Consider the following 230,686-nt stretch of genomic DNA (forward strand, 5'->3'; position numbering starts at 1 on the left):
CAACTGGACCTACAGGAGAGACTGGTATTACTGGACCAACTGGACCTACAGGAGAGACTGGTATTACTGGACCAACTGGACCTACAGGAGAAACTGGTATTACTGGACCAACTGGACCTACAGGAGAGACTGGTATTACTGGGCCGACTGGGCCAACTGGGCCAACTGGGCCAACTGGGCCGACTGGACCAACTGGGCCGACTGGACCTACAGGAGAGACTGGTATTACTGGACCAACTGGACCGACTAGTTCAGGTCTTCCAGCAGGTTTATATGCCTTTAACTCTTCCACAATTAGTATAGGTCTTGGAGTAAATGAGCCAATACCATTTAATACAGTCGGAGCACAATTTGGTACAGCTATTTCTCAACTAGATGCCGATACCTTTATCATTAATGAAACTGGATTTTATAAAATTACTGTTATTGCCTACACCGCACTTGTAAGTCTATTAGGCGGCCTCACAATTCAAGTAAACGGCGTGCCTATTCCAGGATCTGGAACCACTTTAATTTCACTGGGCGCACCTATTGTACTCCAAGCTATTACGCAAATTACAACTACTCCTTCTTTAGTTGAAGCCGTTGTTACCGGTCTAGGTCTATCTCTCGCTCTTGGAACAAGCGCTACAATTATTATTGAAAAAATCGCTTAACCCTTCTCCCATAGACAGTAAGACATTTATATGTTTTACTGTCTTTTTTATTATCTATTCACTCATGAATTTCATTTCCTTCACATAATCATAGTATTGTATGACATTTTTCAGGGGGAATACGTATGCAAAATGAAGCAGCCGTTCAGCTATATCTTGAATTACTAAAGAAAACAATTTTATTTGAAATTTGGTTAGAATACGAGCCATACTTACCAGCATCCTTACACATTACAGAAGAACTTCCTTATGAACCCGTTACTGTCCCATTGCCTCTATTTATTAAACAATATGTAGAAGCTCATCAACTAAAAATTGTAAAGCCTGTCATTTCAAAAGAGGAAAGACAAGATGGTAACGATTGGCCACGAGCAGCTCATAGTATGATTGGGCGCACACGAATGAACCAATTACAAAACGCAATGGAAACCGTTATACGTGAAAATATTGAGGGAGACTTTATTGAAACAGGTGTATGGCGAGGAGGATCTTGTATTTTCATGCGAGGGTTTTTAAAGGCACATGGAATTACAAATCGTACTGTATGGGTCGCTGACTCCTTTCAAGGACTCCCTGCCCCAAATGTTCAAGCATACCCACAAGATTATCATGATTATTTACATACATTCGATTACTTACGCGTTTCACTCGAACAAGTACAAGAAAATTTCAAAAAATATGATTTATTAGATGATCAGGTCAAATTTTTAAAAGGTTGGTTTAAAGATACGTTACCAGCAGCTCCTATTGAAAAAATTGCAATCGCTCGCCTCGATGGCGATATGTACGAATCCACAATGGATAGTTTAATCAATTTATACGATAAAGTTTCAACTGGTGGATTTATTATTATTGATGATTATGGTCTACCACCTTGCGCAGAAGCTGTAGCAGATTTTCAAAAGCAGCGAAAAATCAAATTTGCTCTCACAGAAATTGATCAATTTGGCGCTTATTGGCGGAAAGAATAAAGGAAATTGAAACTTCCATCAGTGGGGGTTTTCTTCATCCCTCACTGATTATGAGCTCTCACCAATCGGGCTGTTACGAGCAGTAAGGCTACCACCTATCTTCCTTGCTTCTCTCTGAATTTTGAGATGGGAGTCTTACTGCCTAAAATCGCCCAAAAAAACAATTTTAGAAATGAGGAGTATATATATATGGGACAAAATAACGATTTTTCACAGAAGGAACTTCTTCCTCCTCCCGAACTCATCCATTATGTTGGTGGGGATTTCCAAAAAGTCGGAGAAGAATTTTTGAAATACTTTATTGAAATCGGAAATTTACAGCGCCATGAATCTATATTAGATGTGGGTTGTGGTGTTGGACGTATGGCAGTACCCCTAACAAAATATATAAATGACAAAGCTCTTTATCATGGATTTGATATTTTTCAAGACGGTATTTCATGGTGTCAATCTCACATTTCTCCTACATATAAAAACTTTCATTTCCAGCACGCAAATATATATCACCAATTCTATAATCCAAATGGAACTATAAAAGCAAGTGAATTTCAATTTCCATACGAAGATGATACATTTGATTTTATCTATTTAACTTCGGTCTTTACACATTTACTTGAAAAAGAACTAGAACATTATGTATCTGAAATTTCGCGTGTTATAAAACAAGATGGGCGTTGTTTGCTGACACTCTTCTTATTGAACCCTGATTCTTCCTATTACTTGACTTCTCGTCTTAGCACTCTCCCCTTTTATCATAAAATGGATAACTGCTATATTGTAAATAAAGATATTCCAGAATTTGCTGTTGCCTATCCAGAAGAATGGATGCTCAACCTCTTGTCTCAATATAATTTTGAAGTTACAAAGCCTATCTATTATGGATCATGGTGCGGGAGAACAACATTCACCAGCTATCAAGATATTCTTGTCATACGGAAAAAATAACGATAAAGGGGCAATTTATGCTATGAATGCGTTAGTAGAGGATCCGCTTGTATCCATATTAATACCGACTTATAATCGACCTTATTACTTAAAACTTGCATTAGACAGCGCTCTAGCACAAACATATTCCAACATAGAAATTATTATAGGCGATGATAGTACAAATGCAGAAACGGAAACTCTCCTACGTCAACATTACTTACCAAACTATAACAACATTATATATATTCGAAACCAATCTACATTGGGACAATTTCACAATGATCTTATGCTACTAGAATATGCTAGAGGCAACTATATCAATTTTCTAATGGATGACGACCTCTTTCACCCTCATAAAATCCAGCGTATGATGCATTACTTTTCACAAGATGTAAAGAATGAAATTGCTCTAGTAACCTCGTATCGCAAAAGAATCAATGCAGTTGGAAATCAAATTGAAGATGCGCTGCCCACTTTTCAACTTTTTCCTAACGATACGATTTTAGATGGCACTGCATTAGGAGACGTAATGCTACAAACAAGCTTAAATATAATCGGAGAACCGACAACCGTTCTCTTTCGCCGCCCTTTTTTAACAGAACCTTTCGGAACTTTAAGTGGCCGGCAATATAATTGTAGTATCGATATGGCTTCATGGGTTCATTTGTTACAAAAAGGAAAAGCCGTTTATATAGCAGAAGCGTTAAGTTCATTACGCTACCATCCTGGACAACAAATTCACCATAAATTATTGGAAGGAACGGAAGACTTTACGCATCTCATTACAACAGCACGCAACTATGGTTTTCTCCAAAGTACAAAGACATATCGCTTAAGTCTTCGCTGCGCCCTACAATGGATATTTAGTTCATTGCGAGATGAAACAATAAAACGTATCCCGGATTCTCATTCCAGGCTCTCTCATTGTCTTCAAATCATTCAGCAAGAATTAAATCGTACCCGTGTCTACGAGTAAATAAAATTTTGATTCTACCTCTCCGTTATCAAATACAATGAAAAACACTCACGAATTTGTGAGTGCTTAGTATCTTCCTTTTGGTTGATTATTTTTATTATTTTTCTTCCCGCAATTACATCCTTTTTTCTTTACAAACCCTTGTTGCTGTAGCATTTGCTGTTGTGCAGAATATTGATGCCATTGCTGAGCAGAATATGAATTTTGTTGATAGTGATTTCTCATATAACCCTCTCCTCTTTTCTGCAATATGATTCTTTTTATCATATGAACAACTTGTTTATCCAGTTCCCCCATTTTCCGTGTGCTTCATCCTATGAGATTCTCTTTCTATATAAGCTGCTTCGTATTATTCTCCCATTATACGACTTACCATTGTTTCAATAAATGCTGCAAGACCTGCAATCCCTAGTATACATAATACAATTTCTGCAACATGCGGAAACAAAACATACAAACAAATTAAAAATGCGCTCATCCATATTCCAGTACACCAGTGACAACTTAATAATTCCCCTATCCACTTTTGTAGTCCTTTTCCTCTTACTTTCGTATATGTAGAGACAGATCCATCTGGCTCAGTAATTTCTAACTCTTCAATAAATGGAGCTCGCAAAAAAGCGGTAATTTTATCATATACAATAAGCCGCGTGAGCCGAAAAGTTGCAAATGCAAATATAACAAATAGTAACCAAGTATTTACAATCAACTTATATCACTTCCTTATAGCTGCCTATTTATAAAAATCCTTTCTATAGCAGTAACCGAATTGTCTCACACTCAATATCTTATTAATGTATCCAAAACATATTTGATAAGGAGTGAAATTCATGAGCTGTAACGACAACCAACATCATTTTCCATCTAACTGCGTCATTGACGTCGTAAGATTTATTGATGAACTACAAGATTCCATCAGCGAAAATTGTCCAACCGGTTGCGACACACCTTTCCTTGGAGCAAATTGCAACTCACCATTCGCAAATACTCGTCCGTTCGTTCTATTTGATAAATGCGGTGACCTCTTTATTCCAGCAAGCTGCTTCTCTATCCCAACAAAAGAAGTACCATTAAGCGTTCCTCTTCCATCTCCATTTCTACGAGTAGAAAGCGTTGACGAAGATGGATGTGCTGTATTACGCGTGCTAATCCCAGACGTTGAATCTTTAGGTGGAGACGATTGCGATTTATTAGCAGGTAGCTTACTTCACACAATTGATAAAAGCGACTTTACGAATTTAGCTGCACGCTTTTTAATTTGTCAATACTCAAATGGCATCACGAAACCAGATTATCAGTCCGTTCTACAATTCGGTTTAAAAGCATCTCAATTCTGTATTACTGTTGATTTAAGTTGCTTCTGCGCAATCCAATGTCTACGCGACACTCACGTTCGCGGTTGCTAATTTCGTAAAACAAACAAACTATGAAGGTGGTAGCTTCGTCTACCACCTTTTCACGTATTTAAAACGCCATCATCCGTATGGAGATAATCTCGTCAATTGGAATTCTGAGTTCCCTTGGCATTAAACGATTAAAAGTCTCTTGTGCGCGCTTTACTTCCAGCAGTACTTCACCACCTTCATATGCGCGTACATATCCCGTAAACACATCTTGTTTTGTTTTAATTTGACAACGGATAGAAGCAATATAATGAGGTCGATCAATTAAGAATAATATTTTTTCTTCATTATCCATATCCTTAAACGACTTACTACGTTCTCTTTTTTGCCCTCTATCTATTCCCTCCGATTGTTCTATTTCTATATTTTCTGCCTCTCTTTCATTTCGCACCTGCTCCTCAATTTGAGGAGGATCGCCATACATATTTACCTCTCGCTCTTTCTCCATTTGATGAAATGTATCCTCTTTCTCTGCCTCTTTTCGTTTTATATGCTTTTTAGAAGCTTCGTATTCTTTCGCTTCATTTTTTCCCTCCACTGATTGAGGCCATTCCTTTTGTTTGCTCCCTTTCTGTTCAGAAAGGCTTGAAGCTGCTTCCGCTAGTTCCTCACTTGCAACAATTAAATCTGCATTTTTATTCTCCTCGTTTCGAGCTGTACTTTTTTCATTTGATACCTGCATAGCTTTTTCTTTACTTGCTCTCTTCGCCTCAGCAATTTCCCTTCTGATCTTTTCTATTCAAAGGTTCTCGTCTTCTTTCTTTATTACAAATGTTTTTTGTAAATTCCATTTTTTCTCCGAAAAATCCGGTTGCGTTGTATATAATGTCGGATACGGTGTACGCTCCTTCTTTCTTCTGCTCACCACCAATCCCTCCTACATAAAAAAACATCTCTTGTGACATGTATATTCGCAATTAGATGGAACTTGCATAGAAATTTGATGAATTCATCTAACACCTCTAATCAATGAAACAAAAATCTGATAAAGACCTAGTACACACCTCAAATTTCTAGTAAACGAACCTATCGCTCATAGAAAAATCCCCTTTTAATAGGTAACTATCACAATTGCTCGTTTTCTCTTAAAAATACACATTCGTCCTATTTCCAATAGTATCCCAGATGCATTTACTATATTAGATACAAATTAGGGGGTGAAAGAAAATGTCATATCAAAACAATTTTGCGTGTCCATGTCCAACTTATACTCCAACATATACAAAGCCTACTCATCATGAAACTTGCTCTGGTAACTGTAAAAGCAATTGTAAACGTTGCTGTGACGACTGTTTACCAAAAGAAAAATGTTGCGATGGAGCAGCAGCTCATCTTGCAAGCTTAATCTCTGCAAGCTTAAACCTTAGCGGTGGTTCAATCGTGCCACTAGATACAGTTGCAAAATCTGGAAGTGGTGTTTCTGTTCCAAGTAGAGGTGTAATCCGTGTTGAAGAATGTGGCAAATATTTAATTGGCTCATTCGTTGGCATCGGTATCGAATTAATAAGTCCAATCGGTCTACAATTAGTAGTTGAGAGATGCGATGGTTCTTCAGTTATTCACGAAACAGGCTTAATCTTAGGTATCACTCTATTAGACAAATTCCAAGATACAATTTGCCTAGAGCCAGGCGATCGCGTATACTTCCGTACAACTGGTTTAATTTCAGTCGAAATTGCAATTTCACTATCAGTATCTAAATTATGCTGTGACTAATCATCCTTAAAAATATAGAGTATATTACAAAAATAACAACGCAATATCTAGACTTTTCTCTAGATATTGCTTTTTCTTTTTTCATAATCATAAAACAAAAAAATACCATTCTAAAATTAGAATGGTTTTTTTTATATCTGTTTTTATTTTTTCTTATTTCCCACTGAGTCTTTAGTACTTATGCAATTATTGCATTAACCAGAGCGATAACGTTTGTTAAGAAGGTTTGAATTAAAGCGACTAAGCTATCTAAAAGACCAGTCAGAACCGCTAATACCAATGTAAGCATCATGACCCCTCCCATCCTTTGTACTCTACTATATTACATGCAAAGCGAGTATAAACGGTAACGGACAAGCGTCCTATTATATGTACCTATTTTCCAAATATAGTTTCATACTCTTCTCGATTTAACTTACAAACTCCGTACGCTCACATAAACGAACTGAACTAGTAAAGAAGCCTATTTTTATATTTATATCAAAATCTAAACGAACAACTATCGCCATTTTTTCATTCTACGCATTTACTACTATAGTAACTATGTATGAAATTTCTTACCATATTAGGAGGATTAGAATATGACAAATGAAAAAGATCCAAAGGAAATTGATCAAAATGAATTACTGCTGACGCTCCTTAATTCACAAGATGGTAAAAACATTATATTAGAGGCATTAAAATTAGCTGGGGCTGATCCTCATACAGATCATTTCGATCCTGAACAATTGAAAAAACTTTCCACAACGAATATAGATGAATTAAGAACCGCCATTTTAAATAATCCTATTCTCGTCCAAAAAATGCAGGATTTCATTCAATCTACAAACTTAGGACTTCTTACTTCTATCCCAACTTCCAGCAATTCCGCCACACCCCTTACACAAGAACAAATACTTCAAACCATTCTAGAAAACCCATCCGCCCTAGAAAATATCTTTCAGCTCACACAAAAACTCGGAATCGATAAAGATGCTGTATTAGCAGAGTTAACAAAACTTCAAGCAGCAATCAATCTTCTAAAACAACTCCCTTCAGATGAATAAAATAAATAAGATTGGAGGTGTCACAATGCAAAATAAAGATCGAAATTCACATGAATTACTTTTATCAATATTAAGTAAACCAGGTGGGCTGGAATCCTTATTAAAATTAGCTAACTTAATGGGTATAGAAACTTCAAGAAAAAATATAAATATCGAACAGTTAAAAGATATCCAAAATCAAGACCCGAATGAACTCTTACTCTCAATATTAGATAAACCTGACGGATTAGATACGTTAATTCAAATTGCCGAACTAGGCGGAGTTAAGCTCCCTAAAGAAAAATTAACTGCTGAGAAAATAAAAGAATCCCTTTCTTCAAAAGAGGATTCAACTGTACCTAACTTAGCAGAACAAACTAACAAAACTGAAACTCCTACACAAACTTCAAATACATTTGCTACGAGAATACAAAATGTACTTTCTCAACATGTATCAACACTTTTAGGAAGAATTACCTCACCGGATGTTTCTTCAAATTTATTTACACTGTTTACTACCATATTGCCATTACAAAATATTACTAGAGCATTAACAGCCATGATTCGACTAGCAACTGATGATTCTTCACCTCAAGAACATCGAACGAGTCCAACTTCAATTGCCGAAAAACAAATACATGCTCTAAAAAATCTACTCACGAAAAATACTGCCAATCAAGAAAAACTTTCCGCAAATTCCCTTTTACCAAAACAAGCTCTTCACTCCTTAACAAAATTAGAGGAATTGCTAAAAAGTAAAAAATAAAAAGGCACAAAAATGTGTGCCTTTTTATCGTATTATTCGTTATCTTATTATCCTAAAATATGATACCCAGAATCCACGTGAATATTCTCACCCGTTACACCGCTTGCTAAGTCACTAAATAAGAATAGCGCTGTGTTTCCAACTTCTTCTTGTGTGACATTACGGCGAAGTGGCGCGCGCTCTTCAATTTGTTTTAAAATGCTGTTAAAGTCTCCGACACCTTTTGCAGATAGTGTACGAATTGGGCCTGCTGATACTGAGTTTACACGAATATTATGTTGACCTAAGTCATTTGCTAAGTATCTTACACTTGCATCTAATGAAGCTTTTGCAACCCCCATTACGTTATAGTTAGCAACAACGCGTTCTCCGCCAAGGTATGTTAATGTGACAATACTTCCACCTTCTGTCATAAGTGGTTTCACAGCTTTGGCAACTGCTGTTAAAGAGAATGAACTAATATTTTGTGCAAGTAAGAATCCATCGCGAGATGTGTCAACAAATTCTCCTTTTAAATCATCGCGGTTCGCAAATGCGATGCAGTGTGCTAATCCGTGCACGACACCAACTTCTTCTTTAATTGTAGCAAAGCAGCGTGCGATATCTTCATCATTTGTTATATCACATGGTAAAACAAGTGACTTTTGACCGTCTAATGATTCCGCTAAGTCACGCACGTTTTTCTCTAAACGCTCACCAGCGTATGTAAAGATTAAGTTTGCTCCAGCGTTATGCAATGAACGAGCAATGCCCCACGCAATGCTTCGTTGGTTTGCAACACCCATTACAATAATATTTTTCCCTTGTAAGTTGAGAAGATTCATTTATTTATCCCCCTAAATCTATTTAATACAATCTGTTATTAGTACCTGGTAATATAATTATATCATATCACAAAATCTCAAGAAGACAAAATAAAAATTATTCAAAAACTAATTTCTTCTTTATTGAGTGGCCTTTTCCCCATTCCCACTCATTGTGAATTCTCACTAATCGAACTGTTACAGGCGTTCCTCCTTCTACTTCTCTTGAGGTAGGAGGAGATTCTTCTTTATAGGTTTGAAAATGAAATAAATCATTTGCAAATTATGTAAAATTCGCTAATATGATTATAAAGTACAACTTGAATCAATAGTGCGCTTCTTTAATCCTTATTGATTCAGACCTTTCAAATAGCTCTAACTTCTAGTTTCTATCTTCTTTGCTGATTTTTAAGACGCTACCTTAAAATCGCAAGAATAACGTCTTTTTGTATTACATGACATGCAATAGAAAGGACTACATACGGTGAAAGATCAGAATGCTCAATATCGAATCGATTATGTATTATTACTTATTTTATTGGCAATTGGGATTGTAAGTTGTTTTGCCATCGCAAGCGCTCAACCATCTTTACCACCGCTGTTACAAAATGTGAATTTTGTACTAAAACAAATTCAGTGGTATATCATTGGGATTATAGCTATTATCGCGATTATGATTATTGATTTTGATCGTTATAAACAAATTGCTTGGTATCTATATGGCTTCGCAATGATACTCCTGATCGGACTTGAGTTCAAAATTCCTGGTGCTGTTACAATTAAGGGGGCTACTGCTTGGTACAGATTACCTGGCCTTGGAAATTTTCAGCCTTCGGAAATTATGAAGTTATTTCTTATTATTGTGGTTGGACGAATTATTTCAAACCATAATGAAAAATATCCGTTCCACTCACCGCGTGAAGACATGATTTTGCTGGGGAAAATTTTTTCCGCAAGTTTACCACCTCTACTACTTATCGCGAAAGAACCTGACTTAGGCAATACGATGGTTATTTCAGCAATGCTTGCAGCGATGATTTTAGTTTCTGGTATACGCTGGCGCTTTATTATCGGTCTAGTAGCACTCGCTACTACTGCAGCAGCTACTTTAACATATATTTATTTTGAGCATACAGCCTTTTTTAAAGCACATATTTTAAAAGAATACCAATTAGATCGCTTCTATGGTTGGTTAGCTCCTTATGAATATGAAACGCAAGGATATCAATTACGCCAGGCACTGTTAGCTACCGGATCTGGTGAACTTTACGGAAAAGGATGGGCCAATAATCAAGTATATTTTCCAGAGCCGCATACCGATTTTATTTTTACTAATATTGCAGAACAATTTGGATTTTTAGGAGCAAGTTTCGTTATTTCTCTTTTTTTCTTGCTCATCTATCGAATGATACATATCGCATTAGAAAGCAATGATCCATTCGGCAGTTATCTATGTGCGGGAACAATTGGAATGTTTACATTCCAAGTATTCCAAAACATCGGAATGACAATTGGACTACTTCCCATTACTGGGATTACCCTTCCTCTTATGAGTTATGGCGGTAGTTCTTTGCTCACCTATATGATTGCAATTGGATTTATCTTAAATGTACGATCGCGAACAAAAATATTTATGTTTGATTAAGCCATATCTATTGTGGATATGGTTTTTCTTACTTTTCTTTAGGCATACTAATAAAAAAAGAAGAATGAGAGGTTATCGAATGAAATATGATATTATGGGAGACATTCATGGCTGTTTTCAAGAATTCAAAACATTAACAACGAAACTTGGATATAATTGGGATAGCGGTCTTCCGATTCATCCTGAAAAGCGACAACTCGCCTTTGTTGGGGATATTACCGACCGCGGTCCAGCATCATTACAGATGATTGAAATTGTATGGGAGCTTGTAATTAAGCAAAAACAAGCTTATTATGCACCAGGAAATCATTGCAATAAATTGTATCGATTCTTTCTTGGGCGTAATGTAACAATTGCGCATGGCTTAGAAACAACTGTTGCTGAATATAAAGCTCTATCCTCTAATGAGCAAGCAATCATAAAACATAAATTTATCGACCTATATGAACAATCTCCACTCTATCACATACTTGATAACAATCAATTGATTGTATGTCACGCTGGTATAAGGCAAGATTACATAGGGAGGGCAGATAAAAAGGTTCAAACTTTTGTTTTGTATGGTGATATTACAGGTGAAAAACATCCTGATGGCTCTCCCGTTCGTCGTGATTGGGCCCAAAATTATACAGGAAATGCTTGGATTGTATATGGGCATACGCCTGTTAAAGAACCTCGTTTTGTCAATCATACAGTAAATATTGATACGGGTGCGGTCTTTGGTGGAAAACTCACTGGACTTCGCTATCCTGAAATGGAAACGATTTCGGTTCCATCTTCCTTACCATTTGTTCCTGAAAAATTCCGCCCCATTTCATAAAACAAAACTTTAATCTGCATCCGACTCATTATGAATCTTCTTTCATGAATCGCTCTACTCCCATCTTACTTTCTCTCTATGTTTTGAGGTGGGAGTCTTACTAGAGATCCAATCAAATACATTTCTAACGCATTTCACCTTGTAAGAAAAAATAAGAAAGAAATTGAAAAGATGCGTTTTATTTTGCTTCTTTTTTCATTTATGTGGCATATACTGTCGCAGGAGGTGCCAAAATGAAGAAAAAATCTTCCAGACAAAAACAATCTTTCTTCCCCATGTATCACCCTAACTACGGTATGAATAATTGGTGTAGCATTCGTGCTGCCGCTTTAGAAGTTCTTGAAGGTAATCAAATGGCTGAAGAAAATGATACAAAGTTAGATCCAATCATCCAATATATCGCAAATCGAAAAGCAGAAAAATTCCAAAGAAAAAAAGAGCGTCTTTCTAAAAACAATTTATCTCATAATCATATTCAATGTACAAACAGAACAGAAAAAAGACGACAGCCCCCTAAATTACCACAGCCAGAAAATCTAGAATATATTACCAATCAGGTACAGAAGATAAAAAACTTGTTAAAACCAAATCCAGCCCATCCTGTGGAGAAACAAGATTCGAAAGAAAGAACAGCAACACAAAAATATGCCCATGCAGAAGGGCGACATACGAAAGCAGATGGCATTGCCTCACATGCTGAAGGGCTTCTTACACATGCAAGCAATGTCTTTGCACATGCTGAAGGTTCCAAAACAAAAGCAACTGGACATAGTTCACATAGTGAGGGAAGTGAAACGACAGCTAGCGGAAATTACGCACACGCGGAAGGAAAATATACGATTGCTTTAGGCGATGCTGCCCATGCAGAAGGGACAGCAACTGTAGCAGCTGGATTCTCTTCACATGCCGAAGGGCTCTATACATCGACAGCTCATTTTGCAGGTGCTCATATTATGGGGAAATTCGGCTCCGCAGAACAACCATATTCATGGTTCATCGCCAACGGTACTCACCATTCTATGCCTGGTTTAGGGGCAAAATGGCTCGCTCATAACGGCGAAATGTACATTGAAGGTGCCTCTTATAACGCGAGTGGAACAGACTATGCACAAATGTTTGAAACAGCCAATCAAAAAACAATTGATGTGGGATATTTCGTGACATTCGATACAGAAGAAAAAATCCGTAAAGCAAACGCTACAGATTCATTTATATTAGGGATCTCTAGCGCCACTCCTCTTATTATTGGTAATAGTGCTCCGTTAAGCTGGCATAGCCGCTATGTAACAGATGAATGGGGACAACGAAAATATGTAGGAGAAGAGAAAGAACCTATGATTCATGCGGAGTGGAACCCAAGTATAAAATACACACCGAGAAGAGAGAGACCAGAGTGGGTACCTGTCGGATTAATTGGACAAATATTAGTACGTGATGATGGTACTTGCCAAACACACGGATATTGCCGCCCAAATGATAACGGTATCGCTACAGCATCAACGAGCGGATATTTTGTTATGAAGCGTACAGGTCCAAACCAAATTTTAATATTATTTCGCTAAAAGCTGTCCTCTTCCATGAGGACAGCTTTTATCATTCCATATTGTTTTTTTACTATTCTCTCGCTAAAACAGTATGCATGTCTGTTGGTATATCTGCCGAAAATGACATTTCCTTCTCCAAAATCGGGTGATAAAAAGTCAACGATTTACTGTGAAGCGCTTGACGCTTTATTAAATCCAATTGCCCGCCGTATAAATCATCCCCTAATAATGGATGTCCAATATGTGCCATATGTACCCGAATTTGGTGCGTTCTACCGGTATCTAATTGCAATGCAACATGTGTTTTGTTAGAATAGCGTTTTCGCACTTGAAAATGTGTGACAGCCTTTTGACCATCTTCGCGTACCATCCGTTCAATAATACTATCGCTCTTTCTTCCAATTGGCGCATCAATCGTACCTGACTCATTCAACATCCTTCCGTGGACAACTGCTTCATATGTTCGTTTTACTTGTTTTTGTTGATGCTGTTTCGATAAGAGGTGATGGACAAATCGATTCTTCGCAATTAACATCAATCCTGAAGTATCACGGTCGAGCCTTGTTACAATATGCACTGTACTTGCAAGTTTCTGCGTATCATAATGATAAAGAAGTGCATTGGCGATACTACCTGTTGGATGTTCCCTTGACGGAATGGTTGACATGTACGGTTCTTTATTGATAACAAGAACCGCATCATCTTCGTATACAATCGACAGTGGAATCTTTTCAGCTACCATCCCTTCACTTCTTTCCTCTACCGGAAAAAAGATTTGCAATATTTCTCCTGTTTTTAATATGTGACGAACCGTTGCCTCTTCACCATTTACTTCAATCGCTCCGCCATGAAACTTTATGTCAGTTAAAGCGGCTTTAGAAATCCCTTTCGTTTTAACAAATTCTCGAATGAGAACTCCTTCTTCCGCTTCCGTTATATCCCATTTTAATGTAAATCTCTTCAAATAGATAAACCCTTTCTATTCATCCGTAACAAATGAATCACGAACTCGTTTCCAGAATGGGAACGGACGGAAACGAACAAATCGTACTTTCTCGTTTGCTACGCGATATTGGATTGATTTCACATCTTGGTGAACCATTGTTAAATGATCGATTGTAATTTGTAAATTCATTCCTACAGTCGGCTTTAAGACACATGTATGATGCTTTGGTAAAACAAGTGGAGAACCCACTGTACGAAAGACGCGATTATTAATCGATGCCATTTCCGCAATTTGAATCGCTTCAATAGACGGATGAATAATTGCCCCGCCCAGCGCTTTATTGTAAGCTGTGCTTCCTGAAGGAGTAGAGATACAAAGCCCGTCTCCTCTAAATGTTTCGAAATATTCCCCGCGAATTTCTACTTCCGTAACTAATGTACCTTCTGCCCTTTTTACAGTCGCTTCATTTAGAGCTAAATACTGTGATTCTTTCCCTCCATTCACATAGCGAATAATCACTTCTAAAAGCGGATATTCCACTACTTGAAATGGTGTTTTTGCAATCGCAATTACTAATTTCTCTACCTCTGTCGGTAGCCAATCCGCATAGAATCCTAAATGTCCAGTATGTACACCGACGAACGCTGTCTCACCTAAACGATGACAATAGCGATGAAATGCATATAAAAGCGTTCCATCTCCCCCAACAGAAATTACAATATCGGGTTCCTTTTCATCCATTGTAAATCCAAAATCAAGCAAATACTCTTTCATCGTACTCGCAAGTGCATTTGATGATTGATCTCCCTTTGACATAATTGTAAATTTCATTGCCCAACACCCTTTAATTTATGATTCAGATTCTTTCGCTTCTTGTTTCCTTGAAAAAATCTTTTGCGCTTCTTGAATTTCAAAGCGAATCGAAGACATTTCCTCGTCTAACAAAAACGCAGCTTCGGCTGCACGTTGCAAACGTACCTTTATATCTTCTGGGAAACGCCCGCTATATTTGTAATTTAAAGAATGCTCAATGGTTGCCCAGAAATTCATGGCTAACGTGCGAATTTGAATTTCAACCAGCACTTTCTTCTCTCCGCAAATGGTTTGAACAGGGTAACTAATGACAACATGATAAGAGCGATAACCGCTCTCTTTCTTCTGCGTGACATAATCTCGCTCTTCCACAATTTCAAAGTCATTGCGTTTGCGGAGATATTCCACAACTGGTTTGATTTCATCAACAAATTGACACATCATGCGCAGTCCCGCAATATCCTGCATCTCTTCTCTCAGTCGATTTAACGGAATTCCTCGTTTTTCTGCTTTATCAATAATACTTGCTACCGATTTTACCCTTCCTGTTACAAATTCAATTGGGGAATGCTCCGTTAGCATAGTAAACTGGGTTCGCATTCCTTTTAACTTTACTTTTAGCTCCGCCACCGCTTGATGGTAAGGAGCCAAAAATTCTTCCCAATTACGATTCATTTCAACCACCACCAAAGTCAATCCATTTCCTTATAGAAATACTTTCTCTACCGCTGACACAAGTTCTTCACCATAATTTGCATTACCTTCAATATTACGAATTAAATACTCCAACTCTTCTTTTAATTGTTCTAATTCAATCTCCATATCATTTACATGAACGAACATTTTCTTATCTTGTTGCATTGCTTCACGCATCGCTTCCCAGCATGTATGCGGAATGCTTACATATACGAAAGATGATTCATTTTCTAAAATATATAAAAATGATAAGTGATCTGAGTCTACAAGTACATGGTTACGTGCTGTTAATTCCTTTACTTCTATTTCAGTATTTTCTGCACAAAAAATAAGAGCATTCTCTCTTTCTTTTACGCTCTTAACTTGAATTTTATTTTGCATGCTTTAACTCCTCCATATCAACATCCTGTCTTACTCAACACTATTATTGTATCATAACATGGACGCAAACAAATAAAACATTGAACCAATTTTATGAAAAAGAGATAATGTCTAAAGGATGACTTTTATAAAGGAGCTTATCAAATGACACAAGAAATTGAAATTGAATTTAAAAATATGGTAACAAAAGAAGAATTTTCGGTATTATGTGATGCCTTTTCTATTCAAACATTTACAAAACAAGTCAATCATTATTTTGAAACACCTAACTTTGCTTTAAAGCAAGCGGGCTCCGCTCTTCGTATTCGTTATAAAAATGGCACTTATACACTTACTTTAAAACAACCAGCTCAAACAGGATTGCTTGAAACTCATCAATCTTTAACACAAGAAGAAGCAAAAACAATGCTCGAAACAAATCACCTCATTCCAGGGGCTGTATTAAAACAACTGCAAGCCTTACAAATCCCTGTTTCTTCTTTAACGTATATGGGAAGTTTAACAACAGAAAGAGCAGAAACCACTTTTAAAGGGGGGATACTTGTATTTGATCATAGTTTCTATTACAATCACGATGATTATGAACTTGAATACGAAGTACAAGACGAGCTAACTGGAAAGGTTGATTTTCTTCACTTGTTAAATCAATACAATATCCCTGTTCGGCATACAAAAAATAAAGTACAACGCTTTTTTCTTGCAAAACAAAGCGATGCACGCTAAATTGAAATTTCCAGCAGCGAATATGCTATGCTGCTGGAAATCCTATTAACTAGATTCCAAAGGACTCCCTGTCGTTTGGAAAAAAGAGTGATGCGTAATCACTTGCGTTTAAATTTATACACCTATTCAAGAAACATACAATAAGCAAGGGATTGGAGGAAAACTGTTTAGTTGCTCTTCGTAACAATCCATTGCTACAATAAATATACACTTGATGGAAAAAGGAGCTTATAAAGGATGAGCAAGCAACCGATGACACCATTTGAAGCGATTGGTAGTGAACAAGGCATTGCAACATTAGTCGATACATTTTATTCCTATGTTAGCAAACACCCTGACTTGTCTCCCATCTTCCCAGACGATTTAACAGAAACGGCGAGAAAACAGAAACAATTTTTAACACAATATTTAGGCGGTCCAAACTTATATACAGAAGAACACGGGCATCCGATGTTACGAGCGCGTCATCTCCCTTTTGAGATTACACCAAAGCGAGCGAAGGCCTGGTTATCATGTATGAAGCAAGCAATGGACGATACAGGCATACAAGGACCGATTCGAGAGTTTGTTTTTGAACGTTTAGCATTAACTGCACAACATATGGTCAACACTCCAGATGAAATAGGTGAAGCGTGATGGATAAACAAGAAGCAAAGCATATGCGTATGCCTTCTTCTTCCACTTGTGAACATAAATCTGTAGAAGCCTATTTGTTTGTTGATCCACTTTGCAAAGACTGCTGGGAAATCGAGTCAATTGTCATGAAACTATGTCTTGAATATGGAGGGTACTTTTCGATACGACATATATTAACTGGAAAAGTAGACGGAGCAACTCCCTCCTCACACAAATGGAATAAACCTGCTAATATTCGATTTGTGTGGGAAAAAACAACGAGCTTGCATGGATTTTCATGTGATGGAAAAGTTCATATGCAAGAGGCCGCATCTACACCATATTTAGCCTCGCTTGCCATTAAGGCAGCGGAGTTGCAAGGTCGAAAAGCAGGTTCGAGGTTTTTGCGAAAACTCCAGGAGTACATTTTTCTTGAAAATGTATTAAAGCCTGATGCAAACGTATTGCTAACATGCGCGAAACAAAGCGGGATTGATGCAGAAGAATTTCAAAAAGACTTACATTCTATTAGTGCAAAAAAAGCATTTCAATGCGATTTAAAATTTACAAATGAAATGCATATTACCGAGATTCCTTCTCTCGTATTTTTTCATGCAAATTCAGATGAAGAAGGCATCAAAATTGCCGGCATTTATTCTTATGATGTATATGTTCAGCTCTTAAAAGAACTTGTAAAATGTGAAATGGAACCAGTGCCATTACCACCACTAGAACGATTACTAGAAATGGTTCAGTTCATATCTTCTAAAGAACTTTCCTTTATTTATGAATGCTCGCAGCAAGAAATAGAACGGGAGCTAAAGAAATTATCTCTCAAAAGAAAAGTGCAAATGATTGAAATGAGATGTGTACGTTATTGGAAATGGATTAAAAAAGAAAAAGACCTGGTGTAAACACCAGGTCTTTTTCTTTACGGCTTATAAAAATATTAAAGGGGATGGGAGAAATTTTCACGTTCAAACAAAGGGGTATATGTTTGTATGTGAATTCGTTCACGTCTATTATATTACAAGATTCGACGTCAGATGACAAGCACTTTTGTCGAAATTCACACTTTTGTCACATTCTAAACGTTTTCATTACTGAATAAGCTATAGAAAAAGTAATTTAGGAGGTGTTTTTATGAAAAAAATCCATATTTTCCTACTTTTTTTCGGGATCATCATTTCTTTTTTCTTATACATTCTTTCTTTATTAGAAGCTTTTCCTAAAATGATTGCTCTCCCCCTTTTATTCGGGGTCATTCTCACAAATCTTTCTTATTTCAATTATAGGAAGCGATTTAAAGGTCTCTAATGCAAAAAGGCGAGAGTCCTCACTCTCGCCTTTTTGCATTCACTATTATTTCTTTTCAAATAATAAAGCTTCTAACTCATTTAACTTCTCTTCAAATACTTGTAATGCTTCTTTAACAGGCTCTGGTGATGTCATATCTACCCCTGCTTTTTTCAATACCTCGATTGGATAATCGGAGCTTCCAGCTTTTAAGAATTCATTAATATAGCGCTCTACTGCTGGCTTTCCTTCTTCTAAAATCTGTTTCGATAAAGCAGTCGCTGCACTAAATCCTGTTGCATATTGGTATACGTAGTAATTGTAATAGAAATGCGGGATACGGGACCATTCTAATCCAATTTCTTTATCAATTACTACGGCATCTCCAAAGTATGTTTTATTTAAGTCATAGTAAATTTCAGTTAACATATCTGGTGTTACTGCATGACCTTCTTGTACCTTTTGATGGATGATATGTTCAAATTCCGCAAACATCGTTTGACGGAATACTGTTCCGCGGAATCCTTCTAAATAATGATTTAATAAATATAAACGCTCTTTTTTATCTTCTGTTGTTTTTAACAGATAGTCATTAAGAAGCGCTTCATTACATGTAGAAGCAACTTCAGCCACAAAGATGGAATAATCTCCATACACGTGCGGTTGTGTTTTTCTTGTATAGTAACTATGCACAGAATGACCAAATTCATGCGCTAATGTAAATAAGTTATTTACATTATCATGCCAGTTCATTAAGATATATGGGTTTGTTCCATATGCTCCAGATGAATAAGCTCCGCTACGCTTCCCTTTATTTTCGTATACATCTACCCAGCGATTTTCATATGCTTCTTTTAAAATGTCAACATATTCGTCACCAAGAACATGTAACGATTTTAATAAAATCTCTTGTGCTTCTTCATATTTCACATTCATTTTCACTTCTGGTACAAGAGGAGTGTATAAGTCGTACATATGTAATTCATCGAGTTTTAATGCACGTTTACGAATATCAATGTAACGGTGTAATAAATGTAAATGATTGTGTACGGTTTCGATAAGTTGATCATATACCGTTTCCGGAATATGATTGTTACTTAATGCTGCTTGACGTGCAGAATCATATTTGCGTACGCGAGCATTGAAGTTATTGCGTTTTACCGCACCACTTAAAGTACTCGCAAATGTATTTTTAAATTTCCCGTACGTTTCATACACAGCATGAAAAGCATCATGGCGCACGCGACGATCATCACTCTCTAAAAATTGAATATAGCGACCATGCGTAACTTCTACTTCCTCTCCATTCTCATCTTTAATCGATGGAAATTTTAAATCCGCATTATTCAACATCCCAAATGTATTACTTGAAGAACTCATGACTTCAGCCGCTTCTGCCAGCAATGATTCTTCAGCCTCAGATAATACGTGAGGACGCTGACGTGTAATCTCTTCTAATGCATGTTCATACACGCGTAATTCTTTATTTTCCTGTAAGAACGACTGTAACAGTTCTTGTGAAATCTTTAAAATTTCAGGCACGATGTATGCTGTGCTACTGGAAACTTGTGAGTATAAGTTCATCGCACGATCGTTGAGTGCTTGATAAGTAGAATTGGTTGTATCTTGATCGTAACGCATATGTGCATATGTATATAATTTTCCTAACCGCATAGAAATTTCATCTTCATATTGTAATGCTGCTAATAAGGACTCGGCAGAATCACCAAGCTTACCCTTAAACTCATTTAACTTCGGTAATAGCTCTTTTATGGCTTGAAATTCTTTTTCCCACGCTTCATCCGTTTGAAAGATATCTTCTAAACGCCACGTATTTTTTTCTTCAATTTCACTGCGATCTGGTAATACTTTTCCTGCATTTTGTTCCGACATGAATAGACCCTCCTTCTAAACTCTTTACTTAATTTCGATGATTCTTATGTAATTCCTTCTGGGTACCCTTTTATTATATCCTTTTTTCTATTTCACATGTTATACTTTGCTTCAAATAGCGATATGGCATGTGCTAGACAAATCGTATCATATTCTTTTATTTCCTTCTCTGTTTTTAATATCGTAATTCCTTTTACTTTTCGATACTTATACTTATCTACTTTTTCAATTATTCCAGCGCTACATAAAAAATCCATATACTCTATAATAGCTAATTTCCATACATGTTGCGGAAAATACGGTAAGATTCGTCTTTTCAAGTTACGCTTGTTACTTACATAAGAAAATACAGCATGTAAGGAAAAATAGTCTCCACGCTTAAAATTCTCCATAAAGTCTAGACAAAGAAACGCTTGCCATATAAAGGGCGATGTTTGAAATGAAAAAGCAGATGGGAGCGGAACTCCAATTTCAGAGGGAAAAATAGATGGAGAAATTTTCAGTTGATAGAACATACGAAGCAATGCTTTCTGATGACCATTCCAAATGGGTAGAGCGTGCATGCGAAAGTAGTTCTTTTTATTTTGCCATACTCTTTCTAACACGCCTTTTGGAAAAGGAATTTGCTGAAAAATATTTTCAAATGTACTTGTTCGTATAGAAAAAGGAATGATATGTGCAAAATGAATATTCGTAGAGAATGGGATCAAAAATATACACTTTTGGAATATTTTTTTATCGGGGCAAAAAAATAAGAGATATGGTTGAGGATAAGATTGAATACAAAAAGCATGAAAAGAAGATATAGAAGTCCAATACGTAGCATTTCTGTTCAATTGGTTACCGCCTAATATCCAAATGATTTGTATGCCTGCTTTCTGATACGCATATGTTCGCTTTTGTAATTGATTTGCCGAAATGGACGTGCACTGATATTCAATCGCCAGTCTTCTCCCATTCCTCTCTATTAAAATATCTGGTCTCTGACGAATTTCCGGGAGATACTTCTCAATTTCGGCGCAGAACTTTTGCGATATGATCCATCTATATAACTGTTCTTTCCCCCTCATATGATAATTTGATTCAGGTTCTGCTGAGCCTATGCACTGCTCGATATTTTTATGAGCGAAATGCCAAACTTTTTGATTCCCTAATTTTAATTGTACTTCTTTTCCGCAAGCTGGACAAAAAAAACGTTCCTTTTCTCGTAATATAAGCAATTTTTTCTTATCTTGATGATAGAGAAGGTGGATTGTTTCACCGTTTTCTCGCTTCGCCACAAACAATAGCGCCACATCCTTTCTACATTTCGTTACATTCTGCAACATACGTCCTCATTCCTGTCTACCTTAAAGAAAAAAAAGATGTTCTCTTCAGAACACCTTTTTATAATAATGGCGATAGTAAGCGATATGTTGATTCAACAATCCGTTTATGCAGGCGTCGTTTATGAAAATGATCACCATGAATTTCGCTTGACACTTGTAAGTCCTCTTCAAAATCTTGTACAAGTTTTCGAATACTCCCTGTATCATATAAAAAGGCATTTACTTCAAAATTCAAATGAAAACTTCTCATGTCCATATTTGCTGTCCCAATGGAAGCCAAGTCAGAATCAACAATTACAACTTTACTATGCAGAAATCCTTTTTCATATTCATATATTTTCACACCTGCATCTAATAACTCCGGGAAATACGATCTCGATGCATAAAAGACTGTGCGCTTATCCGGTTTGCTCGGCATTAATAAACGCACATCAATGCCTGCAAGCGCGGCAACTTTCAGCGCCGACAAAATATCATCATCGGGAATAAAGTACGGTGTAGCAATCCAAATCGATTTTCTCGCAGAGGCAATCATCGCAAAATATAGATGTTTAATCGTTTCCCATTTGTTATCTGGCCCTCCTGCTACAAGCTGTACGCCCCCCCAATGATCTCCTTCTACAGATTGTGCTTGTAAATATTCAGGAGCTAGTACAGCTTCGCCTGTCATATAAAACCAATCTTGTAAAAAAATCAATTGTAAACTTTGAACAGCTTCGCCTCGTAAATATAAATGCGTATCTCGCCAAAATCCAAAATATTTATTTTCTCCTAAATATTCATCGCCAATATTAAGTCCCCCTACAAACCCTTCATTCCCATCAATCACCACGATTTTTCGATGATTTCGATAATTAATTTTATCATTTAAAATGGGAAAACGGACTGGGAAGAACGGGATCATCTCCACTCCCGCCTTATTCAATTCTTCAATATAGGCATTTGAAAGTTTAAAACTACCTACCGCATCATATAAAAAGCGAACAACAACTCCTTCTTTCACCTTTTGGATTAAAATATCTTTAATCTTTGTCCCAAGTTTGTCATCGCGCACAATATAGTATTCCATATGAATATGATGCTTCGCCTTTTGTAAGCCTTGCAAAATGGCTTGAAACGTTTCTTCACCATTCGTTAACACCTTTGTTTCCGTCTGAAAAGAAATATTCAGTGCCCCAAGGCGATCAGCTAAACGAAATAATAGCTCCTGATGTTTATGTTTTTGTAAAATACGCTCTCTATAATCTTCATGTCCCTTGTACTGTAAGAAAGCCTGTTCATCCAAAAGTGCCTTCTTTTGGAACATGCGCTTTCTTCGAAAATTTTGTCCAAATAATAAATAAGCAAAAAAGCCAATGACAGGGAAAATGCCTAGTACAATGAGCCATGTTAATGTTTTAGAAGGGTGTCTATTTTCTAAGAAAATTACACAACCAATTAAAAATGCTGAAATGGTAAATAAAATACTTGTAATACCTAAAAACGAAATATTTCGTATGCCTATTACATCTGAATAAAAAGCTACATCAATAACCATACGTAACGAAACAAACGCTATAAATAATCCTACAAAAAAGAAAAGTAGTTTTAATGTATTTTTCATTTCTACCCCCCTTACTAAAAAAGCTTTCTACTAGCGAAAGTATACTTTCCCTATTATACCCATCATATAAAAAGCCGATTTCATATAATTGAAATCGGCCTACGTTTTAGAAGGAAAATGCTTACGAATTGTCTCAAGTGCATGTTCGCTCATAATCTCTTTCCCATACTCACTCACACGGTGAATCGTTAAAGTAGATTCCTCTCCATATTCTAAAATAATACTTAAAATACGGTCAATTTCTTCCTCATCGTGTAGCACTTCATCGAATTCAACATATACATAATAACGATTTTCAAATGAATATAGTTGGTCTTTTATATCTTCAAAAATTAGGCGATGACTTAATGAAATAACATCTTCAAAATCTTCAAACTTAATTAAAAATCCAAGTGTTCCATCTTCATTAAAATTCGTAACCGTTCCTTCTTCCTCTAATTCTTGTTGAAATAACGATTCAATGCTTTCATCTAGAGGAATATCAATAATTTTATCGAGACCTATCGGTAATTCTAATTTTTGTCCATCTTTTGAAAGCTGTGCTTTCGTTACAAGCACTTCAATCCCTTTGTCTAACGCTTGTACTTGAATCCGCAATGGTCCATCAATAAAGAAGTCATCGTAATCACGTGCTTCATCCATCATTTCCCAAAATAATTGTTCACTTCGCTCGCGATTATACCAAATTTCTTCGCGATTAAATCCTCTATCCTCTATATCAACGTACGTAATGAAAAATTTCATCGTATGATCATTAATTCTTTCAATATCCAAAATCCAACTCTCCCTTCCTATTTGGAATTGTTATGAAGGGATTCCCCACTCATATGACAAATCAATAGATTCTTGTACTTTCATTTTATGATAAGATTCTCCAGAATGGAAATAAAATTATTTTATTTTGCAAAAACAGTTATCCGCCTAGCTCTTTGAACTCCCCTCACTTCACACTCTTACGAGCTGTTTGAAGCGGGAGATTCCTAAGAACAGCACCTTAACGATTAGTTAATAAAAACCTTCGCGACCTTTATGAAAAAATTGGACATACATTTACGAATTACACCGTACAATATACTACAGTTCATTTCTTAGTGAGATTTCGAAACATGGAAATCAAACTTATGAAACTTTTGTATTCCATACATAACCACTCATTAAAACAGAATAATGGAGGCAAAACAATGGGGGTAGATTTTTTAACATCTATACTTATGATTGTCGGTATTGATGTTGTATTAGGTGGCGATAACGCGATTGTCATCGCACTAGCTAGCCGGAACTTACCTGAATCTAAACGGAACAAAGCCATCTTTATAGGTACTAGCTTAGCCATTGTACTACGAATTTTTCTCACAATACTCGCTGTCTATTTACTTGATATTCCCTTCTTGCAACTGATTGGCGGCATTTTACTGACACTGATTGCCGTCAATTTACTTACTGATAATAGCAATGATCTTTCTTCTATTCAAGCAAAAACAACTCTCTTTCAAGCTGTTCGAACAATTGTATTTGCTGATCTTGTCATGGGATTTGATAATGTTCTTGCCATCGCTGGAGCGGCCCACGGAAATATTCTTCTCGTCATAGTCGGTCTATTCATTTCTATTCCGATTATTATTTGGGGCAGCAAACTTATTTTATTATTGATGGAACGCTTTCCTCTTCTTATTTATTGCGGCGGAGCGATTCTTGCTTACACAGCCGGAAAAATGATTACACATGAGGCACGACTCGCAACATTCTTTCATCAAAATCCTACTTTTACAGCTGGCATTCCGTTCCTTTTCGTTTTGACAGTTCTCGCTATCGGAATCATTGTTCAGCACGTAAAACCGCGTAACACGAATGAATAACACATAATTGGTATATTTTCTTATACAAAAACCTTCTACTCATTATAATAAGTAGAAGGTTTTCATATACATAACTTTATTATTAATTTACAAGACGTTGTGCTTCGCGTAATTGAAATGTTCTTACTGTACGTGGTAAGAAACGACGAATTTCGTCTTCATTATACCCTACTTGCAGGCGTTTTTCATCAATCATAATTGGACGACGTAAAATACCTGGATAATCACGAATCATCTTATATAAATCTTGAAGTGGTAAAGATTCTAAGTTAACATTTAATTCTTGGAAAACTTTCGAGCGAGTTGAAATAATCTCATCCGTCCCGCTTTCTGTCATACGTAAAATTTCTTTAATTTCCTCAATCGTTAATGGATCTGAGAAAATATTACGTTCTGTATAGGGAATATGATTTTCCTCTAGCCATAATTTTGCCTTTCTACAAGACGTACAGCTTGGAGAACTATATAATGTTACCATACAAGACTCACTCTCCTTAAAGAGTACAATTTCTGTACTAATTACAGTTTAAATTTCTACTTTCAGCAATTCCTTACTATAACTTGTCTTACAAGAAAATAAAAAATGGCTTTCCGTGTAAGCAACAGCTCAAGAAGTATTTTTCAAACACATAATAATTACTTTTAATAAGTAACTTCTATAATCATTATACAATAGAATCAGTAAGAAATATACAGTAAATTTCCTTTCTAACAAGAAAATCCAAATGCTCCTTTACTCCAATACGAAACATGGTAACACTGTATTTTTCTATCGAATTCACCCCTCTGTTACATATCGGAATCACGCATTGTTAAAGCTTTTTTCACATATATTTTCCCGTTCCAGCATAAATAAATCTGAATAAAAAACAGGATTTCTTACATTTTCTTAGTAAAACAACTTACAAATGTAATACTTACAAAAAGGAACATCTGTTCTCTTTTATTTTATCAAATCTATCATGAACTGTCTAGCTCATTTATGTTTTTTTCTGATATTTCTTTCTTTTATATCTTTTTTTTCATACAATAAATGATAAAGAGAGAAAGGGGGAATTTTTACATGATTGCTTTTTTTATGGATTTTGCAATTGTTGCGGCCCTCGTCATCGGAATTACAGCATTCATTGGTGTTATTACAAATGGAATAGGGGAAAAATTTTTCGGTAGGAAAGAAAAATTGAAATTTGTGAAGCGAAGCTCTGACATACAATCTGGTTGGAAACAAGTAGGCGGAAACGATATTTATAAAAAACGTGTGTATTAAGAAACAGGAGCCGTTTGACTCCTGTTTCTTCCTTTTTAACGAAATGATTTAATTATTCAACAGATGTCCATTTAAAGCTTAAATCTCCTCCATATTTATGAAAGTATAGATCCTTAACTGTTTCTCTTTGTAAATACGCTCTTCCGCGCTGGTATACTGGTACAATCGCTGCATCTTCTAGCAGCATCTTTTCTGCTGTAAGTAAGCTTTTCCAGCGAGCATTTGCATCGTTCCCATTTTTCTTTGCCTTCATAATTATTTCATCATATTTTGGATTCGAGTATCCCATTTTATTTTGTGTGCCACCTGTTACAAACATATCAAGGTATGAAATTGGATCTGGAAAATCAGCACTCCAACCAGTGAATGACATGACATAGTCGCCAGCACCTTCTAGTTTTAATTTTTGCGCAAATGGTTGTTGCTTTATTTTCAGCGTTAAACCTGGTAAGTTCTTTTCTAATTCCCCTTTTAAATACTCACCTGTTTTTTTCGACAATTCCACATCTTCATTTAATAATTCTAATTCAATTTCATTTTTACCAAGCTCTTTTTTACCCGCTTCCCAATATTTTTGAGCTTCTTTTATATTTGGTTTCACAATGTCACCATTTTCCACCCGGAAATCTTTTTTATTCGGCCCAAACATGAAATTTCCCGGGATTAACCCTGTTGCTGCTGTAGATCCATTGTTTAAGATTGTCTCCACAAATGGTTTTCTATCAAAAGCAAGCGAAATGGCCTTACGAATATTTTTATTCGCTAATGCTGGATCTTTTTGATTTAAACGAAGGAAGAATACTGTTGTTTCTTCAAATGTTTTAAAGTCTGGTTTTCCTTTATATTTATCGATAAATTCTGCCAATAATATAGCACGATCTACCGCTTTTGTTTCATATAAATTAATCGGTGTAGCTGTGTCTTTTACAATATTAAAATTCACTTCTTCTAATTTTACTTCTTTATGCTCCCAATAAGATGGATTCTTTTTCATCTGGAAGCTTCTCTCATGTTTCCACTCACTCAATACAAATGGACCGTTGTAAAGTGTTGTGTTCGCTTCTAGTCCAAATTTATCCCCTTGCTCTGTTACATACTTTTCATTTACAGGATAAAATAAAGGATATATTAATAAGTCTACAAAATATGGTACAGCATGCTCTAATTCTACTTCCAATGTATAATCATTAATGGCTTTTACCCCTAATTGATCCGGTGCCATTTCTTTTTTATTAATCTTTTCAGCATTTTTTATATCGTACATCATATATGCAGATTTTGCAGCCGTATCAGGATTAATTGCTCGCTTCCATGCATATTCAAAATCTTTCGCTGTTACAAGATCTCCGTTAGACCATTTCGCATCTTTCCGTAATGTAAATGTATATTTCTTACCGTCATCTGATTTTTTAAATTCTGTCGCGATTCCTGGAACTAATTTATCTCCTTTTCCAAGGCGATACAATCCTTCCATTGTATTATTCATTACTTCGGCAGAAAGCGAATCGGCTGATAAAGCTGGATCCATCGTTGGAATTTCTTGTGTTTCAATTAAATTTAAGACTTGCTTTGCACCGCTTTTACCGCTAGTCCCTTTTGCCTTCGGTTCATCTTTTTGATAACTACATGCCCCTAACACCATACTTACTGCCATCGTAGATGCTACGAAAATCGGTAGTTTTTTCCTCATAATTCCATCCCCCTACAAATGTTAACCTTTTCATTTTCGAACAAAAAGAAATATATGTATATTCCAACAATTTATATTATACACATAAATATAATTTTTTGGTATCTTTTTTCTATTTCATTAAAATTTTCTGTTATTATAAACTTCTTTGTAAACGTTTTATATTACTGTTTTTTCTATTTATAATACAAAAAAACTTCTTTCGCTTTCGTAACTTAAAATTATCAAAATATAACCACTTCTTATAAACATAGATATACTTGTATAATCATTCTAACTAGAAAAATCGCGTTTAAAAACTTTATAAATTACGCAACAAAATGCATGCAAGTGTTAATAAAGTATGATAAGATACACTTTGCTAAAAAACAATGTTTGTAAAGAGGGGGACGTAATGACAGCTCTTCATGCAAAAGATATAAAAGAGGAGAAGTTAAATTTATTTTTCTTAACTTGGCCTATTTTTTTAGAAGTTTTTCTGTTTATGTTAATGGGGATTGCCGATACGTTTATGTTAAGTGCATTATCTGATGATGCTGTATCAGGCGTTGGTGCAGCCAATCAATATCTCCACATTGCAATATTAGTACTGGAAGTAATCGGAAACGGCGCTGCGATTGTTGTATCTCAATACCTCGGATCGAAACGATATATGGAAGCCTCTAAAATATCAGCACTAGCAGTTACATTAAACTTGGTAGTCGGGCTTGTAATAAGCGCCGGTTTTCTTTTGTTTGCAAAACATATGATGGCGGCAATGAATTTACAAGGTGATGTATTAATTTACGCTCAAAATTATTTATCCATTGTTGGCGGAGCAATTTTTCTTCAAGCAATTATTAATTCACTTGCTGCTATTATTCGTGTACATGGATTTACAAAACAAGCCATGTTTATTTCATTCGGAATGAATATTCTTCATATTGCTGGAAACTATATGCTGATTTTCGGAAAGTTCGGTATGCCTGAACTTGGAGTACAAGGAGCGGCGATATCTTCTGCATTCAGCCGACTGATCGCATTGATTGTCTTCTTCTGGTTGCTTTATCGTGTGATGGAATACCGCGTCAAATTGACCTATTACTTTACTCTATCGAAAGAATATGTAGGAAAAATCTTAAAAATCGGAATTCCTTCTGCCTTTGAGCAAGTCATGTACCAAGCTTGTCAAATTGTCTTTCTATACTACGCAACGTATTTAGGGGCTGATTCATTAGCCGCTAGACAATACGCAACCAATATTTCCATGTTCACATATTTATTTGCTATCGCGATTGGAATGGGAACAGCGATTATCGTTGGGCGTTTAGTTGGTGGAAGTAAGCAAGATGAAGCTTATGTACGCGTATGGAAAAGTGTGAAATGGGCTCTATTTGTCACTTTATGTATGGTCATTCTCGTAATTACATTCCGCATACAATTAATGCAATTATTTACACATAATCCAGATGTAATCGCGTTAGGGGCGACCGTTCTTTTACTCAGCATTCTATTAGAAACAGGACGCACGATGAATATCGTTATTATCAATTCACTGCGTGCAGCAGGTGACGCCAAATATCCTGTTCTCATCGGAGCTTTTTCTATGGTGTTAATGAGCTTACCACTCGGATACTTTTTTGTATTTTATTTACACATGGGACTTCCTGGAATCTGGCTAGCAATCGCAATTGATGAATGGACACGTGCGATTATTATGTTCTTCCGCTGGAGAAGTCGATTGTGGGAAAATTATGCGCTTGTTAAACCAGAAGTACAAGAAGAAACAGTGCCTATGCAAGCATAAAAAAAGCGGCAATGAAAGCCGCTTTTTTTATTGATAAATTCCTTTATATTTCTTATACTCAGCTTCCGAACATAAAACAAAATGTCCCGGGCGAATTTCTCGCATTGTTGGTACTTCACTTCCATATTGGTGCTGAGATGGATCGTATACAATACGTTTACGATTTCGCTCATAATCTGGATCTGGAAGTGGGATCGCTGAAAGTAAAGATTTTGTATACGGATGAATTGGATTTTCATATAATTCATCGCTGCTCGCCAATTCTACAATTTGACCACGATACATAACACCAATGCGATCACTAATATATTTTACCATCGATAGATCATGGGCAATAAATAAGTATGTTAACCCTTTTTCTCTTTGTAGTTTTTTCATTAAGTTGACAACTTGTGCTTGAATGGATACGTCAAGCGCTGAAATTGGCTCATCGGCAATAATAAATTCAGGCTTTACCGCTAAGGCACGAGCGATCCCGATGCGCTGACGTTGTCCACCTGAGAATTCATGCGGAAAACGGTTTGCATGTTCTTTATTTAAACCAACTGTTTTTAATAGCTCATGCACACGATCCATACGTTCTTTTTTATTTTTTGCTAATCCGTGAATATCAATGCCTTCTGCAATAATATCTCCTACTGTCATACGAGGGTTCAACGATGCATATGGATCTTGGAAAATCATTTGCATTTTTCGGTTGAATTTTTTTAGTTCTGCTCGAGATTTTTTACCATGTACATTTTCACCATCAAATAATACTTCTCCAGCTGTTGCATCATATAAACGAATGATCGTTCTTCCAGTTGTCGATTTTCCACAACCAGATTCTCCTACAAGACCAAATGTCTCTCCGCGGTAAATATCAAATGAAATATTATTAACCGCTTTAACAACACCACCACTTACGTTGAAGTGTTGACTTACATTTTTTACTTCAATTAATTTTTCACGTTGTTTAGTCATGTTGTTCACCTGCTTTCATTTGAAGAATACGTTTTTCAACAGCTGCTGGTGGTTTTACTTCCGGCGCTTGCTCATGAAGTAACCAAGTTGCCGCATAATGTGTATCACTCACTTTAAATAAAGGTGGCTCCATTTCAAAATCAATTTTTAAAGCCTGTGGATTTCGTGGTGCGAACGCATCACCTTTTGGCGGCTTTAATAAATCTGGTGGCGTTCCCGGAATTGCATATAGTTCTTCTTCAGAACCATCTAAACTTGGCATAGAAGCAATAAGGCCCCACGTATATGGATGTTTCGGGTTATAGAAAATTTCATCAACTGTTCCGATTTCAACAACTTTCCCCGCATACATAACAGCGACACGATCAGCAACATTTGCCACTACACCTAAATCATGCGTAATAAAAATAATAGCTGCTTCTGTTTTTTGCTGAATATCTTTCATTAATTCCAAAATTTGTGCTTGGATCGTAACGTCAAGTGCAGTTGTCGGCTCATCGGCAATTAATAATTTCGGATTACAAGCTAGTGCCATTGCAATTACAACACGCTGTCTCATACCACCGGAAAACTGGTGCGGATATTGTTTTAAACGAGCATCTGGATTTGGAATCCCAACAAGGTCAAGAAGCTCTAATGCAACTTTGCGAGCATCCGCTTTGCTCATTCCTTGATGCTTAATAAGGCCTTCCATAATTTGATTGCCAATTGTCATCGTTGGATTGAGGGACGTCATTGGATCTTGGAAAATCATCGCAATCTCTTTTCCACGCACAGCCTGCATTTCTTTTTCTGTTAGTTTTGTTAAGTCACGACCTTCAAATAAAATTTCTCCTTTTTTAATACGTCCTGGCGGATTTGGGATTAATCCCATTAACGCCTTGGAAGTCACTGATTTTCCGGAACCAGACTCCCCTACAATCGCTAATGTTTCTCCTTTTTTCAAATCAAAAGTAACACCGCGTACAGCTTGTACTTCACCTGCATGCGTATCAAAGGAGACTTGTAAATCTTTTACCTCTAGCAATTTTTTCATTCTTTACCTCTCCCCTCTTTTACTTACGCATTTTTGGATCTAACGCGTCGCGTAATCCATCCGCCATTAAGTTAAATGCTAAAATTAACATACTGATGACAATCGCAGGGATGAACATCATATGTGGATACGTTTGAATGGATTTGTAACCATCATTTACAAGTGAGCCAAGTGATGCAAATGGTGGCTGAATACCAAGACCAATGAAACTTAAGAACGCTTCACCAAACACCGCAGTTGGAATTGTGAACATTGTCATAACGATAATCGGCCCCATTACGTTTGGAATTAAATGTTTGATAATTAATTGTGTGTTTGTGGCACCTAGTGTACGTGATGCTAATACATATTCTTGATTTTTTAATTTTAATACTTGTCCACGAACGATACGTGACATCCCAATCCAACCTGTAATCGCCATCGCAAGTGTAATTGACCATATACCAGATCCCATAATGATTACCATTAAAATAACGATAATTAAATACGGAATACCGTTAATAATTTCCATAACACGCTGCATAATATTATCTACTCGTCCACCATAGAACGCTGAAATCCCTCCGTATGCAACCCCGATAATTAAATCAATCGCAGCTGCTAAAAGCGCGATATATAATGATACACGTGTCCCATCCCATGTTCTTGTCCATAAATCGCGACCTAGGTCGTCTGTACCGAACCAGAAAGACTCTTTAATATCACGTTTTTTATATTGATCCACACCATATTGGTCTGTTCCATCAAATGGTAACCAATGAATATTTTCGAGCACTGGAATTTTTGGTGGCAATTTCGCACGACTTAAGTCTTGATCTTTATAAGAATACTTACTTACCATCGGTCCAAAAATCGCTAGTAATGTAATAATAACTAATAATACAAGACCGAACATTGCACCTTTATGCTGAAATAAGCGTTTTCTTACATCTTGCCAAAACGTTAAGCTCGGACGGGCAATGACTTCATTATCAACATTACTTTGATTTGCTGGTTGAAATAAATCTGGAGATAATTTTTGTACATCTTTCATCATTTTTTCCCTCCCGCTAAACGAATACGAGGATCAATAATTCCATATAAAATATCTACGATGAAAATAACGAAAATAAAGACTGCACTATAGAAAATTGTTGTCCCCATAATAACTGTATAATCATTTAATGTAATCGACTTAACGAATTGTTCCCCAAGTCCAGGAACAGCATAAATTTGCTCAATAACAAGTGTTCCTGTAATCAACCCTGCAACCATCGGCCCTAAAATTGTAACAACTGGAATCAGTGCATTACGAAGAGCATGTTTCACAATAATGACGCCTTGACTAATTCCTTTTGCCTTCGCTGTTAAAATATAATCAGCTTGCATTACTTCAATTAATTCAGCACGAGCAAAACGTGCGATTGTTGCAATAACTGCCATCGATAAAGCGATTGTTGGCATAACTGTAAATTCAGGTCCTTTCCAGAATGCAACTGGGAACCAGCCGAGTTTTACCCCTACGAAATATTGTAATAGTGCTGCAAATACAAAGGATGGTACCGACATTCCGAGTACGGAAATAATCGTCGCCCCATAATCGACCCATGTATTATTTCGAAGTGCTGCAATAATTCCTAAAATTAGCCCAATAAATGACCCTAAAAGAATTGCCTGAAAACCGAGCTGGGCGGATGGTCCAATACGTTCTGCAATCATATCCGTTACCGGACGATTATCATATTGGAACGATACTCCTAAATCGCCTTTTGCTAAGTTTCCTAAATAGCGTGCGTACTGCACTGGTACCGGATCATTTAAACCATATTTCTCCAAAATGATTTCTTTTTGTTCCGGAGATAATTTCTCCTGATTTTTGAGTGGAGAACCCGGCAATAATTTCATTAAGAAGAATGTTAATGATGTAATTAAAAATAATGTCAAAAACATATATACGAAACGCTTTAATACATAACGTCCCATAGTCAAGCACCTCCCCATTTTTTTCAAAAGCAATAAGATAGTTTTAAATATTCTTACTTTTATATTTTTAAAATAAGAGCATATGCCCATCATGGACATATCCCCTTTATAAACGATGAAATTAAGTGAAACTTTAATCAGCAGGGGGTTCTTCATCCCCTACTGATTATGAATCCTCACCAATCGGGCTGCCGATAAAAACTACTATTTTTCAACGGACGCCCATTTATATGTTAGTTTACCACCATAAGAAATTGGAATAATGTCTTTCACACCATCTTTTATAACATAGGCAGATCCTTTTTGGAATATTGGTGCAATAACAGCGTCTTCTTTTATTAACATTTTTTCAACCTCTAGAAGATTATTCCAACGAGCTTGTAAATCTTTTGTGTCTGTTTTTGCTTTTTGAATGAATTCGTCATATTTTGGGTTTGAGTATCCTGTTTTGTTTTGCGTACCATTTGTCACAAACATATCTAAATATGAAATTGGATCTGGATAATCAGGACTCCAAACAGCAAGTGAAATATCATATTCCCCTGAGTCTTCCAATTTCATTTTTTGCGCAAACGGTTGTTGTTTTATATGAATGGTTACACCTGGTAAATTCTTCTCAATTTCACCTTTTAAGAACTCACCAACTTTTTTGGAATCGTCATCATCAAAGTTTAAAACTGATAGTTCAACTTTATCAGTTCCAAGCTCTTTTTTCGCGGCTTCCCAAAGTTTTCTTGCTTCTTTTGTATCCGTTTTAACTAACTTACCATTTTCAGCGCGAAAATCTTTTTTATTTGGACCTTCAGCAAAATCTTTTCCAACAAATCCGTAAGCACCAATCGCTCCATTATTTAAAATAACTTTCGCGATATTTTCACGGTCAAAAGACATGGAGATTGCTTTTCGTAAATTTTTATTATGTAAGAACTGATTTTTCTGATTAAATCTTAAATAGGCAACCCCATTTTCTTCTCTCGTTTTAAACTCTGAACTTTGTCTAAACTTATCTACAAATTCCGAGCTTAATGGTGTACGATCAATCGCATTTGTTTCATATAAGTTCACATTCGTTGCTGTATCTTTTACAATATTAAAGTTAATCTCTTCGATTTTAACAGTTTTGTTATCCCAATAGGATGGATTTTTCTTAAGTTGGAAACTACGTTCATGCTTCCATTCACTCATCACAAATGGTCCATTATACAAAGTTGTATTGGCTTCTAAACCAAATTTATCTCCTTGTGACTTCACAAAATTTTCGTTCAGCGGATAAAATACAGGATACACTGTTAAATCAACAAAATAAGGAATTGGGTTGTCTAATTCCACTTCTAATGTATAGTCATCAACCGCCTTGACTCCTAATTGATCCGGTGACAATTCTCTTTTATGAATTTTCTCTGCATTTTTAATATCAAACATAATATAAGAATATGTTGCTTTTGTATCTGGATTTACTGCTCTTTTCCATGCATATACAAAATCTTTCGCTGTGACAGGATCGCCGTTTGACCATTTCGCATCTTTTCTCAACTTGAATATATACTTCTTACCGTCATCCAACTTTTCGAATGATTCTGCAACACCAGGCATCCTTTTTTGTTTTTCACCAATACGATATAATCCTTCCATCGTATTGTTTAACACTGTTGATGATGCTGAATCTGATGCTAATGATGCATCCATTGACGGAATTTCTGATGGTTCTGTCAAATTCAGAATCGGCTTTCCATTACTACTAGATGCCGCTTCTTTCCCTTTTGCTTTTCCATCATCTTTTTGGTAACTACAAGCCCCAAGTAACATGCTTACAGTCAATGTTGACGCAAGTAATAATGGTATCTTTCTCTTCATAGCTGCACTGCCTCCCCTAATTGCACGTCCTGTACCCAATTCGCTAGAAATTGAAAGAATAATCTCCAAGTTTCTACAATTTTCATTATACATATAATACAACAATTGTGAATATAATTTTTTGTTTTTTTGTTAAAATTTTAAATAAAATATTTATTTTTTGATAAAGGGATAACTTAGCATTGATTCCACCATATTGAAATACAACTTACAATTGCGTATAATTTTCAAATAATTAATTATATTACTCATTATAACTTTCATAGTATAATAATTCCAGTAAAATTTTTTTACGGAGGGGAACATTTTGAAACAAATTTTTTTCCATACTTGTATACTAATTTTCATAGCAATCATCGTTTCTAGTATCGGTGCTTTGCTCTCTTCACCTCATTTTTTGTTAAATTTCGTCAATTTATCTTTTTATATTGCACTAGTTTTTGTGATTGTGGGTGGCTTTTTATTCTTATTTCAAAATGGCTTTTTCAACGTAACGATGTACGCCTTCCAAAAAGTATTTGGAACGAACAAAAAAATTGAATCTCTTATTGAAGAACTGGAAGCACCTGAAGATAAAAAAGAACGGATCTATAAAACATATTCATTCAAATGGACCTATCCAATTTGTCTCGCAGGTCTTCTACTAGCAGCCCTTTCAACAATCATTAGTGTCACCATTCTGATGTAGTTTGCAAACCATCTTTCGTAATGATATAATGATTTGCAAACATTTTGTTATCACAATAACGATCGTTCATTCTTATTCAAGAACGATCGTTATCAAAGAATAAATCTAATACGATGCAATGATAAAGAAGAGTACATATTGTAGTAATTTCAGAGAGCTTGTGGTCGGTGCAAACAAGTAATTACACAATATGGAATGGGCTTTTGAGCACCAAACCGAACCGAAAGAAGTAGGCTTTGGCGTAATCCAAACGTTAAATGGATTAAAGAGATTTCACAACTGTGAAATAATTAGGGTGGTACCGCGGTCCATTCGTCCCTATTGTCATAAGGGATGAATGGACTTTTTTTATTTAAAAAGCGGAGGCGGCTCGCTTAGAATGTGAGGGGGATGGAGCTCCTGACGTAGAGGCGCTCTTTGCCTCACAGGAAGGCGCGAAGCCACCGAACATTCTTGCCGCCGGAGCTGGATTCCATCAAAAAGCACAGGCGGCTCGCTTAGCCCTTCTCCACCCTGACAACCAATTCATAGTAGCCTGCTCTTCAATCATTCATTATTGAAAATTTAAGGAGGAATGATGTATGTCAGTTATTTTTTCTGGTATTCAACCAAGTGGAACCATTACGCTTGGAAACTATTTAGGAGCAATGAAACAATTTACAGAACTTCAAAATGAACATGACTGCTATTTCTGTATTGTAAACCAACATGCGATTACAGTCCCTCAAGATCCTGTACAACTTCGCAAAAATATTCGCAGTCTTGCGGCATTATATATTGCATGCGGCATTGATCCGGAAAAAGCAACTTTATTTGTCCAATCCGAAGTTCCAGCACATGCTCAATTAGGATGGATTATGCAATCCATCGCATCTGTTGGAGAATTAGAACGCATGACGCAATATAAAGATAAAGCAGCTGGCCGCGAATCTGTTCCAACTGCACTGCTTACGTATCCACCATTAATGGCAGCTGATATTTTACTTTACAACACTGAAATCGTACCAGTTGGTGACGATCAAAAACAACATATGGAACTAACACGTGATTTAGCAGAACGCTTTAATAAACGTTATCGCGAAGTCTTCACAATTCCTGAAATTCGCATTCCAAAAGTAGGTGCGCGCATTATGTCATTAACAGAACCTACGAAAAAAATGAGTAAATCGGATCCAAATCCAAAGGCAATGATCTGCATGCTTGATGAACCAAAAACAATTGAAAAGAAAATTAAAAGCGCCGTAACAGACTCTGACGGTATCGTAAAATTCGATAAAGAAAACAAACCTGGTATCTCAAACTTATTAACAATCTACTCTTCATTCTCTGGAAAAACAATTGAAAAACTAGAAGCACAATATGAAGGAAAAGGATATGGTGACTTCAAAGGCGACCTAGCACAAGTAGTCGCAGAAGCAATCCGACCAATCCAAGAAAAATATAACGAACTAATCAACTCTCCAGAACTAGACGAAATCCTAGACAAAGGTGCCGAAAAAGCAAACCGCGTCGCAATAAAACAACTGCGCAAAGTAGAAAACGCAATGGGACTAAGCAGAAAACGTAGGTAACATAAAAAGCGGAGGCGGCTCGCTTAGAATGTGAGGGGGATGGAGCTCCTGACGTAGAGGCGCTCTTTGCCTCGCAGGAAGGCGCGAAGCCACCGAACATTCTCGCCGCCGGAGCTGGATTCCATCAAAAAGCACAAGCGGCTCGCTTAAAATGTGAGGGGGATGGAGCTCCTGACGTAGAGGCGCTCTTTGCCTCGCAGGAAGGCGCGAAGCCACCGAACATTCTCGACGCCAGAGCTGGATTCCATCAAAAAGCACAGGCGGCTCGCTCAGCTCTGACTGGCTAAGGTTCTTTCGCATAGAAGGCGTTCTTTGCCTTCTTATGCGGAAGGTTCTTAGACACGAAGAGCTTGCTGCCGGAACTGGATTCTACAAAAAGCGCAGACAGCTCGCTCTGCTACTCTAAAATCAACTAAAAAAACCGCCCATTGCGGCGGTTTTTTAGTTTACTTTCTGCTCGTTCTCCATTTCCCATAACTTTTCAAAGAATGGTTGTCCTTTTACAAGGCGTTCACATAGCTGTTCATGCTTTTCTGACCAGCCGTTTTTCGCTTCTTCATAAAGCTGTTTCCAAACATCTTCAAATTCCATATGTTGAACTGCTCCATAAGCAGATGGATCCCACTCTGTGTACCAATAGCGAATTTCAGCTGGATTTTTCGTTGTATGTAATTGATCTAACGCCATAAATAATAATTGCTTTAACTGTCTTTCTTTACGGGTTAATCCGTTCATAATATGAGGTGATGGTGATAAAATATGATGTTCTTTTTCCGTTTCTTCCATTTGAAACTTGTACTTCTCTGCTTGTACATTCTCCACCATCTCATACACCATTTGCTCTTGACGAGGAATCAGTCTACTCTTTCGAATTGGTACATTGTATCCAATTGTATCTACAGCGATAATTCCTCTTCCATCTGTAACAACGAAGCAATACTCTTGTTGCAAACGTTCATGATTTTTACGAATATAAGCTTTATGATGTACGTCTTCCAATAATTGTTGTGGAAGTTCTAATAATTCGTTCTCGATGTAATGATATAATGTGGCATCTACTTTTAATAATGGCACTTGATCTAACAATTCAATCGTATCATCTTTCCGCCATTCGTAAAAATGACAAACGTTATACCCATTTTCTTCACCTTCAAACCAATTTACCCATACATCATGCAGATATAACATTTCTCTACCCCTCACTTCACTACTATTTGTACCAATCATTATGTTCATTTTCGGTAAAATTTATTCCATGTAAGGAAATATATTCTACTTATTATTTTAATGACGAAAAAGAACTTGGCATCGCCAAGTTCCCAAAGTGACTATTCAGCAAATGCATTCGCCTTTTTTAATATATGCTTGGCATCGATAGACATGAAAGAAAGCGTATTTTCTTTTGTTACTTCCACGCATTCTTTTACAATATGAAAACCTACCCCATACCCTAACATTTTCGGATACGGTCCGATTCCATTTAAAATAGCGTCATACTCCCTTGTCCCTCTCCTTATATCTCGTTTCTCTTTTATTACTTTCTTCCAATAATACAACGCTTCTTCTTTTGAAAAATATAACGTCCACGGGGCGCACGCCTGCTCTGTATGTCGTTCTATAACGGCTTGTTCTGCCAATCCTTCCATGACCATTGTATCTAATAACGTATACTCCTGTTCTCTTTTGACGATTTGATGCAGTCGGCATATGTGGTGATATTCATGAGTCAGCAACGCTTTTAATTCTTGAATCGAATTTCTCCCGCATACAAATAAAAAGATAACATGCCGCATTGTTAAACCAGCTTTTCCATTGTACTCCTCTTGTACGGTGCGATTATATGGATCTGATAGTAAAAGAAAGACCGGAACATCCGGACCTCCTAACCATTTTTTTAACGCTTCATATTCTGCGGACAATTTTGTCCAAATTTGTTTTTCTTCTAATTGCCGAATTTCATTTTCACCTTTTCGCACAGGACGATACATACCTTTTGAAATGAGAAATCGATATAGCTGCTCTTTTGGTAATGGAATATACTTTGTAAACTTCTCGCACAGCTTTTCTGGGCGTCCATAATATAATCTCATCCAATTAGCAGTTTGAATAACCCCCATCTTACCTACCTCCTTTTCTTATATATATGCAGAAAAAGAAGAGGGCACATTAAGGACAAAAATAAATAGAGGCCGCCCTACTTTGGACAGCCTCTTTCGTTCTCATTATTTATATGCCTTAAATACTAGCGCTGCGTTATGTCCGCCAAATCCTAATGAGTTACTTAATACGGCGCGGACTTCTTGATGTCTTGCTTCATTTGGTACGTAATCTAAATCACATTCTGGATCTGGTGTTTCATAGTTGATTGTTGGAGGAATGACTCCATCTGTAATGGACTTAATAGAGAAAATTGCCTCAACAGCACCAGCTGCTCCTAATAAGTGACCTGTCATTGATTTCGTGGAACTAATTGCTACTTTATATGCATGTTCACCAAATGCTTCTTTAATCGCCATTGTTTCATATTTTTCATTGGCATCTGTACTTGTACCATGCGCATTAATGTAGTCAATATCTTCTGGTTTAAGACCTGCATCAGCTAAGGCTTGACGCATTGCGCGCACGCCGCCTTCACCACCTGGCGCAGGTAGTGTAATATGGAATGCATCTCCTGTTGCACCATAACCAGCAACTTCTGCATAAATATGAGCACCGCGTGCTAATGCATGTTCTAATTCTTCAAGAATAAGAATACCTGCACCTTCTCCCATGACAAAACCGCTGCGATTTTTATCAAATGGACGACATGCAGTCGCTGGATCTTCATTAAATGTTAATGCTTTCGCTGAACTAAATCCTGCAAATGCCATATGCGTAAGAGGCGCTTCTGCCCCCCCTGCAATCATCGCATCAGCATCCCCGCGCTGAATGACTTTAAAAGCATCTCCAATTGAGTTTGCTCCTGATGCACAAGCTGTTACGGAGCAAGTGTTAATTCCTTTTGCACCTGTCGCAATCGATACTTGACCAGCTGCCATATCAGGAATCATCATCGGTACGAAGAACGGACTTACGCGGCGCGCGCCTTTTTCCATGAAGATTTTGAATTGTTCTTCGTATGTTTCCATACCCCCAATTCCAGAACCAATCCATACACCAATGCGCGGTGCATTTTCTTCTGTAATTTCTAATTTCGCATCAGCAACTGCCATTTTTGCTGCCGCTACCGCATATTGTGTAAATCGATCCATGCGACGCGCTTCTTTTTTCTCAATATATTTTTCGACTTCAAAGTCGTTAATTTCTGCTGCTACTTTTGCTGGAAATTGCTCTGGATCTAATCGTGTTAGTCGTCCGATTCCAGATACACCATTTTTAATATTTTCCCAAGCAGTTTCAACATCTGTTCCAACTGGCGTTACAGCTCCTAATCCAGTAATTACGACCCTCTTTTTTTCCATACAAAATACACTCCTTTTTTCTCTCAGTCCTTATTTACCCCAACGAAGAGCAACTGCCCCCCATGTTAATCCACCACCAAAGCCAACGAGTATGATAAGATCCCCATCTTGAATTCGTCCTTTTTCCAATTCTTCTACCATAGCAATTGGAATAGAAGAAGCAGATGTGTTTCCAAACTTTTCAATCGTCTTACTCATTTTTTCTTGTGGCAAATCTAATCTCTCTCTTGCAGATTCCATAATACGAATATTTGCTTGATGCGGAACTAAAAAGTCAACATCAGCTTTTGTGAGACCTGCTTTATCTAAAACATGGAGACAAGAATCACCAAGTTGGCGAACTGCGAATTTAAAGACCTCTCTGCCGTTCATCATAACATATTCGTCTTGATAAAGGTGCTTTCCACCTCTTCCATCTGCTCCTAATTCAAATGAAAGAATTCCTTTACCGTCTGAAACAGCTCCCATAACAACAGCTCCTGCTCCATCTCCGAATAAAACTGCTGTATTGCGATCTTTCCAGTCGACAATCTTCGATAATTTATCGCTGCCTACCACTAATATGTGTTTATAAGTACCTGTTTGAATAAATTGCTGAGCTGTAATCATCCCGTACATAAAGCCAGCGCATGCTGCACTTAAATCCATTGCAGCTGCATGTGTTGCACCAATTTGTTCCTGGACCATACATGCTACAGCAGGAAAAGAATGATCCGGTGTTACAGTTGCAACTAAAATCAAATCTATATCCTCACCAGTAATTCCCGCATCTTCTATTGCTTTTTTAGAGGCTTCAACAGCCATATATGATGTATCTATTGTATCATCGGCAATTCGTCTCTCCGATATTCCCGTTCTTGTACGAATCCATTCATCGGATGTGTCCATTATCTTCTCTAAATCATGATTTGTGACTACTTTTTCTGGCACATATCTTCCGATTCCTAAAATGCCTACATTCACATTGCAGCCCTCCGTTTTATATCAAATATTATGACGTGGTACTAATTCTAAAACATAAATGTTTATTTGTCTAGAATATATTTCGTCGGAACGTGAAACTTTACGCAAAGAAATCCCCTTCATTCCTTCCTTATATTTTCTCCATAAAAAAGAAGCCAACAATTGTCGGCTTTCCTTCCTAATAAACAAATTATTTTTCTGTCTTGCCTAGTTCATATGCTTCATTCATCACTTTCATTAACAATTCTAATACCGGCTGGGCTTTCTCCATATCAAGTGCCACTCCATGATCATCTAAAATTGCTTTTGCCTCTGGTAAATATTTCATTGCGATTTGTAAAAACTGCATATTTTTTTCATTCATATCATTTCATCCTTTCTCATCTCGCTATCTTTATTTACGAATTGTAAATATATAGCGCTTCAACCTTCATATAATCGCTTATATTTTTTTACGTGCGCAAATTGTTTGTTTAAACCGAATTCTAACGGGGTATGTTTTTCCATGCAAATGTTAGCAAATGTTTCTTGCTTTTCTTCCACACGCCCCTTCATTTTATCATTCGCATTTAAAAGATGCATTCCTTTTTCCCAAAGTTTTCTCTTCCCGCTAATTAAGTTATATACCCCTATATTCTCTATATCCGTTCCCTTTTCCAATAAATATTCACATACATCTTCTACATATAAAAGGTCACACCTATTTTCAGTAGAAGTTAACTCACATTCCTGTTCATTTATTTCCGATAGCATCAGTTGATGATAGATCATAAATGTTGGTTGCCACGGTCCATACAATGTAGGGACACGAAATATGCTGTAGGAAAGATCACCTTTTTTTACTTCTTCTTCAATCTTCATAAACATTCGCTTATTTTCCGATTCGTTCCGGTTTCCGACTTCAATAGATGAAACGACATTTAGCTTCACTTCATTTGCTTCACACATATGCGTAACACGTTTTAAATATTGTAAAATGACCTGTTCTTTTCGAAATCCCGCATTTTGGTTCGGTTCACATAAACAAAAATATGCCGCATCAAAGGGATTGTTCTCTATTTCATGCCATTCCCGATCATCTCTAATGTCGGAATAGGTAAATAAAGCATTCCGTCCAATTAACATTAACTTTTCTTCCTCTATTTTTGAGATATTCTCAAAATCTGCAAAGTCCATTCCGTACACTTCAATGTCTTCAGCGAGCATTTTATTCACAAGATGATATCCAACAAATGTAAGAGCACCTATAATGAGCACGCGATTCATGTCATCAATCCTTTCTTTCTCTTAAACAAATAGCTCCTTCTTTATGTATGTTGGAGCTTCATAATTCTTCCTCGTATTTTTTGAAAAAACGACATACTTGATGAATCGTTTTATATTTCACATCTTGTAAGTGAAACGATAAAGATGTGTCACATTTCTTATCCAATCGCTGTTTCTCGTATTCCCGAAACAGCTGCTTACGTTCCTTCTTTTCTTGTGTCGAGACAAACATTTTAACTGGCACGCAAGAAGGTAAATATCGGAATGATTTTTTATCAATTTTCGTCGCTAGCTCTACTTCCTTCACCTCATATGCTTGCAATAACTCTTTCACTAATCTTTTATAGAAAAATTTATGTTCTTTCTCAAATTCCACATATGCTGGTAAATCTAGACATGGACTTAACATAGCAACAGAACGTATGCATTCCGGATTACGATGCATCATCTCAAGAGCTACAAGCGCTCCCATTCCATCTGCCAATATATGAATTTTTTCATTTAAGGTCTCTTTCTTCATCACAACATGATATAATCGCTTTGCTAAACGAACAGCCTGATCATTTCCCCAATGTCTTCCGTATAGATTGGATGAAAAAACGGTATATCCTTTCTTTATAAGTCCATTTAAAAAATACGCTCTTCCTGTGTGCTGCATCCATAAACTTGTACCATTCTCAATAAAGTAGTTGTAATCGCCAAGAAGCATAATGCAAAATCCATTAGGTTTTTCTGGTAAGTAAATCACACATGGTTCTTCTTCCAAGTAGAAAAAACGTTCCGTAATACTCATTTGTCTCCCGCCTTATTTTCTAAACATAAAAAACTTCTCTTTATAATGTATGAATGGAATACGAATTTGCTTTGAAAATTCCACAAATATTTTTCTATATTCTTTTTTCAATTGTGTTACAATAAAGGCAGATTGAACGAATAGGGGTGTGAAAAGATGCGTGTAATTTGGGCCTTTATTTGGTCGTTCCTGCTTGTACATATGATGAGTTATGTAATTAGCTCTATGACTGGCGGTATATACGATTTTAAACAAGCGTCTATTTTCTCAGTTGTTCTTGCAATTCTTGTAATGGCAATTGCAGCTGCAATTCCAAACGAACCAGCAGAGCAACATTAAAAAATGTCCGGATCAATGTCCGGACATTTTTTATTTCACATGCACAACGAATTCATTATTTTCTACATCTACTACTACATGGCTATTATCTATTATTGTTCCTGCAATTAATTCTCTTGCAAGTTTCGTTTCAATTTGGCGCTGCACATATCTTTTTAACGGACGTGCACCATACATAGGGTCAAACCCAGATTCTACAATAAATTCTTTTGCGGATTCTGTTAATGCAACTGTAATATGACGCTCCACTAAACGTCCTTGTAATTCTTTTACAATCTTATCAACAATTCCTTTTATTTCATGAGTTGTAAGTGGTTTAAATAAAATAATTTCATCTACACGGTTTAAAAACTCAGGACGAAAATGTCCTCTAAGTTCCCCCATTACAAGGTCTCTTGCTTCCTCTTTTATAGCGCCATTCTCTTGTAATCCTTCTAATAAATATGCGGATCCAATATTTGATGTCATAATAATTACTGTATTTTTAAAGTCGACTGTTCGTCCTTGTGAATCGGTAATGCGACCATCATCTAACATTTGTAATAAAATATTAAACACTTCCGGATGTGCTTTTTCAATCTCATCCAATAAAATAACGGAATATGGTTTGCGACGAACCGCTTCTGTTAATTGTCCGCCTTCCTCATATCCTACATATCCTGGAGGCGCTCCAATTAAACGGGATACCGCATGTTTTTCCATATACTCAGACATATCTATCCGGATCATTTGTTCTTCGCTATCAAATAACGACTGTGCTAATGTTTTCGCAAGTTCAGTTTTCCCAACCCCTGTCGGTCCTAAGAAAATGAAAGAACCAATCGGGCGATTCGGGTCTTTAATTCCTGCTCTCGCACGAAGAACTGCATCTGCTACAAGACTTACTGCTTCTTCTTGACCAATTACACGCTCTGATAAAATTTGCTCTAATCGCAGTAACTTTTCACGTTCTCCTTCTACTAATTTCGCTACTGGAATTCCTGTCCAGCGCGAAACAATATTTGCGATTTCTTCTTCACTTACTTCTTCACGAAGCAAACGGTTCTCGTTTTCATGATGTGTTCCGGCTTCTTCTGCTACTTTTAATTCTTTTTCTACCTCTGGAATTTTACCGTGACGAAGTTCAGCCGCTTTATTTAAATCATAGTTTCCTTCTGCTTCTTCCAGTTCACGGCGCAAACGCTCTAATTTCTCGCGCAAGTTGCGTACTTTATGAATTTCTTCTTTTTCTTTTTCCCACTGCGCACGCATGCCACTTGCCACTTCTTTTAAATCAGATAACTCGTGCTGTAATGTTTTCAACCTTTCTTGACTACCGCGATCCGTTTCTTTTCCAAGCGCCGCTTCTTCAATTTCTAACTGCATAATGCGGCGCGTTACTTCATCTAATTCTGTTGGCATAGAATCAATTTCTGTCCGAATGGTAGCGCATGCCTCATCAACAAGATCAATTGCTTTATCCGGTAAAAAACGATCAGAGATATAGCGATCAGATAATACAGAAGCTGCTACAAGCGCACGGTCATGGATATTTACACCATGATAAATTTCAAAACGCTCTTTGAGACCACGTAAAATAGAAATCGTATCTTCCACCGTTGGCTCTTCCGCTAATACTTGTTGAAAACGACGTTCTAACGCCGGATCTTTTTCAATATATTTTCGGTACTCATCTAAAGTTGTCGCACCGATACAATGAAGCTCACCGCGCGCAAGCATCGGTTTCAACATATTCCCAGCATCCATTGCTCCTTCTGTTTTCCCAGCTCCTACAATTGTATGCAGTTCATCAATGAATAACAGAATACGTCCTTCACTCTTTTTAATTTCATTTAATACAGCTTGTAAACGTTCTTCAAACTCCCCGCGGAATTTTGCTCCAGCTACAAGGGCGCTCATATCTAACGCAAAGATGGTGCGATCTTTTAATCCTTCCGGTACATCTTTTTTTACAATTCGCTGCGCTAATCCTTCCACAATGGCTGTTTTCCCCACACCAGGTTCACCAATTAACACAGGGTTATTTTTTGTTTTACGCGAAAGAATGCGAATGACGCGGCGAATCTCACTATCGCGTCCAATTACAGGGTCAATTTTTCCTTGTTTCACTTCTGCGACCAAATCACGGCCATATTTCTCTAACGCTTCATATGTTACTTCTGGATTTTGACTTGTCACTCTTTGATTCCCCCGAACTGCCATTAAAAACTGTAGTAATGTATCCTTTGTAATACGGAAATTAGAAAATAGACGATTTACATCCCCTGTTTCTTCACAAAAAGCTAATAATACATGTTCTACTGAAATGTATTCATCTTGCAGTTTTTTCGCTTCCGCTTCTGCCTTAACGAGCAATTGTTGCAAAGCGCCTGTAATATACAGTTTCCCAGCTTCTATCCCACTTCCTGTTACAGATGGCTTTTTCTGAATAAGCGTTTCCACTTCTTTCGTTAATTGTTCTATATTCACATTCATTTTTTGAAAAATACGTACCGCTAATCCATCCTGCTGCTTTAGCAACGCAAGCAATAGATGAACAGTATCTACTTCTTGGTGATGATGAGATACCGCTAAAGATTGGGCACTCATAATCGCTTCTTGTGTTTTTGTCGTCATTTGATTTAAGTCCATCTTTACAGTTCCTCCACATTTTTTGACATTTTTTGACCTTTGTTGACTATTTGACTTTCTTTGACCTTTTGTAATTTATTATACTCTTATCTCCTTTTTTATACAATCAATTTGATTGCATATTTCAGAAGTTACATAAAAAACCGCAGCAATAAGCTGCGGGTCTCTTTACGGTTTTCTTTTATATGTCCACTGGCGGTTATGGTTTGAATTTTCCGGGAATCTTTCACCAGCTGTTAATTTTACCATTTGAGGATTTTTTACCATACTGCCAGTTTCACCAATCTCGACGTAGAGCCCATTGTTTGGAGCTTTTTGCCCAGCACGAAATCTATGACTTTGTCCCATCTTCATTCTCCTTCCATGAATCTTTACAACATTAGTATATCCATTTTCCAAAAAGCCTTTCTGTTATGTTTAGGAAACAAATCATATTTTTAGATCCTACACATATGTATTTATTTAATAAAGAAGGAAAATAAAGCAAGTATGTTGAAAAAAAAGAAACTGATCTATACGAGATCAGTTTCAAAGGAGAGTCAAACATATACGAGAAGATTACGTTTTCATTATAGTCTGTATAGCCCAGTTCATGTAACCCTTTTCACAAATTGTACAAAATGAAAGAAATATTATTTGAACTTTCTAAAAACATATTGACTTTTCTTATTTTAAGCTATAAACAGTGGACATTCTAGCACTTCACGACGTAAGATGGATATATAGTGAAACTTTCATCTATGGAGGTCTCCCTTTTCCAACCTCTTATTTCTGCATAAAACAAATGGAAATACAGATCGAAATAAAAAATTTTATAAGAGGTGAAAAATATGAAAAAACAGCATTTAATTGCATTAGATTTAGATGGTACTCTATTAACAGATGATAAAGTGATTTCAGCGCGAACAAAACAAACGCTCGAAAAAGCGAAAGAACAAGGACATATCGTTGTCATTTCAACAGGTCGTCCATTTCGCGCTAGTCAAACATATTATCAAGAACTTGGTCTAAACACACCGATTGTAAATTTTAACGGTGCATATGTACATCACCCACTTGACGCAAATTGGGGGACACATCATTCACCTCTCGAACTTTCAACTGCACAAGAAATTGTACGAGCTTGCTTCGATTTTGGTGTAAAAAATATTTATGCTGAAGTGATGGATGATGTATATGTTCGAGAAATTGATGAGGATAAAAAACATATTTTTGAATTTGGTTCTCCAAATATTTTCACAGGAGATTTATTAAATATTCTACAAGACCATCCAACATGCTTATTAATCGATACCCTTGATGAGCAAGCAAATAAAATTCGTCAGCACTTAACAGATATGCATGCTGAAGTCATTGATCACCGCAAGTGGGGCGCTCCTTGGCCGATTATTGAAATCGTAAAAAGCGGTCTGAATAAAGCGATTGGATTGCAAAAGATTTCAAGCCATTATAACATTCCACAAGAGCGCATTATCGCTTTTGGTGATGAAGATAACGACTTCGAAATGATTGAGTATGCAGGTCACGGTATCGCTATGGGAAATGCGATTCCTGAATTAAAGTCGCTTGCAAACTACACAACATTAACGAATGAGGAAGACGGCATTGCCCTTTATTTAGAAGAGGCTCTTGGATTGTAATCTAAAAATTCCCTACTTATAGTTTACCTTAAATCGCTCATACTATAAGTAGACGCAAGTCGCGTCAATTGTTTTCAGCTAACAAAAGGGGGAATTACGAATGGGTAAAAAGAACAAATCAAAACGTTTTATCCAGCAAGGTCGAGATGCTGTTATGAAGCATGATGCAAGATTCCCGTACCGCGGTACATTAGCTGATGCAGAAAAAGAACGAAACAACTCTTCTCTTGGAGGGGTTTAAATGGGGAACTTACTATTTCAGCAAGCACGAGACGCTGTTTCGAAAGCCATTTCTTGTTCAAGTGGTACTGAGCAGCAAGAACTCGTATACCGAGCAAAAAACGCTTTGCAGTCCGCTTATACTCATTCAAGTACAGCTGAAAAAATACAGCTTCGTGAAATGCAAGAGCAATTGCAAAGTATTACAAATGCATATTAAAAAAGAGGACCGAAATGGTCCTCTTTAATCTTTTCTAAATAAGCCAAATACCCCAACTGTTTGCACAATATTTGTAAATGCCCCTGGATCGACTTGTTTAATAATTCTTTCTAACTCGTATAACTCATAACGTGTAATCACAATCATTAACATTTCTTTATTTTCATTCGTATATGCCCCTGTCGCCGGTACGGTCGTAATGCCTCGCACTAAACGTGCTTGAATTGCTTTTCGTACATCAGTGCCATTTTTCGTCACGATAAAGGCTGTAATTTTCACATGGCGTGTATGAATCGCATCAATAATGCGCGATGATACATATAAAGTGACTAATGTATAAAGTGCTTTCTCCCAGCCATATACATATCCCGCGGCCAGAATAATAATGGCATTAAAGAAAAAGAAGTATGTTCCGACAGGCTTATCTTTTACCTTCGATATAATCATTGCAATAATATCTAAACCACCTGTAGATGCTCCCCACTTTAATGCAATCCCTACTCCAATCGCTGAAATAAGCCCACCAAAAATTGCATTTAAAATAATATCATGTGAAACAGCTCGCACTGGAATAATTTCTAAAAATAACGTCATAAAGACAACACATAAAAAACTAAATAAAGTAAATGCTTTTCCAACCTTTTTCCATGCTAATATAACAACCGGAATATTAAACAGTGCGAAAAGCACACCTGTTGATACATGGATCGATGCAAAATCATTTAATATTTGAGAAAGTAATTGAGACAGACCTGCAAAACCACTTGCATATACCTTTGCCGGTGTTAAAAATAAATTCATTCCAATGGCATTTAATAAGCCTGCAATGATTACAATAATTAACTTTTTCATCAATTCTACATAATTGAGTTTCAAATCCATCTGTCATTCACCTCGGTCAAGAGTTCCTCACTATCAGTATACATAGTCTTTACGAAAACGGAAATGATAAACATATAACTGTTTAGAAATGGAGTTGATACATATGCCACATACAAGTGATAATGATAAAAAAGCACGTGATAATAATGCAAAACGCGCTCTAAAAAATGAACAAGAGCAAAAAAATATTCAGCAAGGAAAACGCGCATACTCGAAAAAAACTGATCACCTTTAATAGTCTTAGTACATCAACTAAACCGTTGATGTACTTTTACGTTTTGCTAAAAAACATCTCAAATTCACTTCGTTTTCACTTCTCTATTCTACAATAACAATAACATTTTCTGATGAGGTGCTAATATGAAGAGAAAAACATTACTCATTGCAACTTTAGCGATCGGAACATTCACATTATCTGCTTGTGGTGCACAAGGCAGTTCAGATGCCATTGCGACATCGAAATTTTCAACCATTACAAAAGGTGATTTTGAGAAGCAATTAAAAAGTCGCTACGGAAAAGATGTACTATACGAAATGATGGCACAAGATATCATGACAAAAAAATATAAAGTATCTAATGAAGCGGTCAATAAAGAATTCAAAAAGGCAAAAGAGCAGTTCGGTGATCAATTTAAAGCAGTATTAGAAAGTAATCGGTTGAAAGATGAAGATGACTTTAAAAATCAAATTCGCTTTAAATTAGCAATGGAACAGGCGATTAAAGAAAGCATCACCGAAAAAGATATAAAAGCGAATTATAAACCTGAAATTAAAGCAAGCCATATTTTAGTAAATAATGAAGAAAAAGCAAACGAGATTAAGAAAAAACTTGATGAAGGTGCTTCTTTTGAAGAATTAGCAAAACAAGAATCGGAAGATCCAGGTTCCAAAGAGAAAGGCGGCGACCTTGGTTACTTCGGTCCAGGGAAAATGGCACCTGAATTTGAAGAAGCAGCTTATAAATTGAAGGTCGGAGAAATTAGTAAACCGATTAAATCATCATATGGGTACCACATTATTAAATTAACTGACAAAAAAGAGTTAAAACCATACAATGAAGTAAAAGATTCCATTCGTAAAAATCTCGAAAAAGAACGAATAGCAGATCAAGCTATCCATCAAAAAATATTATTAAATGAATTCAAAAAAGCTGATATTAACGTAAAAGATAGCGATTTAAAAGATACATTCTCCAGTTTATTAAAGCAACAACAATAAATAGGAATATAGATGAGCAAAGTGCTCGGTATATGAAATTATATCGGCGCAAGTAACACTTTTATCGGCGGTTGAGCACGATATATCGGCGCAAAATAAAATATATCGGCGATTCGACAAGGAATATCGATTTCCCGACAAATTATGACAAGGTTTCTTTTCAAAAACGAACAAGCAAAGTGCTTGTTCGTTTTCTTATTTTTTAAAGTATGTCCAGCCTTCTTCTTGATACACTTTTCCTTCTTTCATTAATTTACCAAGTGCACGCTTAAACGCTGCTTTACTCATATTGAATCGTTCTTTAATGTCTTCTGGATAACTCTTATCCCAAAATGGCATGGCGCCCCCGCGACTTTCCATATATTCATAAATAACCGTAGCATCATCTTCTATCCCCTCTTCTTTACGAGGCAGAAGTGAAATATTAATTGTACCATCCTCTTTCACGTCAATAATACGACCTGTTACACGCTGGCCAATACGAACTTGCTCTTTTCGTTCTGTATGATGTAAAAAAGCCCGGAAATGTTCATCTGTTAATACAAATGATCCAACTTGAAGTGAGCGATACACACGCCCATTTACATTTTTATTACGCATAGATGGAGTTGCTTCCACTACAATTTCTTGCATGTCTGCATCTCTTGCTGGTAACGCAATTAAGCGGCCACGCTTCGTTAATTTTAGCGTACAATATAATTCATCTCCTACTTCAGGCCAAACTGGTGTATAAATAGGAAACTCATCCGCTGGTACTAAAATATCTTTCGAAACACCGATATCAACGAATACTCCTAAGCGCTCTTTCACTTCAACAACTTTTACCCAATTCCAATCACTTGTTGTAATAAGTGGAGTCTTCATTGTTGCAGCAATACGCTCTTGGTGATCAAGATAGAAAAACACATCAATTGTGTCACCTTCTTCAATATCCCCTGCAACTTCATTTTTATGTAGGAACACTTCTTCTTCATCGTGCCCGACCATATATCCGATTTCCGTTTGACGTAAAACCGTTACCTGTTCGATCGATCCTGGTTTAAAATACATACTTTTTAATTCCCTTCTATATATAAAGTTATATTTTTATCATTCCAAACAAAAGTACATTATAACACGATTTTTCCTTTATTTGTCCAACTGCCCAAAATTAACTATAATAGGAAGTGGAATTTAATTTGGAGGTGCTCCTATGGCAAAAGAGAGTTCTTTTGATATCGTTTCAAAAATAGAATTACCTGAAGTAACAAACGCTATTAACATCGCGTTAAAAGAAATTCAAAATCGATATGACTTTAAAGGAAGCAAAAGTGACATTAAATTAGAAAAAGAAGAACTTGTTTTAATTTCTGATGACGAATTTAAATTAGAACAAGTAAAAGACGTTCTTATTTCAAAACTTATTAAACGTAACGTACCCATTAAAAACTTAAACTACGGAAAAGTAGAAAATGCTGCTGGCAACACAGTACGTCAACGTGCAACCTTACAACAAGGTATCGATAAAGATAATGCGAAAAAAATTAACAGCATTATTAAAGATTTAAAACTAAAAGTAAAAACACAAGTACAAGATGATCAAGTACGTGTCACTGGTAAAAGCCGTGATGACTTACAAGCAGTAATCGCAGCAATTCGCAGCGCTGATTTACCAATTGATGTACAATTCATTAACTATCGTTAATAAGAAAACATCCTCCGCATGCGGAGGATGTTTTCTTATTCATACCTGTTTCCCACGCTTTTTGACTGCGATTAAAAACACGATAAATGCAAGATTTACAAGTACAATCATAGATACAAATACCCAATTGATACTTGTTTGTTCACCAGCTTTATATATATTTGCTTCTTCCCGCTTCAATACAAGATAATACTTCCCACCTTCTTCCCTTATGATTTCATCTTCTAACAGCCCTCTTAATTGTCGCTTTTCTCCTACTATATTTGCCGGCAACGCAACTTTTTTTGTTACTTTCGTATTATTTAAAGCAGTAATAGTAACTTCATCTTTATATGTTCTTTTTAGTATACTCATTCCCTCTTCATCATGTAATAGTTCAAAGGTGCCGCGGCGTAAAGACGGCAGTTCTTTCCTTAATTCTCCTAGTTTTGTTATATATCGCAAAAACTTTTCATCCGTTTTAAAGTCCATTAACCGCCGATTATCTGGAACGTCTCCGCCATCTAGCGCGATTTCGGTACCATAATAGACAATTGGTAGCCCTGGAGATGTATATAAATAAGCAAGTGCTAACTTTAAACGAGCTGGCGGATAATAGCCATTTTCTTTTACAAGACGCACAAACCTTTTCGTATTTTGATGATCAATATATGTATTCATAACTTGCTCCGCCTCTATTAAACTTGCATGATATAATGGCTGAATGGAGCGATCTGTTTTTGAAAATGCATTCGTTATTGCTTTATAGTAATCGTTATGTGCACTTTCCTTTTCATCTGTTAGAACTACAAAATCTTTTTTTATATCTTTTAGTTGTTTCTTCATGTCATGTAACGAATCATTGGACAACTTTTCACTATGTATGAAATAACTTCCATCTATATTTACTTCTTGCATCCACCATTTTACTACATCTACCATTTGTCGCGAATCTTCTTCTCCAGCGATAAATTGAAATATCACTTTCATCTCCTTTTTATGAGCTTCCTGCACAAGCTTCCTTACATCTTGCAATGAACCAAAATGTTCATTTACCTGTCGCAGATTCCCCACACCTGTTCCATCATATTTTTTACTTTCCGAAAGAGGTGAAAGCATAATTGCAGTAAATCCCATATCTTTTATGTAATCAAGCCTCTTTATAATTCCTGAGATATCCCCGCCTTGATAATCCTCTAAATTCTCCGTATTCAGACCGCTATCGTTTTTCGCATCTCCATTATTAAAGCGGTCAATCATAATGGAATATACCACTTCATCTTGCCATTCTCTTTTTTCTTTTGCCAAACTTTGTTGTATAGGCATGATGAGACAAATTGTTATACAAATCAAAGTGCATGTACCTCGCCATATTCTTTTCACACAAATCCCCCAACCTTATCTTAATTGTAAGAATAGTATATCAATTTTCTTCCAAAAACGCATATCACATCTTGCACAGTTCCTCTTACACGAGAGATTTTTTATTTTTACCATATATAGAGACCGCGGATTTTTTAATCACAATGGACAAGCACACTTACTTTCTCTCTTTTATTTCATAAAGTGGTAGTAACAAATAAAAAGGAGGGGTAGAAATATGGGATACTATTATAAGAAACGCGACGATAAATGCGATCATCATTACGACTTGGAATGTAAATGTTATAAAAAATACTACGATAAATATGAAGATCATTACGAAGACAAATGCAAAGATAGATACTACGACAAACATGATAAGTACTATGACAAATATGAAGATAAATACGATCATCTCTACTATGATAAGCACCATGACTACTATTACTACAAATGTCATTGTCATAAGAAACGCAAAAAGTAACAAAAAGACGACTGAGGCATTTATCCCTCAGTCGTCTTTTTTCTAAATGTAACCATTACTTTATATTAGAGAATATAAACTACTTATTTTGTAAGATTTCCTACATATGCTGAGATATCAACATTTAAAGCTTTTGCCAAACGCATTCCATATTCACGATCGGCACGGAAGAAGTTACAAATTGCAAGTAATTTTGTCTGTTCATGCACATCTTTTAAATCATTTGCTAAGTTTGCGATTAAGTTATCTTGTTCTTCTTTTGTAAATGAACGGTAACGTTCACCAGCTTGCTCGAAGTCGTTTGGTTTTTCAATTTTTTCACGAGATACATAACCTTCAAGTTTCATAGTTGAGTCACGGTAATTAGGATCTTCAACTGGATTTTCCGCATGGCGACTTGGTTCATAGTTAATCGTTGATGGATTTTGATTCACTTGCATTGCACCATCACGCTGTTGGTTACGAACTGCTGCATATGGGCAATTGATTGGAATTTGTAAGTAGTTCGTACCAAGGCGATAACGTTGTGTATCTGGATAAGAGAATAATCGTCCTTGTAACATTTTATCTTCAGAAGGCTCAATACCAGGTACGGTTGCACTTGGAGAGAACGCTGCTTGCTCTACTTCAGCAAAGAAGTTTTGTGGATTGCGATTTAATGTCATTGTTCCTACTTCGATTAGAGGGAAGCGATCTTCCGGCCATACTTTTGTTGTATCTAATGGATCAAAGCTTAAAGAATCCATCTCATCAATTTGCATCACTTGTACGTAAAGATCCCATTTTGGATAATTTCCGCTTTCAATCGCATCAAATAAATCACGAGTTGCATGATTGAAATCTTTTCCTTGTACTTCTACAACTTCCTTCGCATTTAAGTTACGTACACCTTGCTGTGGTTTCCAATGATATTTAATATATACAATTTTGCCATCTGCATTAATCCATTTAAATGCATGCACCCCGAAACCTTCCATTTGACGATAGTTTGCAGGTGTTCCGTAATCAGAGAATACCCATGTCATCATATGAGTGGACTCTGGAGATAATGTCATAAAGTCCCAGTAGCGATCTGGTGATTGAATATTTGTATCAGGTGCTGGTTTTAAAGCATGAATCATATCAGGGAATTTAATCGCATCACGAATAAAGAAAACAGGTATATGGTTCCCTACAAGATCATAGTTTCCTTCTTCTGTGTAAAATTTAACAGCGAAACCGCGTGGGTCACGTGCTGTTTCTGGAGAACCTTGGCCGTGAATAACTGTTGAGAAACGAACGAATACAGGCGTTTCTGTTCCTTCTTTTTGTAAAAATGCTGCTTTTGTATATTCTTTCATACTATGCTTCGTTACAAATACACCGTGAGCACCTGCACCACGCGCATGGACAACACGCTCTGGAATACGTTCACGATCAAAATGAGCAAGTTTTTCTATTAAATGATAGTCCTCTAATACGACCGGACCACGACGACCTGCTGTACGAGAATTTTGGTTATCTCCAACTGGAGCACCTTGGTTTGTTGTTAAGCGATTATTTAAATTCATCAAGAGAGCCTCCTCTTTATTACTAACAATTATTATTTATTTAAAATTATTATAATTTAATTATTATTCAAAATTAACTTATTGTCAATCATTTTGTTTACCTTTTTAGAAACAATTTCAGTTAAACAATCAATAAATACATCTTGCGTGTTTGGCATAGCTGGTCTAAAGTATGCAACACGTAATTCATCCGTCACAACTTTACATTCATAATCATTGTCATATAAAACCTCTAAATGCTCTGCCACAAAACCTACTGGACAATATATAAAAGATTCATAACCATTCTGTTTATACAAATCTCTCGTTAAATCTTGCACATCTGGTCCAATCCACGGCTCCCCTGTATTCCCCGCACTTTGCCAGCCAATTGTATAATGTGGAATGCCAGCTTCTGCTGCAATTAAATCTGCAGTATGCTGGAGCTGTTCTACGTAAGGATCACCAGCAGCAATAATTTTTTCTGGTAAACTATGCGCTGAAAAAATGACAACCGCTTTTTCTTTATGTTTAATTTTCCTAAATGTTTCTTTTATTTGATTTGCCCAGTATGCAATAAATTTCGGCTCGTCATACCACTGTTCAATCGGTTCAATGACAGGACCTCCTATTTCTCTTGAAGCATGAATTGCACGGTCATTATATGCTTGAATACTAAATGTTGAATAATGGGGCGCTAATACGATACTAATTGCCTTTTCGATCCCCTCACGCTTCATATCTGCTACTGCATCTTCAATAAAAGGAGCAACGTGCTTCAATCCTAAGTAACAAACAAATTCATAATCTGTAAATTTTTCATTCAATGAAGCAGTTAACTGACGAGCTTGTTCCTTTGTAATTTTTGCAAGTGGTGAAATACCACCAATTGCTTTATAGCGCATAATTAAATCTTCAAGCGCTTCCGCAGATGGTTTACAACCATGTCGAATATGCGTGTAATACGCTTCTACATCCTCCAACGATTCCGGTGTTCCATATGCCATTACAAGTAAACCTATTTTCTTTTTCATTATTTGTTTACACCTCAATTTTATAAATGAGAATCTTTTTCAAGAACATCTGTTTCTAAGTGTATCAATCAATAATAAATATGTCAAAATAATAATTCTAAATAAATTTTACTTATAATATGATTATGGATTTTATTTGATATTTTCTCCTGCATTAACGCCCCGATTGGTGAAAATAAAAATGGCTCACAACACGCGTGAGCCATTTTTTCCTATTCTTTAATATTTACTCCGTATTCTTTAAACCAAATATGAATCTGTGCTACATGTGCCAAAAGTTGTGGTCCGGTCATTAATTGTCCGAACCACGGTGTTTGAAACGCACTCCCCCCTGATTCAATTAATTCTTGTAATTTTTTTCTATCAAATAATTCATGTAAAATCGATCCCTTATCCTCTAATAACTCTTGTAACCATCTTGTTACTAATTTCGTATAATGAGGATTATGCGTCTTTGGGTATGGGCTTTTCTTTCTATATAAAATATCATCGGGTAATATACCTTCTAACGCTTTTCGCAGTAGACCTTTTTCGCGATTTTTATACATTTTCATTTCCCAAGGAATATTCCATGCATATTCGACAAGGCGATGATCTGCAAATGGTACGCGCACTTCTAAGCTTGCTCCCATACTCATGCGATCTTTCCTGTCTAATAATGTTGTCATAAACCAAATCATATTGAAATAGAATAATTGTCGTCGTTTCGCTTCCACTGTGCTTTCACCTTCTAAAACTGGTACTTCTTGTACCGACTCCTCATAACGTTGCTGCACATACTCTTGCAGCCTTAATTTTCGGCGCCATTCCTCCTTTAAAAGTTGCTCCCGCGCCCTCGTTGATCTCATCCACGGAAATGCACTAGATTGTAAATCATCTTCCCTATAAAACCATGGATAACCACCAAATATCTCATCTGCACACTCCCCCGATAAACCCACGACAAACTTTTGTTTTATTTCTCGGCAAAACCATAACAAAGATGAATCAATATCTGCCATACCTGGTAAATCACGAACAAGTACAGCCTCTGTTAAATATTCTGCTAACCTTTCATTAGAAATGACGCAGCGGTGATGGATCGTACGGAACGTTTCCGTCATGAGGTCAATGAATGGTGCATCCGAATTTGGCTGAAAAGCGTTTGCTTGAAAATATTTTTCATTATCTTCATAATCGATAGAATATGTGTGTAACTGTCCCTTTCCGGAGCGCTCATATTCTTTTGCGGCAATTGCCGTTATTGCACTTGAATCGACTCCGCCCGACAAAAATGTGCATAGCGGTACATCTGAAACCAATTGTCTCGTAATTGCATCTTGTAATAAAAACCTTGTTTTCTCGACCGTTTCTTCAAATGAATCTTCATGCCTCTTACTTTCTACATTCCAATATCTCCATACACATAAACCATCTTTTGAAAATGTAAGTGCGTGGCCTGGCCGCAATTCTTGAATACCAGCGTATACACCATGTCCAGGAGTTCTAGATGGGCCAAGTCCAAATATTTCTGCCAAACCTTCTATCGTTACTTCCGCCTTGACATCAGGATGCACCAATATAACTTTCAGTTCTGAACCGAACAGTAATCTTCCGCTATCGTATTTATAAAATAATGGTTTTACCCCTAAACGATCTCTTGCGATAAAAATATGCTCTTTTTTCTCGTCCCATACTGCAAAAGCATATATACCGTTTAGATGATTAACACACTCTTCTTTCCATTCTATATAAGAAGCTAATAGCACCTCAGTATCGGAATGTCCTTTAAATGTGTAACCTCTTCGCAATAACTCTTTTCGAATATCTTCTGTATTATATAGCTCGCCATTGTAACAAATTGTATAGTTGGATTCTTCCTTTAGACAAGTCATCGGCTGTTTTCCGCCTTCTGGATCTACTACAATTAATCGTTTATGTCCAAAAGCAACATGTTTATCAATCCAAATATTCGTATCATCTGGCCCGCGTTTTGCAAGCGTTTCCGTCATCTTCATAACGGTCTCTTTTTCTCCTTCTAACGCCCGCTTATAGTCAATCCATCCAGTAATCCCGCACATATAAATCATCCTTCCTATCCTATATCCGTATAACTTTACTCCGTTCAAAAGCTGAATAGAACCAAAAAGGAAAAATGAAGATATGACATGTAAAAGCCTAATTGGTTCTCATGATGAAGCATTTATTACTTAAAGTGTGTGTTTATTCTATGCCCAATATAAATTAGGTGTTCCATACTTATAAAGCGTTCCTGAACTGTCCATAACAGAAATAACAAGTTTTATAAAAGGAGACATAACAAATGAAACAACGTAAACATATTTTGTATAATCAACCGCGCGCTCATACAATCGGGAACGTGGAGTATATAAACGATGAATGGATTTTTTTTGATGATGAGAATGATGAAGCTTTTTTATTAGAAGATATCATTGAAGATGGATTTGAAGTTTTATATAACAACAATTGGTTGCCAGCTCGCTTTTACGAAAAAAATATATTGCAAATTGCCGATGAACATCACCCTTTGCAAAATGGTGAAATGATACGAATTCGAAAAAAATTGCTCTTCAGTTACAACGAATGGATAGAAGAACTATCTGACTCTGCATTCTCTCTATTCATCGATACTTTGCAAACAATTCATTATTCTTTATACGATTGTATCTATTGTCATAACTTCTTATCATTGCAGCCGAAAGAGCAACCATGTGAAGGCGTCAATATTCTTTTATTTGATAACGAAGACATGATATGTGCTCTTCACCATCATTATGTCCGCTATTCCTCATGTGCTAAAGATATATTTCAATTTACAAAGGCAAATGGGGAAGTATTGCATATAGATGCACAATAAACAAGATATAATAAAAAACCATCTTATGCTTCCGTACGGAAAATAAGATGGTTTTGTTTTACGCAAATGGTGCAAATCCCATTGGCAATCGTAATCCAATGTATAGTACAACAACAAACGCAATAATAAATTGCACCCAAAACGCTCCTGCTTGTTTTTGTTTACTTGTTTTCACAAGAATCATTTCCATTGCAGCAATAACCCAAATGCCTACTAGCATTTTAATGCCGTACCACATGTGCATGTTGCCTGTAGCTGTTTTCATAATGCTTTGATACAACAGAAAGCCCGTTACAATAATGATCATATACATAAGACGCAATCCCATATGTACACCTTTTCCTTTTCTCCCTGCCGTATACATAGAATACGCCACAAAGAATAAAAGAAGTCCTAATATCCATGCTGTAATATGCAAATGTGTTGTCACAATCCCCAACCTCCTCTTTGTCACACTTATTCACTTTATATGATAACATGTCTATTTCTTTTTTAGGAAATGTTTCGCTTTTTCACATTTAAATGATATAATATTTAGAGTATTTACAAACTTCTTGTAATAACAAAAGGGGGAACAATCATGATTGAAACAAAGGATATTATTGAACTTACAGACACATACGGAGCTAACAACTACCACCCACTTCCAATCGTAATCGCAAAAGCTGAAGGTGTCTGGGTAGAAGATCCTGAAGGTAATCGTTATATGGACCTACTTAGTGCATATTCTGCAGTAAACCAAGGACATCGTCATCCAAAGATTATCAATGCTTTAATTGAACAGGCAAATCGCGTTACACTTACTTCACGTGCTTTCCATAGCGACCAATTAGGCCCTTGGTATGAAAAAGTAGCACAACTTACTCATAAAGATATGATTCTTCCAATGAATACAGGCGCGGAAGCTGTTGAAACTGCAATCAAAACAGCACGCCGCTGGGCATATGATGTGAAAAAAGTAGAAGAAAATAAGGCTGAAATTATCGTTTGTGAAGACAACTTCCACGGACGTACAATGGGCGCAGTTTCTATGTCGTCCAACGATGAATATAAACGCGGATTTGGCCCAATGCTTCCTGGTATTATCGTAATCCCTTACGGCGATTTAGAAGCATTAAAAGCGGCTATTACACCGAATACAGCAGCATTTATTTTAGAACCAATTCAAGGTGAAGCTGGCATCAACATTCCACCAGCTAGATTCTTAAAAGAAGCATATGATGTATGTAAGAAAGAGAATGTTCTATTTGTTGCAGATGAAATTCAAACAGGACTAGGCCGTACTGGTAAGCTATTTGCATGTGATTGGGACGAGGTCATCCCTGATATGTATATCCTTGGTAAAGCACTAGGCGGCGGCGTATTCCCAATTTCTTGTGTTGCAGCAAACCGCGATATTCTAGGCGTATTTGAACCAGGTTCTCACGGTTCTACATTCGGCGGTAATCCACTTGCATGTGCCGTTTCGATTGCCGCTCTCGATGTATTACAAGATGAAAGATTAACAGAGCGCTCTCTTCAACTAGGAGAAAAATTAATCGGCCAATTAAAAGAAATTAAGAATCCTATGATTAAAGAAGTTCGTGGTAAAGGATTATTTATTGGAATCGAATTAAATACGCCTGCTCGTCCATATTGCGAGAAATTAAAAGAAGAAGGCTTACTATGTAAAGAAACTCATGAGAATGTCATTCGCATCGCACCACCTCTTGTTATTTCTGAAGACGATTTAGAGTGGGCGTTCCAAAAAATTAAAGCTGTATTATCTTAATATAAATTAGGCGATCCTCTTTTTTCGGACAGCCTCTCTTACGATTTGAAATGACATTTGAACTAAAAGATTGAAAGAAAGACTACCTCTTTTCAAAAAGGTAGTCTTTTACTTTACGATATTTTTTAATGTTCCAATGCCCTCGACTGTTACGATCACTTCATCACCAGCACGCAAAAATTTTGGTGGATTAAAGCCTTTTCCAACGCCCGCGGGCGTCCCGGTTGCAATGATATCTCCAGGCTCAAGCGTCATTCCTTTACTCACAGTAGAAATAATTTCTTCTATCGGAAATATCATATTTTCCGTATTAGAAGTTTGTCTAACTTCCCCGTTTACCTTTGTTTCAATGTGTAATTGACTGGGAGACTGAATCCCTGATGTATGCACTAAATACGGCCCCATCGGGCAAAATGTATCAAAACTTTTCCCCAAGAAAAATTGTTTATGCTTCCTTTGAATATCCCGCGCTGTTATATCATTTACAATCGTATAACCAAATATATATTCCATTGCTTTATCTTTTGGAATTTGTTTGCCTCGCTTTCCAATGACAATCGCGAGTTCCCCTTCATAATCCAATTCACTCGTCGCGTGCGAATGGCTATTAATTTTTTCACCATTCCCTATTACAGTCGTAGGTGCCTTCGTAAAAATCATTATATTGTTTGGGATAGATTCCTCTCCTCCCATTTCGATCGCATGTTCACGGTAATTCTTCCCAACACAAAGAATATTTTTCCGTGGTCTCGGTATAGGAGCTAATAGTTTCACTTCTTGTAAGGAATAGTAAGCTGCTAGTTTATTTTCGTTTGCCCAATTTACAATTTCACGCACCTTTTCCATACATTCGCTTCCTCTTTCAATACATTCTAACATGGTAATTGGAAGCGTAACTTTTTCACCCTTTTGTTTTTGTGCTTCTCTTAAATGCAGCACTTTCTTTTCCTCTTCGTCTACAACACCAATAAACACTTTCTCATCTTTCTTCACCGTCACCAAACGCAAAATTTCCACTCTCCATCCTAAAACTCCATACACTATAATTGTATTCGCATTCCTTAGAAAAAAACCTTCTATCCTTCCTTATTTTTTACAATATTCTTTATTTTACAATTGGTTCTTAGTTGCTTTTTCAAATAAAATGTAGAATTTTTACTTTTTTTATCGAAGCGATTTCTTTTTTATGGAATTTTTGTATAATTTGTACTACATATATACATTTAAAAATTTATATAGAGTGGAGCCGATTGTATGTTTGAGCAAGTAATTGAAAAAAAGCGAAAAAAAATGATCTATTTTGCTGAACGTTATGGAATTACCTCTCAAAAAACAGTAAATTGCAGTCAAGAATTGGACAAGCTCTTAAATATTATTTCTCTTATACAAACAAATACTACCGCCATTCATACGATAGATAGACATACTCATTAAAGTGTATGTCTTTTATTTTTCCTAAGTAGAAAGAAAACAGAGACTTCCGTTTTATGAAACATATATATACTTTTCGAGTCATACATAATAACAAACTAAAAATTTTATTGATGAAAGGTGTTTGCTATGCCAGCAATGGTCGGACAGATTCGCATTGTCAATATTGGATCAAGCGGAATTTTTCATATCGGAGATGTATTCGCAATTCGACCGATTAGTTACTCTCGTGCCTTTGCAGGAGCTGGTTCTTTTAATGTTGGAGATAACGTGTCTGTATATAACTATCAAAATACAACAACTGTTAATGATACAGATGTCGTTGACCAAGCGATTGTAGGGACGAATTAAAAGGAGGTTATAACACATTGAACTTCTATGTGCAACAGAGTATTATCATTAACAAAATTCAAATAGATAGTATTACAACATCTTCTATTTTTCAAATTGGAACAGCTGGAAGTATTAAATCCCTCTCCAAATTTTCAAATACAGGAGGCTTTACAGCACCCGTCCGTCCGCTCAAAGCAAAAGGACAAATTATTTCGATTAACCCAACACCTAGTTCTTCTTAACCGAGTTCCATCATAAATATATAGCATGCACCCTCCCTATTGAAAAGGAGATTATATTTCATGAATCAAGATGTATATATTTATTTACAGCAATTTCAACAAATTCTTCAACAGCAACAAAACACCATTCATGCTTTAGAACAACAAGTGCATACATTACAAGAAGAAATTGAAGAGTTAAAAAGTCGTCCCTCCTCTTCTATAGGAAAAGTGGAGTACAAATTCGATCAGTTAAAAGTAGAAAATTTAAATGGGACATTAAATATCGGCTTAAATCCTTTTGCTAAGACCGAACAACAAATTGAAGACTTTCAAGTGGATACAGAAACATTGAAAGTAAACCCTGAAACAGAACAAGATATTCATCCAGACTTTTATCAAGGTATTATTCAAGAAATGCATCGTTATTTAGATGAAGAAGCATATAATAGAATTCTTCATTTCGAAAGAGAGGAAGGAACACCTCTTGATGAAATGTATCGTCAAATGATGATAGATGATATTAAAAAACAAATGGAGCATCGTCTTCCATACTATTTGTCTCAAGTGCAGCCATATGACGATATCACTTCGAATCCAGAACATTTGCATGCTGTCATCGTTCAAGCGATGAAGCAGGATATTGATAAAGCTTTTCTTTCCTTTATTCAACATATACCAGGTAATTTCCGAAAGGAGTAAGTATATGAACTTAAATGTGATCAACCGTGAAATGAAAGTAGGGCAAATTAAAACAAATGGGGTATCTTCTTCCTCCCTTTTTTTAATTGGAGACGCAAATCTCCTTATTCTCTCTTCTATTCTTGATACACCGTTTGAATCTGTGACAGAAGGACCGTTTGTACCACTTGTTACAGATGTTCCTTCTACTCCAGGTTAAGGAGAAGCACACTTATGTTTCGACATGTCTCGATCGTACAAAATGCTTCTGTCGTCTCGATGGGGATTAGCGCCGTCTTCCAAGTTGGAGATGCAAATCAAATGGCCTTAAAAAGTAGAGCTCTTGCAGTGCATCGAGAAATCCCTTTTTATTTAAAAGGTGAAGGTCGACTTGATGCTTTTAAACTGTTTACTGATAAATATATTACAATCCCGAAACGTTCAACCGATGTCAAACTGAATATTACAAACGAAAGCCCTTTTATCGAAGTAAACGATGTCAACTTACTCACACTATTAAATTCAGCTTGTTTTCAAATCGGCTCTGTTGACTATGTATTTAGCAACTCTCGGATTATACAAATCCGTCAATACATGGAATGAATGAACCTTTTAGAAAATAACCCATATAATGTTGAAAAGAAGACGAATGAAGTGGGGGAATCTTATGCCATCTGTTGTCGGAAACCTTATCGTGCAAAACAGTAATGGCTCTTTTAACTTAGGTGATTTTTATAATGTTTCTCCAAAAGAAAATACGAAAGCCTACAATGGCTCAGGTGCTTCAAATGTTGCTTTTATTGTCAACACATTTAACGGTGTAAGTGCAACAAATACATTTGACCCTGATGTAGCCGACCAAGACCAAATCGTGACAGCATAAAAAAAGTAGGAGAATTGTCTCCTACTTTTTTATGCTGCCATAGCGTTCATTCTTATTGTCGTCATGTGACACAGTTCCTTTCTCACATCATTTCTATTCCTCAATCGTAATCACATGATTTCCATCAAAAAAGTATAAACACTTTTCTTTTACAGGGTGTTGTAACGTTTTTTCTAGTGCTTTAGCATATAAGGAAAGCTGTACTTTATAGCGCTCTTCTAAAATCGGTTTCGCCTGATCGAATCCACCTGGAAATTTCCCTTCAATTGTATCTGTTTTAAAGTCAATTAACGTAATGCCATCATCTTCTTCGATCATACAGTCGATAACCCCTTGTACGAGTATCGTCTCTTCGCTCTTACCTTGCCAATTTTGATACGCTTCTTTTGCTGAAAGCATCATCGTAAACGGTACTTCTCGCTCAACACTTTTCGCTTCTAACACTCGTTTTCCAAGATGACTTTCAAAAAATGCCACTATTCTTTCGACACTGATTTCTTCTGCTTGTTCAAAGGTTAAGATCTCTTTATTCACCATTTTTGCGATTTGCTCTTGAATAGATTCAATTGTAATAGATTGCTTCAAATCAACATGCTGCATAACGGCATGAACAGCTGTTCCACGCTCTGCATATGTTAAGCCTTTTTTCTCCATAAAACGCGGACGTGTTCGAATTGGCGCACGTAGTTTTTGAATAAAGGCCGTATCACTTCCATCTTCCGATTGATAATTTCTTTTAATCTCTGTAACAGATTGCTTCGCACGTTGAAGCGTTGCATCCTCGTATTCGTATTTCCATGTTAATCGATTATATACTTCATCTTTTCGTTCACTCTCTAACGGGACAGCCTTTTTCTCACGCAGCGCTTCTAACAACTCTTGCTTTTCTTCTTGAGCTGGCTCTGGTGCGAGTAACGTTTTGCCATCAACGAATTCTACTTTCCAGCTTGTATCATATTCATAAATTTCATTTGGAATCGTACCTTGTCCTAATTCAAGGAGTATTTCACTATCTCGATGTCGGTATAAGGAAGGAGCAATCCAATCTAAATAACATGACGCACTAGCGCGTACATAATCTGGTAGTAACCATTCTGTATGCTCCCGTGTATCAAGCCATTTTTCCATTTCTTTTTCCTTATCTTTCACCGTTCCAATTAAAATTAATTTTTCTTTTGCACGCGTTAACGCAACATATAATACACGCATTTCTTCTGCAATTAACTCGCGTTTCATTTTTCGTTTAATCGCTAATTGCGATAATGTCGTATATTTAATTCGCTTGCGCGGGTCAATAAATTGTGAACCAAATCCGAAGTCTTTATGCAATAAGAAACGCTGCATTAAATCTTGCGTATTAAAACGACGGCCGAGCCCTGCCACAAACACAACTGGGAACTCTAGTCCTTTACTTTTATGAATGGTCATAATGCGCACAACATCTTCTTGCTCTCCAAGAGCTCTTGCAGTTCCCATATCATCACCGCGTTCTAAAATGCGCTCAATAAAGCGTAAAAAGCGGAATAACCCTCTAAATGATGTCGCCTCATATTGCCTTGCGCGGTCGTATAAAACACGCAAGTTTGCCTGACGTTGCTTTCCGCCAGGTAATCCGCCGACAAAGTCATAATACCCAGTTTCACGATACACTTTCCAAATTAAGTCAGAAAGAGATTGCTGACGCGCAAACTCACGCCATCCTTGCAGTAAGTGATAAAACCACTTTAGCTTTTCATGCAGTTCCTTCCCTCCTTCAAGCGGTGCTCCTCGTAAGAACGAGCGCATCACTTCATAAAAAGAGCCTTTCTTTGCATGCGCACGAAGCATCGCAAGTTCCTCATCATTTAGCCCAACAATTGGCGAACGAAGTACAGCTGCTAGCGGAATATCTTGCACCGGATTATCAATAACGCGGAAAACATTCATCATAATATTTACTTCTGTCGCTTCAAAATAGCCCGTTGCAAGTTCTGCGTATACTGGAATGCCTTGCAGCTTTAATTCTTCCATAATTTGCGGCGCCCACGGCATCGAGCGCAGTAAAATAACAAAATCGCGATATTGGACCTGACGCATTTCATTCGTTTTCCGGTCATATACTGTATATCCTGAGTCAACCATCGCTTTTATGCGCTGCGCAATGAGACGTGCTTCCAGCTGCGCTTTTTCTACTTCTTCACCCTCTTCTCCATCTAGCACTTCTTCTTCAGATTGGTGAATGCATAATAACTCTGCCGCTACATCTTCTCCTTCTGGATAGCTTGCACCTAACTTTAATTCAGCGTCAGCATCATACTCAATTTCACCAACTTCTTCGCCCATAATTTGTTTGAAAATAAAGTTTGTACCAGCTAATACTTCATGACGACTGCGGAAGTTTTTCGCTAAATCAATTTTCATTCCGCCTTCTAATCCTTCTTGTGTAAAACGTTTATATTTTCCTAAAAACAAGCCGGGTTCTGCTAATCGAAAGCGATAAATAGACTGTTTTACGTCACCGACCATAAACAAATTACCTTCTTGCTCAGAGTCTTTCGTTACGAGTTTAATAATGGATTCTTGAACGAAGTTTGTATCTTGATATTCATCAACGAGAACTTCCGCAAATCTATTGCGGTATTGAAGTGCAACTGGCGATGGGCGCAGTTCACCATCTTCACCTTGCTCGCTTAAAATTTGCAAACAAAAATGCTCTAAATCTGTAAAATCAACCATTCCTTTATCACGTTTTATCGCTTGAAATCGGTTCGAAAACTCTTTAACAAGCTGCACGAGTTTTCCTAATACAGGGTGCATCTCTTGAAAATCACGTAAAAAGCTTTCTGGTTTACGACTAAACAGTTCTTCTTGTAATTTCTTCACTTCATCTTTTGCTTTATTGCGAAGAGAATCGACTTGTTTCACAATATCTTCGTTATAATCGCTTTTCTTAATACGCTTTAACGTTTGCCACGATACATGCTGCATTGCTTCATATACACTTGTCCACGACTTGCGCGCAGCATGAGATAACGTTTCTAGTAAAACGAGATCCGCTTGTAATGTCTCCATGCGAGGAGCAGGACCATCGGGAAGCATCGCTAATTCCATTGCTTTTCGAATGTACTCCGTTGCTGTTTCAAGCTGGAATTTCACATCTTCTAATAAATAAGAAGCATACATTAAATCTTCAATTGTTTTTCCTTCCACATTATACGCTTCTACTAATCTATCAAGCCACTTTTCTGGATTTGGATGCGCTCCTGCTGCTGTATGCAGCGCCAAAATCATTCGCTGCAAATCATCATCATTACGGTCGCTCGTATAGCGATCGACAAGTTCAAAGAATAGTTGATTCTCTTCCATTCCATACTCTTCTTCTAATATGTCATCTAACACTTCTTCTTTTAATAACTCATTTTCCGTTTGATTCGCGATGCGAAAACGAGGATCGATATCAAGCATGTAATAATATGAACGAATGACTTGTAAACAAAAAGAATGAATTGTTGAGATGGAAGCCTTATTTAATAAGCTCAGCTGCTTCCGTATATGCCGTGAACTCGGTTCCTCAATTAATACTTTTTCTAACGCTTCCCCAATTCGATTTTTCATCTCTTGCGCGGCTGCATTCGTAAATGTTACAACGAGTAAGCGATCGACATCTACCGGATTCTCCTCATTAATAATCTTTTTAATGATACGTTCAACGAGTACTGCTGTTTTCCCGGAACCTGCTGCTGCTGCAACTAAAATATCACGTCCATGTGCCACAACAGCTTTCCATTGATCATCTGTCCATTGACTCCCTTCTGGTTTTGCTGGCCAATTTTCTACCATCATTCCCCGACCTCCTCTCGTATTTTCTCCATTGCTTCACTATCTTTCATATCTTTTAATGTACGGAACTGATTGTCTTCCAGCGATTCATCGAACTGGCAGACAGAGCGGAAGTGACAAAATGTGCACGCTGCTTTATTCCCCATTTTATATGGAGCAATATCAATGACACCTTCTGTAATGTCTTTTCCGATCGTTTCAAACGTATGGTGTACGTATTTTTGTAGCACAGAAAATTCTTGTTCACTTGCGATGTTAGAGCGTGCGCTGAAGCTTCCGTCTTTTTTTAACCCGGCTGAAATAATGTCAGAGCTTCCTGTTGATAGTTTGTTATCCATTAAACGAACAACATCTGCATCTCCAAGCACGAGCCCTTTCATTTTAAATTTCTTTAAAATTTCTTTCTCAATCTCCTCTTCAGAAGCGTCACCTTTCACCTCAACAAGTGGATTATGAATATGGAAGTATAACACACCTGCTGGTGATGCGACTTCCCCCTGTTTCATCCACGTACCAGCATTAGAAATGACGACATCCAAATACGTCAGCATTTGCAATGCTAATCCGTAATATACTTCTGTTAAATCCAGCGCTTTCGAGCTCGATTTATAATCAATAATGCGAAGAAACGTACCGCTCTCATCTTCCGCTTTATCAACTCGATCAATCCGGCCGACAACTTCCATTTTCACACCGTTTGATAATGTAAATTCCATCGGTGGTAATGAGTCTTTGCCTCCCATACCAAACGGAACTTCTAAATCAACTGGAACAAATCCACTCGCCTTAGCATGTTCCCTAAGCACAAGCGATGTTCTAAAAATAATTTGCTGTAATTTTTGTTTCAAATAAGCATGTCGATTTGAGCTTAATAAAATTTGCCTTTGTAATAATGGAGCAATTTCTTCTATTACTAATATGGAAAGATGCTCACATTCTTTTATGGATAAATCAGCCCAAGTCCGTTTTTCACGCAAGAGCTTGTCCGCAATTTTCTTTAGCGCTGCATGGAACAGCTCCCCGATATCTGGTGCATCTAATTTAAATATATCGCGCTCTCTCAATGATAAACCGTGCTGTGCAAAATGAGCGTACGCACAGCGATTAAATAATTCCATACGAGAGACACTTCCTTTTATTTTATCTCCATATAAAATTCGACTTACAGCCGTACTTAATTTCTTCGCACGATTTCGATAAAACAAACTGGATAATACACGGTTGCTTTTTTGCTTCCATTCATCGGATGTAACGTAGAAATTATATACATCCCACCAAAAGTCTAAATCACCTTCAAAACCGTATCGCTTCCACGTTTGCAGTTGTTGCATCACATATGACAATGTTACTTCTGGCGTCGTTACATATGAAATTTGTGCTGCGCGCGATAAGTCGTTTACATCGTTTGTTACAAACGTCTCTTTCACATTAGGAAACATTCTCTTTATTTTCTTCATAAAACTAGAAGCTAGTAATGTCTTTCCTTCTTCATCTGCAAGAGGACAAGAGATATATAGTTTCTCAGATGCTCTTGTCACCATTTGATACAAGACAAACTGTTCTTCTAATAACGTTTGTCTTGTCGTTGGTGCTAATTCCACGCCCGCTGCTGCAAGAACATCTCTTTCTTCATCAGAAAGCATCCCTTCATCTGTCGGCGTAGCTGGCATCACACCTTCATTTGCACCAATCACAAATGTTGCCCGAATATTTGAAAGTCTAGAGCGATCGATATTTGCAATTAATACTTGGTCTAACGATGGCGGGATATTGGCAAATTGAAGTGCCTCAAGCCCTGTCGTCATCACATCAATAAACACCGATAGAGACATACTTTCTTCTCCAAGCATCTCAACAAATGTATCAAGAAGATTCATCACTTCTTCCCACACTTGATCATGGTCTGTCGCAAATAAGAAATCCCCGCTTTCTTCAGCACGTACACGTAGTTGTTCTAATTTCTTCGGAACATCTAGCTCCTCTAAAAATAAATATACAGCTTCGCACATTTGCATAACAGTACTTGCACGTTTCAATCTTTTTTGCAGACGAATGATTGGCGTTCTTACAATCTCACGAAGACGGTTCATTTTCTCTTCCATTTGGCGTTCACGATCTGTTATCACCTCGTTCCCCTCATCAAGAGAGCGATAACGACGATACGTCCACGGCTCATCGGCGGTCCATTTCTTACCTTGGACACCATACGCCAAACAGTAGTTTTCAAACTCATCCATTTCTTCACGCATCACTTCTTTTTTTACATCCAGCGGATATAAAAGTTCTGTTTTCACGCAGCGAAAAACAGCATCATAACGCCAATTCCCACTAATTATTTCTAAAGCAGAACGAATGCATTCGACTAACGGATGGTGAGACATCGAGCGCTTTTCATCAATGAAATGCGGAATATCATAATCTGCAAATAATGTTCTTAACACATCATAATAGCTTTCTCCGTTCCGAAGAAGTACGGCAATATCGCGGTATCGATAATTCTCTTCTGCAACAAGTCTACGAATTTCTCGCGCTACTCCTTCTACCTCCGCTCGTAAATTCGCAGCTGTATGGATGGCAATACTCGTCTCTCCGTAAAACTTTTCGTTCGGACGCGATTCATAGTGAGCTTCTAAATGCGCTAATGCTGGAGAATGAAATCGCGGCTGTTCTACGAGCGGAATCGTTTTTTCCATTACCACTTTCTCTTCACGTGCTACTTGTTTTACTTTTTCATACGTCAGCACTGTTTCATAAAACAAATCCAGTTCATTGACTGGCTGGGCGAACGTTTTTTCATCCACCGTTAATGTAATCGTCATTCTTGCTCCGCATCTCATTAGCTGCCTTATAATTTCAAGCTCTTGCGGGGAGAACGAATGAAATCCATCAATATAAATTTCTGCATCCTTTACATACTCAGAAAACGGCAGTTTCTCAATAAGGAGCTGTAAATAATCTTCCGAATCTAAATACTTTCCAATTAAAGCTCGTTCAAAATCATCATATAATAGCTGCAAATCATATATTTTATTTGCCAGCAACTTTTGTTCGGCGCTACTGCTATGCGCATCTAACTGTTGCCACATTTCATATACATGAGATGGCGTTATATTGTAACGTTTAAACTCTGCAATCATACCTCCAAGATGTTCAAAGAAGCCATTTTGTTCAGCGGCTTTTTGAAACACATATAATCCTTCTTTGCGCGATTCAATAATTTTGCGAAGTAACATATGCACACCCGCTTCATCAATATGAAGACGACTTGCCCCTCCTACTTCTTGCAACACTTTCCAAGCTAATCGTGAAAAACTAAACACTTGTGCACGAATAGAAGCTCTTACCTCTTCACTTCCTATTAACGCCTGCTGCGTCTGAAATGTCATTTGTTCAGGAACAAGATACAAGATTGTTTTCCCTCTTGGGCGCTCTTTTAACTCTTCTTGCACTTCTCGTAAACAAAGTGTACTTTTCCCACTTCCAGCTCTTCCAATCACAAATCGAAGTGACATATAACCCCACCTTTCACCTATATAACGAACGTTAGTTTGCTGTCATCATTGTATTATAGGACACGAAAAAAGACAAACAGAGACTGCTTGCCTTTTTTCCTCTTTTCTATATTATAAATCATTCTACTCACCTTTTGAAAAGTTCATTTGCATTTCGTTAATCGGCCAATAACGTAAATCGACTTTTCCAACAACCGCATCTGCTTTTATAAAACCAAAATGTCTGCTGTCCCAGCTACCAAGACGGTTATCGCCAAGTACAAAAATATATCCTTTTGGCACAACCTTTTTTTTCGTTAACTCTTCCAACTTAAAATCTCCTGTCAACTGGCGTCCTTTCACTTGTTCCTTATATGTTTCTAAATACGGTTCATCAACAAATTGACCATTAATATATAATTTATCCTGCTTATATTCAATATAATCTCCAGGTAAACCAATGATTCGTTTTACATAGTCCTCTTTTTTATTCGCATGGAATACAACAACATCAAATCGATGTAACTCTCCAACTTGATAGCTCACTTTGTTCACAACAAGCATATTACCATCTTGAAGTGTTGGCATCATCGACTTTCCCTCTACAACATAAGTCGAGAAGAAAAACGTTCGAAAAAAAAGAGCTAGTAGTATCCCGATAAGGATCGTTCTCATCCACTCTACGCTTTCTTTTTTCAAAGTTTGCTTCATCAGCCTCTCCCCTCACCCTTTTCTACAATGAAGCTGTATGTACAGCGCGGACTTCTCTACTCAATGCAGTTCTAATTTCACTTCAATTTTCTTACCAACATACCAAAGAATAAAAACAACTCCTATCACAATAATTGTTTTTACAGGATTATGGATAAAAGAAGTTAAATCATGACCGATATAGCTTAACATAAAAATCATAACAAGCTTTCCAAGTGTTAGAGCTAATCCAAACTGCCTTACACTAATGCGCGATAATCCCGCGACTACATTAATCAATGCAGATGGCGTAAAAGGAAAACAGTACAATACAAAAATAGGTGCAAATCCTTTTCGTTCAATCCATCCCATCGCACTCCGTACTTTCGGATGTTTATTTATAAAAGAAAAAAAGCGACTTCGCCCAAACTTACGAATAACAAGAAAAACAAGAAACGCCCCCAGCACCGAACCGATCCAAGAATAGAAACATCCAAGCCATAGACCAAAAGCAACCGCATTTGCCATAACAAATACGATCAGTGGAAGTACGGGAATAAGCGCTTCTGCCATTGGCAAGCCAATGCCAAGGAGCAGACCAAACGCCCGGTAACTCTCGACAAGTTGGTCCATATTTTCTGTTGAAAAATATTCTTTGATTGTTTGAAAATCCATTCTACAATTTACCCCTTTATTATTTTCACTATCCCTACTTTATCATTGCTTCGTATAAAGAGGAAATGGTAGATATAACAGATGGAGATGTATGTATTAAAGTTCCATACGATGATGTAAAAACCCTTCCTGATTATCGTATGATTATCTATCATGATTTGACAGGATTTTACACCTTTCATGTTTCCATGTAACAAAAAAGAAACCAGTTACTTCATCATATCTGGTTTCTTTTCATTTTTATTATATGAGCATTTTACCTGATTTATTAATCATTCTCCTTCTATATCTTCTTCCTTTACAAGGTAGACTTTTTCATACGCTGGTCTTAACGTTGATATCGCTTCTTTTGCAACTGGCTTAAACTGCAAGTTTCCTTGTTTATCTTTTCGATCTTCATATTCTGTTCTCAGCTTTGCTGTACGGTTTTGTTGATTCTCAAAACTACTCTTTGACATCTCTAATTTCACTGCAAACCCATTAATGAACCGAATAATAAGATTGCCGTCTGCTAACTCTTTATTGCTTGCAATATGAAAATGAGAGAGCCATGCACATTCTTTTCTTGAATAGGAATACGTGGGAAAGAAATAAAGTTGATCGGTGGGACTAATTGCGATAGGTGCTTTATGAGTAATACGTGTTAACTCTTTGGTTCCTTCTTTCCTCCCTAAAAAACTCGATCCATGCTTACGACAGCTTCGTTCTACAATATCAAGCGGCTTTTGGAACATAAAAAAAGAGTCTTCCACTTCAATTACTCTCGTTATTACATTTTTTTCCCCTAAAATAACAGGCAGTAAAGCCATAGTTTTTTTATTTATTACGTAATTTTCAACATAGCGCTCAGCTCTACCATCCATGGTGTGTTCACTCCTTCTATAAAATTCATTTATATTAGCAGCTGCACAAATAATTGTATCACACCTTTTGTAAAATAATTAAAATTTTCAATTTTTTTACATTCTTTTATAAAACTTAAAAATGACATTATTTCTTTCCATAAAAAATACCCAACGTCAAAAATGTATATAGTTCGTTCCAAATAGAGATATTATTTCAACTAAAAGTAGATTTTCCATGTTTGAAATATTTATAACATATTCGTTAGTCTCATGAACAAGACTGCTTCAAAAGTCCAAATGCCCATATAGAGTAAGGTAAAGAAGCAAAGAAGGGTTATTACACCATATGTATATCCTCAAAAATGTATAACAAAAAAGATGGCCAAAGCCATCTTTTTTATCACACACAATAAAATTATAGTTTTACAACGTTTTTAGCTTGAGGTCCACGGTTACCATTTTCGATTTCGAAGCTAACTTTTTCGCCTTCTTCTAAAGATTTGAAGCCTTCAGTTGTGATTGCAGAGAAATGTACAAAGACATCGCTTCCACCTGGAACTTCGATGAAACCAAATCCTTTTTCATTATTAAACCATTTTACTTGTCCTGTTACTGTCATTCTTATTTCCTCCTAAGAAAATACATTTTTTAGTTTTTCATGTAAAAAAAGAATCCACACATTATCAAATACGAAACATAAAACAGTTCTCACATACTTTTTCTCGTTCGTTTTCAGCACTTGATAATATATGGATTGCTTAATTTAATTATTCAACTGAGATTAGTATAACATAATAAAGATAAGATGTATACTTTTTTTTAAAAATAAATCTTCCAATTTTTATACTCTCTATAAAATAGAGCTATCACCCTAAAAAACGAAACAGATATACAAAAAGAATTTTTTCAATAGAAAACAGGCGCCTAGTATCGACACCTGTCCCCTCACTTATTTTGTAAACTGCGCCTCTTCCGTAGAACCTTTCAGCGCTGTTGTCGAAGATGTACCACCTGTAATAACTTGCGCGACTTCATCAAAGTAACCCGTTCCTACTTCGCGCTGATGACGCGTTGCGGAGTAGCCGTATTGTTCAGCAGCAAATTCTGCTTGTTGCAATTCAGAATATGCTGCCATGCCACGCTCCTTATAACCGCGTGCTAATTCAAACATGCTATAGTTTAAGGAATGGAATCCAGCAAGCGTTACGAATTGGAATTTATAACCGTATGATGCAATTTCTTTTTGAAAGTTTGCAATTGTTTTTTCACCTAATTTTTGTTTCCAGTTAAAGGATGGCGAACAGTTATAAGCTAGTAATTTCCCTGGATACTTCTCATGAATCGCTTCAGCAAAGCGCTTTGCATCTTCTACATTTGGCTCAGATGTTTCACACCAAACAAGGTCTGCATATGGTGCATATGCTAAGCCGCGCGCAATTGCTTGATCGAGCCCCGCTTTTGTACGGTAAAAACCTTCTGGCGTTCTTTCTCCTGTAATAAACTTTCGATCGACTGGATCGATATCGCTTGTAATTAAATCTGCTGCATCCGCATCCGTTCTTGCAACAATGATTGTCGATACGCCCATTACATCTGCCGCTAGCCGTGCTGAAATTAAATTGCGCACTGCTGTTTGTGTTGGTAATAACACCTTTCCGCCTAAATGTCCGCATTTCTTTTCCGAAGATAATTGATCTTCGAAGTGAACACCTGCTGCTCCTGCTTCAATCATACTTTTCATTAATTCAAATACATTTAATTGTCCGCCAAATCCGGCCTCAGCATCAGCAATAATCGGCACGAAGTAGTCGATACCTCCGTTTCCTTCCATATGCTGAATTTGATCTGCGCGCTGAAGCGTTTGATTCATCCGTTTTACAACAGCTGGTACACTATTTACCGGATACAAACTTTGATCCGGATACATATGACCAGATAAATTCGCATCCGCTGCTACTTGCCAACCACTTAAGTAAATTGCTTTTAAGCCCGCTTTTACTTGTTGCATCGCTTGGTTACCTGTTAACGCTCCCAGCGCATGAATGTAGTCTTCTGTATGAAGCATGTTCCAAAGTTTCTCCGCACCACGGCGCGCCAATGTATGTTCAATATCAATTGACCCGCGAAGACGAATTACATCTTCAGCAGAATAAGGACGCGTAATCCCCTTCCAGCGTGCATTTAATTCCCAATCCTCTTGCAATTGCTGAACTCTTTCATTTTTCATTTCTTCCATCCCCTTTTCTTTTATAAAATTTCATAACCAGGTAATGTTAAAAATGGTTCAAACTCATCCTTACGCACTAAATCAGTAAATAACTTTGTCGCTTCTACAAATCTACCTTTCTCAAATGATTCTTTTCCAATCTCCTTCTCTATTTTCGCTAGTTCTTCCGCCTTCAATTGTTCTACTAAAGCAAACGTAACTTTACGACCGTCATTCAGTTTCCCCTCCTCATGACGAATCCACTGCCAAACTTGCGCTCTTGATATTTCCGCTGTTGCCGCATCTTCCATTAAGTTATAAATAGGTGCTGCCCCGCGTCCACTTAGCCATGATGCAATATATTGAATGCCAACACTGATATTCATGCGCAGCCCTTCTTCTGTAATCGTTCCCATAGGTACTTCTAATAAATCTTTTTCTGTTACATGCAGTTCCTCCCGTTTTCTAAATATTTGATTTGGTGTTTTCATAATGTGATTAAATACTTCCATCGCAACTGGTACGAGTCCTGGATGAGCAACCCAAGTTCCATCATGCCCATCTAAAGCTTCGCGCTCTTTATCGACCCGCACTTTTTCAAAGGCGATTTCATTCGCCTCTGGATTATTTTTAATTGGAATTTGCGCTGCCATCCCCCCCATCGCTGGTGCATTTCGGCGGTGACACGTTTGAATGACTTTCAAAGAATACGCGCGCATAAACGGTACTGTCATCGTAACTTGTGCTCTGTCTGGAAGCAAAAATGCTTTATGATTGCGGAAACATTTTAAAAAGCTAAAGATATAATCCCATCGTCCACAATTTAATCCAGCGGAGTGATCACGTAATTCATATAAAATTTCATCCATTTCAAATGCAGCATGGATCGTCTCAAGCAGTACCGTCGCTTTAATTGTGCCATTTGGAATACCGACATACTTCTGTGCAAATACAAATACATCATTCCATAAACGAGCCTCTAAATAGCTCTCCATCTTTGGCAAGTAAAAATATGGACCGCTTCCTTTTTCAATTAAAGTTTTCGCATTATGGAAAAAGTACAGTCCAAAGTCTACAAGACTTCCTGACATACGTTTCCCGTCAACTTGCATATGCTTTTCTTCTAAATGCCAACCGCGCGGACGTACAATAAGTACAGCTGTTTGATCGCCAAGACGGTATTCTTTCCCACTTGGGCTCTTATATGAAATCGTTCCTTTCGCAGCATCTCTTAAGTTTATTTGACCTTCTATTATGTTTTTCCATGTTGGTGAACTCGAGTCTTCAAAATCTGCCATAAAAAGATGTGCCCCAGAGTTTAAAGCATTAATAATCATCTTTCGATCTACGGGTCCCGTAATCTCTACGCGTCGATCTTCTAAATCACGCGGAAGCGGCGCAATTGTCCAATTGCCCGCACGTATATGTGCTGTTTCTGGTAAAAAATTCGGAAACTCTCCCGCATCAATTCTTTTCTGTTTTTCTTCTCGTTTCTTCAATAACTGAATACGACGTTCATTGAAATTCTCATGCAACTCTTTCAAAAAAGTAAGCGCTTCTGGTGTCAAAATTTCGTTGTACGATGGTAATAATTCTCCAGCGAGTGTCACTCGTGAAGTTTGCGTTGACATATTAGCATCTCCTTTTTAAACTGTCTTATAACAGATTTATATTTACTCTTTATATTATATAACAAAATTTCGGAAAAGGAAGGTGTTTTTTGAAAAATCAATCTTTTTTATGATAGAATTTTCCATTCACTCAAGATAATAAAAAGAAAAAACCTGCATCAAAAGGTTTTTTATACACCCTTTTGGCACAGGTTCTTTTCTTTCAATTCCTTATTTATTATTCAGCGTGTTCATTAGTAAGTGCATTATATAAAAATTGTGCATATTGCTCACGCGTTACCTTCATCTCCGGAGCAAATTTCCCTTGTCCAATTCCTGCTGCAATCTGATTGGATTGTACAGCACTAATTGCATCTTTTGCCCATGAATTTGCTGGAACATCGTTGAAACTATGCGGAGCTTTCACCTCTAAATCAAAAGCAGTCGCAATAACTTGGGCCATTTCTGCACGTGTTAGCGTATCTTTCGGTCTAAAATTCCCTTGCTCATCCCCTTGGAAAATGCCCATCTCCGTTAAAGCTAAAATTTCTTCCAAAAATAATGTTGATCCATGCTCATCAAGATCACCGTATGGATTTTCATATTCCTCTTTCTCTTCAATTCCTTCCATACTACGATAAATTAATGCCGCGACTTGTTCACGTGTTACATCATCCCCTAGTCCAAAAATACCATGACCATATCCCGCAATAATTCCCGCGTTTCCTAAATCAGAGATTGCCTCAAAAGCCCAATGATCTTGTGGTACATCATGAAATACAACCGGCTTACTTTCAGCTTTTACATTCAAACTCTCTGTGCTAAATAAAGCTCCCCCCATAATCGTTAATGATGCGACTACTTTCAAAAATTTCTTATTCACTACATTCTCTCCTCTATGTATATGTACTTTGTTTTAATATAAATAATTGATACAGAGGAGACAAGACACAAATTTGCCACCTTCGTGACAAATCTGTGAACTATATTACATGTAATTTTTTATTTATCAACTTGATAATCAACCTCATATAATATCATGATTTTCAGCACAAATACTTTTATATATAGGGGGCATTGCTATATTTCTTTCTAGCATTTCCAATATCCATAATTCCATTTATTACATTGTATATTATAAATACAACAAAAAGTACAATAAAAAATCATTGCACTTTTTCATAATCATGCAAGAGCTCTTTATGCATCTACTTCATCTTTTATATGATAATGAATAATAGCTTGATTTAAAAACTTCGCATATTGCTCACGTGTTACAAATGCGCTTGGTTCGAATTTTCCATTTCCAGTTCCAATTACAACTTTATTTGATTGTAAAGCACTTATTGCCTCTTTTGCCCAATGATTATCGGGCACATCATAAAACGTATGTTGGCGCTTTACTTCAAATTCGAATGTTCTTGTAAGAATCTGTGCCATTTCCGCACGTGTTAACGGTGCTATCGGTCTAAAGTTTCCGTTTTCATTTCCCTTAAAAATACCGCGCTCTGTCAATGCTAAGATTTCTTTTGGAAACATTGTAGATCGTTCAGAAATATCATTATAGGGGTTCTTTAACGGTCCTTTGTGCTCAAGTTGAAGTGTACGATATATAACTGCTGCCACTTGTTCACGTGTTACATAATCTTCTACACCAAATTTACCATTTCCATACCCTTCAAGAAATTTATGATAAACTAAATCCATAATATCATCATATGCCCAATGCCCTACTGGAACATCCGCAAACACGATCATCTCAGGGTACTCTTCCGCTCTAATTGGAGCCGTACCGGCACTTATCAATAACCCACCAACAATAGCTGCTGTAGTCATCACACGGCATACTTTTTTCTTCATTTTCCTCTCTCCTTCCTCCCTATTGATACACAATAAGAAAAGAATAGATTGTATTCGATTATTCATAACTACATATGCTTCATTGACAAATCATATGAACAAATCAAATACGCTTTAATATTTATTATTATGGATTTCACAATTATAAGAGGGGCAATTCATATTAAAAATGTAAATCGGGTGCAAATTGTTTTGAAGAACCGTTATCCTCGCCTTTTTTCTTCTATTTTTATACCTCCTTCTTTTTAAAAAGGACTAATGAAACCTCTTACAAGGATGTTATATAATATATATTCTATACCATTTCACCTCTATCCTTCTCCTATGAAAAGTTCATGATATAGACAAAAAACGCAAAATTATACGATATCGACCAAACGCCAAATCCCACACCTTATCCCTACAAAAAATAAAAAAACTCGTCCGAAAATTATCCTTTTTAGACAGACTTCTTTCTATTTCTAACTTTTTATCACTTTGAATACGCATGCTCTTCCTCAAGCGCTGTTTCTACTTCTGATTTTCGAAACGTAAATGCCATTCCAGCAAAAATGAAAATAATCCCGATTACTTGTAGCATTGTTGGTCTAAAGCCTGTAAATACCGTATCTAATAAAATCGCCACACCTGGATCTAAAAATACTAATACAGAAATGAGTCTTGTTGGCAAATCTCTTAAACTATCAAAAAACAGATAATATACAAATCCTGTATGTATAAGGCCCGTTGCTGCTATATACAACCAATTCTTTTCTGTCAGTCCTTGAAATGCATGAAAATCAACAAATGGTAACAAAAGAAAGATTCCTAAAAAGGTTTGCAGAAATGTCATTGTGTATGCACTCGTCTGTGAAATTCCCTTTCCTAAAAGAGTCGTAAATGCGTAAAATAAAGCTGCTAGAAGAGCCCAGACCATTCCGGATGACATGAGTTTTCTCATAGAAATACTCCCATCTACTCCCGCAACGAATACAGTTCCAATAAAACACATAACAATGGAAATAATCGCGAATATTGTTAATTTCTCCTTAAATACGAGGCTCCCAATTATTAATACAATGATAGGAGCAAGATGATACACAGAGATAGCGATTGTAATCGACATAACCTCAAATGCTTTAAATAAGAACACCCAGTTAAAAACGAGAAATATACCACATGCTAATATTTGCATCACTTCTTTCCGATTCCATTTCTCCTCCTTATACTGACCGGTGACAATCCAACACAAAGTTAAAAACACTGTCGCACAAATACAACGTATAAATACTAATTCAAAAGATGGTAAGTTCGTTTGAACGGAAAAAAATCCAATTGATCCAAAAATAGACATGGATAATATCATTTTTAGCGCTGGCATCGATGATTGTATTTTTACTTTATACTTTGAAACCAAAAGATAGATCCCCCTTAAGCATTCCTTCTTCCGAAGAAATAAATGTAAATATTTTTAAAATTAAATCAAATTATACTTCATACATTATTATTTGTAAAAATATAGAATAAAAGACATATTAAGCTTCACATACTTAACATGTCTTTTTCTCTCTTCATATGATCCCTCTACTGACGAGTGTTTCCCCTATTTTTGTAAGGTAAATTGAGAAACAATTTTCTCCAATCCCCCTGCGATAATATGGAGTTGCTCAATTGCAGTAGAAATGGTTTGGACTGATTCTTCCTGCTTTAAGATAGATTGTTTTACCATATCGGTACAGTCAGATGATCTTTGGGCAATGTGAGCCATTTCTTCTGCTGAAGCAGAAATTTCTTCACTACTTGCAGCCATTTCATCCGTAGATCTAGAAGCACTTTCAATTTGAAGCGATGCTTGTTGAACCTTTTCTGCAATCTTTCCAAATACTTCTTCTGTACGCATAGCTACTTCTGTACCTTGCTGAACATCCTCTTCTACTTTCCCCATTATCTCAACTGTATGGTTCGTTACTTCCATGACTTGGCCAACAAGTTGTTCAATTTGTTTTGCCGATTCACTAGACTGCTCCGCTAACTGTCTAACTTCATCAGCAACAACCGCAAAACCTCTACCACTTTCTCCAGCACGTGCAGCCTCGATCGCCGCATTTAATGCTAATAAATTAATCTGTGAGGCAATTTCTTGTATCACATCAATAATTTTCACAATTTCTCCTGATTGGACTTTCATATTCCCTACTTGTTTCACACCTTGCTGGACAGAACCATATATGGTATCCATTTGTCGAGTCATCTGCTTCATAAATTGATTTCCTCTATCCGCTTCTAATGCAGATTGAGAAGATAACTCATTTACAGATGAAGATATATCCACGATTCCTTGTATCTCTTGTGTCAATTCTTCCATTGCACACGCAGTTTGTTCCGTCGCTTTCTTTTGACTATCCGCACCACTTGCCACTTCTTCAATATCTACTATAATTTGTTTAGCGGCCTGGTGCGACGTTTCTGATGCGGAAACGACCGCATGAGAGTGCTGCGATAATAGTTGAATGTTCTTTTCAACTTCTTTCATATTCTCTCTTAACCCTTCAATCATACTATTAAAATCACTAACTAATATACCTAATTCATCTTTCGCTTTATAATCTCCATATACCGTTAAATCGCCTTCTTTTACTCTTCCCATCATAGTACTTACAGTTTGTAAAGGCGTGACGATTAACCTACTAATAATATAACTTAATATACAGATCAAGATTGTACTAACAGTTACAGTTATGATAAAACTTGTAATAGATTGTTCCACCATATTTTGAGAATCATCGAATACTTTATCTGCTAAATTGGCAACATATTTTTCTAAATCACCTGTATAACGAGCCAACTCAGCACCTTTTGGTTTGAGTTCTTCGCGGAACTCATTTATATGTTGTGAATCATGTATCAACTTTTCTTTTTCAAACAAACTTTCATATGTATTCCTGTAATCTGGTACAACCTTTTTCATCTTTTGAAACAGTTCATCTTCTTGCTTACTTAAATTAAAGCCATCATCATATTCTTTCAATAAAGAATCATATTTCTTCAGGTCATCTTCAATATCTTTGACAATCTCTTTCCTCTCTTCACTTTGTGAAATCGTCATTAATGTTAGCAAATTATATTCTAATGCCTTTTGTGTGCGAAGCATACTTTCCAACAAGACATTAGAATATTGATAATCATCTGCAACAATCTTTGTGTTCTGTTTCATCTGTCTCATCGAGTTCATTGCTACGCAGCTCATCACAATGAAACCGAGAACAACTAATGAAATAAGTAAAAATAACTTATATTTCACTTTCAAATTTCGTAAAAAACGCATAAATACAACTTTACTCCTCTATATATAGATTTTTAAAATTTTATAGCTTATTATTGAAAAAATCAGCAGAAAAATCAATGAAAAATTTTACCAAAAATTATTTACTAAAAATAAAGAAGTAGCAAACCGCTACTTCTTTATTTTTTCTGCCTCTCATATTCTTCAAATGTATGAATTCTTTCAAAAATAGGTGGATGTGTATATAAGAAAAATTTTACTAAAGCAGGTGGGTTTACTTGACTAAGGCTTGTTTTGGATAAATATTGGAATGTTTTTACTCCTGCCTTACCATCTTTCGTCATATGTAATGCATATTGATCCGCCGCACGTTCTTCAATGCGAGATACATAGTTTGTCGCCGGACTTGCGGCAAAAGATAATATAGAGGAAATTAAGAAAAATAAAGGGAGAATGGATAAACATGCAAGCTTTGAAATTCGCAATGTATCTCCCCATTTTCGTAAACAAAGATTTAAAATACGACTAATCAAGTACATGCCGATAAATGTTAAAACAATATAACTGGCTACGCCCCAATATATATGTTTCATGACATAATGTCCTATTTCATGCGCCATAATAAACAAAATCTCTTTATCTTTTAGTTGCTGAAGCGTTGTATCCCATAATACAATGCGAAAATTCTTTCCGATCCCTGTCACGTATGCATTTAATGCATTTGTTTTTTCCGACATATTCACTTCATATACATGTTCCGCAGGGATATGTGCTTGATCTGCAATCGTTAAAATTTTCGTTTCTAACTCTTTATTTTTTAAAGTTGAAAACTCATGATAAAGCGGATCAATTAAAACAGGCTGTACAAATGTTAAAAAGATGGTAAATGGTACAGATAATGCCCAGCCTGCTAGCCACCAACGCTTCGGGAATTTATTCATCAGCCATAATAAAACGGAAACGATCAGAAACATTATTACATAGTTGATCCAAAAATCAAGAACGTGATCTCGTATCCAGCTCGCTGTTGTTTGTGTTGAAATACCATAATCAATAGATACTTGATGCCCGAACCATTGCAGTGGTAATGAAAGTGCCGTTGTAAGTAATGATAAATAAAATAAATAAATCGCAATTTGTATGACTTTTACCTTCGATGTTTCTTTTGACCATTTCTCAAATTTATTTGATACCCCTAAAACGAGAACAAACAATAAAATCATCCATTCAAGAGGCACAGATAAAAAAAACAGCAAATTTTTAACTCTCGAAAAATCTTGGCTTAATGTAAGTTCTTTCGCACTCATAAAGGTTGCTGGATCAGCACTCGTGCCTTTATACATGTCTGGAATCATTTCATGGTTCCAACCAAATAAATACCAGTATATAAATAAGGCAAAACCAACGTACAAAAAAAGCGACCATCCAATAACTTTTCTCACTGTACTCCCTCCTCTATGCTGCCTGTCTATTATTATTGTAAGTTCGCTTCTCTCAAAATAGAACAAGCTAATCTAAGGAATTGTCATGTAATTTTCAATCCCTTCTCTATATCAGCGATTCGACACAAATAGAAACAAAGAGCCTACGCCAAAAGTTATCCTTTTGCCATAGGCTCTTCCCGCTACGGAATCATATCTACCAATAAACTAAAATTATGAAGGTTCATAGAACTATATTTCATAATTCCTTGCACAGTTAACAACAGAATAAGACCCGTTATGCACATATAGTTGACACAATCTGCACTCTTTTTTTCCGCTACCATTCCACCGCAAATACATAATAATCCTAATAGATGAAGTGCCAAATAAACAAAAAAGTACGGTTCATTCCAACGAAAGCTCACATTTATAGTCGTAATTACAATCAAACTTATCATCATTAAATAGAAAAATTTATTTGATTGTATTGTTTCATTCATATAAACATATCCATTCCTTTCTATACGGGATCTTCCCTTCATAATCGCGCTATCCGCGTTTCATCATGACAAAATAAATCACTGCTTTAAAAAAGTAAAAGAATATACAAGCGGTCACTACATATTCAAACATTTTTTTGAAGATTACTCGATTGTTACTATTATAATTTAGCAAAATTCGTTTTACGATTTCTTCTAAAACAAGCCCAACTCCAATTATGCTTCCTACAAGAATAAGCAGAAATATAGCGCTTTCTTTATGATTCGTACTTGAAAACAAATAAAACTCTGGGAACACAATCGGATCCATAACCGGGCTAATTAACTGACAAACTTCTCTACTACATATGTCTGTTATAGATGTCGAATTTGTTGTTTCTTTCAGAATATTCCCTGCGAACTTTTTCATCCATATAACTCTCCTAAACAGAAAGCTCTAGAGCCTTTACATCTTATTTAAAGTTACAATTGGTAGTTCTTCATTCATATAACGACGGTTCATAAACAAAAAGAATAAAACAAAATTTAACCCAAAGATAAAGATCATAAGTCCTGTAAAAAAACTTGTATAGTTGGAAAAGTCGGCAAAACTAATCGCTTCTTCTTTACTTATAAATTTGGAGGCAATCAGTACAACTGCATTGTTTAGCATATGAATACTAATCGGCATGAGTAGGCTTTTCGAGCGAATATATACAATAGATAGAACGATGCTAAATACGGCAGCACCAAGAAAATCAATATGCATGCAACCAAACAAAAGGGCAACTGCAATCATACCTTTTCCCGTTCCCCATTTTGCTGCAAAACGCTGAAAAAGAAATCCTCTAAATACAAATTCACCTATAATAGGTGCAATAAATACAACTATTATAAATTGATATACATATCCGCTGGTCTCTTCTATAATTGGTTGATGTAAAGCATTCATGATAAAATCCGGCGTAATCCACGTGAAACTATACATATACAAAATCAAATATCCATAGCTAAAGAGGCAAAGCATAATGGTAATCCATACAACTTGCAGTACATGAAATGTCTCTTGCCTATTAATAAATGCTCTTAATGGAATATCTTTTCTTCTATATTCATACAAGAGCCAAATCACTGGGAGTATATAAAATATGAGTAGATTTATAATAGAAGAATTTTGTATATGAAGTGTATGTTCGAGCAATTGCTTACTGCTGCGCTCCAGCCAAATCAGTGGTGTAAATACAATCAAAAAATATCTTGCTCGCATCGAATAAAACGGATTCATACTCATCTCCTCCCCTATGTTTACTTTTATCATATCATCTAAATCTTATTTCTTAACTAAGAAAACCTTAAAATTTCCTTAAAAATCCCATAACTTTCAAGAAAATGTTATGATATTTTGTGAAAACTAGGAGGGATTTTACTTTGTACAACGCAAATATTTTACTTGTTGATGATGAATCAGCAATCTTACAACTATTAACTACAATTCTACAAAAAGAAGGGTTTTCTCATATTACAACCGCAACTTCTGCTGAGGAAGCTTTGTTGCTCGTTGAAGATCATTCATATGATTTAATGATTCTCGATGTAATGCTCCCTGGACAATCCGGCTTTGATATTTGTCCTATTATCCGTCAAAAGACAGATTGTCCCATCTTTTTTCTAACAGCAAAAACATCTGATCTCGATAAAGTCTCTGGATTTTTATATGGAGCAGATGATTATATTACAAAACCATTCAATCCGCTTGAAGTTGTTGCTCGGATGAAAGCACAGCTGCGCAGACATTTGAAATACACTCCAAAAACAATACAAACTTCCGATATCTATTCATTTGGAAGATTTCAAGTCGATAAACATGCTGCTGAATTAAAAGTAGATGGCAATATTGTAGAATGCTCCGCTCAGCTATTTCAGCTCTTACTCTTCTTTTGTGAACATCCGAATTACGTCTTCTCTAAAGAAGAAATATACGAAAAAGTTTGGGGCGCTCCAGCCTATAACGGAGATGATAATACCGTGATGGTCCATATTCGCAAGCTGCGAGAAAAAATCGAATTCAACCCAAGCAACCCACAGTATATAAAAACAGTTCGCGGACTTGGCTATAAATTCATTCCAGGAAGGTAATCGCGATGAATTTAAGTAAAAGATTAATTATCCAATTTATTCTACAACATATTTTTGTCTTATTCACTTTACTAATTGCTGTCGTAATTGCCTTCGGATATTTCGCTATTTTGATTAACTCGTCCTTATCCGAAACAAATGTATCAGAATTTGATAATTCAACAATTTCCAGTTACGTTTCTTTCGAAAACAGTCATATTACATTGAATGCTAAAGTAAAAGAAACGATTCAAAAAAAAGAGGATTGGCTTCAAATTGTGGATGAAAACGGAAAGGTACTATATCACTATAATACACCTAAAGAGGTTCCTGATTCCTACACAAAAACATCATTAGTCGCATATTTAAGGCAGCAAATACATAGCCCGTATAAATTCACTTATTGGGATATTGAATTAGGAAAAAAGAAAGCAATTGTAATTTATGGTGAGCAACTTCAAAGCAATAAATTGTTGCAGAAACTACAAAAAGAGCACAATGCACCATTCACAGCAAATTTTTCTTTAACTGACTCTGAAAAAGAACAACTTTCTGCTGCAAATGCTGTATTACAAATTTTTAATGCAGATGGGGAAGAAATTTTTTCTTATCCGGAAAACCGAAGCAAGCCCCTTTCTGCCATTCAAGCCGTACTTTCTGAAAAAGAGCCTTGGAATCATCAAGAAAACATTTCAACTCTTTATAATCCGGAAGACAAAACTTTATTTACAATCACAACTAAAAATGCTCATTATAATCCATCTGAAATAGATGAGGATGTAATCGCGAAAAAATTCCTTACCTTTTTCGGTGTTGTTTTTCTTGTCACATTTGTCTATTTAGTCATTATTTCTATTTGGTACGGTAGAAAATTTGGAAAACCGCTGTTACATACAATGCGTTGGCTCAAAAATATAGCCGGCGGAATATATGAAGAACCTGTTAGTAAAAAAGGAAAACCGATTCGCTTTCGGCGCTCTGGTAAAGAAAAATGGTCATTCCGTTTATTTAAAGATGTAACAAAGGCGTTAGAACATCTTTCAATTACACTCAAAAAAAACGAAGCGATGCGACAAGTACTTCAACAAACACGCGAAGAATGGATTACCGGACTCACTCATGATTTAAAAACACCCCTTAGTTCGATTTACGGTTACTCTCTTTTATTAGAATCTAACCAATATCAATGGACTGATCAAGATATTCAAGAGTTCGGTCATGTCATAAAAGAAAAATCACAATATATGACTACATTAATCGATGATTTAAGCTTAACATACCAATTAAAAAACAATGTGCTTCCTTCTCAACATTCACATGTTGAAATTAATCAATTTGTTCAAAAGATTTTATTGCAATTTATTAATAACCCTACGCTTCAAAATCAAAATATTGAATTTGTTCCAAGTTCCCATAAAATCTATTATTCGATTGAGGAAAAGTGGTTCCAGCGCATTATTGAAAATTTATTAGCAAATGCCGTAAAACATAACAATGAAACGACCAAAATCCTCGTCAAACTAGCAAAAAACAAGGATTCTTTCACTCTTTCTATTACAGATAACGGAAAGGGAATGGATGAAAAAACAAAAGAACTATTATTTGAACGGTATTACCGCGGAACAAATACAGAAGAAAATAATGCAGGAACAGGACTTGGTCTCGCTATTACAAAGCAACTTGTCCTCGCTCATAACGGTACGATTTCAATTGAAAGTGAACTTGGGAAAGGAACAGCTATTACTATCATATTTCCATTTCCGAATCAAAAGAGAACGTCTTAACCGAAATTGTCGTTACGTATTCTGTATAAAAAGAGCGAATCATCATTGATTCGCCCTTTTTCTTCCTATTTCTGTTCACCCGCCTTCTATGTATTATGATAAAGAAAAGCTCCATTTTTTTCTTGACGTTTTTTTACTTTATTTCACAAAACAATTCCAGGATTTATCTAGTAAAGAAACAAGATGGAAAACCGACTTGTTATATTGTCACTACGAAGAAGTTTTAGGTTCATACATTTGTTCTTATGTCTAAATGATGATACAAAATCCATACATATAGTACTCATCAATTTATAGTACTACTAATAATACAGTACCTTGAAATATATGGTAGTTGATGGTATATTTAGAAATAATTAGATAAATCATTCCAAAAAACATGTCATTTTAAAAAAATAGAGGGGGACGAATCGCTTTCGCAACGAAAGGTTCTCTCCACTTATTTTCAAAATTCTCATAAAGAAACAGATTGAATTCTTAACTGTGATGCATCATTTCATAAAGGAAAGTGATTGTAGTGAACAAAAAGGAATTTTTAAACAAACTTAGCTCTTCCCTAGGAAACATACCAAATTCAGAAAAAAACGATATTCTATTAGAATATGAAACTCATTTTATTAGCGGTAAGCAGGATGGGAAATCTGAAGAAGAGATTTGTAAAAAACTTGGAAACCCTAAAACGATCGCGAAAGAAATGAATGTTACATACGCTATAAACAACGCGAATCAAAAACGCAGCCTCAAAAATATGATAATAGCAATCCTGTCTGTTATGAGCTTAGGTTTGGCAAACTTTATATGTATCATGATAGCTTTCTTCTTATTACTCTTGCTATCGCCAATTCTTCTTGCACTCATCGTTGCTACTCCTTTACTATTACTATCACCTCTACTACTAGTAATAGTTGGATTTACAAAAGGATTTCATCAAATCCATTTTTCAGATGTTTATAGTGTGTTGATAGGTTTTTTTATTGGCTTAGTCATCGCTGGTGTATCTTATCAAGCACTAAAACATTTATACTCGCTTTTAGTCAAATATTTGAAATGGAATGTCTCTATTTTAAAAGAGGATTAATAGAAATGAAAGAGTGTACATCTCCTCTTTCATTTCCTTCGTTTATTTCCAATATGCAATTTCGCATATTCTCTCCTGTCATTTCCACTTTCATGCTACGATATATGTGAAATACGACATATATCGACAAAATAGGAAGTGATTCTATGAAACGTTCTAAAACATATGTAAAATGTCTCGCATTATCTGCTGTGTTGGCAAGTAGTGCCCTAGCAATGCACACACCGGTTGTCGCTGCACAAACAACTTCTCAAGTTGTAACAGATATCGGTCAAAATGCAAAAACACATACAAGCTACAATACATTTAATAATGAACAAGCAGATAATATGACAATGTCATTAAAAGTAACTTTCATTGATGATCCAAGTGCTGATAAGCAAATTGCGGTTATTAATACAACAGGTAGCTTTATGAAAGCAAACCCAACTCTTAGTGACGCACCTGTTGATGGATATCCAATTCCAGGGGCAAGTGTCACATTGCGCTATCCATCACAATATGATATTGCAATGAATTTACAAGATAATACGTCGCGATTCTTTCATGTAGCACCGACAAATGCAGTGGAAGAAACGACTGTCACATCAAGCGTTTCTTATCAACTTGGCGGCTCTATCAAAGCCTCTGTAACACCAAGCGGTCCTAGTGGCGAATCTGGAGCAACAGGTCAAGTAACTTGGTCTGATTCCGTCAGTTATAAACAAACAAGCTATAAAACAAACTTAATTGATCAAACAAATAAACATGTAAAATGGAACGTATTCTTTAATGGATATAATAATCAAAACTGGGGCATTTACACTCGCGATTCTTACCATGCTTTATATGGAAACCAATTATTTATGTATTCTCGTACGTATCCTCATGAAACAGATGCACGAGGCAATCTAGTCCCAATGAATGACCTTCCAGCTCTCACAAATAGCGGTTTCTCTCCAGGCATGATTGCTGTTGTCATTTCAGAAAAAGATACAGAACAGTCTTCTATCCAAGTTGCTTATACAAAGCATGCTGACGATTATACACTTCGCCCTGGCTTTACATTCGGAACTGGTAACTGGGTTGGAAATAATATAAAAGATGTAGATCAAAAAACATTTAATAAATCATTTGTATTAGATTGGAAAAATAAAAAACTAGTAGAGAAGAAGTAAAGTAAAAAACAACACTGACAAACTCAGTGTTGTTTTTTACTTTATACTTGCATTGCCTTTTCTCTCAAAGCTCTTCTTAATAGTTTTCCCGTGGTGTTTTTCGGTAATTCCTTCAAAAATTCTATCTTTTTGGGAACCTTATATTTTGCAAGGTGCAACGAACAATAATGAATGAGCTCTTCTTCTCGTACCCTGTCATGTTTTGGAACAACATAAGCACATACAGCTTCTCCTAAACTTTCATCCGGAACACCTATTACGATTACTTCAGCCACTTCCTCATGTTTATATAATACTTCTTCTACTTCCCGGGGATATACGTTATATCCACCGACAAGGATGATATCTTTTTTACGATCCACAATATAGAAGTAACCTTCTTCATCCATTTTTGCTAGATCACCTGTATATAGCCACCCTTCACGAAGCACTGCTGCTGTATCTTCTGGAGCTTTATAATACCCTTTCATCACGTTCGGACCGCGAACAATCAGTTCTCCAACTTCTCCAACAGGTACTTCCTCACCAAGCTCATTTACTACTTTATTTTCAACATGCCAAATATTCGTTCCAATCGATCCTGGTTTTCGCGGCCGATCCAATGGATTAAAACACGTCACTGGCGATGCTTCTGATAGTCCGTATCCTTCTGAAACAATGACACGAAAACGTTTTTCAAAATTCTCCAAAAGAGCAACAGGCATAGATGCACCACCAGATATGCAAAGTCTGAGTGAGTGCATATCTTCTGCACTTGCTCCTTCATATAAATATAAATAATTGTACATCGTTGGTACACCGGCAAATATTGTTGGTTTATATGTGCGACAAATGCGAAATACTTCTTTTGGACTAAACTTTGGTAACATTAAAATGATTGCCCCATTTATAATCGGTGCATGAATCGCAACGGTTAAACAAAACACATGGAACATCGGTAACGCCGCCACAACACGGTCATCTTCTGTATATTGTAAATATGTCGCAACGTCTCTCGCATTACTATATAAATTCTTATGCGTTAACATAGCACCTTTTGGTTGTCCCGTTGTTCCTGAAGTGTATAAAATAACCGCAACGTCTTCTTCATGTAATAGTGGACCTTCATAAGATATATCTCCAGTTTCCACCAAACTAGTAAACGTTTTCACTTTTTCGTTGTCTGTAAGTTGAAAATCTGATGAGGTTTCACATATGATAATATGTTCGAGAGAAGGAAGTCTTGTTGTAAGAGATTGTATAATCGGTAGAAGGATGTCGAGTATGATGATTGTTTTTACGTCTCCATTTTGTAAAATGTAATGCATTTCATCTGCGGTATATATTGGGTTAACCGGAACAACGGTTGCTCCTGTTTTCATGACCCCATATAACCCGATTAAAAAATGTGGTGAATTCCCAACAGCTAATGCAACATGATCCCCTTTTGTGATGCCCATTTTTGCTAAATTACTAGAAAACTTTGTGACCATTTTATTTAATTGGTCATACGAGACCGACTCATCCATAAATATATAAGCTGGTTTCTCCCCTTTCTTTACGGCTGTCTCAGCTAAAGATTGAACGAGATTCACATAACCCCCACCTTTATAAAATTTTGAAAATTTAAAAATTCTAAATACATTATATTAAAAGAAAATTAGGGTATCAAGTAACATTCAAATACTCGCATATAAAGTAGCAGCGTAAATCACTACTACCAGTAGGTACGAGCGAAATGAAGGTTCATTCATTTTTACAATCCATGCGCCTTACCGCATCTACCGCTTTTTTACAAAAACATAAAAGAATCTTACCCATTTCAGTTACAGCGTATTTCGTAATGAATTGAGGTGAAACAATAATGGTGCATGAAATTTTATCAGCGATTTTTGAAATATATCGACCGTTTCTCAACATATATCGGCGCAATTTAAAATATATCGGCCATTCGACACAGGATATCGACGGTACGACAAATAACGACATGAAAACTGCTCTCCCAATTTAGGAGAGCAGTCCACTATTAAAAGAACAATGCTAAGAAATCTTCTTTCGTTATATTCCCAAAGTAGCGTTTTACATCTACGTCTTCTAACGCTGCAGCAAAGGCTTCCTTATCAAACTGAACACCTGTTAAACGCTCTTCAATATCATGAACATCGAGTGCACCAAAGAAGTCACCATATATTTTACACTCTGTTACTGTTCCTTTTTTCACTTCTAATCGAACATCAACCTGTCCAACTGGGAAACGGTGTGAATGTTGTAAATTGAACTTCGGTGACTTTCCGTAGTTCCAGTCCCAATTGCGGTAGCGCTCTTCAGAAATTTTATAAATTTCTTTCCAATCTTCTTCTGTTAACTCATATGTTGGAATTTCCTTTTCTCCTTCAAAGATTGTCTCAAGAAGAAGCTGTTTAAATTCTTCTGTTGTCATCTTTTCATTTAAAAATTCCGTAATATTAGCTACACGGCTGCGAATCGATTTAATTCCTTTTGATTGAATTTTGTCCATTTTCACTTTTAATGCAGATACAACGTGATCGATTTCAGAATCAAATAATAATGTACCGTGACTGAACATACGACCTCTCGTTGAAAATTGAGCGTTACCTGAAATTTTTCGTCCCTCAGCTAAAATATCGTTACGTCCACTAAGTTCTGCATTCACACCTAATTTACCAAGTGCTTTCGTAACGGGCTCTGTGAATTTTTTAAAGTTATGAAAACTATCCCCGTCATCTTTTGTAATAAAACTAAAGTTTAAGTTTCCTAAATCATGGTACACAGCCCCGCCACCTGATAAACGGCGTACAACATGGATCCCTTTCTCTTTCACATAATCTGCATTAATTTCTTCGACTGTATTTTGGTTTTTCCCAATAATGATGGAAGGTTCATTAATGTAAAACAGCAAATATGTTTCATTAATATCTAAATTTTTCACGCAATATTCTTCAATTGCTAAATTAATCGTAGGATCTGTAATCCCTTTATTATCAATAAATAACATGTTCTCACCTCATGAATTCCAAGTATAGCCACTATGCGCTAATGCAATAGAGCCACTAAAAATTTGTTTTGCTTCTTCTACTAAATCAGCTGGATTTCCTATATGGGGCAAATGCGTTAATACTAATTTTTTTACATTGGCATGCTTTGCTATGTTTGCGGCTTCTATACTATTCATATGCCCTGCTTTTGCAGCCTCTTGATGCGCATACATATTGCATTCGCAAATAAATAAATCCGCATCCTTTGTAAATGGAATAAATTCAGGAATATAACTAGAGTCCGCACTATATACAACAACTTTATCTCCCGTCGCAATGCGCATTGCATAGCACGTAACAGGATGTACTGTTTTTAAGAATGAAATGGAGAACGGTCCAATTTGCAATGTTTCCTCTGGATGATAGACAATTCCTTTCGTATGCGGCTCATGCGTTAAGGACGCAAATCCTTGTACATCAAAACCATGCCCATAGATTGGCAATTGTGGTAATTGCCCTTTTGTCGCATTTGTAATTAACCTTGCATATTGTAATACCCCAATATCCGCAACATGATCATGATGATAATGCGACAATAAAACTGCATCTATATCAGATGGTGCTATATATTTTTGAAGCTGTGCTAATACACCACTGCCACAGTCAACAAGTAAACGAAAACCATCGTGTTCAAACAAATACCCCGATGTCGCTTCTCCCGCTTCTGGAAAGCCGCCCCAAAAGCCAACAACAGTCACCTTCATATGTATCCATCCTTTCAAAAACCGATAGAAATGCATGCTTTCTTTCTATATTGAGAAAGATTTCACTTACATTCTACATTGTTAACTATAATCCATTTCCTAAACTTTTTCATTATTTTTCATTTTGTTATAAAACAGTTGTTGACTTTTTATTTTTGTACTAATACAATATTATTAAGAAATGGAGGGATTTTCATGATTGATCAACCAATGGAATTTTTCAGAAATTTGCCAACAAAAACTTGTACGCATTGCGGAAAGGAAATTGATGAGCAACACGAAGCATACCATAATAAATGCGATGACTGTGTTCACGAAGAATAATCGTGTATACACATAAAAAACCTAGCAGACATTGTCTACTAGGCTAGTAACATCGCATCTTTCATCGTTGAACCTTTCACCAAGAGTTCCAGCTCAAACTCATATAGTTCTTTTTTGCGATAATTTTTTGTATGGATTTTATCTATCATTAAATCTATAACTTTTCGAGCCATGTCATCGATTGGTTGTTCCATTGTCGTAATACCAGGCTCTGTAATTTTTGATAAAATTTGATTATCAAAACCAATTACAGCTAGGTTATCTGGAATACTCCAGTTATGGCGTTTCGCCTCTGAAATAATGCCAGCTGCAACCTCATCGCCTCCTGCCAAAATAGCGGTAGGATTTTTTTTGTCCTTTAATACATCATGAAAGAGTCTTTTCCCATCTCCCCACGAGAAAACGTTTTCAATAAAATCAATTCCTTCTACATGTTTCCCCTGCTCAGTAACTGCACGCAAAAATCCCATTTTTCGTTGTTGGCTAATTACCTTTGTTTCATTGCCACGGCAGAAAATAAGATTGCGATACCCTTGCTCTAATACATGTTTTGCCGCAATATATGCTCCTTGAGCATGATCAAATTTAACCGTTGGAATATTTGCTTCTTCAATATATTCATTACATAACACAATTGGACCGTGTTGTAAATATGGCTCCACATCTTCCCATGAGTTCTCAAGGGAACATAGAATAATGCCATCTACTTGTTTTGTTGATAACAGTTGTAAGTATTCCATCTCTTTTTCTGGTAAGTATCTTGTTTGACAAATAATCAGTTTATATTTATGTTCAGAAGCAGCAATCTCAATTGCTTCAATAAATCTACTGAAAAAAGGATTTGTAATTCTTGGAACGAGAACTGCAATTGTCTCCGTTTTTTGTTTTCGAAGTCTTCTTGCTGCCGAATTAGGTACGAAGCCTAAATGCTTCATCGCTAATTGAACTCTCTTTTTCTTCTCATCTGATACGTACGGATGATTATTAATCACCCGAGAAACCGTTGTTCTTGATAATCCCGCTAATTTCGCCACGTCCTCAATCGTTGACACGAAATTCTCCCCCTTTGTATGAAAACGTTTTCTTTAGTAAATTATATAGTATATTATTGGAAACTGCAATATGAGTTCTTATGATTTTACTATATTAATATTATTCATAAGAAAAAGTATATATTTGCAGAAAAAATAAGTGGACTTTTCGAACACTTGCTATAAACAGAATAAATAGAAATAGGATGATTATCATGAACCGAACAGATCGTTTACTCGCTATATTAATTGAGTTACAGAGGAACCAAGTTGTGACAGCTCACATGTTAGCAGAGAAGTTTGAAACATGTAAAAGAACCATTTACCGGGATATGCAAGCCCTTAGTGAATCGGGGATTCCCATCTTTTCTATTCCAGGGCAAGGGTATTCTTTAATGGATGGTTATTTCTTGCCACCTATCCAATTCAAGCCTGAGGAAGCTGTATCTCTTTTACTTGGAAGCGATTATGTGGAGAAAAACTTTGATTCTCATTTTTCTATACATGCCAAATCTGCTAAGGAAAAATTGGAATCTATTCTCCCTTCTGAACAGCAAACACAAATCGAAAATTTAAAAGGAACTTTCCGCTTCTTATCTGGAACCTTTCCTCACCAAAAATTTAATCCAGAACAACTGGAAAACCAGCTTATTCTTTTACAAGAGGCCATTCAAACAGCACGATGTGTTTCTTTTTCTTACCGAAAACCAAATCAAACCGAAAAAATAAAACGTACCGTTCACCCTTATGGATTAGTCAATATTTCAGGCATTTGGTATATCGTTAGCTATTGCTTGTTGCGAAAACAAATCCGTCATTTCCGTTTAGATCGCATGGACGACTTGCAACAAGAACACACCTTTTTCAAAAAACCGAAAAACTTTTATTTACAAGATTATCAACCAACAGATAATCGAACTGTTACAATTCATTTAGTATTCTCTACTCAGATTGCACATAAAATTGTTGAGTCTCGTTACTTTTTTATTGATTCATATGAATATAAAAATGATGGTTTTCATGTCATTTTAAAATGTAGAACTATTGATGAGGTATTTCAATGGATATTCAGCTGGGGTAGTCAAGTAAAAGTATTAGAACCAACCATTCTTGCTGATAACATGCGAGAAGAAGCAAAGAAAATGTTACAATCTTAACTTTTCTTTTCCTACTGACATAACGGTGTCAGTAGGAATCGTTTATAGTCATCCTTAAGAAATATATTTTTATATAAAGGAGATCACGCTATGAACAATACTATGGTTTTAGAGAAGTTTGAAACATTAGCACTGTATTACATCAATGAATTAAACAAATACTCATTGGAACAACTGAGACGAAAGCCTTCTGAAGAAGAATGGTCGCTTGGACAAATGTATTATCACTTACTTACAGCTTCCAATATGCAATTACATGCAATAGAACAGTGTGCAACTGGTTCAGCTATAATCAGTGGTGAAAAAACAGAAATGGGGGAAGACGTATATAAAATGGGAGCCTTCCCTCCTATTCAAATCAAAATACCGAATCGCCCTGGATATACACCAGAAAACCCGACAAACAAAGAAAATCTAAAACAAGGATTATTACAGCTTATCGACAAGATGAAAAAGACTCAGCTAAAGCTCTCTTCTATTCCGTCCCATCATACAGTGGCTCATCCTGGACTTGGTCACTTATGTGCAACAGAATGGTTTCAACTTGTGTATATGCACTTTGCACATCATCTCCATCAGAAAGAACGGTTAGAGAAAACCCTAATAACCGATTCAAATTGTTAATGACTACGAAAATCGTTCTATCCTTGAAGGACATACATATATTTACATTATGAACCAAATTTCAGGGGGGAACTGTATATGCAATGGGTATATCATAATCCGGTATTTGATGTTGATTACGTACATCCGTCTATTCGATTATCTTCTGCTTGGGTAGGACACAACCACTTTGCATACGACTTCATTCGATTTATGAAACCGAAAAAGGTAGTGGAATTAGGAACACATTATGGTTCTTCTTTTTACAGCTTTTGCCAAGGAATAAAAGATGAACAACTTTCCGCCGAATGTTTTGCTGTTGACACTTGGAAAGGTGATTTACATAGCGGACCATACGGAGAGAATGTGTTTGAAATGGTTAGTTATGTAACAAACCATTGTTATCCAACAATAGGACGCTTAATCCGTTCCACATTTGATGATGCTTTACATTTATTTGAGGATGAAAGTATAGATGTATTGCACATTGATGGTTATCATACATTTGAAGCTGTTTCACATGATTTTGAAACATGGTTGCCGAAAGTCTCTAAAAATGGTGCCGTCTTATTTCATGATATTGCCGTGTTGGATCGTGATTTTGGCGTATATAAGTTATGGGAGACATTAAAAAAACAGCATCCTTATCTTGAATTTTCCCATTCATATGGTTTAGGTGTCCTATTTCCGAAAGGATATGACAATAAGTTCCAAGATGTATTCGATAAGAAAGAGGAACTACAAAGAAAATATGCAGGGAGTAACATATAACTCACACATACGACCAAAAAAATAGTGCCATTGTATATGAAACTTATACATATGGCACTATTTTTATATACTCATCTTCTCTACAAACGAGGAAACCATTGATCCCAATATGGTTGATACTCTGGCCATAAATATGTCGTTTCTTTATCAAACCCTCGATAATGGCGCATATATCCTGCTAAATAACTAAATGAGGAGGCATGAGGTCCAGCAAAAAGAGGCGCACCGATACAAACTAACCAGTCGACTAATGCTTGTTCCTCTAAACACAATGCATCTAACTCCTTCTGCAAGCCAGGGTACGTTTGTAAAACATCTTGCTTTCTGACTATGACTAAATGAGGAAAATGTTCTTTTATACGAGCTACAATGCGATGATACTTTTCCTCTTGAACACCAGAAGCAATATAAACAGCCGATAAATCCGCTGTACTTGCAATTGTATTGATTATTTGTTGAAGTTGATTTTCTGTATGAGCCGCTAAGTCGAATCCTTCCACAGGTAAATGAACTAAATCTCCTTCAATTCTAAGCTGAATCGCTCTCCATCTCGGGTAAAAAGACATAAGACCAATCGTGCAGCTAGCTAATTTTTGTATATGTTTCGCAAAGGGTAAAGATTTCGCAATAAATTGTCCTGTCTCCCTACTTTCATCTCGTAATATATGTCGTTGAAGAAACCGCCTACAAGTAATCATATGCTTAAAAGTCTCATCCATATCCGGTTGATGCCGCTTCACTAAAATATTTTTCTTGTAAAATAACGCCCTACATTCATCTACATCCAAATAAGAGTCAATATTGATTTTTGAAAAATACGGGCTCTTATGAAAGTCAACGGAATTTCGAGTTTGCACATCTTTTAAAAGGATACAAACTGCATCATGTTGCTTCGCATAATATAAAGCTTCTCCTATTGTTCTAAAAATAGCCATGAGCTGATTACAAAGTCCTTCTATCTCCCCAATTTCATATTGCAAATATATGATAAAACTCCCCGCCCTTCTTTCTTTCTCTTGAACATCTTATGCAATATATATGAGTATAGAACATACTTCACTTAACCGTCATGCTACAGAATCATTCCTACTGAAACAAAAAAAAGATTATCTTAGTTTGACAATCCTTTTAATAAATATAGTTCAAATAACTCTGCAATTCTTTCTTTTTCTAGTGGCTCATGATTTTTTTCCCAATCGAAAATAAGTGATACATATAGTCTAAGCATAATAAACGCTGTAATTTCTGGATCGCATTTACTGATTTCACCTTTCTCGATTGCAAATTCCAAATAGGCTTGAATAAAGGATACAATTTCTGTATCTACTTGCTGCATCACTTCTTGTACTTCTTTCGTTCCCATATCTCGTTCTTCTTGGATCAGCTTAATCATAAGCTGATGCTCTTTTCTAAATTCTAAGATGCTGTATAATGCTCTATGTACATTTTCAAAGAATGAAATATCTGGACGAATGGATTCTTTTGCAACTTCCTTCATTTCTGCAATTAAATTCGAAATAATTTCACCAAATAATTCTTCTTTATTTTTGAAAAAAGTATAAATTGTCCCTTTTCCAACATTAGCCAATTTCGCAACTTGATCCATTGTCGTTGCCTTATAACCAAACGCTGAAAAAGATTTTGTTGCAGCCTCAATAATAGAACGTTTTCGATCTATTGCCACATCTTCACCTCCAAAAATGACCAAATGGATAATATAGTCAATTTGTACACATTTGATATTATCACAGTCTTCCAGTATATACAAGTTCTCTTTTTTAGTTATTCCCCGTATCAAAAATTCCAGTCATAAATGAAACCTTGCTTATAATAGTCATAGTGTATCAAAAAATGGACGGAAGTGAAAAGGTAAAAATATGTTATAAGAGCTATCTGGTGACTATGGTAAAAGAAGTCTCACTACTACAATCATCCATAATACATATTGCCACCTAAGCGTTAGCCTATCCTTGAGTACAATTTTGACACATAAGATGATACCGACTAATATACTCGCCATAAGTGATGTTTCAATTATCCAGTCAAAGAAGCGCGAAAGGTAAATATGTACGAATGTATCTATCATTACGATCTACCTTCCTGCTCATTTTCTTCTGTCTGTTCATCCAAAATGCGTTTCAATTCATGAATATCTTCTGAAGAAAGTTTCTCTTCTTTTAAAAAATTTACAAGTAACGGTTTGAACGCTGCACCACAAAAACGATTCAGTAACGATTTTGTTTCGACTTGCAACTGTGATACTAATGGATCGTAACGCATACATATGCCCTTTATCTTAATGATACGAAACTGATTCCTTTTGAACGAGCCGATTAATAAATGTTCGAATTGTCTTTGGCTTCCAATCTATTTTTGACTCTAGCTTCTCAATGATTTCATTTGCCGTTTGCGGAGAATTCAACCAAAGTACTTTCATAATTTCTAACTCAGCTTTAGATATTTTAGATGATACTTTTTTCATACTCCATTTCCCCTTTCAGGATTATCAACTCTATTTTACAAATAACATTCCAATTATTGATAAAAAAACAAGAAAATCTTTACAATTAATAGTAATATAGAAAATAAGTATATTCTTTACAATCAAGTATTACTCTTATCAAAAAATGAAAGATAAAGTGGAACTTTAATCAGTGGGGGTTTCTCAATCATGATTCGTGCACTTCGCTTACAAATTAAACAAGCTTTTTTAAATCCGCTCTCGATGTGTTTTTTATGCAGTATGTTCGTTCTTCTTTTTATATATCACTATTACTACGTTTTACAATATATTAATTCTGTACCAGACGAATTATTAACAACATCCTATAAGTGGATTGGATTTCGTGATAATGAAATGGATGTTTATTTATTGTTAATGCCCATTATCGCTACTTTACCTTTTAGCACAAGTTATAACGCTGATAGATTAGAAGAATTTAAGTCTTTTATAAGTAAAGAAGTTTCCTTTCTTTCGTATTTATACACAAAATATATCGTTACCTTTTTTTGTGGTGGATTCCTTTACATTTTTCCGTTCTTACTTTCTTTATTACTTTGTAAGCTCACAATACCAGATGGTGTACCATCCGTAACAAATAATTTAATCAATACAAATGGCATGTTTGCATCATTGTATTATGATTCTCCGATCACTTATATCTCTGTATACATTGGGATTAATTTTTTATTTGCTGGTTTCATGGCTGTGTTAGGTCTAGCTGCCTCTATGTGGTCGCAAAAAGATTACATGGCGATTTTATTTCCATTCACTGTAAGTTCACTTCCCTATGTTATTTTAAATATTATTTTTCCTACCATTGGAGGAGCACCTATTCATCTATATGATCCGAAACAACCACTGCAAGGAATGTCTCCGTACATTCTTACTCTGCAATATACATTGTTTGGAATCGTTAGTTTATTTATGTATATAAAAGGAACAAGAAAAGATAAAAAGAAATATACACGTAAATTGCAAAAAAGAATGCGCTGCAAACAAACGTTAAAAATTACATCATAAGCACAAAATTAAAATATATCAGCGATTCTTACCTAGTTATCGGCGCAAAATGAAATATATCGGCGCAAAATCAATTTTATCGGCGTTTCGACACAAGATATCGACCAGTCGACAAATTTCGTCACCGCACTACGTAAAAAAACCCGTCTAAACTGAACGGGCTTTTTTCAAATCAATTTGCGCAAGCACCGGGTCATGATCGCTGACGCGGCCGTGCTCCTTCATCATATTTGTATTTAAGTGTACTGGATCTACAATTGTATGATTTGCAATATTATTTGTCACTAAGATGTGATCTAGTACTTGTGCATTCCCTTCATGAATATATGTGTACCGATTTTCTTTTGAAACAGTTTCTAACATATTTTGTAATGTGTCGCCTTTTAGCGCTTGCAGTGGTTTAGAGAATTCAAAATCGTTCATATCCCCTACTACAACAACAGGTGCGTTCGCATCTCGTTTTTGAATTCCTTTCACAAAACGATTCACTTCTTGGGCCAGCTGTACTCGTTTTTCTTCGCTTTTCCATACCAGTGGTTGTATGCTTCCAAATGGCGGTGCATCACCTATTTTTGAGTTTAAATGATTAGAAATAACAACTAGATGTTGACCTTGGAATGTAAATTCAGCGGCTAATGGTTTACGGGTGCTTTCAAATAACGGATTGTCCTGCCCAATGCGTGTCGGATTTGTCTCTAACAATTTTGGTTGATCCGCTAGTTTTACGCGCGATGAATTATAGAAAAAACCGACGCGAATATTCGCTCCCGGCGCTCCTCCATCTTGATTGTTTAGAGGCGCTACTTCTACATATTCATACTTTGGACCATGGATTGCTTGCACCGCATCAATTATACGTTTTGCACTTAATGAAGCATCTGTTGTGCCATCATTTATTGTTCCATTATTATCTTGCATCTCTTGCACACCAATAATATCCGGCATTTTTAAATTATATTTAATCGAATACGCGAGCGCTTTTACTTTTTCATCAGATGTTTCCTTTTGATTTGCAGAAAAGTTTTCCATGTTATATGTAGCGACTGTTACTCTCCCAAGCCGAGGCTGAATCTTTGCTCCCACTTGTTTAAACCCTCCGTCTATCACAGATGGTAATTCCGTCACTGGCGAAATGCGGTATGCGCTATAATCATAACCTACTACTCCTGTTATATCACCGTTAAAAGTATCACCAACTTTTGCTACATAGTTACGAGGTACTTTTAAAGATAAGCGTTCTGGATTGAGTTGCGTCTCACTTAAAAGCGGCGTTCCATATTTCGTTACCACTTTATTGCTACCATTTGCAATCGTTACATATAAATTCCCATGCTTCTGCGGTGCAACCACTTTTGGTGTTGGAAGTGTAACTCGCATACCTTCTAAGCTTTCATAAAAATCAATCGCATCTTCCTGCGGATCAAAAACACCGAATGCATCATTATCAATGATTTCATCTGGAATCTTCACGCCATGCTCCCCTAGCACAACTGCTTCTGGAAGTGGCACATGACTCGCCTTTATGGTTGCGCGAGTTGCCTTAATTTCTGTCGTAGTTAAATCTGTTTCAAATCGTTCCGCATATCCAGCTCCAACATGCTCCTCCACTTGTCCATCTACTTGGACAACGTCTCCCACTTTCACATCAGCATCTTTCTGATACACGTAAATTCCTTCTGAAGTAGCTGGGTCGTCATCAGGCTGTGCATCTTGCATATAAAAACCATATTTATCTAACGCAGTGACTATCCCTTCTACATTGCGCACTTTTTTCCCTTTATAAGGAGAAATATGCGCTTTCCCTTGAATATCATGAATGTGTACTTTCTCACCTTTTACCACTGTAAACGAAAACGTAGCAACTGGTGAAGACTCACTCCCTTCCTTTACCCCAATTGCCTGAATCACCGTATCTTCTTGTAAAACAATCGGTTCATAATAACGAATACTTTGATTCGTAGGCTCTGATCCATCTAGCGTATAATAGATCGTCGCCCCTTCTGTCCTCGTCGTTAATGTAACAAGCGTTCCCTTTTCCACTTCTCTCCCATTCGGTGACGCAGTGACTTTGCTTACACGATTTTCTAATTCTCCTGGAAACTTGTACGCTGTTACTGCTTTTAAACCAGGACTACTAAAATATAACTCTAATGTACCTGTCAATTGAACTTTCTTCCCAACATTTTCAGGATGATCTTTCACATTCACTGCTGCTCTTACGTCCCCTTTTGGCAACTGAACAGGCATACCCTTCTCCGGATTGGTCTCATCTGGAGAATCTGCAATTGCTACATTTGTATCTCCAAACTTCGCTGGATCTCTCGTATACTTTGACGGACTTTGTGTATATCCAACAATATATCCTTCTACTACCCCTTTACTTTTACCATGCTGCTGAAACTGTTGAATCGCATCAAGCACTGATAACGAATTCGTTTCTTCCGCTTTCACTATCGTTCCTGTAAATGAAATAAACAGTATAAATGATAAAACGATACCGATTACTTTCTTCACCGCCATCTTCCTCTCCTTACTTCTTTTGTCCTAACGGCATGTATTATCATAACAAATCATTCTTTATAAAGAACGATCATACGACAAACTTTACAAAAAATTAACTTAAGTAGATAAAAAAAGACCGTCCGAATTGAACAGTCCACCATTACTATTATAATTTTTTAAATAAAAAATAATGGTTATGTCCTTCGGGGAAATCTTCTACTGTGCCATAAACCTCGAAACCTAAGTTTTTATAAAAATCAGGAGCTTGAAAACTAAACGTATCTACCTTGATTATTCGACATTTCTTCTCCACAGCGAATTTTTCAGCCTTTTTGATAAGCTTTTTGCCAAACCCTTTCCCCTGAAGGCTTTCATCAATCCAAAGAAATTGAATGACAAGACTTTGCATTTTAGTATTTCCTGAAATGCCGCCAAGGATGTTCCCTTCTTCATCTTTAATTTTAAAACAAAAATCTTCGCCAATGAAGTTCATATCTTTTTCTGACAGATGCTTTATATTGTATTCCCCTAGCCTTTTCCGAATGTAAGAGGGATCCTCTCGGTTCCACTCTGTGTCAATCACTACATTTCGCATCTTTTATACCTCCTAATACTTTGAAAATACTTTTATTCGCTCTACTACGAAAAAACTCCTTTTTTATTTTTAAAAATAAAAGTAAAATCCGAATTGATCTTTCCGATGGTGGAAAAGAACGATAGCGAGTTGAATTTATATATTCCTATATACCCGTTGCTTGAACACCAAAAAAAACAGGAGACACCGATCTCCTGTTTTCATTATTATTGCGCGATTAATTTTGTTTTATTGCGTTCTTCTAAATAAGATAATACATATTTTACAGCCGCCTCACCTTGATCAATGCAATCTGGAAGACCAGAGCCAGCATAGGAGCTACCAGCTAAATATATGCCTGGTAGTTCTTGTTTTAGAAATGCTGTTAGTTTTTTCATTCTTTTTTTATGTCCAACTGTATATTGCGGCATAGCATCTTTCCAGCGGCTCACGACAGTAAAGTCTGGCCTCTCTACTATATCCATTGTTTTTTGTAAATCTTCTAATACAAATTGAATTATTTCTTCATCTGTTTGTTCTACAATGGCTTCATCGCCAGGACGCCCTACATAGCAGCGCAACAATACTTTCCCATCCGGCGTTGTATGTGGCCACTTTTTATGTGCCCACGTGCAAGCTGTAATGGAAAAATCACTATTTCTTGATACGACAAATCCAGTTCCATCAATATCGCGCTTAATGGCTTCTTTCGGAAAAGCTAGTGCGACATTCGCTACAGAGGTTGCCGGAATATTGCGGAAGAAGCGGAACTCTTTATACTGCCCGAACATAGATGGCAATCCTTTATGCGGAGCTGCAATGATAACTGCATCTGCCTCTATTTCTTTTCCGTTGCTAAGAGTGATTTCATAGCCATCGCCCAGCTTTTTCACTTTTTCAACGCGCGTTCCCTTCATCACTGTATTCGTATCAAGTTTTTCTTCTATTGCCTCAACTAACGACTCTAAGCCTGTTTTTAATGTTAGAAACATCCCTTTTGGTTTCACATCTTTTGTTCGTTTTGGTGCTAACGCACGCATACCAAGCGAAATACTGCGGTACTTCTGCTCTATTTGATAAACTTTTGGGAATGTTGCCATCAAACTCATTTGATCAATATCCCCTGCATAAATACCAGCGAGCAATGGTTCAATTAAATTTTCAACCACTTCATTTCCGAAACGACGCCGAAAAAATTGGCCTAGTGATTGATCCGAAACTGGTTTTGAACGCGGAAGTACAAAATCAAAACTAGCCCTTAATTTACCAATCGGAGAAAACAATCCTGAAAATAGAAACGGCGTAATTTGTGTCGGAATTCCCATCATAGATCCGCTCGGAATTTTGTGCAATTGATTGTTCACAAGAACAAATGACTGACCTGCTTTATTATTTACAAGCTCGTCTCCTAAACCGACTTCTTTCACCAATCGAGCTGCACTTTCTTTTCTTTCGAGGAAAGAATCTGGGCCGCGTTCAATTGTAAATCCTTCTTTTCGAACGGTTTGAATTTTCCCGCCAACCTTACCTGACGCTTCTATTAACAACATATCAATCTGCAACCCTTGTTCACGAATTTCTTTTTGCAAGTAATACGCTGCTGTCAATCCCGCAATTCCACCACCAATGATAACCACTCTTTTTTTCAAAACAGTCCCTCCTTTCTCGCTTGTAGTATTACAATACTTCTTCTTGTTTTTTAAGCACAACGTCCGCTAAACAATCGATAAATGCTTCCGATGCGTTTGGCATCTCTGGGCGATAATATTTCGCCCCGATTTCATCTGTAACGATTTTACATTCAATATCATTGTCATATAATACTTCCAAATGCTCCGCTACAAAACCAACTGGTGCATATACAAATGAAGTGTAACCGTACTTTTCATACAGCTCCTTCGTTAAATCTTGCACATCTGGTCCAATCCATGGATCAGGTGTGTTGCCGGCACTTTGCCAACCAACCGCGTAATTTGGAACTTCTGCACCACGAGCAATATATTCTGCCGTTTCACTTAATTGCTCTGGATATGGGTCGCCTAATGCGATAATTTTTTCCGGTAAACTATGCGCAGATACAATTAAAACTGCTTTTTCACGTTCTTCTTCTGGCATGCCGTCATATATGCTTTTCACCGCATCTACCCAATACTGAATAAATTTCGGCTCTTTATACCAGCTCTCAATGCCATGAATCGTTAAATCTTCACATTTCGCTGCTTCTTCTTGTGCTCGTCCAATATAAGATTTCACGCTAAAAGTAGAATAATGAGGGGCAAGAACAAGAGCAATCGCCTCTTTTATTCCATCACGATGCATAGCTTGTACAGCATCTTCAATAAAAGGCTCAATATGCTTTAACCCAAGATACATATGAAATTCCACATCATCCTGCATTTCATTTAAACGCTGTTCTAGTCTTTTCGCTTGTTCTAATGTAATAGCAGCTAAAGGAGAAATACCACCAATCGCACGATAACGCTCTGTTAAATCCTGTAACATTTCAGGACTTGGCTTTCGTCCTCTACGAATATGCGTATAGTAACGTTCAATATCCTCTTCTTTATATGGTGTTCCGTATGCCATAACAAGCAAACCAATTTTCTTTTTCATACCCCTAATTCTCCTTTACTTCGCTAACTGCTCTTTCGAATATTCATGAATAAACGCTGTTAAACGTTTTAACGTATCAGGATTCACCTCTGGAAATACACCGTGACCTAAATTAAAGACATAGCCAGGTTGTTTCATTCCTTGGTCTAAAATGCCTTTTACATGCTCTTCAATGACATTCCATGGTGCAAGTAATAGCGAAGGATCCATATTACCTTGTACTGCTTTATGAATACCGCGCGTACGCGCCTCTTCAATTGACAAGCGCCAATCTAATCCTACTACATCAAGCGGCAAGTCATTCCATTCGTTTGCTAAGTGACCTGCTCCAACACCGTGCATGATCATCGGTACGTTCATTTCACGAACCTGTGCAAAAATACGCTCCATTGCTGGTTTAATAAATATGCGATAATCTGCTACATTCACTGTACCAACCCAAGAATCAAACACTTGTACTGCCTTTGCCCCAGCCTGAATTTGTGCTTTCAAATACGCAATGACCATATCTGAAAGCTTATCCATTAATGCAAACCAAGCTTTTGGTTCTGCATACATAAACGCTTTTGTTTTATGGTAGTTGCGAGACGGACCGCCTTCAATCATATAACTTGCTAATGTAAATGGTGCACCTGAAAAACCGATAAGCGGAACATCCAACATTTCTGCTGTTAACAATCGAATGGTATCTAATATATATGGTACATCTTCTTCTGGATGAATTTCACCAAGCTTCTCTACATCTTGCATAGAACGAATTGGATTCTCGATTACTGGTCCAATTCCAGATTTTATTTCTACATCAACACCAATTGCTGGAAGCGGTGACATAATATCTTTATATAGAATCGCCGCATCGACATTGTATTGATCAACTGGAAGTTTTGTTACATAGGCACAAAGCTCCGGGTTGTGTGTAATTTCAAATAAAGAATACTTTTCTTTAATCTTTCTATATTCTGGTTGAGAACGCCCTGCTTGTCTCATATACCACGCCGGTACATAATCGGTTCGTTCCCCTTTACATGCTTTTAAAAACGTCTCATTTATATTTCTTACCAAAACCCTTTCTCCCTTCCTCACGAACACTTCAAACGAATCCTATTCGATAATTATCTTTTTTTACTATACAGCTTGTAAAAACAAAATGCATAACATTATGTATGTTGTTCATGAAATTGACACAAATGTTCGTAAAAACGCTTGATATTTTCGAAACATTCTTATTATATCACAAGCAAAAACTACGGTTTAGCTACTTTTGTCTTTTCTCCTTCCCGATTTGTTTGCGAGTTATATGGAACAACGTAAAAGCTCGGTTTTGCAAATATATTAATAAATTTCACATCATATTCGCCCGTACCTTTAACCGTTCCAATATGCGTATGAACTCCATTTTCTATTTGATAAATTCTGTACATCACCCTTTTATCAGGAAGAGGTTTCCAGCTTAATTTTGCAATGAATAAGCCAAACGGATGAAAAGATAGTTTTGCTTCTAAATGTTCAATTTTACTTAAATGAATGGGCTTACTAATCGTCGCAACTCCTTTTGGTCGCTTAAACTTTTCTTTGTCCTGCACATGAGCTTTCATTAAAATCTTTTTAAATAGCTCGGTAGCAGACTCACTTCCACCATATAACGTATGTTTTTTATCTGTACGATCATATCCCATCCATACCGCACCTACTAAACTTGGCGTATATCCAACAAACCAAATATCCCTTACACCCTCACGTTGGTTGGAAAGCGAAGTCGTCCCTGTCTTTCCAGCTAGTGCCCCTTTATACACTCCTGCCCTTGCTGTTCCTTCCTCTACAACCCCTTCTAACATTTTTGTCATATACCACGCAGTTTGCTTTGAGAAAATTTTCGTTTCTTCTTTTTGGGACTCTCCAATCATTTTCCCCTGTCGATCAAATACTTTTTCAATGACATGTGGCTCAATAATTTTTCCATTTGCTAGAAACGCACGATACATCTTCACAATTTCAAACGGAGAAACCCCTTCTTTTAATCCACCAAGAGCGGCGCTTAAACCTGAATCAGCAATGTGAATATTTCCCTTCTCCAAATATTGCTTCCCTTCTTCTACTCCAAGTTCATGCAGTAAAGAAACTGCAGGAACATTCGCTGACTGCAAGAGCGCATCATACATCGTTACTTCCTTTGAATATTGATGATTATAATTTCGCGGTACATATCCTTTAAACGCAGTTCTTTCATTTGTTAATAAAGAATACGGATTGTACTTTTTTGTTTCCAGTGCTGGCGCATATACAAGAAGGGGCTTTAAAACAGACCCTGGCTGACGCTTTGCAAATACTCGATTAAAACCTCTTGGAACATATTCTCTTCCGCCAATCGCGGCCTTAATTCCTCCCGTCTGATTATCCATTAATAAAAAAGCGCCTTGCACATTTTTGTCTCCCCCTGGGAAATTTTTTTCATCTTGAAACTGATCATAAGCAACCTTTTGCATATTTTCATCCATGGAAACAACAAACGTATAACCGCCGCGGAGGACTTCTTGATGTGACAAGCCATATAGACGTGCTGCTTCATCCACGACCATATCGACATAAGGCATATAGGCGAGTTCCTGTTTATCTAGATTTTTATATAGCGCAATGGTTTTCCCTTGATAACGAACGCTTTCCTCTGCTGTTATATACCCTTGATTATGCATGAGAGACAAAACTAAATCACGGCGCTCCTTACTCTTTTTCGGATGTAAAAACGGAGAATATCCGCTTGGTGCTTTCAAAAGCCCAGCTAACATCGCTCCCTCTTCGACAGTTAAGTCCTCTACATTTTTATTAAAGTACATTTTGGCTGCAGATTGAATTCCGTATGCACCATGACCAAAGTAAATATGGTTCATATACATTTCAAGAATTTGCTGTTTTGTATATTTTTGCTCGATTTGCAGTGCTATCGCAACTTCTTTCAACTTACGTACAAATGTTTTTTCATGCGTTAAAAATACATTTTTGACGAGTTGCTGCGTAATCGTACTACCTCCTTGCACTTTCTCTCTTGCTAAAAGATCCCGATACACCGCCCTAAAAATAGAAGGATAATCAATGCCGTGATGTTCATAAAACCGTGCATCTTCTACTGCAAGAAATGCTTGCTGCACATGCTTTGGGATTTGCTCAATTGGCACAAGTTCTCGATTTTCTATATATAATTTTGTAATTTCTTTTCCTTTCTGATCAACGATACGTGATGAAGAGTGGAAAACCAACTGCTTTTCATCCATCATATAGCCACCAGCTAACACAATAAGTTTATAGATTACGATTGCAACTATAAACACTGCTATGCCGCTTATTACAGTCCACTTTATTTTCTTCATACTTCGTCCTTCTTTCCAAATGATGGTACATTTATTATTTGAAAAAGGCTCTCCTTTATGTATATATTCTTCGAAGTTTTTAGTAAGAGTTGCTATAATAAAAACAAACTTAATGAAGGAGGCCCAAAAATGAAAGCCATAATTTCATACGAAACCCCTCTAGAAGAACCACATTTTATCGCTAAAAGTAATGAAAAAGATATGTTTTATAAAGAAAATATAGAAGAAACGGTAGAAGGAGCACTTCAATATGATGTGCTCGATGCCGTCGGGGAATTAAAAGGACAAGCTGGTTTTATCGTTTGTAACAATATTTCTGTTACAGATGAAGGGCGTCCTGTTTTTGAAAATCGTTTCAAAAATCGCGCCGGGCTGATTGAAAATGAACCTGGTTTCCAAGCAATTCGCGTTCTTCGTCCATTAAGTAACGATACATATGTCATTATGACAATGTGGGAAACTGAGCAAAACTTTAAAGACTGGACAGAATCTAGATCCTTTGAACACGCGCATAAAAAACGCCCGACACAAGCAAATGCAGAGCCGCAAAAAAGCATCTTTTCTAAACCATCTTTTGTAACGACATTTCAAGTACAAGGGTAAAAATCTAGATAAACCGCAATACAACGAAGAGAGACGCAGTACATGAAATTATATCAGCACTTTCGCCCAACATATCGGCGCTTCGACATGAGATATCGACTCTTCGACAAAAAAATCGAAAAAGATCACCCTCACGAAAGGGTGATCTTTTTCGATTTCTTAAACCAATCTTGCATCGCTTCCGCATCTTTCATCGTCGTATGCTCTAACTTATAATGATGTCCGCCTACTGATGAAGCCACCGTAAATGTCATCGAGCATAATTGATCTTTCCGCTGAAAGAACGTTTGCGTCTTAGAAAATGATTGTATATGTCTTCTGCGTATTAATCCTGTATGTTTTCCAATCGTTCTCGATACAATCGTCAACTGCTCATCATCCAGTGCATATCCACCAGCCGTGAACGATCTATAGCCTAGCCATGTAAAAAGAGCAAATAAAGGAATGAATGTGAGAAGTGCGAAATATTTCTCAAAATAGATCGATGCACCTGCAATCGGAATTGTAACAACGAGAAAAACAATCCACCAACCTATCAAGTATCTTCTTAATGCAGCCTTTGGAAGCTTTATTACATTTATTTCCAATCGATAAGGAAGTTCTAAATGTTCTAATAAACCTGATACATGCGCCTTTTTCATAAGGGGATGAAGCGTTACACTCGTCTCCTCCTTTTCAACATTTTGAATGACTTCTGCATGAATGGAACAATATCCTAACCATTCGCGCAGCAATGTTTCTTTTACTGTAATGCCTTGAATACGATGCGTCTTCAAAACAACTTCCTTTTTTTCAAGAAGTCCTTGTGAAACTCGTATTTCATTTCTATTTCGAACAATTGTAAAATTCGCATGCTTCAGAGCATAACGAATTGTTGATAAAATCCACGATAAAACAAATAACACTACCGCACCGTATATCCAAATAGAAATAGAGAAATCAAAACCCATTACATATTTTTTTAGCTTGTCAACCATCCATTCCGGAGCGTAATCATGCATCTTTGAAAAAATAAACAATAGGATAGAAAATACGAGTCCAAATTCACCAGAAGTGATCGAAGCGAAAATAATTTCCTTCCATGTGAGCTTATACTCAGATGAATTCGCTTCCTCTTGCACAACTACATCTATTCTTTTTGTAGAGGTTTCCGCATTTAAAAGAGCAATCAGTTCTTTTGCTTCCTGAGTCGTAATACCAGCTAAACTTACTTCCGGTTCTTCCCCTCCGCCTGCTGCTTCAATTTTGAGCTTTGTTAAACCTAACAATTGATATAAAATATGTGAACTTGTATGAATCGTTTGTACACGATCTTTATTTAAATAACTCTCTTTTTTAACAAACATTCCGTGTTTAATATGTAGTACGTGATCTTTCACCCCGTACACTTTGTAATACCAATGTATAACTGAAAAAATAATTGTCCCAACAAACACTGCAATTGGAACCATATACCAAAAGGGAAATTTTCCTTTCAAACTGATTAAAGGAATGATTCCTGGTAGTAGATGTGAGATTTTTAATTCTGATAAAATCGTGATTGGATGCTGCCTCTTATACATCCTCATCACTCACCTTTGCCAGTTCTGAAATTTGACGTTTTAAGCGCTCCGCTTCCCTCATCGTTAACCCAGGTATTTTATGAGCCGTAGCAGCAGTTGAAATTTGCAGTTCTGCTAAGCCATGTTTTCTCATAATCGGCCCTTGTTCAATCGTTACATGCTGAACGCGTATCATTGGAACTAACACACGCTTTACAATAAACATGCCATGCTGAATTTCAATCTCTTCTTCATTTAACTGATAACTATGATATCGCTGCCGCAACTGTGGGAATACAAAATAATCGAGTGGTGCATAGATGAACGATCCAATAAATAGCACACCAAAAAGCCAACCCCACCAATGAAATTTAATCATAAAAAAGAGATAAGCCAGAACAATTGCTGTTAGTACACCTGCTCCAATTAAAGCATGAATTTTCCAAACTTTCACCATATCAGGGTGAATTTCATTTTCCAATGGCTGCATTTTATCACTCCAACTCTAAAAATCTATAAAACATATATCATCTTATTATTTTAATATATTCTAATTGATCAAAACAAGGTAAAATAAGTATTTTTTCACACTTTCCTAAAAAATGATTATGATGTTAGCATTACCTTATACAATACTTATTTTTTATACCGTTTAACATAAAGCCCCCTTTGGCCAAATAGCCAAAGGGGGCTTTCTATCTTCTAAAGAAATCAAAAACGATAATCCTTTTACTCTTTCATAAATTCCTTCGTATTTCTCACTGTATCAATTGGGCGAACTAATTTTTCTATTTCTGCACGTTTTGGCTCTAAGAATAGCGGTAATGATAATTTTTCTCCAAACGTTTCATAAGGTTCGTCTTCCAACCCTGCTTACGCTGTATATACCTCTCTTGCTCAAGTCGAGTGAGCATACGGGAAATTCCGCCTTCTGACACCGTTACTTTCGTAGCCAGTTGACTTTGCATGAGCGGCTGATAAATAGAAACCTGATTTAATACATCGAACTAAGCGGCTGTAATATGGAACTGTTTTAAAAACTCATTCGATAATAAATTACTTTGATGTGTAAATCGAGCAAGACGAAACCAGATTAGTGAACTGAGTGTACTCTTTCTCAATATGGCTCACTTCCTTTCGTTACTATCACTTTATGCCTCAAGTGAATAAAAAGCAAGAAAAAATTTATCGGCGATTCGACACAAGATATCGACCAGTCGACAAATTTCGCCACCTCAGCACTACGAACCCCCCTTTCACCAAAGGGGGTTCCTCAAATATCCTGCAAAAGACGGAAACGATAACAATTCATCGTCACTTCTCCGAGCCGCCCAAGCAGTTGATAGTTTGCGTATGCTCCTACTGGGGCGCCGATGACCGGGAGGAGCTGAAGCATTTTTGCTAGGTCGATATAATCGCGATATTCTGTTTGAAACTTCTCCCAGTTCATCTGATTTTCTTTTTTCGTATCCCACGTTTCAATTGCTTTCCATATATCTTTTCGATGCTCATCACTTGAAAAAGCAAGCTGAAATACATGGAGGATAAAGAGACGTTCTTCTTCTTTGTTCGTATCAAATCCATAAATCGTCGCCGCATCAAATAAAAATTTAATTTTAATGCTAAGTAGAAGCGGAAAATCAGCAAGCCCTAAGAAAAAACCACCTGCACCTGTGCCCGCTCCTTCTGCCGCAGCAATTTTTTTATACTCATCCAGTTTCTTTACAACTTCTTCATCTCTTCTTTGCAAAGACCAATCTGTTTCTTTTAACTTCGGTTTGATGAAGTTTGATCCAGTGCTAATTCCCTGTACCATCTTTTTAATTGTTTCTGTTAATATACGTTGCACTTTTTCAGGAATGAACTGCTGAACTTTTGTCTGCACTTTTTTTGAAAAACGCGCCATCATAGATGAATCTTTCAACATCGCATGTTTCCACTGTTGCAATTCTTTTATGACCTTATCTTCATATGCAGTCATATTTTCCTTCCTTTCAGCTTAATCGCTTAATGCGCTTTGCACTGTATTGATTGACAAAAACAATGCTAAAGGCGATGTTAACGCCAAATAAAACGCAAGTCATGATTATATCTTTTGTAGCAAAGGCGAAGAGAATCGTAAATAGAACGCTGCCGATACATAAAATCATGCGCAGTAGGCTCAGAAAATCTCTTTTCTTCTCTTCTATCCCTACCGGATATAAGTCCAGCCAAATTTTTAAGCGATGATGTTTCCAAAGACTGAGTAGCTGATAACCGATTAAATATAAAAAAACAATACTTACGATGAAACGCCCGTATAAAAACGGAATAAAGTAAAGAAGAATTCCGCCAATTGCCAGCAAACGAATATACAAACCAAAATAGTTGCCTGATCTTAAAAATGTACGCGTATATAAGTAAAGATATGTACGTTTTTCACCGATGATAGAAAGAACAAAATCAAGCCATTTGCGGCGCGCTACTCGTTCTTTCAGCGCGGGAACATCGACAAACATATTCGCAATACGATACAGGAGCATCATTTTCTTACCTTCTTCAGCAATTAAATACTCCCAATTCATTGGTTTTCTCTTTACCATTTGATGAATCATTAGTAGATAGATCGCCATGACAGCTAACACGATTCCAACAGAAATAAGCGAAATATGCTCAATAAGAAAATACACGAACAAGCTGTTACATATAAAACGAATGAACCAATCCGCTCGCTGCATATTTTGATCTGTTAAAAAAGACTTTTCCCATGTGACAAATAAATTCCACGCTTTCACTAATAGAAGTATGGCTACAATCCATATGTAAGTCCCGCCCGTTTGTTTCATTTGCTGAAAATATAACGGCGCAAGAGCGGCTGCTACAATTGCAATGACATAAAGATGCATCATAAATGTAAAGAAGAATGCTTTCGTAAAGTACGTTTTTAGTTTTTCCTCCACCGGAAGCAAATACACAAGATCCGCTTCTTTTAACAGCGTTTGAATCGATCCTACTGTCAGCACAAATCCAAGCACAATCCCCATCACAATTGCAGTCTCAAATGACGGCGTTAATGTTTCTAGCCATTTCTGGTAGTAAAATGCACCTGCTCCAATAATAAATACAAAAATAAACTTAAGATGATCATTAAAAACATACTTACTATATGTACGAACTTCCTTTAAAAAATGTCTAAATCGCTCTTTCCATAATGCCGCATTATTCATAGTCTTCTTCCTTTGTTAGCGCAATATAAATATCATCTAGCGTTGCACCTGGCATATTGAATTGTGTTTGAAGCTCTGATAACGTTCCTTTCGCCCTTACTTCCCCTTGATGCAAAATAATAAAAGAATCACAATAACGCTCAGCTGTCGCTAAAATATGTGTACTCATTAAAATACCCGCACCGCTCTTTTTCATCTTGTCCATCATTTGAAGCAGCGATTGAATCGCTAAAGGATCGAGTCCAACGAACGGTTCATCGACAATATAAAGTGACGGCTCAACAAGAAATGCGCTCATAATCATAACCTTTTGTTTCATCCCTTTTGAAAAGTGAGATGGGAACCATTTTAAACGGTTATTCATGCGAAATTCTTTTAACAGTTTTTTGATGCGCTCTTCATATTGTTTTTCCTCTACCCCATACGCCATCGCCGTTAACTTTAAATGCTCCTCTAACGTTAACTCATCATATAATACAGGTGTTTCTGGAATAAACGAAAAACTAGAGCGATATGCCGTCATATCTTCCTGAATCGTTTTCCCATGAATTGTAATCGCACCTTTTTTCGGCTCCATTAAGCCGATAATATGTTTGATCGTCGTACTTTTCCCTGCCCCATTTAAACCAATTAAACCAACTAATTCACCTTTTTGAACAGAGAACGAAACATCTTTCAAAACAGGTCGTTTCGTGTACCCTCCTGTAACATTTTCTACACGTAGTAACTCGTTCATACGACACCACTTTCTTCGTTATAGTTATTCTCTTTCCTAAGAATTGTTCTATATTCATCTTACCAAAAATCACAACATCCTACATAGTCTCGATTTCTGCAAAAAAATTTTTCTTTTCTTCACATATCTTTTGTAAAACGGGACATGATAATGAGTGAAGAAGGAACATATTGAAAAAGCAACCACCAATTGATGAAGGTAAAAATCATCATGAAATGGGGTGTCCATCATGGACAACGAAAATTTACACGATCCAGATTGTACGTTTTATTTTAGAAACGGGGTGTCTCGAGGAGAGTCTGTACTGTTTTATAAAATAAACAATTTCATTTAAGTCAAGATTGCAATTACATTTCTTCGTAAATGGGGTGTCTACGGCAGAAACTTTAGCCGAATTACCATGCATTTCTTAAATAAATGAGGTGTCTGCGAAAGGTAAATTATAAACAATGCTTTTTCAATCCCTCTTCAGAAAACAGGAAGCTGAGTCAGCTTCCTGTTTTTCGTGTTTGTTCTCGTATGTAATTATGGTAAAATACGGCTAAGACTACTTGAAAGGATGAAACAAATGAATCATACAGCGGATCATTGTATTTTTTGTAAAATCATTGACGGACAAATTCCATGCTCAAAAGTATATGAAGATGAGCATGTACTTGCGTTTTTAGATATTAGCCAAGTAACAAAAGGACATACACTTGTTATTCCGAAAGTACACAAGCAGGATATCTTTTCGTTAACACCAGAAATTGCATCGCACATTTTTGCTGCTGTACCTAAAATTGCAAATGCGATTAAGGAAGAATTTAATCCAGTTGGCTTCAATTTATTAAACAATAATGGTGAAAAAGCTGGACAAACTGTATTCCACTTTCACCTTCATTTAATTCCACGCTACGGTGACAACGATGGTTTTGGTGCTGTTTGGAAGTCACATCAAAATGAATATACAATGGAAACATTACAAAATATCGCAAGTACCATTGCAAATAGTGTAAAATAATTAAGGCTAGAAAAAGACATAAAACATAAAGGTACATAGCAAGCCAATTCCTCCAAACGACATATATTGCATGGCTTGTTTTTTCACCCAAAATGCTGGAGGATATGATCTTTTTTGCTTTACAAATAAAAGTAAATGCATAGCACGTACAAGAAAGAAAAGACTTATGATAAAACAAAGAGTCGTCATGATTTTCACTTTTCTCCCCCCTTGTCTTAAGCATATGCATACTTTTGTACATCATGAATAGGAACAAAAAATAAGGAGGTTTCCTTTTATGTCAAAAGCTAAATCCTTTCTAACAGGTGTTATTTGTGGCGGAGCTGTCGCTGGACTAGCTGTTCTCTTTTCCACTCCTTCTTCTGGTAAAGATATGCGCAGCAAACTAAAAGAAAAAGGCAGCGATATTAAAAAGACGCTAGCTGATATTACTGCTGATACAAAGCTATTAAAACGCCAAATTGTTGAAACAGCTTCAGAAGGAAAAGAAGTCTTTCAAGAATTAAAAGAGGATATGCAAGATACGCTTTCTTCTTGGAAACAAGATATTTCACATAACAAACGTCATATCGAGCAAGAAATTTTAGATATTCAAAGATCGATTGAAAAATTACAACAAGCCGTTCCAGAAAAAGCGTAAAACATATTACCTGTGTAGTTTTTTGCATATAACAAATATTTTGTATATCAGTTGAATCTCACGCGACATATCAAATAGATATGTCGTGTTTTTATGCATTTACAATATCTGTTAGCTCTTACCACGTAAGATGATACCGCAATTCTCCCTTTGAAACTCCTTCTACTTTTATGCATGATTTGCACATACACAAACTTTTCCGAAAAATTTTAACAATTCTCACAAAAACACTTTATTAATTTTTATTTTACTGGCATAATAGATACTAATGAAGAATGTTAAAGTGGGTGAGTAAATGAAAAGTGGAGAAAAAGACTATTCGATAAAAGAAGCAATGATCTTTAGTCAACGCATTGCTCAGTTATCGAAGGCATTATGGAAATCTGTAGAGAAAGATTGGCAACAGTGGATTAAACCTTATGATTTAAACATCAATGAGCATCATATTTTATCTATTGCGTATCATTTAGAAGGAGCTTCTATTTCAGAGATTGCTAAGTTTGGAGTTATGCACGTATCCACAGCATTTAACTTTTCTAAAAAGCTCGAAGAACGCGGCTATCTCGTATTTTCTAAAAAAGAAGATGATAAACGAAATACGTATATTGAAATTACAGAAAAAGGGGAAGAATTGCTGCTGAAATTAATGGAGGAATATAACCCTGAAAATAACTCTGTCTTTAACGGCGCACTTGCCCTTCGCAATTTTTACGGGAAATTCCCGGAAAATATCGAATTAATTGCGATTTTAAGAAATATTTACGGACAAGACTTTATTGATATTTTTGAGAAATCATTAGAAAACATTGAAGAAAATTTTACAGAGCAGGAACAAAAATTAGTTAAAAAATAAGCCGAATTATCTTTTCGCTATGATGCGTAAAAATTCTTCCATAAGCGGCTGAAATAATCCTTGTTTTAAAAGCGCTTCCGCAGTTTCAGTTACTTCGAGCTGATGTGGAAGTGCTTTTTCGAATTGATCTAAGAGAGCATCAAATAAAAGTAAACCTTCCTTTTTCTCTTCTACGTATTGATTGTTCAATCCTTCACAAAGATTAAGTATACGTTCAACATCCTTTTTACGTGCTTTTTTCTTTATAATTAAAGAATAAAATGGACACTTATCTTCATCAATCATTCGAAAAAGAAGTTCTACATAATATTCAGCTTGTTCTAGTCTTTTTACAACGTCCATTTTCTCCCTCACTTTCCAACCAATGTCTTCTATTTCTGAATTTTATAACACGAACAAAATATCGTATGATACAATATATAAAAGTATATGTATTTTGGCCAAAAGGAGGTATCTCCTCGTGACTCTTATAGAAATCGTTTTTGTCACATTTGCACTTATTGTTCTATTCTATACAAATTTCATGACACATACACTTTGTGTTCAAAAACAAATATCCGAGAGCCGCCAACCAGGTGTGTTTCGGATTATGAATGTATGCATTACGATTCTATTAATTTCTAGTTATATAGAAATTATATTTCATTGAAAGTGAGGAAGGGAAGTCCCTTCCTCACTTTTTTCCTCTATAAACAAATTATACCTACTATAACTAATAAAATAAACAGTACAAGTAATAAAATAAGCATAGAATTCATTCTTCATCCGCCTCCTCCTTTCTTTATATGCACATGTGCCCAAAAGTGGTACCCCTTACGAATCTGACAATTTCCTTAAACAAATAGGCAATTTTTCTTTATCAATAGGAAAAGACCTCAAAATATGATATATTAAATTTTGTACATATTGCCTATACTATAAAAAGATTATCTGCGGCCAATCTTTATCCTCAGCCTCAGTAAGCACTGTGAAGTATGCTTTTTTACATCGTAAAAAGGCGGTAAATCAGTGAAGCTTAACTTTGGCTCTTTTGCACAAGTGTACGGTTGTTCATTTGTGCAGGATAAATGGAAAATACATAATAGTAGGAGTGTTTATTGAATGAAGAAAGCTATGCTTGCCTTAGCAGCAACAAGTGTAATTGCCTTATCAGCATGTGGATCATCTGATAAAATTGCAACCTCTAAAGCCGGTGACGTAACGAAAGATGAACTTTACGCATCACTGAAGCAACAAGGTGGTAAACAAGTTTTACGCAACATGATTGTTGAAAAAGTATTTATTAAAAACTACAAAGTTGATGACAAAGACGTTGATAAAAAATACGACGAATTTAAAAAGCAATACGGCGATCAATTTGATACACTGTTAAAACAACAAGGTATTAAAGAAGAAACATTAAAAACAAGCGTACGTGCTCAATTAGCTCAAGAGAAAGCTATTGAAAAATCTATCACTGACGAGGAAGCAAAGAAGAAATACCGTGATAAACGTGTATTTGCAAAACATATTCTTGTAAAAGATGAAGAAACTGCGAAGAAAGTGAAAGAAGAGCTTGGACAAGGTAAATCTTTTGAAGATTTAGCGAAACAATACTCTGAAGATCCAGGATCAAAAGAGAAAGGCGGCGACCTAGGGGAGTTAAAACCAGGTACTCTTGTAAAAGAATTTGAAGATGCTGCTTTCAAAATGAAAAAAGATGAAGTAAGCGAACCTGTAAAATCTAGCTTCGGTTACCATATTATTAAAGTAACAGACATTAAAGATGCAAAACCATTCAAAGAAGAAAAAGCAGCAATCAAGAAAGAAATTGCTCAGCAGAAATTACAAGATCCACAATTCTTAAACGAATTCCAAAATAAAGAAGTGAAAAAAGCGGATGTGAAGATTGAAGATAAAGACTTAAAAGATATCTTCGAAACTCCAAAAGCAGAAAAAGAGAAAAAATAATGAAAAAACTGCCAGGCTTACCTGGCAGTTTTTTTTCATACTTCAGTCGTTTCCTCCACTTAAAAAAAAGCATCCAGCAAAAAGCTAGATGCAGATAAAAAACACACGGGAAGATGCAAACTCTTCCCCTAACCCGTATGCTATTATAACAAAAAAACAGTAAAAAGTATAAAAAAATTTTATTTCTTTTGAAATATAATGGATTTTTTTGTATACCCGCTCTAAACATTTAATTTATGCGGAGACGCTCTGAAGTAAGAAATTACAGGGACTACTAACAATCGCGTAAAATGTACAATTTTTTGTTGGCATCACTTAACCTTAACAAAATTTCTCAATAGAACCAAAAAGCGCCTAAAGGGGTTATTTCCTCCCTCTAAGCGCTTTTTATCACTATTTGCTTATTTTGCTAATGCTACTTGTTCTTGTTCATCTACAGGCACGGTAGCATCTTTTAATGCTTGATTTAATTCTGCTGTATATTTTGCTTTTTCTTCATTTGTCCAGCCTAGTTTTGCTGCCATGTATGCAATGACAGGTTCTTTCCAGTCATACACCCAGTGGATATTGAAGAATACAGCTCCTCTGCGACGTACAAAGAAGTCGACAGGTTTTACTGTCATTTCATAGTCCATCGCGTATACAAGCGGTACAAGGACGTCTAACGGCATGTTGTATTCTTTTGCTTCCTCTTTTAAATCTTTTGCTAAGTTAAAGAGAATATCAACGTTAGAGCCGTAGAATTTCGCAAATGCTTCTGCTTGCTCAGTTGTTAAACCGTATTTCGTACCTTCTCCTGCTTTTTTCGAAATGAACGCTGGCAATCTTTCAGAACCACCTACATGTCCACCAGAGATTGGCATATGTTTCGTTTTTGTTTTTGGTAATGCACTGTGACCTTCTTTTTGCATTAAAGATCCAACATAGTCAACAACCATTTCTGCCATTTTACGATATCCAGTTAGCTTACCACCAGCGATTGTAATTAGCCCTGAATCAGAAGTCCAAATTTCATCTTTACGAGAAATTTCAGATGCACTCTTACCTTCTTCATAAATTAACGGACGAACACCAGCCCAGCTTGATTCAATATCTTTTTCTGTAATTTTCACAGTTGGGAACATGTAATTAATCGCTTTAATAATATATGCACGATCTTCTGTTGTCATTTTTGGTACCGCTGCATCTTTATCATAGAATGTATCCGTTGTACCAACGTATGTTTTATTACCACGTGGAATCGCGAAGACCATACGTCCATCTGGTGTATCAAAATAAATCGCTTGGCCAAGCGGAAAACGTTTTTGGTCGATAACTAAGTGAACACCTTTTGATAATTGTAATACTTTTCCTTTTTTCGAATTATCTTTTTCACGAAGTGTATCTACCCAAGGACCCGCTGCGTTTACAATTTTCTTGCCGTAAACCTCATATACTTTTCCATCTAATAAATCAATAACACGTACACCGCATACTTTTCCGTCTTTATATAAGAAACCGTCTACTTTTGCATAGTTAACAGCTTTTGCACCATGCTCAATCGCTTCTTTCATGACTTCGATTGTTAAACGAGCATCATCTGTACGATACTCTACGTAGTAACCGCCGCCTTTTAACCCTTCTTGTTTTACAAGTGGTTCTTTCTTCATTGTTTCCTCACGGCTAAACATTTTTCTACGTTCGCTTCGTTTTACTCCCGCTAAGAAGTCATATACGCGAAGACCGATTGATGTTGTAAATGCACCAAATGTACCGCCCTTATGGAATGGAAGTAGCATCCACTCAGGTGTTGTTACATGGGGACCGTTCTCATATACAATTGCACGCTCTTTCCCTACTTCTGCTACCATCTTCACTTCAAATTGTTTTAAATAACGTAAACCGCCATGTACAAGTTTTGTTGAGCGGCTTGATGTTCCTGCTGCAAAGTCTTGCATTTCGAACACAACTGTTGATAGTCCGCGCGTTACAGCATCTAATGCGATACCAGAACCGGTAATACCACCACCAATTACAATTAAATCTAACTCTTGTTTATGAACTTCTTTTAATACGTCTTTACGTTGTTTACTTGAAAAATTCATGGTAATTCCTCCCTTTGATACGAAAAAAAGAGACCACAAACACCACTATAGAAATCGCTCTATAGCGTGTCATGGTCTCTCCATATCTCCTACCGAATTATTAACTTACCATCATTATAACACTGTTTATGATTATTTAAAAGCTTTTGTTGCTTCAATTGCTTTTTTCCATCCAGAATAGAGCTCTTCGCTTCTTTCTTTCTCCATTTCTGGTGTAAAGCTTCGATCCATATCCCACTGCGCTTTAATTTCTTCTTGACTTTCCCAATATCCAACAGCTAGACCTGCTAAATATGCAGCCCCTAAAGCTGTCGTTTCACTAATCATTGGACGCTCTACAGGAACCTGTAACATATCGCTTTGGAACTGCATTAAGAAGTTATTTTTCACTGCACCGCCATCAACGCGTAACGTTTTCAACTCAATGCCAGAATCTGCTTCCATTGCACATAATACATCTCTTGTTTGATATCCTAATGATTCTAATGTTGCACGAATGAAGTGCTCTTTCGTTGTACCGCGCGTTACACCAAACACAGCTCCGCGTACTTCACTGTCCCAATACGGCGTTCCAAGTCCTACAAATGCTGGTACAACGTATACACCGTCCGTTGATTCCACGCGTGATGCATACTCCTCACTCTCACTTGCATCATTAACCATACGCATGCCATCTCGTAACCACTGGATTGCTGAACCAGCTACGAAAATACTTCCTTCTAATGCATAATTTACTTTACCATTTAACCCCCACGCAATTGTTGTTAATAGACCGTGATTAGAGTTAACTGCTGTTTCACCTGTATTCATTAACATGAAGCAACCTGTTCCGTATGTGTTTTTCGCCATCCCTTCACTGAAGCACGCTTGCCCAAATAACGCTGCTTGTTGGTCACCTGCCACACCAGCAATCGGTACATTTTGAGAGAAGAAATGATAATCAACTGTATGACCGTATACTTCAGATGATGGACGTACTTCTGGTAACATGCTCTTTGGTACTGTTAGTATTTCTAATAATTCATCATCCCATTTTAAGTCATGAATATTGAACATTAATGTGCGTGATGCATTTGAATAATCTGTTACGTGTGCTTTACCACCAGACAATTTCCATACAAGCCATGTATCAATTGTACCGAATAATAATTCACCGCGCTCTGCTTTTTCTCTTGCACCTTCAACGTTATCTAAAATCCACTTTACTTTCGTACCTGAGAAATATGCATCAATTAAAAGACCTGTTTTTTCGCGAACCATATCGCCATAGCCTTTTTCTTTTAACTCTTCACAAATTTCAGCTGTTTGACGAGATTGCCATACAATTGCATTATAAACTGGTTTCCCGGTTGCTTTCTCCCAAACAACTGCTGTTTCACGTTGGTTTGTAATCCCAATACCAGCGATTTGTTCTGGCTTCACATCCGCTTCACTTAAGCAAGTTGCGATAACCGCTAGAATGGACCCCCAAATCTCTTGTGCATTATGTTCTACCCAACCTGGCTTTGGAAAATATTGTGTAAATTCTTTTTGAGCAGAATGAACAATTTCTCCTTTTTTATTAAACAGAATGGCACGTGAACTTGTTGTACCTTGATCTAATGAAAGAATATATGTTTCCATATTTACTTCCCCCTTATGCTACTTTTCTACTATTTGTATCGTTTCTATTCTTTTTACCTGCTATATAAGAAAGTGCTAGTATAATAACCGTTGCAATCACCACATATATAAGTGCTGCATTTTGCTTTTCTTCAAATACAACTTGATGAAATACACCTGCAAGTGATCCGCCTAAAATCGGGCCTACAACTGGAATCCATGCATACTTCCAATTCGATCCGCCTTTTCCTGCAATTGGAAGAAAGAAATGTGCAATACGAGGTCCCAAATCACGCGCTGGGTTAATCGCATATCCCGTTGTTCCACCTAATGATAAACCAATACTTACAATTAAGAATCCTACGATAAATGGGTTTAAGCCATCTGCAAATTTATTTGCACCAATTGCTAATATACCAAATACTAAAACGAATGTACCAATCATTTCACTTAGAAGGTTTGCAAATGTGTTTGGAATTGCTGGTCCTGTTGCAAACACACCTAACTTTGCCCCTGGATCTTCCGTTTCTTTCCAATGTGGTAAGTAATGTAAATATACGATAACAGCACCGATTATTGCCCCAATCATTTGTGCTACGATATATCCTGGAACATCGCTCCATGGGAACGTTCCCTTAAACGCTAGTCCTATTGTTAAGGCAGGGTTCAAATGTGCTCCACTAATAGATCCAACAGCATATGCTGCTACTGCAACGGCTAAGCCCCACCCCATTGTAATTACAATCCAGCCAGAATCCTTAGCAAACGATTTCTTTAAACTTACACCAGCACAAACACCGCCACCAAGAACGATTAATAACGCTGTCCCTATTAACTCTCCTAAAAATGCTGACATAAAATCCCTCCACAATCAAATTAAACGCTTACAATGTGAAGGAGAGAAAATGAATGGCCATTCGTTTTTTCAAAAGAAAAAATCCACAGCCTACATGCCTCTATATAAAAATATAGAAACAATAAAATGTGGATCTCTTCTTTTCTCCGTCACGTTTATTAACTTATTTATAATGTTAACTGCAAATGAAAGCGGTGTCAATCAATTTCTTTCACATTTTCGTCACTTTTTTTGGAAATGTTTCCATAGTTCTTTTTTCGATGTTGTGATCGCTGTCGCACCAGCCTCTAAAGCTCTTTCCACATCAGCTACTGTACGAATAAAACCACCGGCTAAAATCGGGATTCCGGTGCGGTCTCTTACTTCTGCAATCACATCTGTTAAAGCCCCTGGAAGCACTTCGATATAATCCGGTTTTGTTTTTCCTAACAAATGACAGCTTTTTTCCATCGCACTTGAATCGATTAAAAAGATGCGCTGAATTGCTACAACGCCTTTTTGCTTCGCCTTCATAATCACACTTGCCTTCGTCGATAAAAGCCCGTACGGCTTATACTCTTGACATAAAAACTCTGTCGCATGACCATCGCTTTGCAATCCATGAATTAAATCAACATGTAAAAATACCTTTTTCTCATATTGCTTCGCTAGTTTCACAACACTTTTCAATTGTCCAATATGAATATCTAAAATGACAATATACTCATAAGAACTATGCACAAGCTTTTCTAAATCTTTAATTTGCCTTACTGCTGGTAAAATTTTTTGTTCATGAAATTCCATTTTCGTTCTACCTTCCTCTCTATCTTTATAGTATAGCTAGTCCATAAAAAATTCACATCTTTTTCTGTCTGATTTCACCGAATATCTTGCATCTTTTAGGCTCATGAAAAAAGTGGATAACCTATTCGTTATCCACTTACGCTTATAGTAACACAGAATCCTTATCACTTTCTTGATTACGTCTCTCACGCTCTTCTTCTAAACGCTTCATATATACTTCGCCTTCTTTTTCGATGAATTCATTATCTATTTCTTGCTCTTTTTTGGAAGTATATAAAACCATATAGCCACTTACAACAATCCCAATAATAACAAGATAAATCCACCATGGTAAAGTTTCCACTTTTCTTCCTTCCTTTCTTTTAGACAAGCCTTGTTAATTTCACTGTATGAGAGGAAGGAGATTTTTATGACTATATCATTTACATGACTCTAAACTGTAGTTTTACTTTTTTCCTTTAAATTGACTTAAATCGTATGACTTATCCATCCCGTTCTCTTCTGTTTTATCTACATCTTTTGGAACTGCTTTCTCACCGATTCGATCCATACTCGGCTATTGCCCTTCAAATTCCTTGAAGTGGGAGAATTCTTTTCGAAAATCTAGTTTAATAAAAACCGTCATCTCAAGGGGCCTGGTGCAAAGAATACACACCATACAATTCCCCCGTTTTACTCTATATAGAACTATATCACTCTATAACATTCTATATCATCGCATATTATAAACTGCTTTCATAAAAAAAGAGAGCTTCACTTTTAAAAGCAATCATCTCTCTTTTCTATTACCTACAAAATATTATTTAGAACTTAGCAAATACCGCTTTACCACTTTTATAACAGAAGCAATTCCACCAAACATTAAAGCTATAGCAATAAGAAAAATTCCAAAAAGGATTAAAAAAAACTTCATATTTTTCCCCTCCTATAACATATTATTCTTTGCCAGTTAAATGATACTTTTTTGAACTCCCCCCCACTTAACTAACGCTTGAAGTGGAAGGTTCCTACGAACACCGATGTACCCATCGGTTATTTAGTAGACTATCCCCGTAATTCCTACGGTTAATACGAAATTCGCATGGTATTTGCCGTCTTGTTTTTGGTCTGACACTTGGTTTTCGTGCCACAGATTTGATAGTTTATCCTTTCTGCGACTTTCGAATGGTGTAGGCGAACGACAGCCACCAGGCAAGTTCTATTTACCCAACAAGCAACCACGCTTGAATTCGTTCTATAGCAAAGATGTTGGCTAATACCAATCGACATTTCTCTCCCACTTACTCATTAGGCTATGCTCTACACATTCTTTGAAGTGGAAGTATTCTGTCGGGAACTGATAACAGTGCTGAGATTGACTAAAACATTTTTCTCAATTAGATATCTTAATTGTTGATTTTAAATAACCTATATGCGAACTTAGATTTTATCACAGTAAATGAATAGAATACATTTTATTTTTTCTTTTGTAAAAGGAAAGTTTTGTAGTGTTCTACACAATGTTTTTATGAGAAGATATCATCATCCCCTCAACAAGTTTTAAACATTTTTCCTTTTCCCCTCATTTGGAACTCCCAAATGTGGAGTGCACCCCAATGGTTAGACACAGTCTAACCATTGGGGTGTTTTTTCTTATAAGTAAATTTACAGTTGAAGAGAAAATAGAAACCGGAAAACGTTATTTGAATGGCAAAGAAAGCCAAAAAATATTACAAATTCTACCCCCCCCTGTCTTTCGAACATAGATTCTATCGTATCCATTTCACGGAGAAAAAGCGTTTAAAAAAGCTATACATCATACACTTTTTAGTATCAACTAGACGCACTCCATTATATGAATGAACAAGGGGCGTCTATTAGAGAGCGCGCTACAACCTTTAACATTCCATCACCTTCGAATCACGGACACAAAGGAAATCATAAAGTGAAACTTTAATCAGTGGGGGTTTTCTTCATCCCCCACTGATTATGAGCCCTCACCAATCGGGCTGCCCTAAAATAGCGGGATAAAAAGTGTAGCGTCTTACGAAAGAATTAGGATTAAATTGTCTCGTACGTATAATATAGAGATATCGACTACAGACATTTTACACATGCTTGGGGGGGAATTTAAGTTATACTCGTCCGAGATCCAATTCCCTTGATTAAACATGGTTCTTCTCTATCAAGATGAGACGCATGTGCAAGCGCATCAAAGTCTACACGCAAGTTGGTCACAACGTGGATTACAAAAACAGATTTCCAAAAGGGTACTTTCCATCAAACGAAATACCGTATATAGGTTTATTGTTGTTGTACATGTATATATAGTACCGGGAAAGGGTGTCCCATAACTTTTTTGGGACACCCTCGTAATATAATTAAGGTTCTATTTTTTGTAATTCCTGTTTTAAATTTTTTGAAATTTGCTGAACGCTTTCTTTATTAGGTTGTGCATAGTATATACCATCTATGTATTTATCACTACATTTTATTTGCATTTTGTTAATTTTAGGTGGGTGATCCATCATGGTTTTAGCAATAGAAAATATATCTGTTGTGGATAGATTGGTAGACATATGTGGACTAATTTCATCCAATATGCTATTAAACTTATTTAATGATTTTATGGTTAATAGTTTTTCAGCAATCGCCTCTATAACTAATTGTTGGCGTTGCCCACGCATAAAATCATTATCAATATGGCGTGTCCTAGTCAAGGCTAGAGCCTGTTCACCATTTAAATGCTGATATCCTTTTTCTAAATGAATAGCATCAGCTTGGTCTTTGCTATCTTGTTCTGTAAATGTGACCGGAACATCTACATCAATTCCTCCAATTGTATCAATAAGATTTAAGAAGGAATCAAAATTAAATTTAATATAATAATCTATAGGAATATCCAAAAACTTTTCAACAGTATCTACTGTACTATCTATGCCACCAAATGCATGTGCATGTGCAATTTTATCTTCTTTTGATTTTATAGGTATATAGACACGAGTATCACGTGGAATGCTTAACAAATTGATTGCAGAAGTTTCTTTATTAATCGTAGCAACCATTAATGCATCTGTCCTTGCATTCTTTCCATATTCTCCTTCTCTGGTTTCGCTATTGTCTTCTCCCATGATTAAAACAGAAACATTATCTTTTAAAGGGGAGATTTTATGTTCTCTTTTCATGGATTTTCGTCCTCTTTCGAGTTCTTGATATGTTCTTTCACCAAAATTTTGAATTTTAGAATATATATACGTTCCCCCTAAAAATAAAATAAAAGTTAACATACCTAAAATAACTTTTATTTTATTTTGATAGACCCATTTTTTTTTCACAAAGATGCACCCTTTCTTTTTGTGTAATATTTATATTAAAAATAAACGGTTCGTTTTATCATAAAAACCCCGCTTATTGAGTTTAACACTGTACAGCAATAAGTTTAAAACCATCTACATTAAGATGCGTCTTAATTCACCCGTCCCTGTTGACCTATTGGGGGCTCTTGACATTTTTGGATAGCAACGTTTCTCTATGCGAAACATATTTTATTTGCAATCATAAGTAAACTATATGTTACGTATGTATCTAATGTGAAAATAATGAGTTTAAATGGAATTCCTTGTCAAGATACAGACTCAAGATACAGACTATATTAAAAATGAGAGGGAATCAAGTTAGAATTTTTGATACTCATTAGACGTTTTTTTTATTTTAAGGTTTCTACTTCGGCATTCATTTTCAATACTAGAGCGTCAAACAAGTTTGGATACCAAAAGATAAATCAATTTAATATGATTTAGTTTAGAAAATTAAGTATATGAATTGTAAGTTTTTATTCAAATATTCATATTTATCGTTCCACGAACTTTTAATATTAAAAGATGAAATAATAAGTTTTATCATTTTATCCAAGAAGATTCCTTCCTCAAGGACGCGAAGTGAGCAGGCGGGAGATGAATTGGCCTCAAAGTTTTTCGGTTAAATATAAAGTGACACTTTAATCAGCGGGGGTTTTCTTCATCCCCACTGATTATGAGCCTTCACCAATCGGGCTGCCCTAAAATAGCGGGATAAATTATATGATATTCAGACGGCTCATATTCTTACAGCATCTTATCTATTTCTTGATGTAAAAAGGGAAATGATCTGAATTGGTCACTAACTCTCGTAATTCGCTCTTTCAACTTACTTCAGAGTGAAAAAGTCAATTTGGAGGTCTTTTTTACATTTGAAAAAGGGAATTTTCAAACTGTCATTACTTCTGAATATGTGAGAATATATTTATATATGCGTTGATAAAAAGATTGAGATTTCTTTTCTCTGTCTGATTTTCAAGATTGTTAAAAAAAGGGGGAAGGATCTATCATTTTAATTAAGTAGTAGAATTTTATTTTTTATGATGCTGAAAACAGGAATGGAGTTTCTACTTTGACTAACTCAGTTATAAAGGTCATAAATGCGGCGTGCCTATTTTATATTTTCGCTGACTGTTATAAGCAAAAAAGGGTGATTGTTACTTCGAATTTAGAAATTAGGTGATGGAATCGGATATTTAGTGATCACTGATTGATTTAAGCATGATAAATCGCTTGCTTTATCATGCCCACATCATTTACAGCGGAAAGCGATTGTGTACGCGATGCGTTATCTATTCCCTTTAAAAAGTTGAACTGTTAGCCTCTGCACTGTTCGCTGTAACCTTTTGCATTTTTCCGCACTTGCACAAAACAAACATCTATCTTTTTTGTATCAAGCTATTCAGAGAAACACCCACGAAATAACAAAGGTTCAAATCCTCCTGTGTCACCTTTTAAAGAAGAATGGGTGTAAATCTCACAGATATAAAGTTCTTTCCATTCTCCTATTCCATATCAAACTACAGATACTACGGATATACTGAATACAAGAGGTGATATTATAATGAATTATCATATTCTTGTAATAGAAGATGATGAAGAAATTCAAGAACTAATTAAGCAATTTTTAATAACGCAACAGTATATTGTTACAGTTGCATCAGATGGACTAGAGGGCATGAAACAATTTAATAAACACCCCTTTGATTTAATTCTTTTAGATGTGATGATGCCAAATCTCAATGGATTTGAAGTTGCCAATATAATTCGAAACCAGTCAAATATACCAATTATTTTACTAACGGCCTTAGAAGAAGAACAAGACCAAATGAAGGGGTTCGATCTTGGTATAGATGATTATATTACAAAACCTTTTTCTTTTCATGTTTTCATCAGGCGAGTCGAAGCAGTACTGAGAAGAAGCTATGGCGAGCGTACAGATAATCATTTATCTTTTAAAGAAATACATGTCGATTGTGATACATATAAGGTATATGTAAATAAAGTGGAAATTTCTTTAACAGCAAAAGAATTTGAAATTCTACAACTACTACTAAAAAATAAGAGAAAAGTCATCACCAGAGAAAACATCGTAGAAAGGGTTTGGGGATATGAACCTTATGGAGAAACTCGTATCATTGATACACACATTAAAAACATACGAAAAAAATTAAATACGCCCTACATTAAAACAGTAAAAGGCATTGGTTATAAAATCGATGGGTAAGATGGTAAAAATTATGAAGATGAAGAAGATTACCTATAAGCTTTTTATAACTACATCTCTTATTTTGTTAACTTTTGCCGCCTTAATTTATTTAACTTTATACTTCTTTCTCCCTACATTTTATGAGCAATACAAAACAGACCAGCTTCAAACAGGGATAGAAGAAATTATTGGTAAATCTAAAAACCTTGCGTTTCAAGATGCTTTGCCACTTCTTGATGAATATGCAGAAAAAAATAACGTATTGATTTATCTTCAAAATAAAGAAGGTGTAGTTATTTATTCTCCTTCATTTCCTTCCGTTCCAAAAGATAGCCAAACAATCATTATTGAAAAAGTAAGACCCATAGGTAGCTCAGATACCACTCGTAATTTATATGATGTTACGGTACCCATTCAATTCCAAGATGCTAACTTAATACTTATGGTATTCGCAACATTTCAACCTATTGATGAAGCATCACAGGTCTTGGTACGTTTTCTTCCCTATATTAGTATCATTGTACTTGTGATTGGTATAGGAAGTGCTTATTTCTATTCAAGGTTAATTACAAAGCCTCTCATTTATATTAATGAAGGTGCACAAAAAATGGCGAAATTAGATTTTTCAGAAAAAATAGAAGTTCGTTCCACAGATGAATTAGGGGAATTATCTAATAGTTTGAACGATATGTCCATTAATTTACAGCAGGCTATGCTCAACCTAAAAAGAGCAAATCAGCAATTAAAAAGCGATATTGAAAAAGAAAAAGAAGTAGAAGCAAAACGAAGAGAATTTTTTGCTACGGTAGCACATGAATTAAAGACTCCGCTAACGGTTATGAAAGGATACGTAGAAGGAATGATATATAATATTGGCCCGTATCAAGATCGTAACCAATACTTACAGAAAAATCATCAAATTATTGAAAATCTGGAGCGATTGGTTCACGAAATTTTAAGTATGGCAAAATTAGAACAACACACCTTTAAACCACAATTAAAAGAAGTAAAGCTATCAAAATTAATAGATAGAATTACTAAAGATCTCGGATTTTTTGCTTCTCAAAAGGACATTCAAATTAAAAAGCAAATTGATTTTAACGAGTTTATTTTTACAGATCCTGTTCTCTTAGAAAAAGCCTGTAAAAATATTATTCATAATGCAGTGATGTATTCACCACCTAAAGAGAAAGTTTATATAAAATTATCCAGCAATGCTAAACAAAATCAAATTCAAATGCAGGTCATCAATACAGGTGTAAAGATTAAAGAAGAGGATATACAACATCTCTTCAAACCATTTTATCGGGTCGAAAAATCAAGAAGTCGAAATACGGGAGGGAGTGGTTTAGGTCTTTATATCGTCAAACAAATTTTCGAAACGCTAGGTATCTCGTATTCTATAAGCAATATAGAAAATGGGGTGCAATTTTTCATTAACATTCCAATATGTAAAAAATGGGGCTATCCCATAAGTCGGTGAAACCGGCTTATGGGATAGCCCTTCTTTTTTTATGAGTAACCATTCAGCTACTTTCATTCATTATAACCTGTGGCAACTGATGCTACCAATGGATTATAGCGATTTAATTCCCGAAAATCATAATCCATGAGATGGTAGAACAAGTCAATGATAATCTATTCTTTTCTCGTTATCAAGGGGGTGGCCGTAGTTCCTACCACCCGAAAATGATGACAAAAGTGATTCTCTATGCATATACGCAAAAAATCTATTCTTGCCGTGATATTGCCAAATCATTACGAGAACACTTACCAATGGTGTAGCGATCTAGGCAACAAATGCCGGATTTTCGAACGATTAATCGCATTTGTTCAGAACGAATGAAAGATAAATATTCTTTCGTATGGAGAAAAGCAACAGATAACTATAGAAGAGAAACTTCAACAAAATATCCAGCATACATTCCAACAAATTAAGGACGGTTGAGTTTTGGATGATTGCCATAGCCCACAACTTCCTCAAACAGGCAGAAAAAATGCTCGTTTGAGGAAGAAAATCAAAAAAATAACCGCTTTTGGGACAGCTCCCTATTTTTTAAGGATTATTAATATCTTTTACTACTAATCTCTTCTGGCGTAAGTAAATGGTTCGATCCGATTGTTCTGCCACTTCTCGTGAATGTGTTACAACAATAACACATTTATTCTCTTGATGAGCAAGCTCCTGAAACAATCGAATCACTTCTTGTGCTGTCTCTTCATCAAGGTTCCCTGTTGGTTCATCAGCAATAAGTAACTCTACATTGCAAGATAGTGCTCGAGCAATTGCTACGCGTTGCTGTTGTCCACCACTTAATTGCAGAACATTACGATTCACCTCTGCTTCTGTAAGGCCTACCTTTTCTAACAATTCTAATGCCCTTTTCCTTTTATTTTGCACCTTAACACCTGTAATTTCCATTGCCGTTAGTACATTTTGAAGAGCGGTCATATAGGTAAGTAAGTTATAGGATTGAAAAATCACGGATACATATTGATTACGGTATCGATCCAAACCAATCTTTTGAATGTCCCTCCCCCTATATAGTACATAGCCACTTTTTGGTGTATCCAAACCACAGCCTAAACTAAGCGCTGTGGTTTTACCAGATCCAGACGGCCCTAAGATTGTGTAAAAATGCCCTGCTTGAAAAGAAAAAGTAACATTATCTAATATCGTTACTCTTTTTTCGTCACTTTCATAATAATAAGTTAAGTTCTTAAATAGTAAAATTGTCTCCATGCTGATCCTCCTTATTCATCTTTTAACAGGATTTGTTTCGGGTTTAAACGTAGAATTGATAAGGCTGGAAGTATAGTTGCTAATATAGCAATAGTTAATCCAATCCCCCCCATTTTCCCTAAATCCTCTCCTGTTACATTTACATCAATTTTATCAACTGGGTCTGCTTTTTTGGTCTCTTGTACAGAACCATCAGCTCCAACAAATATTGTCTTATCATTTTCATCTTCTTCTCCGCTTGCTGTAGCGATTTCATTTGAGAGCAAAATATCTCCCATTAATTGCGAAACTTTAGATCCTGTTGTTATGGATAATCCAAATGCTAAAATAGCAACACATGCTACTTCTACTATGAACTGCGCTATTAGTTTCCATTTTTTCTCTCCAATAGACAATAGAATCCCCATTTCCTTACGACGTGCTTTAATCGATAACATAATAATTAACCCCAAAATAATAGCACTCGCAATAGATACAATATAGATAATCATTTGAGAGATAGAAGAAATATTTTCAATAGGATTTATCATTTTTTTGTACAAAGCGTCATTTGCATCTAACTTAAAATAATTAAAATCAATATCCGATTGTTTTGCTTCTTGTCTAAATGCATCAATGTCTTTTGGGTCTTTCAAATAATACACAGCTTGCATCACGGAGCTACTGGCCTTTTGCCCTGCTTCTAATTTTTTTAAAGTAGAGTGTGGCATATATATTTTATTAGCTGGCTCCATCATAGGTGAGACACTTCCACCTATTATTGATGCCTGCTTCTCTGTTTCATAAATACCAATAATTTCAGCTTCAAGAGATTTCTTCTTATCTTCGCCTGATCGAATTTTAACCTTATCTCCTATTTTCAATTTATTTTGTTCTGCTAAACGTTTTTCCATCAAAATGACATTCTGATCTATCATCTTTTCTGTAATAGGTTTCCCATCAATAATTTTACTTTTTCCATTTTTAAAACTTTCTTCTAGAGAAATCTTACGAATTGCTTCTATGACAAAAGAAGAGTTCCAATCTACGTCTCCTTTTATACTCTTCTTCTCTGTAGGTCCTTCCTGTTCTTCTAAAGATCCTACTAATTTAAAACCATCCGGAATGCCTAGCGTAGTTGCTGTATAATTGTAGTCTTTTACATATTGAGATTTTCCTAATTGACTTGCTAATTTTGCATTGAGGTTTGGTGGATGAGGCATTCCTCCAGTTCCCCTTGCTTTTTCTGCCTTATCATAATCAAAACTCAAAGTGACATCTGTGCCCAGTTTTTTTCTTGCTGATTCGGCTGCCTTTTTTGATGCGTTTTGAATTGTAAATCCTGCCAACACTAAATTTGTAACAATTAAAAAGACACCTAACAAAATGAATGACGTTCCCTTTCGTTTTTTCATACTTAGAATTGCGCGTTTTATAAAATTCATTTTTTCTAACCTCCTTGATATTTTTTATTCTATAGACACTATCTGGAGTTTGTATGGAGTTATTCAGTAGTTTACCTAGAGCAATGAGTAGTTTATATGTAGTATTTATACGAATCCACATAACGAGCCTTTCCTGATGAACTTAAAGCAATTCGTTTTCCTTCTTATAAATATTTTATATATTCAGATTTTCCCATAAGCACGAAAGGCCAATTGAGAAAATTGTAAACCATAATTATACGTTAGATACTCTCAAAGCACCTGCATATAATAAAAGATTCGCAATCAACTCATAATAAGCAACGGATCTTTAAGGCTTTATTCTTCGTTCCCTTTGGTATAAAACCACTGATTGCTGAGAAAAAGCGGTGGTTTACGCTGTCGGAATTGGAAAATAAAAAAGTATTACTTATTACAGGTGAAGGTAAGAGTTGGGAAGAATATATGAAGAGCTACATTCATAAACGTTATGGTAATCAATTAGAGTTTGTAGGGGGCATACAAAAATTTTTGAAGGGAAAAGTGGTAACAAGAAAGTTGATTCCTAAGTCAATACCAACAACATTGTTTATATGTTTATAATCAAATGCAACGATTTTCGTCATTTGAATGTGTGCAAGCCATTTTTGATGTTTATACTAAGTTTAGCAGTTTCAAACTTCTAAGTATTATGAAAGTATTTTCTCATATCTTTTCGCTCATAAATAAATAGGAAGAAGGAGGAGATAAAGTAAAAGTTTTAGCCCCATCACATTGTACGGGTTAAAACACAACCACGCTATACATCTATTACAAAATGATGCAAATCTGTAAGTATGTATCGGAATGGTTCGGGCATTCCTCTATAGATTTATTTACATCTAACTAAATCTATAGAGAAAACTGCCGTAAACCAATATAATCCCTTTTTAAAATCACGTGGGCAAGTAAATGTAATTATTAACTAACATTACTTGTCATAATACGTTTGGAACTTCGGTTTATAGAACGAACGGTTATCAAGCGCAAAGACGCGTTCTGTGTATTCGCCTGGTTTTGTGCGTCCAAGAGCGCGGTCCATCATGTTCATTTTTGCATCTAAATTATCGATGTAGTGTAAAATTTCCGCTTCTTTTACTAATGGTGGTTTGGGGCTTCCCCACTCTGCTTTTCCATGATGAGATAAGACGATGTGCTGAAGGATTAATACTTCTTCTCCCTCAATTTTCAACTCTTCTGCTGCTTTTCCAATTTCGTTCACCATAATTGAAATATGACCGAGTAAGTTTCCTTCTAATGTATATGTTGTCGAAATTGGACCTGATAACTCGATAACTTTACCAAGGTCATGCAAGATGACACCTGCATAGAGTAAATCTTTATCTAAAGATGGATACAGCGTCGAAATTGCTTTCGCCAAATCCAGCATAGATACAACATGGTAAGCAAGTCCTGATACGAACTCATGATGATTTTTCGTCGCTGCTGGATAATCTAAGAAATCATTTTGATGCTTATTTAATAAATGTCTTGTTAGACGCTGAATGTTCGGATTTCTCATTTCAAATATGTACTGCGTAATTTTTTCCACCATATCTTCTTTTTTCACTGGTGCTTTTTCAACAAAGTCTGAGATATCTGTTACTTCATTCGGATTTGCAACACGGATTTGCTTAACACGAAGCTGGATACGTCCTTTATAATTTTGAATATCACCAGCTACTTTTACAATTGTTTCCGCTGTATATTGTCTCTCCACTTCCGGTGATACATCCCATAGCTTTGCTTCAATATCTCCGCTTTGGTCTTGCAAGATTACTGTTAAAAACGGCTTCCCGTTACTTGCGATTCCTTTTGTTGCTGTCTTAATAAGCAAGAAAAGATCGACTTGTTCACCAACTTCATATTCTGCAATTTTCTTTTTCATCCTGATTCCTCCACCAACTTAAGTACTTTTAGTATAGCACACTACACTCTATTTTCTTTACGCTCTGGCGTTAATTTTATCATCTGTTTTTCCGTAAAGAACGATAATAAGTGAGCATGGCATGTAAAGAAGATGACTTGTCTCTTCTTTGCAATCTCTTTCATTAACGCGATTGTCCGCTCTGTCCGAACCGCGTCAAAATGAACAAAGCTATCATCGATAATAAATGGATAATGATGTTCAAACGTATGAGCAAGCGCAAAACGTAGTGATAAATAGAGTTGCTCCGCCGTTGCTTGACTAAGCTCATAACTGTAAAAACGAAGTCCATCACTGCGCTGAACGATAAATGGCTCTGTTGCTGACGGTGAAAAGATTTTGTTATATTTCTCACCTGTTAAGTAAACAAAATACTCCTCCGCCTTTTGTAAAATGCGCGGAAGGTGCACTTCATGATAATATTGCTTCGTTTTCGTTAACACCGATTTGGCTGCCGCATATGCCGCCCACTTTTTCACTTGTTCCCGTACATGCGACTTTTTCATTTCCCATTCATGTAATAAATCCCCATACGTATTACCTTTTTCTAAATTTGCAATTTCTACGCGGCACTCTGCAATGCGCTCCGTTTGTTCTTTTTCTTGCGACAGAAGTGTTTGTATATGCTGCCTTTCTTCTCTTAATTTGTCTTCATAACCATCTACTTGATAGTTCTCTTCTAAAGATAAATATGTTAAGCGCTGCTTTAACATATCAATTTGTGGTAAGAGGTGCTGTAATTGTTTCTCTGCATCTTCACGTTTTTCTGCTTGCATCCCTGCTTCTAAAAATGATTCCTCATCCTGAACTCCCGCCATGTTCCATAATCCATCTCTTTCAGATTGAAGCTGCTTCATTTGGTGCTGTAAGGCTGCATGTTCTTCCTGCCACTCCGCAAGCTTCTCTCGCCACTGTTTCAGTTCTTGCACTTTTTCTTTTTCCTGCTGAATACGATGAGTGATTTTCAGAAGTGCATCAAAATCTGTTCCTGCCAAAACATGTTCTAGTTTATGTTCAAATTGCGAAATCATTTCATATAATACATCTTTTCGCTCAAGCTGCTTTCCTAATTCTCGGTACAATTGTTGCATCTTTTCCATTCGCTCAAATGCCGGCAATAGATGCGCATGCGTATAAAAGGTTGGGAAATGATAACGTTTTTTATACCCCTCTACTTGCTCCCCTACACGAAACGTATCTCTTTCCCAATCTTCATATGCCGACACAATTTTTTCATAGCTTCTTTCTATTTGCTGCAATTTATAAGCTTCTCGCTCAAATACTTTGCGCATTTCTTCATCTTTTTCTAACTTATAACGAATGGACATAACTTCTTCACTTTGCCGCCCCTCACTGTTTTGCTGAAGTGTTAACAGTTCTTCTTGCAAGCGGTCTGAAGCTGGGTCTTTATATAAAACAAATGCCAGTACAATCAATACAAAGAAAATGACGCTTGTAAATAACAAAGTTCGATTATCTAAAAATACACTCGTTAGTAAAACCCCTATATTCATTAGTAATAATAGAAAACAAATTTTCTGCCAGCGCTTTTTCTTCTCAAACGTGCCTCTTGTTCTTTCTTCATATTTACGCTGCATACGTTCTGCACTTATATGGATTCCACCTTGAAATGATTTTTCTTTCTCCATAAGCGCTTGTCTTTCTTCCTCTGACAACATTTGTTTTCGAATGTATGCGATATGTTCTTCTTGTTCTTCTAATTGCTCCTGCGTTACTTGAAAGTTTCGATCTAACTCCTGTTTTCGCACTTCTAATTCTCTCGCTTTTTGAATCGTTTGTGTAATCAATTCTTTTACCGCAAGACTTGTATCAAAAGAGCGTACACTTTCTTCTTCAAAACTAGCACCAATTTGATGTTGTAATTCTTCTATTTCCTCTCTTATATTTTGAATACGGCTCGTCATCTCTCGCATTTCTTGACGTGCATTTTCATATGATATGTGCTGCATGCGAAGTGCTTCGATATCACTTTCTTTTCGCAAAAGCGCATCATCTATTTGCAGCGATTTCATTTTCGATTGTGCCATGTCCATCTTTTCTTGAAGTGTATCTAGCTGTATATGAAGCGGTTCAAGTTTTGCTTTTATCGATTCATAGCGCGCTATACCCGAAACAGGAAAATGCCCCAGCTGCTCTTTTAGTACCATTTCGTAAGTTCGTTTTTCAATCATAAGTGGCTGAAGTGCTGACAATATTTCATAATCTTGCTTGCGCTGCTCTGCTCGCTCTTTTTCATGGCGAATTTGAACAAGTTTCTCTTCACTCTCCTTGAGCTGCTTCACATGTTTTTCATACGCACCAATCTTTCCTTGCCACTCATTCAAATTCTCTTTCAGTTTCTTCATCTCTTGCAGTGATGCATTAATCTCAGGCTTACGACCATTTGGTTTAAAGCGCTGATCCATTTCTTTTTCTAGCTTTCTATCCAGTCGCAATAACGCATCGCTTCCAACCGCACTTGCTGAAAATAAATAGTTTCCAATTTCCGCTTCGCCGAGCTGATGAATATTTTGTAAACCGTGCATATCAAATGAAAAAACAGAGTCGAATAACTGCTCATTCATCCCCTTTGTGATAGCTTGTAACACTTCTTCTCCACCCATTTTTCCATCTTCAAAATAAACGGTTACTTCCCCGCTTGCTGTTTTCGGAAGGCGTTCGATTTTTAGCCGACCATACTGCTTCGTCATCACAGTAATTGCTCCGCCATACTTACCGCCTTCTTTCGGTTCATAACGCTTTTGTCCCCTCATCTTAAAGCCAAATAAAATGCTTTTTATAAACGAACGAATCGTTGATTTTCCCGCTTCATTTTCACCATATAACACCGTCAACAAGGAAAGATCCATTTCTACATTTTCTAGTTTTCCATAGCCATAAATATGGAGTTTTTCAATTCTCATTTTGTATCCCTCTCTTGCTGGAATAATTGCTCTAATATAATATTTTCTGCTTCCTTTTGAATCTCTGCTTGTTCCTCATCTGAAAACGGCTCAATGACATTACGGGCAACAGGCGATGTCCAAATCGTTTGAAGGATTGTATCCATGTTTGTAAAAGACTCTAACTCTTGCAATACGCTCCCAACAAAATGATTTTCTTCCTTTAACTGCTGGATTTCTGCAAAGGAAGCTGTCTCATTTTTCCACTTCATCACATAAACAAAATCTTTGCGCTCTTCTCCAGCACTTAAAATATGAAAAATCTCTTCAACACGTTTTTCATCACGTAAATACGAAGACAACGGACCTTGTCCTGTCAAACTAACAGTTAAAAAAATTCCTTCTTCAACTTTTCGCTGTTTCTGCAACACTTCTGAAGCAGCCTTCATAAAATCATCAACAGTATCAAGTCCCTCAATTGAAAGTTCAATCTCTTCCCAAATAACATCCGCTGTGTGAAAAAACGAACACCTTGTCTCTTGCTCTGTCATTTCCACAAGATATGCACCCTTTTCACCCGCTTCCTTTCGGTGACGCCCTTGTATATTCCCTGGATAAATGATAGGTGGGTTCTCTACCAATATCTCACGCTTATGTATATGGCCAAGTGCCCAATAATGAAATTCTTTTTCTTTCAGTTCACGAATTTGAAATGGTGCATAACGGTTATGCTCTGCATCCCCTTCTACACTGCCGTGAAGCAGCCCAATATGAAATGGTGCATCGCTCATTTTCGTATACTGCGCTGTCATATTATCTGTTACTGCCTGCTGTAAATAACTAAAACCATAAATAGAAGCAAGAAGTTCTCCATCTTTGTAAAATGACTTTTCTTCCACATATGGCTCAGTAAATATATGAACATTGTCTGGAAACTCAATCGCCGCCCAGCTTCCTCCTAAATGATCATGATTACCGTGAATGATATATACCGAAATGTCATACTGCGCAAGTCGTTTCATCTGCTCTCTTACAAATACTTGTGCGCGTAAACTTCTCGTATCCGCATCATATAAATCACCAGCAAGCAATACAAAATCAACGCGCTCTTGAATGGCTTTATCAATGATCCGTTCAAATGATCGAAATGTACTTTGCTTCATTCTTTCCCAAATAGAGGTTGGTACACTCATTTCCATACCTTTAAACGGGCTATCTAAATGCAAATCAGCTGCATGTATAAACTTTATTTGTTTCACTAACAAACGACCCTTTCTATGTTTCAAAAGTTTCACTTTATTGTAACACGCTATGTCATATATTTCTTTGCATATTCTACCGTTTTATGACAAAATAATTATAAGATTCTGATTTTAAATCGGAGGGGGATTTTCATGGGAGTATACGTTCTAACAGCCTTTGAAAAAGATGGTTCTAAAGCATTAGATGAATCGTTCGAGGCCGCAACAGAAAAAGAAGCAAAATTAAAAGGAGAAGCTATCTTACGAGAAAAAGGATTGTATGAAAAAACACATCGCTGCACATCTTCTGCAGGAAAGCTTATTTTATTCCAGCGCTAAAAAAGAAGCGTAATTCCGCTTCTTTTTTATTCAACCTCTTCATCACACCACGTAAATACCACATCAAGAATACGATTTCCAATACGCACGCGTCTATTCCACTGTCCAGTTTGAATTTGGCGCGTTAACTCTTGTTTCATTTTCTCCGTCCAGTCGTGAATGGTTCCATTCCCGTCGTACGGATATATGCCTGGAAATTCTTCCTGCAACATGCTTAAGCCTTCTACGTCCAAATGAAAATGGAAAAAGTAGTTAGCTGTTAGCGATGGTTCTTGTAATTTTAAAAACGGATCATCAATTTGCTTTCTATTTCGGTAAAAGGTAAAAATATTTACCTTTCCGCTCGTAATTTGGTCAATTTGAATTTCGTGCTTCTCTATAATCACGTCTGTCCACCTCGTTATATACTACCTTTAGTATATATGTCTTTTGAAACAAAGTTAACTATTTTACACGAAATTCACTTCCTTCATCTATGTCCCGCTCCAAAAATCAGAAGCAATATAAAAAATAACTTGAAGGGGAGAGATACTATGCATTTCGGAAGTAAAGGTTGGTACGTAAAAGAACTGAAAAAATTAGGTATTCGCACGTATGAAGGTAGAAAACTAGAATCTTATCGTGCCCACATATTAGCTCGCTTACTTGAAAAAGTAAAAAGACAATCTGCTTAACAGAAGAAAAGAAGCAACGCTTTTGAGCATTGCTTCTTTTTTCTTAATTTGTATAAAGTGAAACTTTAATCATCGGAGTTTTCTTCATCTTCACCTGTAAGGTCTTTCATTTTATCTACGTCTTTATCGTAAAAACCTGCGTTTAAGTAAGCTTCTAACGCTTTAGCAGGGCGTTCCAATCCTTTTTCCTTATTTGCAAGTTCTTTCACATCAAAATATATAGCCCCAGATACTTTTGTACCTGGATCTACCACATCAAAAGAAAGTCTATCCTCACCATATTTCGAATACGTTTTCATTTTTGACATATAGAGCAAAATCGTCTGGAGAGAATCTCAACGCTTCTTTCCCTATATTTTTAATACCTACCTTCCCTTTCAGAACTCGTCCATTAAGAGGTGTTGAATCTCGTTCAGGTAAAGTATACTCTGCACTTTCTAATGTCATCTCATAACTTTTACTCTTTTGATTCTTTTCTTCTTTCTGCCCCTTCGAAGCGCTTTCTTGTTTGACTTCCTTTGTACTTTCTAATGATTTGCAAGCGCTCATCCCCCAAGTGTAAGCACCGCTACCATACTGATACCTACAAATTTCTTAAAATACACTGTACTCTCTCCAATCCCCTTCTCTATTTACTAATCGAACAAGTAATATTACACCTTTATGTCTACAGTATATTCCATTTATATTAAATTATCTAAATACAAAAACAATTGATTTTTTAAAAGAAAAATCCCCTTATAGTAAGCAAATGCTGCCTACTATAAGGGGACCTCCTTTTTTCTATTATATACGTACCGCTGTACCACTTACCGCAACCATTAACATTCCATCACGAACAACTTCGTAATCTACATCAACACCAACAATTGCATTGGCACCTTTTCGTTTTGCCAGCTCTTTCATTTCTGCCATCGCAACATCACGCGCTTCTTTTAACTTGCTCTCATACGCCCCAGAACGACCACCGACAACATCACGAACAGAAGCAAACAAATCACGGACAACATTTGCCCCCATAATCGCTTCACCATTTACGATATCAATATACTCGATAATTTCTTTCCCTTGAATTTCATTTGTTGTTGTTACAATCATAACTGACACTCTCCTATCATATTTTTGCATTTCTTATCTTTATTATTACACGAAAATTAAAATTGGAACATAACATATAAGCAATTCATACATGTTTTAGACAATCTTTTATATTATGATCTTAAAGCACGAGAAAGCTCCGTAAAGATTACTCCTAATGCATAGGCACCGGCATCTGGATATCCTAAGCTGCGTTCTCCAACTGTACCAGCACGACCCATTCGAGCAACGATTTCTTTTGTATATTCCGCCCCCTTCACTGCAGCCTCTGCTCCTTTTTCAAAAGCCGTTTTAAAGTCTACACCATTTGTAGCACTGTCTAACCAAGACTGTACACAAGGTGCAAATGCATCCACAAGTGTTTTATCGCCTACCTCAGCTCCTCGTCCGAAAGAGCGCTCTCCAATCCATTGTATACCCTTTAAGGAAGCTTCTAATATGTTGGCCATTTCTCCAACTGTTAATTCTGTTTGCTCTCCGGCAGCCTTACTCGCAGCCCGAAAAGCCCCGCCCCAAATTGGACCAGAAGCACCGCCGCAATGTTCCATAATGACCATAGAGCACGCATCTAGAAATGTTCCAATATTGAAAGGCTCTTGTTTCAAAATCGAGCTCCATTCACGTTTCAATTGCTTGAATCCTTTCGCAACGCTCATTCCAAAATCTCCGTCGCCCGCATGCGTATCTAATTCACAAAATGGTATTTCATTTTGAATAATGACTTCACTCATTTTATCAACAAGATACACCATATTGTCTATCGTAAGCACCTCATTCTGAATTATCGCATGTTTCTCCGCTGTTTCTACTTCAAACGAAACTTGTTTTTCTTCCTCTTCCTCTAGAGGCATATATTCTACCCTCTCCACTAGACCATCTACTTGAAACGCTGGCGTATAACACTCTTTCGATAACAATGTCTTTAGCTCTTTATCCAATTTCATAATAGTTAAAGAAAGCCCAGCCATATCAATACTTGTCATATAGTTACCAACAAACGTTCTATTGATTCGTATGTTTCGTTTACTTAGTTCTCTCGTAACTGCATTGTTAAATACATACAATTCTTGAAGCGGTGTACCGCCAAAACCGTTCACTAAAACAGCAATTTCAGTCTCTTCGTCTAGCTCTAAATCTTTCAAAAGATCATTTGTCATGCGCATTGCTAGCTCATCTGCGCTCATAACTTTTTCACGTTTTCTTCCTGGCTCTCCGTGAATACCAACCCCGTATTCCATCTCATCTTCACCTAATTTGAAAGTAGGTGAACCACTAGCTGGAACCGTACAAGAAGTGAGCGCCATACCAATTGTACGAACATTCGCCACTGCTTTTTCCGCTATAGCTTTGACCTGCATTAAATCCATACCTTCTTCTGCTGCTGCACCGGCAATTTTATGTACAAGTATGACTCCAGCAACACCGCGGCGACCAACTGTATAAAGGCTATCTTCTACCGCAATATCATCATCTACGCGAACATATTCGACTCGAATGCCATCCTCAGTAGCTAAGTGAGCACCATTTTTAAAATTCATAATATCGCCGCTGTAGTTTTTAATAATAAGGAGCGTACCTTTTTTGCTCGCTGTTGCTTTAATGGCCTGATACACTTGAATTTGTGAAGGGGAAGCAAACACATCTCCGCACACTGCCGCATCTAGCATTCCTTTTCCAACTAATCCAGCATGAGCTGGTTCATGGCCACTTCCGCCACCACTAATTAATGTAACTTTATTTTCATTCATTTCTTTTTTCTTAATTACTTTATACTTTTTTAATAACTCAAGTTCTGGATGTGCCATGACCATCCCATTGCACATCTCCATGACGAGTGTTTCCGGCTTATTTATAATTTTTTTCATTTGCTATTCCACCCTTATTCGTTTTGTTGTTTTCCTAAATCATTCTTCACATGTTTACATCATTAGATGAATTCATAGAAAATTCCTGTCGCGTTCCATATCCCTTTCCGTTATGATATATTTGAAAGCGTATTGTTATTAACTACATTAAAACGAAAGCGCTTTACAGTAAACAGACAAAAAAGAACAGTTTTCATTTTTTGAAACTACTCTTTTTCTTATATGTTGCTTACAATACTTTTTTCATTTTATTTCGCACTAGTAATAGAATTCCACCTAAAATCGATAGCACCCCTAAAGGCATTGTATGAGATTCGCTCGCTCCGGCGTTAGGAAGTTCTCTATTTTCAGTTTTCGGCTTAAAAAAGGTAATGCGATTCTCCTCTTTCGCTTGTTTCTTCTGCGCTAGTTCAGAGACTTGCTTTTCTACATTTTGCTTTGCCTCTGTTAATGCAGCGATTTTATTCTCTATATTTTGCTTTTCCTGTCCCCATTCAGAGACTTTATCTTCTACTCCAGGCTGCTTCGTCTGTTTCCATTCAGCGATTTTATTTTCTATCGCTTGTTTCATTTGTTTTAGCTCGTTCACTTTCTCTTCCATCTGTTTAACAAACTGTTTTAATTCAGACACTTGCTCGTTTACATTTTGCTTTACTTGTTTCAGTTCCGTCACTTTTTTTTCTGCCGTTTGCTTTAACTGCTTAAATGCCTCTATTTTCTCTTCCACATTTTGTTTGATTTCTTTCAATTCAGGGATTTTCTCTTCTATATTTTGCTTTTCCTGTCTCAATTCAGAAACCTTGTCTTTCACATTTTGCTTCGCCTGCTTGATTTCCCCTACTTTCTCTTCTATATTTTGTTTTTTCTGTTTCCATTCATCTACTTTGTTTTCTATATTTTGCTTTTCCTGTTTCAATTCAGAGACTTTGTCTTTTATATTTTGCTTTTCTTGTTTCCATTCATCCACTTTGTTTTCTATACTTTGCTTTTCCTGTTTCAATTCAGAGACTTTATCTTTCACATTTTGCTTCGCTTGTTTCCATTCAGAAACTTTCTCATCTACACTTGGTTTAATAGAATCCTGTATTTGAGCAGGTTCATCCGCTTGAGCATGAGTCGTATCAACTCCCGTAATCATCGCTAAAGCAAGTGTGGATATCGCTACAGTCTTTTTCGTACCCATTATTTTGTACCTCTTTTCTTTCATGAGTAATGAACGATTATGTAAATTTAAAAATGTAAATCATACATATATAATATCAATATAACATTATATCAAATGTTTATAAATGGAACTAGAATAGTAGAATGATATGTACGCCCTTTTTTCGATTGGTCAACATCTCATATCGAAGCGCAGATAATGAAGCGTGCATCATTCATATAGTGTAAAAAAGAAAAACCTGTCACCAAAAGAGCCTTTTGTACGACCTTTTGGCACAGGTTTTCTTACGATTTAAGCGTTTAAACTTTCACCGTTTGTTGCAATGACTTGTTTATACCAATCAAAACTTTTCTTTTTGAATCTTTTTAATGATCCTTTTCCTTCATTATCTTTATCAACATAAATATATCCATACCGTTTCTTCATCTCACCTGTTGAAGCGCTGACAAGGTCAATTGGGCCCCAGCTTGTATATCCAATAACCTCTACCCCATCTTGGATTGCCTCTGAAAGTTCAATCATATGTTTTCGTAAATAATCGATGCGATACTCATCGTTAATCTCTTCTTCAGCATGTAATGTGTCAATTGCACCTAGACCATTTTCCACAACAAACAGCGGTTTCTGATAACGATCGTACAGTTGATTTGCTGTAATACGGAACCCTTTTGGATCAATTGTCCAGCCCCATTCTGATTTTTCAAGATACGGATTTTCAACAGAGCCAAATACATTTCCACTTGTAATGCCCTTTAATACTTCAGGGTCTGTACTTGCTGCTCGGCTAGCATAGTAGCTAAATCCAATATAATCCACTGTATATGCTTTTAAAATCTCTTCATCTTCTTTTTCCATTTCAATCTCTAAGTGATTATCTTTAAAGAATCGCTTCGCATATCCAGGATATTCACCTCTTGCTTGTACATCAATGAAAAAGAATGATTCTCTATCTTGTTCCATCGCTCGTAAAACATCATCTGGATTGCATGTATATGGATACGTCGCTCCTGCTGCAAGCATACAACCAATTTTAGCATCCGGTATTATTTCATGGCACGCTTTCACTGCTAAAGCACTTGCCACAAGCTGATGATGTGCTGCTTGATATTGAATTTGTTTTTTATTTTCGCCTTCTTTAAAAGTTAAACCAGCACCAACGAAAGGTAAATGCAGTAGCATATTAATTTCATTAAACGTCATCCAATATTTCACTTTATCTTTATATCGTTTAAAAATCGTTTTTGCATATGTTTCAAAGAAATGGATAAGCTTTCGATTTCTCCAGCTTCCATATGTTTCGACTAAATGAACAGGTACATCAAAATGAGCCATTGTCACGACCGGCTCAATTCCATATTTCAATAATTCGTCAAACAAATTATCATAAAACTGCAAACCTGTTTCATTTGGCTGTTTCTCGTCACCATTTGGAAAAATACGTGTCCACGCAATCGAAACGCGTAACGCTTTAAATCCCATTTCTGCAAACAGAGCAATATCTTCTTTATAACGATGGTAAAAATCAATTGCTTCATGCGATGGATAAAATTCTCCTTCCATCGGTGTAAAGGATTGGATATTTCCTTTCATAATATCCCAACGTTTTTCACCAGTTGGAAGGAGATCCACTGTTGTTAATCCTTTTCCATCTTCTAAATATGCTCCTTCAGCTTGGTTAGCAGCCATTGCCCCACCCCATAAAAAACCTTTTGGAAACGTAACTTTAGCCATATATGAAAACTCCTTTATATAATAATTAACGAAGGAAGGGCATGCAATATGTCTTCCCTCGTTTTAAACAATATGAAATTTCAAAAATCATTTCACTTCTAGTTCGATTACAGATTCTTCAGGTGTCACCTGACCCTTCTCTTTTATCATTACGTTATATTGATCATGATTTGTAACAACAACTGGTGTTGTCACAATATAGCCTGCGTCTTGAATTTCAGCTATGTTAAATTCAATCAATAATTGTCCTTTTTCAACATGATCTCCTTGTGCAATATGAGAAGAGAAAAATTCCCCATCTAGTTTCACAGTATCCATCCCGATATGAATTAGAAGCTCCGCCCCTGTTTCCGTCGTAATTCCTAAGGCATGATTCGTTGGAAAAAGTGCGGAAACTGTACCAGAAACTGGTGAAAATAATTTTCCTTCTGAAGGTTCAATCGCTACCCCTTTCCCAAGAACGCCTGAGGCAAACGCTGCATCTTCAATATCTTTTAACGGTTTTACTTCTCCATAAAAAGGACTCACAATGACTTCACTATTCATAGTAGCATGAACTTCCTCGTGCTGAGATGGTTTTGTCTGGTCAGGATTTACTTGAACAGATTGTCCCTTTTTCTTTACACCAAACAAGTAAGTAAGTACAAATCCTAATACAAATGCAACAATCATCGCAATAATAGATCCCCATAATCCCGCTGTAATGCCTGTTTTTGAACTAACAAATGTTGGAATTTGAAATATTCCAAGGCCACCTGCCATATACGCCTTTGTACCAAATACACCAAGAATTCCTCCGCCAATACCACCAGCGATACAACTTATAACGAAAGGTTTTTTCTGCGGAAGTGTAATCCCATAAATAGCTGGCTCTGTAATCCCGAAAATACCAGAAATAAAAGCGGGCATACTAAGTTCTTTCAATTTCTTCTCATTTGTTTTTATCCAAACACCAAGAACAGCACCAATTTGTGCAAAAGAAGCAGCGAATATAAGAGCTAATATTGGATCTTCACCATGTACTGCTAAATTATTAAATCCAATTGGTACAATACCCCAATGAAGACCAAAGATAACAAACAATTGCCAAAACGCTCCAAGGAAAATACCTGCGACTAACGGACTTAAATGATACGCCCATAGTGTAGCTTGTCCTAAAAATTGACCTGCCCATGTTGCAATTGGTCCAATGACAAGAAAGGTAATCGGTACAATAATCAGCAATGTGAAAAATGGCACTAAAAATGTTTTCACAACATCTGGAATGACTTTCTTTAACTCTTTTTCTACTTTAGCGGCAAAATAAGTAGCTAAAATAATCGGAATAACAGATGACGCATAATTCATTAAAATAACAGGTATACCTAAAAAAGTAATATGAATAGGTGATTCAAACATTGTCCCTGCAAATAATGTATAAAGCGGTTTCCCGGCTGTTAAACCAGCTAAAGCTGGATAAACAAGCGCACCGCCAATTGCCATCCCAATAAATGGTGCACCATGAAACTTTTTACTCGCTGTATAACCTAGAAAGATTGGGAAGAAGTAAAATAATGAATCTCCAACTGCATTTAAGATTTGATAAGTTCCTGATTCTTGACTTAACCAGCCTAATGCTAAAATAAGCGCATTAAAACCTTTAATCATCCCTGTTGCGGCTAGTACACTTAAAACAGGTGTAAAAATACTAGAAACAATATCTATAAAACTACTTTTCTTTTGGTCATCAATATTTTCATCCTCTTTCGTCTGAAAGCCTCCAACCGTGACAACCGCTTTATACACATCAGCAACATGATTGCCAATTACAACTTGATACTGTCCGCCGCTTTTCATAACGGTAACAACATCATCCATATTTTTCAGCACTTCTGTATTTGCTTTTCCCTCATCTTTTAATTGAAATCTTAGGCGGGTAATACAGTGAACCACACTATTTATATTTTCGGTTCCACCAACATTTTTAAGAATATCTTTTGCTAATTGTTCGTATTTCATCGCATGCACGCCTCCCTTTTTCAGTCATTCTAAAAATAAAAACCTAAACTAATCCCCACCTGCACAAAATTATTTTCATGCAAATGGAAATTAATTTAGGTTTTGCCTGCTAATCAGTAACAATCCTATATTTTATTCAAATTGATTCCCGCTTCGTTACACGGTGGATATGAAGCGTTACATACATTTTTTCATCTTTCGAAAGAAGAGTGTTATGTCTACTACGTAAATACTCTTCTATTTTCTCTGTACAACGATAAGCTTCGTTGTACTTTTGTTTGACTTGCTCAAATAAAAAGTCATCTTCATTTGAGCTTGATTCATGCTGAAGTAAACGTTGAGCAAAATATCGTAAGTGAGTGACAAATCGGCTATAGTTAAATGAATTTTCATCTAAATCCATCTTATAATGATACTTCACAATATTTAAAATATCTTGAACAATTTTTGTCATTGTTACTGTTTGCTGCATTTCTGGTTCCCCTTGCTGAGCATTTACTAAATGAAGTGCAATCGAACCAGCCTCATCCTCTGAAAGCCTAATACCTGTTTCTTTTTCAATAATCTCTAAAGCTCGTAAACCAATTTCAAACTCTGTTTGATAAAACTTTTTGATTTCCCAAAGAAGTGCATTTTTCAGCTCAATCCCTTCTTTATGCCGCGTGAACACAAAGCTAAGGTGATCTGTTAATGTAAGATAAATATACTCGCTTAAACGGCTCGGCAAAATAGTTTTCGCTAATTGTACAATTTGCTCTGTCACTTCTAAATGCTCTACAGGAATCTCAGTTAATAACGTAGCAAGCTTCTCAGATACTTCTTTTGTTTCTAAAACGAATGTTTTTTCTATTTTAGATTCATCAATTGTATCCCCCACTTTTTTCTGAAATCCTAAACCTCTACCCATCAATATAATTTCACTATTATTCTCTTTTATCGTACAAACAACATTATTATTTAAAATTTTATGGATTTTCATTTTGTTCGCCTCTTTTTATTTCTAATGTGATCACAAATAATAAAAAAAACCTAAACTGATTCCCCAAAACTACATAGCAATAGTAGTCTTCGAATCAATTTAGGTTTTGCCTGCCGAACAGTAACAATCCTTTAAGTTTGACTTCATTATACACAAACAAGTAAGCGTTTGCAACAAGATAATAGAAGAACTTTAAACAAAAATGTGAACGTTTAAAACATAGAAATCTATTTTGGGTATTCATGCGGTTAAAAAGATAAAACTCGAACGATTCCAGTGCCATTTGTACGGGCAGTTGATTGCATTATGTCTTATTGCCAGTATAACTTATAAAATGCGGAGGCTCATTTGGGAGAAGAAACATAAAGAGACCAGTGAATAAATATAAGGCAACATATATTACATATATTTATTTTCCAAGTATACGCGATGTGCTGTTCACATCCTGTCGAGACATGATTCCCATTCTTGTCAGATTGTTCGAAGACCTATCAAAAAATGGTAGGAAAGCACATCGGTATACCAAATATTCACCATTTGATATTCTTGATATCACTCAAGAATATACAAATTCACTTCAACATACCGTTTAAAAAAATAATTATGTTGAAGTCTTATTTGAATATATCTAAATATAGAAACTTGTATTCTATATCTAACAAACCTAAAGTTGTATAAATCTTTTTAAACTATTTTCACATTCATATTTATACATACATATATTATTCGTGAGGAAACGATTTCCTAATTCTATAAAATAAATATTTTTTATATTACATTTCTCAAAAAATATATGTAATGAGGATACATTATTTTAAGCTGTTATACAAATACCTTTTAATTTGTATAAAGAAAAGGATGATTGTATTGGAAATTAAAGGAGCTCAAGGGATATATGATGATGTTATTAGTCTAGGGAACAATTGTTATACTGCTATCCATCTAAGAAAATATGGGCTACGTAAATATGCTGGTCCTCTAGATTGGTTTGTGTCTCCAGACCTTTCTTCTATTAATAAATTACTAAAAAATAACTTTATAGACTTTATGGACTTGAAAAATATGCATGCATTGCCAGATAAAAATGTTCTTTTTCATGATGGCGTAATACAACCTGTTTATTCTCACATTGTAAAAGACATCAAATATAACGTAACATCCTATCATGATTTCCCTATCATCTCAAATAAAGATTGGTTTATCACATACCAAGATTTCAAACAAAAATTAGATCGAAGGATTGATAATTTTTACAAAAGAATGCAAAATTCTCAATCTATTTTATTTGTTAGATGGGGCGGAGATTTGACTGAAACGTTAGAGTTACAATTAATTTTATCAAATATTGTTAAAAATAACTTTAAGATACTTTTACTCTATCCAACAGGACTTGAAAATGAGATACATGAGTTGGAATGGGGCATAAATCATGTCTTTCCAATTCAAGTTTCAAGTAATTATCTAAATAAAAGAACTTGGTATATCCTTTTAAAAGATATACACTTAAGCTGAAAAATACAACATGACGATCATTCAAATCGTTATTAGAATTTATGTGACCCCTCTCCTATTTCTTTGGATACTTATCAATTTCATTAATATAGTTTAATAATTGTATGACACGTTTATCATATGTGTGATGTTTTAAAGTTCTAATCAGCCCATTTTTCGCTATTTGCTTCCTCTCTTTTACATTTTCTAAATAATATTCCGCTTTTTCTATAAACTCTTGTGGATTACAAAAAGTTTCTATTTCAACACTTGGTATATAGTGCTTCGCTATATCTGGACGTATATCAGTTAACTGAAAAGAACCTGAGGAATTAATTTCAAATGTTCTATTATTTACTGAATATGCAGCAATATTTGCTGCATTACTATTCATGTCCTTATCATATGGTGAACGGTGCAAATTAATATTAATTTTAGTAGATACATAATATTGTAACGCATCTTCATATTTACCAAGTGGCAAGAGTTTTATCTTATCTTTCAAGATTTTATAACTCTTCAATTTTTCCCAACCAAATCCTACAATTTTCAAGTTCTTACAAACTAAATATTCAGAAATTGAGTCAATGAATTCAATTCTATTTTTAAACGCTGTACCAATAAAACTAATTTCATAATGATTAGACTTATCTTTAAAATCGGGTTTATATACGTTATGATCCGCTGCTAAAGGGAGATAAAAAACATTTTTACATCCCCTGCTCCTATAAAATTTAATACAATTTAAATCCTGAGTAAATATGTAGTCATAATATGGAACAATATTTTGGGTTAAATCCATATAATAGGGATCATCTGTCAACCAAATTCCTGTCGTAAAGCCCAATTTCTTTAATTCAGGGATGATTTGATTAAACTCTTCTCTTAAACCATGCAATACCAAAATAAAATCCGGCTTTGTCCGTACTGCTGTTTTTATTGCTTTCTCTATATGTACCATCATTACATTGCTACTTGCCCTTTGTAGACTATTAAAAATTGCTGTTTCTAGTGCTGGGAAATAAAAAGGAGTTCCTGATCGAATAAATAAGATTTTTTTAACATTATTTTCGTTCATGTCAATCCTCCTGTATACGATTCACCCTATTTTTGAGAAAATACTTCTTGATATACTGGATTTAGACGAAGGTCTTGTGTGTGTGCTGCAACACCGATAAATTTTGACTCCAATTCTTCTAAAGTTGTTCCATAGGAAGTTTTTAAGGCACTCCAACGCTGCGAAAGAGTCGGGGCAATTTGCAACTTTCTTTTTTTTATTTGATCATTCCATGGACTAAAATAAAACTTTAGCACAAGGGCGGGCAAGGTATACAATTCAAATGGATAAGCGGATGAATGCCTCCCTGGTGTATAGTATCCCTTTTTATAGTTATGAATTAATCTCCAACTCTTGGTAAGATATGGATCATGTGGAAAATATCCATGAAACCTCTGTTTCACTAGAGGTTTAGAATACCTTGGATTAGAATAATAATTATTTAAAGGATCCACCATTAAAATCATTCGAATCGCATACATTCTTTTTTGCAGCTCATTTAATGAATGAAAGAAGCTTGTTTTATTTTGACAACAAAGAAATTCTGTAGTGTTTAAAGTCATCTTCCAACCGTTCACTTCACTTTCAATATCCATAACTTCATTATCAACTTGTTCTGCATCAAACTCAGGTACCTTTGAAGTTCTCACTTCCCAGTCTGGTGCAAATATTTTACACATTTCTACCGATCGATCTGTAGAACCCCTATTAATTAAAATCCCATGATTAAAGATCTGTTTATGATGCATTAACCACCAAGGTAGCAAGTATTCTTCATTATAAAAGTGAGAGATTAAAGTTGCAATAATATCCCCCTCCTAAACGATTCTTTACTACCATATATAAGCAACCGTTTTGTCCATTATGAGAAGATTAAATATTTTTCGTTATAAAACTCTCCGTAAAGCCATATGTTATTATTGCAGATTGTTTTCCAGGGATGTCATACAACTTCCTTGTTTTCAGTAACCAATTTTGGTTACTTTTTTCATGCAAATTATCATGTGTTTTATTCATAGACCTGTTATCACTTCATATAATAATTGTTGATATGGCCATTAAAAAATACCTTTTAAACTGGGGGATTTCAGATATGAAAGCTGTAATTCTTGCTGGTGGATATGGTACTCGAATTGGTGAAGAAACACATTTGAAACCAAAGCCGATGATTGAAATTGGCACAAAGCCCATTCTCTGGCATATTATGCGTTTATTTCATTATTATGGAATTACTGAGTTTATTATTTGTTTAGGATATAAAGGCTATGCTATTAAAGAATTTTTTCTGAATTACAATTTACACATGTCTGATTTCACAATTCATTTAAAAGATAATACCATTACGAATCATTTTCATCATATAGAACCATGGCAGATTACACTCATTGATACGGGAGAAAACACTCAAACTGCTGGGCGGGTAAAAAGAATACAAAAATATATAGACGAGGATTCTTTTTTCCTCACTTACGGCGATGGATTAAGTAATGTAAATTTAAAAAAACTTGCTGAATTTCATAAAAAGCACGGAAAAATCGCCACCGTAACTGCAGTGCAACCTCCTGGTAGATTCGGTTCTCTCATTATGAATGGCACATCTGTCTCAGCTTTTAAAGAAAAACCACTAGGAGATGGGAACTGGATAAACGGGGGGTTCTTCGTTTTAAATACAGATGTTTTCAACTATATTAAAGATGATACATCTGTATTTGAAACCGATACTCTCGTACAGTTAGCTGCTAAAAATGAACTCGAAGCATATCGACATACAGGCTTTTGGCATCCGATGGACACACTTCGTGATAAGAAAAAATTAGTAGAGTTGTGGGAAAGTAACTATGCTCCATGGAAGGTTTGGTAAAATGCACTCTTCAAATTTTTGGCATAAGAAAAAAGTATTTATTACTGGGCACACTGGCTTTAAAGGAACTTGGCTAACACTTTTTTTACATTCTTTAGGCGCAGAAATAACCGGCTACTCTTCTCCTCCCTCCTCAACACCATATTTATTCGAACAATCGAACGCTATGAAAAAATGCCGTTCATTTACAGGGGATATTACAGATTACGATTCTTTATTACAAGTCATAAAACAAAATAAACCAAATATTATTTTTCACCTAGCGGCACAGCCGATTGTCACTGCTTCATACAAAAATCCAATTGATACATTTAAAGTAAATGTTTTAGGTACAGCGCACGTATTAGAAGCCGCAAAACATGTTGACAGCGTACAGGTTATGATTAATGTTACTAGTGATAAGTGTTATGAAAACGACGGGACAGGCAATCGAGCATTTAAAGAGAGCGATCGGTTAGGTGGGCATGATCCCTATAGCGCTAGTAAGGCTTGCGCTGAATTAGTAGCACTTTCCTATCAAAAGTCTTTCTTTGAGTATTCCCCCAAACTTGCCTCTGTAAGAGCCGGAAACGTAATTGGCGGCGGAGACTGGGCAGAAGACCGATTACTTCCAGATATTATTCGTTCCTATTTACATGGTGCAACATTAAACATTAGAAATCCTCATGCAATTCGTCCCTGGCAGCATGTATTAGATCCTCTACACGGATATATCCTTTTAGCAGAGAAGCTTTGGGATAATGATCAATATATTGATGCTTGGAATTTTGGGCCAAATAATCAAACTCACATAACAGTTCATGAACTTATTCAATCTGTAATTAAGCTTTGGGATAAACCATTAAACATACTGCTCCCTACTACTCTACAACCTTATGAAGCCCCCATCTTAACACTTGATAGTACAAAGGCGATGTCTGAACTTGGTTGGTCTCCAAAACTACCGATAGAAGACTCTATTTCTTGGACCGTCGAATGGTACAAAAAATATGCATGTGGTGAAAACATAGAATCCTTTACAAACGATCAAATAGATGCATTTAAAAAATTATAGGGAGGCTATACAATGAATCAGAAAAAATGTCGCTTTTGTCACACATTACTAAAGTACACTTTTTTAGATTTAGGTGTTTCCCCCTTCGCAAATTCATTTATAACCTCAGAACATGCATACAAAATGGAATCTTTCTATCCATTGCATACGTTCGTTTGTCATAATTGTTTACTTGTCCAACTAGATGAATTCGAATCCCCACAAAATATTTTTCATGATTATTTATACTTTAGCTCTTACTCCTCAAGTTGGCTATTGCATGCGAAACAATACGTAGAAATGGCAATGGGACGATTCAAATTAACTAAAGACTCACAAGTCATTGAAATTGCAAGCAATGATGGATACTTACTCCAATATTTTCAAAAAGAAAATATTCCAAGTTTAGGGATTGAACCTGCAAAAAATGTTGCCAATATTGCCATTCAAAAAGGAATCCCAACTAAAATAGAATTCTTTAGCAACAATGTAGCAAAACAATTAACAGACGAAAATTCCCAAGCTGATTTAATTATTGCAAATAACGTATTAGCTCACGTCCCTCATTTACACGATTTTATCGCCGGTTTAAAAACTTTATTGAAGCCAAATGGCAGTATAACGATTGAATTCCCACACTTATTAAATCTCATATCTTTAAAACAATTTGACACAATTTATCACGAACACTTCTCCTATTTTTCACTCATATGTCTTCAAAAGATCTTCTCTCACCATAACTTGCAAATTATAGATGCAGAGGAACTCCCCACACATGGTGGTTCATTACGTTTATTTATACAGCATATCAACAGAGATACAAAAATAAGTGAAAACGTATCAAATATTATGCAAAAAGAAATGGATTACGGTTTAGATAAACTAGATTCCTATCTTCTTTTCGCTAAAGAAGTGAAACAATTAAAAATGGATATTTTAAAATTTTTTATTGACGTACACTCTTTAAATAAACAAATTATCGGTTATGGTGCCCCCGCGAAAGGGAATACTCTATTAAATTATTGTGGCATCGGGAAAGAATTTCTTCCTTATACTGTCGATAAAAACCCTTATAAACAAAATCTATTTTTGCCAGGGACTCGCATCCCCGTAAAATCAATAGAAGAAATCATACGCACAAAACCAGATTATATTTTCATATTACCGTGGAATTTAAAAGAAGAGATTATGAAAGAATGCTCATTTATAAAGGAATGGGGTGGGAAGTTTGTTGTGGCAATTCCTAAAGTTGAAGTGATTGAATCATGAAAAAAGTCCTTGTAACGGGTGGGAATGGTTGGATTGGTAAATATGTAGTACATTTCCTTGTACAAATGGGCTATGAAGTTCACGCAACTTACAATAAAAATAAACCACCTCAGCAACTTATTTGTCATTGGCACAAAGTAAATTTACTTTGTGATGAAGAAATAAAAAAACTCATATTCCATCTTCAACCGAGTCATCTTGTTCTTTTAGCTTGGGAGGCTGTACCACCAAAATGTTATGAATCTATTAACAATTTTTATTGGTTACAATCTAGTATTACATTAATCCAACATTTCTCATATTGTGGTGGCCAAAGAATTGTCGTTGCTGGCACAGGTGCAGAATATCAATGGATAAACGGTGTATTATATGAAGATTCTAAACTTCTATGTTATAAAAACCCTTATTCTTTATGCAAAAATGCATTACATTCTTGGTTACAATCATACGCTAAGCAAACAAATCTCAGTGTATGTTGGAGCCGAATCTTCCATTTATACGGCCCTCATGAACAGGGGAATCGCCTTATTTCTCACATTATTACTTCCTTATTAAAAAATAAAGAAGCTTTATGTACACACGGAGAACAATCTCGAGATTTCCTCCATGTAAGCGATGTTGCTAACGCCCTTGTATCACTATTACATTCTCAAATTACAGGCACTGTTAACATAGCTTCTGGCCACTCTATTCAAATTAAAGAAATTGCGAATATAATCGCAAACAAAATGAATAAAGAACATTTAATTAAGTTAGGTGCAATTCCTTTTTCAAAAGATGAACCTTTATTTATCGGCGTAAATGTTACACGTTTAAAATATGAACTAAACTGGAAACCATCATATGATATTCATTCCGGTATTGAAGAAACAATCGTATGGTGGAAAAATAACGATTCAAAAACATAACGGTAGGTCTCATATAATAAGCCTTGTACATGAACATTACTTTGCTCGTCAATAAAGTGATTTCCCACTACAAATGTTCCTTTGTTCCCATACTAATCACACTCAAATACCGCCCTATCAAAATACATAAGATAAATGCCAATTAACAAAAAAAAAAAAAAAATAAAACTAACTAGCACTATACTTAAAAAGATGAAACTTATCATTTTTTCATCGTACTCATCCTCCTATTTCGTTTTCTTTCTTCGGCTCGTGATATACGGATACTATCATAAAACTCGATTTTGAAGAGCGGTGTGTTATAAAAAGAAAATTGGTTCTATAAGTGGTGAACAATCTAAACTTATAGAACCAATTTATAAATGATTGAAAGCTATTTTTAATGATATTTCATTCAAAAGTTTCCTTATCCCTGTTTACTCTTCACCTTCATTTATTCCTCATATATAAACTTCCCATACTCCTTCAAAAACCGCAGCTTTATCCCTCCAACAGGTCCATTTCGATGCTTTGCGCTTTGAATTTCTGTCATATCTTTATGCTCCGTTTCCTTATTGTAAGGATCTTCTCGGTACATCAGCATAATCAAGTCCACATCTTGTTCAATTTTCCCTGTCTCCCTTAAGTCACATAAAAACGGTCGTTTTCTTGCCGGGATTCTACTTCACGGGACAATTGTGACAGTGCGATTATACACACATTTAAATCACGTGCCATCCCTTTTAGTTTACGAGAGATTTCACTCATTTCTTGAAACCGATTTCCTCTATAATTTAAATCTCCTGTAATCAGCTGTAAGTAATCGATGATCACAAGTAACCTTTTCCTTCATACTTTCTCTTCAGCTTCCGCTTCTTCTACTTCACTCAGCTTTGTATAGCCCTTTCCATGCCACTCTCACAAAATCCCCTTCACATAAGCAATCGTTCGTTTATTATTTTCAAAAGCAATCTGGAGTGCCTTTAACACCAGCTCCTCCGATAAATCCGCCATCCACTCGCTCAATTCCTCCGCCACATAAGGCGATACACTGCCATTTCTATTCCTCCATTCCTTAATGAAACATATGTAACGAATCGTTCCATCATGTATATAGGAATCAACGAGGAAGTTTGGCGGGATAATTGTATATTTTTTCACAACTACTATTCTTCGAAGAAAGGCTTGTAGTCGCTTTATTTTTGATTTTGTTTCTTTTTAATGATTTATGTATGGCAGGGACTTAGAAAGGATTCTTATCATATAGTGAGCCCCTTAGGTTCATCAAAACAAATAAGATGGATACCATTTCCTAAACTCTTCCCATACAAACTCCGCCATATCTCGGTGCCCATCTTCATTCGGATGAATGCCGTCCGTCTTTGCAAAATAAGAAGAATTCACATCCTCTCTTTCATTCATGTACAGACGATAAAAATCGATATCATTCCATCCGTTTTCTCTCGCCATATGTTTTACATCACGAATAAATTGAGATTGCTTATTCTGAAACACTTGATAACCAGCGACGGGTTCCCCAACGCTTTGACGGTCGATCCCTTCCATATGGAGCGGAATAGGAATTCCGATAATCGGTGTAACATTATGATGAAGTGACTGTTTTACCATACTGTATATATTACCTAACATCATATTGATCGGCATATCCCACCATAAATCATTATGCCCCCCCATAATGATACAATGTGTAGCCTGAGCATTGATAACTTCATGATAAAAACGGCCGAGCATGCCCGCTGTTGTATCACCAGAAATCCCTCTATTTATGACTTCAAATGTTCCTAACTCCGCTAAAACCATGGGCCAAGATTTTTCTTTCTCAACACCCAATCCCTCTGTCAAACTATCTCCTATACATACAATTTTCATTCTCTTTCCTCCAATCCATAAGAATGCCCCTGTACTTGAAACCTAAAGAACTAGCAATAGTCAACGTCGGTGGTATAAAGGTAAAACTGACTGTCATGTAACCAATTGAAAAACTCGCTAAACAACGAAACGTATAAATACTAATGTCGGAAATCCAGTACAGTTAACAACCACATTGAAACGACTTGACAATCAAGGAAGAAAGTACAAGAATCGAGGAAATTTCCCTCCTATTCCCCTTCATACATTACCAATATTTTACCGTATTTTCATATCCCTTGTTACATATCAAAGGAACAAGCAAGATTACATTTTTTCTAAATCTAGGCATAAGCAAATTTTTGTCGTTCCCTTCATTCTTTTACAGAATAAAACTTAAGTTGAATTGTTTGAAAAATAATATCCGCTTAAGATATCGTTATTACAAGAAATGTCTTTCTATTTTGAATTATTAGTTTTAAAATGAAAGGGATTCAAAAAATGAATGAACCATCGGTATTCTCACTCATGGTTCATTGAACGGATTAGGCACTTTCGCTTCTCTCAATTTATAAGTGCCCGTTCGTACAGGATGAAAAAAGGAGGAGATAACATGAATCAAAATGTAATCGTAACATGTGCAGTAACAGGAGCTGGAGAAACGACGAAAAAAAGCTCACACGTACCAGTTACCCCAAAAGAAATCGCACAAGCATCCATTGAAGCTGCGAAGGCCGGTGCCACAATCGCCCATATCCATGTACGTAATCCAAAAACGGGAGCGCTGAGTCATGATCTTACTTTATTTAGAGAAGTAGTGGAAAGAATTCGAGAATCCGATACAGATGTTATTTTAAATATTACAGCTGGCGGAGGCGGCGATTGGATTCCAAGCCAAGAGGATCCGACAATGGGCGGTCCTGGAACGGACATGCAAACACCGGAAGAGCGTCATGAGCCTGTAGAAGCTCTATTACCTGAAATCTGTACATTAGATTGCGGAAGTCTAAATTTTGGCGACCAACTTTACGTCAGTCCAACAGATTGGCTACGCAAGCAAGCGCTCCTCATTCAGAAAAGCGGTGTGAAGCCTGAACTAGAGTGCTTTGATACCGGTCATGTTCGCTTTGCGAAACAGTTAATGGAGGAAGGTCTTATCGATGGTGATCCGATGTTCCAATTTTGCCTCGGAATCCCATGGGGAGCAGAAGCGGATACAGAAACAATGCTGTATATGCGCGATAAACTTCCTGAAAATGCTCACTGGTCAGCATTTGGAATTGGACGGATGCAAATGCCAATGGCGATTCAATCCATCCTTCTAGGCGGAAATGTTCGCGTAGGACTGGAGGATAACCTTTATTTAGATAAAGGTGTGTTTGCAACAAATGCACAGTTAGTAGACCGCGTTGTCACGACCATGAGCGGATTAGGTGCTACACCAATGACACCAGAAGAAGCACGGAAACATCTAGGATTAAGAAATCCTTATGGAAAGGCGGAATAATTTGAGCTCAAATATGATTAAAAAAGTAACCGTTGTTGGGACAGGTGTTATTGGAAATGGATGGATTTCTCGTTTTCTATCACAAGGCTATGATGTCGTTGCAACTGACGTAGCAGAACATGCAGAAATACGTATAAGACAGAGTATAAAGAATGCTTGGCCTGTGCTTGAAAAACAAGGATTAGCAAAAGGAGCTTCTAAAGATAGACTCACGTTCGAACCAGATTTGGCAAAAGCCGTAGCAGATGCTGATTTAATTCAAGAAAATGTCCCTGAGCGAGAAGCGTTAAAAAGAAATGTTTTAGCTGAAATTGACCGTTTCGCTAAACCGGAAGCAATTATTGCCTCAAGTACTTCCGGACTAAAACCAAGTACGTTACAGGAAGATTGCCAACGACCTGAGCGCGTCATTGTTGCACATCCATTCAATCCCGTTTATTTAATTCCACTCGTAGAATTAGTTGGCGGAAAAAATACTTCTCCTGAAACGATAAAAGTTGCAGAGCAATTTTATCAATCTATTAATATGAAGCCACTTGTCATTTCAACAGAAGTGGAAGGTCATGTGGCTGACCGTCTTATGGAAGCAATATGGCGCGAAGCACTACATCTTATCAATGATGGTGTTGCCACAACAGAAGAAGTGGACGCCGCGATTATCTATGGCCCAGGATTGCGCTGGGCACTTATGGGACCGTTTCTAACCCTTCATCTTGCAGGTGGTGAACAAGGAATGAGACATATGCTGAAACAATTTGGTCCAGCCTTACAACTGCCATGGACGAAATTAGTCGCACCAAAACTAACTACCGACCTGACCAATCAAGTCATTGCAGGATGTGAAGCACAAACGACTGGACATTCCATAACAGAACTAGAACAACGTCGTGATGAATTCTTAATCGAACTGATCCAATTACTTGAGAAATATTGGCCAGGAGCAAACTTAAGCGGAAAGCTCTAACAGGAAAGGAGAAAATCAATTGCCTCAAATTGAAAACCCACTCTTAAAAGAAAACGTCCAAAAAGATTGGATCGACTATAATGGGCATATGACAGATGCGGCCTATGCCGTCGTCTTCAGTATGGCTGTAGATCAATTTATGATCGAATTAGGAATCCATGCTGATTTTCGTGATAAACATCAATATTCCATTTACACATTAGAAACACACCTTTGCTATCTAGCTGAAGCATATGAAGGACAAGCCCTACAAGTCAAAATCCAGCTGTTAGATTATGACACAAAACGATTGCATATCTTTTTCACAATGGAAAACGAACAAGGAGAGCCACTTGCAACGAGTGAACAAATGTTGATGGGGATAGATATGAACAAAGGCCGCCCTGCCCCTTTCCCGCCTGAGATTTACACACGTATTGAAAAACTTGGCGAATCGCATAAAAGTTTACAACCACCGAAACAAGCTGGAAGAACGATTGGTATTCGGAGAAAATAAGAGAAAAAGATGTGATCTCTTATATTCAGTGTAGTGATTTATCCAAAGAATATAACGTATGTTGTAATTAGATTGCTCATTTATTTACTCTCTCTATTATAAAATAAAGGGGCTAGATATTCGTCGATTGAATCGGCGAATATCTAGCCAAGTGAAATCAAATGGAGTTTTTAGTGACTTCATTTCATACTGGACTGATCCCATTTTCATATTTACTAAGAGAACCGCACCAACAATCGTGAAAACAAAATAAATTTGTTTACACTAGCAATTACTTATGCTGTTTAAAATCGATTACCATACGACCTTGAATCTTACCTTGCTCCATTTCTTCGAATACATCTTGTACTTCATCTAATGAACAAGTTTGAACAACCGGCACTACTTTGCCTTCTGCACCGAACATAAATGCTTCTTCTAAGTCCTTACGAGTACCAACTAAAGAACCTACTACTTCAATTCCATCTAACACAAGTCGTGGAATGCTTAAATCCATAGTTTCTACTGGTAAACCTACCGCAACGACTTTACCGCAAGCACGGACTGCATCAACTGCTGAGTTGAAGGCCACTTTAGAAACTGCTGTTACTACAGCAGCATAAGCACCACCAAATGCCTCTTGAATTATCTTATCAGCAAGTCCTTGAGTAGTTGGATTGATTGTCATATCAGCACCAACCTTTTTAGCCAATGCTAATTTGTCGTCATTGATATCTACTGCAATAACCTTTGCACCAAATACATGTTTCGCATATTGGACAGCAAGGTTACCTAATCCACCACAACCGTAGATTACGATAGATTGGCCAGGTTTAATATCGGATACTTTAATCGCTTTATATGTAGTTACACCGGCACATGTGATAGATGATGCTTGAGCAGGATCTAATCCTTCTGGTACTTTTACCGCATAATCAGCAGTAACGATACATTGTTCAGCCATACCGCCATCTACTGTATAACCCGCATTCTTAACTTCACGACAAAATGTTTCTCTACCAGTTACGCAATATTCACAACGACCACAAGATTGGAACATCCATGCGATACTTACACGGTCACCAACCTGAAGCGAAGTAACATCATCTGCAATTTTCGTTACAATTCCTATGCCCTCGTGTCCAAGAATACGACCATCTGTGTTACCAAAGTCATGATTTGCAACGTGTAAGTCAGTATGACAAACTCCGCAATATTCTACATCTACCAACGCTTCGCCTGCGCGTAACGGACGTAATTCTTTTTCGATAACTTCAATGTTTGCTTTGCTGTTTTTATTAACCACTACTGCTTTCATATGCGATCTTCCTTTCATATTTTAGAATTTCAATGCGTCCATCTAACAACTTTTATCTACACCGCTATAACCAATACTTGTCCCAAATGTAAGGGCTACATTTCAATTACAGGTTAATCATAGCACAAGATTTTGCAAACAAATCGTTCAATATTGAACAAATTCTAAAATGTTTGTAGTTTCGGAATAATAATGAATTTCACAGACCTCTACTTTGTAAAGCTTGATATAAGAGACTACATTTCTTTCTACTGCTTCCCCTTAATAAGAGAACCGCCACATTGTAAGAATCCGTTTTCATTCAATGATATTTCTCATCACTTTGAACTTTAGATCTCAAATCGTTCAATATAATTGGTTTTACTTTTCATTCAACTGGCGCTTTATCTCCATTTTTGGATATTACCTTCGTTCCAAATTTCACATGTTTTTGGAATGCTGTTTTTAAAGCTTTAAAGTAATTTAACAGCCCTTGCTCATCGATTTGATTGTTAAAGATTCTATCATTTGTTTACTTCGTAAATTGTTCTGGTAAGACCAATTCCGCACTTTCCAATTTCAGCTCAACATTTTGTGTTTTTCCTGTATCCCCAACTTCGTATACCTTATTCTCTTTTACTTCCGTCGCGCTACCACTTACAAAACCTACTGTAAAACTAGCGGCAAAACAAACACTCATAAACTGTTTAATCTTCATGCTGCATTTCCACCTTTCCCCTTAATCCCTTTATTTTTTCTTAACACTTCTATGTTTGTAGTGAAAATTCAAAAAATGAACATATCTTAATTTTCATTCGCATTAAAGATTAGTATTGGGAGATTATTTTCAAATAGAAAGCGGGGAATATTCGACACTTACAGAGAGGTTTCATTTTTTATGTTCTTAATCATGTACTCTCATAAAAAAATCTAACCCAACTGAAAACATATCGTTTCTTTCAGCCGGGTTTCTTCTTTAAGAATCTATACTGTTTTTTGCAACGTAATCTCAGGCTCTAGTTTTTCCTTTCCTTTATTTGTAACAACGCTGACAACAAACATGATTACTATGTTCACTACAAGAGCCGCTATGCCGACATCAATGTCTTTTATAAACTGCGGAGCTTGCGGAAAGAATGTTCCCATCGTCGCTTGTTTTATAGTGATATATGCAACGACAATGACGCCAGCTATAATCCCTGCAAAAGCACCTACTCTATTAATCGGATTCCTTTTCCATAAGCTACAAAACAGAGGTGGAAATAATTGTAATACAAAGCTATAAGCCATGATCAACAATGCAATAATGCTGCTTCCACCATAAAACGTAAAAAATACAGCGATTAGTGCAACAATCGGAACAAATATACGAGTTAATCGTCCAATTTGTGCATCCGTTGTATTTGGTCTCATTGTCCTATAAATATTCTTTGACAAAATGGTTGATGCTGTCAGTAATAACATAGAGCATGGAACAAGTGCTGTTAAAATACCTGCCGCTCCGATTACTCCGACTACCCACGGATCAAAGGTTGCTTTTGCAATTTTAAATAACGCCAAATCGGTATCTGCCCCTTGTAAGTTTGGAATTTGTAACAGGGCTGTGAAGCCAATAAATAAGATGAACACTAATATAATTTGGTACAGCGGTAAAATAGCAGCATTTTTTCGCAATGTCCGCTCATCCTTTGATGATAAACTAGCCCCGAAACATTGTGGCCACATATATTGTCCTAACCCGATTGTAATACAAGTAGAAATATACCACGATATACTGTACCCTTCTTTCGGAATCAGTAAGAACTCCGGTTTAGTTGCATCTAATGTTTCAAACATTGGCTTAATACCGCCGTAATAATGATAAGGTAAATAAATACCTAAAAATAAAATGACAATAAGCAGGAGAATATCTTTTAAGATGGCTGTGGATGCTGAACCGTGTATACCGGACAGTGAAACGAATATAGTGACGGCAATCATGCCAATCCAAACGGCTAAATTAGGGGAAACCATACCATATGAAGCTTCCGATACAATAATCTTAAGCCCCTTTAACTGTAAAACGATATAAGGAATCATGGAAACAATCCCAACGACCGCTACTAATAAACCTAGAGGTTTGCTATTATATTTTTTCGCAAAAAAGTCAGACTGCGTAAGAAGTGTATGTTTCTTTGCATAGCGCCAAATGGGGGGAAGAATCCAAAATGGGACAATATAACAAAATGCGTTAAAAATATAAATAATCGGCCCTCCCATTCGATAAGCCCCACCGCTTCCACCAAGAAATACATACGTCGTAAAAATTTCGCCAGCCATTAACACAAACATAATAACAGAACCAAAATTCCGATTTCCTACCGCCCATTGTTCCAGCTGCATTTCTCGCCCTTTACGAGCATGCATTCCTAAATAAAAGGTAAGTAAAAAAGTGCCTATCAATATAAATATAGCACTATTCATCAAGCTTCCCCCCCTCCTGCCGATCTTGAATAATGCTCATCACATATAAACAGACAGAAGTTAAAACTAGCCAGGCAGCCGCCCAAAATACAATGAAAGGTAAACCAAATACATATGGCTTCACTCTGTTTACAACAGTGAATGAACCAATAACAGGAAGCAATCCTAATATCCAAACGAACACTTTCTTCATGAAAAGCTCCTCCTCTTCAAAATGGACAAGACTCTTTCTAGTTATTTATTCTCTTCATACTGTGAATTTCATGAAAAAATAAAGTGAAACTTTAATCATTGGGGGGTTCTTCATCCCCACTGATTATGAGCCCTCACCAATCGGGCTGTTACGGTTACGGGCAGCCCTACTCCCCCCTATCTTCCTTACTTCTCTCTGAATCTTGAGGCGGGAGTCTTACTGCCCTAAAATAGCGGGATAAATAATAAAGTGAACCTTCCATCCGTCCGCCCCCATTAATAGTTGGCGATTACAAGCAGTTTTTCTTATCTATTTCAAACATTATGTGTTATAAATGGCAGGATAAAATACAACGTGATTTACGAACACTCCTTTGAAAGCGCTTTTAAAAATACATTCAATAGATTCATTGTCTTTCTATAAAAAGAATGACATAAACTCGGCAAGAAATTTTTCATATCCCCTGCCGAGTATGGAAGCATTCCTCTCTACTTACACTCTTTCATGCGTTTGGGTAAGAATAAGAGATGTTAAAATCTCCACTATACGTTTTCCAACATCTGATGTAGAAGCAGTTCCCCCCATATCTGGTGTCAAAACTTTCCCTTCTACCAAAGTCTGTTCCAATGCATCTAATACTAATTTTCCGTAAGATTCATATCCGAAAAAATCGAGCATTTGGCTTGCTGACCATATTGCCGCTAAAGGATTGGCGATTTGTTGCCCTGCAATATCGGGCGCCGAACCATGAATTGGCTCAAACATCGATGGATACTGTCTTTCAGGATTAATATTCGCTCCTGCTGCCAAGCCTAAACCACCGGCAAGAGCCGCCCCTAAGTCCGTTAAAATATCACCAAATAAGTTCGATGTCACAACAACTTCAAACCGGTGCGGCTCTTTAATCATCAACATTGCAGCTGCATCTACTAAATAAGAAGCTGTTTTCACATCCGGATATTCTTTACTAATCTCTTCAAAGATTTGATCCCAAAAAACCATTGAATAATTCAGGGCATTTCCTTTACTAATGCTCGTTAAAGATTTCCTTTCCTTTCGAGCTATTTCAAATGCATAACGAATAATGCGCTCCGTTCCTTTACGAGAAAACACACTATTTTGTAAAACGACCTCATGTTCTTTCCCTTTATATAACCAATCGCCGGCACCCGCATACTCTCCTTCACTATTTTCCCGAATAAAGAGCATATCAATATCTTCACGCTTTACATCTTTTAACGGGCAAGGAGCACCTTTTAATAAAGTGACAGGACGTATATTTACATATTGATCGAAACTTTGACGAATTCTCAAAAGCAAATCCCAAAGCGAGATATAATCAGGTACTCCAGGAAATCCTACAGCACCTAAATAAATCGCATCAAATGCCTTAAGTTGTTCAATCCCATCATCATCCATCATTTTTCCATGCTTGGAATAAAATTCGCACCCCCATGGAAAATACGTAAATTCAAACTTAAATTGCTGACTTACATTTGCAATTGTTTGCAGTACTTTCACACCTTCATCCATTACCTCAGGACCAATTCCGTCTCCAGCAATAACAGCTACTTTCAATGTTTTCATGAAAAACCCTTCTTCCCCTTAAATTAACTACCGCATTCGTTTTGATTCCAAACAATTAATTTCAATTCTGTCATTTCTTCAACGGCATACTTTATTCCTTCTCTTCCTGTACCACTTTCTTTCACACCACCGTAAGGCATATGATCAACGCGGAATGTTGGAACATCGTTAATCATAACTGCCCCCACGTGCAATGCTTCCGCTGCTTTCAATGCATGTGTTACGTTTTCTGTATAAATTCCTGCCTGGAGCCCATAACGCGAATCATTCACATAAGAAATAGCCTCATCTACAGATGCTACCTTATTTACTAACACAATAGGAGCAAATACTTCCTGACAAGACACCTTTAATTCCGGTGCAACATCCAACATAACCGTTGGCTCAAGTACTGTTCCTTGCATATTTCCACCTATCGCAACCTTAGCATTTTTTTGTTTTCCTTCTTCAATCCAGCTTAGAGAACGATCCGTATCTTCTGGTGAAATCAAAGCAGAAATATCTGTTTCTGAATCAAGCGGATCGCCTAGCTTTAGTCTTTTCGTTGCTTCTACAAACTTTGTAACAAACTCTTCGTATACTTCTTCATGAACATATGCTCTTTGCAGTGAAATACATACTTGCCCTTGATTAGAGAATGCCCCCATAACGCAGCGCTCTATGATACTATCAATATTTACACCCCGGTCAATAATAACGGCCGCATTGGAACCAAGCTCCAATGTTGTGCGTTTCAATCCAGCTTTATTGCGAATTCCAATTCCTACACTAGGACTTCCAGTAAAAGTAACCATACTGACCCTGTCATCCTCTACAATTGCGTCTCCTACCGTTCTTCCCGCCCCTGTCACAACATTGAATACACCATCTGGCAATCCCGCTTGTTGGAACAACTCAGCAATAAATAAAGCGGACAAAGGGGTTTGAGAAGCTGGTTTCAACACAATCGTATTACCTGCCGCAATAGCGGGCCCTACCTTATGAGCAACTAAATTCATAGGAAAATTAAACGGGGTAATCGCTCCAATCACACCAATCGGTTTTCGAACCGTATACCCGAATCTACCGCCCCCTCCAGATGCCGCATCAAACGGAATGGTTTCCCCATGAATTCTTTTCGCCTCTTCAGCCGCAAACTTATATGTCTCAATGGTACGTACTACTTCCGCTTTCGCAAAGACAATTGGTTTCGCCGCTTCTTGCGCAATCATTTCAGCTGCTTGATTTACTTGTTCCTTCAATAAGTTAACAACATTTTCTAAAATCTCAGCTCGTTGATATGCCGGCATATTTGCTATGACAGACTTTGCTTCATCAGCTACCGTAATAGCTTGCTTCACCTGCTCCCGACTTGCCACCGCAACTTCTGCAATCTTCTCCCTTGTATACGGTGAGTAAAGTGGAGCATACTCCTTTGTCTCCATTTGTTTTCCGTTAATGAACAAATGCTTTTTCAATTCTCCTTCTCCCCCAACCATTAAACATTATTTTTCTAAAGCCTCTAGCACCATTTCATGAAACTGCACAACGGCTTGTTCAGATGAAGAGTAAATTCCTTTTTGAAATGCACGAGAACGAAAGCCAACTTGCTCCAGCTCGACAAGCTCGACATCTTCATTTCTCACTTGTTCTGCAAAAGCAACTAAATCCTTTTCCTCTTGTGTTAAATTTTCATCTCTAAAATAGTACGTATACACGCCTAATGTCGTCTCATGATCAATCGGAATCATTTGAATCGTCGCCATATTGCCAGGACCAGGATAAATTGTAATCATAAGATTGGGCCATAACCAATAGAAGCTGCCTCCTTGCATTTCCGCCTCATTTAAATTCACAGACCCGTAATTTTTGTTCGGCTTTACCACCGAACCTTGAACAGAATAATTCTCACACGTAATAATTTGATAATCCTTCATATCCAATGTCGCCACAAAACTCGGATGTGCAGTATGGCAGTGATCGCATTCCAAATAATTATCAATAAAAGCCTTCCAATTTGCCTTAATGACTCGTTTTTTATCATGCGTTTTCTTCAATTCACTAAGAAACGAAAATTTACTTAATTTCTCAAAAAAGTCACCATACGATTCCATAAGAGGGGCAGCGTTATCATCTAAGTTTACAAAAATTAATGATTCTGCAATTTCCATTCGTACCGAACGTAAACAAGCACTCGCGACACAAGCCTGATCATCCCCTTTAAAATTAGGAGCCCGATTCAATTTACCGTCTAAATGAAAACTCCAGCCATGATACCCACATTGTAAAATTTTCTTCTGCCCTGCCTCATTTTTTTCTAACTTCGTTGCCCGGTGCGGACAAACATTATAAAATGCTCGCACAATCTCATCCTTACCTCGAATGACAAGAATGGGTTCCCCCGCTACTTCTGTCGTGAAGAAACTACCTGCATTTTCCACCTGACTCACATGACCAACAAGTTGCCATGATGTCGAAAAAATCTTATCTTTTTCTTCTCTTACAACTTCTGGATTTGTATACAAATCATACGGAAGCACTCTTTCAAATGTTCGGGTAGTAGCGTTTTGCACTTTATTGAACGCCATAATTGAAACCCCTTTCATTTTTGTTTTTTGCGAATATGTATCTTTTTTAATGCAAAATACATGCCAAGTTTCATTTCATTATTCAACCTATCATTCTGCTATTCTTTCAAATTCTTCTTATAAAAAACGAAGTGAATGAAACTCACACGAGTTATTTTCGATTCACTTTACTAGTAAAACGAAAAGAGGCAATGCTTGAAAGCATTGCCTCTTTAGCACCTACATCGCATCTTTACAATATTTGCGTATTAATTTAGAAGCTCTCGTCTGACTGATTGATAAATCAGCAGCTACCTTCCTTGTACTTCCAAACTTCTTATACGAGTTGACTACCATTTGCTCTTCCAATTCCCTTATTGCCGCATCTAATGCAGTTGGGCGCGAATAAAACTGTTTCGTCTCAGCAGCCTGAAGAATCATTTCCGGTAAATCAGATGATTGAATAACAGAGTCGCTTGTCACCACTAATCGTTCGATTACATTTTCAAGCTGTCGCACATTTCCAGGCCACAAATATCTACTAATCATATCGAGCACATCTTGCGAAACAATGCGATTCACTTGATATTTTTTATTAAATTTATTTAAAAAATAATATGTTAAAGAAATCGCATCTTCCATTCGTTCCCTTAATGGTGGTAACTTTATATCAATAACATTAAGCCGGTAGTATAAATCCTCTCTAAACTGTTTCTGTTGCACCATTTCATACAAATTTTGATTCGTCGCGGCAATAATACGAACATCTACTTTTTTTAGATTTCTTCCTCCGACAGGAATAAATTGTCGCTCTTGAATCACTTGTAAAATCTTTGCTTGAACTTTCAGAGAAATTTCGCCAATTTCATCTAAAAAAATTGTCCCATGATTAGCCGTTTCAAAAAGTCCCACTTGTCCGCTTCTTTTCGCTCCTGTAAATGCCCCTTTAGAATATCCAAATAGCTCGGACTCCAAAAGTTCTTCCGGGATAGCCGCACAATTGACAGTTAAAAACGGTCCTTTTCTCCGCTTGCTCATTTGATGAATATAATTCGCCAATACCCCCTTTCCCGTTCCTGACTCCCCTTGAATCAACACCGTCGTATCCGTAGAAGCAACCTTCTCACAAAATTTGATTAAGTTTTTCATTTTTTCATTATTTGTAAGGATCGTTTGTCCAAATAAATTGTCATCATGTGAATGCTCCATTTCTTGCTCTACTGGGGCCATGATAATTGTTTTATAATTTTGCTCACGAGCTGTCGTCACAACAAGCTCAATTTCATTTTCCTTATTCAAAATAGGTATAGCTGTTGTAATTAACTCCCCGCCAATATAAGTCGTTTGCTTAATCGTTACAGGCTTCTTTTCTTTAAAAACAATCGGAACAATGGACGGCTTCCAATAGTTATTCAACACAAATTCCTCATTCAGCCGTCCGATTACTTCACTCGGCTTTAACCCATAATGTCTTTCGCAAACTTTATTCACATAAACAATACGCGTATCCTTATCTAAAACATAAATCTCATCCGATGAATGATCTAATATATTCATCAAAACATCAGCCGTCACCTCTACTGTGTAATCGGTCCCTCTCTCCTTTTGCATCATTCATCACCTTCCCCCTGTTTAATAAAAATATTTTAGAAAATTTAGACTAATTAAAATATTAAACAAGTTGATTATAACTCAATTTGAATGACTTACAAAGTGGGAAGTATTATTTTTGAGGGATAAACAGAGTGCTAAGATATTTTCATTTAGAGGACATCTGCGTCAAAATAAAAAACATCCCACTAACTACTAAAATAATATAGCAGATGGGATGTTTTTCAATTATATGATTGATACTGTTTGAAAGAAAAGTGAATGGACAAATTATCAGATATACCTTTTCATCTCTCTATTAACTTAAGAAATTCCTTGTTCCTTATTCCATTCTTGTTTGTCATACACTTTAAAGAAGGGGAACCAAACGAGGAACATAATGACCAAAACGATTGCTAATAAAATTAACCCTGTTATTCCTGAAATAATGTATGTTGAAATACCAAGTGGTGTATACCAAAGCTGAAATAGCATGCTTGGAATTGGAACAAATCCACTGTTAAGAGCAATATACACAATGATTGGCGATACTAACGCATTGATCCAGAAAGGAATCATTAAGATTGGATTAAAAGCAACTGCTCCATAAACGATTGGTTCGTTAATATTAAACAAGGACGGAACAAGCGTTGTCTTCCCAATCGCTTTTAAGCGAGAAGATTTCGCAAAGAGTAATAAAATTACAAGCGGTAGTGTTGCACCTAAACCGCCGACTCCAAGCCAACCAGAGAAAAACGTTTCAAATGTATTAATATTAGTTGGATCTAAGCCTTTTTCAGCAAGTGAAACATTTTCATTAATCGCTTGTAGCCAAATTGGCATTAAGATGGGCATTAAAACCCATGGGCTCATCCCAAATGAATACAGAAAAACAAAAACAAAATTAATAAGCACAAATCCAGCAAAACTTTGACTAATTGATGTAAGTGGCTGAAGCATTCCTAATATCACATTGAACATATCAATTTGCATTTGATAAATAAACACCCAACCAACAAGTAAAATCAAGGTAATCGGAATGAGCGAATCAACCCATTCTATAATAAATTCTGGAAGCTCACTACCTTTTTTAAAGAAAGAAAAGCGTTTAAAAATGCTCATTACTAAGCCGACAAACATACCAACGATTAGCGCATTCATCATTCCGGATGGCCCAAGTCTTTCTAAAATAAAACTAATTTTCCCATCATCTGAAATCGTTGGTGATAAGAGCATTAAAAATAGTGATAGCCCAGTTGCACCAGCAATGATTTTATTTTTCTCATATCCTTTTTTATCCATAATATAGTATGGTGTTAGGAAAGAGATAAACAAGCCAAATAATCCGAAACTAAACGTTGTGATTGGTGATAAATCAGGCAACCAAGAAATAAAATCATTTAAGATTGAGAATAAGGTTAATAATGAACCAACAAGAATCATTGGCAATATAATCATGATTGCTTCGGAAATGGAGGAAACCCATACATTTTCCGTAAACTTATTTAATTTCGGAGCAAACTTTTCATTCATCCAGTTAATGAGCTTTTCCACTTACAAACCGCTCCCTTCAGCGGTTTCATTCGCACGATTAACTTGATTAATCAACTGCTCTAATGCATCATCAGCATCATTCGTATCCAGCCATTTTTGTCCAAATAAAGAAATAACAGTTGGAATCGGACATTCCTTAAGGAAAGCTAAAGTGTATTCATCTTCCATGTTCAATTCATCACTAAGCTGAGCAAAGAAATCCATAATAATTTTTTTACCATTCTCATCTCGCAACCATTCTTTTGTTAAGCTTTTTCGTGTAAACATAGGTTTCTTCACTTCAGTTGCTGTCACATGAATTGTAGTTGATACACGAATATCCGCTACAGAACGTCCAACGAAAATATCAAATAATCCTGTTTCAACACGCCATCCTTGAGAGGCTACGTCATAGAATGCAAAATCACGTTTCGCTAATGTAAAAGTAATCTGCTTTTCTTGACCAGGTTGTAAATGAATTTTCTCGAATTTCTTTAGTTCTTTTAATGGACGGATTACACTCGATTCACGATCGCAGACATAAAGTTGGACTACTTCCATCCCGGCCATTTCTCCACTATTACGAATTGTTACACATACGTCAACTGTTTCATTATCATTGATTGCTTCTTTATTTACTTGAATCGACTCATATGTAAACTCCGTATAAGATAACCCGTGTCCAAATGGGAACAGTGGTTTCATATTCTTTTTATCATAATAGCGATAGCCAATGAAGATTCCTTCATGATAATGAACTTTTCCATTTTCTCCTGGGTAAGTTAAGTGTGCTGGATTATGGGCGATATGTTCAGGAAATGTTTCAGATAGCTTACCTGATGGATTAGCGAATCCAAATAAAATATCCGTAATCGCACTTCCTCCTGCTTGTCCAGCAAACCATCCTTCCACTAAAGCAGGTACTTGCTCTACCCAGTCAGTCATTATCAATGGCGAACCATTCGATAAGACAACTGCCGTATTAGGTTGCTCTCGTACAACAGATAAGATAAGATTAACCTGCGAATCTGGTAATTCAGTCACTTCTTTATCAAATCCCTCTGCTTCCTCTAACTCTTCTGGTATTCCCGCAAAAATAATAACTGTATCTACTTGTTTCGCTAAAGCAACCGCTTCTTGCTGATTCATTTCGTTTTGACTTGCATCAAAATCATCATATCCATCCACATAATGAATTGTAATATCATCACCAGCAAATTCCTTCATTTTTTCCAGTGGAATGTCTAAGCGATATGGCGTAACCATCGCACTTCCTCCTTTACCACCAATTCGAGGAGAAATAGCCGGTTTGCCAATCACTAAAACTGATTTTGTTTGTTCTTTTTGAATCGGTAAGATAGCGTTATCATTTTTCAATAACACAGTTCCTTCAATTGCTACTTGTTTTGCGATGAAATGATGTTGGTCGAAATCATAGGCATCTTTCGCAAGTTTTTTCCCTTCCATCGCTTTCACAACGAGTTCCAGAATACGTTTCACACTAGCATCAACTACAGCTTCATCGACTTCGCCATTACGAATCTGTGTAATAAGTTGTTTTTGTTTAGAAAGAGATGGCCCCGGCATTTCGATATCTAATGTCGCTTGCAATGCTTTTAAACGATTCGTCACGGCTCCCCAATCAGAAATCGTTACGCCGTTATAGTTCCATTCTTTTCGTAAGATTTGCTTCATTAGAAGTGGATTCTCTTCTGAGCGGTAACCATTGACTTTATTATACGAAGTCATGACAAGCCAAGGATTCGATTTTTTCACTGCAATTTCAAAAGCAGTTAAATAAATTTCACGCAATGTTCGTTCATCAATTTCTGAACTAATCGTCATTCGTTCAAATTCAGAGTTATTCGCTGCATAATGTTTAAGTGAAGTCCCTACTCCATTGTCTTGTAAACCATTAATATAAGCACTAGCCATTTCACCTGCTAAAATTGGATCCTCAGACAGATACTCAAAGTTTCTGCCTCCTAATGGAGTTCGTTTCATATTTACCCCAGGTGCCAAAAGTATATGAACACCATAATGATGACATTCATTTGCTAATGTTTCTCCTACTTGATAAGCTAAATCGACATTCCAAGTCGAAGCAAGCGCTCCCAATATAGGAAAGGCTGTTGCTACATGATTCCCCTCAAATATTCCGGTAGTATTAATATCAATTGGTTTCCGAACACCATGAGGTCCATCTACCATAACCACATCTGGAATATCGCGAACACCTGCGATCTCCCACATTCCTTTTCCAAATAGTAAAGAGACTTTTTCTTCTAATGTTAACGTTGAAAGAATTTCATCTATTTTCATTATCTCTTCATCTCCTTTTGTAGAATCTATTTATCATGTTTCTTCTAAACTATTGATGTTAACTGAACTTACAGTAACAGTTTAATATACAATGTTAACGTTTACATTTCTGATTTTGTTGAGTATTATGGCCTTTTTTGTTGTCTTTATAAAAAGAATCTGATATTCATATGAGAAAAAATGAAAAGAAAACAAAAAACATCCCTGCTAATAAGCAAGAATGCCTTGTTTTCCTTAAATCATTTTGTTAAGGGTAATGAATTGAACACCGAAAGACGGAATTTCCATTGTCACTTGAAAAGATGAATCCATAACAAGTTGTTCTGTTCGTATCGTTGGTCCACTTCTTTTTTTCAAATATTGAATTTCTTCTGTAGAAGGAGATTCAGGTGCACCCATCGCTAACCATTCATCAAACACAGAACCATTCTTACGGTCCAGCTGATAATGCGTATATTGATAAGCTCCAAATATGTTATGGATGTTTATTTCAAGATTTATTTGTTCTTTTACTTCAAACACACTATACCGATTTTTTTGCGTCATGCCAGACCAGTCACCTTCCATAAACAGTTGATCTACATGACTATAATTAAAGGCTAGTATTTGGATGTCCTCGTTTTGCTTTGTTACGATATATTGTTCACCTTTCGCAAGAATGTGAGATCCTAGCTTTTTCAATAAATAATAAGCGTAGTAGGAAGGTTTCTTTAAACCTTGCATATTCATCAAGCCAAACCCACCATGAAAAATCGATGTACCCGCAAGAAATTCCTCAAAAATGTCAGTAAATGTCCAGAAGCCTAGTGACTGAATCTTACCGATTGAATCAAGAACATGCTTCATAATAAACGGCCCCATAAACATCGTATCGTGAATCAAATTTCGTGAAAAAAGAGAAAAGTTCCACTCTGTAACATGTAAACTTAAATCATTACGATTCGCACAAGATAACGTTTCTCGCACGCTATTAATAATTTCTTGATAAAAAGTCGCTTGTTTCATTTCAGTTAAACTAGTAGACTTCGCTTTCGCTGTATCCACGTATTCGGAATACATATGAAACGAAATAAAATCAATCGGTACTTCCTTTTGTTCACAAAAAGTAAGGAAATCTGCCAACCACGTCTTTTGCAAAGCTGTACCATAGTTAAGAGCAGGTCCTCCTACTTTTAATTCAGGCGAAACGGACTTAATTGCATTCGCCGTCGCTCGATAGAACTCGAAATACTCTTCACGAGTCCCAGCCCAACAAACTCCTTCTAAATCTGGCTCATTCCAAACTTCAAAATACCAATTCCGTACTTCCTCAATTCCATAACGATGAATACAATGACGAACAAAATTCTCGACTAAGTCAACCCATTTTTTCATGTCGCGAGGCGGTGCAATATTACCTTTCCACCAAAATATCGTTTCATCTGAACGCCTTAAATGAGACGGCATAAATCCCAATTCTACAAATGGATACGTCTTTGTTTTCACAAGGAAATCATATAATTTATCTACATAACTCCAATTATAAGTACTTTTTCCCTCAGGGGATTCATGATAGACCATCATTTCATCATTAAAAATCCCATGAAAACGAATGTACTGAAAATCTAATTCTTCTTTCACAATAAGAAATTGCTCCTGCCAATCTGAACGAAGACCTTCTACTGCCCTTCCCGCAGTCGTTAACTTTGTCCAATGTTTCTCATACGGTTGACCAGGTTGTTTCATATCAACTTCCACACGAAGTTTATTAACCATAGTATGTTGATTCTCAGCGTGAATCTCTTCGCCAGGCAAGTATTCAAATAAATTTTCTAAGGCATTTACTTTCGACACATCAGAATAAATACCATGAGACGTTTCTTCCATTATTAATGGAACTAATGGCGGAAGAAGAGATTGCCGTTCCATACCTTGCTGGCGATATGCAGTTGGTGTCATTCCAAACTTTTCTTTAAAAGCCTTGTTAAATGCTTTATTATTCGCAAAGCCGCAATCTAAGGAAATATCTAAAATACTTTTGTCCGTCTCTAATAACTGACTAGCTGCTTTATCTAAGCGAATTAAAGTTAAATATTTCTTAAAAGACATGCCCATCTTATTCTTAAAAAAATGTGAAAAGTAGTAAAAGCTAAGATGTTCTCGCTCAGCCATTTCATTTAATGACAGCTTTTTCATATAATTTTCATCAACGTATTGAATAATCCGACTTAACCGTTCCATATCATGATTCGTGGACATGATGATTTCTGTATCTCTCAATTCATGAGGAAAAGAACGAAATAGATGGCCAATTAACAAATAAAGAATTCCCACTAGATTTGATTGATAGCCTTTGACACGTTTATTGAACTCCCAAGCCATTTGCGCCAGATAACGCCGAATCACATGATATGCTTCTTGTTGCTCTGTATCTTGTGAATTACAGTAAAATATTACTTTTTCTAATTCAGGAATATAATGATTCGTCATCTCTAAATCAATTTGTAACGTTAACAACACATTTTCCAAATCAGTCTTATCCATTTTATGCACATTCATACTATTAATCACAATTAAATCTCGTTCATGCAACGTATACCGCTGATTTTCAACAATTAAATCAATAGACCCTTGCACAACAAAAATAAGCTCAATCTCTTTATGCCAATGAAATGGAATATCATCCACACTATTGATAAACATTTTAAAAGGGAAATTTTCTTGAAGTTCAATAAACTCATATTTATGCTTCATCTCTATCGCCGCCTATCTAGTGTTTCGTACTCTCTTTTTATACTGTACATGATATAGTTTATAGAGAGCAATGTTTATCAAATGGAATCATGAGGTGCTTTACTGTTATGCTTTTGAAAATAGCTATATATCATATTCTTCTATACAAATGCAAGAACACAATAAAATTCTTACAATGAGTTTCAAAGAAAAAAGACTCGTATGATACTAACGCTCAAATCATTATAAGGAGGACACTATGCTAAAAACAATAAAAGACAAGTTACCTTTCATTGGAGCAATTTGTTTACTACTAATCACCCTAATAAATTACTGTATAAAAGATGATTTTTTAACGACTTGTATAAGTTTAGGTCTATTCTTATTTGTATTATTTTTGTACATCATATCTAGAAATCAGAAAAATGATGAATGAAAACCTGCAGTAACTAGTCATTCATTAGGGTGCCTTTTCATTCATCCATAATCTTCATTACTTCTTTTACATATTGCTCTTCTTCCTCTGTCCAAAGAACAGGAAATTCGGCTAATAGCATGTCATTCTGTTTTACAAGGCTTTCAAAGTGACTTTTTGATACAACTTTCCCATAAAGAACAACCCTTTTATTCATATGCCCGTCATTTACGCAACGATTTACAAGCCGTGAAGCATGCCTTTCTTCTTCCCTATAGTAATGGCGTGTTAGAAGGGCAGGTAAATCGCTTGAAATCAATCAAACGAATGTTGTATGGGCGAGCTGGTTTAGCTATATTGCAAAAGCGCATGTTATGTAAACTCTGATTTATTATTTTGAAAGAATAAAATTTTATACGGTAACAACGTTATATGAGATTTCACCAAATCTGCGTAAGAACCACTTTGGTATTGCAAAAAACAGACATTACAGTAGATAATGTTGTGGATAAAATATTTAAGACATTTGATAATTTATAAAAAATATGAATAAATCATTTAATCACATACCAATACTAACAATCGTCTTAAAAGTGCCTAAGGTACTTTTAAGACGAGATTGTGTATCAAATTCCGACTGGTTCTTCTAATAATGACATATCATCATAATAATAGCTTAAATATAGTAAAAAGTACTCTTTTAGCTCATCCTTTTCAAGCATCGGTGACATAACAACTGGATAACTTTTATTAAATTCGAAAATGACACGTCGACCAACACGCTCATCTTTTCCTAAATAGTCACGCCCAGTAATTTTCGACTTCATTACTTTTGAAACATTTAGTTCATCAATAATATCTAAAATATTCAATAAGAAACGATCATTACGAAAAATTTCATATTTGATAATGTAATTATACATATCTAAATTATCAACTAACAGTTCATAATAACGTATGCGCTCCTTTTCATCTGACACTGCATCATTGATATACTGTACTCCAAGAACGCATTTATAAATATAGCTTTCCCAGTTAAAATCTTTTAAAACAATGTTGTTAAAATACTTGATATCATCTGCAATTTGTGGATATGTTTCTAGCAAATAATCTCGCTTCATGGTAGTAAGTAAGGAATGCCAAAATACCTCATCAAAATGAAGATCGCGATCAGTATGTAAATACGAGCGTGACAGCACATCAAATGCTTCTAGGAATAACTTTTTTCGCTCTGCTACACTTCGTTGTGCCAAGTAAATTGGAAAGTCAGGTGCTTCGTCTATATAAACACTGTCTCCTAGAAAATACTCATCTTTATACTTAATTTGGTCATCTAAAAAATCTTTGTAAAATTGTTCGTTATTTTTGTAACCCTTTTTGAGTAGCTTAATTTCCATATAAACTTAGCCCCCTGACTGCTGATGCATATTTCTCAATAATTCTATCCGAAATAGCATAAATGACTTCATCAATTGAATCAACACTTAATTCATAAATCATCTTTTTTCTCATTAAATTATATAATTTAAAATCCAACTGGTCGATTGGTATATCGATTTGTTCCAAATCGACTTGTTCTCCATCATCACCGTTATTAACAATAAAACGATAGAGTGCCTTTTGAAGCCCCATATAAATATAAGGATTATTTAATGTATTACTCATTGGTAAACTATTAAACTGCAATTGTTCATGTTTATAATGAATAATAATTGTTTCACTACTAAGTTCAATTTTGATATCACACGGTAAATGAGGATCCACCTTCTTCTCAAACAAATCTAACGGTTTTGTACTACTACCTTCAAACATTACAACATTTGAGAATCCTAAAATCGAATGCTTAGGCACAATAATGTTATCCTTGAATTGCTGATAAAATTCACTTAGGTCATCATTATCTTTAAAGTTAATGTCCTCTTTCGATTGAAGATGCAACTGAATAGTTGTTCGTTTGCTAACAGAAATACGCGACTTTGGAATTTCGATGGCTTTTTCATGTCGACTTAGTTTAAAGAACTTATTATCCTTTGACTGAATAACTAAAATGAGCTGTACTAGCTCTTGTTCCAATAAACGATTCATAAAGCCTGAATCAATTTCATACTGAATGTCAAAACGATAGCTGTGCACATTTTCTTGTAATTGGACGTCTAAAGTGAACTGACTACTTTCATAACTTGTAGATGTATTCGTTAATAATGGATATGGGAAGTTTGCATCTTTTTTGTAAATCATATTACACCTCTACATAGTAAACAAATTTTAGAGCTTTGTTGTAAGTATATTTCAGCTCAAACTGAAGTTGAACCATACCTTGCTTGATGGCAATATCTTTAATTATATTATTTTCAACTTCACATACTTTCCCTGTTGTACGATCAATAATACGGTTATAGCTTTCATGAACATTAAACTCATCCGTATATTCCACACCCATACCATCAATAATTGACAGAGAAATATCACACACTTGTTCTTTCATGATTTCTTTACTTCCCGTAAAGTTGAATTGAACCATCTCATTGTTCCCAACAATTAGACGCTCAACAATTTCTGGATTTACACTGTATTTATTACGCACTCTTTCTTGATCGCTTCCACTATTTGCAGTTGATTTAGGCTTCACACGCTTTACAGGATTTCGTATTGTCGAAGTTAGTTTATTTTTTTTTATATCACCTTTTACTTTTTTCTTTTTTTTGGGAACATTCGTTGTCATTTTTACAAGCGATTTCCCTTTATTGATCATAACCGTTGCTGTTGCATCTGATAAATCTCGTTTAAACTCATTTTCCACAATATACAAAATATCCTTTGTATTCATTAACCCATCTGTTGGATTATTTTGCTTGATCGCTTCTTCAATGATCTTTGAAATTTCGCGAGATAAATTATTAATAAATTTTTTCGCACGTTTTTGAAGTTGTGGATTTTTAATATGTTCATACGAGAGCTCTGTATGCGATTCGTTTTCTAAAGATTTTAAATACGCATCCTCTTCTGCTCCGCCAATTAATACTGCATTGAATGGTTTATTGGCATTTCCTTTAATTTTCTTATCTTCAATTTTCATACCAATCGTTCGTACAATAGCAACTCGTCCTTTAGGAATAGCCTCATCATAGCGAAAATAAAGATTAAATTGATAATCAATTACACCATCTGATACTATTAATTTTCTTGGTTTTTCCTGTAAATATGTTCCTACATATAAAGGTGTAAACTCTTTCTTCATTTCTGTCATTTCTTGTACATAATAATCGGCGTTCGATACATAACTCTGAATCGTTTCGTGCGTAATTTTTTTATCATTGACGATCACCTCTAACTTATTTTGAAGAATTGAAATGAAGAAGCTATCACAAATACTCTTAATAATTTCTTTTTCATTATTATATTCTTCACGTAAGAACGGAATAATGATTTTTAAGCCGCGTGTCTTCTTCTCAAATACTTCGTGAAAGTGATTTTCAAATGGATAAAATTTTGTTTTGTTGTCACTGAACACCTTAATATCTGTGAAATAACCCGTAGAGCGATAACATTGGTTATGATATGTATGCTCAATCAATTGTACCGTGCCACCAAGGTGTTGGTTTCCTTCTGCATCGCAATTAGCAAAATACATGAGATTTAAATCCGAAGCTGCATTTGAAGCAATTTTTCCAACGCCATGAGAACCACCGCGTGACGTTTCTACAGCTTCATCCTCTTCCTCTGAATGAACTCCTTTGTTGTATGCATAAATTGCCCATGTATCTTCTTTTGAGTCGCTTTGACCATTTACTGCTCCTTTTAACCCTCTCGTATTGAAATCTTCAAAGGAAATATACCCCACTTCACTTTGAAGCATTTTACTACGCATATGCTCAATTGTTTCTTTTGTATAACTATTGCGTCCTTTTAAGCATGAAATACGTTCAATGACTTCATTAATACCAGGAATATCTTCTCTTTTGATTGTACCTGTTTTAATCGTCAAAATAACTGGTCCATCAAAATCAAGCAAGCGTCCATCTAATGCATTTTGCGTATTTTCACGTGTTAACCCCAGAATTTTCAAATTAAAAAATCTCTCTAGAACTTTATTAAAGTTCGATTCTTCAATATTTGGAATTAGTGAAAACTGCCATAACTGTTTTTTCTTTGTCGAATTCATAGGATACTCCTTATTTATTTTTCTCACTAAACTTAAATGAAATTTCTGGGTCGGGATCTTTTTTAAATTTATTTTTTAACATTTGAATTTCCACTTCAAATGCACTAATAATCTCTTTTACATGCTTATCCGTATAATCATAATTATTTCGATTCGCTAAATTACCGATTAAACGAATTTTTTTAATCGCCTCATTCATACGCTTTTCACTTAACTCTTCAAGCTTCTCTCGCTTTCCCACAACTTTTCCTCCAGTCATTCTTTTATTATATAACGAAAATATTATATCAAATTATTCAACTTTAAAATTATGTTTAGTACTACATTATGTATATTGTTTAGAATCAAAAATATTTAATAATAGACCTATAATTTATCATAAAAATTAAATAAGCGTTGAGTAAGGAGTTTTCCTTATCCAACGCTGTCTATTTTACTTATATACTCACTACTTACATCCACAACATATAGAAGTAACTGCTAAATCACACATAAAAGTGCTTTTTATCAATAGTTCACTTTATTTCGTCATCACATTTTCCGCTCAAAATACACATGAAGACGATACTCACAAATCTCTTTCGTCCATTCAAATAAAAGATGCTCATCTTCTTTTTGAATATCCATGTTTATAGAAAACACATTTCCATCAAAAGATAACAATCCTTTTGAACTACCGCTCCATTTCGTCATCGGCATTGTTGCAATTAATTTACTAACCTTTTCTGCATCATATTCCCACATACGTTGTGCTTGTTTATCACTAAAATCAATACGCTTGCGATATTCTTTCTCCATTAAGTAATGATGGAAAAATGGTGCAACTTCTTTTGGCGATATCGGATGGTACCATTTCTCTTTTCCACGTTGTAACATTGTTGATAGCAGCAACATTTTATAACTTTTAGCCATTCCTGTTTTCTCTACTTCTTGTAACCACGCTTCATAACGTATAAACACTTCTTTTTCTTGCGCTGTTAATTCATTAGCCCACGCTAAAAAGCCAACATAAGATTTAAATTCTTGGCGATACTCTTTACTCTCTTCTGTACCAAGCTTATGCAATTCTAAATATGTTGGTCTACGCCCTAATTCCATTTTTACCGTTTGATAACTATGTAATAACTTTTCTTTTCGCGGCATTCTCTTTTTGACAAGTTCATCTAATAGCTGTTTTGCTTCTAGCTCAAACTCTATGACACAACCCTCTGGCAAAATAGGTTGAGTTCCGCCCTTTTTCGCTAATCCTTCTACACGAAGCATCTGCATTTTCACATCCGCATTTCGATAATTAGCAATTAGATCGATAACCACACAATGCTCTTTTTGTTCATGCAACCTTAATCCACGTCCAATTTGCTGTGTGAAAATTGTTAACGATTCTGTTGGGCGTACAAATAGTAATGTATCAACAGACGGAATGTCTACACCTTCATTAAACAAATCAACCGTGAAAATTGCATCTAGCGTGTTACGGTCCAGCCTCTTAATCGCATCTTCTCTTGAAATATCCTTCGTTTCAGAGTGAAGCGAAATAGTATTGTAACCGTTTTGATTAAAATATGTAGATAGAAAGACTGCTTGCCTAATGCTAGAACAAAACACAATTGTTCTCGTTTTCTTATACTTCTTCCATGCTTCTAAAATCTTGTCAGCTACCTCTTCTTTTAACTGTACCTCGGCTAACTCTTCACGATCATACTTATTTCCAATCCAGCGCACTTGTGAATAGTCCGTATCATCATACACACCATAATAGTGAAACGGAGATAACCAGCCACGCTGAATCGCTTCCATAAAATCAATGCGATACGCAACGTTTCCATCACAAATCGAATAAATATCACGGAAATCATTACGATCTGGCGTAGCTGTTATCCCGAGTAAAAAGTTGGGATTAAAATAATCTAGCACCTTTTGATAGCTATTTGCTGCCGCATGGTGGAATTCATCCACAATAATGAGATCAAAATCATCTGGAGAAAAGTTTTCTAAATGACGCTTTCTACTCAATGTTTGAATAGACGCAAAAACAACATCCTTCTCTCCTTCTTTTCTCTTACCATTATAAATTCCTGTTGTCTTATCACGTATCACACGTTGAAAAGATTGCTCTGCTTGGTTCAATATTTCTTCTAAATGTGCAACAAATAGCACTCTTTTAAAACGTTTAGCGAAAAAAGCAGCTAAATACGTTTTTCCAAGCCCTGTTGCCATAACAATCATCGCTTTGTTATACCCCTCTTCAAGCGTATTTTCTAATTGCTCTAAAGCAGGAACTTGCGCAAAACGTGGTGCAATTTTCGTTTCATATGGCGCAGTTGGCTCGACCTCGATTTGTGCCCCTGATTTTATCTCATATCCCTCTTGCCCAGAAGGAATCATCATCTCAATCTCTTCTTGCTTTGTCCATGTTCGAACTAAGTTAGAATGTGTTTGATGGAACTCTTCATATTCTTGGCGATATTGTTTAATTGTTTCTAAATTAACGGATTGAGTAGCCTCATTCATATGAATATGTAAAAATTGATTAATTGCTTCTGAAAAAGCTTCTTTTCCAACACTCTCTTTCACAAGCAAACTCCATTCCACACCACTTGTTAATGCTGAGCGAGACATATTAGAAGAACCAACAATCATCACTCCATCACTTTCATGCTCGAACAAATAAGCTTTCGGATGAAACGACTTCCCTGCACTCTTCCACAAACGAATCTCGATATTCGGATGGATATGATAAAGCTTTTCCAAAGCATCAGGCTGTGTAATATATAAATAATCTCCTGTACAAACCTTAATATCCACATTCTTTTCTGCTGCTTTTTGCAACGCTTCAGTTAATACTTCAACACCAGATTTCATCACAAATGACGTCAAAATGTAGATCGCCTTAGCATCTTCCATATAACGCTCTAACTTTTGAATCAAATTGTTTGTAACAAGCTGAACATTAGTCATCATGTACCTCAACTAAAAAGATTCTCTCCCTAAAACCACCGCGCTTTTCCGCTTTTTGTTTACGCACTTTCTCCACGTCTTCAAGCGTTACACCCTCATGCTGCGCTAACGCATTTACAAGCTCTAATAAATCCGCTAACTCCTCTACTTTATGCTCTTTACTCTCCGCCTCCACATACTCCGCTAACTCTTCTTGCGTTTTTTTACACACTTCTTCTATGTATTCTTGTTCATCAAGCATTCTTGTTGTGAATGTTTTTCCATTATTTCCGATAATTTCTGGAATGCGATCGCGTACTAGTTTATTGTAGATTGGCATTTGAATTCCTCCAAGTTACTTTTTCTTTCATTTCTTATTATTTTTTAAATTATTATATATAGATATAAACGCACAAAACCTTATTATTTCTATAACGCTATGTCACAGTGAATCTCATTTCAAGTGTACAACCCAATTTGTTTTTTGAATAATGTGATATTAAACACTTTAAACGTATAGAGAGCATTTAACTTATCACAAAACACTGTAATTTTCTCCCCTAAGCTTATAGTATTCATCTAATTCAAAAAACTTAAACTAATGACTCTTCTATTTTATTTTGTACCTCATCTAATGTTTCATCATACTTAGCTTCGCCTACTGCACTACGTAAATCATCATCGAAACGGTTCATGACTAGCAATATGGATAGTGGATGAAACTTATTTATTAACTCATTAGTATTCATCATTTCTATAAATTCTGACAAAAATACAGATATCACGGGTTTGTGTACACGCATCTTCTTCTTCTCATGCATAGAATTCTTTATAACTATTTTTAAATCTTTACTCAAACCATCTTTATTATTTAAATTATTTATTGCATTCACAATACCTGTTATCAGTGCCAACTCTATTCTTACATCGTCTATAAAACGAAGATTACTATAAAGAGAGTCCTTAAATATCTGTTGATAATATTGTTCAGTTTCTCTGTCATTAAATAATTCAGTTCTGTTTTCGAAACACACCTGAAAAAAGTCGAAACTATTAAAACCACTTTGTACAAAAAAATTTTTAGCCATCTCATCTGCTTTTTCCAAAGCTTTCACATTCATAAAAAATACTGTACACTTCTCACGTACGTATTGCCAATGTGGAGAACCTATGATACTACTTTGTGCGTCATCGGAATATTTATTAGCAAAAATAATAAACCCTGTATTTCGATATGCATGTTCTTTTGAAAAAAAATTCTCTAAAAAATCCTCATAGTAATTTACTTGCATTGGTATCTCTGACTTATGACGATAATCTTCCCCTTTAAAAGACTTACAATCATAAAACATGACAGGAAATGGATTGCTTTTCCCTTCGCTTATGACGCCATCTGGAATTCCAAACCCTGTGTATTTACTACCAAAGGGCATTGCAATTTGAAATAATTGACGAATAACATTATATACTTGCCTTTCAAATTCTGTTCCTTGTGCAGTTGTAGCAGCATGTTTCAGTGCTGACATAACAATTTCCGTATCCTTGCTTGCACCCGCACTTAAAATACCCTTAGTTAGTAATAAAACCTGATCTTGTTCACTGTAAATATGATTGAATGTTGACTCTAATGACTCTTCCCAAGACGCTAAAAACACACCCATATTATTTAATATTTGCTTTTGAGGTTCTTCGTAACTTAAAAATTCATTAACAATTAGTAAAATATAGTCTTGTGGAAAATGTGTTCGAAGTTCCATAATGTTTCTAATACTATTCACTTTTTCGTTTCCTAATCCAAACATTATCAACCATTTATCTTCTTTGTAGCTTGTTGAACCAATAGAAGAGAAGCTTTTCCATGAACCTTCTCTTCTTTCAATCTTCCATTCTTTTTGCAATTCGCACAAAAATTCATCTAACTTAAATCTATATTTAAAACGTTGTTCATCCGTAATATCAATTATTTCATGCGTATTCGGACAAACCACAAAATCATCATCTTCATCAAACGCAAGATGACACAAATCCTCACAGATAGGACATGTTGTACTTGTCATTGTTAAAGCAATAAACCATTTATCCCTTAAGCTACTCTCTATCAAATCATACTCTTTATGATCCATGATATAATGAACATTTTTATCCAAATACGTCAATACTTTTTTTAATAGCTCTTTCTCTTTAACTTCCAATCTCTATCCCCCAGTTCTGAAGACATTTATGAACAATTTCTGTATAACGTGGGTCAAAATGAATTTTACTATTGCTTGAAATTTTTACTTTTAACGTTTTTATTTTATCTTGTTGTTCACCGTCTTTTATTTTGATTTGGATAACTACACTTTCCCTAGGCTGAGCTTTTAATTGAACATGCTCATTAGATAAAAGCTCCAATGTCTCCTCTACATCTTTTGACTTTACAACTAATACTACCTCATTATCTTCTAAATTAAACTTTAACGTTTCTTCTATAATGTTAGCTGATAAAACCTTGTCTTGTAGTTCCTCGTCAATACGTATTGAAAAATCATCATTCTTCACATCATCCAATTTATATATCTGATAACTATCACCTTTAAAATGATTATTATCTTTAAAGAAAACTTGTCCAAATGATTCCAACATCGCATTTCTAATTTTATTGGATGTGCCATATCTTAATGAAATACGATTTTCTTTAATGTTATATTTTGCTGACGCCCTTGTTGTCGGCTTAACATTAATGGTTGCAATCGTTTTCCCTGATTTAATAGTAGTAAATGTTCTTGTTCTAGTTTCAAAATGCGCAGTCATAATAATATCATCATTGACTTTCTCCAAATTGATAATGTAGTTTCTTCCTGCTTCAACCAGATTTCCCATTGCCGTTTCTATATCCCTTTTATCTTGTTCATCAAATTCTAGAGTTTTTTCAATCATTTTCCCTCGTAATACTTCATATTGCTTTTCTTTATTTACACTTGCTATCACACACATTTTATTAAATTTTTCCAAAGGTAAACTACAATAACATTTTGTAACAATAAGCTTTAACGGTTCATCGAAATGCATATCTATTTTATATTTTTCTGCTAAATTTATAAACGTTTCTTCATGAACCATGGAGGAATATTGTTTAACATTTACCAAATCTTCAATAATTGATTTTTTCTCTGGTAAGTTCTCTATTAATGCGGCAATTTGAAATATTGTTTGGCTTAACAAATTTCCTTGCCCATATTTATTTTCTAATAAAAAAATACTTGCTTCTTTTTTAACTGACCTTACTAAGGATCTTAAATTTTCTATTTCTTCTGTCACTATTTCTTCTTGTAGTCTTTCAATTCCCATTTTGCCCTCCTGATGTAATATAGTTCTTTGTAAATATCTTATTTGAATTATACCAATCAATCCCAATATTTTTCCACTTAAAACATACTAAGATTAGCAGACGTGAAGAATAGGTCAGGACAGCCCTAGAGCCTCGAATTCGCACAAAAAACAGGAAGTATGCTTATGCAAAGTGTAATTGCTTTCGATGTCAGTATATGGAAAAGTTATATGGTTATTTATAGCTCAGCGCAATCTTGCATTTTTGAGGGGGAAATCCTACATAATCAAACACATCTCCAAAAGTTATATGAACAGATCGTTACTTTGGTACGAAGTGATGGTGATGGTCAAGCTCCAGCCATCGTATTTGAAGCGACGAGGGTATATTCTAGGCAATTAGAGCGGTTTATGAATGATTATGGTTTTCATACTGTCTATTAAATCCACTCGAGTCGAAGCTTTAAACAATTTCTATGCGCATGCATAAAACGGTTAAGAGTAATACCCACCGTTTGGCCCAAACTCACTTCACCACCAAATGAAGAATTGAAGGTGATTTGAAGCCGAATGCATAGGCTACTACAGCTGACTTTTCCAGAGCTGGAATCGCTTTTCACACAAAAGTCCGAGCTATTTTTAGATATTTTACAGCTATTTCCTCATGCGGATTGTGTCAAACATCTCTCTAAAACCGTTATTCGAAATCGACTACTCGTCAATACAGATAAAAAATTAGCTCCTAAAACAACAATTCAGTTAATAGAAGCTACACAAGAGTCCTATCCAGTTGTTGATAAAAATGCTATTCAGTGTGAACAATTAAAAGATTATGCGAAAAGATACCTAGCTATTTTGAGACAATGACAAACATGAATTGGAAGGATGGTTAAGCTTTCAGAAGGCGAAACGAATATCAAATATTAATAAGCATCCTTACATAGGTGAAAATCCAGCCGTTCGTTTGATCGGAGAAATGGGTGATATAAGCCGATTTGATAATCATAAGCAATTGAATGTTTACGCAGGCATTGATATAAGCCGTTTTCAATCGGGCACGTTATTTTACAGGGATAAAATCAAAAAGCGTGGCCATCGTCATTTACGCAAAATACTGTGTTTTACAATACAAAATATGATTCGCCAACGACGATTTGGAAACAATCATTTCGTAGATTACTATGATAAATTAAAAATGCAACCTTATAACAAATGTCATAAAGTTGCATCCATCGCATGTGTGAATAAGGTATTGAAAGTGGCTTTTCATCTTATTACACACAACATATCTTATGATTACGAAACCGCTTCAACACATTCGTAATCATGTGAAACTAGTATATCATAATAGACCTTGCGAAAAAAGAAAATCATCAGATCTATTTGTCATGCGGAAATTTGAAATTGGAGGAGGGAGGTACCCCCTCCTCCAATTTCAAATTCTGATAGTTTTCTTCTACATGTTTACCAACACGAAGTTCAGCTCCCATGTCCTTCAAGATACGAGGGTAATTAAAACGTCCATCCTTAATACAGCGAACGATCACGAATGCATCTTTGCGATCATTTTTAATTAGTAGATTGTCATCTAATTCTTTTGACCGTTTGATCTGCATAGGATTTGCTATAACCAAAGGAATACCGCGTTCTTCATGAAAATCAGCGGGATTAAATCAGTAATGGCCAGTAAACTTCTGTTTTTTCATAACCGTTAGGAGACGTTGATAGAACAACTCAAAACCTTCAAGAGATTGAGAAACTGAAAATGATTTTTGGAGCATTCGTTCACGATCATCTACAAAGCAAGCGAAATGTGACCGCTTCGCAATACCGATTCCTCCAACAAGCATTTTCTCAGTGACTTGATTTATTTTCTGGTTTTGTTTAAAATTCATATGGAGTCCTCCTTGGTTAACAAATTGGATGTCAATTCTGCAGATTTGACACCCCGCATCATACCAAGAGGGGCCTTTTTGTTCAAGTCTCCGAAAAATCTTCTAACAGGAATGCTCCTTCTTTAGATAAGTTATTCGACCAAGATGTCATCAAAATTACAGAAGTTCTTGCCCTGTTATCAACAGAAGAGAGTGTAGCCTCAACATTAGAAAATGAAAAAAACTTATTCTAACCTTAAAAGGATACTTCGTAGTAATGAAGGATATCCCTGCAATAGACATTAGCAATCAACAAGTACTAGAGAGCGTATATTGGATTCCATCAAGAAACAGGAGGAACAGTAATGGCAGAACGAAAAGTATGGTTTATTACTCGCCCAGAGAGAGACCCAAAATTTCATGCATTAGCACTTAGTGCACTCCAAGAAGCAACAAACGATTTTCAAAATCCTTGGAAAGGAAATCGAGAACTTCATAAAAAATATGAAGAAGTATTAGGCAATAAAGGACTAAAAGCACCTACTATTAGTAATGATGGTTCAGGTGGGCGCACATGGGTAGCTATGTTAAAAACATTCGCTTATGTATACATAAATGAAAATGGATATTTAGTACCTACTAAAGTAGGTAAAGCATTACTCAATCGAAAAAATGTATTTGAAAATATATCTAAGCAAATTCTTACGTTACAAATCCCAAATGCTTATTTTATGGAATCAGGTTTCAGACCAAAATTTTGCTCCCATTTTAAAATTCGGCCGGCTCGATTCCTGATTAAGTTAACCAACCAAATTGCCTTAGACTATTATGTAACAAAGGAAGAAATAACATATTTTGTACTAACCGCATCGAACGACAATCAATTAGATGTGGTTACACAGCGTATTCTTCAATTTCGCAAGGCAAATGCACACGAAAAAAGAAATATAAAGATCAATATTGCTGAGCAATATGAACATCGCAGTCGTTCTGACAGCGCTGCTCGTGATTTTGAAGTTTCTCATTCAGATGTAGCGCATACATTTATGCTACTTTGCGACTACACGAGATTAGTAGAATACATTCGTGGAGAATGTTTACGTACGAATCCTTCAAATGCTATAGAAGCAGCAAATAAAATAAAGGAATACGATAATCGTTATCCTTTTAACAACCGTTATCAATTCTCTTTAGAAAGAATGGCAGAAAATAATGGATTGGATATAGAGAGCTACAAAGCAACACGTTTTCATGATAAAAAACCTGCTACAAACAGAGGAAAACGCACACTCCTTATTCAAGAAGCTTTATCAGAACTATCTGTTCTATCCGAGAATAATAAAGACAGAGCAATAGAATTACTTGAAGTGGCAGGATTTAATCCAAATGATGCTTTATCAATTATTGAAGAAAAATTAGAAGAACAAGGTTACTCCTTCTCAAACGAAGACTTTTATGAAGCATATCTATCTGAAGAAGATAACCATGCATTTGAAGATAAGACTGGAGAGATTTTAAAAGAATTAGGATTTCAAGTCATCATGCGTCCAAAATCTACAACAGGTGACCAAACAGAAATTGAAATTATTTTATTATATGGACAAGATGGATTGGGGTTAATCGATGCTAAAAATTACCGCAGTAGTAAATTCTCTCTCCCATCAAATCTGGCTTCTCATATGGCAAGTGAATACATCCCAAACTATGAAGGTTACGCAGGTAGAAATGTAGGCTTTTTCGGTTACATTGCCGCTGACCAAATTGGTGGAGAGAAAAACTTGAAGAAAATTACCGAGAAAACAAAAAATCACATTGCTGGTCGGGAAGTAAAAGGATTCATCATGAACGCCAAAACTTTATTAGGATTTTTAGATTATTGCATGGAAAAGAATCTATCAAAAGAAGAACGAGTATCATTATTTTTACGTGCAGTTAACAATAAAGGATATACTACATTTTCAGCATTACATCGAGCAATCACTCTAGACTAATAGAAGAAGAGGTCGTTCCTTTTAAAGGAAGAACCTCTTCTTTTATTATATTTATACAAGCACTGGCACTTCTTGTTGCCCTAATAACACATTTATATCCCATTTCGGTTGCGTATATTCATACTCGATACTAGCCATTGTCTTTAATACAGATTCTACAATGACTTTCGCCGCTTTTGGAGGTACAGCCATTCCGATTTGCTGACGAACTTTCTCTTTTCCACCTGAGAATACGAAATCATCTGGGAATGTCTGTATTCTAGCTCGTTCACGATTTGTTAATGCACGAGGCTCATCCCAATGATAGCCATGAGTACCTCCTCCTCCGCTTCCTGTAATCGTATAAGAAGGTAAATGAGGATGTAATCGCTTATAAATCTGGCTTAATCTTGCACCTCTTACATTTAAACGAAGATGTTCTGGAATTCCCTCATACCAAGCATTTTCACCCGGTGGAATATGATTTAGCATATCAATTACCCTCTGCTGATGTCTTGTAAATTCATGATTCGGAGCATCTTCTGGAATATCTTCTAACGCTTGTGAAGCTGTAACATATGGATGTTCTCTACCTGGACCATGAGTTGGTGCAGGTACTCGATATTCAACATTCATATCATTTCTAATTCCAACAATAATGATACGATGTCTTGCTTGTGGAACACCATATTCTTCAAATTTATATAAGTGTGGTGTAATTGTATACCCAGCCTCTTGCATTTCACGTAAGATTTGAACAAATGCACCACCATCATTTGCACTTTGTAATCCGCTAACATTTTCGGCAATAAACCATTGTGGTTGATGATGTATTAATACACGGATACCGTAGCTATACAGCGGACCATAGTCACCCTCTATTCCTCTTTGTTCTCCTACGATACTAAAATCATTACATGGAAAACCAAAAACGAATGCGTCAATTGGTCCTAATCGTGTATCTCTTTCTATATCTAATGTACGAACATCTTGAACAATCACTGTATCAGGAGCTGCTGGGCATATGTTATTTATATATGTTGCAGCTGCATCTGGGCAAATTTCATTCGACCAAGTATGTTCCACTCGATATTCTTCTCCATTTGCATCTAAAACTCTTGCCATACGAGCGCCAGCTGCGAAACCACCAGGACCATTAAAAAACTCACCCTTGCGATAAATCGGCATCTTTCTTTCCTCCTATACAGAATTTGATACGTATCTTCTTGTATATTTTATTGTATCCCATTCCATTTTCTTTTAACAACTAACAAAAAAACCTTTTCAGTCATACAAAATAGGGTGTTATTCCATCCATTTGAAAACAAAAAAAGACAAAAAAAGCGCTTTTGACATAAATCACGACTTTTTTGTCAGTTATATATCCTTGTTAATACTAATGCAAATTTACTAAGATATCAACATTTAAGTATCTATACAACGTTAATAAAAGAAATATTTATATAATGAAGCAATCAAATAAATTAGCACTCTCCTCATTTCAGTCACAAATAGAATGCTTACCACACTCATAAATGTTATAATAAAAAAAATTAGTTATACGTTGATAAGGTGTTGAAAATATGGAACTCATCAAAAAATTAGGAGAACGCATTCGCCTTTTAAGAAAAGAACAAAATTTAAGCCAAGAGCGGTTAGGAGAATTATCAAATATACATACTAACCACATAGGTGCTATTGAACGTGGCGAAAAAAACGTTACAATAGAAAGCTTAGCAAAAATAACAAATGGATTAGGTATTACTTTAGAAGAGCTTTTTCGAGATCTTTAATCGATAGATAAACAGGATAATCTAAATCCAACGGATAGAATTAACACTCACTTCACTTGTAAATACTTCCCATTCCAAAAAATAACATTAAAAATCTCTTTCTGTCAAAATACATAAATAGGGTGTCTGCTATTTCATCCACATATGTTTTCTCACGATTAACAATACTTTTTCCATCTAACAGATAAGCATATATTTCATCAAAATACTTTTCTATGTTTCCTAAAAAATTCATTCAAAAAAATAAGCAATGCCTCACTGTTGTTAAGCATCCTTTAAACTTGTTCAATGAGTTCTTGCATTTTATTAACAATGTTAACAATCATAATTCCAATTACATCATACGGGATATGTTCTCTATCATCAAATAGTTTTCCCAATGTCTCAACAGTTTTCTTGAATAGATTTTTACATTCTAAGTGTAATATAAAAATCCCTCAATACTCCTCTTCATCATTCTCTCATGAGATTAAATCCATTGCTCTATATGAGCCATTACAAGTAGTTTATATAAAGTTTAAATTAGGCGAAACCATCTTGTTTATTGCAAAATGAAAGTGGTTCTTCTACACTTTTGGTGAGTTGCTCTTTTGTGTGCTACATTGATATAATAAATGAAATGGAGTGAACCATGATGTACTCTTTTTCTTTCGTTTTCATTCACATTATATAAAACGGTATATACGATGAACGGAACTACTACTCAACAGAAGGTTTGACTATGGGAACATGAGATTTTACTTTTGAGTATTTATACAAAACTCTCTAAGAGATACGAAATATATCCATAAATCCTCATGTTTGTTTAATGACCATTATTGTTTTTCAATTCTATATATAATAATTCAAAATATACGGGTGATATTTGGATATTTTTTCATAAATATGTGAGTAACCTTTTCTAAGATACTTTGAGCTTCTTCAATTTTAACTCTTCTGTGAAGTGCTTTTTCTAAAAAACACACTATCATTCTGTCAGGTTTGATCCACTTATCATCTCCTGCTAACATATAAAAATAAACTAATAATATTACACCTTTTTTGATCCGTTATACTTTTAATTTCTTTCTCTAAACTTTCATTGCTTCTGTTTTTAATATATCATTTATTGGAGAATCTCTTAGACCAAAGACTTTTCGTTTTACTTTTCATTCCTCATATACTAGGTTGTAGTGTACTTGACGATTTTCCTTCGCTTTTGTACTTTTCTCTTTGAATGGACAACCTGAATAATCTTCACATTCATATATTTTAAAGTCTCTTGTATAATCGTAGAAATCGATACGTTGTGAACATTATTTAAATGTCACTTTTTGGTTATTTGACCGTATATAATAGTCATCGTGTTCCTTATATTCCTAGTTACTTGCGTGTATCTTGAAGTTTTTGCACCGAAACCAAAAAGCACCATCCTTCCTTGTAATTCTAATAGAAAGAATAGCGTTTTTTTCATTTTAATGTGGAATGTGTTTTCTTAGCTTGCTAGCGATATGTACACTTTCCTATTAGAAATCACTCCAATAATGACCTTATAAAACACTCCTTCATCTAAAAGCTTTTTCCCTGCATTCCTAATCTTGTGCTATTCATATTTTCTGTTTGATATTCTTCCTTAAAAAAAGGTCTAGTATATAAGAATTTACTAGGCTGAAGCATATACCCACTACTACTGATTTGACCCCATAAGTTACTAACCCTAAAGCTAGCACGATAAAATTTATATAGCGAATGCCTCGAGCAATACTAAATTCAGGATGTTTTTTGTTTATAGCCAATGCAATAACATCTATCCCAACAGTAGAAGCATTTGATGAAATACAATAGTAGTAACCAACTGCAATAAACAAACTTGCTAATAAAAAATCGACCACTAGATTAACTTGAATATCCCACTGTAACAAATAAAAAAGTGTAAAAAATATATTGAAACAAATACTGCTAATAATGGATTTCAAAAAATTCTCTCTCCCTAAAAATATCCAACAAAAAACTAAAAGTAGTACGGTGACTCCTATCGTCAAATAGAAAATTCGAATACTTGTTACCTTTTCTAATATCATCGCAATACTAGTAACACCACCATTAATAATCCCATTTGGCTTCATCCATTTCGCGTAAGCTAGCCCTAGAAAAATATTGCCTAAAATAATTTTCCCTAATGGTTCTAATTCAGCAAATAAAACTTTCTTCTTAATGATTTCTATCTTCATCTTCATCTCATCTCTTCTCTCCTATTGGTTCTGGTACAAATATATGAAGTATAACCTAGAGAATACTAGATTCCTAACAGACCCTTATTTTATGCTACAGACTCAAACACTCAGTAGATGTACTCTTTCTAATTTTGCAAATCACTTTGTCCCTTTTTCATCCTATGCATAGCTTTCACATCACTCAATATATGCTCGGTCATAAATCACAAAATAGCAAATTACGACTGTAATCCATTTCATATTCAAGCCTTCTCTAAGTATCCATACAATGTTGTTTTGTTGAATCCGTTATTTCAGTAATTTCCTTCATGAGATAGTCTATATTCTTCTGTATTAACACGAGCATAATCAAAAATCAATATCTCCATCTTCTTTAGACTGATTGTCCCTTAATTCTAGCACTAAAAATGTTTCCTGTTGTTAAAAATGAAACTTTGTTTTTTAGAATGAGATTGGGTACCAAGAAAATAGGAACATATGTAAACGATTTCACAACAATCCATAAACGACAGTTTTTATCATTTAATGCGACCGCTTAGGAGCTTGCTGATGAGGCATTATATCAATCATCATGAGCACCTCGCTACGCTGACGCTTTCTATTACGATTATGGCCAGCATTGATCTCTATTCGAGCTTTCAGTATGTAACACTTGTTGCTGGACAGTTGATAGCACTAGGTGTTCAAAGTATCCTCCAACAAATACTCAGTGAACCAGATTTAAAATCTTGGGACTGGCATATTCTTTTTGCATCGAAGCAGTTTTCAAAAATGGATTCTAAAAGCTGTGAAAGCGCTGGAATGATTCGAACTTTGCTGAAACATCCTAAAGTCGGGCTAACGCTCGGTAGAACTGTTGCTTTCTATACTTACACGCCGTTATTTGCAGAAATTCATAGTGAACATTGATAATATCTATTTTAAAATAAAGATTCGTCCTAAAAATCCCCTTAATAAATAAACTGCACCCCAATTATTAGCTATATCTAACAATTGAAGTGCAGTTCAAATAATCACTCTTTTGTTATATCAATTAAAAATGATCAGCATGCGAGTACTGTATGATTTCTTCTTTTTGCAGAGCATGTTGTGTATCACCTTCGTTATTCCACCCAATCGCTAAAGCCATTACCAATCCTAACGTTGCGAATACAAATTTTTTCATCATTTTAATGCTCCTTTACTAATTATTTGTTGTTTCGCTTCGTAACATACATTGAAGTAATCACTAACTTTTTCATGATTATGTAATTTACGAAACGCAACAGCTAACAACTCTCCATATTCTTCAACAAACTCCCATAACCCTTGTTTTTTGAAATAAGAAATGCTTTTTTTCACTTCTTCTTCTACTAGTTCAATAGGTTTGTTTTCATTTAATAAACGTAAAATATTGAAATGGTACACATACTCTTCATTTCCTATTTCATCACAAACTTTCAATCCTTTTTCAATCAGTTCTTGCGCAATATTTGTTTCTTGTAGCTTATAATGTTCACGTGCTTGTAAGAACAATGCTTTAAAATGATTTGGATTTTTTTCTGTAACTTCAGATAAATGACGAATCGCTAATGGAGATAAGTTTTGCATTGCATATAATAATCCTAAATTATGTCTAACTACTAAAATTAGTTTTTCCTCATTCTGTTTTTGTAAAATGTCGATGGATCGATTCAAGTGTTCTTCAGCTTGTTCGAATTGTTTTAAAAATATACAAGCAGTTCCTAATGTATTTTCACAAGACGCCACTTTCACTTCATATCCAGCATGTTTTGCAAAAATTTCTTTTGCTTTATTCGCATATTCAATCGATGTTAACATTTTAGAAGTGTGATGTAATACAGCGAGTTTTTGATTAAATTCAGCATGTTCTAACTCATCAGAAATATATTCTAATAACCTTTCAGCTTCTTCATATTGTCTGCTAGCTTCATTATAATCACTAAACATTAAAGCATGCTCACCTTTGAAAGAGTGATAGTAATAAGCTGTAAGCTTATCGTTTGTTTCATCAATAGAATCAATTACATCGAAACTGTCTTTTCTAATACTTAATCTGTCAGTCAGTAGTTTGTATTTAAAATCTAGCAAAGAATAGTATAATAGTACATTCTGATTTTGTTTTTCTTCTGCATGCTTAATATGTTCTATTTTCTCATCTATTTCTTTTTTTAATTGTGTCGCTTTTATTAATTGCTGCGATAACATCAATTGGTACAAATCATGGAGTTGTTCCATAATTACTTCATGCGCGAAAACACCTGTGCTCATACACTACATCCTCCTCGACACTCTTCTTTTATCTAAATATTACCACAATTATACATATTCCATAGGAAGAATACCTTTGTTGTAAACTGATAAATAACAGATTGAATATTCTGTTATTTGAAAACAAAAGTAACATTTTTATCGTTAATTTTAATATAACACATGATTCAGTTCTTATAGTTATCGATGCTCAAACGAAACTATTCCATCCCTTCCTTTACTTCTTTTAAAAAGGAGAATCTTCTAGATTAAAATGATAAAGCTAGTAAGTGTCTAATTTTACCGATTGTATCTATGTGAGCTTTACGAACAATGGATCGTCATGCATCATGACTGATTGGAAGATGGATGGCACGAGCAACTTTCTCTCCAGCTAAGCAACTTGTAGAAAATGCAATTTTTCGTAAAACTTTTTCTGCACGAAGTGTGCGACGTCCGTTGGGGGCTACCCATTCATATCGTTCTGTAAAAACCTTAATAGAACAACAAGAATTATCACAAAACCACTTGTGTAAAATAAGAAGAATGACGGTTTGATCTGTAATAGGAAGATCTTGTATAAGGCGGGTATAACGACTATGACGACGAGAAGAAATAGAATGACAAGATGGACAGTTTGCGGAAATACGATTACTTTTTACAGTGAAACGAAGATGTCGGTCTTTTGTAGATACATCTATCAATTCGAGAAAAGGATCTGGACTTAACCAAGGGATAGGGTATATCATGGTTCACTCCTTGTCTTTTATTATATCAATGTAGTACACAAAAGAGCAATTCACCAAAAGTGCGTAAGAACCACTTTCATTTTGCACTAAACAACTTGTCCTTCTGTTGAAACTCGTACATAACCAATTACTTTCTCTCCCATATTGAGCCCCTTCCCGTTACAGCAATTAAAGTCCCTGTAACGTTTACCCGTTTTTTGCGGATAACATGTGCATAACGTCCATCCGTTAAAACGTACTTTACGATGACTTCAAAAAGTAACACAACCCTTTATTTTTTCCTCTACTATCGTCGTACACTGTTCACAGCCACTACAGTCTATAAAACAACAATAAAAATTTAACACTTAATGCACTTATAAAATTATAGTGCTCTTTTAAATTTCTACGCTAAAACGCAAAAAAGCACTTGTTGTCTTTAACTGACAATCAAGTGCTTTAAAGTAGCATTAAATTTGTAAGTTTTGTAATAACAGTATGACACCTATTGTATGTCATGACAATTACTACGTTAAAACTTACGAGTTTGTACGAGTTCGTTAGTTTAATATACATTCCATGTGTTTAATGTCATCTCGCCTAAGCTCGTACTTCGTTTTCTATTCTATCGTTGCACACAGTACTCCATGATGGTATAACCATCATGGAGTATATATTTTCAAACACCATATATTTTGCTATCCACTTCAAAAATACATTCTTTTTCATCCATTTTTCTTATGTGCTTTTGTATTTATGATTTTAGAACCATGAGCTTTATCACTCGCTTATGTTGCTTTACTAACACAAGCTCTTAACATATATTTTCAAAATAATAATTATTAAGACCAATTAAACTTCGTCAGACAAAGCATCATCGTAATCCTGTAATTCTTCCATAATTTCTTTTAACCGGTCAATATTATTTATAAATTCGCCGTAAGAAATTTCTTGGTAATCGAAAATTCCTTCACCGTATTCATCGCTATCAAATATTTTTACTTCCGCACCTAACTTCAACAAGTTATCAACTAATCCTTTTAAATTTTCCATATCATCAATATCATTTGCATCTGTTTCGGCAAAAAAATCTTTGTTTTCAATTTTATTTTTTATCTCTGTAATTCCTAAACCAGTGTACTTTCTTAATGGTACTACACATTTACTAAATAAACCATTAGAGCTTATTTTAATTGCCATTTTACTCATCTATTATTCTCCTTTCCATTAAAATTCTTCTAAATAGTTTGGATTAACAGGTCTACCAGGTGCATTTTTACTATAGCTTCCGCCATGCCAACCCTTTAAATGTTCCCTGCCAGTTACAGGATAAATTAATTCTCCTCTATTACATATATGTGGATAATTCATAGCATTGTAAGTATGATGCCCAATTATTGATTTCCCATTGTATTGAGGTTTTTTTCCTTTTAAAATCTCTTGTATCTGTTCATTAGTCCAATCCCTTGTTGTAGGTTCTCCATCTAAAATTCTTTTCTTGCTTCCAAAATTCATTAACCCCTGCAGCTCTTCTTTTTGAAAATCTTTTATCCCATTGATATCTTTTATATTCTTCTTTTGTTACTGTACGATTTTCAATCTTTTCTTTTATTTTTTTCTGCTGACCCCTACTTAAAGATTTGTATGGTGTAAGTTTTGGTGTTAAATCAAGTTCTGCTTTCAGTACCCTTTGAGCAATAATCTCTTCTCCTACTGCTACTTTTTTATTCCCCAGAGTTTCACCCGTACCCTTAACTCCCGAACCACCATTCCCCTTCGCAAGTTGATAAGCATCATCTTTAGCAGTTGCTCGCACTCTTGCAAAGTTTTCTGCTATTTCTCCAACAGTTGCATGTTCGATATGAGGAATTTTTATTCCCATTCCAGTGTCTGCTGACCTGATTGCTACGGGAACCTTCGTTTTTTCCATGTATGTAATGCATTCTTTAATGTCTCATTATCCTTTAACGATTGTACCACATTTTTCCCTATATTTGGATTGAAATCAGCGATTCCCTCTTTCCATTTTGTGAGCTTTGCCAGGGATCCGAGGTCAAGTGTTCCTTTGAATGCTTTTGCTGCGGAACCGAGTCCTGGGATGATGTCAAGTGCTCCGAAGAAGCCAGCTTCTACTTGTTCTTCTTTGCTTAGTTTTCGGTGTGTCCCCCAGTCCTCCCCTTTGATGGCATTTTTCACTTGGAGACCACCGTATACAACTGACGCTGCGATTCCGAGTAGTGGACAAAAGATTGTCGTGATGATGAGTGCTCCGCTGATTGCTACATCACGCCATGCTTCTAATTTTTTCTGTTCGTCTTCTATAGAAGTATACTCAAATCCTCGCATAGATGGGATTAGTTGACGATATTCTTTGTAGTTTAGTTTCGCATCTGGATTTTGCTTTTTGACTTCTTTATACTGCGCACGAAGTACGTGATCAAAGGCCAGTGAGTCTTTGAAAATGTCATCTACTGCTATTTTTTCTTTTTTGTCGTAATGGTTTGCGGGATCCCATACGCATGCTCACTTGATGATACGCCACATCCGACAATAGCTCTTGTAAACCTTCACGTTCAACTGTTAAACCATCTTCATCTACTACCGCTCCGCTGATTCCTTTATCTTCGTATATGTGAAGCAGCTGTAGTTTATTTTCAATGCAGTACCGTTCAATTTCTTCTACTTGATACGTTAGGCTGTATCCTTCACGTACTTGTCCTTCTGTTGAAACTCGTACATAGCCAACTACTTTCTCTTCCATATCAAACTCCCTCCCGTTACAGCAATTAAAGTCCATGTAACGTTTACCCGTTTTTTGCGGATAACATGTGCATAACGTTCATCCGTTAAAACGTACTTTACGATGACTTCAAAAAATAATACAACCCTTTATTTTTCCCTCTACTATCGTCGTACACTGTTCACAGCCACTACAATCTATAAAACAACAATAAAAATTTAACACTTAATGTACTTATAAAATTATAGTGCTCTTTTAAATTTCTACGCTAAAACGCAAAAAGCACTCGTTGCCTTTAGTCGACAATCAAGTGCTTTAAGTTCATCTATTTTTAAGTAGTATAAATTTGTACATTTTGTAGTAACAGTATGACACCTTTTATATGTCGTGACAACTACTACGCTAAAACTTACGAGCTTGTACGAGTTCTTTAGTTTAATATATATTCCATGTGATTATATTCATCGCCTAGTAAAATGTCATATCGCCTAAACTCGTACTTCGTTTTCTATTCTATCATTGCACACAGTACTCCATGATGGTACAACCATCATGGAGTACATACTTTCAAAAACCCTTTTATTTTTTCTATCTACTTCACATATACTTTATTTTTTATTCATATATACTTATGCGTATTTAAATTTAGCACCGCGAACTTTATCATATCCGTGCATAAAATATAATTTAGTATAGTAAGCTTTATAAAATCACTATAACTAAACTCATTTATTTAATGTAATGAGTTTTTAATGTTTATTTATATTTTAGGAATATCAATTATATTTCCTGGTGACTCATTAATAAGAATATCTGAAATACTTGGGTTCCTTTTTTTCAACTTGAATATTTGAATTTTTGTTAATTCAGGGCTAAATGATATATTTTGTGTTTTAAACTCCAAATTCATAATTTTATTTTGAAGTTTTAATATAAAAACCTTCCATTCTTGTAATGGAGAATTCGAAACTTCCTCTGGACTTTCTAATAATCGATATCCGTCTGCATAATGAAACATTAGTAATCCCGTTCCTAAGTCACAATCTTTGTTTTCAAGAATTGCATTTGGTATATCAAATCCACTATTCCAATTATAATTTGCTGCAAAACAATGAAGGAGTATTGGATTATCTATATTCTTTATTCGGCTAATTGTATCCTCTTTATTTGTATTATAAAGTAATTCTTCAAGCAAACTAATATCTTTATTTTCCATTACACCTTACCACCTTACTGATATTTACTTATTTTGTATTTCCAATTGTTTTAGCTTTCTTTCCCAGAGTTCTACTGTTGCACCTTGGCTTGGGTACAATGGTAAACCATTCCCCTGTAATTTTCTTAAATTTTTTTGCAAATCATATACTTGCTTTTGTAAACTATCAATACTTTGGTTAATATCCATTTTATTTAATGCTCTTGCAACTACTTCATTGTAAACAGAATGATATCCTCTGTGTCTAGCCATTGTACTTATATTATCATCTGGTACTCTTAGAAAAATACCATTTGATGAGTCATCAAAGTTCATACCTATCTTTTTAATTACAGGATTATCTGCCATTTCAGCAGGAATAATATGCTGTGCTTGATATCCACTCCATTTAGTTGAACGTCTAAGCCCCATTTCTGTCATCATATTTTTTCCTAATTTAGTAGAATTTCCTCCTGTTACAATACCCGGAGTACCAGGAATAATCCTACTACCTTTACCCGTACCCTATGTTGTAATCTTAAACCCTCACAATAAAAAAGCAAACCATGTAAAACCTTATTAAACTACTTCTTTTTCTTCTACTACCGGCAATTCATAAGCTGTTTTATATTTCATCATGCCATATACAATATTTACAAGCCTTCTCATAATACATACCAATGCTTGTCCCTTTGTTTTTCCTTCTTTTAGTTTCTTTTGATAGTATGCATGAAATACTGGATTCCGTGGCGTCTTACTTCCTTTCGCTACTTGCACTTGCTGTACAGCTAAATTATAAAATAAAGCGTGTAACGCCTTGTTTGCTTTTGTGTGTCTTACCTTTCCCACCAGAACCAAAGTAAACAGGCGTAATCCCCGCGAATCGTGCTAATTTGTTGACATTTGGAAATCGTCTTACATCTCCAATTTCTGCAATTAATGCTGATGCCGTCACAAGTTCTATTCCCGGCATCGTCTCTAATTGATAATCTAGTAGATTTACTAACTGTTTTAATTCTCTTTCGATGTATTTCATTTCCTTCTTTTTAAACTCAATCTCCCGTACAATACTTCTTACTAAAAAGTTTCGCATTTCTTGATACTCTTTCATTGTATGTCCATCTTCTTTTACAAGTTTTAATATGCCGCTTGCTTTCTTTACTGAACATGTATTGTTGCTAACATCCAATAAAAAAGCTGTTAATTGCTTTATATTCGCCCCCTCTAAACAAGAGGGTGACGGATATTGCTGCCAAAATGCTAGTGCTGTTTTTCCATCTAACTCTGAGAAAAGCTTTTTATAACTTGGATAATGGTGGTTTAATTGAATATGTAGTTGGTTCTTTAACGCACTTTGTGCTTTTACTAATGCATTCCTTCTTGATACTAGTTGTTGTATCGACCAAAATAAATCGTTTGGCTTTGCATCTGGCAATTGATTAAATTTGTTTACCAATATGCGTGCTACACATTCTGCATCCCAACTATCATTTTTTTGTATCATCACTTGGCTCTTTCGTTCTAAAAATGATAAAGCTGGATTTACTTCTTTCACAACTCGTTCATGGTCTACTAAATATTTCGCTAACGCTCTTCTATAACCACCAACATCTTCTAAACCAAATACAACAGTTATCCCATCACACACATATGTCTCTACTTCTAATAAAAACTCCGAAAATGCAGATGGTTTATTCTCAAATTGTATTTCTCCTAATTTCTCTTGCCAACAATTAATTATAACAGCCGTATGATGCTCCTTATGTAAATCTACTCCTACATACAAATAGTTCTGCCTATGATGCATAACTCATCCCTCTATTCAATAATTTAGTCATATATAAAAATGTCGGCAACCTTAGTTCGAGCGTTCATCTTCCGATGCGCATAGGTACGCAAGCCTATCCATTTTTCATCTCTTTAGTAGTATGTATAGTAAAATGAGCTAATTTTTTTAAGTGAGTTTATAAAATAATTGCTGCATGTTGTCCTTTTGTTTGTATTTTCCCGTATTTATACATGCCACGATAAAAATTTTCTCTATCTAACATGCGTTTCACTTGTACTTTCGTAAACAACTTTCCTTTCTCTGTACGATAGCCTTCTGCATTCAGTCGTTCTGCCAATTGAGTCAGCGACCACTGCCTAAAAAAGTGTCGTAACTCAAATAGTCTACGTACAACCACTGCTTTTTCTGCATCTACTTCTAACACTTTTTGTCCTTTCTTGACTGTGTAACCAAACATCACACCGCCACCCGCATATCCACCTTGTTCCGCTTTCTTCTTTCTGCCTCTACTCAGCTTCAATGCAATCTCGAGACGTTGATATTGATCTAGTAGTTCTAACATGCCATTTACTAAAAAATCATTTGGGTCATGCGTGTATATACTATAATTGGGTTGTTCAATCGCTTTCACATCAACCTTATGTTTCTTTAGCTCTCGTTGTATTAACACTTTTGCCATATCAGAGCGCCATAACCGAGATGTATTTAGTACAATCACGTGGCTCACTTGTTGATACGCCAAATCTGACAATAGCTCTTGTAATCCTTCACGTTCAACTGTTAATCCATCTTCATCTACTGTCGCTCCGCTGATTCCTTTATCTTCGTATATGTGAAGCAGTTGTAGTTTATTTTCAGTGCAGTACCGTTCAATTTCTTCTACTTGATACGTTAAGCTATAACCTTCACGTACTTGTCCTTCTGTTGAAACTCGTACATAACCAACTACTTTCTCTTCCATATTGAGTCCTCTCCCGTTACAGCAATTACAATCCCTGTAACGTTTCCCCGTTTTTTGCGAATAACATGTGCATAACGTCCATCCGTTAAAACGTACTTTACGATGAATTCAAAAAGTAACACAACCCTTTATTTTTTCCTCTACTATCGTCGTACACTGTTCACGGCCACTACAGTCTATAAAACAACAATAAAAATTTAACACTTAATGCACTTATAAAATTATAATGCTCTTTTAAATTTCTACGCTAAAACGTAAAAAAGCACTCGTTGTCGTAGTTGACAATCAAGTGCTTTAAGTTCATTTGTTTTCTAAGTTTCATTGCGTTGCAACGAAAGTATGACATCTTTTGTGTCTCGTGGCAAATAGTACGTTAAAATTTACGAGCTTGTGTGCATTCGTTAGTTTTATATACATCCCATGCCATTGTACCCGTCATACATTAAAATGTCATCTCACCTAAGCTCGTGTGTCTTATTTTATCATGTTGATATATGGGAGTGTAAACGGTAGCTTATGATGGTATAACCATCATAGGGTCATTACTTCAAAATGACCTTTTCTTTTTCTGTACACTTCATATATGCTTTGCTTTTCAATTATCTTGAAACCCTATTACAATCCATTCATCTACAACATCCCAGAAATTCACATTATACTCAGGATTATCATTGGTAAACCATAATGTTGCTACCTCATCGGTACAGTTGTTTAAATCTATAGCAACATATCCTCCCATGCCATTTTCAAAAAAGCCATATGTTGTAGCCATATTAATTCCTAATGGTTCATCTAAATCATCAAGTATTCCCCACTCACAATCCTCAAAATGGGTTATGCGTTCCGCTGGTACAAGCCCCATAGCTCTACTCGGTAGATAATAAAACCCATTGTGCAACTTTTCATAAAATCCCTTAATGGATTGTGGAACGTTTGACCAATTTTGTTGCATTTCTGAAGTATAAACAGAGTTGGTTGGTATACCACCTTCGTAATAAAGAATTTCATCATTTTCACTTAGTACGCTGTATAGTACTGCATATTGTCCATTATCTACAATTAGTTCAAATTCTAACAAATTCTCTTTCAAGTATAATATTGTGTTACTCAATTCCTTTTCACACACACTATTCCATAAAGCTATTAATTTATCTTTCTTTCTAGTTTTATCTGTTTCTTTAAATATCTCTATCCATTTTCCAGGAATATTTTCCTTTTCAATATTGAGTAAGTCTTTGTTAGATACAAACTCGATACTTTTTCGGTATTGATTTAAAAAAGATATTTTATCCATCTGAAATCACTCCTTTTTATTTATCCTATTAAATTCATCTATCATCTCTTGTATCTTAATTTCTAGTTCTTTTTCTTTTAATATCATTTTCTCCCTAAATTCAGGATTTACTGGTATATTCTCTTTTTTATAAATATACCAATCTGCAAATGATTTTGAACCTTTAGATGTATTAGCAGCTTCACTAAGGCCTATAAAATTCTCAACAAAATTGGCAATTTCCTTCTGTTGATTGTAAGTTAATGTTTCAAAACCTTCCATACGAGCCATTCTTTCTAGAGAAACAATATGGTCTGCATGTAATTTTTTATCAATTATTTTTCCAGGCAAAGCAAAATCTTCAGTTCCAATAATATCATCAATATTTTTATTAACTTCTCTTTGTATTTTAGAAGATGGCGATGCTCTTCTTAATTTAGCATATGTCTGATCAGAAATTTTCCTTTCGCCGTACCTTGCACCTTTCGTATCGACTTCACCCGTACCCTTAACTCCCGAACCACCATTCCCCTTCGCAAGTTGATAAGCATCATCTTTGGCGGTTGCTCGCACTCTTGCAAAGTTTTCTGCTATTTCTCCAACAGTTGCATGTTCGATATGAGGAATTTTTATTCCCATTCCAGTGTCTGCTGACCTGATTGCTACGGGGACCTTCGTTTTTTTCCATGTATGTAATGCATTCTTTAATGTCTCATTCTCCTTTAACGATTGTACCACATTTTTCCCTATATTTGGATTGAAATCAGCGATTCCCTCTTTCCATTTTGTGAGCTTTGCCAGGGATCCGAGGTCGATTGTTCCTTTGAATGCTTTTGTTGCTGAACCGAGTCCTGGGACAAGGTCAAGTGCTCCGAAGAAGCCAGCTTCTACTTGTTCTTCTTTGCTTAGTTTTCGGCGCGTTCCCCAATCCTCCCCTTCGATGGCACTTTTTACTTGTAGACCACCGTATACAACTGAAGCTGCGATTCCGAGTGGTGGACAGAAGATTGTCGTGATGATCAGCGCTCCGCTGATTGCTACATCACGCCATGCTTCTAATTTTTTCTGTTCGTCTTCTATAGAGGTATACTCAAATCCTCGCATAGATGGGACTAGTTGACGATATTCTTTGTAGTTTAGTTTCGCATCTGGATTTTGCTTTTTGACTTCTTTATACTGCGCGCGAAGTACGTGATCAAAGGCCAGTGAATCTTTGAAAATATCATCTACTGTTATTTTTTCTTTTTTTGTCGTAATGGTTTGCGGAACCCCGTATGCATGGCTACTTGGTAATGTTGTTGTCGTTGTGGCACCAATTCGATTTTTTGTTTGAAAGTCTCGAATGGATATGTCTCTCATTTTTTGAGCAAATTCATCCATCTTTTTATAGAACGGTTCATCTATATGTTCATATACAATCTGTCCTGCTTTATCACAATAGTTTTGCAGCGTTGTATAATCCTCAAGTAATGTATTTATTTTCTTTTCTTGTTTTCTATGATAGAAATCAATACATCTATCTGAATCTAAGTCTTGTATTCTCTCTTGTATATCCTCTAAAAGTTCATCTGCTTGCCGTAAGTTCGTGATTGCATCTTTTGTAATCTCATTGATCCCATCTTTCATTTGTTGCCAATGCTTTGACCTATAATGCACATCCATCTCTTTTCCATCCCCTACTTCCGTATCCTGATTATTCAAGAACTTCTCATATTTTTTGTAATTCCTCGTCTTTTTTTATCATTTCTTCAAGTGTATAGTTCACAACGATTGTAGCTGGCCTATAGATATCAGCCATTTTCGCTATCTTATTGCTTCCCTTTTTTAATAGAAATTTTCTAGATTACTCATGTTTTACCTCCTTTATTCATTTCGATGAAATAATTATTTTTCAATACTTTATGTATAATCTGTCTTATGGTTATTTTCAGAATTTTGAACATAAAAGTATCGTATGAATATTCTATCAAAAAATAGTTTCTCTTGGTCCTGAATATATTTTTTTATTGTTGCTTCATTCCATTCCACTGTACTCACATCATATCCTTCTATCCCAAAATGCCTATTTCCAAATTTATATTTTAAGTTTGCATGTTTATCAAATTCCTTTTAGATATCCCATAAAACTTAAAACAGATAGCTTGGGTGGGATACTCACCAACATATACACATGATCTAGCATCAAATGACCCTCTATAATTTCTACCCCTTTATATTTACATAACGTTCTTAAAAATTCTTCAACACTCTTTCTATATGGATTGTAAATTATTTTTCGTCTACACTTTGGAGTGAAGACTACATGGTACTTACACATCCATTTTGTGTGTGCAAACTATTCGCTTTATTAGCTAGCGAAAGATGCTCACTTTCCTTCTTACAAAGACTTGAGCACTCTCTATTATAAAACTGAAAGTGAGCTTTTTTATAACTTCTATTTTCCACCGCATAGCGGGGGATTTATGTTTCGCCTTTCTCAGGCTCAACTGACTCAAGTCGATAATATAAAAGAAGCTGCCTCTTTAGGAGACAGCTTCTTCCTTTTTTACCCATATACGAACAAAAAATACTTCGTTTGTTGCTTTTAATTGAGTTATTGTTTCCTACCTCCATATCCTAACCAGCAAGGTAAGAAAAACACTCAAATATCTTTCACTAAATTTCCCTCTTTATGTTGTTCAAGGTATTCTAAAAATTTCTTCTTATAAATATTTGTAGCACAACGGATTTTTCTAACATCATTTACTCTTTCCGAAAAGACAGCTATTTCATACGTAGCCAGGTTTAATTTTCTTTCTAAAGTATTTTCTGATACACCTGTAGTTTCTATAAATTTTTTCAAATAAATAACCTTACGGACAGTACCACTTCTAATAGTTTGAATAGTAATTTGTTTTTCTTCAAAAGAAAAACCTTTCTGTTTATTTTTTAGAAATTCCATTCCAAAGATGTATAGACAAAGTAATACCCCATATTTCACTTGAAGATTTGTGAATAACCATAATACAAGCATAAGCAATCCAATCTTTATGACTTTACCTGCTGCTGGTTTTAAAAATGCAATAGTATGTACTTTCTCTATACATTTGGGCATTGAAAAATCAGGCAAATATTTTTTGAATAATGATGATACTTCACTACTTTGAATCGACGGGATAAGAACAATTTTCGATTTTCTAGAGCTATTTCCAATAAGTTGTAAATGTATTTTACTATATCCAAACAAACGATAGATCCATGGTTGAACAATTTCAACTGCTCTAATATCGTGTTTTGCAATAGATACCTCTTTTTTATCAATTAACCCATATGAAATATCAATACCAAATGTACTTCTTTGAACCTTGAAATTTTTATACGTAAAGAACGTAATGATTATTGATATACACCAAGCTATCATAATTATGATAAAAATAACCAAAATAAAAGATAGTATTGTTTTAACAGTTCCGCTTGAAAGCAAGAGTCCTTGAATATCATTCTTAAAGTCTTGACTTAAATTTATATGTATACTATCTTCTGTAAAATCAAAGGAAAACAAGTTTTCTTGTCCCTTATTTTTTTCTGGATTTTCTCCAAGTCCTAAATACTTAATTAGTTGTTGGGATGTAGTTAAGGTTAGTAGAATAGAACCCCAGAAGAGTTTAAAATTCGTTGTCGTTATTAATATATAATCTTTTAGCTTAAAGAAATTTGTATTTTGCGTTTCTTTTGCAACTTCGTTAATATGCCGGTTTAATATACTCTTTATGTAAGATAACTTTTTATTGGAAACAACTATTTGAATTGTGTCGCCACCAACTGTTTCTATATTAACATTGGATACGTTTAGTATTCTTTTCACAAACGTACGATCTATACTGATTGATTTAACCTTAGTATAATGTATATCGCTATATTCTTTACTCCATACCCCTTCTCTCACAGAAAGTATATCTTCATAAAAGATAAATACATTATTTTTCCAAATCAAAAATGATTTCAACAGGATATAGCTTACAAAAATTGCAAAACCGTAATAAGCGAACCTCTCCCATTTCCCATTAATCCCTAATGTAGCAATAAGTGTTGTAAGTAGCGGATATAGATGATCCTTAATTTTCGTAAAGTTAATATACAATAATTCGATAGGATGATTACGCATTCTCAATTTTTGGTGCATTCATATCCTCCTTTCCGTGAAGAAACTGCTGAACCTGTTGCATAATATCATCGGCTACTTCTTTGGAAATAAATCCAATAGTGTTGCAATCACCTGCGGTATACACTGTTAATTCATATAATTCAAACCACCTTGATATGTATGTTTGAGAAATGTTCATATGCTGAACGCGAAAGATAGGAATCCGGATTTCTTCATTGATCATTCCTTTTTTATAGATGCAAATATTTTCTTCTGTTATTTTATATAACTTATTTTTAAATAGAAGATAATTAAAAAAGATATTTTGAATATACAGCCCCACATTTGCGAAATATCCTACTAAACAAAGCTTTTGTACAAATTTATAATCCTTTAAAATGCACTGTACCACTACAATAAATGCGGTAAATATAAGAAACTTAATGGTATCTCCTATATTCCAAATCTTTATAGTACGTTTGTCTACTTTTTGCAACTCATTAATATTCACTCATAATTCCCTCCGAAACCTAAAATCAATAAATCACCAGAACTATATTATACAATTTTAAAACGAAAAGTTAATGCTGTTCTCTTATCTTTTATGTACCTACTCAGCCTATAGTTAAAAACACAAGACAAATAGAGGTAATCGCTACGAAGCGTTACCCCTAAGCTTGAGATGGGAAAACTCTAACTCTCCTGTTTCAATCCACTCTTTGGTACATTGAAAGATAGATTTCCCTTGTTTTTTGATCGTACTCATATAACTTCTAATTCGTAAAAAGTTGCGAGCACCATATTCACTTCGGAACGAACCGCTCATTGTTTGTCGTAATTTTACAGGGCGTATGTCTCGTTCCGCTTGATTGCCGTGTCTTTATATTCATCGCACAGTAAAATGTCATCTCGCCTAAGCTCGTACTTTATTTTCTATTCTATCATTGCACGTAATACTCTATAATGGTACAACCATCATGGAGTACTTACTTTTTAACAGCTTATTCATTCTTTTTCTTCACTTTTCTTATATGTCTTTAACTTTAATACCACATATTAAATCTTGTTATATTACTTACAAAGTCATTGTACCAAGTTTTATTGTAGTACCTCTAAAAACTCAGTAAAGTTATCTACTACTTTATAAAACACTGGTTCGAACTCTCCTGACTCTTCATGAGACCATACACACACCGATGGATTCTCTTTATTTTCTCTAAAATCCAAGCATACAAAATCCCCTGCAAATATATTAGCTATTGGTAATACCTCTGCACCTAATAAATCTTCATTATCAGTTAATCTTTCCTCTATCTGTGAAAATACAACATCAATATCATAGATTCCTTTAGGGTTATTTTCAATGTCATCCAGCATACATAAAAACCTTTCTATCGCATAACTGCGATTATCACATACAAATGTAGCTTCTTCAACTTCTGCACCATTATACATTTTAATAAAATCCAAAAATGAACCTGGTAGTTTTAATCTCCAAAAATTTCCATGTTTTTTATTAACTCTTCTGAAGGTAATGGTTTTACAATAGTATCCTGTTTTATTTTCATGTTTTTACCTCTTTTTTTAGTTAACTATCTAGGAGCATCGACCCACATTCCAGCCGACCTTCCACCATTGTGAATCGTAATATGGATCGAACTTTTTGGAACCACCAATACTTCGGTAGTACATGGCACCGATTTCCTTCCAATCAAACGCTCGTTTCTCACAGCTCATTTTATACAAAGCGATTAAAAATTTTAAAAATAGACATACTTTATGAAAAGACCAACGTTTTTCAGCTAAAATAGATACTTCTTGTTTTATTTTACATTCCAGATCATGTAAAACACGCCATAACTTTTCCGTATATTCATTTGTATACACTGGAAGCGTCTGTTTTTCTTCTATCCATTGCCGAAGCATCTCTTCCTCTTCCTTCTTCTCTAACTTTCGTTTCTTTTCAATATATAAAAATAATCCATATCCCATTCGATATATAATCGATTCAACCGTCTTCCCATCCTTTTTAAAACGAACTTCTTTTATTAAAATGCCGCGCTCTATATAGTCAACCATTTCATGTACAGTTAACCATTTTAAAACATCATTTTCCTTTTTCTTTACATTAGGGGAATAAAACATTTTCATAATATGAGTAGAAACATCCAACCCTTTCCCTTCACCGAGAAAAATTTCAGCTGTTTTGACAACTTTACGCGCAGTTTGTTTTATAATGGGGACAATAGTGATATTATGTTCTTTACGTATATATACATGATCTATCTTTTCTGCACTTTTCACAATATAAGATTGAAAAAATTGTAATTCATCCATGCTTCCACTTCCTTATGCCACATACTTCTTTTATTGTAGCATACGCGCAAACTTACAATATAACTTGCTCTATTTCAGCTTCTCTCTAAAATGTAAGTATTTAAACCGAGTCTCGGAAACATTCTCATATCGAAGCTGCATTCAATGGTGCAAAATACTCTTTCCTCTTTTTAAAACATTCCCTAAATACATTTCATAAGGAGTATCTCCAAAAAGCCAAAAACCATTCTTTTGACTCTTTATCTAATTCCTCGTTTATTTCTTTACCTTCTTCATCCAATTGCTTCAAGTTTGTATACTTCTACATTCTTATGCACATACTTTTTTTAGTGTGGTATATCCGAAAAGTCATAACAGATTCGCACTTTTTCAAAGATATCAATCGAGAGGAAATTTTAATTTAACCGAATTTTATAATTATTTATTAAAAACAAAATAATTATAAAAATTAATATATTACCGCTTTTTTAGCTAATTTTATTCAGAATTTGATTCTCTTATATTTTTTGAATATACTTTTCTTATAACTAGAAAAGGAAGTGCATTATATGATAGAAACCTTTAGTAGATTTCTTGGGATGACGAATAACATTCTATGGACATATATTCTTCTTGCAATGTTAATCGGACTTGGGCTTTATTTTTCTTTTAGATTAAAATTTGTACAAATTAGCCATTTTGGCGAAATGATACGATTAGTAAGTAATGGATTTAGCGGAAAAACAAAGAAAAAAGGTAGTATATCTGCATTCCAGGCATTTTGTTTAAGTGCAGCAGCTCGCATTGGAATCGGAAACTTAGCTGGTGTGGCACTCGCGATTTCAATGGGAGGACCTGGGGCCGTATTTTGGATGTGGTTCATCGCAATTATCGGCGCAGCTACAAGCTTTGTAGAATGTACGCTTGCACAAATTTATAAAGTAAAAGACGGAAGCAGGTTTCGCGGAGGTCCTGCTTATTACATGGAAAGAGGTTTAAAGAAGCGCTGGATGGGCGTTTGGTTCTCACTCCTCATTACCGTTACTTACGGCTTAATTTTCAACTCTGTACAAGCCAATACAGTCACATTAGCATTTAAAAATGCTTTCGGTGTGGAACGTTATGTAATAGGGATTATATTAGCTGTATTAGTTGCGATTATTATTTTTGGTGGTATTAAAAGTATTGCACGTATTTCTGAAACAATCGTTCCTCCAATGGCAATCGTTTATATCGGTGTTGCCGTTTTTGTTGTCATTAAAAATTACTATGTATTGCCAGATGTTTTCTCAGAAATATTTAAAGGTGCTTTTGGTTTAGAGCAAGCGATCGGCGGTGGTATCGGGGCCGCAATGAAGTATGGGATTCAGCGCGGTTTATTCGCGACGGAAGCTGGTATGGGAAGTTCTCCAAACGCTGCCGCAACATCAGATGTGTCACACCCTGCAAAACAAGGATTTATTCAAGCACTCGGCGTTTTTGTAGATACATTCTTAGTATGTACCTCAACGGCGTTTATCGTATTGTGCTCTGGGGCATATAAAGCAACAAACTTGGAAGGTATTGAATTAACTCAAAACGCATTAAGTTCACAAATTGGTCCATGGGCAAGCAGTTTCTTAGCCATTATTATTTTCTTATTTGCTTTTAGTTCATTACTAGGCAATTACTATTATGGTGAAACAAATATTGCGTTCATTAAAGAAAGTAAACTATGGTTACTGATTTATCGTATTGCAGTTGTTGGAATGATACTATTCGGGTCCGTCGCAACACTTCAAACAGTTTGGAATATGGCTGATTTATTTATGGGACTAATGGTATTTACAAATTTAATTGCGATTACACTTCTTAGCAAGTTTGTATATGCGACTTTAGCAGACTATATAAAACAAAGAAAAGCTGGAAAAGATCCAATTTTCCGTGCAAGTTCTATCCCTAACTTAAAAAACACAGAGTGTTGGGAGGATACTCATTTAGAGAAAGACAGACAGGCGGTATCGTAAGAACTTACCATATGAACGAATAGATTAATCAACTCTTATTTCCCAGGCTGTGGAGAATACTTTCTCCACAGCCTATTCTTCACTTCTACTACAAAAAATAGTAGCACAGACCATAACCATAATCTGTGCTACTAATCTTAGTATGGCTTTAATTTTTCTTCTTTTCCGTTCTGATGACCAATATGCGTGCCCGATCAGTAACGCTTTAATCTGCGGGGTTTTCTTGGTTATTCCTTGTTTCTTTCTGCATCCTAAGGCGTGAATCTGACTGTTCTAAGCATTCGTACCGTTTGAAGAGAACATATCATTATGAAGTCTAGTGGATTTTGATATATTCATTAATATTCCTACCGCAATTAAATTGGTTATGAAAGAACTTCCTCCGAAGCTGACAAAGGGTAGCGGTGTACCCGTAAGAGGAATAATTCCTGTAATCCCTCCCAAATTCACAATTGTCTGTATTCCAATCATACATCCAATTCCAATTGCTAACAAGCTCCCAAACAAATCTGGACACTTTTGAGAAATTCGCAAAGCGCGAATGACTAGTAGCAACAGTCCCATTAAAATGAGGAATACCCCTATAAAGCCAAGCTCTTCAGATATAATGGCCATTATAAAGTCTGTATGTGGCTCAGGTAAGAATCCACGTTTTTGGATACTATTACCGAATCCGCTTCCAATTATCCCCCCCGATCCAATTGCAATAAACGAATTAATGAGTTGATATCCACTTGTTTGTGGGTCATCAAATGGATTTAAAATCGTCGTGATTCGTTTCATTTGCACTTCAGATAAGCCATATTTAATAAAAGCGTATAGAATCGGCACTGTCAAAACAGATGTGAATAAAATTCTTTTTATTAAATATTTAATACTTATACCTGAACAGAAAAAAATAGAAAAGCTTGTTGCGACAATTAACAACGCTGAACCTAGATTAGGCTGTTTATATATTAAAAAAAAGATAACAGAGAGAAATAAAATGATTTTCCCAATTCCCTCCCAATACGGTTTTCCCAGTTCTTGACGAATCGCAAAAAAACGAGCCACTACAATAATCATACCCAATTTAGTAAATTCTGCAGGCTGTATTCCAAATATCCAAGATTGCGCATTATTTACAACTTTCCCCTTCCACAAAACTAAGCAAAGTAAAGTAATACTAAAAACTACGATACATACTGAAATAAACCTCTTTTTCCAAAACTTAAAAGGAATAAACATACATATAAACAAATATACTCCACCTATTAATAATTTGTGTAATTGCGACTGAAAAAAGTAATGACTGGGAAGTTCATAATGGGTAATTGCAACTATAGAACTAGCACTGTACAACATTATAATCCCTAATGTAGATACCAATACCAGTGGGAGTAGTAAAGCGTAGTCAATTTGCTTTACAAATTCCTTCATTGTCTCTACCTCCATTAATTTTTAATACCGTTAAAAATTACGAACCCCCTACCATTTTATTCAAATATTCAAATAAATCTTAGCAACTGTAAAGTAAATAATGAGTCCCGTCCCATCAACAAGTGTCGTTATGAAAGGACCCGAAATAACAGTAGCATCTAATTTTAATTTATTAAGAATTAATGGTAATACTGACGCTACAAAAGAAGACCATATTACAACAAAAAGTGCTGAAATAGCTACAACTTTTGCAATCTCTTGTCCCATACCAAGTGTATATGCTCGAATCAACGCAGCTCCTCCAAGTGTAAAACCAAGAAATATACCTACTAATATTTCTTTCTTCATAACATGGAAAATATCTTTAAATTTTATTTCTTCTACTTTTAGTGCACAGACAAGCGTCGTAACAACTTGAGTACCTGTATTCCCGCCAGTACCAATTAATAATGGAATAAAAAAGGAAAGAGCAACGACGTGTGCAATGACTTCTTCGTAATAGGATATAACAGTACTTGTATATGCCTCAGCTATGAATAGGACAAGTAACCACGGGATACGTTTCCAATAAATGCTCCAGATTGAACTATTCAAGTAAGGCTGATGAGATGACTGGTAGTAATCTAACTTGTAAGTATTTTCGATATGATGATTCTCAGTAGAGTATATTGCTCCATTAAGAGCTACGCTTCCAATTAAACGATGATCCTTAGTAACTACAGGCAGCTCTGATACATTCATGCTTGTTAACCGCTTTAATATAGATTGCGAATCTTCATCTATTTGTGCAGTAACTACTTTTCGAATCATTATATCCGAAACTAGCACATCATCATCTGCTGATAACAATTTATGAATAGAAACAACTCCGTTAAGATACCCATAATTATCAACTATGTATATATTCGAAAAATATTTTATGTCTGTAGCAGTTTTTCTAATATGAGAAAAAGCTCTTTTCACTGACCACGCTTCTCTAATTGATATATAGTCGTTTTCTAATAGTCCTCTCATATTATTGGCATTCAAACTTATTAAATTATGGATATCTTTTTTTACATTGCCATCTAGATAATGCATCATTTCCTTTCGTTGTGTTGAATGGATGGCTAATAAAAAATCGATTAGGTCACGATTAGGTTTTGTATTCATTATAATTTTCGTTTTAAATTTAGGTAGATTTATTAAAATACTATATTGCTGATCAGGAATCAAGTATTTCATAATTTGAATGCTTTCATTCACCGGAAAAATATCCATTAATTCGACTTGTTTACTAAGCGGAAATCTTTCTATCTCTTTAGCAATTTCACATGATTGATACTGCATAATTTCTTCTATTAAAGAAGTGTTCTTACTTATAAGTAATTGTTCTAAACGTTCTTTCACAATATCCCTCCCTGCTAAACAAGAAAATTGAAAATTCACTTGTTTGTTAAGTTATTCACTGCAATATAAAGATAAAAGAAACATAACAGCATCATTTCGCTCATATTCCATGAAAAAAATTTCTTGTATCATACTTAAATCGAATTGTTCTACTAGACTTGATGAAATCATTTCATTCGGTAGCAAACTTACATTCTCGACTTTTGTGTTTTTACATATTTTTCTATATGTTTACCCCGAATTAAAGCGATCGTTACACGAACCATATTTGTCTATTGGACAATCTAATAAAGGGTAGGTCTTGTAGAAATGGATTTCTTCATCTACACTTACAAATAATGACTGAATTCAAGTCCTGTTTGAAATTCATAATTTTGCCTCTTTCATAAATAACAGAAGAAACATTTAAAAAACCCATCACTTCCTCTTTCTTCAATATCTCTATTCATATAGGAATCATTTTTTTACAGAGAGTTAAAGATAAATTTACTATTTAAAAATATTTATACCTACCCTAAAATCATATCAATTCCCGTACAAATACATGATACTAAATAAATAACTTATATTTACATAATATTTTCCTTTTGTTAAAGGGAGTTTTCTTCCTTTCCTTTTTTGATTCTATATAAAAATATAGACTTGAACGTTTGAACAGAGCATTACAGCAAGAGAAAAGACGTAAGACAGATTTGGAGATTCTGCTTATTCAAAGAAAAGAAATATGTAATATGCGAACGAATCTCCATTCAATTTAGATCAAAATGAAATCCCATATTACACAAGGTATATCTCAAAAAGATGATAAACTCGAGTTTATATACGTGTGTAAAGCGGGATATGCAAGGAGCTACCTACAAAAAAATATAGAAAAAATCTTCATAATAAAAAAGTGAAAGTTTCCTCGACTTCATCGAGGAAACTTTCACTTTTTAAACGATAAGGACTTTTTCAGTAATTTCTTTTTTTAACGATAAGCAGAAACGTTATGTCCTTTTGCTTCGTAATAGTCTAGGATACCAGCGTAGATTGCTTCAGCAGCACGCTGTCTCCATTCTGGTGAAGATAGTTTCTCACCTTCTATTTGATTGTCTACAAATCCTAGTTCTGTTAATACAGCTGGCATTGTATTTTCACGAACTACGTATAGATCCCCTTCTTTAACTCCTCTGTCGCGTGTTCCCAGTGCACTTACAAGACGACTTTGGATTTTTTCGGCTAGTAAACGACTCTCATCTACATATGGATTTGTTGCACGTGTTGCTGATCTGTAGTAGTAAGTTTCTGTGCCGTGAGCCGTTCCGTCAAAACCGTTACCGTGAATACTTACAAAGATATCTCCATTATTTTGTTGTGCAAATTCCACTCGTTTTCTCAGAGAATCTTTTGCATCTGTTCCTGGTCGTACATCTGTATCATGTGTTAGCAATACAGTAAATGGCGTTTTTTGTTCAAATAATTTCTGTACACGTAGCGCTGTATCTAATACAATTTTACTTTCGTCCATATTTACGCCTGTATGACCTGGATCGACTCCGCCATGACCTGGATCAATAATAATCGCCTTTCCTTCCAAGAAGTTATCTTGCTTTGGCGGATTTAATTGATTTTTATCAACCCATTGAAAACCAGAGCTTGTCCGAATGCGAATCCAGCTTCCGCTTTCTTCTATAACTGTTACTGTTTGCGGTGCATATGTACCTAGTATTTTCGATGAATGTGATGCTTCTTGATATGTAGTAAACGCGCTATGAATTGTTTCTTTCTTTTCCTGTAATGGTGTCCATTTATCGCCTTTATCCGTTACAATTTTCAGCCAACCATCTTCTCGCTCTTCTTTTACCACAATCATTTGCGGTGCATGCTGATTTGATGTAATCCCTGATGATAAGGATGGCTGATGATATGTAATGAAATATCTGTTCATGTACATTCTTTTTGATGTATCTGCTTTTTGCATATCCGTTTGTGCGATAAATTGCGCTGCTTCTGCGCGCGTCACAATACCATTTGGTTTCCATCCATCACCAGTACCCTTTGAAATCCCTAATGCAACTAATATATTCGCTTGTTTCTCACCCCAATGCCCTTTTAAATCAGCAAATTGCGTTGGTAAATTACCAATAATTCTATTATTTAGCTTATAAGCTTCAACAAGCATAGATGCCATGGAAGCACGATCAATGTTTTTTGATGGGTTAAAGTGACCGCTCCCATCTCCTTTAATGACACCAGCTTTTTCAACCGCCGCAATATATGGAGCTGCCCAATGATGTTTAGCATCTTGGAATGAAGGTTTTGCTTCTTTATTAATCTGTAAGCCTAGTACCATAGCTATTAACTTTGCAGCTGAACCACGGTCAATTTCTTCTGATGGTGAAAAGGTTCCATCTGGTTTTCCATCAAGTGCATGTTTCTCCACTAAATAGTTAACTGATTGTTGTGCCCAGCTTGGTACATCTGGAAATGTTTTTCCTGCTGCTGAGGTGCTTAATGGATAAGTGAATAAGTTAGCTGCCAAAATTCCAGCTGCGATTACTCCGTATTTCATTCGCTAGTTTCTCCTCTCAAATCTTCTCATTCTCAAAATCTCATTTATTAAAATAGTACCTAATTTAGTGTATTCCATTTATTAATTTGAGTAAATATGAATAACATTAATTAATATTTAAATATTAATTACAGAAACGTATCATTTAGATATAAAAATATAAAATTACCTTTTCACTATAAAAAAGAGAGTGTGTCTATCACTCATAGACACACTCTCTTTTTCTATCAAACTTGTATATTAACGATAAGCTGACACATCGTTACCCTTCCACTCATAATAATCTAAAATACCAGCATAAATTGCTTCAGCAGCACGTTGTCTCCACTCTGGCTGAGCTAGTTTTTCACCCTCGATCTTGTTATCAACAAATGCTAGTTCTGTTAATACAGCCGGCATTGTATTTTCACGGGTCACGTATAAGTCTTTGTGTTGTACACCTCGATCGCGTGTTCCAAGTGCCGCAACAAGGCGTTTTTGAATTTTTTGAGCTAACATGTAGCTTTCATCTACATGTGGGTTTGTTCTTTTTGTTTTAGAGTTATAATAAAATGTCTCTGTTCCATTAGCTTGTCCGTTATATGCATTACCATGAATACTTACAAAGATATCGGCTTTATTTCTTTGTGCAAATTCTACCCGTTTTTTTAGGGAATCCGCTGCACTGCTTCCTGGTCTCGCATCTCCTTCACGTGTTAACAAAACAGTAAATGGTGTTTTCTTCTCAAACAGTGCCTTTACTCGTTTCGATGTATCCAACACAATTTTACTTTCTTCCATATATAAACTGTCTTTCCCTGGATCCGGATCACCGTGACCTGGATCAATGATAATTGCTTTCCCTTCTAGGAAGTTTGCTTGTTTTGGAGGATTTAATTGCTTTTTATCTAACCATTGAAAACCAGCATTTGTACGAATGCGAATCCAGTCTCCACTTTCCTCCATAATTGTTACAGTTTGTGGGCCGTATTTCCCTAATATCGTAGATTTGTGAGATGCTTCTTGATACGTAGTAAATGATTCACCGATATACTCTGTTTTCTCATGTAATGGCGTCCATTTATCACCTGTACTTGTTACAATCTTCATCCAGCCGTCTTTTCGCTGTTCTTTTACTTCAATAATTTGTGGTTTATGTTGATTAGATGTAATACCAGATGAAAGGGATGGCTGATGATACGTGATAAATGGTCTATCCATATACATTCTTTTAGATGTATCTTCTTTTCTCATATCTGTTTTCGCAATAAATTGAACTGCTTCAGCTCGTGTTACTTGACCTTCTGGGTCCCAAACATTTCCTTTTCCTTTAGAAATCTCTAAAGCCGCTAGAATGTTCACATTTTTTCTGCCCCAGTGATCTTTTATGTCATCAAATTGATTTGGGATTTCTCCAATAACTTTCCCTTCTAAAGCATAAGCTTTAACAAGCATCGTCGCCATGGAAGCTCGATTGATTTTACCTGTTGGATTGAATTTCCCATTCCCTTCCCCAACAATAATCCCAGCTTTTTCTACTGCTGCAATATAGGGAGCTGCCCAATGATTTTGCGCATCTGTAAACGATGGTTTTGCCTCTTTGTTCACATCTAATCCAAGAACACTCGCTAATAATTTAGCTGCCGATCCACGGTCAATCTCTTCAATCGGTGCAAACGTCCCATCTGGCTTTCCATCCAGTACATTCTTTGCAACTAAATAGTTCACTGAATCTTGTGCCCATGTCGGCACGTCTGGAAAGCTTTTTCCCGCAGCCAAACTGCTTGTTGGACAAGATAATACCGCAGCTGTCAGAATGCCCGCAACAACTTTTCTGTAATTCATAAGTCAATCCTTCTCCCCTCAAAATCTCTCATTTTCATTGTAAAATATTCGTTCTACTAATCACCCAAAATATGTCAACTATAATAGTTTACATTATTAAAATATTATAGTAAACATATTTTTAAAATATACTCCTTGGAAACATCAAAAAAAGTGAGTAGTACTGAAATACCACTCACCTTTTTCAACGATTGATTACTCTCCTACCATCGGTGATAACACATAGGCATAAACAAGCGCTTCTGTATGTGCAATTGAGCTTTCATGTGTACGTTCAAACGCATGAGATGAATCAATTCCGGCTCCAATTAACGCATGTTTTATATCGAATCCAGCTCGAATCGCTGCTGAAGCATCTGAGCCGTAATATGGATAAATATCTACTTTATATTCAATCTTGTTTTCTTTTGCAAGTTCTACTAGATGCTTGCGTAAGCCATAATGATACGGACCGCTAGAATCTTTCGCACAAATGGATACCGTATATTCATCTGAAGCTTGTCCATCTCCTAACGCTCCCATATCGACTGCTAAATATTCTACCGTTTCTTCTGGAATATTAGAATTTCCTCCATAACCAATTTCTTCATTATTAGAAATTAAGAAATGCGTTGTATATGGTAATATCACCTTTTCTTCTTGTAATCGTTTTATAAGTTGTAATAGAATCCCGACACTTACTTTATCATCTAAATGACGCGACTTTATGTATCCACTTTCTGTAATTTGCACGCGCGGATCAAATGAAACAAAATTTCCTACTTCAATTCCTAATGCACGCACCTCATCCGCTGAAGATACTCGTTCATCAATGCGGACTTCAATATTTTTCTCATCACGTTTCGCTTCTCCTGCATCCTTATATACATGAACCGATGTTTGGTGCATTAAAATTGTCCCGGTATACGTTTTTCCGCTCGATGTTTCAATCTCACAATATTCTCCTTCCACCGAATTCCAGCGAAATCCACCAATCATCGATAAACGAAGGCGGCCATCCGCTTTAATCTCTTTTACCATCGCCCCTAACGTATCGACATGCGCTGTTACTAAACGGTGCCGCAACTCATTCTTTCCTTTTAGCGTCAGAATAAGAGCTCCCTTATGATTTCGTTTCGTCTCTACATTCCATTCCTTCACATAGTTTTCAATAAAGCTTATAATTTTCCCTGTATTTCCAGATGGACTTGGAATTGAAACGAGCTGCTTGATCAGCTCCATCGTTTCTTTTGTTTGATGTGCCACTGTCATTCCTCCTCTTTTTTTCCTAATATTCAGTATACCGAAATACTCATAAAACCTCTACTCATCTTCTATATATCTTGTTTCGAATTCTACAATTATCGTAAAATATAACAGTCAAATGAAAAAAGAGGAAACCCTGTGAAATTTACAAAAAAACATGAAGAAATACTTTTAATTTGGATATTATCATCTTTATTATGCCTGCATATCGGTACTTCTATCGCCATTTCTGTAGGATGGATATTCACCGCAGTCCTTTTCATGATGAGTCTCTACATAGGAAACAAACATATTAAAAAAAGCACAGCCATTCCTAAAAGCTGTGCTTTTTCTATTACACTATTCCTCAGAAACATCAAGAAGGTAGATTCCTTTTTCGAATCCTCCGCGCTCCGTTTCTTTTTGTTTCCGAATGCGTTCGATGTCTTGGAACGTTGCCCCTTCTGCACGCGCTAATGCAATGATAACCTCTAATGCATCAGCAAGTGAATCAAGCGCATGTTCCCGCTCCTTCATCGAAGCAAATTCACGAAGTTCTTCCGTTCCAATTTTCGCTAATGCTTGTATGTAGGCTTGCCCTGTTAATGTTTGTGCTGTATATGTTTTTCCAGACATTAAAATCTTTTCTGGAACACGATCTCTTACTAACTTATTATATGTTGCCATCGTCTCTTTGCCTTCCTCTCATTCCTTACAATCTTTTGAACTATGCAATATAACATACATAACGATGAAAAGCGTAATCACCATTATACTTTTTCTTTTATTTTTTCATCTATTTCTCCTAAAAAAGTGCTAACACAATTATACTAAAATGTGCTAGCACTTTCTTCCTTTTTATTCTCCTTTAAAGATTGGGGAACGCTTTTCTAAAAACGCAGCAATTCCCTCTTTATGATCGGCTGTTTTTCTCATTGCATATTGTCCACGCTTTTCAAGTGCTAGTGTTCGTTCCAGACTTGAGCGATTGAATTCACATAAAATTTGTTTCGTTTGAATCATTGCTTGAATTGGCTTTTGCAACCACTCATTGATTTTTTGTTTTACAGCCCCTTGGAAGTTTTCCCCGATTACTTCATCAATTAAACCGAGATCTAACGCTTCCGTTGCCGATAGTTTTTTCCCTTCCCAAATGATTTGCTTGGCCACATTTTCACCAAGTCGTTTTTGTAAGAAGAAATGTCCTCCGCCATCTGGAATCAGCGCAATTCCAATGAAATTCATCGCAATAATAGATGAAATATCTGC

The 230,686-nt window shown here is 35.8% G+C and carries 206 protein-coding genes, 23 pseudogenes and 1 other annotated feature (1 of these 230 cut by a window edge); of the genes and pseudogenes, 76 read left to right on the plus strand and 153 right to left on the minus strand.

Features of this window, described 5'->3' with window-relative positions:
* The 4 genes from MR056_RS05245 to MR056_RS05260 form a co-directional block, all read left to right on the plus strand.
* Window positions 1–656: BclA C-terminal domain-containing protein (locus MR056_RS05245; RefSeq protein WP_472926856.1), on the plus strand; the 656-nt coding region annotated here is incomplete at its 5' end.
* Window positions 657–781: 125 nt separating this feature from the next.
* Window positions 782–1,627, plus strand: coding sequence for a TylF/MycF family methyltransferase (locus tag MR056_RS05250; protein WP_011984017.1), 846 nt, complete (start codon window positions 782–784; stop codon window positions 1,625–1,627).
* A gap of 189 nt (window positions 1,628–1,816) precedes the next feature.
* Window positions 1,817–2,572, plus strand: a complete 756-nt coding sequence (locus MR056_RS05255; protein WP_011984016.1) for a class I SAM-dependent methyltransferase — start codon at window positions 1,817–1,819, stop codon at window positions 2,570–2,572.
* 22 nt (window positions 2,573–2,594) lie between these two features.
* Window positions 2,595–3,530: a glycosyltransferase family 2 protein gene (locus tag MR056_RS05260; protein ID WP_011984015.1), complete on the plus strand. Its 936-nt coding sequence runs from the start codon at window positions 2,595–2,597 to the stop codon at window positions 3,528–3,530.
* A 66-nt stretch (window positions 3,531–3,596) separates the two neighbouring features.
* On the opposite strand, the gene MR056_RS05265 is transcribed toward MR056_RS05260, so the two are convergent.
* Together MR056_RS05265 and MR056_RS05270 are read right to left on the minus strand one after the other, a co-directional pair.
* The gene (locus MR056_RS05265) at window positions 3,597–3,755 is read right to left on the minus strand and encodes a hypothetical protein (RefSeq protein WP_041810262.1); all 159 of its coding nucleotides are present in this window, start codon (window positions 3,753–3,755) and stop codon (window positions 3,597–3,599) included.
* Between the two features lie 124 nt (window positions 3,756–3,879).
* Window positions 3,880–4,239 carry a DUF1360 domain-containing protein gene (locus MR056_RS05270; protein WP_011984013.1) on the minus strand — a complete coding sequence of 120 codons (360 nt, stop codon included), beginning with the start codon at window positions 4,237–4,239 and terminating at the stop codon, window positions 3,880–3,882.
* Window positions 4,240–4,360: 121 nt separating this feature from the next.
* On the opposite strand from MR056_RS05270, the gene MR056_RS05275 reads away from it, so the two are divergent.
* On the plus strand, window positions 4,361–4,936 hold the full coding sequence (locus MR056_RS05275; RefSeq protein WP_011984012.1) for a CotY/CotZ family spore coat protein: 576 nt from the start codon (window positions 4,361–4,363) through the stop codon (window positions 4,934–4,936).
* 58 nt (window positions 4,937–4,994) lie between these two features.
* Here MR056_RS05275 and MR056_RS05280 read toward each other — a convergent pair whose 3' ends face one another.
* Both MR056_RS05280 and MR056_RS22225 read right to left on the minus strand, forming a co-directional pair.
* Window positions 4,995–5,615, minus strand: a complete 621-nt coding sequence (locus MR056_RS05280; protein ID WP_242136523.1) for a CotO family spore coat protein — start codon at window positions 5,613–5,615, stop codon at window positions 4,995–4,997.
* Between the two features lie 57 nt (window positions 5,616–5,672).
* On the minus strand, window positions 5,673–5,798 hold the full coding sequence (locus MR056_RS22225) for a hypothetical protein (protein WP_255815467.1): 126 nt from the start codon (window positions 5,796–5,798) through the stop codon (window positions 5,673–5,675).
* A 302-nt stretch (window positions 5,799–6,100) separates the two neighbouring features.
* On the opposite strand from MR056_RS22225, the gene MR056_RS05285 reads away from it, so the two are divergent.
* From MR056_RS05285 to MR056_RS05295, 3 genes are all read left to right on the plus strand, one after another.
* Entirely contained in the window at window positions 6,101–6,649 is a 549-nt protein-coding gene (locus MR056_RS05285) for a hypothetical protein (RefSeq protein WP_011984010.1), read from the plus strand.
* A gap of 581 nt (window positions 6,650–7,230) precedes the next feature.
* Window positions 7,231–7,695, plus strand: coding sequence for a hypothetical protein (locus MR056_RS05290; protein ID WP_011984009.1), 465 nt, complete (start codon window positions 7,231–7,233; stop codon window positions 7,693–7,695).
* 25 nt (window positions 7,696–7,720) lie between these two features.
* Window positions 7,721–8,440 carry a hypothetical protein gene (locus MR056_RS05295; RefSeq protein ID WP_011984008.1) on the plus strand — a complete coding sequence of 240 codons (720 nt, stop codon included), beginning with the start codon at window positions 7,721–7,723 and terminating at the stop codon, window positions 8,438–8,440.
* 47 nt (window positions 8,441–8,487) lie between these two features.
* Here MR056_RS05295 and fabI read toward each other — a convergent pair whose 3' ends face one another.
* Window positions 8,488–9,264, minus strand: a complete 777-nt coding sequence (gene fabI / locus MR056_RS05300; protein ID WP_011984007.1) for an enoyl-ACP reductase FabI — start codon at window positions 9,262–9,264, stop codon at window positions 8,488–8,490.
* A gap of 463 nt (window positions 9,265–9,727) precedes the next feature.
* Between fabI and MR056_RS05305 the strand changes: the two genes are divergently transcribed.
* From MR056_RS05305 to MR056_RS05315, 3 genes are all read left to right on the plus strand, one after another.
* On the plus strand, window positions 9,728–10,888 hold the full coding sequence (locus MR056_RS05305) for an FtsW/RodA/SpoVE family cell cycle protein (protein WP_011984006.1): 1,161 nt from the start codon (window positions 9,728–9,730) through the stop codon (window positions 10,886–10,888).
* 79 nt (window positions 10,889–10,967) lie between these two features.
* On the plus strand, window positions 10,968–11,708 hold the full coding sequence (gene prpE / locus MR056_RS05310) for a bis(5'-nucleosyl)-tetraphosphatase PrpE (protein ID WP_011984005.1): 741 nt from the start codon (window positions 10,968–10,970) through the stop codon (window positions 11,706–11,708).
* 233 nt (window positions 11,709–11,941) lie between these two features.
* Entirely contained in the window at window positions 11,942–13,270 is a 1,329-nt protein-coding gene (locus MR056_RS05315; RefSeq protein ID WP_011984004.1) for a peptidase G2 autoproteolytic cleavage domain-containing protein, read from the plus strand.
* 52 nt (window positions 13,271–13,322) lie between these two features.
* Here MR056_RS05315 and MR056_RS05320 read toward each other — a convergent pair whose 3' ends face one another.
* Genes MR056_RS05320 through MR056_RS05335 form a run of 4 tightly spaced genes read right to left on the minus strand, consistent with a single transcriptional unit; the run spans window position 13,323 to window position 16,088 of the window.
* Entirely contained in the window at window positions 13,323–14,216 is an 894-nt protein-coding gene (locus MR056_RS05320) for an RluA family pseudouridine synthase (RefSeq protein ID WP_011984003.1), read from the minus strand.
* A gap of 15 nt (window positions 14,217–14,231) precedes the next feature.
* Window positions 14,232–15,029, minus strand: coding sequence for an NAD kinase (locus MR056_RS05325; protein ID WP_011984002.1), 798 nt, complete (start codon window positions 15,027–15,029; stop codon window positions 14,232–14,234).
* An 18-nt stretch (window positions 15,030–15,047) separates the two neighbouring features.
* Complete coding sequence (gene yjbM / locus MR056_RS05330; RefSeq protein WP_011984001.1) at window positions 15,048–15,686, minus strand: GTP diphosphokinase; 639 nt, start codon at window positions 15,684–15,686, stop codon at window positions 15,048–15,050.
* A 30-nt stretch (window positions 15,687–15,716) separates the two neighbouring features.
* The gene (locus MR056_RS05335; RefSeq protein ID WP_011984000.1) at window positions 15,717–16,088 is read right to left on the minus strand and encodes a UPF0738 family protein; all 372 of its coding nucleotides are present in this window, start codon (window positions 16,086–16,088) and stop codon (window positions 15,717–15,719) included.
* Between the two features lie 144 nt (window positions 16,089–16,232).
* Between MR056_RS05335 and MR056_RS05340 the strand changes: the two genes are divergently transcribed.
* From MR056_RS05340 to MR056_RS05350, 3 genes are all read left to right on the plus strand, one after another.
* Window positions 16,233–16,811 (plus strand): CYTH domain-containing protein, encoded by a 579-nt coding sequence (locus tag MR056_RS05340; RefSeq protein ID WP_011983999.1) that lies wholly within the window; start codon window positions 16,233–16,235, stop codon window positions 16,809–16,811.
* A 237-nt stretch (window positions 16,812–17,048) separates the two neighbouring features.
* Complete coding sequence (locus MR056_RS05345) at window positions 17,049–17,447, plus strand: globin domain-containing protein (RefSeq protein WP_011983998.1); 399 nt, start codon at window positions 17,049–17,051, stop codon at window positions 17,445–17,447.
* Entirely contained in the window at window positions 17,447–18,340 is an 894-nt protein-coding gene (locus tag MR056_RS05350; RefSeq protein WP_011983997.1) for a ClpXP adapter SpxH family protein, read from the plus strand. Before MR056_RS05345 ends, MR056_RS05350 begins: the two co-directional genes overlap by 1 nt.
* 448 nt (window positions 18,341–18,788) lie before the next feature.
* Here the strand turns inward: MR056_RS05350 and pepF are convergent, their stop codons facing one another.
* From pepF to mecA, 4 genes are all read right to left on the minus strand, one after another.
* Window positions 18,789–20,615 carry an oligoendopeptidase F gene (gene pepF, locus MR056_RS05355; RefSeq protein WP_011983996.1) on the minus strand — a complete coding sequence of 609 codons (1,827 nt, stop codon included), beginning with the start codon at window positions 20,613–20,615 and terminating at the stop codon, window positions 18,789–18,791.
* A gap of 92 nt (window positions 20,616–20,707) precedes the next feature.
* Complete coding sequence (locus tag MR056_RS05360; RefSeq protein WP_109090165.1) at window positions 20,708–21,910, minus strand: competence protein CoiA; 1,203 nt, start codon at window positions 21,908–21,910, stop codon at window positions 20,708–20,710.
* Between the two features lie 91 nt (window positions 21,911–22,001).
* Window positions 22,002–23,546, minus strand: a complete 1,545-nt coding sequence (gene cls / locus MR056_RS05365; RefSeq protein WP_011983994.1) for a cardiolipin synthase — start codon at window positions 23,544–23,546, stop codon at window positions 22,002–22,004.
* Window positions 23,547–23,645: 99 nt separating this feature from the next.
* Window positions 23,646–24,320, minus strand: a complete 675-nt coding sequence (mecA, locus tag MR056_RS05370; RefSeq protein WP_242136524.1) for an adaptor protein MecA — start codon at window positions 24,318–24,320, stop codon at window positions 23,646–23,648.
* 407 nt (window positions 24,321–24,727) lie between these two features.
* On the opposite strand from mecA, the gene MR056_RS05375 reads away from it, so the two are divergent.
* Entirely contained in the window at window positions 24,728–25,402 is a 675-nt protein-coding gene (locus MR056_RS05375) for a TerC family protein (protein ID WP_011983992.1), read from the plus strand.
* 82 nt (window positions 25,403–25,484) lie between these two features.
* Here MR056_RS05375 and spx read toward each other — a convergent pair whose 3' ends face one another.
* Complete coding sequence (gene spx / locus MR056_RS05380; protein WP_000258267.1) at window positions 25,485–25,880, minus strand: transcriptional regulator Spx; 396 nt, start codon at window positions 25,878–25,880, stop codon at window positions 25,485–25,487.
* Window positions 25,881–26,465: 585 nt separating this feature from the next.
* Between spx and MR056_RS05385 the strand changes: the two genes are divergently transcribed.
* Window positions 26,466–26,669 (plus strand): hypothetical protein, encoded by a 204-nt coding sequence (locus tag MR056_RS05385; RefSeq protein ID WP_011983991.1) that lies wholly within the window; start codon window positions 26,466–26,468, stop codon window positions 26,667–26,669.
* A gap of 52 nt (window positions 26,670–26,721) precedes the next feature.
* On the opposite strand, the gene MR056_RS05390 is transcribed toward MR056_RS05385, so the two are convergent.
* Window positions 26,722–28,359 carry a peptide ABC transporter substrate-binding protein gene (locus MR056_RS05390; RefSeq protein ID WP_011983990.1) on the minus strand — a complete coding sequence of 546 codons (1,638 nt, stop codon included), beginning with the start codon at window positions 28,357–28,359 and terminating at the stop codon, window positions 26,722–26,724.
* Between the two features lie 343 nt (window positions 28,360–28,702).
* On the opposite strand from MR056_RS05390, the gene MR056_RS05395 reads away from it, so the two are divergent.
* Entirely contained in the window at window positions 28,703–30,145 is a 1,443-nt protein-coding gene (locus tag MR056_RS05395; RefSeq protein WP_081428351.1) for an MATE family efflux transporter, read from the plus strand.
* A 27-nt stretch (window positions 30,146–30,172) separates the two neighbouring features.
* On the opposite strand, the gene MR056_RS05400 is transcribed toward MR056_RS05395, so the two are convergent.
* The 5 genes from MR056_RS05400 to MR056_RS05420 form a co-directional block, all read right to left on the minus strand.
* Complete coding sequence (locus MR056_RS05400) at window positions 30,173–31,108, minus strand: ABC transporter ATP-binding protein (RefSeq protein WP_011983988.1); 936 nt, start codon at window positions 31,106–31,108, stop codon at window positions 30,173–30,175.
* The gene (locus tag MR056_RS05405; protein ID WP_011983987.1) at window positions 31,101–32,144 is read right to left on the minus strand and encodes an ABC transporter ATP-binding protein; all 1,044 of its coding nucleotides are present in this window, start codon (window positions 32,142–32,144) and stop codon (window positions 31,101–31,103) included. Before MR056_RS05405 ends, MR056_RS05400 begins: the two co-directional genes overlap by 8 nt.
* A 19-nt stretch (window positions 32,145–32,163) precedes the next feature.
* Entirely contained in the window at window positions 32,164–33,180 is a 1,017-nt protein-coding gene (gene opp3C / locus MR056_RS05410) for an oligopeptide ABC transporter permease (RefSeq protein ID WP_011983986.1), read from the minus strand.
* The gene (gene opp3b, locus MR056_RS05415) at window positions 33,177–34,106 is read right to left on the minus strand and encodes an oligopeptide ABC transporter permease (protein WP_011983985.1); all 930 of its coding nucleotides are present in this window, start codon (window positions 34,104–34,106) and stop codon (window positions 33,177–33,179) included. Before opp3b ends, opp3C begins: the two co-directional genes overlap by 4 nt.
* A gap of 204 nt (window positions 34,107–34,310) precedes the next feature.
* A complete protein-coding gene (locus MR056_RS05420; protein ID WP_087098021.1) occupies window positions 34,311–35,960 on the minus strand; it encodes a peptide ABC transporter substrate-binding protein in 1,650 nt (549 codons plus the stop codon).
* Window positions 35,961–36,267: 307 nt separating this feature from the next.
* Between MR056_RS05420 and MR056_RS05425 the strand changes: the two genes are divergently transcribed.
* The gene (locus MR056_RS05425; protein ID WP_011983984.1) at window positions 36,268–36,648 is read left to right on the plus strand and encodes a DUF3899 domain-containing protein; all 381 of its coding nucleotides are present in this window, start codon (window positions 36,268–36,270) and stop codon (window positions 36,646–36,648) included.
* Window positions 36,649–36,757: 109 nt separating this feature from the next.
* Window positions 36,758–36,971, plus strand: a binding site (T-box leader).
* 258 nt (window positions 36,972–37,229) lie between these two features.
* Window positions 37,230–38,219, plus strand: a complete 990-nt coding sequence (gene trpS / locus MR056_RS05430; RefSeq protein WP_087097970.1) for a tryptophan--tRNA ligase — start codon at window positions 37,230–37,232, stop codon at window positions 38,217–38,219.
* Between the two features lie 441 nt (window positions 38,220–38,660).
* Here trpS and MR056_RS05435 read toward each other — a convergent pair whose 3' ends face one another.
* The 7 genes from MR056_RS05435 to MR056_RS05465 form a co-directional block, all read right to left on the minus strand.
* Window positions 38,661–39,407: a YjbA family protein gene (locus MR056_RS05435; protein ID WP_011983982.1), complete on the minus strand. Its 747-nt coding sequence runs from the start codon at window positions 39,405–39,407 to the stop codon at window positions 38,661–38,663.
* 140 nt (window positions 39,408–39,547) lie between these two features.
* Window positions 39,548–40,336, minus strand: a complete 789-nt coding sequence (locus tag MR056_RS05440; protein WP_011983981.1) for a DUF2268 domain-containing putative Zn-dependent protease — start codon at window positions 40,334–40,336, stop codon at window positions 39,548–39,550.
* A 105-nt stretch (window positions 40,337–40,441) separates the two neighbouring features.
* A complete protein-coding gene (gene fabF / locus MR056_RS05445; RefSeq protein ID WP_011983980.1) occupies window positions 40,442–41,680 on the minus strand; it encodes a beta-ketoacyl-ACP synthase II in 1,239 nt (412 codons plus the stop codon).
* Between the two features lie 30 nt (window positions 41,681–41,710).
* Window positions 41,711–42,643 (minus strand): beta-ketoacyl-ACP synthase III, encoded by a 933-nt coding sequence (locus MR056_RS05450; RefSeq protein ID WP_011983979.1) that lies wholly within the window; start codon window positions 42,641–42,643, stop codon window positions 41,711–41,713.
* A 190-nt stretch (window positions 42,644–42,833) separates the two neighbouring features.
* Entirely contained in the window at window positions 42,834–43,007 is a 174-nt protein-coding gene (locus tag MR056_RS05455) for a ComZ family protein (protein ID WP_011983978.1), read from the minus strand.
* Window positions 43,008–43,066: 59 nt separating this feature from the next.
* The gene (locus MR056_RS05460; protein ID WP_011983977.1) at window positions 43,067–43,909 is read right to left on the minus strand and encodes an NAD-dependent epimerase/dehydratase family protein; all 843 of its coding nucleotides are present in this window, start codon (window positions 43,907–43,909) and stop codon (window positions 43,067–43,069) included.
* Between the two features lie 58 nt (window positions 43,910–43,967).
* Window positions 43,968–44,702, minus strand: a complete 735-nt coding sequence (locus tag MR056_RS05465; protein ID WP_011983976.1) for an alpha/beta fold hydrolase — start codon at window positions 44,700–44,702, stop codon at window positions 43,968–43,970.
* 156 nt (window positions 44,703–44,858) lie between these two features.
* Here MR056_RS05465 and MR056_RS05470 point away from each other — a divergent pair, with 156 nt between their 5' ends.
* Entirely contained in the window at window positions 44,859–45,041 is a 183-nt protein-coding gene (locus tag MR056_RS05470; protein WP_011983975.1) for a YjzD family protein, read from the plus strand.
* A 30-nt stretch (window positions 45,042–45,071) separates the two neighbouring features.
* Here the strand turns inward: MR056_RS05470 and clpB are convergent, their stop codons facing one another.
* Window positions 45,072–47,672, minus strand: coding sequence for an ATP-dependent chaperone ClpB (clpB, locus tag MR056_RS05475; RefSeq protein WP_087097969.1), 2,601 nt, complete (start codon window positions 47,670–47,672; stop codon window positions 45,072–45,074).
* A 168-nt stretch (window positions 47,673–47,840) separates the two neighbouring features.
* Complete coding sequence (locus MR056_RS05480; protein ID WP_041809524.1) at window positions 47,841–48,020, minus strand: YjzC family protein; 180 nt, start codon at window positions 48,018–48,020, stop codon at window positions 47,841–47,843.
* Between the two features lie 482 nt (window positions 48,021–48,502).
* Here MR056_RS05480 and MR056_RS05485 point away from each other — a divergent pair, with 482 nt between their 5' ends.
* The 3 genes from MR056_RS05485 to MR056_RS05495 all read left to right on the plus strand — a co-directional run bounded on the left by MR056_RS05485 (window position 48,503) and on the right by MR056_RS05495 (window position 49,751).
* The gene (locus MR056_RS05485) at window positions 48,503–49,312 is read left to right on the plus strand and encodes a Cof-type HAD-IIB family hydrolase (RefSeq protein ID WP_011983972.1); all 810 of its coding nucleotides are present in this window, start codon (window positions 48,503–48,505) and stop codon (window positions 49,310–49,312) included.
* Between the two features lie 100 nt (window positions 49,313–49,412).
* Complete coding sequence (locus tag MR056_RS05490; RefSeq protein WP_011983971.1) at window positions 49,413–49,553, plus strand: hypothetical protein; 141 nt, start codon at window positions 49,413–49,415, stop codon at window positions 49,551–49,553.
* On the plus strand, window positions 49,554–49,751 hold the full coding sequence (locus tag MR056_RS05495; protein ID WP_011983970.1) for a DUF3813 domain-containing protein: 198 nt from the start codon (window positions 49,554–49,556) through the stop codon (window positions 49,749–49,751).
* Window positions 49,752–49,775: 24 nt separating this feature from the next.
* Here MR056_RS05495 and MR056_RS05500 read toward each other — a convergent pair whose 3' ends face one another.
* A complete protein-coding gene (locus tag MR056_RS05500; protein ID WP_087094607.1) occupies window positions 49,776–50,633 on the minus strand; it encodes a YitT family protein in 858 nt (285 codons plus the stop codon).
* A gap of 103 nt (window positions 50,634–50,736) precedes the next feature.
* On the opposite strand from MR056_RS05500, the gene MR056_RS05505 reads away from it, so the two are divergent.
* Entirely contained in the window at window positions 50,737–50,868 is a 132-nt protein-coding gene (locus MR056_RS05505) for a DUF3941 domain-containing protein (RefSeq protein ID WP_011983968.1), read from the plus strand.
* Window positions 50,869–50,993: 125 nt separating this feature from the next.
* Entirely contained in the window at window positions 50,994–51,851 is an 858-nt protein-coding gene (gene prsA, locus MR056_RS05510) for a peptidylprolyl isomerase PrsA (protein WP_011983967.1), read from the plus strand.
* 195 nt (window positions 51,852–52,046) lie between these two features.
* Here prsA (MR056_RS05510) and MR056_RS05515 read toward each other — a convergent pair whose 3' ends face one another.
* A complete protein-coding gene (locus MR056_RS05515; protein WP_011983966.1) occupies window positions 52,047–52,901 on the minus strand; it encodes a CvfB family protein in 855 nt (284 codons plus the stop codon).
* 142 nt (window positions 52,902–53,043) lie between these two features.
* Between MR056_RS05515 and MR056_RS05520 the strand changes: the two genes are divergently transcribed.
* Window positions 53,044–53,535: a YajQ family cyclic di-GMP-binding protein gene (locus tag MR056_RS05520; RefSeq protein WP_011983965.1), complete on the plus strand. Its 492-nt coding sequence runs from the start codon at window positions 53,044–53,046 to the stop codon at window positions 53,533–53,535.
* Between the two features lie 39 nt (window positions 53,536–53,574).
* On the opposite strand, the gene MR056_RS05525 is transcribed toward MR056_RS05520, so the two are convergent.
* The 4 genes from MR056_RS05525 to asnB form a co-directional block, all read right to left on the minus strand.
* The gene (locus tag MR056_RS05525; RefSeq protein ID WP_087097966.1) at window positions 53,575–54,897 is read right to left on the minus strand and encodes an alpha-amylase family glycosyl hydrolase; all 1,323 of its coding nucleotides are present in this window, start codon (window positions 54,895–54,897) and stop codon (window positions 53,575–53,577) included.
* A 546-nt stretch (window positions 54,898–55,443) separates the two neighbouring features.
* Entirely contained in the window at window positions 55,444–56,910 is a 1,467-nt protein-coding gene (locus MR056_RS05530) for a catalase (RefSeq protein WP_011983963.1), read from the minus strand.
* A gap of 56 nt (window positions 56,911–56,966) precedes the next feature.
* Window positions 56,967–57,926, minus strand: a complete 960-nt coding sequence (gene hemH, locus MR056_RS05535; protein ID WP_087094673.1) for a ferrochelatase — start codon at window positions 57,924–57,926, stop codon at window positions 56,967–56,969.
* A gap of 209 nt (window positions 57,927–58,135) precedes the next feature.
* Window positions 58,136–59,983 (minus strand): asparagine synthase (glutamine-hydrolyzing), encoded by a 1,848-nt coding sequence (asnB, locus tag MR056_RS05540; RefSeq protein ID WP_087094605.1) that lies wholly within the window; start codon window positions 59,981–59,983, stop codon window positions 58,136–58,138.
* A 242-nt stretch (window positions 59,984–60,225) separates the two neighbouring features.
* Here asnB and MR056_RS05545 point away from each other — a divergent pair, with 242 nt between their 5' ends.
* Complete coding sequence (locus MR056_RS05545; protein ID WP_011983960.1) at window positions 60,226–60,780, plus strand: DUF2777 domain-containing protein; 555 nt, start codon at window positions 60,226–60,228, stop codon at window positions 60,778–60,780.
* A gap of 58 nt (window positions 60,781–60,838) precedes the next feature.
* Here the strand turns inward: MR056_RS05545 and MR056_RS05550 are convergent, their stop codons facing one another.
* Window positions 60,839–61,144, minus strand: coding sequence for a YisL family protein (locus tag MR056_RS05550; protein ID WP_235436381.1), 306 nt, complete (start codon window positions 61,142–61,144; stop codon window positions 60,839–60,841).
* A gap of 216 nt (window positions 61,145–61,360) precedes the next feature.
* Here MR056_RS05550 and MR056_RS05555 point away from each other — a divergent pair, with 216 nt between their 5' ends.
* Window positions 61,361–62,551, plus strand: coding sequence for an ornithine--oxo-acid transaminase (locus MR056_RS05555; protein ID WP_011983958.1), 1,191 nt, complete (start codon window positions 61,361–61,363; stop codon window positions 62,549–62,551).
* A 108-nt stretch (window positions 62,552–62,659) separates the two neighbouring features.
* Here MR056_RS05555 and MR056_RS05560 read toward each other — a convergent pair whose 3' ends face one another.
* Window positions 62,660–63,559, minus strand: a complete 900-nt coding sequence (locus tag MR056_RS05560) for a fumarylacetoacetate hydrolase family protein (RefSeq protein WP_081428427.1) — start codon at window positions 63,557–63,559, stop codon at window positions 62,660–62,662.
* A gap of 246 nt (window positions 63,560–63,805) precedes the next feature.
* Here MR056_RS05560 and MR056_RS05565 point away from each other — a divergent pair, with 246 nt between their 5' ends.
* From MR056_RS05565 to MR056_RS05595, 7 genes are all read left to right on the plus strand, one after another.
* Window positions 63,806–63,985, plus strand: a complete 180-nt coding sequence (locus MR056_RS05565) for an aspartyl-phosphate phosphatase Spo0E family protein (protein ID WP_011983956.1) — start codon at window positions 63,806–63,808, stop codon at window positions 63,983–63,985.
* Between the two features lie 126 nt (window positions 63,986–64,111).
* Window positions 64,112–64,333, plus strand: a complete 222-nt coding sequence (locus tag MR056_RS05570; protein WP_011983955.1) for a spore germination protein — start codon at window positions 64,112–64,114, stop codon at window positions 64,331–64,333.
* Window positions 64,334–64,350: 17 nt separating this feature from the next.
* Window positions 64,351–64,557, plus strand: a complete 207-nt coding sequence (locus MR056_RS05575; protein WP_011983954.1) for a spore germination protein GerPB — start codon at window positions 64,351–64,353, stop codon at window positions 64,555–64,557.
* Between the two features lie 60 nt (window positions 64,558–64,617).
* Window positions 64,618–65,238 (plus strand): spore germination protein GerPC, encoded by a 621-nt coding sequence (gene gerPC / locus MR056_RS05580; RefSeq protein ID WP_011983953.1) that lies wholly within the window; start codon window positions 64,618–64,620, stop codon window positions 65,236–65,238.
* 4 nt (window positions 65,239–65,242) lie between these two features.
* Window positions 65,243–65,437: a hypothetical protein gene (locus MR056_RS05585; protein ID WP_011983952.1), complete on the plus strand. Its 195-nt coding sequence runs from the start codon at window positions 65,243–65,245 to the stop codon at window positions 65,435–65,437.
* Between the two features lie 14 nt (window positions 65,438–65,451).
* The gene (locus MR056_RS05590) at window positions 65,452–65,820 is read left to right on the plus strand and encodes a spore germination protein GerPE (protein ID WP_011983951.1); all 369 of its coding nucleotides are present in this window, start codon (window positions 65,452–65,454) and stop codon (window positions 65,818–65,820) included.
* 64 nt (window positions 65,821–65,884) lie between these two features.
* On the plus strand, window positions 65,885–66,100 hold the full coding sequence (locus tag MR056_RS05595) for a spore germination protein (protein WP_011983950.1): 216 nt from the start codon (window positions 65,885–65,887) through the stop codon (window positions 66,098–66,100).
* Between the two features lie 93 nt (window positions 66,101–66,193).
* Here the strand turns inward: MR056_RS05595 and addA are convergent, their stop codons facing one another.
* From addA to MR056_RS05615, 4 genes are all read right to left on the minus strand, one after another.
* Window positions 66,194–69,919, minus strand: coding sequence for a helicase-exonuclease AddAB subunit AddA (gene addA, locus MR056_RS05600; protein ID WP_087098019.1), 3,726 nt, complete (start codon window positions 69,917–69,919; stop codon window positions 66,194–66,196).
* The gene (gene addB, locus MR056_RS05605; RefSeq protein ID WP_048722281.1) at window positions 69,919–73,431 is read right to left on the minus strand and encodes a helicase-exonuclease AddAB subunit AddB; all 3,513 of its coding nucleotides are present in this window, start codon (window positions 73,429–73,431) and stop codon (window positions 69,919–69,921) included. Before addB ends, addA begins: the two co-directional genes overlap by 1 nt.
* Window positions 73,432–73,554: 123 nt before the next feature.
* Complete coding sequence (gene lepB / locus MR056_RS05610) at window positions 73,555–74,121, minus strand: signal peptidase I (protein ID WP_011983947.1); 567 nt, start codon at window positions 74,119–74,121, stop codon at window positions 73,555–73,557.
* A gap of 60 nt (window positions 74,122–74,181) precedes the next feature.
* The gene (locus tag MR056_RS05615; protein ID WP_011983946.1) at window positions 74,182–74,775 is read right to left on the minus strand and encodes a TVP38/TMEM64 family protein; all 594 of its coding nucleotides are present in this window, start codon (window positions 74,773–74,775) and stop codon (window positions 74,182–74,184) included.
* Window positions 74,776–74,840: 65 nt separating this feature from the next.
* On the opposite strand from MR056_RS05615, the gene MR056_RS22230 reads away from it, so the two are divergent.
* Entirely contained in the window at window positions 74,841–74,969 is a 129-nt protein-coding gene (locus tag MR056_RS22230; protein ID WP_255815495.1) for a hypothetical protein, read from the plus strand.
* 78 nt (window positions 74,970–75,047) lie between these two features.
* On the opposite strand, the gene MR056_RS05620 is transcribed toward MR056_RS22230, so the two are convergent.
* The 13 genes and pseudogenes from MR056_RS05620 to MR056_RS05675 all read right to left on the minus strand — a co-directional run bounded on the left by MR056_RS05620 (window position 75,048) and on the right by MR056_RS05675 (window position 87,746).
* Window positions 75,048–75,638 carry a competence protein ComK gene (locus MR056_RS05620; protein WP_011983945.1) on the minus strand — a complete coding sequence of 197 codons (591 nt, stop codon included), beginning with the start codon at window positions 75,636–75,638 and terminating at the stop codon, window positions 75,048–75,050.
* Window positions 75,639–76,035: 397 nt separating this feature from the next.
* Entirely contained in the window at window positions 76,036–76,239 is a 204-nt protein-coding gene (locus MR056_RS05625) for a cold-shock protein (protein WP_011983944.1), read from the minus strand.
* Between the two features lie 330 nt (window positions 76,240–76,569).
* A complete protein-coding gene (aceA, locus tag MR056_RS05630; RefSeq protein ID WP_011983943.1) occupies window positions 76,570–77,847 on the minus strand; it encodes an isocitrate lyase in 1,278 nt (425 codons plus the stop codon).
* Between the two features lie 20 nt (window positions 77,848–77,867).
* Entirely contained in the window at window positions 77,868–79,457 is a 1,590-nt protein-coding gene (aceB, locus tag MR056_RS05635; protein ID WP_011983942.1) for a malate synthase A, read from the minus strand.
* 217 nt (window positions 79,458–79,674) lie between these two features.
* Complete coding sequence (locus MR056_RS05640) at window positions 79,675–80,319, minus strand: S-layer homology domain-containing protein (RefSeq protein ID WP_011983941.1); 645 nt, start codon at window positions 80,317–80,319, stop codon at window positions 79,675–79,677.
* A 317-nt stretch (window positions 80,320–80,636) separates the two neighbouring features.
* Window positions 80,637–81,296 (minus strand): S-layer homology domain-containing protein, encoded by a 660-nt coding sequence (locus MR056_RS05645; protein ID WP_011983940.1) that lies wholly within the window; start codon window positions 81,294–81,296, stop codon window positions 80,637–80,639.
* A gap of 472 nt (window positions 81,297–81,768) precedes the next feature.
* Complete coding sequence (locus tag MR056_RS05650; RefSeq protein ID WP_041810254.1) at window positions 81,769–82,656, minus strand: DMT family transporter; 888 nt, start codon at window positions 82,654–82,656, stop codon at window positions 81,769–81,771.
* A 222-nt stretch (window positions 82,657–82,878) separates the two neighbouring features.
* On the minus strand, window positions 82,879–83,832 hold the full coding sequence (locus tag MR056_RS22800; RefSeq protein ID WP_425322139.1) for a methyl-accepting chemotaxis protein: 954 nt from the start codon (window positions 83,830–83,832) through the stop codon (window positions 82,879–82,881).
* Window positions 83,824–84,600, minus strand: a pseudogene (locus MR056_RS22805) (MCP four helix bundle domain-containing protein); the annotation flags it as partial. The gene MR056_RS22800 and the pseudogene MR056_RS22805, both read right to left, overlap by 9 nt.
* 137 nt (window positions 84,601–84,737) lie before the next feature.
* On the minus strand, window positions 84,738–86,000 hold the full coding sequence (locus MR056_RS05660) for a M48 family metallopeptidase (protein ID WP_087097962.1): 1,263 nt from the start codon (window positions 85,998–86,000) through the stop codon (window positions 84,738–84,740).
* A gap of 182 nt (window positions 86,001–86,182) precedes the next feature.
* A complete protein-coding gene (locus tag MR056_RS05665; protein WP_041810252.1) occupies window positions 86,183–86,482 on the minus strand; it encodes a hypothetical protein in 300 nt (99 codons plus the stop codon).
* Between the two features lie 49 nt (window positions 86,483–86,531).
* Window positions 86,532–86,891, minus strand: coding sequence for a hypothetical protein (locus MR056_RS05670; RefSeq protein ID WP_087097960.1), 360 nt, complete (start codon window positions 86,889–86,891; stop codon window positions 86,532–86,534).
* 36 nt (window positions 86,892–86,927) lie between these two features.
* Window positions 86,928–87,746, minus strand: a complete 819-nt coding sequence (locus MR056_RS05675; protein ID WP_011983934.1) for a CPBP family intramembrane glutamic endopeptidase — start codon at window positions 87,744–87,746, stop codon at window positions 86,928–86,930.
* Window positions 87,747–87,889: 143 nt separating this feature from the next.
* On the opposite strand from MR056_RS05675, the gene MR056_RS05680 reads away from it, so the two are divergent.
* From MR056_RS05680 to cytK1, 4 genes are all read left to right on the plus strand, one after another.
* Window positions 87,890–88,597 carry a response regulator transcription factor gene (locus tag MR056_RS05680; protein WP_011983933.1) on the plus strand — a complete coding sequence of 236 codons (708 nt, stop codon included), beginning with the start codon at window positions 87,890–87,892 and terminating at the stop codon, window positions 88,595–88,597.
* Window positions 88,598–88,602: 5 nt separating this feature from the next.
* Window positions 88,603–90,360 (plus strand): sensor histidine kinase, encoded by a 1,758-nt coding sequence (locus MR056_RS05685; RefSeq protein ID WP_242136525.1) that lies wholly within the window; start codon window positions 88,603–88,605, stop codon window positions 90,358–90,360.
* 517 nt (window positions 90,361–90,877) lie between these two features.
* On the plus strand, window positions 90,878–91,438 hold the full coding sequence (locus MR056_RS05690) for an HAAS signaling domain-containing protein (protein ID WP_011983931.1): 561 nt from the start codon (window positions 90,878–90,880) through the stop codon (window positions 91,436–91,438).
* 146 nt (window positions 91,439–91,584) lie between these two features.
* Window positions 91,585–92,595: a beta-channel forming cytolysin CytK1 gene (gene cytK1, locus MR056_RS05695; RefSeq protein WP_011983930.1), complete on the plus strand. Its 1,011-nt coding sequence runs from the start codon at window positions 91,585–91,587 to the stop codon at window positions 92,593–92,595.
* Between the two features lie 41 nt (window positions 92,596–92,636).
* Here cytK1 and MR056_RS05700 read toward each other — a convergent pair whose 3' ends face one another.
* Window positions 92,637–94,169 carry a fatty acid--CoA ligase family protein gene (locus MR056_RS05700; protein ID WP_011983929.1) on the minus strand — a complete coding sequence of 511 codons (1,533 nt, stop codon included), beginning with the start codon at window positions 94,167–94,169 and terminating at the stop codon, window positions 92,637–92,639.
* Window positions 94,170–94,438: 269 nt separating this feature from the next.
* On the opposite strand from MR056_RS05700, the gene MR056_RS05705 reads away from it, so the two are divergent.
* Window positions 94,439–94,585: a hypothetical protein gene (locus tag MR056_RS05705; protein ID WP_176371921.1), complete on the plus strand. Its 147-nt coding sequence runs from the start codon at window positions 94,439–94,441 to the stop codon at window positions 94,583–94,585.
* A gap of 15 nt (window positions 94,586–94,600) precedes the next feature.
* Here the strand turns inward: MR056_RS05705 and MR056_RS05710 are convergent, their stop codons facing one another.
* Complete coding sequence (locus tag MR056_RS05710) at window positions 94,601–95,590, minus strand: lipoate--protein ligase (protein WP_011983928.1); 990 nt, start codon at window positions 95,588–95,590, stop codon at window positions 94,601–94,603.
* A 9-nt stretch (window positions 95,591–95,599) separates the two neighbouring features.
* On the minus strand, window positions 95,600–96,334 hold the full coding sequence (locus MR056_RS05715) for an MBL fold metallo-hydrolase (protein WP_048722239.1): 735 nt from the start codon (window positions 96,332–96,334) through the stop codon (window positions 95,600–95,602).
* A 195-nt stretch (window positions 96,335–96,529) separates the two neighbouring features.
* Between MR056_RS05715 and yhfH the strand changes: the two genes are divergently transcribed.
* Complete coding sequence (yhfH, locus tag MR056_RS05720; protein ID WP_087097958.1) at window positions 96,530–96,658, plus strand: protein YhfH; 129 nt, start codon at window positions 96,530–96,532, stop codon at window positions 96,656–96,658.
* A gap of 38 nt (window positions 96,659–96,696) precedes the next feature.
* On the opposite strand, the gene MR056_RS05725 is transcribed toward yhfH, so the two are convergent.
* On the minus strand, window positions 96,697–97,710 hold the full coding sequence (locus tag MR056_RS05725; RefSeq protein WP_048722235.1) for a LacI family DNA-binding transcriptional regulator: 1,014 nt from the start codon (window positions 97,708–97,710) through the stop codon (window positions 96,697–96,699).
* A gap of 194 nt (window positions 97,711–97,904) precedes the next feature.
* Here MR056_RS05725 and MR056_RS05730 point away from each other — a divergent pair, with 194 nt between their 5' ends.
* The 3 genes from MR056_RS05730 to MR056_RS05740 all read left to right on the plus strand — a co-directional run bounded on the left by MR056_RS05730 (window position 97,905) and on the right by MR056_RS05740 (window position 100,220).
* A complete protein-coding gene (locus MR056_RS05730; protein WP_048722232.1) occupies window positions 97,905–98,846 on the plus strand; it encodes a helix-turn-helix transcriptional regulator in 942 nt (313 codons plus the stop codon).
* Between the two features lie 90 nt (window positions 98,847–98,936).
* Window positions 98,937–99,470 carry a DinB family protein gene (locus tag MR056_RS05735; protein ID WP_087097956.1) on the plus strand — a complete coding sequence of 178 codons (534 nt, stop codon included), beginning with the start codon at window positions 98,937–98,939 and terminating at the stop codon, window positions 99,468–99,470.
* A 78-nt stretch (window positions 99,471–99,548) separates the two neighbouring features.
* On the plus strand, window positions 99,549–100,220 hold the full coding sequence (locus tag MR056_RS05740; protein ID WP_087094592.1) for a class I SAM-dependent methyltransferase: 672 nt from the start codon (window positions 99,549–99,551) through the stop codon (window positions 100,218–100,220).
* An 80-nt stretch (window positions 100,221–100,300) separates the two neighbouring features.
* Here MR056_RS05740 and MR056_RS05745 read toward each other — a convergent pair whose 3' ends face one another.
* The 4 genes and pseudogenes from MR056_RS05745 to MR056_RS05760 form a co-directional block, all read right to left on the minus strand.
* On the minus strand, window positions 100,301–101,200 hold the full coding sequence (locus MR056_RS05745; protein WP_087097954.1) for an O-fucosyltransferase family protein: 900 nt from the start codon (window positions 101,198–101,200) through the stop codon (window positions 100,301–100,303).
* A gap of 131 nt (window positions 101,201–101,331) precedes the next feature.
* Window positions 101,332–101,904: a TetR/AcrR family transcriptional regulator gene (locus MR056_RS05750; protein ID WP_011983922.1), complete on the minus strand. Its 573-nt coding sequence runs from the start codon at window positions 101,902–101,904 to the stop codon at window positions 101,332–101,334.
* 219 nt (window positions 101,905–102,123) lie between these two features.
* Window positions 102,124–102,306 (minus strand): annotated as a pseudogene (locus MR056_RS05755) (M56 family metallopeptidase); the annotation flags it as partial.
* Window positions 102,306–102,702: pseudogene (locus tag MR056_RS05760) on the minus strand (BlaI/MecI/CopY family transcriptional regulator). The pseudogenes MR056_RS05760 and MR056_RS05755, both read right to left, overlap by 1 nt.
* 189 nt (window positions 102,703–102,891) lie before the next feature.
* On the opposite strand from MR056_RS05760, the gene MR056_RS05765 reads away from it, so the two are divergent.
* Window positions 102,892–103,743: a membrane protein gene (locus MR056_RS05765; RefSeq protein ID WP_011983920.1), complete on the plus strand. Its 852-nt coding sequence runs from the start codon at window positions 102,892–102,894 to the stop codon at window positions 103,741–103,743.
* Between the two features lie 147 nt (window positions 103,744–103,890).
* Here the strand turns inward: MR056_RS05765 and MR056_RS05770 are convergent, their stop codons facing one another.
* From MR056_RS05770 to MR056_RS05795, 6 genes are all read right to left on the minus strand, one after another.
* Window positions 103,891–106,263, minus strand: a complete 2,373-nt coding sequence (locus tag MR056_RS05770) for a DUF6359 domain-containing protein (protein WP_087097952.1) — start codon at window positions 106,261–106,263, stop codon at window positions 103,891–103,893.
* A 148-nt stretch (window positions 106,264–106,411) separates the two neighbouring features.
* Entirely contained in the window at window positions 106,412–106,840 is a 429-nt protein-coding gene (locus MR056_RS05775) for a GNAT family N-acetyltransferase (RefSeq protein ID WP_011983918.1), read from the minus strand.
* 206 nt (window positions 106,841–107,046) lie between these two features.
* A complete protein-coding gene (gene hemY / locus MR056_RS05780; protein ID WP_087094589.1) occupies window positions 107,047–108,468 on the minus strand; it encodes a protoporphyrinogen oxidase in 1,422 nt (473 codons plus the stop codon).
* A gap of 28 nt (window positions 108,469–108,496) precedes the next feature.
* A complete protein-coding gene (gene hemH / locus MR056_RS05785; protein WP_011983915.1) occupies window positions 108,497–109,432 on the minus strand; it encodes a ferrochelatase in 936 nt (311 codons plus the stop codon).
* 15 nt (window positions 109,433–109,447) lie between these two features.
* Window positions 109,448–110,494 carry a uroporphyrinogen decarboxylase gene (gene hemE / locus MR056_RS05790; protein WP_041809512.1) on the minus strand — a complete coding sequence of 349 codons (1,047 nt, stop codon included), beginning with the start codon at window positions 110,492–110,494 and terminating at the stop codon, window positions 109,448–109,450.
* A gap of 182 nt (window positions 110,495–110,676) precedes the next feature.
* Complete coding sequence (locus MR056_RS05795; RefSeq protein WP_048722210.1) at window positions 110,677–112,794, minus strand: transglycosylase domain-containing protein; 2,118 nt, start codon at window positions 112,792–112,794, stop codon at window positions 110,677–110,679.
* A gap of 129 nt (window positions 112,795–112,923) precedes the next feature.
* Here MR056_RS05795 and MR056_RS05800 point away from each other — a divergent pair, with 129 nt between their 5' ends.
* A complete protein-coding gene (locus MR056_RS05800; RefSeq protein ID WP_011983912.1) occupies window positions 112,924–113,397 on the plus strand; it encodes an antibiotic biosynthesis monooxygenase family protein in 474 nt (157 codons plus the stop codon).
* Between the two features lie 131 nt (window positions 113,398–113,528).
* On the opposite strand, the gene MR056_RS05805 is transcribed toward MR056_RS05800, so the two are convergent.
* From MR056_RS05805 to MR056_RS05835, 7 genes and pseudogenes are all read right to left on the minus strand, one after another.
* A complete protein-coding gene (locus MR056_RS05805; RefSeq protein WP_011983911.1) occupies window positions 113,529–114,959 on the minus strand; it encodes a PH domain-containing protein in 1,431 nt (476 codons plus the stop codon).
* Window positions 114,952–115,428: a PH domain-containing protein gene (locus tag MR056_RS05810; protein WP_011983910.1), complete on the minus strand. Its 477-nt coding sequence runs from the start codon at window positions 115,426–115,428 to the stop codon at window positions 114,952–114,954. The genes MR056_RS05805 and MR056_RS05810 overlap by 8 nt, the downstream gene beginning before the upstream one ends.
* A 239-nt stretch (window positions 115,429–115,667) precedes the next feature.
* A pseudogene (locus tag MR056_RS05815) lies at window positions 115,668–115,799 on the minus strand (ring-cleaving dioxygenase); the annotation flags it as partial.
* A pseudogene (locus tag MR056_RS05820) lies at window positions 115,772–116,059 on the minus strand (MarR family winged helix-turn-helix transcriptional regulator); the annotation flags it as partial. The pseudogenes MR056_RS05820 and MR056_RS05815, both read right to left, overlap by 28 nt.
* 152 nt (window positions 116,060–116,211) lie before the next feature.
* Entirely contained in the window at window positions 116,212–116,919 is a 708-nt protein-coding gene (locus MR056_RS05825; protein WP_011983908.1) for an EcsC family protein, read from the minus strand.
* A gap of 13 nt (window positions 116,920–116,932) precedes the next feature.
* A complete protein-coding gene (locus MR056_RS05830; protein ID WP_011983907.1) occupies window positions 116,933–118,144 on the minus strand; it encodes an ABC transporter permease in 1,212 nt (403 codons plus the stop codon).
* Window positions 118,137–118,880 carry an ABC transporter ATP-binding protein gene (locus tag MR056_RS05835; RefSeq protein ID WP_011983906.1) on the minus strand — a complete coding sequence of 248 codons (744 nt, stop codon included), beginning with the start codon at window positions 118,878–118,880 and terminating at the stop codon, window positions 118,137–118,139. The genes MR056_RS05830 and MR056_RS05835 overlap by 8 nt, the downstream gene beginning before the upstream one ends.
* Before the next feature lie 170 nt (window positions 118,881–119,050).
* On the opposite strand from MR056_RS05835, the gene MR056_RS05840 reads away from it, so the two are divergent.
* Together MR056_RS05840 and MR056_RS05845 are read left to right on the plus strand one after the other, a co-directional pair.
* A complete protein-coding gene (locus MR056_RS05840) occupies window positions 119,051–119,200 on the plus strand; it encodes a hypothetical protein (protein ID WP_162208212.1) in 150 nt (49 codons plus the stop codon).
* 248 nt (window positions 119,201–119,448) lie between these two features.
* A complete protein-coding gene (locus tag MR056_RS05845; protein WP_011983905.1) occupies window positions 119,449–119,883 on the plus strand; it encodes an HIT family protein in 435 nt (144 codons plus the stop codon).
* A 6-nt stretch (window positions 119,884–119,889) separates the two neighbouring features.
* Here MR056_RS05845 and MR056_RS22810 read toward each other — a convergent pair whose 3' ends face one another.
* Window positions 119,890–120,072: a membrane protein YhzF gene (locus MR056_RS22810; protein WP_472926857.1), complete on the minus strand. Its 183-nt coding sequence runs from the start codon at window positions 120,070–120,072 to the stop codon at window positions 119,890–119,892.
* A gap of 88 nt (window positions 120,073–120,160) precedes the next feature.
* On the opposite strand from MR056_RS22810, the gene MR056_RS05850 reads away from it, so the two are divergent.
* Both MR056_RS05850 and MR056_RS05855 read left to right on the plus strand, forming a co-directional pair.
* Entirely contained in the window at window positions 120,161–120,523 is a 363-nt protein-coding gene (locus MR056_RS05850) for a YtxH domain-containing protein (RefSeq protein ID WP_011983904.1), read from the plus strand.
* A gap of 295 nt (window positions 120,524–120,818) precedes the next feature.
* Window positions 120,819–121,376: an HTH-type transcriptional regulator Hpr gene (locus tag MR056_RS05855; protein ID WP_011983903.1), complete on the plus strand. Its 558-nt coding sequence runs from the start codon at window positions 120,819–120,821 to the stop codon at window positions 121,374–121,376.
* 6 nt (window positions 121,377–121,382) lie between these two features.
* Here the strand turns inward: MR056_RS05855 and MR056_RS05860 are convergent, their stop codons facing one another.
* Window positions 121,383–121,718, minus strand: a complete 336-nt coding sequence (locus MR056_RS05860) for a DUF1878 family protein (protein ID WP_011983902.1) — start codon at window positions 121,716–121,718, stop codon at window positions 121,383–121,385.
* A 118-nt stretch (window positions 121,719–121,836) separates the two neighbouring features.
* On the opposite strand from MR056_RS05860, the gene MR056_RS05865 reads away from it, so the two are divergent.
* On the plus strand, window positions 121,837–122,025 hold the full coding sequence (locus tag MR056_RS05865) for a hypothetical protein (RefSeq protein WP_041809508.1): 189 nt from the start codon (window positions 121,837–121,839) through the stop codon (window positions 122,023–122,025).
* Between the two features lie 37 nt (window positions 122,026–122,062).
* Here the strand turns inward: MR056_RS05865 and MR056_RS22545 are convergent.
* Window positions 122,063–122,134 (minus strand): annotated as a pseudogene (locus tag MR056_RS22545) (YjcZ family sporulation protein); the annotation flags it as partial.
* Between the two features lie 343 nt (window positions 122,135–122,477).
* Between MR056_RS22545 and prsA (MR056_RS05870) the strand changes: the two are divergent.
* A complete protein-coding gene (gene prsA / locus MR056_RS05870; protein ID WP_011983901.1) occupies window positions 122,478–123,326 on the plus strand; it encodes a peptidylprolyl isomerase PrsA in 849 nt (282 codons plus the stop codon).
* A 401-nt stretch (window positions 123,327–123,727) separates the two neighbouring features.
* Here prsA (MR056_RS05870) and MR056_RS05875 read toward each other — a convergent pair whose 3' ends face one another.
* From MR056_RS05875 to MR056_RS05905, 6 genes are all read right to left on the minus strand, one after another.
* Window positions 123,728–125,410, minus strand: a complete 1,683-nt coding sequence (locus tag MR056_RS05875; protein ID WP_011983900.1) for a glycerol-3-phosphate dehydrogenase/oxidase — start codon at window positions 125,408–125,410, stop codon at window positions 123,728–123,730.
* A gap of 132 nt (window positions 125,411–125,542) precedes the next feature.
* Window positions 125,543–127,033: a glycerol kinase GlpK gene (gene glpK / locus MR056_RS05880; protein ID WP_011983899.1), complete on the minus strand. Its 1,491-nt coding sequence runs from the start codon at window positions 127,031–127,033 to the stop codon at window positions 125,543–125,545.
* Between the two features lie 13 nt (window positions 127,034–127,046).
* Window positions 127,047–127,868, minus strand: a complete 822-nt coding sequence (locus MR056_RS05885; protein WP_011983898.1) for an MIP/aquaporin family protein — start codon at window positions 127,866–127,868, stop codon at window positions 127,047–127,049.
* A 222-nt stretch (window positions 127,869–128,090) separates the two neighbouring features.
* On the minus strand, window positions 128,091–128,651 hold the full coding sequence (locus MR056_RS05890) for a glycerol-3-phosphate responsive antiterminator (RefSeq protein ID WP_048722192.1): 561 nt from the start codon (window positions 128,649–128,651) through the stop codon (window positions 128,091–128,093).
* Between the two features lie 142 nt (window positions 128,652–128,793).
* A complete protein-coding gene (locus MR056_RS05895; RefSeq protein WP_011983896.1) occupies window positions 128,794–128,994 on the minus strand; it encodes a sporulation YhaL family protein in 201 nt (66 codons plus the stop codon).
* Window positions 128,995–131,011: 2,017 nt separating this feature from the next.
* Entirely contained in the window at window positions 131,012–131,965 is a 954-nt protein-coding gene (locus MR056_RS05905) for an LCP family protein (RefSeq protein ID WP_011983895.1), read from the minus strand.
* Between the two features lie 1,397 nt (window positions 131,966–133,362).
* Here MR056_RS05905 and MR056_RS05910 point away from each other — a divergent pair.
* The 5 genes and pseudogenes from MR056_RS05910 to MR056_RS22815 form a co-directional block, all read left to right on the plus strand.
* Window positions 133,363–133,530, plus strand: a pseudogene (locus MR056_RS05910) (IS4 family transposase); the annotation flags it as partial.
* A gap of 17 nt (window positions 133,531–133,547) precedes the next feature.
* A complete protein-coding gene (locus tag MR056_RS05915) occupies window positions 133,548–134,213 on the plus strand; it encodes a response regulator transcription factor (protein ID WP_176371923.1) in 666 nt (221 codons plus the stop codon).
* Window positions 134,206–134,512 (plus strand): annotated as a pseudogene (locus MR056_RS22550) (two-component sensor histidine kinase); the annotation flags it as partial. The gene MR056_RS05915 and the pseudogene MR056_RS22550, both read left to right, overlap by 8 nt.
* Window positions 134,513–134,580: 68 nt before the next feature.
* Window positions 134,581–135,678 (plus strand): annotated as a pseudogene (locus MR056_RS05920) (sensor histidine kinase); the annotation flags it as partial.
* Window positions 135,679–135,809: 131 nt separating this feature from the next.
* Window positions 135,810–135,980 carry a transposase gene (locus MR056_RS22815; RefSeq protein ID WP_011983892.1) on the plus strand — a complete coding sequence of 57 codons (171 nt, stop codon included), beginning with the start codon at window positions 135,810–135,812 and terminating at the stop codon, window positions 135,978–135,980.
* Between the two features lie 271 nt (window positions 135,981–136,251).
* On the opposite strand, the gene MR056_RS05930 is transcribed toward MR056_RS22815, so the two are convergent.
* Window positions 136,252–136,938 carry an ABC transporter ATP-binding protein gene (locus tag MR056_RS05930; protein WP_011983891.1) on the minus strand — a complete coding sequence of 229 codons (687 nt, stop codon included), beginning with the start codon at window positions 136,936–136,938 and terminating at the stop codon, window positions 136,252–136,254.
* 11 nt (window positions 136,939–136,949) lie between these two features.
* Window positions 136,950–138,362 carry an ABC transporter permease gene (locus tag MR056_RS05935; RefSeq protein ID WP_011983890.1) on the minus strand — a complete coding sequence of 471 codons (1,413 nt, stop codon included), beginning with the start codon at window positions 138,360–138,362 and terminating at the stop codon, window positions 136,950–136,952.
* Window positions 138,363–139,097: 735 nt separating this feature from the next.
* Between MR056_RS05935 and MR056_RS22820 the strand changes: the two are divergent.
* Window positions 139,098–139,309: pseudogene (locus MR056_RS22820) on the plus strand (site-specific integrase); the annotation flags it as partial.
* A gap of 2 nt (window positions 139,310–139,311) precedes the next feature.
* Here the strand turns inward: MR056_RS22820 and yhaM are convergent.
* The 3 genes from yhaM to MR056_RS05955 are packed head-to-tail and all read right to left on the minus strand — an operon-like array spanning window position 139,312 to window position 144,469.
* On the minus strand, window positions 139,312–140,268 hold the full coding sequence (yhaM, locus tag MR056_RS05945) for a 3'-5' exoribonuclease YhaM (protein ID WP_011983888.1): 957 nt from the start codon (window positions 140,266–140,268) through the stop codon (window positions 139,312–139,314).
* Between the two features lie 41 nt (window positions 140,269–140,309).
* Entirely contained in the window at window positions 140,310–143,231 is a 2,922-nt protein-coding gene (locus MR056_RS05950; protein WP_011983887.1) for an ATP-binding protein, read from the minus strand.
* Window positions 143,228–144,469: a metallophosphoesterase family protein gene (locus tag MR056_RS05955; protein WP_011983886.1), complete on the minus strand. Its 1,242-nt coding sequence runs from the start codon at window positions 144,467–144,469 to the stop codon at window positions 143,228–143,230. Before MR056_RS05955 ends, MR056_RS05950 begins: the two co-directional genes overlap by 4 nt.
* Window positions 144,470–144,604: 135 nt before the next feature.
* Between MR056_RS05955 and MR056_RS05960 the strand changes: the two genes are divergently transcribed.
* A complete protein-coding gene (locus MR056_RS05960) occupies window positions 144,605–144,790 on the plus strand; it encodes a YhzD family protein (protein WP_011983885.1) in 186 nt (61 codons plus the stop codon).
* 26 nt (window positions 144,791–144,816) lie between these two features.
* Here the strand turns inward: MR056_RS05960 and MR056_RS05965 are convergent, their stop codons facing one another.
* Window positions 144,817–145,176, minus strand: coding sequence for a hypothetical protein (locus tag MR056_RS05965; protein ID WP_011983884.1), 360 nt, complete (start codon window positions 145,174–145,176; stop codon window positions 144,817–144,819).
* Window positions 145,177–145,323: 147 nt separating this feature from the next.
* On the opposite strand from MR056_RS05965, the gene MR056_RS05970 reads away from it, so the two are divergent.
* Window positions 145,324–145,464, plus strand: coding sequence for a YflJ family protein (locus MR056_RS05970; RefSeq protein ID WP_011983883.1), 141 nt, complete (start codon window positions 145,324–145,326; stop codon window positions 145,462–145,464).
* A gap of 65 nt (window positions 145,465–145,529) precedes the next feature.
* Here the strand turns inward: MR056_RS05970 and MR056_RS05975 are convergent, their stop codons facing one another.
* From MR056_RS05975 to licT, 8 genes are all read right to left on the minus strand, one after another.
* Entirely contained in the window at window positions 145,530–145,772 is a 243-nt protein-coding gene (locus MR056_RS05975; protein WP_041809502.1) for a DUF5105 domain-containing protein, read from the minus strand.
* Window positions 145,738–146,013 (minus strand): DUF4352 domain-containing protein, encoded by a 276-nt coding sequence (locus MR056_RS05980; protein WP_011983881.1) that lies wholly within the window; start codon window positions 146,011–146,013, stop codon window positions 145,738–145,740. Before MR056_RS05980 ends, MR056_RS05975 begins: the two co-directional genes overlap by 35 nt.
* Before the next feature lie 237 nt (window positions 146,014–146,250).
* Window positions 146,251–146,562 carry a heavy metal-binding domain-containing protein gene (locus MR056_RS05985; protein WP_011983880.1) on the minus strand — a complete coding sequence of 104 codons (312 nt, stop codon included), beginning with the start codon at window positions 146,560–146,562 and terminating at the stop codon, window positions 146,251–146,253.
* Between the two features lie 113 nt (window positions 146,563–146,675).
* A complete protein-coding gene (gene dhaK / locus MR056_RS05990) occupies window positions 146,676–148,427 on the minus strand; it encodes a dihydroxyacetone kinase subunit DhaK (protein ID WP_011983879.1) in 1,752 nt (583 codons plus the stop codon).
* Window positions 148,428–148,656: 229 nt separating this feature from the next.
* Complete coding sequence (locus tag MR056_RS05995) at window positions 148,657–149,610, minus strand: cell wall anchor (RefSeq protein ID WP_011983878.1); 954 nt, start codon at window positions 149,608–149,610, stop codon at window positions 148,657–148,659.
* A gap of 273 nt (window positions 149,611–149,883) precedes the next feature.
* Window positions 149,884–151,323 carry a 6-phospho-beta-glucosidase gene (locus tag MR056_RS06000; RefSeq protein WP_011983877.1) on the minus strand — a complete coding sequence of 480 codons (1,440 nt, stop codon included), beginning with the start codon at window positions 151,321–151,323 and terminating at the stop codon, window positions 149,884–149,886.
* Between the two features lie 87 nt (window positions 151,324–151,410).
* Window positions 151,411–153,321, minus strand: a complete 1,911-nt coding sequence (locus MR056_RS06005; RefSeq protein WP_011983876.1) for a beta-glucoside-specific PTS transporter subunit IIABC — start codon at window positions 153,319–153,321, stop codon at window positions 151,411–151,413.
* 136 nt (window positions 153,322–153,457) lie between these two features.
* Complete coding sequence (gene licT, locus MR056_RS06010; RefSeq protein ID WP_011983875.1) at window positions 153,458–154,300, minus strand: BglG family transcription antiterminator LicT; 843 nt, start codon at window positions 154,298–154,300, stop codon at window positions 153,458–153,460.
* Between the two features lie 223 nt (window positions 154,301–154,523).
* Between licT and MR056_RS06015 the strand changes: the two are divergent.
* Together MR056_RS06015 and MR056_RS06020 are read left to right on the plus strand one after the other, a co-directional pair.
* A pseudogene (locus MR056_RS06015) lies at window positions 154,524–154,805 on the plus strand (IS4 family transposase); the annotation flags it as partial.
* Between the two features lie 353 nt (window positions 154,806–155,158).
* Window positions 155,159–155,812, plus strand: a complete 654-nt coding sequence (locus tag MR056_RS06020) for a DUF1796 family putative cysteine peptidase (protein ID WP_081428349.1) — start codon at window positions 155,159–155,161, stop codon at window positions 155,810–155,812.
* 55 nt (window positions 155,813–155,867) lie between these two features.
* On the opposite strand, the gene MR056_RS06025 is transcribed toward MR056_RS06020, so the two are convergent.
* Together MR056_RS06025 and MR056_RS06030 are read right to left on the minus strand one after the other, a co-directional pair.
* A complete protein-coding gene (locus tag MR056_RS06025) occupies window positions 155,868–156,869 on the minus strand; it encodes a CgeB family protein (protein ID WP_011983873.1) in 1,002 nt (333 codons plus the stop codon).
* Between the two features lie 26 nt (window positions 156,870–156,895).
* Window positions 156,896–157,657, minus strand: coding sequence for a glycosyltransferase family 2 protein (locus MR056_RS06030; protein ID WP_087094582.1), 762 nt, complete (start codon window positions 157,655–157,657; stop codon window positions 156,896–156,898).
* 284 nt (window positions 157,658–157,941) lie between these two features.
* Between MR056_RS06030 and rfbF the strand changes: the two genes are divergently transcribed.
* The 4 genes and pseudogenes from rfbF (at window position 157,942) to MR056_RS06050 (ending at window position 161,974) form a co-directional block, all read left to right on the plus strand.
* Window positions 157,942–158,709, plus strand: a complete 768-nt coding sequence (gene rfbF, locus MR056_RS06035) for a glucose-1-phosphate cytidylyltransferase (protein WP_011983871.1) — start codon at window positions 157,942–157,944, stop codon at window positions 158,707–158,709.
* Window position 158,710: 1 nt separating this feature from the next.
* Window positions 158,711–159,763, plus strand: a complete 1,053-nt coding sequence (gene rfbG, locus MR056_RS06040; protein WP_041809492.1) for a CDP-glucose 4,6-dehydratase — start codon at window positions 158,711–158,713, stop codon at window positions 159,761–159,763.
* Between the two features lie 12 nt (window positions 159,764–159,775).
* Complete coding sequence (locus MR056_RS06045; RefSeq protein WP_087097934.1) at window positions 159,776–161,011, plus strand: class I SAM-dependent methyltransferase; 1,236 nt, start codon at window positions 159,776–159,778, stop codon at window positions 161,009–161,011.
* Window positions 161,008–161,974: pseudogene (locus MR056_RS06050) on the plus strand (NAD-dependent epimerase/dehydratase family protein). The gene MR056_RS06045 and the pseudogene MR056_RS06050 overlap by 4 nt, the downstream one beginning before the upstream one ends.
* Before the next feature lie 378 nt (window positions 161,975–162,352).
* Here MR056_RS06050 and MR056_RS06055 read toward each other — a convergent pair.
* The 3 genes and pseudogenes from MR056_RS06055 to MR056_RS06065 all read right to left on the minus strand — a co-directional run.
* Window positions 162,353–162,770 (minus strand): annotated as a pseudogene (locus tag MR056_RS06055) (DnaB-like helicase C-terminal domain-containing protein); the annotation flags it as partial.
* Window positions 162,771–162,819: 49 nt separating this feature from the next.
* Window positions 162,820–163,011 (minus strand): annotated as a pseudogene (locus tag MR056_RS06060) (DnaD domain protein); the annotation flags it as partial.
* Window positions 163,012–163,182: 171 nt separating this feature from the next.
* The gene (locus MR056_RS06065; RefSeq protein WP_011983866.1) at window positions 163,183–163,788 is read right to left on the minus strand and encodes an SGNH/GDSL hydrolase family protein; all 606 of its coding nucleotides are present in this window, start codon (window positions 163,786–163,788) and stop codon (window positions 163,183–163,185) included.
* Window positions 163,789–164,380: 592 nt separating this feature from the next.
* On the opposite strand from MR056_RS06065, the gene MR056_RS06070 reads away from it, so the two are divergent.
* Genes MR056_RS06070 through MR056_RS06080 form a run of 3 tightly spaced genes read left to right on the plus strand, consistent with a single transcriptional unit; the run spans window position 164,381 to window position 166,734 of the window.
* Complete coding sequence (locus MR056_RS06070; RefSeq protein ID WP_011983865.1) at window positions 164,381–165,274, plus strand: beta-keto acid cleavage family enzyme; 894 nt, start codon at window positions 164,381–164,383, stop codon at window positions 165,272–165,274.
* Window positions 165,258–166,238: an L-carnitine dehydrogenase gene (locus tag MR056_RS06075; protein WP_087094579.1), complete on the plus strand. Its 981-nt coding sequence runs from the start codon at window positions 165,258–165,260 to the stop codon at window positions 166,236–166,238. Before MR056_RS06070 ends, MR056_RS06075 begins: the two co-directional genes overlap by 17 nt.
* Window positions 166,239–166,257: 19 nt before the next feature.
* Window positions 166,258–166,734, plus strand: a complete 477-nt coding sequence (locus tag MR056_RS06080) for a thioesterase family protein (protein WP_011983863.1) — start codon at window positions 166,258–166,260, stop codon at window positions 166,732–166,734.
* Between the two features lie 271 nt (window positions 166,735–167,005).
* Here MR056_RS06080 and adhP read toward each other — a convergent pair whose 3' ends face one another.
* The 13 genes from adhP to MR056_RS06145 form a co-directional block, all read right to left on the minus strand.
* A complete protein-coding gene (adhP, locus tag MR056_RS06085; protein ID WP_011983862.1) occupies window positions 167,006–168,031 on the minus strand; it encodes an alcohol dehydrogenase AdhP in 1,026 nt (341 codons plus the stop codon).
* A 367-nt stretch (window positions 168,032–168,398) separates the two neighbouring features.
* Entirely contained in the window at window positions 168,399–168,530 is a 132-nt protein-coding gene (locus MR056_RS06090; RefSeq protein ID WP_306298500.1) for a DUF5105 domain-containing protein, read from the minus strand.
* Between the two features lie 12 nt (window positions 168,531–168,542).
* A complete protein-coding gene (locus tag MR056_RS06095; RefSeq protein WP_048722153.1) occupies window positions 168,543–168,728 on the minus strand; it encodes a hypothetical protein in 186 nt (61 codons plus the stop codon).
* A gap of 266 nt (window positions 168,729–168,994) precedes the next feature.
* Window positions 168,995–170,473: a sodium:solute symporter family protein gene (locus MR056_RS06100; RefSeq protein WP_011983861.1), complete on the minus strand. Its 1,479-nt coding sequence runs from the start codon at window positions 170,471–170,473 to the stop codon at window positions 168,995–168,997.
* The gene (locus MR056_RS06105) at window positions 170,466–170,666 is read right to left on the minus strand and encodes a DUF3311 domain-containing protein (protein ID WP_048722151.1); all 201 of its coding nucleotides are present in this window, start codon (window positions 170,664–170,666) and stop codon (window positions 170,466–170,468) included. The genes MR056_RS06100 and MR056_RS06105 overlap by 8 nt, the downstream gene beginning before the upstream one ends.
* A 492-nt stretch (window positions 170,667–171,158) precedes the next feature.
* The gene (locus tag MR056_RS06110; protein ID WP_011983859.1) at window positions 171,159–172,253 is read right to left on the minus strand and encodes a tartrate dehydrogenase; all 1,095 of its coding nucleotides are present in this window, start codon (window positions 172,251–172,253) and stop codon (window positions 171,159–171,161) included.
* Window positions 172,254–172,276: 23 nt separating this feature from the next.
* Window positions 172,277–173,731, minus strand: coding sequence for an aldehyde dehydrogenase family protein (locus MR056_RS06115; RefSeq protein ID WP_087097932.1), 1,455 nt, complete (start codon window positions 173,729–173,731; stop codon window positions 172,277–172,279).
* 6 nt (window positions 173,732–173,737) lie between these two features.
* Entirely contained in the window at window positions 173,738–174,820 is a 1,083-nt protein-coding gene (locus MR056_RS06120; protein ID WP_048722144.1) for an aromatic ring-hydroxylating oxygenase subunit alpha, read from the minus strand.
* Window positions 174,821–175,039: 219 nt separating this feature from the next.
* Window positions 175,040–176,413 (minus strand): sigma-54 interaction domain-containing protein, encoded by a 1,374-nt coding sequence (locus MR056_RS06125; RefSeq protein WP_011983856.1) that lies wholly within the window; start codon window positions 176,411–176,413, stop codon window positions 175,040–175,042.
* Between the two features lie 300 nt (window positions 176,414–176,713).
* Window positions 176,714–177,943: a PTS sugar transporter subunit IIC gene (locus tag MR056_RS06130; protein ID WP_048722143.1), complete on the minus strand. Its 1,230-nt coding sequence runs from the start codon at window positions 177,941–177,943 to the stop codon at window positions 176,714–176,716.
* Complete coding sequence (locus tag MR056_RS06135) at window positions 177,944–180,244, minus strand: beta-glucosidase family protein (protein WP_048722140.1); 2,301 nt, start codon at window positions 180,242–180,244, stop codon at window positions 177,944–177,946.
* Between the two features lie 234 nt (window positions 180,245–180,478).
* A complete protein-coding gene (locus tag MR056_RS06140) occupies window positions 180,479–182,977 on the minus strand; it encodes a GH39 family glycosyl hydrolase (RefSeq protein WP_210351974.1) in 2,499 nt (832 codons plus the stop codon).
* A 452-nt stretch (window positions 182,978–183,429) separates the two neighbouring features.
* Entirely contained in the window at window positions 183,430–183,588 is a 159-nt protein-coding gene (locus MR056_RS06145) for a hypothetical protein (RefSeq protein ID WP_210370704.1), read from the minus strand.
* A 32-nt stretch (window positions 183,589–183,620) separates the two neighbouring features.
* Here MR056_RS06145 and MR056_RS06150 point away from each other — a divergent pair, with 32 nt between their 5' ends.
* A complete protein-coding gene (locus MR056_RS06150; protein ID WP_375293708.1) occupies window positions 183,621–183,758 on the plus strand; it encodes a hypothetical protein in 138 nt (45 codons plus the stop codon).
* 239 nt (window positions 183,759–183,997) lie between these two features.
* Here the strand turns inward: MR056_RS06150 and MR056_RS06155 are convergent, their stop codons facing one another.
* The 8 genes from MR056_RS06155 to MR056_RS06190 all read right to left on the minus strand — a co-directional run bounded on the left by MR056_RS06155 (window position 183,998) and on the right by MR056_RS06190 (window position 193,800).
* On the minus strand, window positions 183,998–184,768 hold the full coding sequence (locus tag MR056_RS06155; protein WP_048722135.1) for a hypothetical protein: 771 nt from the start codon (window positions 184,766–184,768) through the stop codon (window positions 183,998–184,000).
* Window positions 184,758–185,609, minus strand: coding sequence for a hypothetical protein (locus tag MR056_RS06160; protein ID WP_210370681.1), 852 nt, complete (start codon window positions 185,607–185,609; stop codon window positions 184,758–184,760). The genes MR056_RS06155 and MR056_RS06160 overlap by 11 nt, the downstream gene beginning before the upstream one ends.
* 1 nt (window position 185,610) lies before the next feature.
* Entirely contained in the window at window positions 185,611–187,533 is a 1,923-nt protein-coding gene (locus tag MR056_RS06165; protein WP_048722127.1) for a hypothetical protein, read from the minus strand.
* A gap of 10 nt (window positions 187,534–187,543) precedes the next feature.
* Window positions 187,544–187,774 (minus strand): hypothetical protein, encoded by a 231-nt coding sequence (locus MR056_RS06170; RefSeq protein WP_048722124.1) that lies wholly within the window; start codon window positions 187,772–187,774, stop codon window positions 187,544–187,546.
* 290 nt (window positions 187,775–188,064) lie between these two features.
* Entirely contained in the window at window positions 188,065–190,491 is a 2,427-nt protein-coding gene (locus MR056_RS06175; RefSeq protein WP_242136527.1) for a DEAD/DEAH box helicase family protein, read from the minus strand.
* Window positions 190,484–190,810, minus strand: a complete 327-nt coding sequence (locus MR056_RS06180; protein WP_011983852.1) for a nucleoside triphosphate pyrophosphohydrolase — start codon at window positions 190,808–190,810, stop codon at window positions 190,484–190,486. The genes MR056_RS06175 and MR056_RS06180 overlap by 8 nt, the downstream gene beginning before the upstream one ends.
* 253 nt (window positions 190,811–191,063) lie before the next feature.
* Window positions 191,064–192,662, minus strand: coding sequence for a hypothetical protein (locus MR056_RS06185; protein ID WP_011983851.1), 1,599 nt, complete (start codon window positions 192,660–192,662; stop codon window positions 191,064–191,066).
* Entirely contained in the window at window positions 192,652–193,800 is a 1,149-nt protein-coding gene (locus tag MR056_RS06190; protein ID WP_011983850.1) for a hypothetical protein, read from the minus strand. Before MR056_RS06190 ends, MR056_RS06185 begins: the two co-directional genes overlap by 11 nt.
* Window positions 193,801–193,965: 165 nt before the next feature.
* Here MR056_RS06190 and MR056_RS06195 point away from each other — a divergent pair.
* Window positions 193,966–195,103: pseudogene (locus MR056_RS06195) on the plus strand (transposase).
* Between the two features lie 142 nt (window positions 195,104–195,245).
* Here MR056_RS06195 and MR056_RS22825 read toward each other — a convergent pair.
* Window positions 195,246–195,674 (minus strand): annotated as a pseudogene (locus tag MR056_RS22825) (IS110 family transposase); the annotation flags it as partial.
* A gap of 344 nt (window positions 195,675–196,018) precedes the next feature.
* Here MR056_RS22825 and MR056_RS06205 point away from each other — a divergent pair.
* Window positions 196,019–197,644, plus strand: coding sequence for an AlwI family type II restriction endonuclease (locus MR056_RS06205; RefSeq protein WP_011983849.1), 1,626 nt, complete (start codon window positions 196,019–196,021; stop codon window positions 197,642–197,644).
* A 51-nt stretch (window positions 197,645–197,695) separates the two neighbouring features.
* Here MR056_RS06205 and MR056_RS06210 read toward each other — a convergent pair whose 3' ends face one another.
* Entirely contained in the window at window positions 197,696–198,811 is a 1,116-nt protein-coding gene (locus tag MR056_RS06210) for a DNA cytosine methyltransferase (RefSeq protein ID WP_011983848.1), read from the minus strand.
* Window positions 198,812–199,206: 395 nt separating this feature from the next.
* Between MR056_RS06210 and MR056_RS06215 the strand changes: the two genes are divergently transcribed.
* Window positions 199,207–199,416 carry a helix-turn-helix domain-containing protein gene (locus MR056_RS06215; protein WP_011983847.1) on the plus strand — a complete coding sequence of 70 codons (210 nt, stop codon included), beginning with the start codon at window positions 199,207–199,209 and terminating at the stop codon, window positions 199,414–199,416.
* Window positions 199,417–200,567: 1,151 nt separating this feature from the next.
* Here the strand turns inward: MR056_RS06215 and MR056_RS06220 are convergent.
* A pseudogene (locus MR056_RS06220) lies at window positions 200,568–200,765 on the minus strand (transposase); the annotation flags it as partial.
* A 237-nt stretch (window positions 200,766–201,002) separates the two neighbouring features.
* Window positions 201,003–201,632: a YitT family protein gene (locus MR056_RS06225; RefSeq protein ID WP_011983846.1), complete on the minus strand. Its 630-nt coding sequence runs from the start codon at window positions 201,630–201,632 to the stop codon at window positions 201,003–201,005.
* Between the two features lie 519 nt (window positions 201,633–202,151).
* Between MR056_RS06225 and MR056_RS06230 the strand changes: the two are divergent.
* Window positions 202,152–202,533 (plus strand): annotated as a pseudogene (locus MR056_RS06230) (alpha-ketoglutarate transporter); the annotation flags it as partial.
* 129 nt (window positions 202,534–202,662) lie between these two features.
* Here MR056_RS06230 and MR056_RS22235 read toward each other — a convergent pair.
* The 18 genes and pseudogenes from MR056_RS22235 to MR056_RS06320 form a co-directional block, all read right to left on the minus strand.
* Window positions 202,663–202,797 (minus strand): hypothetical protein, encoded by a 135-nt coding sequence (locus tag MR056_RS22235; protein WP_255815536.1) that lies wholly within the window; start codon window positions 202,795–202,797, stop codon window positions 202,663–202,665.
* Window positions 202,794–203,900, minus strand: coding sequence for a tetratricopeptide repeat protein (locus MR056_RS06235; RefSeq protein WP_011983844.1), 1,107 nt, complete (start codon window positions 203,898–203,900; stop codon window positions 202,794–202,796). The genes MR056_RS22235 and MR056_RS06235 overlap by 4 nt, the downstream gene beginning before the upstream one ends.
* A 320-nt stretch (window positions 203,901–204,220) precedes the next feature.
* Window positions 204,221–204,628 (minus strand): transposase family protein, encoded by a 408-nt coding sequence (locus tag MR056_RS06240; RefSeq protein WP_011983843.1) that lies wholly within the window; start codon window positions 204,626–204,628, stop codon window positions 204,221–204,223.
* An 831-nt stretch (window positions 204,629–205,459) separates the two neighbouring features.
* Window positions 205,460–205,816 (minus strand): hypothetical protein, encoded by a 357-nt coding sequence (locus MR056_RS06245; protein WP_000041339.1) that lies wholly within the window; start codon window positions 205,814–205,816, stop codon window positions 205,460–205,462.
* An 18-nt stretch (window positions 205,817–205,834) separates the two neighbouring features.
* Window positions 205,835–206,411: pseudogene (locus MR056_RS22565) on the minus strand (hypothetical protein); the annotation flags it as partial.
* A 101-nt stretch (window positions 206,412–206,512) separates the two neighbouring features.
* Entirely contained in the window at window positions 206,513–206,953 is a 441-nt protein-coding gene (locus MR056_RS22570; protein WP_011983841.1) for a hypothetical protein, read from the minus strand.
* 175 nt (window positions 206,954–207,128) lie between these two features.
* A pseudogene (locus tag MR056_RS06260) lies at window positions 207,129–207,368 on the minus strand (recombinase family protein); the annotation flags it as partial.
* A gap of 739 nt (window positions 207,369–208,107) precedes the next feature.
* Complete coding sequence (locus MR056_RS06265) at window positions 208,108–208,563, minus strand: DUF4274 domain-containing protein (protein ID WP_000428102.1); 456 nt, start codon at window positions 208,561–208,563, stop codon at window positions 208,108–208,110.
* 24 nt (window positions 208,564–208,587) lie between these two features.
* Window positions 208,588–208,986 carry an AHH domain-containing protein gene (locus tag MR056_RS06270; RefSeq protein WP_011983839.1) on the minus strand — a complete coding sequence of 133 codons (399 nt, stop codon included), beginning with the start codon at window positions 208,984–208,986 and terminating at the stop codon, window positions 208,588–208,590.
* Between the two features lie 135 nt (window positions 208,987–209,121).
* Window positions 209,122–210,349, minus strand: a pseudogene (locus MR056_RS06275) (IS110 family RNA-guided transposase).
* Window positions 210,350–210,506: 157 nt separating this feature from the next.
* Window positions 210,507–211,292, minus strand: a complete 786-nt coding sequence (locus MR056_RS06280) for a recombinase family protein (RefSeq protein WP_011983838.1) — start codon at window positions 211,290–211,292, stop codon at window positions 210,507–210,509.
* A gap of 595 nt (window positions 211,293–211,887) precedes the next feature.
* Window positions 211,888–212,586 (minus strand): hypothetical protein, encoded by a 699-nt coding sequence (locus MR056_RS06285; RefSeq protein WP_011983836.1) that lies wholly within the window; start codon window positions 212,584–212,586, stop codon window positions 211,888–211,890.
* A gap of 6 nt (window positions 212,587–212,592) precedes the next feature.
* Window positions 212,593–214,227 (minus strand): hypothetical protein, encoded by a 1,635-nt coding sequence (locus MR056_RS06290; protein WP_210370699.1) that lies wholly within the window; start codon window positions 214,225–214,227, stop codon window positions 212,593–212,595.
* 237 nt (window positions 214,228–214,464) lie between these two features.
* Window positions 214,465–214,882: pseudogene (tnpA, locus tag MR056_RS06295) on the minus strand (IS200/IS605 family transposase).
* A gap of 324 nt (window positions 214,883–215,206) precedes the next feature.
* Entirely contained in the window at window positions 215,207–216,727 is a 1,521-nt protein-coding gene (locus MR056_RS06300) for a PH domain-containing protein (protein WP_210370679.1), read from the minus strand.
* Window positions 216,702–217,199 carry a PH domain-containing protein gene (locus MR056_RS06305; RefSeq protein ID WP_011983832.1) on the minus strand — a complete coding sequence of 166 codons (498 nt, stop codon included), beginning with the start codon at window positions 217,197–217,199 and terminating at the stop codon, window positions 216,702–216,704. The genes MR056_RS06300 and MR056_RS06305 overlap by 26 nt, the downstream gene beginning before the upstream one ends.
* Before the next feature lie 587 nt (window positions 217,200–217,786).
* Window positions 217,787–218,256, minus strand: a pseudogene (locus MR056_RS06315) (SMI1/KNR4 family protein).
* 28 nt (window positions 218,257–218,284) lie between these two features.
* On the minus strand, window positions 218,285–219,025 hold the full coding sequence (locus MR056_RS06320) for a hypothetical protein (protein WP_011983830.1): 741 nt from the start codon (window positions 219,023–219,025) through the stop codon (window positions 218,285–218,287).
* 548 nt (window positions 219,026–219,573) lie between these two features.
* Between MR056_RS06320 and MR056_RS06325 the strand changes: the two genes are divergently transcribed.
* On the plus strand, window positions 219,574–221,010 hold the full coding sequence (locus MR056_RS06325) for an alanine/glycine:cation symporter family protein (RefSeq protein WP_011983829.1): 1,437 nt from the start codon (window positions 219,574–219,576) through the stop codon (window positions 221,008–221,010).
* A gap of 273 nt (window positions 221,011–221,283) precedes the next feature.
* Here MR056_RS06325 and MR056_RS06330 read toward each other — a convergent pair whose 3' ends face one another.
* The 7 genes from MR056_RS06330 to MR056_RS06360 all read right to left on the minus strand — a co-directional run.
* Entirely contained in the window at window positions 221,284–222,429 is a 1,146-nt protein-coding gene (locus MR056_RS06330) for an FtsW/RodA/SpoVE family cell cycle protein (RefSeq protein WP_011983828.1), read from the minus strand.
* A 60-nt stretch (window positions 222,430–222,489) separates the two neighbouring features.
* Entirely contained in the window at window positions 222,490–223,818 is a 1,329-nt protein-coding gene (gene mgtE / locus MR056_RS06335; protein WP_011983827.1) for a magnesium transporter, read from the minus strand.
* A 967-nt stretch (window positions 223,819–224,785) separates the two neighbouring features.
* Complete coding sequence (locus tag MR056_RS06340) at window positions 224,786–226,369, minus strand: N-acetylmuramoyl-L-alanine amidase (protein WP_048723130.1); 1,584 nt, start codon at window positions 226,367–226,369, stop codon at window positions 224,786–224,788.
* A 240-nt stretch (window positions 226,370–226,609) separates the two neighbouring features.
* Window positions 226,610–228,193 (minus strand): N-acetylmuramoyl-L-alanine amidase, encoded by a 1,584-nt coding sequence (locus MR056_RS06345; RefSeq protein WP_011983825.1) that lies wholly within the window; start codon window positions 228,191–228,193, stop codon window positions 226,610–226,612.
* A gap of 195 nt (window positions 228,194–228,388) precedes the next feature.
* Entirely contained in the window at window positions 228,389–229,438 is a 1,050-nt protein-coding gene (locus MR056_RS06350; protein ID WP_011983824.1) for a M42 family metallopeptidase, read from the minus strand.
* 339 nt (window positions 229,439–229,777) lie between these two features.
* Window positions 229,778–230,104 carry a nucleoside triphosphate pyrophosphohydrolase gene (locus MR056_RS06355; RefSeq protein ID WP_011983823.1) on the minus strand — a complete coding sequence of 109 codons (327 nt, stop codon included), beginning with the start codon at window positions 230,102–230,104 and terminating at the stop codon, window positions 229,778–229,780.
* Between the two features lie 171 nt (window positions 230,105–230,275).
* Window positions 230,276–230,686, minus strand: partial view of an enoyl-CoA hydratase gene (locus tag MR056_RS06360; RefSeq protein ID WP_048723133.1) — the 3' portion only. It continues 378 nt past the right edge of the window; 411 of the gene's 789 nt are visible here — the last part of the coding sequence; its start codon lies beyond the right edge, outside the window — the gene reads right to left on this strand; it ends in the stop codon at window positions 230,276–230,278.

The organism is Bacillus cereus group sp. BfR-BA-01360 (assembly GCF_022663595.1).
GTDB classification, from domain to species: Bacteria; Bacillota; Bacilli; order Bacillales; family Bacillaceae_G; genus Bacillus_A; species Bacillus_A cytotoxicus.

Coding starts and splice junctions, on each gene's coding strand:
- MR056_RS05250 (WP_011984017.1), top strand. CDS start 782: ATGCAAAATGAAGCAGCCGTTCAGCTATATCTTGAATTACTAAAGAAA.
- MR056_RS05255 (WP_011984016.1), top strand. CDS start 1,817: ATGGGACAAAATAACGATTTTTCACAGAAGGAACTTCTTCCTCCTCCC.
- MR056_RS05260 (WP_011984015.1), top strand. CDS start 2,595: ATGAATGCGTTAGTAGAGGATCCGCTTGTATCCATATTAATACCGACT.
- MR056_RS05265 (WP_041810262.1), bottom strand. CDS start 3,755: ATGAGAAATCACTATCAACAAAATTCATATTCTGCTCAGCAATGGCAT.
- MR056_RS05275 (WP_011984012.1), top strand. CDS start 4,361: ATGAGCTGTAACGACAACCAACATCATTTTCCATCTAACTGCGTCATT.
- MR056_RS05280 (WP_242136523.1), bottom strand. CDS start 5,615: ATGCAGGTATCAAATGAAAAAAGTACAGCTCGAAACGAGGAGAATAAA.
- MR056_RS05285 (WP_011984010.1), top strand. CDS start 6,101: ATGTCATATCAAAACAATTTTGCGTGTCCATGTCCAACTTATACTCCA.
- MR056_RS05290 (WP_011984009.1), top strand. CDS start 7,231: ATGACAAATGAAAAAGATCCAAAGGAAATTGATCAAAATGAATTACTG.
- MR056_RS05295 (WP_011984008.1), top strand. CDS start 7,721: ATGCAAAATAAAGATCGAAATTCACATGAATTACTTTTATCAATATTA.
- fabI (WP_011984007.1), bottom strand. CDS start 9,264: ATGAATCTTCTCAACTTACAAGGGAAAAATATTATTGTAATGGGTGTT.
- prpE (WP_011984005.1), top strand. CDS start 10,968: ATGAAATATGATATTATGGGAGACATTCATGGCTGTTTTCAAGAATTC.
- MR056_RS05315 (WP_011984004.1), top strand. CDS start 11,942: ATGAAGAAAAAATCTTCCAGACAAAAACAATCTTTCTTCCCCATGTAT.
- MR056_RS05325 (WP_011984002.1), bottom strand. CDS start 15,029: ATGAAATTTACAATTATGTCAAAGGGAGATCAATCATCAAATGCACTT.
- yjbM (WP_011984001.1), bottom strand. CDS start 15,686: ATGAATCGTAATTGGGAAGAATTTTTGGCTCCTTACCATCAAGCGGTG.
- MR056_RS05335 (WP_011984000.1), bottom strand. CDS start 16,088: ATGCAAAATAAAATTCAAGTTAAGAGCGTAAAAGAAAGAGAGAATGCT.
- MR056_RS05340 (WP_011983999.1), top strand. CDS start 16,233: ATGACACAAGAAATTGAAATTGAATTTAAAAATATGGTAACAAAAGAA.
- MR056_RS05345 (WP_011983998.1), top strand. CDS start 17,049: ATGAGCAAGCAACCGATGACACCATTTGAAGCGATTGGTAGTGAACAA.
- MR056_RS05350 (WP_011983997.1), top strand. CDS start 17,447: ATGGATAAACAAGAAGCAAAGCATATGCGTATGCCTTCTTCTTCCACT.
- pepF (WP_011983996.1), bottom strand. CDS start 20,615: ATGTCGGAACAAAATGCAGGAAAAGTATTACCAGATCGCAGTGAAATT.
- cls (WP_011983994.1), bottom strand. CDS start 23,546: ATGAAAAATACATTAAAACTACTTTTCTTTTTTGTAGGATTATTTATA.
- MR056_RS05375 (WP_011983992.1), top strand. CDS start 24,728: ATGGGGGTAGATTTTTTAACATCTATACTTATGATTGTCGGTATTGAT.
- spx (WP_000258267.1), bottom strand. CDS start 25,880: ATGGTAACATTATATAGTTCTCCAAGCTGTACGTCTTGTAGAAAGGCA.
- MR056_RS05385 (WP_011983991.1), top strand. CDS start 26,466: ATGATTGCTTTTTTTATGGATTTTGCAATTGTTGCGGCCCTCGTCATC.
- MR056_RS05390 (WP_011983990.1), bottom strand. CDS start 28,359: ATGAGGAAAAAACTACCGATTTTCGTAGCATCTACGATGGCAGTAAGT.
- MR056_RS05395 (WP_081428351.1), top strand. CDS start 28,703: ATGATAAGATACACTTTGCTAAAAAACAATGTTTGTAAAGAGGGGGAC.
- MR056_RS05400 (WP_011983988.1), bottom strand. CDS start 31,108: ATGACTAAACAACGTGAAAAATTAATTGAAGTAAAAAATGTAAGTCAA.
- MR056_RS05405 (WP_011983987.1), bottom strand. CDS start 32,144: ATGAAAAAATTGCTAGAGGTAAAAGATTTACAAGTCTCCTTTGATACG.
- opp3C (WP_011983986.1), bottom strand. CDS start 33,180: ATGATGAAAGATGTACAAAAATTATCTCCAGATTTATTTCAACCAGCA.
- opp3b (WP_011983985.1), bottom strand. CDS start 34,106: ATGGGACGTTATGTATTAAAGCGTTTCGTATATATGTTTTTGACATTA.
- MR056_RS05420 (WP_087098021.1), bottom strand. CDS start 35,960: ATGAAGAGAAAGATACCATTATTACTTGCGTCAACATTGACTGTAAGC.
- trpS (WP_087097970.1), top strand. CDS start 37,230: ATGTCAGTTATTTTTTCTGGTATTCAACCAAGTGGAACCATTACGCTT.
- MR056_RS05435 (WP_011983982.1), bottom strand. CDS start 39,407: ATGTTATATCTGCATGATGTATGGGTAAATTGGTTTGAAGGTGAAGAA.
- MR056_RS05440 (WP_011983981.1), bottom strand. CDS start 40,336: ATGGGGGTTATTCAAACTGCTAATTGGATGAGATTATATTATGGACGC.
- fabF (WP_011983980.1), bottom strand. CDS start 41,680: ATGGAAAAAAAGAGGGTCGTAATTACTGGATTAGGAGCTGTAACGCCA.
- MR056_RS05455 (WP_011983978.1), bottom strand. CDS start 43,007: ATGAATGAAAAAAATATGCAGTTTTTACAAATCGCAATGAAATATTTA.
- MR056_RS05460 (WP_011983977.1), bottom strand. CDS start 43,909: ATGAATCGCGTGCTCATTATAGGTGCTCTTACATTTGTTGGATATCAT.
- MR056_RS05465 (WP_011983976.1), bottom strand. CDS start 44,702: ATGAGTATTACGGAACGTTTTTTCTACTTGGAAGAAGAACCATGTGTG.
- MR056_RS05470 (WP_011983975.1), top strand. CDS start 44,859: ATGCGTGTAATTTGGGCCTTTATTTGGTCGTTCCTGCTTGTACATATG.
- clpB (WP_087097969.1), bottom strand. CDS start 47,672: ATGGACTTAAATCAAATGACGACAAAAACACAAGAAGCGATTATGAGT.
- MR056_RS05480 (WP_041809524.1), bottom strand. CDS start 48,020: ATGGGACAAAGTCATAGATTTCGTGCTGGGCAAAAAGCTCCAAACAAT.
- MR056_RS05485 (WP_011983972.1), top strand. CDS start 48,503: ATGAAAAAACAGCATTTAATTGCATTAGATTTAGATGGTACTCTATTA.
- MR056_RS05490 (WP_011983971.1), top strand. CDS start 49,413: ATGGGTAAAAAGAACAAATCAAAACGTTTTATCCAGCAAGGTCGAGAT.
- MR056_RS05495 (WP_011983970.1), top strand. CDS start 49,554: ATGGGGAACTTACTATTTCAGCAAGCACGAGACGCTGTTTCGAAAGCC.
- MR056_RS05500 (WP_087094607.1), bottom strand. CDS start 50,633: ATGGATTTGAAACTCAATTATGTAGAATTGATGAAAAAGTTAATTATT.
- MR056_RS05505 (WP_011983968.1), top strand. CDS start 50,737: ATGCCACATACAAGTGATAATGATAAAAAAGCACGTGATAATAATGCA.
- prsA (WP_011983967.1), top strand. CDS start 50,994: ATGAAGAGAAAAACATTACTCATTGCAACTTTAGCGATCGGAACATTC.
- MR056_RS05515 (WP_011983966.1), bottom strand. CDS start 52,901: ATGTATTTTAAACCAGGATCGATCGAACAGGTAACGGTTTTACGTCAA.
- MR056_RS05520 (WP_011983965.1), top strand. CDS start 53,044: ATGGCAAAAGAGAGTTCTTTTGATATCGTTTCAAAAATAGAATTACCT.
- MR056_RS05530 (WP_011983963.1), bottom strand. CDS start 56,910: ATGAATTTAAATAATCGCTTAACAACAAACCAAGGTGCTCCAGTTGGA.
- asnB (WP_087094605.1), bottom strand. CDS start 59,983: ATGTGCGGGATTACTGGATGGATTGACTATAAGCGGGCGTTAGAAGGA.
- MR056_RS05545 (WP_011983960.1), top strand. CDS start 60,226: ATGAAACAACGTAAACATATTTTGTATAATCAACCGCGCGCTCATACA.
- MR056_RS05550 (WP_235436381.1), bottom strand. CDS start 61,144: ATGTATACGGCAGGGAGAAAAGGAAAAGGTGTACATATGGGATTGCGT.
- MR056_RS05555 (WP_011983958.1), top strand. CDS start 61,361: ATGATTGAAACAAAGGATATTATTGAACTTACAGACACATACGGAGCT.
- MR056_RS05565 (WP_011983956.1), top strand. CDS start 63,806: ATGTTTGAGCAAGTAATTGAAAAAAAGCGAAAAAAAATGATCTATTTT.
- MR056_RS05570 (WP_011983955.1), top strand. CDS start 64,112: ATGCCAGCAATGGTCGGACAGATTCGCATTGTCAATATTGGATCAAGC.
- gerPC (WP_011983953.1), top strand. CDS start 64,618: ATGAATCAAGATGTATATATTTATTTACAGCAATTTCAACAAATTCTT.
- MR056_RS05585 (WP_011983952.1), top strand. CDS start 65,243: ATGAACTTAAATGTGATCAACCGTGAAATGAAAGTAGGGCAAATTAAA.
- MR056_RS05590 (WP_011983951.1), top strand. CDS start 65,452: ATGTTTCGACATGTCTCGATCGTACAAAATGCTTCTGTCGTCTCGATG.
- MR056_RS05595 (WP_011983950.1), top strand. CDS start 65,885: ATGCCATCTGTTGTCGGAAACCTTATCGTGCAAAACAGTAATGGCTCT.
- addA (WP_087098019.1), bottom strand. CDS start 69,919: ATGGTAGAAAATTGGCCAGCAAAACCAGAAGGGAGTCAATGGACAGAT.
- addB (WP_048722281.1), bottom strand. CDS start 73,431: ATGTCACTTCGATTTGTGATTGGAAGAGCTGGAAGTGGGAAAAGTACA.
- lepB (WP_011983947.1), bottom strand. CDS start 74,121: ATGAAGCAAACTTTGAAAAAAGAAAGCGTAGAGTGGATGAGAACGATC.
- MR056_RS05615 (WP_011983946.1), bottom strand. CDS start 74,775: ATGGATTTTCAAACAATCAAAGAATATTTTTCAACAGAAAATATGGAC.
- MR056_RS22230 (WP_255815495.1), top strand. CDS start 74,841: ATGGTAGATATAACAGATGGAGATGTATGTATTAAAGTTCCATACGAT.
- MR056_RS05620 (WP_011983945.1), bottom strand. CDS start 75,638: ATGGATGGTAGAGCTGAGCGCTATGTTGAAAATTACGTAATAAATAAA.
- MR056_RS05625 (WP_011983944.1), bottom strand. CDS start 76,239: ATGACAGTAACAGGACAAGTAAAATGGTTTAATAATGAAAAAGGATTT.
- aceA (WP_011983943.1), bottom strand. CDS start 77,847: ATGAAAAATGAAAGAGTTCAGCAATTGCAAGAGGATTGGGAATTAAAT.
- aceB (WP_011983942.1), bottom strand. CDS start 79,457: ATGTCAACGCAAACTTCACGAGTGACACTCGCTGGAGAATTATTACCA.
- MR056_RS05645 (WP_011983940.1), bottom strand. CDS start 81,296: ATGAAGAAAAAAGTATGCCGTGTGATGACTACAGCAGCTATTGTTGGT.
- MR056_RS05650 (WP_041810254.1), bottom strand. CDS start 82,656: ATGCCAGCGCTAAAAATGATATTATCCATGTCTATTTTTGGATCAATT.
- MR056_RS22800 (WP_425322139.1), bottom strand. CDS start 83,832: ATGATTGAAGGGTTAAGAGAGAATATGAAAGAAGTTGAAAAGAACATT.
- MR056_RS05665 (WP_041810252.1), bottom strand. CDS start 86,482: ATGAATGAAACAATACAATCAAATAAATTTTTCTATTTAATGATGATA.
- MR056_RS05670 (WP_087097960.1), bottom strand. CDS start 86,891: ATGAAAAAGTTCGCAGGGAATATTCTGAAAGAAACAACAAATTCGACA.
- MR056_RS05675 (WP_011983934.1), bottom strand. CDS start 87,746: ATGAATCCGTTTTATTCGATGCGAGCAAGATATTTTTTGATTGTATTT.
- MR056_RS05685 (WP_242136525.1), top strand. CDS start 88,603: ATGAATTTAAGTAAAAGATTAATTATCCAATTTATTCTACAACATATT.
- cytK1 (WP_011983930.1), top strand. CDS start 91,585: ATGAAACGTTCTAAAACATATGTAAAATGTCTCGCATTATCTGCTGTG.
- MR056_RS05705 (WP_176371921.1), top strand. CDS start 94,439: ATGGTGCATGAAATTTTATCAGCGATTTTTGAAATATATCGACCGTTT.
- MR056_RS05710 (WP_011983928.1), bottom strand. CDS start 95,590: ATGTTATTTATTGATAATAAAGGGATTACAGATCCTACGATTAATTTA.
- MR056_RS05715 (WP_048722239.1), bottom strand. CDS start 96,334: ATGAAGGTGACTGTTGTTGGCTTTTGGGGCGGCTTTCCAGAAGCGGGA.
- yhfH (WP_087097958.1), top strand. CDS start 96,530: ATGATTGATCAACCAATGGAATTTTTCAGAAATTTGCCAACAAAAACT.
- MR056_RS05730 (WP_048722232.1), top strand. CDS start 97,905: ATGAACCGAACAGATCGTTTACTCGCTATATTAATTGAGTTACAGAGG.
- MR056_RS05735 (WP_087097956.1), top strand. CDS start 98,937: ATGAACAATACTATGGTTTTAGAGAAGTTTGAAACATTAGCACTGTAT.
- MR056_RS05740 (WP_087094592.1), top strand. CDS start 99,549: ATGCAATGGGTATATCATAATCCGGTATTTGATGTTGATTACGTACAT.
- MR056_RS05765 (WP_011983920.1), top strand. CDS start 102,892: ATGATTCGTGCACTTCGCTTACAAATTAAACAAGCTTTTTTAAATCCG.
- MR056_RS05770 (WP_087097952.1), bottom strand. CDS start 106,263: ATGGCGGTGAAGAAAGTAATCGGTATCGTTTTATCATTTATACTGTTT.
- MR056_RS05775 (WP_011983918.1), bottom strand. CDS start 106,840: ATGCGAAATGTAGTGATTGACACAGAGTGGAACCGAGAGGATCCCTCT.
- hemH (WP_011983915.1), bottom strand. CDS start 109,432: ATGAAAAAGAAAATTGGTTTGCTTGTTATGGCATACGGAACACCATAT.
- MR056_RS05795 (WP_048722210.1), bottom strand. CDS start 112,794: ATGAAGAAAATAAAGTGGACTGTAATAAGCGGCATAGCAGTGTTTATA.
- MR056_RS05800 (WP_011983912.1), top strand. CDS start 112,924: ATGAAAGCCATAATTTCATACGAAACCCCTCTAGAAGAACCACATTTT.
- MR056_RS05805 (WP_011983911.1), bottom strand. CDS start 114,959: ATGTATAAGAGGCAGCATCCAATCACGATTTTATCAGAATTAAAAATC.
- MR056_RS05810 (WP_011983910.1), bottom strand. CDS start 115,428: ATGCAGCCATTGGAAAATGAAATTCACCCTGATATGGTGAAAGTTTGG.
- MR056_RS05825 (WP_011983908.1), bottom strand. CDS start 116,919: ATGACTGCATATGAAGATAAGGTCATAAAAGAATTGCAACAGTGGAAA.
- MR056_RS05830 (WP_011983907.1), bottom strand. CDS start 118,144: ATGAATAATGCGGCATTATGGAAAGAGCGATTTAGACATTTTTTAAAG.
- MR056_RS05835 (WP_011983906.1), bottom strand. CDS start 118,880: ATGAACGAGTTACTACGTGTAGAAAATGTTACAGGAGGGTACACGAAA.
- MR056_RS05845 (WP_011983905.1), top strand. CDS start 119,449: ATGAATCATACAGCGGATCATTGTATTTTTTGTAAAATCATTGACGGA.
- MR056_RS22810 (WP_472926857.1), bottom strand. CDS start 120,072: ATGACGACTCTTTGTTTTATCATAAGTCTTTTCTTTCTTGTACGTGCT.
- MR056_RS05850 (WP_011983904.1), top strand. CDS start 120,161: ATGTCAAAAGCTAAATCCTTTCTAACAGGTGTTATTTGTGGCGGAGCT.
- MR056_RS05855 (WP_011983903.1), top strand. CDS start 120,819: ATGAAAAGTGGAGAAAAAGACTATTCGATAAAAGAAGCAATGATCTTT.
- MR056_RS05860 (WP_011983902.1), bottom strand. CDS start 121,718: ATGGACGTTGTAAAAAGACTAGAACAAGCTGAATATTATGTAGAACTT.
- prsA (WP_011983901.1), top strand. CDS start 122,478: ATGAAGAAAGCTATGCTTGCCTTAGCAGCAACAAGTGTAATTGCCTTA.
- MR056_RS05875 (WP_011983900.1), bottom strand. CDS start 125,410: ATGAATTTTTCAAGTAAACAACGTAAAGACGTATTAAAAGAAGTTCAT.
- glpK (WP_011983899.1), bottom strand. CDS start 127,033: ATGGAAACATATATTCTTTCATTAGATCAAGGTACAACAAGTTCACGT.
- MR056_RS05885 (WP_011983898.1), bottom strand. CDS start 127,868: ATGTCAGCATTTTTAGGAGAGTTAATAGGGACAGCGTTATTAATCGTT.
- MR056_RS05890 (WP_048722192.1), bottom strand. CDS start 128,651: ATGGAATTTCATGAACAAAAAATTTTACCAGCAGTAAGGCAAATTAAA.
- MR056_RS22815 (WP_011983892.1), top strand. CDS start 135,810: ATGGTAGAACAAGTCAATGATAATCTATTCTTTTCTCGTTATCAAGGG.
- MR056_RS05930 (WP_011983891.1), bottom strand. CDS start 136,938: ATGGAGACAATTTTACTATTTAAGAACTTAACTTATTATTATGAAAGT.
- MR056_RS05935 (WP_011983890.1), bottom strand. CDS start 138,362: ATGAATTTTATAAAACGCGCAATTCTAAGTATGAAAAAACGAAAGGGA.
- yhaM (WP_011983888.1), bottom strand. CDS start 140,268: ATGAAAAAGAAAATTGCAGAATATGAAGTTGGTGAACAAGTCGATCTT.
- MR056_RS05950 (WP_011983887.1), bottom strand. CDS start 143,231: ATGAGAATTGAAAAACTCCATATTTATGGCTATGGAAAACTAGAAAAT.
- MR056_RS05960 (WP_011983885.1), top strand. CDS start 144,605: ATGGGAGTATACGTTCTAACAGCCTTTGAAAAAGATGGTTCTAAAGCA.
- MR056_RS05970 (WP_011983883.1), top strand. CDS start 145,324: ATGCATTTCGGAAGTAAAGGTTGGTACGTAAAAGAACTGAAAAAATTA.
- MR056_RS05975 (WP_041809502.1), bottom strand. CDS start 145,772: ATGTCAAAAATGAAAACGTATTCGAAATATGGTGAGGATAGACTTTCT.
- MR056_RS05980 (WP_011983881.1), bottom strand. CDS start 146,013: ATGAGCGCTTGCAAATCATTAGAAAGTACAAAGGAAGTCAAACAAGAA.
- MR056_RS05985 (WP_011983880.1), bottom strand. CDS start 146,562: ATGATTGTAACAACAACAAATGAAATTCAAGGGAAAGAAATTATCGAG.
- dhaK (WP_011983879.1), bottom strand. CDS start 148,427: ATGAAAAAAATTATAAATAAGCCGGAAACACTCGTCATGGAGATGTGC.
- MR056_RS05995 (WP_011983878.1), bottom strand. CDS start 149,610: ATGGGTACGAAAAAGACTGTAGCGATATCCACACTTGCTTTAGCGATG.
- MR056_RS06000 (WP_011983877.1), bottom strand. CDS start 151,323: ATGGCTAAAGTTACGTTTCCAAAAGGTTTTTTATGGGGTGGGGCAATG.
- MR056_RS06005 (WP_011983876.1), bottom strand. CDS start 153,321: ATGAAATACGAACAATTAGCAAAAGATATTCTTAAAAATGTTGGTGGA.
- licT (WP_011983875.1), bottom strand. CDS start 154,300: ATGAAAATCCATAAAATTTTAAATAATAATGTTGTTTGTACGATAAAA.
- MR056_RS06020 (WP_081428349.1), top strand. CDS start 155,159: ATGATTGTATTGGAAATTAAAGGAGCTCAAGGGATATATGATGATGTT.
- MR056_RS06025 (WP_011983873.1), bottom strand. CDS start 156,869: ATGAACGAAAATAATGTTAAAAAAATCTTATTTATTCGATCAGGAACT.
- rfbF (WP_011983871.1), top strand. CDS start 157,942: ATGAAAGCTGTAATTCTTGCTGGTGGATATGGTACTCGAATTGGTGAA.
- rfbG (WP_041809492.1), top strand. CDS start 158,711: ATGCACTCTTCAAATTTTTGGCATAAGAAAAAAGTATTTATTACTGGG.
- MR056_RS06045 (WP_087097934.1), top strand. CDS start 159,776: ATGAATCAGAAAAAATGTCGCTTTTGTCACACATTACTAAAGTACACT.
- MR056_RS06065 (WP_011983866.1), bottom strand. CDS start 163,788: ATGAAAATTGTATGTATAGGAGATAGTTTGACAGAGGGATTGGGTGTT.
- MR056_RS06070 (WP_011983865.1), top strand. CDS start 164,381: ATGAATCAAAATGTAATCGTAACATGTGCAGTAACAGGAGCTGGAGAA.
- MR056_RS06075 (WP_087094579.1), top strand. CDS start 165,258: ATGGAAAGGCGGAATAATTTGAGCTCAAATATGATTAAAAAAGTAACC.
- adhP (WP_011983862.1), bottom strand. CDS start 168,031: ATGAAAGCAGTAGTGGTTAATAAAAACAGCAAAGCAAACATTGAAGTT.
- MR056_RS06095 (WP_048722153.1), bottom strand. CDS start 168,728: ATGAAGATTAAACAGTTTATGAGTGTTTGTTTTGCCGCTAGTTTTACA.
- MR056_RS06100 (WP_011983861.1), bottom strand. CDS start 170,473: ATGAATAGTGCTATATTTATATTGATAGGCACTTTTTTACTTACCTTT.
- MR056_RS06105 (WP_048722151.1), bottom strand. CDS start 170,666: ATGAAGAAAGTGTTCGTTTGGATATTAGGATTGCTTCCTGTTATTGGT.
- MR056_RS06110 (WP_011983859.1), bottom strand. CDS start 172,253: ATGAAAACATTGAAAGTAGCTGTTATTGCTGGAGACGGAATTGGTCCT.
- MR056_RS06115 (WP_087097932.1), bottom strand. CDS start 173,731: ATGGTTGGGGGAGAAGGAGAATTGAAAAAGCATTTGTTCATTAACGGA.
- MR056_RS06120 (WP_048722144.1), bottom strand. CDS start 174,820: ATGGCGTTCAATAAAGTGCAAAACGCTACTACCCGAACATTTGAAAGA.
- MR056_RS06125 (WP_011983856.1), bottom strand. CDS start 176,413: ATGATGCAAAAGGAGAGAGGGACCGATTACACAGTAGAGGTGACGGCT.
- MR056_RS06135 (WP_048722140.1), bottom strand. CDS start 180,244: ATGAAAATAGATGAAATTCTTTCAACGTTAACATTAGAAGAAAAAGTC.
- MR056_RS06140 (WP_210351974.1), bottom strand. CDS start 182,977: ATGAAGCATAAATATGAGTTTATTGAACTTCAAGAAAATTTCCCTTTT.
- MR056_RS06145 (WP_210370704.1), bottom strand. CDS start 183,588: ATGAATAAAAGGGTTGTTCTTTATGGGAAAGTTGTATCAAAAAGTCAC.
- MR056_RS06155 (WP_048722135.1), bottom strand. CDS start 184,768: ATGGAAATTAAGCTACTCAAAAAGGGTTACAAAAATAACGAACAATTT.
- MR056_RS06160 (WP_210370681.1), bottom strand. CDS start 185,609: ATGATTTACAAAAAAGATGCAAACTTCCCATATCCATTATTAACGAAT.
- MR056_RS06165 (WP_048722127.1), bottom strand. CDS start 187,533: ATGAATTCGACAAAGAAAAAACAGTTATGGCAGTTTTCACTAATTCCA.
- MR056_RS06175 (WP_242136527.1), bottom strand. CDS start 190,491: ATGACTAATGTTCAGCTTGTTACAAACAATTTGATTCAAAAGTTAGAG.
- MR056_RS06180 (WP_011983852.1), bottom strand. CDS start 190,810: ATGCCAATCTACAATAAACTAGTACGCGATCGCATTCCAGAAATTATC.
- MR056_RS06190 (WP_011983850.1), bottom strand. CDS start 193,800: ATGGGAATTGAAAGACTACAAGAAGAAATAGTGACAGAAGAAATAGAA.
- MR056_RS06205 (WP_011983849.1), top strand. CDS start 196,019: ATGGCAGAACGAAAAGTATGGTTTATTACTCGCCCAGAGAGAGACCCA.
- MR056_RS06210 (WP_011983848.1), bottom strand. CDS start 198,811: ATGCCGATTTATCGCAAGGGTGAGTTTTTTAATGGTCCTGGTGGTTTC.
- MR056_RS06215 (WP_011983847.1), top strand. CDS start 199,207: ATGGAACTCATCAAAAAATTAGGAGAACGCATTCGCCTTTTAAGAAAA.
- MR056_RS06225 (WP_011983846.1), bottom strand. CDS start 201,632: ATGAAGATGAAGATAGAAATCATTAAGAAGAAAGTTTTATTTGCTGAA.
- MR056_RS22235 (WP_255815536.1), bottom strand. CDS start 202,797: ATGATGAAAAAATTTGTATTCGCAACGTTAGGATTGGTAATGGCTTTA.
- MR056_RS06235 (WP_011983844.1), bottom strand. CDS start 203,900: ATGAGCACAGGTGTTTTCGCGCATGAAGTAATTATGGAACAACTCCAT.
- MR056_RS06240 (WP_011983843.1), bottom strand. CDS start 204,628: ATGATATACCCTATCCCTTGGTTAAGTCCAGATCCTTTTCTCGAATTG.
- MR056_RS06245 (WP_000041339.1), bottom strand. CDS start 205,816: ATGAGTAAAATGGCAATTAAAATAAGCTCTAATGGTTTATTTAGTAAA.
- MR056_RS22570 (WP_011983841.1), bottom strand. CDS start 206,953: ATGCGAGGATTTGAGTATACTTCTATAGAAGACGAACAGAAAAAATTA.
- MR056_RS06265 (WP_000428102.1), bottom strand. CDS start 208,563: ATGGAAAATAAAGATATTAGTTTGCTTGAAGAATTACTTTATAATACA.
- MR056_RS06270 (WP_011983839.1), bottom strand. CDS start 208,986: ATGATGACAGAAATGGGGCTTAGACGTTCAACTAAATGGAGTGGATAT.
- MR056_RS06280 (WP_011983838.1), bottom strand. CDS start 211,292: ATGGAAGAGAAAGTAGTTGGTTATGTACGAGTTTCAACAGAAGGACAA.
- MR056_RS06285 (WP_011983836.1), bottom strand. CDS start 212,586: ATGGATAAAATATCTTTTTTAAATCAATACCGAAAAAGTATCGAGTTT.
- MR056_RS06290 (WP_210370699.1), bottom strand. CDS start 214,227: ATGGATGTGCATTATAGGTCAAAGCATTGGCAACAAATGAAAGATGGG.
- MR056_RS06300 (WP_210370679.1), bottom strand. CDS start 216,727: ATGCACCAAAAATTGAGAATGCGTAATCATCCTATCGAATTATTGTAT.
- MR056_RS06320 (WP_011983830.1), bottom strand. CDS start 219,025: ATGGATGAATTACAATTTTTTCAATCTTATATTGTGAAAAGTGCAGAA.
- MR056_RS06325 (WP_011983829.1), top strand. CDS start 219,574: ATGATAGAAACCTTTAGTAGATTTCTTGGGATGACGAATAACATTCTA.
- MR056_RS06330 (WP_011983828.1), bottom strand. CDS start 222,429: ATGAAGGAATTTGTAAAGCAAATTGACTACGCTTTACTACTCCCACTG.
- MR056_RS06340 (WP_048723130.1), bottom strand. CDS start 226,369: ATGAAATACGGAGTAATCGCAGCTGGAATTTTGGCAGCTAACTTATTC.
- MR056_RS06345 (WP_011983825.1), bottom strand. CDS start 228,193: ATGAATTACAGAAAAGTTGTTGCGGGCATTCTGACAGCTGCGGTATTA.
- MR056_RS06355 (WP_011983823.1), bottom strand. CDS start 230,104: ATGGCAACATATAATAAGTTAGTAAGAGATCGTGTTCCAGAAAAGATT.